A 224189-nucleotide genomic window follows, 5' to 3' on the forward strand; every position below is an offset into this window, starting at 1 on the left:
CTCCCGCTGATTTTCCGGCCGGAAAGCACAGCTCCGATGAGGGAGAGGGGAACTGCCGCTCGGAACCTTCTGAAGGTCACGAGGAATGAAGCGGTGAGGCCGGGGCAGTCGGTGGTCAGGAGGTTAAAAAATGATTCCTATTCTTCTCGTTCTTGTGCTCGCAGTGATCCTTTTCGGTGCGGGGTTCGCAGTCCAGGCCCTGTGGTGGATCGCCGCCATTGTGCTGGTCGTGTGGCTGCTGGGGTTCGTCATCCGCCCTGCGGCGAGCGGTGGAAAGCGCAGTCGCTGGTACCGGTGGTAGACGGCGCCCGCCGAGCAGAAAGGTGCATCGGTTTCCTCGGCAGTCTTTTGGGCCGGGGTGGTCATGCGAATGAGGAAGCCGTTATGCGGGTGACGGTTTCCGGGGCTGTCAAAAGCCGCCACCGTCCCCGGCTCACCGCATCCCTTCATGAAGCGGGGCCGACCAGATTTTCCTGGTCGGCCCCGCTTCGGGCTGTGACCGGCCTAACATCCGGTGTGAGCCGACAAAGGGTGCAAAGCAGGGGGCTACCCCCGGTACGAGTTGCGTTCGGGGGGCGCACGCGTGGTGGGATGAGCCGATGCGACCCCCCACACGCATACCACCGCATCCGCACAATCCCTACGACGAGTTGGCACAACTCCGCGATCCGGAGCCGGGCTTCGAGCCGTACGGCTACGACGAGCGCGACCCCCTCGGGCTCGGGCTGAAGTCCGAGTACGACGAAGCCGACGGTGTCGTCGGCGAGAGCCGTGACGACCCCGATGACGGCTGGTCGCCGCCCAACCACCGTGCCCGGCGCCGGTTCGCCGCCGTGTCCACCGTGGTGAAGGTCGCCGTCGCCGCGCTGGTCTGCACCGGATTCCTTTTCCTCGCCGACCGGTTCGCCGAGCTGTACGCGCAGAACAAGGCCGCCGAGAAGCTCCAGCAGTCGATGCACCTGGTGACCAAGCCGGAGGTCGACATCCACGGCTTCCCGTTCCTCACCCAGGTTCTCGACAAGCACCTGGACCGGGTCGACGTGTCCGTCCCTGACGTCCCGGCCGACCGGGTCTCGCTCGCGGAGGTGCACGCCACCGCCAAGGACATCCGGGTCAACGGAGACCTCCCCAGCTCCATCAAGGGGGCCGTGGTCGGCTCGATGGACGGCGACGTCTTCCTCTCGTTCGAGGACATGAACCGCGAACTCGGCGCCTCCCAGGTCAAGTTCACCGACCAGGGGCACGACTCGATCAACGTCCGGGGCGGCCTGCCCGTGGCGGGCACCGAGGTACGGGTCCAGGCCAAGGCACACGTCCAGCGGGACGGCGGCCGGGCGGTCTCAACGACTGTCGACCACATGCGGATCGAAGTGCCCGGCATCGCGACGTACACGCCCGGCAAGGACCGCGCGCACTCCGGGCTGCGGCTCGCCCCCGAGGCGGCGGCCCGGATCGCCCGCGAGGAGAACCACATCAGGGCGCTGCTCTCCGTGCCGTCCATCGTCCAGCGGATCGGCGTACCGCAGCAGCGCGTACAGCAGGCGCTGCAGAGCGACGACCAGCTGCACAAGCTGACCGGAACACCGCGCTTCGCCCACCAGTTGATGCAGGTCAACCTGGTCGACGAGGTCGTCGCCCACCCCTGGCTGCTGCAGAAGGCCGGCATTGACCCCAAGCTGATCGCCGCCGTGATGAGCCTGCGTCCGCCGGAGCTCTCCAGTCAGTTCTCGCTCTCCTTCAAGCTGCCGAAGGCCCCCGGCGACATCAGCCTGCGGCACGTGGTGGTGGAGAAGAACGGGATCAGGGCGGATCTGGCGGGATCCGGCCTCCATCTGGGCAAGTAGTCCTGAGGTCCTGAGGCGCTGACGGCGAGTGGGGGCCGGCGCCGGCAGTGCCAGTGCCAGCGTCAGCGTCAGTGGATTACGTCGAAGACGTTCTTCTGGAGGCCGTTGGAGTAAGCCTCGTACTCGACCAGCTTCAGCTTCTGGGTGTCCTTGTCCGTGGCGCTGAACAGGCGCTTGCCCGCGCCGAGCAGCAGGGGGAAGACAAGCAGGTGGTAGCGGTCGATGAGGCCCGCGTCCGAGAGGCCGTGGTTCAGCCGGGCGCTGCCGTGGACGATGATCGGGCCGCCTTCGGTCTGCTTGAGGGCGGCGACGTCGTCCAGGGACCGCAGGATGGTGGTCTCGCCCCAGTTGGAGACGAGCTTGTCGTCGGTGAGCGTGGTGGAGACGATGTACTTCGGCATCGACTTGTAGTGCGCGAACTCCGCCATGTCCGGCCAGACGGGGCTGAAGGCTTCGTAGCTGGCGCGGCCCAGCAGCATCGCGGTGGACTCCTCCTGTTCCCGCCCCTTGATCTCGAACGCCTCGGGTACGAAGTCGATGTCCTTGAAGGTCCATCCGGAGTTGCGGTAGCCGGGTTCGCCGCCGGGGGCCTCGACTACGCCGTCGAGTGAGATGAAGGCGGTGCTGATCACAGTGCGCATGAGGGTTTCCTGACGTGGTGGCTGTGGTGGCTGTGGTGGCTGTGGTTGATGTGCGTTGCGGGTGTTGTGTGGCGCGGGCGGCTCGGTGTGCTTTCGGGCGTGCCAGGGGTCAGGCGAGGAGGCCGGTGAGCCACTGCTGCCAGGCGGCCTCGGCGCCGCCGGTGTGCGGGCCGAAGAGGTGGTGGAACATCAGCACCACTCCGGGGGAGTGGTGGAAGGTGTAGAGCCCGTCCGCGGCCCGGACCTCGATGTGCTCTTCGTCCGACCAGGTCACTTCGCCGTCCACCGGCGGCAGACCGGCCGGCTGCGCGTGTGCCACGTCACCCGCGACGACCGGGCTCGGCAGCGACAGTCCACGGGCGAGGGCCGCCCGTACCTGCTGCGGGGGCTGCCCGCCCGAGAGCGCCATGGCGAAGACGGGGGCGCCGCGACGTCCCGGGAAGTGGGCCAGGTACTCGCGGAGCGTGTGGAGGTGGAAGGGCCAGCCGCGGCGCAGCGCGTCGTACTCGTCCTGCCAGTCGTCACCGAGCAGTCCGCTGTGGACGACGCGGAGCACGGTACTGCCGACGGCGCGCCCCTCGATCAGGTACTCGAAGGCCATGAAGCGGCCGTCCTCGGCGGTGGCCGTGCGGGTGGCGAAGCGTTTGCCGGGTTCGTATGCGGTGACCGTCGCCTCCTGCCGGTGGCCGCCGGTCTCCATGGCTGCCGCACCGCCCTCGCGGGACTCGACCTCGTTGCGCCCCATGAACCAGGAGTCGATCCCCGGTCCGGTGGCGATCGCCTCCCAGACCTCATCGGGGCTCGCCGGCAGGGTCGTCTCCTGCTCGATCTCAAAGGGATGTGTCATCGCGGGTTCTCCTGTGGTGCCTCGGGACCGGGACCTGGTGTCGCTGTTCCCCCGGTCTTCTGCTGCGGTCCGGCTGGGCTCTGCGGTGCGTCGGCGGGTGCTGCGGGTATCTGGTGCAGGCCGACGATCACCCGGTGGCTGCGGCCCTGGGGGGCGGACTCGTCGTGGTAGCGGCTGACGAGAGCCGTCATGGCCCCGGTCAGCTCGTCGGCGAAGGCTCTCCGGTCGGCAGCTGAGGCGAACCGCACCTCCGCGTCGATGGCGAAGGTGGCGACCCGTCGCCGTACCCGGGAGGCGCCGGTCACCAGGGCGCCGACCTCCTGTACCAGCCGGGACCCCAGCGCCAGCAGCCAGCGGGCGGAGAGCTGGTCCGGGGACCGGGAGGGGTCCGGGCTGACGGCGGCCAGGGCGCTGGGGGAGATGACGTACGAGGCGGCGGTGGCGCCGTAGATCCGCTCGGTGACGTTGCCCTTGCGCCGCTCCTCGGCGAGCTCGACCAGCCCGTGACGCTCCAGCTCCTTCAGGTGGTAGTTGACCTTCTGCCGGGGCAGCCCCAGGCGGACGGCCAGCATGGTGGCCGAGCCGGGCTCGGCCAGGGCGGCGAGGATCCGGGACCGTATCGGGTCCAGGGACGCCTCGGCCGCGGCGGGTTCTTCGATCACAGCGACGTCAAGCACCACTCCAGAGTCCGGCCGACAAAATATTTTGTCAAGGCGGGGAAAGTTGTCGGAGGAGGGGCTGGTGGGCCGTTCCGTCAGGATCCCGGCATCCGGGAGGACGCCGACCGGGCCCCGGCCGACGACCTCCGCACAGGGATCGCGGTGTGGCGCGGGTCACGGGAACCCCTCGGCCCGGCCGGAGAGATAGGTGGTGTGAGATGTGATGAACAGGGAGATCGGGAGCGCATGCGCGCACGGATCAGGGCGGGCGACCACGAGGCGTTCGCCGCGCTCTACGACGAGCACGCGCGGGAGGTCTACAACCACGCCTACCGGCTGTCGGGTGACTGGTCGACGGCCGAGGAGGTGTTGTCCGAGACCTTCCTGGCGGCCTGGCGTACCCGTCAGGCCGTCGAGCCGGAGGGTGACTCGCTGCGGCCGTGGCTGCTCGGGATCGCCACCAACAAGGCACGCAACGCCAAGCGCGGTATCGGGCGGCGCCTGGCCTTCCTGGCCCGCCGCCCCGCCCCGGAACCGGTGCCGGACATCGCGGATGCCACGGCCGGACGCGTCGACGACGCACGGCGGCTCGCCGCGGTCCGGCAGGCGCTGGGCGGACTCCGCCGCCAGGAGCGCGAGGTGCTGACCCTCTGCGTCTGGTCCGGGCTGGACTACGCCGAGGCCGCCGAGGCCCTGGGCATCCCGGTGGGCACCGTGCGCTCGCGGCTGTCCCGTGCCCGTGACCGGCTGCGCCGGCTCACCGACGAGGAACTCGGCCGGACGCCGGACAGGCCCGCGCGGGAAGCGCACCCCGGAAAGGTGGTCCGGTCCGGGAGGGAACCCCGGCCCGGCCGCGGAGAGGTAGAGAGCAGGGCCGCGTTCGTGGCCCTGCCCATCCAGGAGGAAGCCCGATGAACGACCGTACCTCCGGCCCCGACCGGGCCGAACGCGAGGAACTGGCCCGGCTGCTGCCGGCCCCGGCCGAACGGGATCTGCCCCCTGGCCGTCATCTCCACCACAAGGACACCCTGATGCGTCTGATCGACCAGGACGGCGACCGCGCCACCGCACGCCCCCGCCCCCGCCCCCGTCTCCTGCGCCCCGCCGTTCTGCTGCCCGCCGCCGGACTTGCTCTGGGCGGGGTGCTGCTGACCACGCTCGCCGCCACCGGCCAGGACAGCGCTCCGGCACCGTCCGCCGTGGGCCAGGGCTCCCAGGCCACGGCCACGCGTGGCGCGGCCGTGCTGCTCGACCGGATCGCCTCGGTCGCCGCGAGGACGGACGAACAGAAGGTCACCGACGACCAGTTCGTGTACGTCAAGACACTGCAGACCGAGGGCGAGGGCAAATTCGGCGGCCCGGTGAAGCTGACCAAGCCCCGCGAGCGTGAGGTCTGGATGTCGCAGAAGGCAGGGCCGGTGACCGATGTCGGCCTGATCCACCAGGACGGCTCGTACTTCCCGATCGAGGTCGGCGTCCCGGACGGTGAGCGCGCCGTGGGCTACCCGGCCGGCCTCAACCGCCCGACGTACAAGTGGCTGGCCTCGCTGCCCACCGACCCCGACGCCCTGCTCCGGCGGCTCAGCACCGAGGTCACCCGGGACCAGGACCGGCGCGACACCCCTGCCAAGGACCGGGACCAGGCCCAGGACACCTTCGACGCCATCGGCGAGCTGCTGCAGGAGACGGTGATGCCGCCGAGGACGGCAGCCGCCCTCTACAAGGCCGCGGCGAGGATCCCCGGCGTGAGTGTGGACTCCGACGCGGTGGACGCGGCCGGCCGGCACGGGATCGGCGTGGCCCGCGACAACACCCGCGCCGGTGACCGCACCACCTGGATCTTCGACTCGACCACCCTGCAGTACCTGGGCGACAGGACCTACCTCATCAGGGACACCCCCATGGGTAAGAAGGGGACCCTGACCAACAAGTCGGCGGTCCTGAAGCGCGCGGTCGTCGACGCACTCCGCGAGAAGCCGTCGGCCGGGAAGTCGTCGGCCGGGAAGTCGTCAGCCGGGAAGTCGTCGACGACGGCCTGATTCCCGGACAGGGTGCCCGGGCGCCGGGGTGCCTCACGCCTCCTGCGAGGGCGGCGCGTCCGCCGAGGGCGGCGCGTCCGGCGGTGGGGTCGCGGCGCCCGGGATCCGGATGACCGCCTCCGTGCCGCCGCCCGGCGCCGGGTTGAGCGCGATGTCGCCGCCGGACTGCTGGACCGTACGGGCCACGATGGAGAGGCCGAGGCCCGAGCCGGGCAGGGAACGGGCCGACGGGGACCGCCAGAACCGCTCGAAGACGTACGGGAGGTCGTCGGCCGGGATGCCGGGGCCGTGGTCCCGTACCGTCAGCCGGCCATCGCCCAGGGCGACTTCGATGGTCCCGCCGGGCGGGCTGAACTTCACCGCGTTGTCCAGGACGTTGATCACGGCCCGCTCCAGTGCGGCCGGTTCGGCCTGTACGTACCAGGGCCTGAGGTCGACGGTGAAGGTCAGCTCCGGGCCGCGCAGCCGCGCCCGGTCCAGGGCCGACTGCGCGATGTCGTGCAGCGCCACGACGTTCAGGGTCTCCGGCGCATGGGTGGCATCCGAGCGGGACAGCTCCTGCAAGTCCCCGATGAGCGCGGCCAGTTCGGTCATCTGCGCCTTGACCGAGGCCATCAGGGCCTTGCGGTCGTCGGGCGGGATGGGCCGGCCGGTCTCCTCGCTGCGGGCGAGCAGCTCGATGTTGGTACGGAGCGAGGTGAGCGGGGTGCGCAGCTCGTGCCCGGCGTCCGCGATGAGCTGCGCCTGACGGTCGCGGGAATCGCCGAGCGCGGCGGTCATCGAGTTGAAGGACCGGGAGAGCCGGGCGATCTCGTCCTCGCCCTCGACCGGGATGCGTACCGTGAGGTCCTCCGTACGGGCCACGTGCTCGACGGCCTCGGTCAGTTCGTCGACCGGCTTGAGCCCGGCCCGGGCGATCCACAGGCCCGCCGCGCCCGCCCCGATGACACCGACCCCGGAGACCCCGAGGAGCAGCAGGGCCAGTTCGCTGAGGGTGCTGCGGGTGTCCGCCAGCGGGTAGGCGACCATCTGCACGATGTCCGGGTAGGCGACGTCCGGCTGGATGAACACGTGCGCCGTGAGGATTCGGATGGCGTGCCCGTCGGAGTCGGTGCCGTTGCGGTACCTGGCCAGCTCGGCGTTGCCGGCTTTCGCCAGGGAACGGTCGCTGCGGGTGACCTTGATGGTGCCCGCGCCGCCGCGTACACAGGTGGTGCCGTCCGACTGGACGAGCTGCGCGTAGTACGGGGATGTCTGCTGGCCGAAGTTGCCGGGCGGCGCCGGCGCGCGGCAGTCGCTCAGGTTGTTGCGCAGCGTGGTGGGGGAGACGGGCTGGCTGTAGATCTGCCCGGCGAGCTTCGAGTCGATCTCGTCGTACAGCTTCCCCTGCACCAGGAACCAGCAGATCACCGAGACCACGGCCACGGCGAACGCCACCGCGGCCGCCGTCAGCATCGCGAGCCGGGAGCGCAGCGGAAGCCGCTGGAACCAGCGCAGGGGCCGGCGGAGATTCACTCGGCGCTCCCGGTCCGCAGCGCGTATCCCACGCCCCGCACCGTGTGCACCAGCCGCGGTTCGCCGCCCGCCTCCGTCTTGCGGCGGAGGTACATCACGTACACGTCCAGCGAGTTGGACGACGGCTCGAAGTCGAAGCCCCACACCGCCTTGAGGATCTGCTCGCGGGTGAGCACCTGGCGCGGGTGGGCCAGGAACATCTCGAGGAGCGTGAACTCGGTACGGGTCAGCTCCACCCGCCGCTCCCCGCGCACCACGTCGCGCGTCGACAGGTCCATCCGCAGGTCGGCGAAGGACAGCACGTTGTCGTCGGGGACCTCGCCCGCGGCCGCCGCGTACGAACTGCGGCGCAGCAGTGCGCGGATGCGGGCGAACAGCTCGTCCAGTTCGAACGGCTTCACCAGGTAGTCGTCGGCGCCCGCGTCGAGTCCGGTCACCCGGTCGCCGACGGTGTCACGGGCGGTGAGCATCAGGATCGGGGTGGTCGACCCCGACGCCCGCAGCCGGCGGGCCGCGGTCAGGCCGTCCATGCGGGGCATCTGGATGTCGAGGACGATGAGATCCGGCGCGTACGGGGCCGCCTTCGTCAGCGCGTCCAGACCGTCGACGGCGACCTCCGTCCCGTACCCCTCGAAGGCGAGACTGCGGCGCAGCGCCTCGCGTACGGCGGGCTCGTCGTCGACGATCAGGATGCGCTGCTGGTCGTGGCCGTCGTCGGCGGGGCTCATCGGCTCTCTGTCCTCGTTCGCTGGGGGTCGCTGGGGGCGCGGGCTGGCGCCCCTCAGCCTCGCACGGCCGACCGTCGGCGGCGCGCGGCACGCCCCTTGGAGCGGGCGGGGGAGGTGGTGGAGGTGCTGGTGGATGCGCTGGTGGAGGTGCGCAGCTCGGGGGCCCGTGCCGCTGTCTGATCGGTCTTCCCGGTCTTCCCGGCCCGCCCGGACCGGTCGGCCTGGGACTGGGCCAGCGCGAGAGGGAGCCCCAGACCGGCGGGGTCCGCCCAGGAGACCGCGGTGAGCAGCGCGTGCCTGGCTCGGTTGATGGTGACGGTGATGGTGGCGGTGCCGTGCGGAGTTTCGGTCACGGGGTCCTCCTGGGTGTCGTCGGCACGGGTGCGGCGCCGACCGGTGGTGCGGGGTGGTGCTGATTCGGTACGGGGTGGTGCGGGTTCACACGGGTCGCGCTAGTTGCTGTTGCTGCCGCCCGCGCGCAGGTGGGCGAGGTCGGCCTTGACCGTGTTGATCGGGATGGCGAAGCCGAGGCCCACGCTCCCGGCGTCGCTCGAACTGTCGCTGCTCTGCGAACTGGCCGAGTACATCGCGGAGTTGATGCCGATGATCTCGCCGTTCATGTTGATCAGCGCACCGCCGGAGTTGCCGGGGTTGAGTGAGGCGTCGGTCTGGAGTGCCTTGTACGTGGTGGTGGAGTTGCCGGTGTCGCCGTTGAACTGCCGGCCGCCGAACTGGAACGGCCAGTTCCCGTCGCCGCCGCCCTGACCCTGGCCGTACTGCCCCCGACCCTGCCCCTGGTCCTGGCTCTGTCCCTGGCCGTTCTCCTTGGCGACGGTGACATCGCGGTTCAGCGCCGAGATGATGCCGCTGGTGACGGTGCCGGTCAGGCCCTCCGGGGAGCCGATCGCCACGACCTGGTCGCCGACGGCGACGTTGGACGAGTCGCCGAGCGAGGCGGGCTTGAGGCCGGACGCGCCCTGCACCTTGATCAGCGCCAGGTCCTTGGCGGGGTCGGTGCCGACCACCTTCGCCGTGTACGTCTTGCCGTCGCTCAGGGAGACCTTGACCGAGTCGGCACCGGAGATGACGTGGTTGTTGGTGACGATCTCACCGGCGGCGGTGACGATCACGCCTGCCCCGGTGGACTGACCCGCCGTGGAGGTCGCCTTGACCTCGACGATGCTCGGCGAGACGGCCTGGGCGACACCGGAGACCGTGCCCTTGCTCGACTGCGAGACGGTGGTGCCGCTGACGGTGCCCGCGGGGTTGCCGCCGTTGGCGCTGTTGTTCATCAGGGACTCGGCGAGCGCCGCCGAACCGCCGCCCACGACCGCGGCGATGATGGCGACGGCGGCGAGGAGTGCGACCGGCCGCTTGGCGCGCCGGGACGGGACATGGTCCGCCGGGGCGGCCGGAGCCGGCGGCGGCCAGGCCGCTGACGGCTGGTGTGCGGGCGGCGGCGGGTAGGACCGGGCCGTGTACGCATCGTCCTGCTGCGGATTGGGGTACTGCTCCGGGTTCTCGGTCATGTCTCATAGCTTTGCCACCGACCATGAGAGTTTCCTGAGTGCCCGCTGAGAAGCCCGACAGAACCCCGTATGCCCGATATAAAGGCCCGACTGGCCCGTGCGAGGGCGGGGTTGGGCGTCAGGGTCGTGAGTCGTGATCGGTCCCGGAAGGCGTCAGGACCGAGTGGCCAGGACCGGGCGTCAGCCGCAGCCGCAGGAACGCCGTACGACGAGCGCCGAGGGGAACTGCTTCAGCCGCTCCCGCCGCGACCCCGCGACCCGCAGCGCGTCGTCCAGTACGAGATCGACCGCGGAGCGTGCCATCGCCGGGCGGTCCGAGTACACCGTCGTGAGCGGCGGGTCCGTGAGCGCCGCCTCCTTGACGTCGTCGAAACCGGCCACAGCCAGCTCGGTGGGCACGTCGATCCGCAGTTCACGGGCGGCCCGCAGGACACCGATCGCCTGGTCGTCGGTGGAGCAGAAGATCGCCGGGGGCCGGTCGGGGCCCGCCAGCAGCTTCAGCGCCACCTGGTACGCGTCGTAGCGGTTGTACGGGGCCTGGAAGAGCCGGCCATCGGTGGAGCGGCCCGACTCCTGCATGGCGCGCCGCCAGCCCTCGACGTGGTCGGCCACCGGGTCGCCGACAGCGGGCGTCGACTCGACGCCGCCGAGGCAGGCCACGTACGCGTAGCCGTGCTCCAGGAGGTGGCGGGTGGCGAGCTGGGCGCCGCCGATGTCGTCCGTCACGACGGCGACGTCGTCGATGGCCTCGGGCCGCTCGTGCAGCAGCACCACGCGGGCGTCCCACGCCTCTATCTCGGCGGCGGCGAGCTCGCTCATGCCCTGGCTGACCAGGATCAGACCGGAGACCCGCATCCCGAGGAAGGCCCGCAGATAGTGGACCTCGCGCTCGTCGATGTAGTCGGAGTTGCCGACGAGCACCATTTTTCCGCGCTCGGCCGCGGCCTGCTCGACCGCGTGCGCCATCTCCGCGAAGAAGGGCTGCCGGGCGTCCGGCACGATCATCCCTATGAGATCGGTGCGCCGTGAGGCCATGGCCTGCGCCACCCGGTCCGGCCGGTACCCCAGCTCTTTGATCGCGTTGACTACCCGCTCGCGCGTGGCCGGGGCGACCGGCCTCGGTCCGTTGTTGATGACATAGCTGACGACCGCGGTCGAAGTCCCCGCCAGTCGCGCCACATCGTCCCGCGTCACCTTGGCCACGCGCGGCAGTCTACGCGGATGGACCTCTGGTTGGACCTACCGTTTTACGGGCCGGACGGCAGGCTCCCGGGAGCCCGCCTTGTCCCCCGTCCGGGTCAGTGCCCCGGTGGCCCGTTCAGCGGCCTTGGCCTGGGCTTCTTCGGCCGCGCGCTCCACCTTCTCGGGGGTGACGAAGCGGTAGCCGACGTTACGGACGGTGCCGATCAGCGACTCGTGCTCGGGGCCGAGCTTGGCGCGCAGCCGCCGTACGTGGACGTCGACCGTGCGCGTACCGCCGAAGTAGTCGTACCCCCACACCTCCTGGAGCAGCTGGGCACGGGTGAAGACCCGGCCCGGGTGCTGGGCGAGGTACTTGATCAGCTCGAACTCCTTGAAGGTCAGGTCCAGGACCCGGCCCTTGAGCTTCGCGCTGTACGTCGTCTCGTCGACCGAGAGGTCGCCGATCCGGATCTCGGTGGGGGAGTCGTCCGATGTGATCTGCTGGCGGCCGGTCGCGAGCCGCAGCCGCGCCTCGACCTCGGCCGGGCCCGCGGTGTCGAGCAGCACGTCGTCCACGCCCCAGTCGGCCGTGACGGCCGCGAGGCCGCCCTCGGTGACGACGAGGATCAGCGGAGAGCCGGGTCCCGTGGAGCGGAGAAGCTGACAGAGACTGCGGACCTGGGGAAGGTCGCGGCGCCCGTCCACGAGGATCACGTCGGCACCCGGGGTGTCGATAAGAGCCGGGCCCTCGGCGGGAGCGACCCGCACACTGTGCAGCAGAAGTCCGAGGGCGGGTAGCACCTCCGTCGACGGCTGGAGGGCGTTGGTCAGGAGCAGCAGAGAACTCATCGCGCTCCACCTGCCTTGGTCGTCACACGGTTGTGCATATATCGCTCGCCCATTACGTCGGTTCCTCCTCGGTCCCTGCCCTGGGGGCCCCTCCCACGCCATCCAGGCTGTGGGGGCGTATGTGGCACTGCTTCTTTTTTTCTCGCCTACCCCGCGCCCGGGGTTTGCTTTGCTGTGCGGTCCGGCGGGTTCGTATACAGAGCGGGTTCGTATACAACGCACCGAAAGCACAAAAGGACCTGGGGGCAACTCTGCCCAGGTCCTGATCACCCCAGAATAGCTCACATGACTTCTGCGTCAGAAGAGCGTTTCCGGAAGGCCTCTGTTCCCTTGGTCACTCCGGGCGACCTCAGGGTGATCCTTCGTACCCGGGACGGGGTGCCGATCGAGGCGCTGTACGAGCCGTGCGTGGAGGGTTCCGGCGATACGGCGATCGTGGTCGCGCACGGGTTCACGGGGTCGGTCGACCGGCCCGCGGTGCGGCGCGCCGCGGGGGTGTTCGCGCAGCGTGCGGCCGTGGTGACGTTCTCGTTCCGGGGGCACGGGCGGTCGGGCGGGCGCTCGACGGTGGGCGACAAGGAGGTGCTCGACCTGGAGGTGGCGGTCGAGTGGGCCCGCAGCCTCGGGCACAGCCGGGTGGTGACGGTCGGCTTCTCGATGGGCGGCTCGGTGGTGCTGAGACATGCGGCGCTGTACGGGGTGGGGGATGGGGGTGCTGGGGCTGACGGGGGTGCTGGCGCTGGTGCCGACGGTGGTGCTGGTGGTGACGGTGGTGCCGGGTCCCGGTCTGCCGGGTCCGTGCAGGCGGTGGCTGCGGTGAGTGCTCCCGCGCGGTGGTACTACCGGGGGACGGCGCCGATGCGGCGGGTGCACTGGGTGGTCACCCGACCGCTGGGCCGGCTGGTGGGGCGGTTCGGGCTGCGGACCCGGATCCATACGGAGGACTGGGATCCGGTCCCGCTGTCACCGGTGGAGGCGGTGCCGATGATCGCGCCTGCGCCGCTGCTGATCGTGCACGGGGACCGGGATCCCTACTTTCCGCTGGACCATCCCCGGATGCTGGCCGCGGCGGCGGGAGCGGGGGCCGTGGAGCTCTGGGTGGAGGCGGGGATGGGCCATGCGGAGAATGCGGCCGGGGACGAGTTGCTGGGGCGGGTGGGGGAGTGGCTGACGCGGTAGGGGGTGCGGTTCGCGTGCGGCGGGCTTCCGGGGCGCTGCCCCTGAGTCGGGGGCGCTGTCCCCGGACCCCTGCTCCTCGATCCCCTGCTCCTCAGTCGCCTGCTCCTCAATCGCCGGAGGGGCTTGGATTTGTCCGGCCTCAGGCGTTCAGGCGGGGTGCTGCGGGGTGCGGTGACGGGCGGGGGCGCGGTCGTCTCTCCGCACCCGGCATCATGGACCCGCGCGACGTAAACCAATGAGGAGTACCCATGCCCGCGGGAACCATCCGCTACTGGGCCGCCGCCAAGGCCGCCGCCGGCACAGCCGAGGAGCCGTACAGCGGCGCCACCCTGGCCGAAGCACTCGACGCGGCGCGCGAGCGGCACCCCGGTGAGCTGGTGCAGGTGCTGCGGCGATGCTCGTTCCTCGTCGACGGCGATCCCGTGGGGACCCGTGACCATGAGACGGTACGGCTTGCCGAGGGCGGCACGGTCGAGGTGCTCCCGCCGTTCGCAGGAGGGTGACCCCCCACAATGAGTGATCAGCAATATCCGTACGGGCAGCAGCAGCCGCCGCAGCAGCCCGATCCGCGGCTCCACCAGGATCCGAACGGGTACCAGGACCCGAACGGGTACCAGGACCCGCGCCCGGATGATCCGTTCAACCAGACCTGGAACGGACAGACCTGGGACTCCTACATCCAGCCGCCGCCGGCCCCGTACCAGCAGGATGCCGCGCAGAACCCGTACGCCCAGCAGCAGGCTCCGTATCAGCAGGACTCGTACGCCCAGCAGCAGGCGCCGTACCAGCAGGCGCCGAGCCAGCAAGGCCAGCAGGACTCGTACGCCCAGCAGGCCCCGTACCAGCAGAGCCAGCCGTACCAGCAGAGCCAGGCACCTCAGCAGCCCCACGGCTCCCAGCAGCCCTACGGCTCCCAGCAGAACGGGTCCCCGCAGCAGCCGCAGCACGACGCGCAGCAGCCGCAACAGTCGTACACCGGCCCCACCGGCCCCACCGGCCCCACCGGCCCCACCGGCCCCAGTTCCACCTACCTTCCGCCGCAGTCGCTGCCGCTTCCGCCGGAGACGCCCGCCCCCGCGCCGTACGCCGCGCCGCCCGCGCCCGCCGCAGCGGAGGCACCCGCCGGCGGCCCCGCGTACAGCGCCCCCAACACCGTCGGGCAGGCGCGGATCACCGACGCGCAGCGGGCCCGCGCCGAGGGGCGGTCGCCGGTCATCGCTCCGGGGATGCAGCCCGCCGCGCTCACGGCCGGGCTCGGGATCGTGCTCGCCGCCGCCGCGTTCGGCGGGCGGTACGCCGTGGTCGTGCCGCTGCTGTTGCTCCAGGCCGTCACCGCGGCCGGCTGGTTCCGGCTGAACGGGATGTGGCCCGCCCGGCAGGGCATCGCGCTCGCCTTCCTCGGCGGTGTCGTCGCGGACATCGCGCTGCTCGTCGCGGGCGCGGACCACGGGCCCGCCGCGATCATCGGCACGCTCGGCGTCTGGGTGCTGCTCACGCTCGTGCTCCAGCTGCGCAGCCACGCACCGGCCGACGAGCGGATGGCCGGACTGATGGCCACCATCGCCTCCTCCGCGCTCACCATCGTCGCGACGGGCATCCTCGCGGCGTCGACGGACGCGGTGACGGTCGGCTGTACGGCCGTGGCGGTCGCCGCCGTCGTCCGCGCGCTCCCGCTGCCGGGGCCCGCCGGAATCCTCGCCGCCCTGGTCGCGGCTGCTGCTGCCGGAGCCCTGGCGGGCGGTGTCACCGGGCTCGGACTCCAGGGCGCGCTGCTCGGGGCCGCGGCCGGCGGCTGCGCGCTGATCGGGCTGCGCGTCGCGAGCTACGACTACCCCTCCCGGTTCGTGCACATGACGGCCGGAGTGGCCCTGCCGCTCACCGCCGCCGCACCCGCGATCTATCTGATCGGCCGGCTGGTCGGTTGATCGCCCCGTTAGGCTCGGGTCCGTGCCACCGGCACGGATCAGGACTCGGATACGAGCAGGGGGACGACCGGCCATGCGAGCACTGCGGACACTGCTCATCGTCGTCGTGGTGCTGGGCGGGCTCTTCGTCCTCGCCGACCGGATCGCGGTGCATTTCGCGGAGAACAAGGCGGCGGACCGAATACGCAGCAGCGAGGGCCTCTCGGCCTCCCCCGATGTCGACATCAAGGGCTTCCCGTTCCTGACCCAGGTCCTCGACAAGAAGCTCGGCCGGGTCGACATCACGCTCAAGGGCGTCGAGGCGAACGCGTCGGGCCGCCACCTGCGGATCACCGAAGTGCGGGCCGAACTGCACGACGTCACGGTCTCCAGCGACTTCAGCAGCGCGGTGGCCGCGCGCGCCGGCGGCAGCGCGCATGTCTCGTACGCGGACCTCACCAAGGCGTCCGACTCCGGCGCCAAGGTCGCGTACGCGGGGAACGGCAAGGTCAAGGTCACCGGCTCGGTCGCCATCCTGGGGCGCACGGTCAGCCGCAGCGTGACGTCGTCGGTGACCATGGTGGGGACGAACCGGATCAAGGTGCACGCGGACACCGTGCCCGGCGAGGGCATTCCCGGCCTGGAGGGCCTGGTCCGGCAGCAGACCGACTTCGAGAGCGCGGTCGGCGGGCTGCCCGCCGGGCTGAAGCTGAGCGAGCTGCGGGCCACGCCGGACGGCGTCGACATCGGCGTCACGGGTACGAACGTCGCGCTGGCCGGGCAGTAGGACACGGAGCCGGGCAGCAGGACACGGAGCCGGGCAGTAGGAGGGGCGGCCGGCAGGAGAGCCCCGGAAGTCCCGGACCGACCGGATGGTGAGACGGGGGAGTCCGGTCCGTAGATGGTGGGCAGGTACGGAACCGTGGGGATCCCGGGCCGTACACGCGTCACCGACACTTTGTCCCGCATCGTGGACGATCGCGTCTCAGCGTGCGATACGGCGGTGACATCTCCGCCCGTACTTCCCTACGATCGTCCCCATGAAGCAGCAGGCGGATCTCACGAAGCGGCGGGCAGTCGACCTGTGCCGTGTCGCCGCCATGCTCTGTCGCGCCTTCTGAGCGGGAGCTCCGACTCCCGTATCCCCCGGGTCCCCCGACCGTCTGTCGGGGCCACCCCCGCGGTGCCGGATGTGCTCTGTCTCCCGGCCTCCGTGGATCCGTACGCCCGACACCATCGCACCATCCCGCCGCACGTCCCCGGGCTCCGCAGGAGCAGGGGATTCCCCATCCCCGGAGGAGATTCCGCATGAGCCGCAGCGACGTTCTGGTAGACGCAGACTGGGTCGAGGCCCACATCGACGACCCACAGGTCGCCATCGTCGAGGTGGACGAGGACACCTCTGCGTACGAGAAGAACCACATCAGGAACGCGATCCGGATCGACTGGACCAAGGACCTGCAGGACCCGGTCCGCCGTGACTTCATCGACCAGGCCGGCTTCGAGAAGCTCCTGTCGGAGAAGGGCATCGGCAACGACACGACCGTCGTGCTCTACGGCGGCAACAACAACTGGTTCGCCTCGTACGCCTTCTGGTACTTCAAGCTCTACGGCCACAGCGACGTCCGGCTGCTCGACGGCGGTCGCAAGAAGTGGGAGCTGGACTCCCGCGACCTGGTCGGCGCCGTGCCGTCCCGCCCGGCCACCACGTACAAGGCCAAGCCGCAGGACGAGTCGATCCGCGCCTACCGCGACGACGTGGTGGCCGCGATCAACAGCAAGAACCTGGTCGACGTCCGGTCGCCCGACGAGTTCAGCGGCAAGCTGCTCGCCCCGGCGCACCTCCCGCAGGAGCAGTCGCAGCGCCCCGGCCACGTGCCGAGCGCCCGCAACATCCCGTGGTCGAAGAACGCCAACGACGACGGCACCTTCAAGTCGGACGACGAGCTCAAGGCCCTCTACGAGGACGAGCAGGTCGACCTGGCCAAGGACACCATCGCGTACTGCCGCATCGGCGAGCGCTCCGCGCTGACCTGGTTCGTGCTGCACGAGCTGCTCGGCCAGGAGAACGTCAAGAACTACGACGGCTCGTGGACCGAGTACGGCTCGCTGGTCGGCGTGCCGATCGAGCTCGGCGCCAACAAGTAGTACCGACCTTCATCAACCTCTCAGTCCCCCAGGAGACCAGCATGTGCGGAGCGAAGGCCGGCGGCCCGGACGCCTCGACGATCAAGCCCGGTGAGACCACGATCCAGGGCAGCGTGACCCGTGACGGCGAGCCCGTCACCGGTTATGTGCGCCTGCTCGACTCGACCGGCGAGTTCACCGCCGAGGTCCCGACCTCGGCCACCGGACAGTTCCGCTTCTACGCGGCCGAGGGCACGTGGACGCTGCGCGCCCTCGTCCCGGGCGGCACGGCGGACCGTACGGTCGTCGCGCAGACCGGCGGCCTCGCGGAGATCGCGATCGCTGTCTGACCGGGCAGGACGTGATATCGAGCAGGACATGATCCGGCCGGAGGGCCGCACCCCAGGGGGTTGGACGCCACTTGGACCGGGTGCGGCCCTCCGCGCCGTCCGGGGCCGGGAAGTCGCCTAGGGTCTTTCGTTTGGATCAGGCCGGATCAGGGTGCGTGCCAGACCCCGCGAGCCCGGCATGATCCAAACGGAAGACCCTAGCGCCGCCAGGGGGCGGGGAGTTGCCCATCGGTCTTACGCTGGATGCATGTACTCGCGACGTCGGCGCGGCTATTTCCTGTTGATGGGCGGCTGTCTGCTGCTCTTCGTATCGGCCTGGGCCTTCGTACGTCTCTGGTCGGTGCCTGCCGCCATCGCCATGTGTTTCGTCGCGATGGTCATCCCGCCGGTCGCGGCGATCGTCGGCAACCGGCGCGGTCCCGATGACCGCTGGTGGGACGAGCCGCCGCCCGGCAACGGGTCCGCCGACAACCAAACGGGCAAGCGAACGGGCAAGCGCACGGCGAAGCTCGCGGACAAGCACACGGACCTGCCACCTTCGGGGGACCGTACGTCCGACGAGTGGTGGGACGAGCTGGACGGGAAGAAGCGGCGCCGTTAGAGCCCGGTCAGTGCCGGCCGGCGCCGGTCGGTATCAGTGTCAGTAGACGAGCGCCTGGACGCCGTCAGCCATCGCTTCCTGTACGAAGAGCTGGGCGCCCGCGATCCGTACGCCCTCCAGCACGTCCTGCTCCGTGATATCGCGGCGTGCCGCGCACTGCGTGCAGACGGTGATCCGGCCGCCCGACCGGATCGAGTCGATCAGATCCGGCAGCGGCGCCGCGTGCGGCAGCTCGAACTCGGCGGCCCGGCCCGGCAGCGCGAACCACGACGACTCACCGGTGAGCCAGAGCGAGACCTCCACCCCGCTGGCCACGGCGACCGCCGCCACGGTGAAGGCCTGGGAGCACCGTTCGGGGGCGTCGGATCCCGCGGTCACCTTGATCACTAGCTTCTTCTGCGCCATGGCCGAACTGTAATGGCCGGACTGTGATCGCCGGCCGCCGCCGCACCTCGCGGAGCCACCGCCGCACCTCGCAGAGAGGGCCGGGCCCCCACCCATTAGGCTGGTACCCGGCCCTTCCTGCTTTTCACGATCACGTGGCCGCCGTCGTCCGTGCGGTCGCGCATACCGTGCACTCGCTCATACAAGGAGCACCTCGTGCTTGACGCCATTTTCATCGCTCTGCTGATCCTGGTCTGCGTCGGCGTCATCGCCTTCGCCGGTCTTTCGGTGAAGAAGCTCTACCAGGGCCAGCGCTGACCGCTCGGCAGCTGGCAGCCGGTAGCCCGAACCCCTCTCACAGATCGTCTGAGCCCTCATGATCGAGATTCCGTCGGACCTCCATCCGAGCCTCGTCCCGCTGGTCTTCCTCCTCGGCAACTGGACGGGAGCCGGTGTCGCGGACTTCCCCGGTGAGGAGAAGTGCAACTTCGGCCAGGAAGTCGCCTTCACCCACGACGGCCGCGACTTCCTGGAGTACACCTCGCACACCTGGGTGCTGGACTCCGAGGGCGCGAAGGTCAGGCCGCTGGAGTCCGAGTCCGGGTACTGGCGCGTCGACGAGCACCGCAAGGTCGAGGTCGTGATGGTCCGCGACCAGGGCGTCGTCGAGATCTGGTACGGCGAGCTGGCCGACCAGAAGCCGCAGATCGACCTGGTGACGGACGCGGTCGCGCGGACCGCTGCGTCCGGCCCGTACAGCGGCGGGAAGCGGCTCTACGGCTATGTGAACAGCGATCTGATGTGGGTGGGCGAGAAGGCCACCCCCGAGGTCGAGCTGCGGCCCTACATGTCCGCGCATCTGAAGAAGTCCGTCGACCCCAGCGAGTGGGCGAAGGACCTGAAGGACCTTCCTGACGACGGAATCGCCTTCTTCAAGTAGGCCGCTCCTACCGGCGGGCCGCTCCTACACTGGAGGCGTGGTGACCACTGACTGGCAGAGCGACCTCCGCAGCCGCGGGTACCGGCTGACCCCGCAGCGACAGCTCGTGCTGGAGGCCGTGGACACGCTGGAGCACGCGACGCCCGACGACATCCTCACCGAGGTGCGGAAGACGGCGGGCGGCGTGAACATCTCCACGGTCTACCGCACCCTGGAGCTGCTCGAGGAGCTGGGCCTGGTGAGCCACGCCCATCTCGGGCACGGCGCTCCCACGTACCACCTCGCCGACCGGCACCACCACATCCATCTGGTCTGCCGGGACTGCGCAGACGTCATCGAGGCCGACATCAGTGTGGCCGCCGGCTTCACCGGGCAGCTCCGCGAGTCGTTCGGGTTCGAGACGGACATGAAGCACTTCGCCATCTTCGGGCAGTGCCGGAAGTGCGCGGCCAAGGCCGGCCGGTCCGCGGCTCCGGGCGGCGGTTCGTAGGCTCGCGGCGGCCGGTCGTACGCTTGCGGGCATGAAGAGCCCGCTGTTGTCACTGCCCGGTGCCGTCCCCGCCGAAGGCCGGGACGAAGGTGTCGCCGCCCACTACGGGGACCTGTTCCGAGAACAGCGCGCGCTGTCGGACGGTACCGGTCTCGTGGACCTCTCCCACCGCGGCGTCGTCACGGTCACCGGACCCGACCGGCTGACCTGGCTGCATCTGCTGCTCACCCAGCACGTCAGTGAGCTGCCGCGGGGTGTGGCCACCGAGGCGCTGATCCTCTCGGCCAACGGCCACATCGAGCACGCCCTCTACCTCGTGGACGACGGCGAGACGGTGTGGGCGCATGTCGAGCCGGGCACGCAGCAGGAGCTGATCGCGTACCTGGAGAGCATGAAGTTCTACTACCGGGCCGAGGTCGCGGACCGCACCGAGGACATCGCGGTCGTGCATCTGCCGGCCGGTTCGATCGCCGGGGTGCCGGACGGCGTTGTCGTACGGGAGACGGCGCACGGCCGTGACCTCTTCCTCCCCCGGGAGCAGCTGGAGGCGTACGCGGCCGAGCACGGTCCGGTCGCCGGGCTCCTCGCGTACGAGGCGCTGCGCATCGAGGCGCACCGGCCGCGCGTCGGTCTGGAGACCGACCACCGCACCATCCCGCACGAGCTGGGGTGGATCGGCACCGCGGTCCATCTGGAGAAGGGCTGCTACCGGGGCCAGGAGACGGTCGCCCGTGTCCACAACCTGGGGAAGCCGCCGCGGCGGCTGGTCTTCCTGCATCTGGACGGCAGCGAGGTGCTGCTGCCGGGGCACGGTACGCCGGTCCGGCTCGCGTCGGACGGCGCCGAGGGCCGCCAGCTGGGCTTCGTCACCTCGTCGGCCCGCCACCACGAACTGGGGCCGATCGCGCTGGCACTGGTCAAGCGCAATGTGCCGGTGGACGCGGAGCTGCTGGCGGGGGACACCGCGGCTGCCCAGGAAGTGGTCGTGGAGCCGTAGGGCCCCGTCCGGAAGCGATCGTGGAGCCGTAGGGCCCCCGTCCGCAGGGGGTCTCGCCCGCCCCGGGAGTGCTCCTGTCCGGCTCAGATTTCCAGCCGTCTCAGATCTCCAGCAGGACCGTGAACGGGCCGTCGTTCGTCAGCGAGACACGCATACTCGCGCCGAACCGGCCCGTTCCGACTGTCGCGCCCAGGGCGCGCAGCTGAGCCACCACCTCGTCCACGAGCGGCTCGGCCAGCTCGCCGGGGGCGGCCCCGTTCCAGGTGGGGCGGCGGCCCTTCCGGGCGTCTCCGTACAGGGTGAACTGCGAAATCACCAGCAAAGGTGCATTTACGTCGGAGCACGACTTTTCGCCTGACAGGATTCGCAGCGACCAGACCTTTCGGGCTAGCTGTGCCGCTTTTTCCGTTGTGTCCTCATGAGTGACCCCGACAAGGACGCACAGCCCCTCGCCGGTGATCTCACCCACGGTCTCACCAGCCACGACGACGCTCGCGCCGTCCACCCTCTGTACCACTGCACGCATACGGTCCAACCTATCCGGGGCCGAACGGGCGCGGAGAGTCAGCACCGGCGCCATCCGGAGTGGCACCATGCACGAGAGGCGGTCACCGCACCGGTCGAGGGGACGGAACACGCATATGAGTACAACTGGCGCCGGGCAGTCGCCCGGTCCCGTATCCATGACCCGGATCAGCTCCGTGCCACGAGCACCCGCGCAGCGCGCGAGCGCCGCGCTCCCGGCGGCCACCGAGCACGACATCGGCGGGCTGCGCCTGCCCGAACTGCGCACGCTGCGCAGGGACGCCCAGCGGGACGAGGCCGACCTCAGTTACGTACGCCGGATGCTGCACGGGCGGATCGACATCCTCCGCGCCGAGCTGTCCCGGCGTACGGGCCCGGAGTCCCCGGTCGTCGAGCGGCTCTCCGAGATCCTGGCCGACGTGCCGTCCTCGCATCGCTCGTCCGCCCGCCATGTGACGCTCTCGACGCCGCGCAGCGCGGAGAACAGCAAGCTGGCCGCCGACATGCTCGCCGAGGTGGAACTCTCCGACCTCGGCGCCCGTACGGACGAAGAGCTGCACACCGGAATGGGGCGCCTCGTCCGCTACGAACAGCAGGTATCCAGCCGCCGGCAGCACCTCCAGCGGACCGCCGACGATTGCAGCGCGGAGATCGCCCGCAGGTACCGTGAGGGCGAAGCGCAAGTAGACGACCTGCTCACCTGAGGCGATCCTTCCGGTAAGTGGGCCCCGTTCCCGGAAGGCCGACGAATGACCGCCAGCACCCCCGCCCCTGTATCCCCGGTCCTTGCCGAGGTCGTACGTTCCGGCTTCGTGGAAGGCCGGCACCGGGGCTCGCTGGTGGTGCTCGCGGCCGACGGGAGCGTCGATTTCGCGCTCGGCGACCCGTCGCTGCCCGTCTTCCCCCGCTCCAGCAACAAGCCGATGCAGGCGGCCGCCGTGCTGCGGGCCGGGCTCGACCTCTCGGGCGAGCGGCTGGCGCTGGCCTCGGCGAGCCACTCGGGCGAGGAGTTCCAGCGGGCGCTCGTGCAGAAGATGCTCGGTGAGTTCGGGCTGCACGAGAGCGATCTCCAGTGCCCGGCCGATCTGCCGCTGGACCCGGTCGAGGCCGAGGGATACCTCGCCGCGGGCCACGAGCGCGAGCGGGTCACCATGAACTGCTCGGGCAAGCACACCGCGATGCTGGCCGTCTGCGCGCTGAACGGCTGGCCCACCGACTCCTACCTCGACCCCTCCCACCCGCTCCAGCGGCTGGTGCTGACGGTGATCGAGGAGGCGGCGGGCGAGCGGGTGGCCTCGGTCGGTACGGACGGGTGCGGGGCGCCGCTGATGGCGATCAGCCTGGTGGGCCTGGCCCGTGCGTTCCGTACGTTCGTGCTGGCCCCCGAGGGGTCGCCGGAGCGCCGGGTCGCGGACGCGATGCGCGCCCACCCCGAGTACGTCGCGGGGACCCGCAGGCCCGACACCTGGGTGATGCGGGCGCTGCCGGGTGCGCTCTCCAAGATGGGCGCGGAGGCGGTCCAGGCGCTGGCGCTCCCCGACGGCCGGGCGCTCGCCTTCAAGGTCGACGACGGCGGGACGCGGGTGCTCGGTCCGGTGCTGGCGCGGACCCTGGAGCGGATGGGCGTGGAGAGCCCGGTGCTGGCCAGGCTGGCGGACGCGCCGCTGCTCGGCGGCACCGCGAAGGTCGGCGAAATCCGCGCGGTGGTCTGAAGACGGCGGTCCGGCGGCGGTCCGAGAGCGGCGAGCAGCGGGCGCCGGTCCTGAAATTCGCGCGACAGTCCGAAGGGCGGGTACTTACCGTGGCCACCATGGCAGTTGACATCCACACGGTCTCCGAGTCCGAGTACCCCGACTGGCTCCGCGCCTGTCACACCGGCTTCCTCCAGCCGCCGGCGGTCTCCGACGAGGAGGTGCGCAGCCGCCGCCCGCACACCGATCTGGCGCGCACCCAGGGGGCGTTCGACGGCGGGCGCTGTGTGGCGACCTTCCGGACCTTCGCGCAGGAGATCAGCGTCGTCGGCGGGGCCTCGCTCCCGTCCGACGCGGTCAGCAACGTCACGGTCACCCCGACGCACCGCAGGCGCGGCCTGCTCAGCCGGATGATGGCGGTGGACCTGGCGGCGGCGAAGGAGCGCGGGGAGGCGCTGGCCACGCTGATCGCCGCCGAGTACCCGATCTACGGCCGGTTCGGCTTCGGCCCGGCCGCCTGCGCCACCGACTGGACGGTCGACGTGCCGCGCGCCGGACTCGATCCGCGCTGGGCCCGCCCGGAGTGCGGCGGCCGGATCGATCTGGTCGACGGTGCGGACGTACGGAAGCTCGGCCCCGAACTGCACGCCCGCTTCCGGCAGTCGCACCCCGGCGCGATCAACAGGAACGAGCGCTGGTGGGCGGTCCGTACGGGTCTGGACCAGGTGCCGGGCCAGCCGTGGACCGAACCCTTCTACGCGGTCTACCGCTCGCCCCGGGGCGAGATCGACGGCCTGCTCGTGTACACCGCCGACGACCACTGGGGCGCGGCCAAGCAGCCGCTCAACACCGCGAACGTGCAGGACCTGATCGCCGTGTCCCCGGCCGCCGAGCGCGCCCTGTGGCACTTCCTCTGCTCGGTCGACTGGGTCACCACGGTGAAGGCCGAGCACCGGGGCCCGGACGATCTGCTGCCGTCGCTGCTGCCCGACCCGCGCGCGGCCCGGATCACCCAGCAGGCGGACTATCTCTGGATCCGGCTGCTCGATGTCGTACGGGCACTGGAGGCCCGTACGTACGAGGCGTCCGGCACCCTGGTCCTGGAGGTCCGGGACCACGACGGGCTCTCGGCAGGCCGCTACCGGCTGGACGCATCGCCCGACGGCGCGGTGTGTGCGCCGACCTCCCAGGTGGCCGATGTCACGCTGGACGCGGGCGAGTTGGGGGCGTTGTATCTGGGCGACGCCTCGGCGGTCCGGCTCGCCGCGCTGGGCCGGATCTCGGAGGAGACGGCTGGTGCGGTCGCCGTCACCGAGGCGCTGTTCCGTACGGCGGTCCGGCCGTGGTGCCCGGACGGCTTCTAGGGTCTACCGGCTTCTTGGAGTTTCCCGGCTTCTGGGGTCTACCGGCTTCTGGAGTCTCCCGGCTTCTGGGGGCCTTGTTCCCCCTCAGCCGATCAGCGCTTTCACCTGGATGAAGAGCATGAAGGCGCCCAGACAACTGCACGGGACGCTGCCTGCCTTCACGCCGACGGTGAGCATGCCGAAGCCGACGAGACCTGCGATTCCGAACGCGGACTGAACGGTCTGCTCGATGATGAATCCGAGTCCTGCGACCAGGAGAGCTGCGGTAGGCATGGGGTTCCCTCCTTCGGGATGGTGGGGAGCACCAGTTGCCTGCACACCGTTGTACGGCTCGTATGCCCCGTGGAGAGGTTCTTGCAGTCAAGTACCAGACAAGTTGGCCTGGTTGGCCTGACGCTGGTATGCCCGCTGGTTACATATCCGTAAACTTGTCTGGTGACTGGCCTGGTTGGTTGGCCGGAAAAGTGACCCTGACTGTTTGGTCCCGTCAATTACGCTGAGGTGCCCGGCAGTTGTACGGTGGGGTGGTGGCCACACGTGACGCAGGCAGCACAGACGGCAGGAAGTTCCAGGTCATCGCGGACGACCTGCGGACCGAGATCGCCGACGGAGTCCACCGGGCGGGCCGACAGCTGCCTTCGCAGCGTGAACTCCAGGCCGCCTACGGGGTTTCGCGCGAGACCGTCGGCCGGGCACTCGACGTACTCAGGGCCGAGGGGCTGATCTCGTCCAGCCGGGGCCGCCCCGCGACCGTGACCGGTGGTTCCGCTTCGGCCTCCGCCGCGCACTCCGTACCGTCCGCGCAGCCCGCGCAGGTCACCCTCCAGCCCCGGCTGCGGGCCGCCTTCGAGGCCGAGCAGATCACGATGGACGTGCTCTCGCTGACCTCCGAGACGATGGCCCAGCACCTCGGCGCACAGGTCGCCCGGATCAGCGACGGCGAGATCCGCCCGCAGAGCATCGCGCTGCGGCTGATGCTCCCCGACATCACCGGGATACGGCTCGCCTTCCCGCGGGGGGTCGAGGACCCCGACGACGACCGGCCGCGCAAGCGCCACCGCGACATGGTGATCAACCACGCCAGGTCGCTGCGCCACTCGCTGCTGCGGCTGCGCCACCAGGGACTGGTCCCCGAGGTCTCCGTACAGATCCGGACCGTGCCCTTCACCCCGCCGCTGAAGTTGTACCTGCTGAACAAGGACCAGCTGCTGGAGGGCTACTACACCCTGGAGCAGTGGACACCTGAGCCCATCGACGGCGTGGAGGTCACCATCCTCGACTCGCTCGGTGTGGGCGCGACGCTCTTCCCGTACACCAAGCCCGGACAGGCACTGAAGGTGGAAGCGGCGCAGAAATTCTTCGACTCCTACTGGGACCAGCTGGCCCAAGATGCGGATTTCGGCGACTGACGTGCTGCCTTCCTCCACTTCCACTTCCACTTCCACTTCCACTTCCACTTCCACTTCCACTTCCAGTTCCATCTCCACCCGTATTCCCGCACCCACCCCCGTCCCCGGGCTGCGGGCGCTGGTCTCCCGCGCCTCGCTGGTCCTCTGGGACTTCGACGGGCCGGTCTGCGGGCTCTTCGCCGGGCTGCGTGCCCCCGCCATCGCCGCCGAACTGCGAGCCTTGGCGGCCTTGAAGCTGCCGCACTGGTCGGAACCTGACGAGCCGCACGATCCCCTCGCGGTGCTCCGGCGTGCGCACGACGCCTTCCCCGGCGACCCGGACGGGCTGGTCTCCGTCCTGCGCAAGCGGCTGGAGGAGCTGGAGACGGAGGCGGCGGCCACCGCGGAGCCCACGCCCGGCGCGTTCGACCTGATGGAAAGGCTGCTGGCGGTCGGCAAGCAGCTGGTCATCGCGACCAACAACAGCGAGGCCGCCGCCCGCGCCTATCTGGAACTGCACGGAATCGAGCAGTACTTCGGCGCGGTCGTGGGGCGGCACGACGACCCGCGGCTGATGAAACCGCATCCGTACTGCCTGGAACGGCTGCTGGCGGAGACCGGTACGGCCGCCGCCGACGGGCTGATGATCGGGGACTCGCCCGCCGACGCTCTTGCCGCCGCCTCGACCGGTGTCCCGTTCGTGGGGTACGGCCCCGGGTCCGCGAAGCTGCTGCGGCTCGGCGACGCGGGCGCGGAGTACTTCGTGGCCGATCTGGCCGCCATGACGGAGGCGGTCGGGGAGTAGCCGGGGAGTAGCCGGGCGGTGGCGCCCGGTGAAGGTGCGGCCGGGAAGCCGCTGTTGGCACAACTCCCTTTCATGGTCGGGGGTTTGAGGTCATCGGTAGCCTTGGGTATGAAGGTGGGCAGCGGCCAGGGACGGCCCGCCGGCGAGCTTCCGGTCACGAGAGCGCAGGAGCCGCATGCCTGATGTAGCCCGCGGCGCCTCCGGCCGCACGGCCGACAGCTGGGACCTGCTGTACCGAGCCGCCGCCGAGGGGGAGCCCCTCAGCGGCTACTACCACCGGAACTACCGGGTGGGGCTGCCGCCCGACCTCGCCGACGCGGTGGCGCTCCCCGCCGGTACGCCGGTGAAGGTGCGCGCGCCCATCCCCGAAGCGGTCCAGTTCAATCTGCGGATCTGGCCGGAGGGCGAACTGCTCCGCGCCATCGCGGGACGGGTGGACGGCAGCCCGCGGGTACTCGCCGACCGGCCGGGCTTCACCGTGCACTCCTTCGCGCAGGGCGTGCCGCTGTCCGGCCGGGACGGGGCCGGGCGGCGCCCCGGGCGCGGTTACGCGGCGCAACTGGAGGCGCTCTTCCGGCAGACGGCCGCCGTCCCGTTCCACGCGCTGCCGCCGCTGCCCGGCGGCTGGCCGGGGGACGGGGACTGCGGCGGGTTTCTGCGTACGCTCGTCGACTTCACCGAGTCCGAGGTCAAGGGCCGCAGCAGCCGGGCCCATCAGGAGCTGTTCGCCGCGCTCGGGGTGGCGGACGGTGCGCTCGGGAGGCTGCGGGAGCGGGCGGCGGGGCTGGGCGAGCGGCCGTTCACGCTGCTGCACACGGACGCCCACGCCGGGAACCTGATCGTCGGGCCGGGTGGGGAACTCTCGCTGATCGACTGGGAGTTGGCGCTGTACGGCGACCCGGTCTACGAGATCGCCGCCCATCTCGGACGGATGCGGTACGCCACCGGCGGCCGGCGGAGGGCCGCGCTCCGGGCGTGGCGGTCCGCGGTCGCGGTGAGCTGCCCCGGCGCGCTGAGCGGCCATCGGGGCGCACTGCGGGTCTATCTGGACTTCGAGCGGCTGCTCTCCGTATACATCGATGTGATCCGGCTGACGCTGGCCCTGCCGCACCGGGCGGGCCCGGCGGAGCTCACGGCGACCGCGGAGCGGATCCTCGTACTGCTCGCCGCCGCGCGGGGGCCGCTCGGGTCGCGCAGGGTGCCGGATGTGGAACGGATCGCTGCGGCGTGTGCGGTGTGGCAGCGGAACGAGAGGGATGTCCCCCGGATGTGGAACGGCCAGGCGGAGACTGGCGTCTTGACCTACGGACAGCAGCGTTCGCAGAAGAATCCCCAGAGGAGTCCCCAGGGAAATCCACCGGGGAATCCACCGGGAATTCCGCAGAGAAAGCGGAACGTGGTGGAAGAGCCGCAGAAGTGGTTCGATGCAGTCAGGACTGCGAAGGGTCCGGACCTGGGGAGCCTGTCCGAGTGACTTCAGACGCGACTGACACGGCCAACACGACTGACACGGCCGACATGACCGGCACGGCCAGCACGACTGGCACAGCTATTCCGGCTGACACAGCTGATCCGGTGGGCACAGCCAACCCGGCTGACCTGGCCGGCACGACGAGAAGCGAGCAGGCGGTATCCGTGATCCGTGAGAACCTCCGAGACCGGATCACCACGACGCGCTTTGTGCTGTTCGGTTTCGACGGCCCGCTCTGCCGGCTGTTCGGCCCGAGCGCCGAGCGGGCCGCTTCCGACGGGATGCGGACCTTCCTGGAGGAGCGCGGGATCACCGCGCTCGCCCCGGACGCGGACCTCGGCGGGCTCGCCGCTCCGCTCGACATCCTGCGTACGGTCGGGGAGCTGCACCCGGACAGTGATCTCGTGGCCGACCTGGAGGAGTGGCTGACGCGCCACGAGCAGCGCGCCGTCGCCGGGGCGTGGCCCACGATGTACGCGGACGGCGTCGTCCGCACCTGGTCGGCGACCGGCGGCCGGCTGGCGGTCACCACGAACCACTCGTCCCGGGCGGTACGCGAGTACGTGACGGGCCGGGGCCTCGCCGAGTGCTTCGGGCAGCACATCCACGGCCGGGCGGCGGCGGACACCCAACTGCTCAAGCCGCACCCCCACACCCTGGAGCAGGCGCTGACGGGGCTGGGCGCGGACCGGGCGACGACACTGGTGGTCGGCGACTCGGTGCCGGACCTGCGGGCGGCCCAGGAGGTCGGCCTGCCGTTCCTCGGCTACGCCACGAACGACGCGGCCGTCGACGAACTCGCCTCGGCGGGCGCCGACCTGGTGCTCAACACCTGGGAGCCGGTCCTGGACATCCTGTGGGGCCGGTAGGGCCTTCCGTTTGGATCATGCCCGGTGGGCGGCCCCGTTCGTTGCGTACGCTCATCCGTCATGAGCGGCGAGATGGGCTTGCGCGAGCACAACCGGCAGCGGAGGTACTGGGCGATCTCCAACGCCGCGATCCGGCTCTTCCTGGAGAAGGGGTACGACGCGGTGCCGGTGGCGGAGGTGGCGGCAGCGGCCGGGATCTCCAAGCCGACGCTCTTCCGGTACTTCCCGGCCAAGGAGGACCTGGTCCTGCACCGGTTCGCCGACCACGAGCGGGAGGCGGCCGATGTGGTGGCGGGGCGGCCCGCGGGGCGGCCACCGCTCGACGCGCTGCGGCAGCACTTCATCGACGGGCTCGACCGGCGCGACCCGGTGACCGGGCTCAACGACGCGGACGAGGTGCTGGCCTTCCACCGGCTGCTGTACGGGACACCCGCCCTGGTCGCCCGGATCTACGCGTACACCAGCCGCACGGAGGACGCGCTGACGGAGGCCCTCGCGGCGGCGGACGAGGCGGCGGGGGACGAGGCGGCGGAGGGGGCTTCCCGGGACGAGACGGCGGAGGGGGCTTCCCGGGGGGAGGCGCCGGAGGAGCGGCGCGGCGGGCCGGGTGGCCTGCTCGGGGCGCGGCTGGCGGCCGGGCAGATCGTCGCCGTGCAGCGCATTCTGGCCATGGAGAACTGGCGGCGGATCGCGGCCGGCGAGAGTGCCGACCAGGTCTACGCCGACGCGGTGGCCGAGGCGGAGCGGGGATTCGCGCAGCTGCGGGAGGGCATCGGCTGTGTGTGGTGCTGACCCGGGCGGTCTCCCGGCTGGGCCCGGTGCACTGCCGGGTGAGCTGCCCGCCGGACTCACGGCTCCTTCCCAGGGGCCGGGTGCACCCCCGGGAGCAGCTATGGCGCATATTGAGGACCATGGTTGAGCAGGCAGCGGCAGCGGCCGGTTGCGGGTGCCGGGGACGGCCACCTGTTGGCTGTGCGAGTCGAGTCCGGCCGTGTGAGGTGTGAGGCGGGCTGCCTGAGTTCGGCTGCGTGAGTTCTGGATGCGTGAGATTTGGCTGCGTGAGTGGGGACGACATTGGACATCGTGGTGGAGTTCGACCGGGCGCCCCGGGCGGAGCACCTGTTGTGGCAGGAGCTGTGCGCCGGGCTGCCCGCCGGTACCCCGGCGCCCGGTGGGAGCCGCCCGCACCCCGGGACACTGGGCGTCGCGACCGCCCGCTCGGGCGATGGCGCACTGCTCGGGTGGGCCCCCGTGTTCACCGGCCGGGATCCGGACGCGGCGACCGTCGAGTGGCTGCTGGTCACCCGGGAGCGCGAGCGCATCGTGCAGGGCAGTGTCGCCGAGCCGGACGGTACCGGTGACGAGGAAGCCGTCCTGGTCGCCCTCTTCCGTGCGGCGGCCCACGCGGCCCGCACGGCGGGATTCCGCGCGCTGGACTGGCTGGACCGGGGCGACACCGGTGCGGAACTGGATGCCCGCGCGGCGGCCGAGCTGGAGGCCTCCATCCACCGGGAGTTGGGCCGGAAGTGGGGCGTCTCGGCGCTGGCCCGCTGGCAGCGCCCCGACGGCCTGCCCGTCGTACGGACCCGCCGGGCGCCCAGGGGCACGGGGTGGCAGGGCCTGGAACTGCTGACGGCCGACGGACGCACGGCGGCCCGGATCGCGACTGTGGTCGCGGGCCCCGAGGTGTACGTCGAGAGGGTCGCCCACCATGGCGTCGACGCACCCGAACTGGGCTCCCTGGTGGCGGACTTCGTCGAGCAGATCCGCGAGGACCACCCCTCGGTGGAGTCCTTCCGGGTCCGCGAACTGGATGATGAGGTGCTGGGCGCGGCGCTCAAGTCGGCCAAGCTGCGGATCAACGAACGCTGGTGGCAGTACCGGCTGCCGCTCTCCTAGGGCTCATCCGGGCGGTCTTCAGGGCTCAGGGCCTTATATGGGCTCAGGGCTCAGGGCTCACGTCTCTGGGCTCTGCGCTCTCGAGCGCTTCCAGGGGCGTTGCGGTGCCGGTGCGTGCCGTGCCAGTGCGTGCAGGGGGCGTGTGTCAGACCGCCTCGGCTTCGATGATGGAGGTCAGCGCCGGGGTCCGCACGGTGCGGTTGATGCGGAAGCCCGCGCCGCTGAGAAGGCGCTCGAACTCGGCGTGGGTGCGTTCGCGCCCCCGGAGGGTCATCAGCATGACGATGTCCAGGGCGATGGCGGGGTGCGGGGTTCCGTCGTCGGGCAGGACCGCGTCGATCACCAGCAGTTTCGTGCCCGTGGCCGCGGCACGGCGGATGCTGGTGAGGATGCGCAGGCAGTCCTCGTCCGGCCAGTCGTGAAGGATGTTCTTGAGCAGGTAGAGGTCGCCGCTCGCGGGAACAGCGGTGAAGATGTCCCCGCCCTCCGTCTGCCAGCGGTCCGCCAACTCGGCAGTGCCCAGAAGGTGGTCGGTGACCGTTTCGGGCCGGTCGAAGAGGAGACCGGTCAGGCCGGGGTGCCGTGTGAGCACGGCCCGCAGCAGACCGCCTCGGCCGCCGGCGACGTCCACGATCCGGCCGGTGCCGGGGAAGGGGTAGCTGTCGGCGATCTGCTCGTTCACGCCGGAGGTGAGCGAGGACATGGCGGTGTCGAAGAGCCGGCTGTCGTCCGGGTGGCTGCTGAGGTGGTCGAACAGCGGCAGCCCGTAGGCGCTGTCGAAGCCGGGGGCGCCGGTGCGCAGGGTGTCTTCCAGGCTCTCGGCGGAGCGGCGGAACATCGGGTCGGTGAACAGCAGCACCGCGTCCCTCTGGGAACCGGGCATATCCGTACGCAGGGAGTGCCCGGCGGATGTGAGGGCGAAGGCACCGCCGGCGTCCTGCTGGAAGATCCCGCGCACGGCGAGCAGCCGCAGCACGCGGTGCAGCGGCCCGGCCTGAATGCCTGCGTCCGCAGCCAGTTGCTCCGCGGTGAGCGGAGCATCGGCCAGACGGTCGGGGATGCGGTGGACGACGACGGCACGCAGCGCGGAGGCGTGGATGTGGCCGTACACCAGGTCATGCAGCGGCGACGCGGACCGGTGGCTGTTGACGGCGGCCGGCTGCGGCACGGGGGTCGCGGACAAGGACATACTCCTGTCGGGGAGCGAGGCGGGAAGCGAGGGGGAAGTGAGAGGCGAACTCCTCCATTGTCCGACATAAGTGCAGCTCAGGCCATGTTTCGGTACCCGTCGAAAGCGGCTCACAGGCCACTGGGACGTCGACTGAGGACACGGACGCCCGTACCCCCGTTGCGCGGCCCGAGATGCCGCCAGGCCGTCCCCGGCCTCAGCAAGGGCCTCTCGGGGGGCGGTCCGGCGGTCCTTTCTCCGCCGGCTGGAGGAGGCTGCTTCCCCGGTAGTAGCTACAGCCGATTCCCGGACGCGACGACGACCCCGTAGAGATCGGAGATCGTCGCGAGCGCGCTGTGGTGGATCTGGTCGGCGCTCAGCTCGATGCCCGCTTCAGGGGCCACTTCCGTGCCTGCTCCGGTGCCTGCTCCGGTGCCTGCCGAGCGCAGGGGGCGGGTCGCGCAGGCGTCGGCGACGACGGTGGGCCTGTTCCCGCGCAGGAAGGCTCCCTCCGCTGTGAATGTCACGCACATGTGGGTCATGAACCCGGCGATGATGACGTCCTTGTGGCCTGCGGCGTCGACGTGCTCGCCCAGGTCGGTACCGACGAAGGCGTTCGGGGCCGTCTTGACGACGACGGGCTCGCCCTCGACCGGTGCCACGGAGGGGTGGATCCGCCCGGTCTCCGTCCGGATGTCGTACGGGGTGCCCGCACCGCCGTCGTGGATGACGTGGATGACCTTCGCACCGGCCTCCCGGGCCCGCCCCAGCAGCGCGGCGGCGGAGTCGAGCGCGGCCCGCCAGCCCGTCAGCTCCATGACGCCACCGACGTAGGTGTTCTGGTAGTCGACGAGGATCAGGGTCGCTGCGGCGAGTGACGCGGGCGTCTCGTCGAAACCGTTCAACTCGCGCAGGGTCGTCGTAGCCATGGAAGTACCACCTCGGGTGTCACGTGCCGGATGTCGCGCGCTCGGTCAACCGCGCCCAGCTCGGTGAGCCGGTGTCCAGAACGCTACGGCCGCCGGAGAGTGTCGGCAATGTCGCCTAACATGCAGATCCAGACATCACTGACCCGGACATCGCTGACCCAGACATCACTGATCCAGGCGTCGCTGTCGCCACCGTGCGGAGACCCTCATGAGTGCCCTCGAACGACTCGTCGTCATCGTCCTCTTCGAGGGCGTCGACCTGCTCGACATCACCGGACCGCCGGAGGTGTTCTCCCTCGTGCGACGGGAGACGGACAACGCGACGGGTTACGAGGTCGTCCTCGCGGCCGAGACCATGGACCCCGTCACCACATCGGCGGGTGTGCGCGTACTCCCCGACATCACCTTCCATGCGGTGTCCACGCGGAGCATCGACACCCTTCTGGTCCCAGGGGCGGTCGAATTCGACAGCGACCGCCGTGTCCACGCCCTCACCGACCCCGCCGTGGTCGGCTGGGTACGGACGCTCGCCGCCAGGGCACGGCGGGTCACGTCCGTCTGTGTCGGGGCTCATCTCCTCGCCGCCGCCGGTCTGCTCGACGGCAAGCGCGCCACCACTCACTGGTCGACCGCGCAGCAACTGGCCGACGATCACCCGGGAGTCGAGGTCGACGCCGACCCGATCTTCATCCGCGAGGGCGACGTATGGACCGGCGCGGGAATCAGCGCCTGTCTCGACCTGGCACTCGCCCTGGTCGCCGACGATTTCGGCGAGGCCCTGGCGCTGCGCGTCGCCCGGCAGCTCGTGATGTATCTGAAGCGGCCGAGTGGGCAGAGCCAGTTCAGCGTGCCCCTCGAACCGGTCTCCACGACACGGCGGGTGGAAGACCTCCGCCACCACATCATGCGCAACATCGGCGAACAGCTCACCGTCGCGGACCTCGCCGCGTACGCCCATGTCGGCGAGCGGCAGCTCACCCGGATCTTCAAGGCCGAACTTGGCATGACCCCGAGCGCCTACGTCGAGTCGGCCCGCGTCGAGGTGGCGCGCAACCAGCTCGAATCCACCGATGCGACCCTGGAACGCATCGTGTCCACGTGCGGGTTCGGCACGACGGACACCCTGGTACGGGCGTTCCGCCGGCGGCTCGACACGACACCGACGGAGTACCGGCGCCGGTTCCGCGCCACCACGGGCTGACCGGTGCCACTGTCGGGCTGACCCGTGCCACCGGGGGCTGACTCCGGCAGCCGAGGCCGCGGGTCACATCGCGTTCTCGCAGGTCAGGGGTGTCTTCAGTGGTTCAGCCGCCGGTTCATCCACCTGGGTCTGTCGGTGCCGGGCGGTAGTCTGGGACCCATGAAACCGCGTGATCTTGAGAACCTCGTGCAGCTGCGCCGGGCCCGGGATCTGATCGACCGGGAGTACGCGCGTCCGCTCGACGTGCCGACGATGGCCCGGCACGCGCTCATGTCGCCGGGGCACTTCTCGCGGCAGTTCCGGGCGGCCTACGGCGAGACGCCGTACAGCTACCTCATGACCCGCCGCATCGAGCGGGCGATGGCGTTGCTGCGCGGCGGTATGGGTGTGACCGACACGTGCATGGAGGTCGGCTGTACGTCGCTCGGTTCGTTCAGCTCGCGGTTCAGCGAACTCGTGGGGGAGTCACCGACCGCGTACCGCGCCCGCGAGCACGGTGCCGTCACGGCGATGCCCCCGTGCGTCGCGAAGGTACGCACCCGGCCGGTCAGGGGCACACCGCCCGGAACCACACCGCTCAGAACCACACCGCTCAGAACCACGCAGCCCGGCGACGCACAGCCGGGCACCGAGCAGCCCGGCACCGCACAGCCCGGCGCCGCATCGGTCAGGATTCGAGAAGCGGGCCGAGCGGCCGCCGCCTAGCGTTGGCCCCATGACCATTGCACTCCAGTACTGCCACATCACCGTCAACGACCCGGACGAGGCCCTCACCTTCTACCGTGACGCGCTCGGCCTTGAGGTGCGCAACGACGTCGCGTCGGGCGGCTTCCGCTGGGTCACTCTCGGCAGCCCGTCCCAGCCCGGCCTTGAGATCGTGATCTCGGAACCGCACGCCGGCCGGTCCCAGGCCGACGGCGACGCCCTGCAGGAACTGCTCACCAAGGGCGTCCTGCCGAACATCGTCTTCTCCTCCGACGATGTCGACGCGACCTTCGAGAAGATGCTGGCGTCCGGCGCCGAGGTGCTCCAGGAGCCCATCGACCAGCCCTGGGGCCCGCGCGACTGCGCGTTCCGTGACCCCTCCGGCAACATGGTGCGGATCTCCCAGGCGCCGAAGGCGTAACGGGCCTCCAACCCGTGGTATCCCGCTGCGCGACAGCAACTGGGCGCCCGGTAAAGGCCCATGGCAGACTCAGCGGGTGCAGATCGGGATGCTGGGTCCTTTCGAGGTTCGCACGGACGACGGCGCCTTGGTCGACGTGCCGGGTGCGCGGCTGCGCGGGGTGCTGACCGCCCTCGCGCTCAAACCGGCGCAGGCGGTGCCGAAGGCGTCGCTCGTCGACTGGATCTGGGGGGAGCACCCGCCCGCCGACGCGGCGAACGCCCTGCACCGCTTGGTGTCCCGGCTGCGGAAGGCCCTGCCGTACGGGGTGATCGAGGGGCATCGGGACGGCTACCGGCTGACGGTGGAGCCCGATGCGGTCGACGCCGTACGGTTCGAACGCCTCGTCGGCGCGGCCCGTGTCCGTATCGAGGACGGTTCCCGGCGGGTGCGGCTGCTGCGTGAGGCCCTTGAGCTGTGGCGCGGTGAGGCCATGCAGGACATCGGGCTGCGGGACAGCGAGGCGTTCGACGCCGCCGTCGTCCGGCTCGACGGGTTGCGCCTGACCGCCACGGAGGAGCGGTTCGAGGCGGAGGTCGCCGTCGGGCGCGGTGCGGAGGTGGTCACGGAGCTGACCGACCTGGTGGCCGCGCACCCCCTGCGGGAGCGGTTCGTCGCCGCTCTGATGCGTGCCCTCGTCGCGGCCGGCCGCGACAGCGAAGCGCTGCTGGTGTACCAGCGCGCGAGGGAGGCCCTGGACGACGCGCTGGGCGTCGGCCCCTCGCCGGACCTGGCCGGGCTGCACGTCGCGCTGCTGCGGGGCGAGTTGAGGCGCGACGAGTTGACGCGCGACGCGGCGGGACGCGACGAGGTGGGGCGCAACGAGTCGGGGCGCGGCGTTTCGGGGCGCGACGCGGCGGGGCGAGGGGAGCCGGGGCGCGGTGCGCCTGGGCCGGGGGAGGACGCGAGCCGTAAGACCAACCTGCGCGCCGAGTTGACCACCTTCGTCGGCAGGGGCGCCGATGTCACCGCGGTCCGTGAGCTCGTCGCCGAGCACCGGCTCACCACCGTGATCGGGCCGGGCGGCTCGGGCAAGACGAGGCTGGCCACCGAGTCCGCGCGCACGCTGCTGAGCGAAATGCCGGACGGGGTCTGGCTGGTGGAGCTCGCCGCCATCGGCGCGGACGGTGACGTGGCACAGCCGACGCTCACCGGGCTGGGCCTGCGGGACGCCCTGCTCGGCGGGGCCCCGAACGCCGAGCTGACGGACCGGCTCATCGCCGCGATCCGCGAGCGCGAGACCCTGCTGATCCTGGACAACTGCGAGCATGTGATCGAGTCCGCCGCGGTGTTCGCCCACCGGGTGCTCGGGGAGTGCCGGCGGCTGCGGATCCTGGCGACGAGCCGGGAACCGCTCGGCATCACCGGGGAGGCACTGTGGCAGATCGAGCCGCTGGCCCTGCCGGGGAGGGACGCGGGTCCGCGGGAGATCGAGTCCTCGCCAGCCGTCCAGCTGCTGCGGAACCGGGCCGGGGCGGTGCGACGGGACCTGGTGGCCGATGCCCGCACGCTGGCGACGATGGTACGTATCTGCCGGGCGCTGGACGGGATGCCGCTGGCGATCGAACTGGCCGCTGCCGGTCTGCGCACCATGTCCGTCGATCAGCTCGCCAACCGGCTCGACGACCGGTTCCGCCTGCTGACCAGCGGCAGCCGGACCGCGCTGCCCAGGCACCGGACGCTGCGCGCGGCGGTCGACTGGAGCTGGGAACTGCTCACCGGCGCCGAGCGGACGGTCCTGCGCAGACTCTCGGTGTTCGCCGGCGGCGCGAGCCTGGAAGCGGCCGAACGGGTCTGCGCGGGGGACGCCGTCGAGCAGGAGCAGGTGCTCGAACTGCTCACCGCGCTGACCGAGAAGTCACTGCTGCTCGCCGACGGCGACAGCGCCCCGCGCTACCGGATGAGCGGCACGATCAAGGAGTACGCCGGGCACCGGCTCGCGGAGGCGGGGGAGTCGGACCTGGCGCGCCACGCGCACTTGGCCTGCTTCACCGAGCTCACCGAGACCGCGGAGCCGCACCTGCGCCGCGCCGAGCAACTGGACTGGCTGGCCACGCTCGAAGCCGAGCACGACAACATCGGTGCGGCGATGCGCGGCGCGCTCGCGGCGGGCGAGGCGCAGGGGGCGATGCGGCTCGCGGCGGGTGCGGGCTGGTACTGGTGGCTCGGCGGGCGCAGAACCGAGGGCATCGAGCTGATCACGGCGGCCACCAGGACGCCCGGCGAGGTGACCGACGAGGTCCGGGCCATGGTGTACGCGCTGGTCGTGCTGTTCGTGAGCTCCGGGCGTGGCGACGAACACCAGGCCGCGGAGTGGATCCACCAGGCGTACCGGTTCAGCCGGAGTGGCACCGGCAGCCGGCGCTATCCGCTGCTGGGGCTCGTCGACGCGCTGGAACGGATGCTGCAGGCACCCGACGCGTTCCTGACGGCGTTCGAGCCGCTGCTCGACGACGAGGACCCCTGGGTGCGCGCGCTGGCCCGGCTGCACCTGGGCAAGATGCGGATCATGGCCGGTCTGGCCGGGGAGGGCGGCCAGGACCGCCGGGACGGGCAGGACGCCGACAGGCATCTGGAGATGGCGCTCGCCGAATTCCGCGCGCTCGGCGAGCGGTTCGGGATCTCGTTCGCCCAGACCGAGCTGGCGGACCGGATCGCCGTACGCGGCCGGTTCGCCGACGCGTGCGAGTACTACGAGCAGGCGATAGCCGTCGTCACCGAGGTCGGCGCCACCGAGGACGTCATCCGGATGCGTTCGCGGCAGGCGCAGTTGTACTGGCTGCTCGGTGACGAGGCCGCCTGCGCGGCCGCCATCGCCGAGGCGGAGCGGTGTGCGGAGCGGGTCACCTGGCCGGACGCGCTGGCCGAGCTGGCCCTCGCGAGGGCGGAACTCGCCAGGTGGGGAGGTAACGCCGAGGAGGCGCGCCATCAACTCGGCATCGCGACAGCGAAGTTGGGCGAGGAAGCGCAGCGAGCGCACAACCGCGCGGTGGCGCACGACCTGCTCGGCTACCTCACCGACGACCTCGGCGAGGCCCGGGCGCACCGGGCTGCGGCCTGCGAGGCGGCGGCCGAGGCGGGACATGTGCCGCTGATCGCGCTGGTGCTCGTCGGGGTCGCGGACCTGGCGCTGCGCCGCGACGAGCCCGAGCAGGCCGCGCGGCTGCTTGCGGCGAGCACGGGCGTACGCGGGCTGCGGGACCGCTCTCATCCGGACGTGGCCCGGATCGAGCAGGCCGCGCGGAGCCGCCTCGGCGACACGCTGTTCGCCGAGGCGGCTCTGGAGGGGACGCGGACCAGCTGGTCCCAGCTGGTCGAGGTCACGCTCGCTTCTTGAACGTGGAGACCGCCCACACGTATCCGAGTACGAGGAACCCGACGCACCAGGCGAGGGCCGCGATGGCGTCGCCGCCGGACGGGTGGCCGGCGATGAGACCGCGCAGCGTCTCGATGACGGGCGTGAAGGGCTGGTACTCCGCGAACTGCCGGACGCCCGCCCCCATGGTGTCGGCGGGCACGAACGCGCTGCTCAGGAACGGCAGCATGATCAGCGGTACGGCGGCCAGGCCGGCCGACTCGGCGGTCTTCGCGGCCAGGCCCAGGGCGACGGTGAGCCAGCCGGCCGCGAAGCTGAGCAGCACGATCAGACCGATCACGCCGAGCCAGTCGAGCGCGCTCGCCTCCGGGTTGAACCCCATCGCGAAGGCCACCCCGATGATGGCCGCGCAGGCCACCAGGCAGCGCACCGCGGTGACGACGACGTGCCCGGTCAGCACGGCACCGCGGGAGACGTCCATGACCTTGAACCGGTTGATGACGCCTGTCGTCATGTCGGAGTTCACGGCTGTCGCGGTGGCCCCGAGCCCGTAGCTGATGGCCATCACGAGCAGCCCGGGCGTCGCGTAGTCGATGTAGTCGACGCCGACGTCGAACGCGCCGCCGAACACCTTGACGAACATGAGCATCATCACGATCGGGAACAGGACCGCGTTGAACACCGTGGTGGGGTTCCGCAGGGTGTGCTTCAGGTTGCGGCGCAACATGATCGCCGAATCGGCCAACGGCATCGAGACAGTGCTCACTGGGCCATCTCCTCAGTAGTGGTGCTGGTGTTGGTGTCCGCGTTCGTGCCGGTGCCGGTGCCGGTGTCCGTGTCCGTGCCGGTGTGCTCGGTCAGGGCGAGGAAGACGTCGTCGAGGTCCGGTGTGTGTACGGAGAACTCCGCGGCGTTGAGCGCGTGCTCGTCGAGCCGGTCGAGGAGCACCCGCAGTGACCTCGACTCGCCGTCGCTGGGCACCCGCAGGGTCAGTTCCTCGTCGTCCCGCGTGGACCCGGCCAGGACCCGCGCCGCCGTGTCGAGTTCGTCGCGGCCGGCGAACCGGAGCCGGACGTGGGTGCCGGGGATCTGGCGCTTGAGCTCCTCGGGGGTGCCCTGGGCGACCAGGTGGCCCTGGTTGAGCACCGCGATCCGGTCGGCGAGCTGGTCGGCTTCCTCCAGGTACTGGGTGGTGAGGAAGATGGTGGTGCCGTCGGCCACCAGCTCGCGGACGATCCCCCACATCGTGCGCCTGCTGCGCGGGTCGAGACCCGTCGTCGGCTCGTCCAGGAAGATGATCTGCGGGTTGCCGACCAGCGTCATCGCCAGGTCCAGCTTCCGGCGCATACCGCCGGAGTAAGTCGCCACCATCTTCTGCGCCGACTCCACCAGGTCGAACCGCTCAAGGAGCCGCGTGACCACCTGGTCGCCGGAGCGCACGCGCTTCAGGTCCGCCATCAGCTGGAGGTTCTCCCGGCCCGTCAGCAGCTCGTCCACCGCTGCGAACTGGCCGGTGACGCCGATGAGCTTGCGCACGTCCTTGGTCGCGGACACCACGTCGTGCCCGGCGACGTGCACGGTTCCGGCGTCGGCTTTCATCAACGTCGTCAGGACGTTCACCGTTGTCGTCTTGCCCGCCCCGTTCGGGCCGAGCATGGAGAAGACCGATCCGGCGGCGACATCGAAGTCGATGCCGTCGAGGACGACTTTGTCGCCGTATGCCTTCCGCAGGCCTGAAACCGCAATCGCTGAAGTTTTCATGCCTCTACGGTCGCGACCTGGGCTGTCACCGCCCTGTCACGCGCCTGACACGACGGCTGACACGGCCAACGGCGCGGCCAACGGCCCGGCCTCAATCGCGGCCGGGGTGGTCTAGCCGGGCTGCCGGCCGGCCTTGCGCACGTGTGACGTCGTTGCCGTGACAGGCCGGCCGCTCCGGTCCAGAACGTGGAAGCGGGGCACTTCCCGCCCGTCGCGGTCGGTCAGGACGGAGTGGTCCTCGCCGCGAGCGAAGGCGTGGTGTTCCCCCCACTGCCTGAGCGCGACGATGACCGTGAACAACTCACGCCCGGCGTCGGTGAGTTGGTATGTGTGCCGCTTGGCTCCGGGGGGTGTGCTCGTGGCGAGGATGCCGTGCGCGGTGAGCTTCCGCAGCCGGTCGCTGAGGATGTTGCGGGCGACGCCGAGGCGGCTCAGGAAGTCGGTGAACGACGCGGCGCCGTCCATGGCGTCACGGACGATGAGCAGGCTCCACCGGTCGCCCACGAGATCAACCGTGCGCGCGACCGGGCACATCGGATCGGTCCACTTCTGGTCGGTCGGCACCGCGTCCGTCATCGGACTCCTCCCGAATGAGTTGCAGATCAAAACCATTATGCCCTACGCTCGAATCGGTTTCACATCGCAACCAATCGAATCAACGGGGGTGGGCGGGGATGTCGTCGACGACGACGATCACAAGCGGTCAGCGTTTCGTCCTGGCGTCGGTGTGCGCGGTGGCGGTGTCCGCGATCTACGCGATCCAGCCGGTGCTGGAGGCTGCGGGCAACGACCTCGGGATGGCCGAGTCAACGCTGGGTTGGCTGGTCGCGGCCGGCCAACTCGGTTATTTCGCCGGGCTCGTGCTGCTGGTGCCGCTCGGGGATGTCCTCAACCGGCGCACGCTGATCGTCGGGCACCTGATTCTCACCGGCGCAGGTGCGACGATCACATGTCTCGCGCCCAGCGGAGTGATCGCCGGGGCCGGTCTGGCGGTTGCGGGCCTGTTCGCGGTGGTGGTGCAGATCACGGTCGCCTACGTCGCGGCCACCTCGCCGGAAGGCGAGCGCGGCCGCAACATCGGCACCGTCACCTCGGGGGTAGTGCTCGGGATCCTCGGCGTCCGCGTGCTCGCGGGCGTGCTGGGAGACAGCATCGGCTGGCGGGCCGTCTACGCCGTACTCGCCGTCCTCTGCGTCGCTCTCGCCCTGGTCGCGCACGTAACCCTCGACCCCGACGTCCGACCGGCGGGTGCCCGCTACCGGGACGCCCTCGCCGCCGCGGGACGTCTCGTCGTCACCGACCGGCTCTTTCTCAGCCGCGGGCTGATCGCGTTCTTCCTGTTCGCGTCCTTCGGCACCCTGTGGAGCGGGCTGGCCCTGCCGTTGGGGGCCGCGCCCTGGCATTTCGGTACGACGGCCATCGGACTGTTCGGCCTGGCCGGCCTCGTCGGCGCCGTGGCCGCCTCTCGCGCGGGAGTCTGGGCCGACGCGGGGCGCGCCCGGACCGTCACCGGCTGGTCGCTGGCGCTGCTGGCCGCGTCCTGGACGCTCACCGCACAGACGACACCGACGCTGTGGCTGCTCATCGCGGGCGTCGTACTGCTCGACTTCGCGGTCCAGGCCGTGCACGTGAGCAATCAGCACCTGCTCACCGCCGCGCACCCCGAACGCTCCAGCAGCGTCATCGGCGCCTACATGGCCTTCTACTCACTCGGCTCCGCCCTCGGCGCCACCACCACGACATGGGCGTACACCTCCGCAGGGTGGTGGGCGTCCTGCCTGCTCGGCGCTGCGTACGCCGTCGCTGCGCTGGCCGTGTGGGCACTCGCACGGCACGCTACGGCTTCCCCTCGCGCGTCCATGGCCCCGGCCCCGGCCCCGGCCCCGGACCCGGCCCCGGACCCGGCTTCGGCTTCGGCTTCGGAGGAACTCGCGTGAAGCCGTAGCCCCGTCCGTAACCTCATCCCGTCCGTAACCTCACCCCGTCCGTAACCTCACCGCGTCCGTAACCTCACCGCGCCCGCGCGCCTGGCCCTTCCGCTCCGCAGCAGTCGAACCTCCGCGTGTGCTCAATCGGCGTGAAGGACCCGAAAACGCCCGGGTTCCGCCGGATCCCGATCAACGACCTGGACCGGCGCCCAAGCCCACTGCCACACGCTGATGCCTGGCGTACGGGAGAACTGGATCTGCCCGCGGGTCCCTTCGACCGCAACGTGCGACCAGGCTTCGGCAGTACGCGCCCGGTCCACGCCGTGCGAACGCAGCACATCGGCGAGGACGGTGACCGTGTCGTAGCCCTCGAAGGCGACGAAGGAGGGCGCTTCGCCCAGCTGTTCGCGGAGGACCGTATCGACTCGTGCACCGAGTGGGCCGAGACGCTCGGGCAGGTAACGCAAGAACGGGATCGCGGCCCCGTCGTCGCCCAGCGACGTCGCCCATTCCGCGAACTCCGGTTGCCCGGCCGGAGCGCCGATCATGATCCCGGAGAGGCGCTGGTCGCGGCGGACGGACCGGACGATCGACACGGCGGGTTCCGGGTGGCCGACCAGCAGAAGGAGGGCTGTCGCTCGCTGGTCGACGAGTGCGTCGCACACGGCCGCGGGGGTGAGCGCGCCCATGTCGAGTTCGGTGACGGTGCCGCCGCGTGGAGCGAGGCAGTCCCGCAGAATGCGGGCCCCGGACGCCCAGTAGACACTCGGCTGGGCTGCTACGGCGATGCGGCTGTGGCCGGCGCCGAGGAGGAAGTCCGCGTAGATCTGCCAGCCGTGGGACTGCGCCGGGGCGATGCGAGCGACCCATTCCGTCGGCTGTTCGGTGAGCGCGTCGAGAACCGCTGACGAGCAGAGGAACGGCAGCCCGAGGGCATCGGCCCTGGCGGCAGCGGCGCGAGCGACGACGCTGTGATACTCCCCAGCCACGGCAGCCACACCCAGACGGGCCAATTCATCCACGGCCGCCGCGGCCTTCTGCGGATCGGCAGCGGTGTCCCGGACCACCAGTTCCAGTGGCCTTCCGCCGATCCCGCCGGCGTCATTGACTTCGCGAACGCCCAGCTGGAGCCCGGCGAGCAAGTGCCGGCCTGCCTCGCCCCACCCGGGCCGAGTCAACGGAACGAGAGCGCCGATCCGGACGGACGACCCGTCAGTTCGGCCCGTACCAGGGGTAGATGATGACGTATTCATGCGCTGGCGTCTCCTGTGTGACGATGCGGCGGCAGCCTGCCCGGACCACAGAGGGCCAAGGCCGCCCGGTGGTACGCGTTCATCCCATCCCATCCCATCGCATCTCGACGCGGCGGCCGCACCTGGGTGACCATGCCGGACACCAGATCACCTGCGGCAGGGACCAGCTCCGGTGCGACCCGAAGTGCGTGTCACTCGCTGCTACTGCTGGAGCTCCATGACGTCGGCGACCACGCAGCTGACGTTGTCGGGGCCGCCGGAGCCGTTGGCGCGGGCGATGAGTTCGTGGACTGCCTGCTCGGGCTCCCTGGTCTCGGAGATCACCCGGTGGATCTCTTCGGTCGGCACGACGGTCGACAGGCCGTCGGAGCAGAGCAGGTACCGGTCTCCCCGCTCGACGTCGTGCAGGCGCATGTCGGGGGTGCCATCGGCTCCTTGGCCCAGAGCACGTATCAGCAGCGACCGCTGCGGGTGGGAGGCGGCTTCTTCCGGGCTGAGGCGTCCTTCGTCGACCATCGACTGGACCATGGTGTGGTCGTGGGTGATCTGGAACAGCTCTCCGTCGCGCAGGAGGTAGACGCGGGAGTCGCCGATGTGGACGAGGGCGAGTTGTGATCCCGTCCAGAGCATCGCGGTGAGCGTGGTCCCGGCCTCTTCGGAGGAGGAGCCGGTCCCGCCGACGCCGTGCACGGCCTGTTCGGCCTGTTCGATCGCGTCTTCCAGGACGTTGAGGAGATTGCCTGCCGGGACGCTGTCGGTTTCGAGGTGCTTGAGCGCGTCGACGGCGGCTGCGCTGGCGTGAGCTCCTTGGCTGCCGCAGCCGTCGGCGACGGCGAGCAGGCGGGGTCCGGCGTAGGCGGTGTCCTGGTTGCTCGTGCGGACGAGGCCGGTGTCGGACCGAGCGGCGTAACGGATTTCCAGGGGCTTCGTAGTCGGGGACATGACGGGGTCCTTCCAGGACAGGTGGTCGATGAGGAAGGCGGCCAGGTCCCGCCGTGCGGCGGTGCCGGCTTCGACCTGAGCCCAGAACGCGCGGATCTCCTGGGCCGCCGGGCCTGCCTCCAGCGTGCAGATGCGCTGGATGCGGGCCAGCGGCATTCCCAGGCGCCGGAGCCAGGCGACCAGCCGGGCCTGATCCACTTGTTCCGGTGCGTAGAGGCGGTAGCCGGTCACCGGGTCGACGCGAGCGGGGGTCAGCAGGCCGAGCTCGTCGTAGAGACGCAGTGCCTTCGGCGACAGGCGGGACGCCTTCGCGAACGTCCCGATGGTCAGAAACCCCATGCCCGCTCCTCCTCGTGCCGAGCACATCGCCCGGCCCCACCGATGCTGCGGCCTCCCCCAAGGTGAAGGTCAACCGGCGCGCATGCCGCCGTGCCGGAGGGCGGGCGTACCGAGCCCCTCAGCTCTTGACGGACTCCGCGATCTGCCGGGCGGCCTGGGCGGGCGTGAGGTGCGTGGTGTCGACGACCTCGGCCTCGCCGTGCAGCCATGTGCGGGCCGCCTCGGCGTAGGGCTCAAGGTACTGGAGACGGAACGTGGAGTTGGGGCCGACCACAGTGTCGCCCGCGATGCGCCCACGCAGGGTGTCCTGGTCGGCGTGGAGGACGAAGTGCCGTACTGGGATGGCATGTTGGGCGAGGCCCGTGCTGATCTCGCGCCAGTACTGCTCGACCAGGACAGTCATGGGCATCACCAGGATGCCGCCGGTGTAGTCGAGTACGCGGCGGGCGGTCTCGACGACCAGCTGCCGCCACGGCGGCCAGTGCTGGAAGTTGTCCGCCCACGGCAGTCCGGGCGTGATGTCCATGAGCGTCTCGCCGACCTTCTCGGCGTCGAACACCCGTGAATCCGGGAGGAGCGGCTGTACGAGTGCGCTGGTCGTCGTCTTGCCTGCGCCGTGAGTGCCGTTGAGCCATACGATCATGGGACCGACGCTAGCGGTGTGCGGGCCGCACGTCGGTACCCATCACGTCACAGAACGGGTGCGGCATCCGAGCGGCGATCTCGTCGGCGTCCGTAGATGAACAGGGCGGTGAACAGGGCGTCGACCGGACGGTCGCTGCCGCCCTGCTGGTACGTGAACCCGGAACCGCTTTGCCGAACCGGCAACAAGACTCGTACCGTCCGCGCCGTCACGCGCATGATGGGGTACCGATCTTGGCGTACGGCAGGTCGAGAACCCTGGAGGATTCATGTCGCAGGCCATGGAAGTCACGCACCGGCTGGTGTCCTCACCCGCGGGCCGGATCCACTTGGCGGAGCAGGGCACCGGGCCGCTGGTGCTGCTCGTTCACGGTTTCCCGGAGTCCTGGTACTCCTGGCGCCACCAGCTGCCGGCCCTGGCCGCGGCCGGGTACCGCGCGGTCGCGATCGATGTCCGCGGGTACGGCCGTTCCTCCAGGCCCGGCGACCCCGAGGCGTACCGGATGCTGGAGCTGGTGGAGGACAACGCCGCCGTGGTGCACGCCCTGGGCGAAGAATCCGCGGTGATCGTCGGCCATGACTGGGGGTCGCCCATCGCTGCCAACTCCGCCCTGGTCAGGCCGGACGTCTTCCGCGCGGTGGGGATGCTCAGTGTTCCGTACGCCCCGCGCGGCGGGCCGCGGCCCAGTGAGGTCTTCACGCGGTTGGGCGGGGACGACGAGTTCTACGTCTCCTACTTCCAGGAGCCCGGCCGGGCCGAGGCCGAGATCGAGCCCGACGTGCGCGGCTGGCTCGCAGGCATCTACGCCGCCCTGTCCCCCGACACCATGCCCGCGTCCGACGCGCCCGACCCGCACTTCGTCGGCCGGGGCGGAAGGATGCGCGACCGTTTCCCCGCCGGCCGGCTGCCCGGCTGGCTCAGCGAGGACGAACTGGACGTCTATGCCGGGGAGTTCGAGCGGACCGGCATGAGCGGGGCGCTCAACCGCTACCGGAACATGGACCGGGACTGGGAGGATCTCGCCGACTTCGACGGCGCGCCCCTCACTCAGCCGTCCCTGTTCATCGGTGGCGGCCTGGACGCCTCCACGATGTGGATGGCCGATGCGATCAAGGCGTACCCCACCACCCTGCCCGGCCTGGTCTCCTCCCGGATCCTCGACGGCTGCGGCCACTGGATCCAGCAGGAGAACCCCGCCGAGATCAACCGGCTCCTGACCGACTGGCTCGCCTCCCTGCCCGCCTGAAGCCTCTCCCGAATCCCGAATCCCGAATCCCGGACCCGTGTACGGGGCGGCCGGGGGAGTCCGCTGATCTGGCCTTCGCGGTGGGCTGGTCATGCATCCTCAACCGGGCGGGGCGGCGAGCCGGCCAGCGGTGAGGAGTCTTCGTACCGGACCTCGTAGACGCGCTCGGCGAACTTCCAGTCGGCGCCGGTGCGCTGGTAACGGTCGTGGTAAATGGCGTAGTTGAACCCTCCGCGGCCGTCGCGGCCACGCCCGATCTCTGACATATACGCGCGGCCGGAAGCGGTGTCGCCGTCAAGCCGGATCACGCCCGGGTGCGTGTTCTGTACGAGGAAATCCACAAAATCCGGCACCCGCCTGCCCCAGGCACGGATCGCCTCCCGGCCTTCGAGTTCAACGGGAATGTTGGGCATGCGCAGCGCGCCGTCCGGTGTGAACAGCAGAGCGATACGGTCGTAGTCGCGCATCATCACCGCGTCGGTGAACTCTCCGCGCAGCGCCTCGATCTCGACGCGATCCGCGATGGACTGAAAGTCACTCATCGGTTCCTCCGTAAGTTGTTGGGCGGCCCGAGAGGGCTGAGCGTGGCCCGGATGCAGGCAAGGCGCGATCGCCCGGTGGCCGCGGGGTTCCTGCTCGCCGGCCGGCGTGTTCGTCTCGGCAAGTACGACGACACGGCCCTCTGGAATGTGACACGGCCCGGCTGTCCTGTCGCGCTGCGCCTGGCCTGCGGTGGGATGCTGACCTGCGCGGTTGCCCTGTTCGCTCCTTCGGCTCGGCTCGGCTCGGCTCGCTCCTTAGGGCCGGAAGTCGCACCGAGGCGGTGTGACTCGCAGCGATAGCTGTCACCGAGCGAGAGATCTGACCTTGCCTTCTCGGTCACGTTCGCAGCGATGGTTGTCACCAAATGTTCGGGCTACTTGTCACAAGGTTCGTGTTCGCAGTCGGGTTGTCACCAATTTCGAAGCGCGCTGGTGTGGGCGCCGTGGGCGTGCGTTTGCTTGAAGGCATGGCCGATGAGTACGGACTGCTGCCTGCGGCAGCCCCTGAGGCGGGGGCGGTGTGGTCGCACCGCTGCCGCTGGGACGACTTGCTGCTACGGGCGTCGGCTGTCTCTGGACGTCAGGATCTGGATCTCGCGGATGGCTGGACTCGTCGCTGGGCGGTCACCTTGAACCTCGGAGGCGGCGAACTGATCGTGCCGGTCCGGGACCTTGCCCAGGATCAGCTTCCTGGGGTCGGGCCGGTTCGCTGGTTCTCGTGGCATCGGCGGCAGCGTCATCGGCCTGGGCTTCAGTACATGGTCAGCACAGGACGGCATCACGGCTTCGAGAGTCTGGAGGAAGCGAAGGTACTGCTCGCGCTGGACTTCGCCGGCCAGGTGCGGGAGGTGGTCCCGCAGCCCTTGAAGCTGCAGTTCCGGACCGGCGGCGGGCCGCGTGTCCATGTTCCGGACTTCTTGGTGCTGTCCCGGGCCGGGGTGTGCCTGATCGATGTCCGACCGCTCGACCGGGTGCGCGCGAAGGACGTCGAGTCGTTCGCCGCCGCCTTTGAGATGGCACTGGCCTGCGGCTGGGAATACGTAGTGGCCGCAGGCTGGAGGCGACACGTCTTCACCGGGCTGGACGCTTTGTCCTGCCAGCGCCGCCCGCTGCCCGATCCACTCGGGCTGCGGGCGGATCTCCTGGAACGGGCTCGGTCCCGGGTGACGTTCGGGGAACTCGTGGCTACCTCCACGGTTCCGGCGCTGGCTCGGGCAGAGCTGCTGCACCAGCTCTGGCACCGTTCGCTCGGTATCGATCTTTCTGTCCCGCTGAGTGACCGCTCGTTGGTCGAGCCCGCAGGCGAGACCCTGTGAATCCTCCGCTGGCGCTTGATCTCGCTCCGGGGGCCGGGCTTGTCCTGGACGGGGTGGAGTGGACTGTCGAACGGCATGAGCCCCATCTGGGACGGGTCGTGGTACGCGATCCGGCGGGAGCCCGCCAGCACTTGACCTTCCGGTTCCTCGTCAACCATCCGACTTGTCGGCCGTCCTCACGCACAGCGGCCGACGGCCCGGACCGCGGGCGGCAGCCCGCGTCCGTGGCCGATCTTCCGCCGGGGAAGCTGGAGTTGGTCCGGCTGCGAATGGCCCATCTGCTGGAGGTGGGCACCGGGTTCCGTAGCGGAAATCCGGAGGATCCCAGGCCGGGAGAACCGAGGCCGTGTTACGACCCGGCCACCACCACGCTGACCGAGCGACGGTGGGCCAAGGTCGCCGAGCTGGCAGCGATGGACCGGCAGGAGGCCCAGCTGCTGGGACTGGACCGGGTCGGTTACCGCACGCTGATCCGCTGGGAGCGTGGCCGTGAGCGGTCCGGGCTGATCGGATGCGCCGATGACCGGTGGCTGCGGCCAGGCGGGCGCCGCCCGAGTATCGGCCCGGAGATCCGGGAGGCGATCTTCGCGGTCCACGCCGAACTCCAGGGCCGGTCCCGGGTCGGGATGGCCACCCGCACCCGCCTGATCCATCAATACGTACGCGAGACCTACGGGCCCGACCTTCACGTCCCGTCATACAACACGCTGCGGCAGGTCTGGCACGAGTGGTTTGGCCCCAGCGGGTCACGGCCGCGCAACCTGGGGGCGGCTGATCTGCCGGTACGGTCCGGGCATGTGCTGGTCGACCGTCCCGGGCAGGTGGTCGCGCTGGACACCACGGTGCTGCCGGCGATGGTCCGCGAAGGTGTCTTCGGCGAGCCGGTCAGGGCCCACCTGACCCTCGCGCTGGATGTGTTCACCCATTCGCTCTGTGCTTTCCGGCTCACGCTGGTGTCGGACACCGCGGTGGACGCGGCGATGATGCTGCGTGACGTCATGCTGCCACTGCCGATGCGGCCGGAGTGGGGACCGGAGATGGAGTGGCCGTATCCGGGGCTGCCGTCCGCGCTGGTGGCCGAGTTCGCTGGCCATCCGGTGGCCGGGCTGCCGTTCTTCAGCCCGGAGACAGTCACCACCGACCACGGGTCTGTCTACCGCAACCACCACCTGGTGGAGGTCGAGCGGAAGCTGGGCTGCAACATCCTTCCGGCCCGGGCCCTGCGGCCTCCGGACAAGCACGCCGTCGAGCGGGCCTTCGGTGCGATCAGGACGATGCTGTTCGAGCACCTGCCCGGCTACACCGGCGTTGACGCCGCCGACCGCGGGGCCGCCCCCGAGGACGAGGAGGTGCTGACGCTGGAAGAAATGGAACACCTTGTCGCCACCTGGATCGTGGGGATCTGGCAGCGGAGGCACCTGGGCGAGTACGCCCCGGCCTGGGACGTCGGCGGTAGCCACAGCCCCAACACCCTGTTCGCGGGAGCAGACCGGTCTGGGGCTGCGGCTGCCGCAGCCGGACCTCTACTACGAGCTGCTGCCGTCCCATCCCATCTCCGTGCTGCGGGAGCGCGGAGTGAAGATCAGGGGCCTTTGGTATTACGGCGACGCGCTTGAGCCCTACCTGAACGAGCGCTCGGCCCGGGGCGGGAAGTTCAAGGGCCGCTGGTGCGTCCACCGCGAACCGCGCGACCGCCGCACCGTGTTCTTCCAGGACCCCCTCACCCACAACTGGCACGAACTGCGCTGGACCGGATTGCCCCCGGTCGGTACGGTCCCCGCGTTCGGCGACCGACGGGTCTCCGAGCTACTGGCAGCCGCACGCGAGGCAGACATGCGGCCCCGCACGGATGCCGAACTGCTGCCCCTGCTGCTGGAGATCCTCGCCGCCCGGGTCCCGGTCAGCAGCTGGAAGACGGCCACCACCCGCTCGGAACGCATCAACCACGCCCGGGACGAGACCCAGGCCCGGGCCGCCGCCGAGGACCGGGCAGCTGCCCCGGCCCCAGTCCCACCGGTCACCCCCATACCGCAGCGCGTCGAGCAAGCCGTCTCCGGCCTGGACACCGAGCGCCGGCACCGCCGCGAGGAGGCGGTGACAAGACGTCCCACCAAACCCGCGCGGCTGGGAGCGAGTTACCGCACCGGCAACCTGTTCCTGCTGCCCGAAGACGACACCGACCACACCCAATCCGACCCGCCGGATGAGGGAGCGTGAGCCATGGACGACCGCGCCACGAGCGGTGACGGCGAGGCGGGCATCGTCTCGTTCCTGCGGGCCGGACCACCACCGGACCGGCTCAGCTTCGAGGGATGGCAGCGCTGGCGCACGACCCGCAACGCCTTCATCCCGGCTCCCCGGCTGAGCCCGGACCAATACCAGGCCCTGCCCACTCGCCGCCGGGCCCTGCACGATCTGCACCGCACCGCCTCGCACGTCAACCTCGGGCTGCAGGAGACCCCGATGAGCCGCCGGGTCACCACGCTGATGAGATCCCGCATCCAGAACAACGCACTGAACTTCACCCCCGGCACCCGCGACGGCCTGATGATCAGCGGGGGCGGCTACCAGGGCAAGACCGAGACAGCATGCGAGGCCGCAGCGGCCTTCGAAGACTTCTGGCGCGACCTCCACCAGCAGCTCAACCCCAACGCGATCGAGGGGACCCGGGACCTGTTCGTCCCCGTCGCCTACTGCCAGACCCCGGTCAAGGCCACCCCGAAAGGGCTCTGCGAGGCGATCCTCGACTTCTACGGCGCCCCCTACGCCAAGACTCTCCGCGGCCTGATCCGCGGCGTCCGAGCCTCCCTGCACGACCACAACACCACCGTACTGATCCTGGACGACATCACCCGGTTGAAGATGCACCGTGAGGACGACCAGGACACCCTCGACCTCATCCGCGACCTGATGTCGTTCAACGCCACCGTCATCCTCATCGGCGTCGACATCCCCGGCCCGACCCCCGCACGGGCCAGTGGAATCTGCCCGGCGCCCGGCGTGGCCGCAGCGACCAGGCCGCCACCCAGACCGAACGCCGCTTCGACCTGGTCGACCTCGACCCGTTCACCTACGACACCCCCACAGAGATCAACGCCTGGATCGAGCACCTGGCCGGCACCGAGGAACAACTCCGCCTCCTCGGGGCCCGGGACGGCATGCTCACCGACGGCGACATGCCCGAATACCTCTTCCGCCGCACCGGAGGCATCGTCGGTCTGCTGCGGCGACTCGTCCAGGACGGCTGCACCCGCGCCATGGAGACCGGCCAAGAGGAGCTGACCGTCCCTCTCCTCGACGAGATCACCATCAACCTCGGCAACCTTCTCGACCGCGACCCGCAGGCCGGCGAGGTCCCCCTCGTCCCTGCGAAGCCCGCTCCGAAGCGCCGCCAGAAACCCCGCAACACCGTCTTCGACAACAAGGCCGCGGGAAAGTGACGGCTGTCCCATGTCTCCGCTCCGGCCTCTGCCCCGCAGCCTCGCCCCGCTACCGGATGAAAGCCTCGTCGGCTTTCTTCTCCGCCTGGCCCACCACAACAACGTCAGCCCCGGCACGATCGTCCGTCACACCGGGCTGAGCAGCCACCGGACCGGGCTGACCGAACATCTCTCCATCAGTCAGCAGTATCTTCAAACGCCTGAGCAGTCGGCTGAGTTCGTACGCACCACTCGACTCGGTGAGGACGAGGTCGCCAACCTCTTTCTCGCCCCGTTCGGCGCCCGCTACGGACCGCTCGATGCAACGCTGATACGCCGGCCCCGGGGACGGATCCTCCACGGCAACCATGACGTGTTCCGGCGCTGGTCACGGTTCTGCCCCCACTGTCTGACCGGCGACTCCGACATCGAACGCGCACACGGAGGCAGCTGGAAACGCCTCTGGCGGCTCCCGCCGGTCTTCGCCTGCCCCCTCCACCGCTGCCTTCTGCGCCACAACTGCGCCAAGTGCGGTCACCTCGGCATGGAGGTCCAGGGCTTCTCACTCATCCCCAGGATCAAGAACGAGGATCTTCATCCCAACCAATGCCGTGTCGTCACCGAAGGGCGACCGGAGCGCCTCAACGCCCCCATCTGCGGCGCTCGCCACGATCAAGCCCCGGCGCCTGACTGCAGCAAGGACTTCCTGGAGACAGCACTCGCACTGCAGCAGGATCTGATCGGATTTCTTTGCCCCGACGGCCCCCGAGAAGTGGGCAGCGTCGGGTGGATGGTCGACACCAATCAGTACTTCATCGACCTGCACACCGTCGCAGGCCTGATCACCCTGACCTGGCCGGCAGCCCGGAACCTCGCTCTCAGCGACGAACACGCCGAAATCCTTGAGCAAGATGCCTTGGACAGAGAAGAGCGCAGGAGCCGCCGGAACGGGGGAGCGGGAAAGTTCCACCACTTCCACGCGCTGGCCAGCCCATCTGCCGACGCCAGGGCCTACGTCGCAGCGACCGCCATCGCCCACCGGATCTTGAAGGGGACCGACAGCGGCGCCTTGATCGCGCTCGCCCCGGTCTACGCGCACCTTCAGGAAGTCCAAGGGCTCATGAAGACCGCGGGCGACAGAATGCGCAACTCTCCGAGAAACTCCCCGCCGCTGAGGCTCCTCCTCACCCACAGGACTCCCATCACGATCGAGGGAATCCACCAGTACGCGACAGCACGCGACCGCGAGTGGCGACCTGTGCCGCTTGGCGACTAGTTGTGCTGACCGGACAGGTTGATTGAGTTTGTCGAAGCCGCGGTCGGCTGACGATCGCTTGACCTGTACCAAGGTTCAGGGGCGAGGCTTGAGGCATGAGTGAGGCAGATGAGCTGTTTGGTATCGCGGAGGTCTCGGCGTGGATCGGTCTGGAGCCCGACACGTTGCGGTACTTCGAACGTCAGGGGGTTGTACCGTCTCCACGGCGCGACAGTGCGGGGCGTCGCCAATACACGACGGCCGACGTCGAGCTGATCCGCATGCTGGTTCATCTCCGTGAGACGGGGATGCCACTGGCCGATATCGCGCAGTTCACAGGCGCTGACGACAAGGTGGCTGATCCGGCCAGGCTCCGAGTGGAGTTGCTGACGGCTCATCGCCGTCGCGTCCGCGATAGGCGCGAGGAGCTGGACCGTGCGCTCGACGTGATCACTCGGAAGATCGCGGACTTCAGTGATCGGATCACGAGTTCGGTGGACCTTCTCGACCGACCAGACTGCACGATTGCCTTCGGTGTCCAGGGTGAGGGGCCACTGCTGTTCCTCGTCGGGGCGCCGGCTGGGCGGGCCGGTTTCGCAGCGCTGGCGCATGAGCTTGCAGGCCGGTTTACCGTCATCACCCACGATCCGCGTGGTATCGGTGCCAGCCGTGCGGTCCCAGGGATGGCCGCGCCCACGCCCGAGGTCCTTGCCGAGGACCTTGCTGCACTTGTCGACAGGTTCACCGGAGGGCCCGCCCTGTTCGTCGGTACCAGCGGTGGTGCCGTGACGCTGCTGGAGCTGGGCAAGCAGCATCCTGACGTGGTCGGCCGGGCCGTCTTGCATGAGCCGCCCCTTGTGTCCCTCCTGGATGACGCAGACCTGGCTGGCCGAGCCGCAGCAGCGTTCAAAGCTGCAGAGGCTGATCCTCAGCGGGCAGTGCAAGAGTTCTTTGACCTCAGCGGCGCTGCCCACCACACAGGACCAGATCAGACGCCTCCCGCCCATATGGCGCTACCCGAGCTACCGGTCGAGGAACTCGACAAGAACCGCTACTTCCTGGGGCGGATGGCCGGCCCCACGGTCTTCTACGTCCCCGACGTCGAGGCCATCCGTCGCGTTTCGGTGACGCTGTGCGCTGGCTCGCTGAGCCATCACCAGATGGCGCGCCGGGCGACCCAAGCACTCGCTGAACTTCTGGAGCTACCTCTGATCGACATGCCCGGCAACCACCTCGGCGCAAGCGCCGAGCCGGCAGAGTTCGCTCACGTCCTCGGGCTCCTGCTCGAACCCTGAACACATCCCAGTGCCCTCCTGGGCCGAACGGCCCAGGAGGGCACTGCCATGTCGCACCGCAACGCCGCACTGACTCCGCGCCACCGCCTGAAGGTCGCACGACTCGTCGTCGAGGATGGGCGGCCTATCAGCGAGGTTGTCGCTCGGCTCCAGGTTTCCTGGCCTACCGGTCCCTTCACGCGATTGATCAACGTCCCCCGGTCAGTACAACTAGTGACAGATATCGCTGCGAAGTGACAGCTATCGCTGCGAGTCATGTCCTGTCTCGCTGGAGACGAGGCAGTGTGAGTGCCTGACCTGGGATGCCTCAGTTTGAGCGAGACGGGGGCGGGTCGGCTGTCTCGCTCAATCCGAGGCGTCGCGCTGAGTGCCCGAAGTCATCTGCATAGGGGCAGCGGCGATCAGCAGTGCGGCGAACACGATGGGGGCGGCTGTCTGATACCCCATCCAGACTTCACCCCCGGCGCTGCTGCCCTGCCGCGCCATCAGGAGGCCGGTCAGGGCCGCCAGCACCCAGCCACTGTCGTAGGCAATCATGAGCCGCGTGTAGGTGCGCATCGACCGGCTGCGCGTGTATCGGATCTCGATGCCGCCGCCGATCAGCAGAGCCACGCCTGAGACGACCATCAGCCAGGCAGGCGTGCCGAGTAACCGGCCGAGCGGGGCAGCGCAGGCGATGTAGACAGCGGCGAGCAACACCTTGAAGGCGCCATCGGCGATGGCCCCCACCGTCTGGCGGGTCACCCTCGATGCCACGACCTGGGCCATGAGCGTCCTCCTTGAAGCTCGTTCCGGCTGGTTTCATAACGAGATTACGGCAATAATCAAATTATGAGAATGACGAGAGCGGAGGCCAAGGAACGCAACCGCCGCGCCTTGCTGGACGCTGCGTTTCAGATCGTCTCCCGGGACGGATACCGGGCCAAGCTTGACGAGATCGCCGAACGCGCCGACCTGACCACCGGTGCCATCTACTCGCTGTTCGGGAGCAAGAACGGCCTGGTGGTCGCTCTGGTCGCCGACTACCTGCGGCCGTACTACGAGGAGATCGAGCAGGCGGTTCCCGCTGGACTTGATCTGCTGGAAGCGGTCGACGCCTTTGCCCGGTACTACCGGCGCAGTTGTGACGCGCCGGACGCGCTGTCTCGCCTGTCACTCCAGATCACCTTGCTGGACATGGCCCTGCATGACCCAGAGCTGGGGTCCCAGCTCGCCACGTCCATCCGGTCGCAGGAGAACCATCTGATTGCGCTGTTCACCGGAAGGTCGCACAACGGAAGCGTCGTGACGTCGCAACAGGCGCAACGCCTGACCACCGCGCTCAGGGCAGTGTTCGTCGGCCTCAGTCAGGGCGTCCCCCTCGGTCTCGCCCCTGGTGCCGACGAGCAGTACTTCGCCGACGTTGCCCGCGCTCTGGCGTCGGGCATGTCCCTCATCGATCACGATAGGGATGCTTCGTGATGATCAGTCAGGATGAGGTGTCTTCGGGTCCACGGTCGTGAGTCAGGTCTGCGACGGCTTCCACCAAGCCGAAAAGACCGTTGCGGAGCCACGGGAGTGTGATGCCTCGGGGGCGGTGGTCCAGGTGGAAGGCTTGCTCAAACTCGACCTGGGTGGTGCCGGTGAGGTGCGCGACTCTGCGTTCGGTCTCCGGCCGCTGTGCCAGGGAAATGATCAGCTTCGTGAACCTGGCGACCTGGGGATAGTTGGCGGCTCGTTTGAGCCGTGGCGTTCGATGGACGGCGAAGCGGTCCGGGAGAGCCCCGGTGCTGGGTCGGTAGATGCGCTGGAGCACGGCTTCTCTGTCTCGGTGCACCAGTGCCCGATTGTCTACTTCCGTCCAGAACCTTTCGCACCGGTGGTAACACTCAAAAAGAATGGAGGCGCCATGTCGGCGTTCGAGCCGGTCCAGAAGAATCTGGGCCTGCACGATTTCCGGAGCCTGTGACAGGTCGATCTGCTTGGAGTCGTTCGGGTGTCCGTAGCTCAGCCAGCGCTGATGGCGGATGCAGACATTGTCATGGAACCCTCGGATGTAGACGTGGATGGGTTGGCCGTTGCTGCCGGAGCGCCAGGCGCAGAGATCGCAGGCGGGCCGGTGGTTGACGATGAAGGTCTCGGGTGGCGGGACGATGTCGGGAGCGTGGTGCCGCAGTTCTGGCAGTGCCCAGAGCAGGGTGGTGCGGGGCTGGCCGCTGATGAGTTCCAGCCGTTCCAGTTCGTTGAGCGGGCACTGGAGCCAGCGTGACGGGTTGCGCATGGTGCGGAACTCGGTCTGGTTCGCGGCGGCGAGGCGCCGGCGGTAGGAGTTGAGCGTCTCGTTCGCGAACGGGGTGACCGTATGTGGCAGCGGACGGAGCAGGATTGGAGTGAACGGCAGTGAGGTGACGGGAGCAGGACCTCTCTGGCGGCCGGTCATCAGGCTGTCCTGCCGCGTCGGGCTTCGCCCCGGAAGGCCCTTTCACTGGCGTGGTCGACGTGGATGGTGTCGAGCCGGCGGCGGGTGATGCGTTCGCTGCCGTCGAGGATTGCGGAGATCGCGGCGGCGCGGATCAGGTGGGAGAGACTTCCGATCATGCCGCCGGTGCGCTGGTGGAGGTAGGGGTGCAGGCCGGCGAGGGTGTCGGCTGTGTGGTGGTGGAGCCGGAGCGTGGCCTCCATCGTTGCCACCAGCGCCTCCCACTCGGAGTTGAGCGGGAAGGGTCCGGTGTGCAGGAGTGTGCAGCGGCCGGCGATCTGGTCGCCGCGGATACCGGTGAACAGTCCGGAGTGCTCGACGTCGATGCCCGCATAGACGAAGGTCGCTGGCAGGTGCTCCGTGAAGTACTTGAGGTGGTCGGACAGTTCTTCACCGGCAGTAGTCGCCAGGTTCATCAGGTGGATCTCGTCGACCAGGACCAGGTCGGTGCGGGCCTCGATGAGGACCTGGCAGACGGCGCTGGTGATGTCGACGGTGTTGTGTCGGGGAGAGATCGCAGGCAGCCCGAGGAACCGGGCGAACTCGATGGCGAGTTTGCGGGGTGACCCCTTGGGCGGGGCGGTGACGTAGACGACCGGGACCCGCCTGCTGTCGGGGTAGCGCTGCCGTGTCCGCAACTCGTGCAGTCTGCCGAGCTGCCGCAGGGCGGTGGTCTTCCCGGTGGTGCGTTCGCCTGAGATGATCAGACCCCGCCGGGCGCCGTGCTCCCGGCGGTTGAGCAAAGTCAGAAGTCTGCCCTGGTGAGCGACTTCGTCGACCGTGGACGTGCGCACGACTTGCAGTTCGGAGTGGTAGTCGATGCGCCGCTCGTTGTAGGAGTTGCGGACTCGGTCGCCCATCACCTCCCAGTTTCGGGCGGAGGCGAGTTGGAAGGTGGCCGCGTCCCTGTCGACGAAGTGCCGCCACCCGGCCAGTGTGGTCGGTGGCTCGATGCGCTCCTCGTCGGTGGGTGTCATGCCGTCGGCGGAAGGGTTCACCACCATCGCTTCGCCTCCTCGCGGGCGTCGAAGATGCCCAGCGGCACCACCTTGGCCAACTCCTCAGTCTCCTCGGCTTCGTCGGAGTCGTGAGCCGTTTCGTCCGGCGGCTGTTGCTCGCGTCTGGGCGGTTCGGGCCGGGGCCAGGCAGCGGTGCTGGTTGCCCGGGTGCGGGCTGCCGCTTTGCGGTCGCGCCGCTCGTCCGCTCGGGTCTTTCCCTTCTGCCGCCGGACGGGATGGTCGTTGGGGCCGTCGGTCGCCCGGTCCAGCAGTTCGACCGCGGCGCGGGCGACGGCTTCCTCGTCCGGCCTGCGCTGTTCACGTTCGGCCAGTACCTGGTGGGCCCGGTCGAAGATCAGCTCACCCATGGGGACGGGGGAGGTGCGCAGGTGGCGCCAGGTCGCGGTGATCCAGCCGTCTTCGCGGTGGTTGCGTACCCAGACACGGGAGATGTCGTAGGGGTCGTAGTGGACCTCCCAGAGCCTGCCGTCCGGACCGGCTCCCGAGGACTGGCGCCGGTAGGGTCCGAGTGCGCGGGCGTCGTAGGTGCGGTTGTTGATCCGTACCCCGCCAGGTCCGATGACCCGTCGCTCGCGGGGCATGAGCTGGATGTATTCCTCCTGAGCCAGGGCGACCGGCACGTATCCGGCCGCCGAGACCAGCGCGGCGTACTTCTCGTTCGGGCTCAGCGGACGGTCCGGCATCAGCGGTTCCCGTAGACCGTCGTGCGGTCTCGTCTGCCAGACAGCGACGGCCCACTCCTGCAAGAGTTCCTGGAGTTCGTGGATGGACCAGGCCGCTTGCGCGGCAGGGTCCTTGCCCCGCATCTCGGCGCTGCGGCCGGTGTAACCGGCAACGTACTGGGCGAACATCGTCGAGACCGAGCCCAGCGTCCGCTCGATGTGCGGCTTGTCGGTCGGGGTGTCGGGGTGTGCGGGCTGGAACGAGATCCCCAAGTGACGGCAGGCGTTGCGGAAGTTGTCCGAGATGTATGCCTTCCCCCGGTCGCTGACTACCGTCTCCGGGACGATCACCGGCTTCGCGGCGGCCTTGGCCAGCCGCTCGTCCAGCGGCAGTAGCGAGGCGTAGGGCAACACCGACCGAGACATGCGCAGTGCGTCCGACCAGCCGGGCCGCACCGGTTCCGGTGTCATCGCCCGTGCCAGCAGAAGCGCGGCGTCGACCGCTTTCGTCGACGGCCGCAGCACCACTGCCGCCAGGGTTCTCGTCGCCAGGTCCACCAGCCCGGTCAGTTCGCAGCGGTCCACCGTCCCGTCGTCGTGGACGACCAGCACGTCCAGCGGTGTGGAGTCGATCTCCATCACCTCGCCCGGCCGCGCTGCCGCCAGCCGCCCGAACATCCGCTTCGGCTGCTTGCCGAGTGAACGGCGTGTGCGGGCCGAGCCCAGCAGATGCCGTCCCGTCGAGACCGCCTGAAGCAGCCGGTAGAACGCGGCCCGCGACGGCATCGTCACCGTCCCGGCACCGTGCTCGTCCGCCAGCAGCCGTTCGACCTGGCGCCGCAGCACCTGCGCGGACACCGTCGCCTCATCGGTCCGGCTGCCGACGACCTTCTCGATTGCCGCCACGACTCGCGGATCGGCCCGGCCCGTCCCCGTGGCGGGCTTGACCAGCCGCCGGTCCACCAGCCCCGCCACCCCCTCGCGCTCAAAACGGGCGCGCAGCCGCTGGAGCGTGCTCAAGGCCACCTCCTCGCCGGCCCCACGGAGTTCGGTGAGTTTGGCCAACTCCCGCTGGCGCACCGAGCGCACGTCCGGGTCGTACTCGGCCCTCACCGGCGTGCCGGGATCAGCATCCGGGCGGCCGGTCATCAGCTCGGTCAGATGCCGCTGCCACCACCTGACCCGTTCCGCTTCCTCCTCGGGCAGTCCTTCCAGCACCCCTTCTTCCGGCAGCGGCGGGCGGGACGGACCCGTGCCGAGCACGGCGAACCCCTCGGAGGCCAGCAGATGGCCCAGCAGCACGACGCTCGCGGCCTGGGCATCGTCGACCAGCCGCACCGCCGTCCCGTGCAGAGCGACGACGCTGTGCTCACGCCCCTCGTAGCGGACCCGGTCACCCAGAGACAGAAGCCGCGGACGTGCCGACATCGCTCCCCACCTCCCCCGTCGCCACGGGCCCAAGCCTTACCACCGTCGCCGCCGACAACCGCTCGCCGACCAGATCCACAGCCAGCTCCCGGCGCCAGAGCAGATGGAAGAGCACCGGCAGCACGGCGATCGGATCTCCGACCGCCCGGGCCCCGGCAAGCAAGCCCTGCGGCTGGGTGAACGCCTCCTGCAGAGACACCACCACCGGCTCACGCCGCACTCTCGGATGCCGGTAGCCCGAAAGCCAGCGCAGATTCGCCGCCAGTACCGGATCGATCACCCCGACCCGCTCGTAGCCCCAGCCGACCCGGGCGCAGGCCATCGTCGTAGCCGCGAACTTCGCCGCGTCCTCCGGCTTGACCAACTCGTCCGGACGCACGTCCAGCACCACCGCCCTGCCGTCCCGACGACGTACGAAATAGTCCGGCGTGTGCCTGACCCGCTGGCGCCCGCCGCCGTACCGCCACGACAGCCGAAACGGCTGGGAAGCCACCCCGACCACCTCCGGGTCGGCATCCAGCAGCAACAGGTTGCCGAGCTCCACCCACGACTCGTAACCCACCAATTCGGCGCTGGTCGCAGCCCAGTACCAGCCGGAAAAATTGCGCTGCCCCCGGTACGACGGGAACCCTCGAACCTGCCGGACCGCCTCGAAGGGCACAGGCCACACCACCTCAAGCGGCCCGCCATGCGACTCGCCCCGCCTGTCGACGTACTCCAGCCAGAAATCCCCTGCCTCCACCAGCCACCCCCACTCGGTGCTGACCAGCCGTAACGACCGTAGAAGACAGAGCGAACCGATGCCTCGGGTTGATCAAGACACCGCACCGAATGCCCGAGATTGAGCGAGACGTGTGACCAGATGCCTCACAAAGACCGGGACTGCCTCAACTGCACGGAGACGGGACAGTGAAGTCACAGAGGCGGGCAGGAGTGGCATGACACACTTTTGCAAGCGCCTGCTTGCAAAAGTTAGCGACATGAGTGCAGCATGTCCGTATGGCATCACTCAACGTCGGCAATCTCGGTGAGTACCTGCGCGAGCAGCGGCGCACCGCGCAGCTCTCCCTGCGCCAGCTTGCTGACGCGGCCGGGGTGTCGAATCCGTATCTGAGTCAGATCGAGCGCGGCCTGCGCAAGCCCAGCGCGGACATTCTCCAGCAGCTGGCGAAGGCGCTGCGGATCTCCGCGGAGACCCTGTACGTCCAGGCCGGGATCCTTGATGAGCGGGAGCGGGACGAGCTGGAGACGCGCGCCGTCATTCTGGCCGACCCCTCCATATCCGAGCGCCAGAAGCAGGTGCTGCTCCAGATCTACGAGTCCTTCCGCAAGGAGAACGGGCTCGATCCGGATGCGCCCCGCACGGCGGACACCGGCCTGGCGGACGGCAGTGATGCCGCGCAGCCGCCACAGCGCGCAGCGCACGAAGAGCACGAAGAACATCCAGAGCACGAAGTGCAAAAAGAAGTAAGCGAAGAAGTACGCGAAGTACGCGACGACCACGAACAGAACTGATCCGGGAGGACCACAGTCATGGCCATCACCGATGACCTGCGTAAGACCCTCACCGACCCGACCCCCCTCTACTTCGCGGCCGGCACGGCTGACATCGCCGTGCAGCAGGCCAAGAAGGTGCCCGCGCTGCTGGAGAAGTTCCAGGCCGAGGCGCCCGCGCGTATCGACGCGGTGCGCAACACCGACCCCAAGGACGTCCAGGACCGCGTGACCACGCAGGCCAAGGAAGCCCAGGCCTCCGTGACCGCGAAGGTCAACGAGGTGATCGGGGCGTTCGACACCGACCTGAAGAAGCTGGGCGAGACCGCGCAGGACCTGGCGCTGCGCAGTGTGGGCGTGGCCGCGGAGTACGCGGTCCGGGCCCGTGAGACGTACGAGAAGGTCGCCGAGCGCGGCGAGCAGTCCGTACGGCAGTGGCGGGGCGAGGCCGCCGACGACATCGTCGTGTTCGGCACCGTCGTCGAGCCGGACGCCCCGTCCAGGTCGAAGTCGGGGACCAAGACGGCCGGCAAGGCCACGCCCAGGACCGCGCCCAAGTCCAGGACCGAGACCAAGACCGCGCCGAAGCCGGGAGCCAGGACCGAGTCGGCCAGGGCCGAGTCGCGGATCGCTCAGCCGCGGACCGCGGCCAAGCCCGCGTCCGCCTCTTCCTCCGCGCCTGCGGCTGCCCCGAAGTCCGAGGTGAAGGCCGAGGCCAAGCCCGCCGCGGCCAGGAAGAGCGCCACCCCCCGCAGCACGACGGCGAAGAAGAACACGCCGCCGGCCGGGAAGTAGGACCCCAGGGGGACCTCGGGGGCCTCGGGAAGGCCTCGGGGAGACCCTCGGAGACCCTCGGAGGCCCCGGGGAGCAGGGCGACGTCCGTTCGCTTCGGGTGGATTCGGGCGGATTCAGATGGATCGGGCCGGGTCGGGCACTTCCTGGGTGCCCGGCTCGTTCTCCCGGTAGCTTGGCCGTGTTGATGGCCGGTCGAACAGGCGGTGTTGCACAGTGTTGATGCAGGGTTTCGCAGGGTTGATGTCGCTGTTGAGTCTGGCGCTGATCCTCTTCAGTGGCTTCGCGCTGGTGGACGCGGCGATCCGCCGGGAGGACGCGTACCGCGCTGCGAGCAAGCAGACCAAGCCGTTCTGGCTGATCATCCTGGCCATCGCGTTCGTGGTGAACTGGCTGTTCTCGATCTTGTCGTTCCTGCCCGTCATCGGGCTGATCGCGACGATCGTCTACATGGTGGACGTGCGTCCCGCGGTCCGGCAGGTCTCGGGCGGTGGCCGCGGCCACGGCCGCAGAGGCGGCGGCTCCAGCAGCGACGGACCGTACGGCCCGTACAACGGCGGGCGCTAACCGGCCCCGCTGCCCCTCCCGACCACCACCGGCACGATGCACGACGCGCCCCGGACGCCACTGGCATCCGGGGCGCGTCCGTGCGTACGCCTGCTGATCCGGGCGCGTGCCGTCCGGTCGCCTGCTGATCCGTGCCCGTGTCGGCCGGTCGTCTGCTGATCCGGGCGCCTGCTGGCCTGGGCGCCTGCCGGCCCGTCCTACCGGCTCGTACCCTGTCGGCGCTCCAGCAGCAGCACCGCCACGTCGTCGGTCAGCTCGCCGCCGTTCAGGTCGCGGACCTCTGCCACCGCCGCCTCCAGCAGACTCTCGCCGCACAGGCCCGCCGTCAGCTGCCGGTCGATCATCTCGACCATGCCCTCCTGGCCCAGCCGCTGCGTCCCCTGGCCGATCCGGCCCTCGATCAGGCCGTCCGTGTACATCAACAGCTTCCAGGCGCCGCCGAGTTCGACCTGGCGCCGGGGCCAGCAGGCCTGCGGGAGCAGGCCGAGCGCCGGGCCGCCGTCCTCGTGCGGGAGAAGCTCCGCGGTCCCGCCGTCGCGGGAGACCAGCGGGGCGGGATGGCCCGCAAGGCAGAGCCCGGCGGTGCGGCCGTCCGGGGCGATGTCGACCGTGCAGAGCGTGGCGAACAGCTCCTCGCTCTCCCGCTCGTGCTCCAGCACCTGCTGGAGCGTGGAGAGCAGCTGGTCCCCGCACAGTCCGGCGAACGTCAACGCCCGCCAGGCGATGCGTAGTTCCACCCCCAGCGCGGCCTCATCGGGGCCGTGCCCGCAGACATCGCCGATCATCGCGTGCACGGTCCCGTCGGGCGTACGCACCACGTCGTAGAAGTCGCCCCCGAGCAGCGCGCGCGAGCGGCCCGGCCGGTACCGCGCAGCGAAGCGCAGGTCCGAGCCCTCCAGGAGCGGCGTCGGGAGCAGGCCGCGCTCCAGGCGGGCATTCTCCTGGGCGCGCAGCCGGGACTCGGCCAGCTTGTAGTGCGCGGTGTCGGCGCGCTTGCGCTCCACCGCGTACCGGACGGCACGGTTCAGCAGCCGGCCGTCCAGCTCCTCGCGGAGCAGGTAGTCCTGCGCCCCGACCCGGACCGCGTCCGCCGCGCTCTCCACACGGCCGGACGTGGCCAGCGCCAGCACGGCGTGGCCGGGCGCCAGCTTCAGGACATGGCGGAGTACGGACAGCTCGTCGTCCGCGTCCGCTCCAGGCAGTGCCAGGTCGAGCAGGATGCAGTGCACGTCGTCCGTGAGCAGCCGCCCGGCCTCGGTGAGGTTCCGTGCGGTGCGTACGCGTACCCGCGTTCCGGAGGCGTCGAGCAGCTCCGGGACCGTGAAAGTGCCCGCTGGATCGTTCTCGATCACCAGCAGCGTCAGGTCGGTGCTGCCGGTGGAGTCCGGTCCCCTGGTCTGGTGGGGCAGAACGGTCTGACCGTTCTCCATCGCTTCGGTTTCCTTCCCTCCCCCCGAGGGCGCGGTGGAACGCCAGTCGACGCACCACCAGACGGGGACCTTAGCGGTTGGCGGGGCCACAGCGGAATGGCGCCGGAGAAACCTCCAGGGTCATATGCCCTCTCCCGGCCCGCATCCGGCGGTTTGACGGTGTGCTGACCCATGACGAACGTCACTCGCCTGCCAGGCCGGCCAGGGTGACGCACGCCACGGACAGCGGGCAGGGGAGGACGGGGCAGAGCAGGGTGGGGGAGTGGTGTGGAGGAGGGGCGGGACCCGGAGCAGTACGCAGCGGGCGGGACCGGGCAGGACCGCGCGGTGTGTGCCAGGACCGCGTGTTGTGTGCGGCTACTTGTCCGGCTACTTGTCCGGCCGGACCACGCCGAGGATCGGCATCGAGCCCGCACCGCCGATCGTGACGTTCCTGCCGGGCCGCGGCGCGTTCACCATCGCCCCGTCCCCGATGTACATCCCGACATGGGTCGCGTCCGAGAAGTAGATGATCAGGTCCCCGGGGCGCATGTCCTTCACCTGGACGTGCGGCAGCTGCTTCCACTGCTCCTGCGAGGTGCGCGGGATGGGGTTCCCGGCCGCCGCCCACGCCTGGGAGGTCAGCCCGGAGCAGTCGAACGATTTCGGCCCCGTCGCGCCCCACACGTACGGCTTGCCGATCTGGTCCGTGGCGAACTTGACGGCCTTCTTGCCCTCGGCGCTCGCCTTGTTGTTGATCTCCTTGAGGATTCCCGAGCTGAGCCAGGCCGTCTGCGCCTTGAACTCCTGATCTTCCTCAAGCTTCTTGAGCCGTGCGCGTTCCTTCTTGGCCAGGCCCGATTCGAGCTTCTTGGCCGCTTCGATCTTCTGCTGGATGTCCTTCTTCTTCTTGGCCTGCTTCCTGCGGTTGGCATCCAGCTTCTGCCACTGGTCGCTGGCGTCCTGGGTGTACGCCGTCAAGTCCTTCTGGGTCTGGTCCATTTCGGCCAGCAGGTTCTTCTGCGCCTGCTGCCCCGAGCGCAGCCGGTCGGCGCCGTCGAGGAAGCTGTCCGGGTCGCCGCTGAGCATCAGCTGCGCCGCGGGCGGCAGACCGCTGTCCCGGTACTGGGCACGGGCCTCGGCGCCCGCCTGCTTCTTCAGCGCGGTGATCTTCGACTGGCCCTGCACGATGCGCTGGGCGAGCTTCACGATCTCGGACGACTGCTTCTCGGACTGCTCCTTGGCCAGGTTGTACGCGTCCGTGGCGGCCCCGGCCTGGTGGTAGAGGTCGTCGATCTTCTGACGGACGGCTTCGAGGCGCGCGGTACCGGAGTCCGAAGAGCCAGAGCCAGACGCATCAGAGCCCGAAGATCCGGAGCCCGCGGAATCCGAGCCCGCAGAGTCCGAGCCCGGAGAGTCCGAGCCCGGAGACCCGGAGTGCGATGGCCTGGGATCGGCGTACGCGGCGGTCGGCGCGTACAGTACGGTCAGTGCGCAGACCAGCGTGATCGCGGCGGCGGCACTGCGGCGTCGGTTCACGGGCTCCCCCTCCGGAGCTGATTTACCGTCAGTAACTTAGGTGGCTGGCGCGATAGTGCCACGCCCTGCGCGAATGCGACAGAGGCGTACAACAACTCCCCGGCCCCACCCCTGCCCCCGCGTCACTCCCTGCCCGGTCCGACGAGCGAACCCGGGTTCAAGTTCCCGACAGGGGCGCCAGCGCCGCCCAGTTCACGGTGATTTCACCCTGCCGCCACCTGCGGACGTCGTCGGCCAGCGGCCAGTCGGCCGCGAGGGAGCGCACAGCCGTGATCCACCGCTGCCGGGCGCCGAGCGAGGCGTACGGGGCCGCCGCGGCCCAGGCGCGGTCGAAGTCGCGCAGGAAGGCGTGTACTGGTTCGCCGGGTACGTTCCGGTGGATCAGCGCCTTCGGAAGCCGCTCCGCCAGGTCGGACGGCTGGTGCAGCGAGCCGAGCCGGGTCGCGAACGTCACCGTGCGCGGCCCGCCGGGCCCGAGCGCGACCCACACATGCCGCCGTCCGATCTCGTCGCAGGTGCCCTCGACCAGCAGCCCGTCCGGTGCGAGCCGCGCGCACAGCCGCTGCCATACGGCGGCGACCTGCTCCTCGTCGTACTGCCGCAGCACATTGGCCGCCCGGATCAGTGAAGGGCTGCGGCCGTCCACCGGCACCTCGAAGCCGCCGTGCCGGAAGGTCAGCCCCGGCCGTTCGTACGGCTTCGCCGCCGTGACCCGGGACGGCTCGATCTCGATACCGACGACCTCGGCGGCGGGCGCGGCCGTACGCAGCCGCTGGAGCAGTTCCACGGCGGTCCAGGGGGCCGCCCCGTACCCGAGGTCCACCGCGAGAGGGTCGGCGGAGCGCCGCAGGGCGGGCCCGTGCACGGCGGCGATCCAGCGGTCCATGCGGCGCAGCCGGTTGGGGTTGGTGGTCCCACGCGTCACGGCCCCGACCGGACGGGCGCCCGCCGTGCGGACACCCACCGGACGGCCACCTGTCGTACGGACACTTGCCGGACGGGCGCCCGTCGTACGCACTCCGGACCGGCTGCCGGCTGAGCGGTCACCAGGGGAGCGGTCGCCAGGGGAGCGTTCACCCGCGGCACGGCCCCCGGCAGGGCTGTCACCAGCAGGGCGGTCACTGGCAGGACGGCCGCCGTCGGGGCGGTGCGGGGAGGGCTGGGCCATGTGCCGAGGGTATGTGAGCGGCGTCAAGGTAATTATTCGGCAAAGCGGAAATGCGACAGCGCATCCCGCTGTTCCAGACCTCAGACGGGGTGCGCCTGCCCTGGAGTCGAGCGTGCCCGCGCGAGGAGAGGACCGTCCACGTGAGCCAGTACGTGTCCCGGCTCGGGGGCCGGATCACGGGACCCGCGCGGCCCCCCAGGCTGATGTTCGCAGGGCACCGCAAGCCGCGCAGGGTCGCCATGCTCAGCGTGCACACCTCCCCCCTGCACCAGCCGGGCACCGGCGACGCGGGCGGCATGAACGTCTACATCGTGGAGCTGGCGAAGCGGCTGGCCGCGATCAACATCGAGGTGGAGATCTTCACCCGCGCCACCACGGGCGGCCTCCCGCCGCTCGTCGATCTCGCGCCCGGCGTGCTCGTACGCCATGTGGACGCCGGCCCCTACGAGGGCCTGGCCAAGGAGGAGCTGCCCGCCCAGCTCTGCGCCTTCACCCACGGTGTGATGCAGGCCTGGGCCGGACACCGGCCCGGCTACTACGACCTGGTGCACTCCCACTACTGGCTCTCCGGCCACGTCGGCTGGCTCGCCGCCGAGCGCTGGGGCGCGCCGCTCGTCCATGCCATGCACACCATGGCGAAGGTCAAGAACGCCGCGCTGGCCGACGGCGACACGCCCGAACCCGCCGCACGGGTCATCGGCGAGACGCAGATCGTGCGGGCATCCGACCGGCTCATCGCCAACACCGATGAGGAGGCCGACGAGCTGGTACGCCACTACGAGGCCGACGCCGGCAAGGTCGCCGTCGTCCACCCCGGCGTGAACCTCGACCGTTTCCGCCCCGCGGACGGGCGGGCCGCCGCCCGGGCCCGCCTCGGGCTGCCGCAGGACGCCTTCGTACCGCTCTTCGCCGGCCGCATACAGCCGCTCAAGGCGCCCGACGTCCTGCTGCGCGCGGTGGCGGTCCTGCTCGACGAGGACCCCTCGCTGCGCAAGCGCATGGTGGTGCCGGTGGTCGGCGGTCCCAGCGGCAGCGGCCTCGCCAAGCCGGAGGGCCTGCAGAAGCTGGCCGCCCGTCTCGGTATCGCGGACATCGTCCGGTTCAACCCGCCGGTCGGCCAGGACCAGCTCGCCGACTGGTTCCGGGCCGCGTCCGTGCTGGTCATGCCGTCGTACAACGAATCCTTCGGTCTTGTCGCCATCGAGGCCCAGGCGGCCGGCACGCCGGTGGTGGCCGCCGCGGTCGGCGGGCTGCCCGTCGCCGTACGCGAAGGGTCGACCGGGTTCCTGATCCCCGGCCACGACCCGGCGCGGTACGCGGTGGCGCTGCGCCGCTTCATCGAGAACCCGCGACTGGTGGACGAGATGGGCGGGGCTGCCGCGCGCCACGCCGGACGGTTCGGCTGGGACACGGCCGCGTCGGCGACCGCGGACGTCTACACGGCCGCGATGCACGAACACCGCCGTCGCGTACGCTCGCACCATGGCTGATCAGGCTGGCGAGGCTGACGTACGAGAGGTCCTGGAGCAGGCGTTCAAGGACGCCGGGCTGGAGTGGGAGAGCCCGGAGCCCGGCTCCTACGTGGTGAAGCTCCCCGGCACCCGGAAGCTCTCCACCACCTGCTCGCTGATCATCGGGAAGCATTCGCTGTCGGTCAACGCGTTCGTGATCCGGCATCCCGACGAGAACGACGCCGGGGTGCACCGGTGGCTTCTGGAGCGCAACCTCCGGCTGTACGGGGTGAGTTACGCGATCGACTCGCTCGGCGACATCTACCTCGCCGGGAAGCTGCCGCTGTCCGTGGTCACACCGGATGAGATCGACCGGCTGCTGGGGTCGGTCCTGGAGGCGGCCGACGGGCCCTTCAACACGCTGCTCGAGCTGGGTTTCGCCAGTGCGATCAAGCGGGAGTACGCATGGCGGGTGTCGCGGGGCGAGCCGACCCGGAACCTGGACGCGTTCACGCATCTGACCCGCGAGGCCGGGAGCGAGCCCGGGAGCGAGCCCGAGGGCTGACGACCGGCTCCCGTGCCGACTGCTTCACCCGCTTCGGCGGCCGCAGCGCACTGCTGCGCACCGCGACTCCCTGCACGCCTACTCCGTGCACGGAACACGCCTACTCCGTGCACCGAACTCCGTCTACACGCCTACTCCGTGCACGGATACTCCCTCTGCACGGCTACTCCGTGCACGCCTCTTCCCCACCCCTCGACCCCCGTGGCATGCTCACGGCTGACGTACTCATGAACTCTGTTCATATACGTGAAATTCCATCTGGGAAATTCCATACGTGGAAATCCATACGGGAAGATCCATGGAAGAGGCGGGCATCATGGGGACCATCAGCAGACGCGCACTGCTCGGCAGCGCCACGGCCGTCGCGGCCGTCATCGCGACGGGAGGGACATCCGCAGCCGCATCGCGCGGTCGGTCCCCGTCCACCACCCCGCTCTGGCGGGAGTTCTCCCGTACCCCGTACACCCACCCGCAGATCCCGTACATCGGCGGTGCCGGCCGCCGTACGGGCGAGCGCCGCTTCCCCCGGCTCCCCGTCGTCGCCGACGTCCGCGAGTACGGGGCGGTCCCCGGCGGCTCCACCGACTCGGCGCCCGCGATCAACCGTGCCATCGCCGCTGCCGGCCGACGCGGCGGCGGCACGGTCCTCATCCCGCCGGGCACCTTCCGTATCGACGACCTCATCCGCATCGGGCACAGCAACGTCGTGCTGCGCGGCGCGGGCAGCGGCCGCACCACGCTCTACGCCACGAAGAACCTCACCGAGCTGATCGGCCCGTACGGCTCCCGATACGGCGGCAACAAGTCCTCGTGGTCCTGGGCGGGCGGGCTCATCTGGCTCTGCCCCGAGGCGCGGTTCGCGAGCCTGACGGCCGCCATCACCGCCGCGGCCTGGCCCTTCGAGGGCTGGACGGGCAACAAGCGCGACGAGTGGAGCACGCTCACCACCGTCGCCCCGGCCCGGCAGGGCGACCGTACGGTCACCGTCGCGGACACCTCGAAGCTCGCCCGCGGCGACCTCGTGCTGCTCCGGCTCGCGGACGACGCGGGGCACACGCTCCTGGAGCACATGGCGGGCGGCGGGCCGGGCCCCGAGGCGTACGAGTGGGACGACAAGACCAAGCTGACCTCGTACGTCCCGTACGAGTGGCCCGTACGCATCACAGCGGTGCACGGCCGCAGGCTCACCCTGGAACGCCCCCTTCCGCTCGACATCCGCCCCGAGTGGGACCCCCGGCTCACCACCCATGTCGCGCCGCTGACCGGGTCGGCCGTCGAGGGGCTCACGCTCGAAGCGGTCCTCACCCCGCAGTCGCAGCATCTGCTCGACAAGGGGTACAACGGCGTCGCGTTCCAGTGCACTTACGACTGCTGGGCCGACGACGTCGTCGTACGCGACGTCGACAACGGCTTCGGTCTGGTCGCCGCGTCCGCCACCACCCTGCGCCGCACGCGCGTCGAGGGCCGGGGCTCGCACCACCCGTACTTCTGCCGGGAGGGCTCGCACGACAACCTCGTCGAGGAGTTCACGATCGCCGAGCGCACCGTGCCCGCCCCGGCCGGCACCCAACTGCACGGCATCAACGTCGAGGGGCTCTCCAGCTACAACGTCTGGTCGCGCGGGGTGATGGAGATGGGCACTTTCGACTCGCACCGGGGCCTGCCGTTCGCCAATGTGCGGACCGACATCACCGTCAACAACAACGGTCGGCACGGCGGGGACGCCTCGGCCGGTCCGCTCTTCGGCGCCCGGTTCACCCACTGGAACATCCGGGTCACCAACGGCCGCGAGGGCCTGATGAGGATCGACGGCCTCGCCCCGTACAGCGCGAGCGTCGGGATCAGCACGGTCCGTCCGTTCGACCAGATCGACGTGCCGGACTTCACCGGCGATCTGCACACGCGGCTGGAGGCGTACGGGACGCCGGAATCCGTACACCCCGCCAATCTGCACGACGCCCAGCGGGCGCTGAACCCGTAGTCGTCGGCGGTGGCCGGTGGCGGTTTTCTGCGGGACGGCCGTCCTACGGGGTGGCCGTCCTGCGGGACGGCTGTTCCGACGGCTGTTCCGACGACCGTTCCGACGGCTGTTCCGACGACCGTTCCACGGAGTGGCCGGCGCGCACGGGTACGGGTCCGCCCTGCGGTGGCAGTCCCCGCATCAGCACCCCGTACCCGAGGGCCGCCACCGTGCCCAGCACCGCGCACGTCCCCCACAGCCACTCCGCCCCGAACCGGTCGATGATCACCCCGGACATCAGCGGGGCGACCAGCGCCGCCACCGCCCAGGACATCGTGTACATCCCCTGGTAGCGGCCCCGGCCGTGGACGGGGGAGAGGCGGACCACCAGCCCGGTCTGGGTGGGGGCGTTGACGATCTCCGCGAGGGTCCAGACGCAGACCGTCAGCGCGTACAGCCCGATCGAACCGGCGAACGCGGTGAGCCCGAATCCGTACCCGGCCACCACCGACGAGATGATCAGCAGGCGGCGCGGGTCGCGGTGCTCGATGAAGCGGGTCACCGGGATCTGGAGGACCACGATCAGTACGCCGTTGACCGCGACGGCCATGCCGTAGTCGGCGCTGCTGAAACCGTCCTTGCCCATCGCCACCGGCAGACCGACCGACGCCTGCTGGAAGAGGAGCGCGACCACGAAGGAGAGCCCGACGACGCTCATGAACCGGCCGTCGCGCAGGACGGTCCCCAGCCGGACCGCCGACTCGGTCGCCTGCTCCACGGCCGTACGTACCGGGCGGGACTCGGGCAGCTTGAGGAAGACCAGCACCGCGCAGACCAGGGTCAGGGCCGCCTCGCCGAGGAAGCCCGCGAGATAGCTGTACTGCGCGACGAAGCCCGCGCCCGCCGAGGAGACCGCGAACCCCAGGTTGATCGCCCAGTAGTTGAGGGAGAAGGCACGTACCCGGTCCTCGGGTTTCACGATGTCGGCCATCATCGCCTGCACGGCCGGGCGCGAGGCGTTGGACGCCATGCCGACCAGGAAGGCGACGGCGGCGATGGCCACCGGGTCCCGCATGAAGCCGAGCAGTGCCACCGAGAACGCCGTCGAGACCTGCGCGACGAGCAGCGTGGGCCGCCGGCCGAGCCGGTCGGTCATGACACCGGAGCCGAGCGAGGACACGACACCGCCGAGGCCGTGGAGGGAGGCGACGAGCCCCGCGTACGAGGCCGAGTACCCGCGGTCCAGCGTCAGATAGAGCGCCATGAAGGTGGCGACGAACGCACCGAGCCGGTTGATCAGGGTGCTGGTCCACAGCCACCAGAACGCCCGGGGCAGACCCGAGACACTCTCCCGTGCGGCGCGTCCGAGACTGGCGACGGACATCGTGCATTCCCCCATGGCTGAACTGGACCGGTGTGACTGAGCTGGACGGGTATGTCTGACCTGGTCCGGCGCGGGCGCGCACGCGAGCGGGTGCGTGTGCGGGTGAGCGGGTGAGCGCTGCGCGCGGGCCGGATGTAAGCGGTGCTTCGTACCCATGGACATTACGTTCGGCCCGTTCCGGGCCGCCACTCAATTGACGGAGGGCGTCAATCAGCGGCCGTCCTGCCGTCGATTAGGCTCGGGGTCATGGCCGACGCACCGTACAAGCTGATCCTCCTCCGCCACGGCGAGAGCGAATGGAACGCTACGAATCAGTTCACCGGTTGGGTGGACGTCAACCTGACGCAGAAGGGCGAGAAGGAGGCGGTCCGCGGCGGTGAGCTGCTCACGGACGCCGGCCTGCTCCCCGATGTCGTGCACACCTCGCTCCAGAAGCGCGCGATCCGTACCGCCCAGCTCTCGCTGGAGGCGGCGGACCGCCACTGGATCCCCGTGCACCGTTCCTGGCGGCTGAACGAGCGGCACTACGGCGCGCTCCAGGGCAAGGACAAGGCGCAGACACTCGCCGAGTTCGGCGAGGAGCAGTTCATGCTGTGGCGCCGTTCGTACGACACCCCGCCGCCGGTCCTGGAGGACGGCTCGCCGTACTCGCAGAGCGGCGACGCGCGCTACGCGACGATCCCGCCGGAGCTGCGCCCGCGCACCGAGTGCCTCAAGGACGTCGTCGTCCGCATGCTGCCGTACTGGTACGACGGCATCGTCCCGGACCTGCTCGCAGGCCGCACGGTCCTGGTCGCCGCGCACGGCAACTCGCTGCGCGCGCTGGTCAAGCACCTCGACGGCATCTCGGACGCCGACATCGCGGGCCTCAACATCCCGACGGGCATCCCGCTGGCGTACGAACTGGACGCGGACTTCAAGCCGGTCAACCCGGGCGGCACGTACCTCGACCCGGATGCGGCGGCCGCAGCGATCGAGGCCGTCAAGAACCAGGGCAAGAAGAAGTAACAACCGTACTGAAGAAGCCCCCTGCCCTGCGGGTTCTCCGCGAGGCAGGGGGCTTTTTGCTGCGATGGGGCGGGCGGGTGTGCGTCAGGCGGGGCCCGGGCTGCCCGGGGCACCCGGAGCGCCCCGGCCACCAAGCCAGGTCACGGTCACGTCCGGCACCGCCGGGGAAGCGTCACCTTTCCAGGCTTGTGCTCGAACGTCTTCATCACCAGCCACTCGTCCAACTCGGGATCGAAGAGATTCTGGATTCCGAATTGCAGTACTTGCCAGAACGTCCCGCGATTACGTTGATCGACGTAGATGTCGCCGAGCGCGAGCGGGAATCTGAGGAATTTCCCCGGAGGACGTTGCGGCTGGACGACGCCGACCCTCCAGTGATTCACGTATCGCCTCGGGGTCTGTTGCAGAATCTCCCGCCCGACGAATCGCGCGGTGCTCAACACCTGGTTCAACTGGTCCCGATTGACACCTGGAATCCGAGAGCATGAGTGGTCGTTCAGGCCAGGCCACTTGTAGGTCAGCGTGTAGAGCGTGTTGTGGTAGATCAGGTTGGTGAACCAGATGGGATAGTGCGGGCCACCCGCGACCATCTGGCTGTCGCCGTCCTTGCCCTGCCAGGTGAACGGCACGGTGATGCCCAGATCCCGGACGACCCACTTGCCCTTTCCACGGAAATCCCGGGGTAGCTGAGGTGGCCGGGGAGCGGTCCCGGATGACGGTGCGGCTTCAGTCTTCGACGATGCGGCCTCGGTCTTCGACGGTGCGGCCCCGGTCCTTGTTCCGGCGGCGGCCGGTGACGGAGCCGCCGCGACGATGGCAATCACCCCGGCGGCGGCGACCGAGACTGCCGCCCGGCGTGTGCGTGTCCAACCCATGGTCTCCCTCAGCTGTCGTGTAGCGCGCCGTCCTGGCACAGGGATCGAGCGCAGGACGCACCGGATTCCGTGTGGCGCCGCGCAGGGGTGCGGGAACACGCCGTCCCCATGACGGCCACGGGGCCGCACCGCGATCAGTCCCCCCGGTGTCACGTGTCACTCCGGGTGGCCGCGCGCGTCACTTGTTCCGCCTACACCGGTCCACCCGCTTGACGCAGCCAGCGAGGCCGTACAGCCCGGAAACCACGACTGCGAGGGCCCCGTCCGCATCACCGCAATCAATCAGCAGTGGCGCGGAACGGGGCCCTCGCAGTCGTACGGAGCGGCTCGCGTCAGCCCTGGCAGCCGCCGCACTGGCACGGACCGCCGGACTGGCAGCCGCAGCTGCAGCCCGGACCGCAGCCACAGGCGCCGAGAACGCTCAGATGGTGCACTTCGACGGGGGCTTGCTGCTCGGGGGCGGTGACGGGGGAATCGGCCATGATTTCCTCCTGCTCGGCATGCGAGGACGTACTGCCTCCGCCATCTCATACCCACCCCGGTGGGGCGCATCAACGGCGCATGCGCGCAAGTGCGCCGTTCACGCCCCCTCGACCTGCGCCGGAGCGGACTGGAGCTCGTCGGCGTGCTCGCCCGTCACCAGATAGACCACGCGCTTGGCCACCGACACCGCGTGGTCCGCGAACCGCTCGTAGTAGCGGCCGAGGAGCGTCACGTCGACCGCCGTCTCGATGCCGTGCTTCCACCGGTCGTCCATCAGGTGCTGGAACAGCGTCCGGTGCAGCAGGTCCATCTCGTCGTCGTCCGTCTCCAGCTGGAGCGCCAGGTCGACGTCCATCGTGATGATGACCTCGGCCGCCTTCGCCATCAGCCGCTGCGCGAGCTGTCCCATCTCCAGGATCGTGGCGTGCAGATCGTGCGGAACGGCCCGGTCCGGGTAGCGGAGCCGGGTGAGTTTCGCGACGTGCTGGGCCAGGTCGCCCGAGCGCTCCAGGTCCGCGCTCATCCGCAGCGAGGTGACCACGATGCGCAGATCGGTGGCGACGGGCTGCTGCCTGGCCAGCAGGGCGATGGCCCGTGCTTCGAGGTCGTGCTGGAGGTCGTCGACCTTCTGGTCGGCGGCGATCACGCTCTCGGCGAGCTTCAGATCGGCGTCCAGCATGGCGGTCGTGGCCCGGCCGATCGCCGAACCGACGAGCCGGGCCATCTCGACCAGGCCCTCGCCGATCGAGTCCAGTTCCTCGTGGTACGCGTCCCGCATGGGAGTCCCTCTCTTGTACGGCTGATCTTGTGCGGCTGGTCTTTGCTGCCGGCTGGTGTTGCTGCCGGCAGGTCTTGTACGGCTGGTGTTGTGCGGCAGATCTTGTACGGCCGGCTTTGTACGGCAGGTCTTGTGCAACCGAACGGCCGCACATTCCGGAGGTGCCCGGCAGATGTCCACCTCCACGTTTCCACCGTCGGTGCGCCACGCGTCCGTTTCCGTCATCCCAAGTGAACCGGCCCTATCCCCTCAGTGAACTCTGGGCGACGAACGTTCGAGCAGGCACCCGGATGGCTGGGGATATGTCGGCGGTGCCGCATAACCTGGACACATGGACGTGAACGCGGCGGTCGCCGCAGCAAGCGCGATCGCCGGGCTGTGCACCGGTGTCATCGGCGTGCTGGCGTTCCGCTGGAGCGAGCGCGAACTGGCACGCCCCACCCGGACCTCCCTGCACACCGACGACGTGCTGCCGCCCGGCGTGGACACCGTTCTCTCCGTGCTCAGCTCCTCCGCCGTGGTGCTCGACGAGAGCGATTCGGTGGTCAAAGCCAGCTCGGCCGCGTACGCCCTGGGCCTGGTCAGGGGCGGGAAACTGGCCGTGGAGCCCATGCTGCACATGGCCCGGGACACCCGGCGCGACGGGGAGATACGACAGGTCGAGCTCGACCTTCCCCGCCGGGGTACCGGCCGCGGCGAGGCGCTCGCGGTCTCCGCCCGGGTGGCACCGCTCGGCTCCCGGCTGGTGCTGCTGCTGGTCGAGGACCTCACCGAGGCCCGGCGCATCGAAGCCGTACGGCGTGACTTCGTCGCCAACGTCAGCCATGAGCTGAAGACCCCGGTCGGAGCACTCTCGCTGCTCTCCGAGGCGGTCATGGGAGCGTCGGACGACCCGGAGGCGGTCACCCGTTTCGCGGGCCGGATGCAGATAGAGGCGACCCGGCTCACCAATCTGGTCCAGGAGCTCATCGATCTCTCCCGGGTCCAGAACGACGACCCGCTCGAAGACGCCGAGCCGGTCCGGGTCGATGTCCTGGTCGCCGAGGCCATCGACCGCTGCCGCCACCAGGCGGGCACCAAGCAGATCACCATGGCGGCGGGCGGTACGGCCGACCTCCACGTCTGGGGCAACCGCTCCCAGCTCGCCGCCGCGCTGGGAAACCTCGTGGAGAACGCGGTGAACTACTCCCCGGCCCGCACCCGGGTCGGTATCGCCGCCCGCCGCACCTCCGCCCCCGGCGGAGGGGGCACCTCCCAGGCTTTCGGCTCTGGGGGACTCATCGAGATCGCCGTCACCGACCAGGGGCTCGGTATCACCGAGAAGGACCGCGAGCGGATCTTCGAGCGCTTCTACCGCGTCGACCCGGCCCGCTCGCGCGCCACCGGCGGCACGGGCCTGGGCCTCGCCATCGTCAAACACGTGGCCGCCTCGCACGGCGGGGAGGTCACGGTGTGGAGCTCGGAGGGCCAGGGCTCCACCTTCACCCTGCGGCTGCCGGAATCCGGTTCCGTACGCAGTCGCCGCGGCCGTACGGATCCGACGGCCGCCCCCGCACAGCACCACACCGGCTACGCCGAGTCCGCCGATCCCACTGACGCTGTCGGCGATGACGACGACCAGCCCTTCGCGACCTTCCTGTCCTCTGAACCCATTCCTGCCCCGGAGGTCCTTCCGTGACCCGAGTGCTTGTCGTCGAGGATGAGGAATCCTTCAGCGACGCCCTGTCCTACATGCTCCGCAAGGAAGGGTTCGAGGTCGCCATCGCGGCCACGGGCCCCGACGGACTCGACGAATTCGAGCGCAACGGCGCCGATCTCGTACTGCTCGACCTGATGCTGCCGGGACTGCCCGGCACCGAGGTGTGCCGCCAGCTGCGCGGCCGCTCCAACGTCCCGGTGATCATGGTGACCGCCAAGGACAGCGAGATCGACAAGGTGGTCGGCCTGGAAATAGGAGCCGATGACTACGTCACCAAGCCCTTCTCGTCGCGGGAGCTGGTCGCCCGGATCCGTGCGGTGCTGCGCCGCCGCGGCGAGCCCGAGGAGGTCTCCCCTGCGGCACTGGAGGCCGGTCCGGTCCGGATGGACGTGGACCGCCATGTCGTGACGGTCTCCGGCGCCAAGGTCGACCTGCCGCTCAAGGAGTTCGACCTGCTGGAGATGCTGCTCAGGAACGCGGGCCGGGTGCTGACCCGGATGCAGCTGATCGACCGGGTCTGGGGCGCGGACTACGTCGGGGACACCAAGACCCTCGACGTCCACGTGAAGCGGCTGCGCGCCAAGATCGAGCCGGACCCGGGCGCGCCCCGGTATCTGGTGACGGTCCGGGGCCTGGGCTACAAGTTCGAGCCGTAAGCCGTTACGTCGTTAAGCCGCGAGCCGCGCTGCGATGTGCGAGCCGCGTACGGAAGGAGGCGCCCCCGACGGAATCGGACTTCCGTCGGGGGCGCCTCCTTATGCACTGTGCTCCGTATGCACTCTGCTGCGCTCTACAAGCGATGTGCGCTCTGCACGCTCGGTGCGCTCATGCGGTTCAGCTGCTCGGCGTGCCCGTGACGGAGCCGGCCGGCGTCTTGTTGGCGCCCGGGCTGGTCTTGCCGCCCGGAGTCGCCTTGCCGCCCGCGCCCGGGGTGGCCTTGCCCGACGCACCCGGGGAGGCCGTGCCCGACGGTGTCGTCGAACCCGAGGGCGTCGCCGAGGTGGAGGGCGCCACGGGCAGGCTGCTCGGGCCGAAGCCCTGGAAGTAGCTGGTGGCCGGGACGACGAGCGCGGCCAGTGTCACCCGACCGGTCTCGCTGAACTGGAAGACCAGGTTCTGCGTGGAGCCGTCGGCGGCTGCGGAGCGGCCGTCGGCGAGCACGGCGGCGGCGTTGTTCTTGCCGCCGATGGCGATCGAACCGTGCGCGGGCACCGAGATCGGGCCCTTGCCCGTGGCCGGGGTGAGCTTCACGACGGAGCTGGAGCCCGCGAGCTTGATGTCCTGGAGCGTCTGGTTCGTGTCACCGTTGTTGAAGAGGGTCGCCGAGATGACGGCGGGGCCCTTTGCCGTGGCCTTCGGCTGGGTGATCACCGTCGCGTTCTGGACCTTGATGACACCGGCCGACGTAGCGGCGTTGTCCGGCTTGACCTCGATCGTCGCCGCGTTGTTGCCCGCGCCACAGGCGGACAGGGCGGCGATCGAGACCACGATGGCAGAAGCGGCGAGGACGCCGCGTCGAAGGCTGCTGCTCACGGCGGCGGCTTCTCCTAGGACGTACGGACAGGACGGACAGGGGGCGGGAGGGGGTAAAGCCTCCCTAAGGGTGTGTCAGCGGCCTCAGGTTACCGAGCCGTGGTCACGGCCCCGCACCCGACCCGCCCCGCCGCCGGTACCGGTGCCCGACGGGCACCCGCGGACCGTCCGATCTCACGGCTTCGTACTCACTGCTTCGTACGCCGTTCACATATCGCGAGTGATCAATTCTCTCTGCCGCTCTTCATCGCCACGCATTCCTTACGGAAAACGCTCTTCCGGCGCACAGTGATCAATTCCTGATTGCGTCCGTATGGGTGATCGACATCCGAACTGGGGTCGCGAAGTTCACCGTTTCGAATGCGGCAAATCGGGACGTTAGCCACCTGTGGGAAGCCTTCGGATCCGTGTGGCGCCTGCGTTTCTCTCCGTGCGCAGAGCTGCTCCGACCTGCGAATACCGCCCCCGGGGAGCCGTCCGCAGCACGTTCGTGTTGCTGTTGTCAAGCCCCGAGATATGCCCTGACCTGCGAAAACGTCATTCAGAAGAAGCCGTTCTCGTGTTAGACTGGATAGCCACGGAAGGGGTACCTGTCACATGACGTTCAAGGTTGGCGACACCGTGGTCTATCCCCATCACGGGGCCGCGCTGATCGAGGCTATCGAAACTCGCCAGATCAAAGGCGTGGACAAGACCTACTTGGTGCTCAAGGTCGCCCAGGGCGACTTGACTGTTCGTGTGCCGGCGGACAATGCGGAGTTCGTAGGCGTACGTGACGTGGTTGGTCAGGAAGGGCTGGACCGGGTCTTCGAGGTGCTTCGTGCACCGTATGCCGAAGAGCCCACGAACTGGTCCCGTCGCTACAAGGCGAATCTTGAGAAACTCGCCTCCGGCGACGTCATCAAGGTGGCCGAAGTGGTCCGTGACCTGTGGCGTCGTGAGCGTGAGCGCGGACTTTCCGCTGGTGAGAAGCGCATGCTCGCCAAGGCCCGCCAGATCCTGGTGAGTGAGCTCGCTCTCGCGGAGAACACCAACGAAGACAAGGCCGAGGCTCTGCTCGACGAGGTCCTCGCGTCCTGAATCGCTTGACCCGTTTTACCTGCTCGACGCTTTGAATGCCGTGGTGCCCGTTGACCACATGGACTGCCCATACACCTGGGCCGGTCTCATGTGTCGTCGGGCGCTACGGCATGTTGTTTTCCCGCGCGGCTCTGCTGTCGCGGTTGTCGCGGATCCTCCGCGTTTTTCCGCCACGGTCGGGCGGGGCCTCGGGCCGGGCCACGGTCTCATGGCCCCGCGGCTTCGGTCGAGGCTGGTCTGCTTCTGCTGTGTGCCTGTTTTCATGGAGCGGTGCTGCGTGAGCGGTACCTTGACCGGTACTGGTGTGCCGGGCCCGGGATGCCGACTCGACCAGTCGTCACGGAAGGGGCCGGTCAGGGCGTCGCGCCCGGCACTCCCCCAACCTGCGGCCGGGGGCACCCCCAGGCCATACCCACGTCGGCTGAGGACACAAACCCTGAACGCGCAACCGATGTCAGACGAGCCCGGGACCCCCTCCCGTACCGGCTCCACCGCAGAATTCCCTGCCGCCGCTCCGGCCGGATCCAGCCACACCACCGCCGCGGTGATTCCCGCCGCCGGGCGTGGTGTCCGCCTCGGCCCCGGAGCACCCAAGGCGCTCCGTACCCTCAACGGGACCCCCATGCTGGTCCACGCCGTACGGGCGATGGCCGGATCGCGTGCCGTCTCGCTCGTGGTTGTCGTGGCCCCGCCGGACGGTGCCGCCGAGGTCGAGGCGCTGCTGGCCGAGCACTCCTGTCCCCCGGGCACCGAGGTCCTGGTCGTACCCGGCGGTGACACCCGCCAGGAGTCCGTCCGGCTCGGGATCGGCGTACTCCCCGAGAGCGTCACCGAGGTGCTGGTGCACGACGCGGCCCGCCCGCTCGTGCCCGTCGACACCGTGGACGCGGTGATCGAAGCGGTACGGAACGGCGCCCCCGCGGTCGTCCCCGCCCTGCCGCTCGCCGACACCGTCAAACAGGTCGAGCCGCAGACCGGCGGCGGGCCCGAGCCGGTCGTCGCCACTCCGGAGCGGGCTCTGCTGCGCGCCGTGCAGACCCCGCAGGGCTTCGACCGGGCGCTCCTCGCCCGTGCGCACGCCACGGTCACCCACGACGTCACCGACGACGCGAGCATGATCGAGCAGCTCGGGGTGCCGGTCGTGGTGGTGCCAGGACATGAAGAGGCGTTCAAGGTGACCAGGCCGCTGGACCTGGTCCTGGCCGAGGCGGTTCTCGCCCGCAGGAGGATCAACGATGGCTTCTGAGCACGAGCAGTCCGGGCACGAGCAGTCCGGGCATGAGGAGTCAGGGCGTGAGGAGTCCGGACGTGCACAGCCTGTGGATGAGCAGCCCGTGCGGCCGTCCGTGCCGGTGGTGATGCCGCAGGTCGGTATCGGGACCGACATCCACGCCTTCGAGGAGGGCCGCGAACTCTGGTGCGCCGGGCTCCGCTGGGAGGGCGAGGGACCCGGTCTCGCCGGGCACTCCGACGCGGACGTCGTCGCCCACGCCGCCTGCAACGCGCTCTTCTCCGCCGCCGGGATCGGCGACCTCGGCGCCCACTTCGGCACCGGCCGCCCCGAGTGGTCCGGGGCCTCCGGGCTCACCCTGCTCACCGAGGCAGCCAGGATCGTCCGCGCCGAGGGGTTCGCCATCGGCAACGTGGCCGTCCAGGTGGTCGGCAGCCGGCCGAAGATCGGCAAGCGCAGGGACGAGGCGCAAAAGGTCCTCTCGGGCGCTGTCGGCGCGCCCGTCTCGGTCTCCGCGGCCACCAGCGACGGGCTCGGCTTCACCGGCCGGGGCGAAGGGCTGGCGGCCATCGCGACGGCCCTGGTGGTCCGTACGTGACGGTCCTGGTGGTCCGTACCTGACGGTCCTGGTGGTCCGCACATAACGTCCGACCCGGGCCTGCCGTACATAACGACCGACCCGGGCCGTCCGTACATAACGACCGGCCCCGGCTCTGGATCCGTGCGGCCAGGGCCCCCGTATCCGCGCGGCGCGTACCCGTATCCGCGCGGCGCGGTTCGGAAGCCGGGACAGGGCCGCGCTGTTTGGGGTAGGGATGTGGGCGCACCCTCTTCCACTTCCACAACCTCTTCCGTACGCCCTGTTCCGCAACCCGGAGGCCAAGCCCGTGTCTGCCGTACTCAGCGACAAGCTCAAGGAACTCCTCGACAGCCCCGTCTTCGTCAACATCGCCACCATCCAGCCCGACGGCAGCCCCCAGGTGAGCCCGGTCTGGGTGAAGCGGGACGGTGACGATGTCCTGATCTCGACCACGACCGACCGCCGCAAGGAGAAGAATCTCCGCCGCGACCCCCGGGTCACGGTGCTGGTGCAGCCCGCCGACGCCCCCTACTCGTACGCCGAGATCCGGGGCACCGCGACGCTCACCACCGAGGGCGGCCAGGAGCTGATCGACGACCTGGCGCTGAAGTACCAGGGCAAGCGGTACGCCGAGTTCAACCCGGACTCCGCCAACGACGCCCCCCGGGTCGTCGTCAGGATCACCCCGCGCAAGGTCGTCGGCAGCATCTGACGGCCGGATCCCCGGAAAAGGGGGCCGGGCCCGGGAAAGCGGGGCCGGATCCCGGGGGAATGCCCGCCCGGGCTCCCGTTCGGCGGCTGTTCACCCGCTGCCGGACGGGAGCTCCGAGGCACTGTTGCGTCACACTTCTCTGCCCCGTTGCCCAAAGGGTCGCGGGGCACTGGTATGGGCCCACTACCCTGGTGCAGTGACTATTCGTCTGTACGACACCAGCGCCCGGCAGATCCGCGACTTCGTCCCGCTCACCGCGGGCTGTGTCTCGATCTACCTCTGCGGCGCCACGGTGCAGGCGGCCCCGCACATCGGGCACATCAGGTCCGGGCTGAATTTCGACATCATGCGCCGCTGGTTCGCGTACCGCGGCTACGAGGTCACGTTCATCCGGAACGTCACGGACATCGACGACAAGATCATCAAGAAGGCGGCGGAGCAGAACCGTCCCTGGTGGTCGATCGGCTACGAGAACGAGCGCGCGTTCAACACCGGATACGACGTGCTCGGCTGCCTGCCGGTCACCTACGAGCCGCGTGCCACCGGTCACATGACCGAGATGATCGAGATGATGCGCGTCCTCATCGAGCGCGGCCACGCCTACGAGGCCGACGGCAACGTCTACTTCGACGTGCGCTCGTACGACGGCTATCTCCAGCTCTCCAACCAGGACCTGGACGGGCTGCGCCAGCCCGCCGAGGACGGCGTGACCGGCAAGCGCGACCCGCGTGACTTCGCCATGTGGAAGGCCGTCAAGCCCGGCGAGCCCTCCTGGGAGACCCCGTGGGGTCCCGGCAGGCCCGGCTGGCACCTGGAGTGCTCCGCGATGGCGCACAAGTACCTGGGCCGCGCCTTCGACATCCACGGCGGCGGGATCGACCTGATCTTCCCGCACCACGAGAACGAGATCGCGCAGTCCAAGGCGTACGGCGACGACTTCGCGGCGTACTGGCTGCACAACGCCTGGGTCACCATGAGCGGCGAGAAGATGTCCAAGTCGCTGGGCAACTCCGTACTGGTCAGCGAGATGGTCAAGCAGTGGCGTCCCATCGTCCTGCGCTACTACCTGGGAACCCCGCACTACCGGTCGATGATCGAGTACAGCGAGGAGGCCCTGCGGGAGGCCGAGTCGGCCTTCGCCCGTATCGAGGGCTTCATCCAGCGGGTCATCGAGAAGGCCGGCGGCCCCGTCGCCCCGGCAGCCGAGGTGCCGCTCGCCTTCGCCGAGGCGATGGACGACGACATGGGTGTGCCGCAGGCGCTCGCGATCGTGCACACCACGGTCCGCCAGGGCAATTCCGCACTGGCCGCCGACGACAAGGAAGCCGCCGTCGCCAGACTGGCCGAGGTACGGGCGATGCTCGGCGTCCTCGGTCTCGACCCGCTCGACGAGCAGTGGGCGGGCGAGGGGGACCGCGGCGAGGACCTGCACGGGGCGGTGGACACGCTCGTCCGGCTCGTACTCGAACAGCGGGAGGCCGCCAGGTCCCGCAAGGACTGGGCCACCGCGGACTCGATCCGCGACCAGCTCCAGCAGTCCGGCCTGGTCATCGAGGACGGGCAGAACGGTCCCCGCTGGACTCTCGGCCCGCGGTGATGCCCGCCGTGATGTCCGCGGTGAGCGCCGCGCCGCCGATCGCGGCACACTTTCCTATACGTAGTACGTACTGAGCAGCAGAGAAACAGGTAGGTCATGGCCGGGAACAGCCAGCGCAGGAACCGCCGCACGTCCAACAAGAAGGGCGCGCAGGTCGGCAGCGGGGGCCAGCGACGCCGCGGCCTGGAGGGGAAGGGTCCGACGCCGCCCGCGTCCGAACGCAAGGGGCACAAGAAGAACCGCATCGCCGGCGCCCAGGCGCGGCAGGCCGCCGCCCGCCGTCCGGCGCCGCGCCGTGGCGGGGTCAAGGGCACGTCCGAGTTGGTCGTCGGCCGCAACCCGGTCTTCGAGGCGCTGCGCGACGGCGTCCCGGCGGTGACGCTGTACGTCCAGCAGTACATCGACAACGACGAGCGGGTGCGCGAGGCGCTCCAGCTCGCCGGGCAGCGCGGCAACATCAACCTGATGGAGGCTCCGCGCCCGGAGCTGGACCGGATGACGAACGGCCTGAACCACCAGGGCCTCGTCCTCCAGGTCCCGCCGTACGAGTACGCGCACCCCGAGGACCTCACCTCCGCCGCGTACGACGCCAACGAGGACCCGCTGATCGTCGCCCTCGACGGGGTGACCGACCCGCGGAACCTGGGTGCGATCGTCCGCTCCGTCTCCGCGTTCGGCGGCCACGGCGTGGTCGTCCCGGAGCGCCGGGCGGCCGGGATGACGGCGGGCGCCTGGAAGTCGTCCGCGGGTACGGCCGCGCGTACGCCGGTCTCCCGGGTCACCAACCTGACCCGGGCGCTGGAGGGCTACCAGAAGGCCGGCATCACGGTCGTCGGCCTGGCGGCGGACGGCGAGCACGAGGTGCAGGACCTGGAGGCGCTGGGCGGCCCGGTCGTCATCGTCATCGGCAGCGAGGGCAAGGGCCTCGGCCGGCTCGTCGGCGAGACCTGCGACTACCGGGTGCGGATCCCGATGCCGGGCGGCGCGGAGTCGCTGAACGCGGGTGTGGCAGCGGGCATCGTCCTGTACGAGGCGGCGCGCCGCCGGGCCTGACCCGGAAGCGGACCCGGACCCCGGACCCCGGACCCCGAAGCGGGCAGCGGGGAGCCGGGAGCGGGGGCCTGGAAGCGGGGAGTCGGAGCGCGGCCCGGTGCGCATCGTTCGTCACTACGGACGGTGCGCACCGGGCTGTTGTGGCTCTGTCGCTGCTGTTGCTGTCGCTGTTGTTGCGGGTGGCCGCTGCTGTGGCCGCTGTTGTGGCTGGTGTTGTGGCTGGTGGGGGCGGCGTGCCTGAAGCCGGGGCGGTCCGCCGGGTGCTTCGCGGGGAGACGCTTCGCCTTACGGGCAGCGTCTGTTGACGGGTCGCGGACAGATCCGGGGTGTCAAGGCAGTGTCCTAAACCTGTGTCACTCGGTTAGATGAGCGTGGACACCAGAACACCCGGGTTCGACGACCTGCCCGCGCTGAGCATGGTCAAGGTGCCGTGCGATCCCGCACAGGTCGTCGTCAACCACGCCAGCTTCCGGGTGCAGCTCGCACCGAACTCGATTCTGCGGCCCGCCGGTTCGGGCCTGAAGAACACGGCAAGAATCCCCGCGGCCTCCGGCGCGGGCGGGCGGCGCCGGGCCCCTGTCGTGTGGAGTGGGAAGTCCGCCCCCGACGACACCGGGGCCATCAGACTTCTCCAGGCCGTGCGGAACTCCGGCGTCCAGGAGGTCGGTTACGCGTCCGGCCACGACGCGGGAGCCACCCAGGTCATCCCCCGTGTCGACGTCGGCGGAGCGGACGGCCCGCCGCTCGGCGGCCCCGGGGGAGAGGGCCCCGGCACGCATTTGCTGCCCAGGATGCGCGAGGCGGTCGGCGCGTACGACGAGCAGGAGCGCTACTCCGGCGGTCCGTACGCGGATGCCGCCGACAACGCCGACGACGCGTTCGACGACGGCCTCGGCTATGGCCCCGACGGCAACGGAAGAGGTACGGAGACCGGGCGGTCCGGCTCGGACGGCATCCGCCACGCCTACTACCCCGACCGCCGGATGAACCTCGGCGTGGTGCTGCTCCCGCTCCGTGTGTTCCTCGGGTTCATCTCGATGTACGCCGGCATGGGCAAGCTCTGCGACCCCGTCTACTTCGACGGCGGCGAACGCGGCTCCATGGTCAAGTGGCTGCACTCGCTGCACCCTTGGGCCCTGGCGAGCCCGCTCCGCGACTTCGCACTGTCGCATCCGGTGGGCGCCGGACTGACCATCGCGTTCCTGCAGGTCGTCGTCGGGGTGCTGACCGTACTCGGACTCTGGCAGCGGGTCGCGGGGATCGTCGGCGCGCTGCTCTCCGCGGCGCTCGTCGTCACGGTCAGCTGGCGGACCGTCCCGGTGTACGACGCGCCGGACATCATCTACCTCGCCGCCTGGTCGCCGCTGGTCATCGCGGGTGCGCCGGTCTACTCGATCGACAGCCGGCTCGCGGGCGAGGCCTGGCGGACACTCGGTCCGCGCTCCGAACTCGCCGAGCTGCGGCGGCGGGTGCTGCGGCGCGGCGCCGTCGTCGCCTCGGTGGTCGTGGGGCTGACGCTGATCATCGGCGCGGTGCTGGGCGGCGCCGTGCGCTCCGCCGAGGTCGTGACCGTACCGGGTCCGAACACCGATCCCACCAACCGGCTGCCGGGACAGCCGCTGCCGCAGGAGCCCGGCGCATCGGGCAGCCCGTCGCAGCAGCGCACGTCGAAGAGCCCCGCACCGTCCGCGAGCGGCGCCGCACGTCCCTCGGCGAAGTCGTCGACGCCCGGTACGGTCCGGGAGAGCGCGACGGTCGGCTCCACGGGCCGGCAGCAGCCCAGCGAGACCCAGGGCACCGGTCAGCAGCCGTCGCAGCAACAGCGACAGCAGCAGGCTCCGCCGCCCCCGGCGACGACCAGCGCCGGCCCCTCGGCATCGGGCGGGACGAACACCGGCGGGGGCGCCGGCAGCGGCTCGGGCACGTCGGGCGGTGGCGCGGGCGGCAGTTCGTCCGGCGGGGGAAGCAACAAGAACCCGATCGGCGGCCTGCTCGGCTGACGGAGGCGCAGGGGCGCCGGAGGCGCCGCCGAGGCGCCTAGGTAAGGGGCGATCGCCAAGGCGGTCGCCCCTTACCTGTGTCTGTTTCCGTGCCCGTGTGGGGTGTTGAGGTGGTCCGGGGCGGTGGGGGCGGTGAGGAGCGCCGCAAGGGCAGCGTGGTGGGGCGCGGAGGCTCAGGCGGGGCTGCCGAGTTCTTTCGCCGCCTCGGTGAGGTCCTTGGCGGTGTCGATGGCCCGCCAGTACGCGCCGTGCGGCAGCGGGTAGCCGGCCAGCCTGCGCTCGCGGGCAAGCCGGGGGAACGTGGACCGCTCGTGGTCGCCGCGGTCCGGGAGCAGGGGCGTGAAGCCCGCGGAGAAGACGTAGATGCCCGCGTTGATGAGGTACGGCGAAGGGGGCGACTCGATGAAGTCCAGCACATGCCCGAACCGGTCCGTCTCGACCGCACCCCAGGGGATCCGGGGCCGGGCGAGGGCGAGCGTGGCGACGGCATCGCGCTCGGCGTGGAAGGCGGCCATCTCGCGCAGCGAGAAGCGCGTCCAGATGTCACCGTTGGTCGCGTACCAGGGCTGGTCGGGGTGGGGCAGATGTGCGGCGGCGTATTTGAGACCGCCGCCGCGGCCGAGGGGTTCGGACTCTACGACGGTCGTGACCCGCAGGGGCAACTCGGCGGAGTCCAGCCACTCCTGGAGCACTTCGGCGAGATGGCCGCAGGAGATGACGGCGTCGGTGACACCTTCGGATGCCAGCCAGGCCAGCTGATGGCCGATGATCGGCGTGCCGGTGCCCGGGATCTCGACCATCGGCTTGGGCCGGTCGTCGGTGTACGGGCGCAGCCGGGAGCCCTGGCCGCCCGCCAGAACCACGGCCTGCGTGGGCAGCGCGTGTGCGTGAGGATCAGCGGTCGTCATCATGAGGCGCACCCTACGACCTGGTGCGCCTCATGGCGGCGTTGCTCAGCCGACGTCGGCCGAGTACGTCAGTCGAGTACGTCGGTCAAAGTGCGGGCGTCAGCCCGGTGGAGCGCCGGCACGGCGTCGGTCCCGGCGCGGCGTCAGTGCTGGTGCGCGACTCCGTACGCGAAGGAGGTGTCGCAGACCGGGCGGGAGAACGACTGGGCGCGCGTCGGCCCGTACCGCTCGACGGCGGCACGGCCCAGCGAGCGGGCGATCGACATGCAGTGGCTCGCCAGGGATGGCCGGCCCTCGACCTCGCGCTGGAGGTGCGTGAGCGCCGTACCCGGATCCTTCTCCTGGAGCTCGGTGAGGAGCTTGTCGCGCAGAATGTCCTGCGGGGTACGGGTCTTGGCGCGCACCGACACCTCCTTGGTGGAGGCGGTCAGCATCTGCGTGCCGTTGGAGGTGCCTGCCCACGGGACGCGGGTGACCGCGAGCGTCCCGGAGAGAACCAGGACGACGGGCAGGACGAGTGCGAGAGTTCGGCCGATTCGGCGGGCTGTGTGGGTCACGCTGTGGAGCGTAGCGGGCGGTGATGATTTGGCGACATTTAGTCACTCGTGCGGGGGATGGTTCGAGTTTGCTTTTCGAATCAGGTGTTGACGGCCCGCTGCGAAATGCCCGCTCTGCCGGGGTGTTTACCCGGAACGCGCTGCGGCCCCGCACCTCCGGGTGAGGGGAGGGCGGGGCCGCGGCACGTCGTTGATCCGTCAGTCGCTGAGGAGAACCTCAAGAAACCTCGATCGAGAGGAGAACCTCAACAGAAGGACCTCGGAGGAGAGTCTCAGTCGCTGAGGCGCTCGCCCGTCGAGGTCGAGAAGACGTGGATCTCGCCGGTGCGCGGGACGACGTGGAGCTTGGTGCCCTTGTCCGGGACCTTGCGGCCGTTGACACGTACCACGAGCTCCTTGTCCACGCCGTTGACCTCGGCGGAGCCGTAGACGTAACCGTCGGCGCCGAGCTCCTCGACCACGTTGACCGCGACGGCCAGACCGGCGGGGGCGTCGGCGCTGTCCTTGGCGAGCGACTTCGGGACCTCGTCGTGCTCGACGACCTCGAAGTGCTCGGGACGGACGCCGACCGTGACGGTGGTGTCGCCCTTGTCGGCCGCGGCGGCGAGCGCCTCACGGGAGACCGGGACGACGCTGTTGCCGAACTTCACACCGCCGTCGGTGATCGGGACCTCGACCAGGTTCATGGCAGGGGAGCCGATGAAGCCGGCGACGAAGAGGTTGCTGGGGCGGTCGTACATGTTGCGCGGGGAGTCGATCTGCTGGAGCAGACCGTCCTTGAGCACCACGACGCGGTCGCCCATGGTCATGGCCTCGACCTGATCGTGGGTGACGTAGACGGTGGTGATGCCGAGGCGGCGCTGGAGCGACGCGATCTGCGTACGGGTCGAGACACGGAGCTTGGCGTCGAGGTTCGACAGCGGCTCGTCCATGAGGAAGACCTGCGGCTCACGGACGATGGCGCGGCCCATCGCGACACGCTGGCGCTGACCACCGGAGAGCGCCTTCGGCTTGCGGTCCAGGTAGTCCGTGAGGTCGAGGATCTTCGCGGCCTCTTCGACCTTGGCGCGGATCTCGGTCTTGTTGATACCGGCGATCTTGAGCGCGAAGCCCATGTTGTCCGCGACGGTCATGTGCGGGTACAGCGCGTAGTTCTGGAACACCATCGCGATGTCGCGGTCCTTCGGAGGAAGGTGCGTGACGTCACGCTCACCGATGCGGATCGCGCCGCCGTTGACGTCCTCAAGACCCGCGAGCATGCGCAGGGAGGTCGACTTGCCGCAGCCGGAAGGACCGACGAGGACGAGGAACTCGCCGTCCTCGACATCGATCTCCAGCGCGTCCACGGCGGGCTTGGTGGATCCGGGGTATATCCGGGTGGCCTTGTCGAACGTGACTGTTGCCATGGGTGTGCGCTCCTTCACCGGCAGGAACGTGCCGGACGATCCGAGTAAAGGTGAGTGGTGTAGTCCACACGGGTGAACTGCAACGAGACGCTACCTGGCGCTTTGCGGTCTGTCAGTAGTTCGGGGCCGGGCAAATTTCCGGCAGAGTCATGCCCGCGCTGCGGTTAGAATGCTCCGACACGCCTCCTTAGCTCAGCTGGCCAGAGCAACGCACTTGTAATGCGTAGGTCATCGGTTCGAATCCGATAGGGGGCTCTGAGGAACCCCAGGTCGGATGGCATCTGACCTGGGGTTTTGTCGTCAGAGGATGCGGCGCCGACGTCGGGCGCCGGCCGCCTTGCGGTCGGCGGTCTCACTTCTGGTCTCAGACGCCGCTTGAGGCTGGGGTGCGAAGGCGTTTCCCATGCAGAGCATGGCGTCCTTCGAGAGGGTGGATCGGCCCTTCACGTACCGCCGTGTCTGGCTGATCTGGGTGTGCCGGAGGATCTCCATGATGGTCGGCATGTCCACGCCCAGCTCGTTCAGGATGGTCCCCGCCGTATGACGGCTGCCGTCGTACAGGCGCCGGTCGCTGATCCCGGCCTCTTCGAGCAGTTCCTTGAACTCCCCCCAGTCGTCTCGGGGGTCGATCGGCCGGCCGTCCGAGCGTGTGAATACCGCGTCGAAGTCCTGCCACTGTTCACCGGCCGCGGCTCGCGCGGCGTCCTGCTGGTCCTTGTGGTCATGCAGATACGGGATGAACGGCGTCGGGATCGGGACGGCATTCCGGCTCTTCTTCGTCTTGGGCCGGGTGAAGACGAGCCCACCGCCCTTGCGCTGCGGGCAGATGCTCGCGTGACGCGTGCAGTCATCTGCGCAAGGCTTGGGGCAGCCGCGCTTGTAGCCCTTGTGCACGGTGCAGTCCTTGGGGCACTTCTCGAAGCGGTGCAGGCGCTCGCCGCAGAGGTGCGGGTCCGGGCAGCCATGGCGCCAGGTGAGGCGCTGAAGCTGCCAGTGCGGGTTGAACATCTCCGCTTCGAGGTCGACGTACTTCCACCGCAGGCCCAGGGCTTCACCTTGCCGGAATCCCATGCCGACGTTGACCAGCCAGCGCATGAACGTGGGGCGTTTGGCGGCGGCCAGCAGAAACGCTTTGGCCTCCTCCATGGTGCACCTTCAGCACATGCGAGGGGGCGTGCCCCTCTCGGAGCATGTCGGCGTAGTGCCTCTCCAAGTGCTCCGGTGCGAGCTTGTCGAGCCGGTGCTGACCGAGGCCGGGCACGATGTCGTTGCGGGTCTTGGACCAGTAGTCGTCCAGGGAACGGGGCTTGAGCTTGAGGCTCGCGATCGTGGTGAGGTAGATGGTCATCCACTGCTCCACGGTCGGCTTCCGTCCGGCGACCGGGGCTCGCCCTTCGTCTCGCGGTTTCTCCAGCGCCCGTACCTTGCGTTCCACTTCGGCCTTGGTCTTGGCCCGTCGGTGGCGGCGGTCGGGGCTTCCGTCGTTTTTGACGCTCATGGTGACGCGTCCGTGCCACCATCCGTCACTGCCTTCGTAGACGGACGACTCCATGGTTCGGCTTGCGGGGGCCCATTGCGTTTCCTCCAACGCGAAGGGCGGGCCGAAGGTGATCCGGCCCGCCCTTGCCTGCTCTGCTGTCAGTGAGTGGTTGTCCCCGAAGGGATGCCGCCGACGTACGCCTTCAGGGTCGCCACCTTGATGCGGCGGCAGCGGCCCTGTTTCACGTAGGCCAGAACGCGACGCCCTGCCGGCCGCTGGCCCCGCCGAGGAGATTGCCCCCTCACACTCATCGCTAGCTCGGCATTCCTCGCGATCCTCGCTGGTTACGCAGCGTTGTGCGGGAGGCATGCCACTTCGCCGGCCAGGCCCTCGACCAACTCGCCGCCACCTGGTACGCCACCGGCATGGACCGCGTACGCGAAGTGCGGCGCACGCTCGCTCCATGGCAGAACGAGCAGTGCGTCCGGTGTGTGGTTGCGTCCGGCCTGACGTGTACGCGGCGTTCTATAGTCGCCCGGGTCGACCGTTTTCATGGGGGGATCCGGAACACATGCAGACCAGGAGATCACTGGCCGCCGTCCTGCTGAGCGCCGTCGCCGTGCTGCTGCCGCTCGGAGCCTGCGGGACCCAGCGGGTCGGGGCGGGAGCGCCGACGACGACGGAAGCGCCGCACTGGCAGACGTTCGCGCCGTTCCGCGTGACCGCCGCACGGCTCTCCGACAGTGGGCGCGCGCTCAGCGTCGACGCAGAGGTGCCCGGCAAGGGGAAGACCTGCGCGCGCGAACTGAAGGCGGTCGTGACCTCCACCTCGGAGCGCACCGTGTGGGTGCAGGTCACCTTCTCCGCCCTGACCGGTGACCCGCACGCCGACTGTTCGAAGACCGCGACCGGCACGGCGAAGGTGCGGCTGCCATCCGCGCTCGGCCACCGCGAACTGTCCGTGGACAACGACACGACATTCACCGCGGACGACGCCGACCTGCCCGACCTGCGCCTGTGCGGCGACCGCGGCTGCCACCCGGCACCCACCGGCTGCACTCCCGCCTCCTACGACCAGGCGGTGGCGGCGCTCGACGTACCGAACCACACGTCCCGCGGCGAGGAGCACTGCGACGGGAAGTGGCTGGTGTTCGACGTGTCCTCGCGCATGGGCCCGGCCTGCGCCGAGGGCGAGGCGCCGGGCTGCGGGGCGAGCCTCGGCGACCGGTGGTTCTTCCGGGCCGAGAAGTCGGGCTGGGTGCCCCTCGCACGCGGCACGAAGGCGGGCTGCACCGACGTGCACCGCATCGAGCCCGCCTTCCCGGCCGCCCTGTGCGCCGGCCTGCCCGCCCTGCGGAGCTCGAACTGAGCACCACGCCGGGCCTGTTGCGCTGCCCGGCCCGCAGCCCGGGGGCACCCGCGGTGCCTCATTCCCGACACCGGCCTCCAACGATCACCGCCCACACGTCGTCCGCCGCGAGGATCTCGCCCACCTCCCATTGGCTCGACAGCGCCGCCAGCACCCGCTCCGCGCCATCGGTAAACCGTCCCCGGTCGCTCGGTGAGGCGGGTGCCGACGCGTGGGATGCGGCGCCGGCGCCCGCTCCCGGTGACCGTGCCATAACGTGCCAGTAGCTGCCGGTAAAGAGCGGTGAGCGCAGATGTCGATACGACACTCCGGTCCGAGAAATACCAGCCTGTTCCCGCAGTTCAGGTGGCAGGTCAGTGTCTGAGGACCGGTTGGGAGCACGAGTTTGATTCCCGTCACTCGCTCCGCAACTGCCAGTCCTGTGCGCGGATACCGGTTCACGGGGGCGGTTACTCAGGTCTGGCGATGTCGAAGGCATCGACAGATACGGGCCGTCCCGCACCACAGCCGCACGCAAACTTGCTGTGCCCAGAGCTGTGCCCAGCCGTTCGGCGGTCTCCCGGTAGGTGCAGCCGTCGTAGTAGGCGAGGAGCACGGATTCGCGCTGGAGCGGAGACAGCGCCTGCAGGCAGCGGCGGACTTGTTCGTATTCCAAGCGGTTCTCGACTTTTTCGCTGACCTCGTCGAATGCACGCTGCTGCTGGCGTAGCGCACTCTGGCGGTCGCGGTCGACTGATGCCTGTACTGAACGGACTCGGTCGATGGCGCGGCGGTGGGTGATCGTCACGGCCCAGAAGGCAGCGTTGCTGCGTGACGTGTCGAACAGGGGGGGGGCTTTGCACCAGACCTCGGTCAGTGCTTCCTGTGCCTCTCCAGAGACCTGTCGAGATCGCTCCGTGCTCTCCGTCACCGCCCGCAACAGGGGTGGCCTTCAAGCTCGCTCAGGTCACGCCTCTGACTTCGATAACAAACGGCCGGCGGACCGAGCGACTGCGCTCGCCCCTGGCCGTGATCGGTGTCACCCTCGCGGGCCCGGCTGGCAGTCCTGGCATCGGCGGTGCGTCGCTCAGCCGCCGCGCGGTGTTGCGGCTGATTTCCGACAGGGGAACGCGTGACGCATTATTTCTATATTCAATTTCCGTTATTGGGGCACTCACTTTCGAAGAAACAATTCTGCATTAAGAAGGGACGATTCTGCATCGTCTAGGGGTTCCCTGAAGATCTGAACCTTGGTGTCATCTGATTCTTATAGCTACTCGCGAAATACCTGAAGAGGCATCGACTCGCTCCAGTCTTTGGAATTCTGCGACCTCTTCAATGTGTAATATGCGGGCGACATAAGACGGCTTCCGGGGAGCCCGGAAAGGCTCGGAAGTCGCCGCCTCTCAAACAGAAATCGGTTTCTGATGAAGCTCAGATCTACTGAGGCTGCACGACGGCGCACTGTTTCGGCCTGGCTCACGGGAACATTCACGGCGGTTGTTGCCGCCGGGATGGTGGCGGTGGCGCCGGCCCAGGCGTTCGCCACCGCCACTCCTGTGCCGCTGGGTACGGCGGACAGCTTCGCCGTGCTGGCAGGTCAATCGATCACCAACACCGGCCCTTCCGTGATCACTGGGGATATCGGGGTCAGCCCTGGAACGGCCATCAGCGGATTCCCGCCGGGAATCGTGAACGGGGCCCAGCACTCGGCGGACGCCGTCGCGCTCCAGGCCAAGTCCGACCTGGTCGCGGCGTTCAACAACGCAGCGGGCCAGGCAACGGACGCCGCTCTTCCGCCGGACGCCGGAGGGCTGACGCTGGTACCAGGCGTGTACACGGCCTCCTCGACCCTGGGCCTCACCGGGACGCTTACCCTCGACGCTAAGGGCGACCCCAACGCGGTCTGGGTCTTCCAGGTCGGTTCCGGACTGACGACGGCGTCCGCCAGCCGCGTCGCACTCATCAACGGCGCGTCACCGTGCAACGTGTTCTGGGAGATCGGCAGTTCGGCCACGCTCGGCACCAACTCGACCTTCGTGGGCAACATCCTGGCCCTGACCTCGATCGGCGTCACCACCGGCGCCAGCATCGACGGCCGGGCGCTGGCACGTAACGGCTCGGTCACCCTGGACACCAACCGCATCACTCGGCCCGCCTGCTCCACGGGAACCACGGGCGGGACGACGACCGGGACGACGGCCGGGACGACGGCCGGGACGACGGCCGGGACGACCGCCGGTACCACGACGGGCGGCACTACCACTGGCACCACGGCCGGAGTGCTGGGCGGAGTGCTGGGCGGAGTGCTGACCGGCGGCACGACGGGCGGCACTTCCACGGGTGGAGTGCTGGGCGGCGTACTGGGCGGAGCCCTGACCGGCGGAACCTCGGGGGGCGGGGGCACCACCGGGAGCACCACCGGGAACATCGCAGGCAACACCTCAGGGAACGTCGCCGGTAACACCACGGGTGGCGGAAACGCCGGTAACACCACGGGTGGCGGAAACGGCGGCAACACCACGGGTGGCGGAAACGGCGGCAAGCCTGGCCACGACCATGGCGGCAAGCCCGGCCATGACCATGGCGGCAAGCCCGGCCATGACCATGGCGGCAAGCCTGGCCATGACCACGGCGGCTACGGCGACGACAACAGCGGCTACGGCGACAAGCCCGAGCAGCACGGCGGCTACGGCGACAAGCCCGAGCAGCACGGCGGCTACGGCGACAAGCCCAAGCAGCACGGCGCCTACGAAGGCTAGTTGGCAGCGCGGCTCGCGCGCTGCCAAGTGAACGGTGCGTGGCGGGGCATCTCCTCCTGGCCCCGCCACGCGCTTCCACGAGACGCACGACAAGAAGAACAGGGCGAGCAGTGCTGGGCGGAATCGAATCAGAGCAAGGGCAAATGCGAGGGCAGACCACCGGCCCGGGGCTGGTCATAGACCCCACGCACGGAGAAGAGGGAGAGCAAGGCGAAATCCACAGGCCGCGCAGAGCCCAACGGGTGGTGCGGGGAACGTTGAACACCGCTGTGGTCCTCTGTCTCGTCACGGCCCTGATGCATGTCGTCATGGTGTTTCTGCACGTGGCGCCCTCGAACGTCGTCTCACAGCGCTACAGCCGACAGGTGAACGCCTGGATCTATCCCCTCTTCGAACAGAACTGGCGGCTCTTCGCCCCGGACCCGGACTCCGTCAACCGGACGATCTCCGCGCGGACCGCACACACGGCCCGGGACGGGTCGGTCCAGGTCAGTCCCTGGGTCGATCTGACCGCCATGGACGAGTCTGCCGTCAAGCACAACGTCATTCCTAGCCACACCTCGCAGAACCTGCTGCGCCGTTCCTGGACGTCCTACGTCGAACTGCACGGAGGAGACGACCGCTCGCACTCGCCTCGGGCCGAGATGATGCGGCAGTACCTGCGCAACATCGCCGCCGACCGGATGGCCGAACGGGACGGAAGGGCCTTCGAGTTCATCCAGCTCCGGGTGGTTACCCGGCCCATTACCGCTTCAGGCGCCGCGCACAGTGACCGCGGTGCCACGTCCGCGAACGCCGAAACACGGCGTCTGCCCTGGTGGAAGGTGGCCTCCGGTGTCTCCGACGGGAAATGACATGATCCGGCCCTCGGCAGCCCAGGACGGGGCGACCGGCCGGCGGCTGCTCGGACGGCTGACCGATCCCGCACACGGTGCGTGGGCGCTCCTGACCGGACGCCCTCTCTCGCTCTACGCGGTGTCGGTGCTTCGAGTCGGATACGGCCTGCTCTACCTCGTCTTCCTGCTGCGCGAGTTCCCGCACCGCGACGAGATCTGGGGCCCCGATTCACCGTGGACGCCCACGCTCGCGCGGCAGCTCTTCGCCCAGACCGGCTGGGCCAGTGTGCTCACCCTGTCGGACAGTCGCGCCTACTTCGAAATCTGTTACGCGGCGGCACTCGTTATCAGCGCCCTGTTCATGCTGGGCTGGCGGACCCGTGCCGTGTCCGTGCTCTTCGCTGTCGTCGTCACATCGTTCCACGCGAGGGCGATCTTCATGACGGACGGAGGCGACAACCTCGTCCTCCTGATGGCGCTCTACCTCGTCTTCACCGCATGCGGACGCCGCTGGTCCCTGGATGCCAGACGGGCCCGGCGTAGGGCCGCCAGGAGGGAGCCCGGCCGATGGCGGTCCGACGTCGCACTACAACTACTCCAGGCACGACATACCTTGGTCACGGCCGTGCACAACTGTGGGCTCCTCGTGATCGCGGTTCAGGTCTGCTTCCTCTACGGCGCGGCTGGTCTTTACAAGGCGCAGGGCGGCACCTGGGGTGCCGGAACCGCGCTGCACTACGTGCTGAACCTCGGACTCTTCCAGCCCTGGCCCGCGCTCTCCCACTGGGTAGACGGTCAGCAGGCCACCATCGCGGTGGCCGGTTATCTGACCGTGCTTCTCCAAGTCGCCTTCCCCTTCGTCCTCTTCGGTAAGCTGAAGTACCCGGTTCTGGCCATGCTGCTTTGCATGCACATCGGTATTGCAGTACTCATGGGGCTGCCGCTGTTTTCCGGCGCGATGATCATCGCAGACGCTGTATTCCTGCCGGATCGCTTCTACGTCGCGGTGCCAATCCTGTGCCGACGGGTCTCGCGGCGGCAGAGTGCGCCGCGCACTGCGCCAGGCGCGGAGGCAGGGGAAGGCGTGGTGCCCAAGCAGGCCGGCCCTGGATCCCTCGTACGCGGCCGCCCCTGAAGGCCTTGCCGTAAGTGATATCCCGGCCGGGCCAGACATCCCGCTGTTCTTGGGCGGTCTGTCTGTCCGGCAACGGCGAGGCTGTGCAGGCGGGCAATTCCGACCACGGCGTAGTGGATGCCAGCAGCAGGTCGGTGTGGTCAAGGATGCGTCTCGGCGCAGGCTCCGGTGGTGACGACGGCGTGCGTGGAATCACGCGACGCCGGGTTCGAATTGATTACTTGCGTGGCCGCAGCCATCGGCTAATCCGCGGCGAGGAGAAAATGCAGATGCAAGCTGTACTTGTCTATGACGGGGACTGCGGTTTCTGTGCCAACTCGGTGAAGTTCGCCGAGCGGCGTCTCCGCCCCCGTTGTGCGACCACACCGTGGCAGTTCGCAGATCTGGGGGCGCTTGGTATCACGCAGCAGCGTGCAGAATACGAAGTCTTGTGGGTGACACCGGCAGGGGCGGTGCACGGCGGATGCCAGGCAGTTGCCAAGCTGCTTCTGAATGCACACAGTGGATGGCCGTTGTTGGGAGCGTTGCTGACCCTGCCCCCTGTGCGATGGGCGGCCTGGGGTGTGTACCGGCTCGTGGCGAATAATCGTCAGCGGATGCCAGGCGGAACGTCGGCGTGTGCGCTGCCGACCCGGAATAGGACGTATACGTAGTCGGATTCGCTTTGCCCAACTACCAGTTAGCGATGGCGAGACTCGCTTGCGGACAGGGAGACCGGAGCGGCCGAACACTTGGCGCTTGGTGTGTCCGGAACGTGGAGGGAGGCTCCACGCGGCGGGCGCCGCCCACTCCCGCACGGTGCTGTTCTGGCCAACAGCTCTCTCAGCGCAGGGACCGCAGCGTTCGTCTCCGACCCCTTCGAAGCCTTGATGGCGGTTAGTCGGCCGAAGCTACGGAGTGACGGCAGGCCGTCAATGATGACTGGGATGGCGGGGCGTCCGATGTGGATCAGCTTGCGCGGGCATCCACGGACTTGTCGGCATCGCCGTCCGTCCGCTGGACAAGGGCTTGCGGGATGTCACGCGGGATTCCTCTCGGGCGGGAGTTGGCTCAGTCTGCGTCAGGCGCAGTGCCTCTGTGCCAGAAGGTCGGCAGTCCCCAGTACTGCAGTGAGCGGTCTTCGGGCCGTTGGGCCCGCTCCGGCGCGTCCCAGTCCTCGAAGGAGTCGCGGGACTGACCGACGATGACCGACGGGTCGCACGCCCCTCGCGCGGCCAGTCAGCCGCCGACGGCGGTACGTGCTGTCGGCCGTGGTGGCCGTAGGCGCCGAATTCCCGGTAGTTCTGCTGGGCTTCGATGAGGGTGTGCAAGCTCACCCGGTCAACGCAGTGCGTGAGCGGACGGGGAAACACACGTTGGATCGAGCGTCACGGGCGGAAGTAGCACCATGCCCCTGACCAGGAAGAACAGGACCCACCGTGCAACCACGGCACCACCCGTCATGATCTTGCCAGCCCTTGTAATGCGTAGGTCATCGGTTCGAATCCGATAGGGGGCTCTGTGGGACCCCAGGTCAGATGGCATCTGACCTGGGGTTTCTTCGTTTCGTTGACCTTGGGGCCCTGGCTGGTCGGACACCGGGCCTGCGGTCGGCCGGCCGTGGGCCGAGGGGACGAGGCGATGGGGTCTGCTGCGGTGGCCGGCCGGCCCGCCATCACCGGTCAGTGGCCTGTGAGGGTGTCCTGTTGGTCCACGACCTGCGCCAGCAATCTGTAGTACTGACCGGTGCTGCTCTCGAAGTCCGCTCGTGCGGACACGCCGGAGTGCGGGTCGTCCGGTACGCGCAGCAGGTCGACGGAGGTCTGGGCGAACTGGGCTGGGAGTCTGTCCCGTTCGGCGCCGGCCATCAGGGACTGCAGTGTGGAGACGGCGGAGCGAGCAATCTCGCGCTGTTCCCGGCTGACGCCCAGCATGCTCCGGTATCCGGATGCGGGCTCGGCGTCGGTGAGGGCCCGTTCGAGCTCGGTGGCGAGTGCCGCACCGGCGCCTGCGGTCCGGTGGGCCCCGGCCCCGGCCTCAAGCAGGACGTGCAGCGCGACGAGTAGGGCGACGGTGCACGGTCCGGAGTGGACGGGATCGACGCGCACGGTCAGGGTGGCCTCGATGTTGTCGGCGCGGCGGCGGGCGGCGGCATGGATGCGTTCGGCCGAGCGGCGGTCCGCGCCCATGTGTGCCAGACCCAGCACTCCGGCTTCGAGTACATCGCGCGCGGTACGGACGCCGGCCGCCTCCACATTCTGTACCGCCCGGCTGACCGCCGCTCGCTTGATCAGCCGCGCGACGGGAACAGCGCGCAGCCTCGCCTCGATCTGCTCGCGCCGCAGTGCTTCCCACGCCACGCGTACGGCGTCGCATGCCTGGGCGTGATCCCGCACCACCTGGTCGGCCGCCTCGTGCAACTTCCGTGCCCGTGCCACGGTCTTGGGGCGCGCGCCGGCCAGGCGTACGGAGCCGCGGATGTTTCCCCCTACGAGGCCGACGGCGATCAAGGCCAGCCCGATCAGCACGAGCGCATCGGACAGGGCGTAGGGATCCGTCCTGTCGAGCTGCGACGGCTCCAGGTCGCCCTTGTGCGGGCCTTCGGTGAATATGAACCCGGTGTCCCAGCCGTATCCCGTGTCCGGGTCGTAGCCCGGTGCCTTGAGGATCGCATCGCGGTCCGGATCGCAGTGGTATGCGCTCTCACGCAGGCGGCCGCCGCCGTGGTATGGGTCCTTCCAGCGAACCGTGCACTGGCCGTCGTGCTTCTCGCTGATCACGGTGAGGTCGACCTGCTGGATCGCGGAAGATGCCGTGGAGTAGAGGTAAGCCGACCAACCGAACACCAGGACGCCGAGCGTCAGCACCCAGCGGAAGAACGGCCTGTGCCGCATCGGCTCCCCCTAGCCCCCGGCCAATGACCTGGCCGGCCCCAATGCCATGATCCGCCTGCATGGCGCATCTGCTCAAGCCCTCAACGCCCTGAGGATGAGCCGATGCGACTCTCGCCCCGGGGCTCGCAGAGCGGCGTCACCTCACGCTGCCTGCGCTGACGGCGGCGCGTGGAATCCAACGAGCCCGCCCGCCGGATTCGTCGTCCGCCGGTGGAGAGTGCCTTGATTGGGGCCCCAGGCCACGTAGCCCGTGACCTGGGGTTTTTGCTTTTTGTGGCCTTTTCTGATTGATCCCCCCCATGAATCAACGGGGGACGGCACTAGGCAGCCTTCGGCAGGGCCGGTGAGTCCAGGTCGGCGAAGCCCAGGAAGGTCAGCAGGCTCCGGGCCTCCACGTTGAGGTGGTTGCCGTAGCGCACGAACTCCGTGAGCTGGCGCAGCGTCATCCACATGTAGTTGTCCGGGACCTCGACCGGGAAGTCGTCGTCCGCCTCGACCAGGAGGTAGCGGTTCTGCGCGTGGTAGAAACGGCCGCCCTCCTCGGAGTGGATCGCCTCGAAGCGGATGTTCTCGGGCGGTGCGGTGAGGACTGTGTCCAGGAACCGGGGCCGCTCGCCGCCGGGGGCGGATCCGTAGTTGCCCGGCTGGCAGTGCACGGTCGGCGCCATTTCGATCATGTCGCCGGCCCCTGTCTCGATCCGGGCCTGGACCAGCAGATGCATCACACCCGCCACCCGCTTGGCCAGGAAGGCGATCACGCCCTCGCTGGACGGCTTGAGCATCACCTGGGACCAGCTGGACACCTCACGGTTGCTGGCGTCGACATCGACGCCGACGACGCTGAAGTGCTTGTTCTCGTCGTGGGTGATGGTGCCGTCGGACAGGGACCAGCTCTGCACCTTGGACAACGGGATGCGTTCCCGGGTCAGGGTGGCCCGGCACTTGGCCTCGGTGAACCAGCTCAGCAGTTCCGCTGTGTCGCGGTGGCTCCCCGAGTCCGGCTGCCACGATCGGGCCAGCGCGTTGCGGAACGTGTCGCCATGGCGCTTGGAGCCGGTCAGCCGGAACAGGGCCGCGCCCGAGAGGACGGTCCGGGTGTCCATGTTCACGAGGTTGTCGACTGCCAGCAGTTCACTGAGCTGGTCGACGCTGAGCCAGCAGAAGTCGTCGAGCAGTTCGATGTCCTCCTCCACCTCGACGATCATGTTGCGGTTGCGCTTGCCCAGGAACCAGGACGCCTGCTCGGACTGGAGCGCGTCGTGCAGGACCCGGCCCCTGCGCGGGGAGACGAACCACTCCAGGTACGGGACCGCCTTGCCTCCGTGCACCTGTGTGTAGTTGCTCTTCGTCGCCTGCACCGTGGGAGAGAGCTGAACGAGGTTGATATTGCCCGGCTCCATCTTGGCCTGGAGCAGGAAGTGCGGGACGCCGTCGAACTGCTTGACGAGGCACCCGAGAATCCCGTATTCGGGCTGCACGATGATCGGTTGCTGCCAGGCGTCGACCTCGCGGCCCGAGTTCCTGATGTCCAGGCCCTCGACCGAGAAGAAGCGCCCGCTGCGGTGCACCAGGTTCCCGGTCCCCGGCTCGATGTGCCAGCCGTCGAGCCGGTCGAGCGGGACCTGGGCCACGCGGTACTCGTTCGCCTCGCACCGGTCGGTGAACCAGCTGGTGAAGTCGGCTATTCCAGAGAACAATTGGAGCTCCCAAGTACAGTTCGAAGGCCGGTCCGCAGCCCGCTACCGGGACTGCAGCTCCCGCATGAGTCGGTCGATCACGGCTGCGGGGCTGGGCTGGAGCGCCATCTCCGCGCTGACCGCCGCCGCCGCTTCGGCGTAGGCCGGATCGGTGAGCAGACGGTCGGCCAGCTCCCGTACGGTGGCCGGGTCCGCCTCGTCGAGCGGCAGTGACAGGCCGGCCTTGCAGTCGACGACCCGCTGCGCCACCAGGGGCTGGTCGGCGCCGTCGGGCAGTACCAGCTGCGGTATTCCGCTGTGCAGCGCGGCGGCGGTGGTGCCCGAGCCGCCGTGGTGCACGATCAGCGAGCAGGTGTCGAGGAAGGCCGACAGCGGCAGGTAGCCGGCCAGGCGTACGTTGTCGGGCAGTTCGCCGAGCGCCTCGAAGTCCGTCGAGTGGTCGGCGAGGATGATCTCGGCGTCCAGTTCGCTCAGCGCCCGTATCAGCAGCAGAAGGCCGCTGCCGTCGGACAGCAGCGGGATGACGGTGCCCAGGGTCAGGCAGATCCGCGGCCGCTCACTCCGGTTCAGCACCCACTCGGGCACGATGGAGCCGCCGTTGTAGGGGACGTAGCGCATCGGCCACCAGGGGGCTCCGCCTTCGGCGTCGGCCTGGTCCTGGGCCAGGCCGCCGAGGCTCGGGGGGCGCGGGTCGATACGGGCGACCAGCCGGGGCCGGCGGTCGCCGATGCCCAGCCGTTCCCGCAGCCCGGTGATGACCGGCGAGTCCTCGTCGATGACACCGGTGCGGTGGTTCTGCGCGCCGCTCTCCTTGATGCCCTCGTCGCGCATCGACCACGACACGCGGTTGCCGACCTCCAGCGACGGAACTCCCAGTGCGGCGGCTGCCAGCAGGCCGGCCGCATGGTCGGAGGGATACACCACCAGGTCCGCCCCGAAGCTGCGGCCCGCCTCGATGGTGCCCTCGGTCATGGCGAGCGTGAAGAGGTCGAAGGGCTTCATCTGACGGGCCGATTCCCAGTAGCCCGGGGGCAGTTCGCCGCCCGGTTCGCCGCCGTCCGGCGCGGGGGCCTCGCTCTTCTGCGCGAGCAGCAGGTCCGCGCCGACGTCGCGGTGCGGAAAGACGTCGACGGTCGGGAGTCCGGACTCCGCCGCGGCGCCTTTCACATAGGCGGTGGTGGCGAGCAGGACCTCGTGCCCGGCGGCCCGAGCGGCCCACACCAGTGGCACGACCGGCAGCAGCAGCCCATAGCCGGGTGCGGCAGGAAAGAGGATTTTCATGAAGTGGATGCTGCCACAGGGAAACCGCGAATTGGGAAGTCCGGTCCGGCCGAATTCGGTCTTCAATGCGAGTTACAGGAGTACACCATCATCATTCGAGTGCGGCCCTAGCGGGACTCCGTTACCAGGTGGAATTGCGGAGTCGGAAACTCCGCAAGCCCGGTACTCCTGTGTCCCAGTACCCCTGTGTCCGGGGGCCGTTGTGCGTCCTGTCCCCATTTTGGGCGGCGTCCCGTATCGCCCCAGCGTCGCATTGCCGGAATTTGAGTGAGGCACGAGTGGCGAAAGTATCGTCGTGGGTGAGCCGGCACGAATATGGAGGTTGGGTACTGTGAGTGGTATTCCGCGGGGCGGGTCGGTGGAGGACGCCTTCGCCGAGGTGGCGAAGGCGTTCGAGGCGAATTTCGCGTCGGGTGCGGAGGTGGGGGCCGGTGTGTGCGTCTACCACCGCGGCCGGCCGGTGGTGAACCTCTGGGGCGGCACCGGTGGCAAGAACGACGACGACGCGTGGCGGCCCGAGACGCTCGGGTTGCTCGCTTCGCCCACCAAGGCGCTGGTCGCGGTCTCGGCGCTGCTGCTGGTGGAGCGGGGGCTCCTGGAGCTGGACACGCCGATCGCCGCGTACTGGCCCGAGTTCGCCGCGGGCGGCAAGGAGAACATCACCCTGCGGATGGTGCTCAGCCACCGTTCGGGAGTGGTGTGCCTGGACCACGCGCCGATCACGCATGAGGCCATGCGTACCCATACTCCGATCGCCGATGCGCTTGCCGTGGCGCGCCCGGAGTGGGAGCCCGGTACCGCACACGGCTACCACGGCATCACCTTCGGGTATCTGGTGAGCGAACTGGTGCGCCGGCGGACCGGACTGACCGTCGGCCGGTTCTTCGCGCGGGAGATCGCCGGGCCTCTCGGCCTCGACTGCTACATCGGCCTGCCCGACCCGGACGCGGTCCATGTCGCCACCATGTTCCAGTCCAAGGCCGAGGCGCTGTTCGCAGGCGATGACCTCGACCTGGCCTCGTTCATCGACTCCACCTCGCTGACCTACCGCTCGATGATGGGCAGCCTGGCGCTGGAAGGCCGTGCGGTCGCACTGGAGTCGGAGGATCCGTCCTACGGGGGGCAGGCCAGCGCGCCTTCGCTCGCCCGCTTCATGGCCGCGCTGATCGGCGAGGTCGACGGTATCCGGCTCCTCGGCCCCGCCATGCTGGCGGAAATGACCCGGCCTCATTCCGAAGGCCATTGCCTGGTGACGCTGACGCAGTGCAACTGGGGCCTGGGATTCCAGGTGCCCGATCATCCGGTGTTCCCGGCCTCGGCCGGCCTCGACACCGCTTTCGGCCTCAGCGCGGCGACCGGCTCGTACATCTTCGCCGACCCCGAGTACGACCTCGCGTTCGGCTACATGCAGAATGCCGGTTCGCCGGTGATGGGAAGTCTGGACGAGCGTCCCCGACGACTCATCGAGGCCGTCTACCGCAGTGTCGGAAAGTTCGACCGCCGGGAAGACCGGCCGGTCGCATTCAGTGAATAGCCGTCCCTGATCTTCTTCCATCCGCTGCAGATGAAGGGAACAGAGAAGTGTCGTTGGAGATCCGTAAATTAGGTGGCCGTATCGGTGCCGAGGTGATCGGCACGGATCTGGGCAGGGAACTGCCCGATTCTGTCTTCTCGCAGGTCCGGCAGGGACTTCTGGAGCACAAGGTGCTCTTCTTCCGGGATCAGGAGATCACTGACGAGCAGCAGTTGGCCTTCGCCGGCCGTTTCGGCCCGCTGACGCAGAAGCACCCGATGATGCGCACCGCCGAGGGGAACCCCCAGGTGATCCCGGTCGACGGTGAGGAACAGCGGGCGGACCACTGGCACACGGACATCAGCTTCACACCGACTCCGTCCATGGGGACGACGCTGCGCAGCGTCGTCCTGCCGCCCTACGGCGGCGACACCATGGTCGCCAACGGCGAGGCCGCCTACCGGCAACTCCCGCCGGAGCTGCGGGAGATCGCGGACAAGCTCTGGGCCGTCCACACCAACCACGCAGAGCAGCCGAAGCTCCGCACCGCTCGCGGTGAGGCGACACGCAAGGCGTTCCTCGCCAAGCGGTTCGAGACCGCGCACCCCGTGGTGCGGGTGCATCCGGAGTCCGGTGAGCCGTCGCTGTTCCTCGGCGGTTTCGCCCAGCGCCTGGTCGGCCTGACCCTGCGTGAGTCCCGCCCGATCATCGACGTACTCCAGTCCTATGTGCACCGGCCGGAGAACGTGGCGCGGTGGACCTGGCGGCCGGGCGACGTACTGATCTTCGACAACCGCAACACACAGCACTTCGCGGTCAACGACTACGACAGCCACAAGCGGGTGCTGAACCGGGTCTCGATCACCGGTGACGTGCCGGTGGGCCTGAACGGCAAGAGCAGCTACGTGATCGAGGAGGGCCAGTGAGCTCCGGGAGGCGCGATCCGGGAACCTTCGTGGCCCGGCTGCGGAACCGGGAGAGCCTCATCGGCTACTGGATCGCGTGCGACAACCCGGTCGGGACCGAGCGCATCGCAGGCGTCGGCTACGACTACATCGGCGTCGACGGCCAGCACGGTGTCCTCCACCAGCAGGGCTGGCAGTCCGCGATGCTCGCGGTGGACGCCATGGGTTCTTCGGCGGGAATCATCCGTGTCCCGTCGGTCGACCCGATCGCCATCGGGGCGGCCCTGGACTCGGGGGCGCGCGCGGTGATCGTCCCCATGGTCGAGACGGCCGAGGAGGCAGCGGTCGCCGCCCGCGCCTGCCGGCACTGGCCCGTGGGCACCCGCAGCCTGGGCGGCCCGGTGCGCGCGGAGCTCCGGCTCGGCGCCGTTCCCGGAGAGCTGGACGACGCGGTGGCCTGCATCGCGATGATCGAGACCGCCGGCGCGATGGACCATCTGGCGTCGATCTGCGCCACCCCGCACCTGGACGCCGTGTACGTGGGTCCGGCGGATCTGTCCGTCGCGCTCGGGGGCACGTACTTCGGCGACCCGGCGGTGCAGGACCGCCTGGAGGAGGCGCTGAAGGAAATCACCGCAGCCGCGGCCGATGCGGGCATCGCGTGCGGGATCCACTGTCTGGACGGCTCCTCGGCGGCCCGCCGGCTGACCGAGGGGTTCACCTTCGCCACGGTGTCGAGCGACATCACCCATCTGCAAGAGGCGGCTGCCGCGCATCTGGCGGCCGCGCTCGGTACGCGAGCAGCCGCTCACATCACGGAAACGGATCGTAAACCGCGATGACCGGGACTGTTTCACCGCCGGTCCGCTCCCTGGAGGAGCTGGTGGGCCGCACTCCGACGATGGAGGTGCGGCTGCCCGGAGTCCCCGACGGGGTGCGGCTGCTGGCCAAGCTGGAGATGTTCAATCCGCTGTTCAACGTGAAGGACCGGGCGGTCCTCTACATGCTGCGGGAGGCGGAGCGGACCGGGCTGCTGCCTGCCCGGGGCGGCACCGTGATCGAGTGCTCGTCGGGCAGCACCGGCATCTCCCTCGCGGCGATGTGCGCCGTGCGCGGCCACCGCTGCATCATCGTCATGCCGGACAACGCGACCGCGGAACGGCGCCAGATCCTGCGCGAGTTCGGTGCGGAGACCGTGCTGGTGCCGCACGCGGAAGGGCTGCTGCCCGCCTGGAAGTTCGCCGAGGAGATGCAGCGGGAGATCCCCGGTTCCTGGCTGCCCCACCAGGACCGTAATCCGGCCAACGTCCGTGCGCACTACGAGACGACCGGACCGGAGATCTGGGAGGCGTGCGCCGGGCGGGCCGACGTCTTCGTGTGCGGGGTGGGAACCGGCGGAACGCTGACCGGGGTGGCCCGCTACCTCAAGGAGCGCGGGGAGGTGCATGTGGTCGCCGTCGAACCCGAACGTTCGGCGGTCCTGTCCGGCGGGGGAGCGGGTCCGCACGGGATTCCCGGTATCGGGGCGGGCTACGTGTCGGACATCACCGACCTCGGTCTCATCGACGAGGTCATCGCCGTGCCGGACGAGGCGGCGGTGACCACGCGGCGGGAGATCACCCTGGCCACCGGCCTGCTCACCGGTGTTTCCTCCGGCGCTGTGGCGCATGTCTGCCGTGTGTTGAGCCGGCGTGAACGCTGGGCGGGGTCGACGATCGCAACCGTCTTCCCCGATACCGGGGAGCGCTATCTGTCGATGGCTTCGGACTAGGGCTTTTCGTCTGCATCAGGACGGGCTCGCGGGGTCCGTTGCGAGCAGGGGGAGTGGGCGGGGGGAACGGGGGCGTGAGACGTCCCCAACCGGCCCACTGGCAGCGGGAGTCCGCTGAGCCCTTTCCGCCGGGTCGCCGTCCGGCGGGACGCCGGAGTCTGTCGGGCTCCGGCGTCCCGTCACCTACGGCGCCGGCCTCTGTCTCCGCCTCCGCGCCTCTGTCATCCGGATCGACGACCTGATGCGCACAGCTCACTGATCACAACCTGACGGGCCTTAGCCGATCGGGCCGCCGTCCGCACCGCGGTCCTGGGGGAGGAAAAGAAAGATGTGCCGTATCTACGGCTATTTCAATGCCACTGCGTCACCGAGCGAGATGAAGACGGTCAGCGCACTGCAACGGCACGGAGGACCGGACCGCACGGGAATGTCCCGGGCCCCCGGCTGGGGCCTGGGCAGCAACAGACTCGCGGTGATCGACCTCGACGGCGGCATCCAGCCGTACGGGATCGACGGGCGGATCTCGGTCGTGTTCAACGGCGAGATCTACAACCATGACGCTCTGCGGGACCAGTTGAGGCAGCGCGGCCACACCTTCACCGACCGCTGCGACGGCGCGATCATTCCGGCCCTGTACGAGGAGTACGGGGAAAGGTTCACCGACCACCTCGACGGCATGTACGCCATCGCCGTGCTCGACCTGCGCGAGCGGCCGGAACTGCTCCTGGTGACCGACCACATGGGGATGAAGCCGCTCTACTACCGGTGGGACCCGGCCGACAGGTCGCTGCGCTTCTCGTCCGAGATCCCGGCGCTGCTGGCCTTCGAGGGGCTCGGCAGGACGATCTGGGAACCGGGGCTCGACGCGTACCTCGCGAGCAAGACGCCGTTCGGCGAGCGCACCATGTTCGAGGAGATCAGGGTGCTGCCGGCCGCCACCACGCTGCGGTGCAAGCTGGGCGAGGCACCCGAGGTGCTGCGCCGTGCGCCCGCTCCCGCGCCGGTTCCCACCGACGCGGACCAGGCCGCCGAGCTGGTGCGCGAGACTCTGCGCACGGAGGTCGGACGCCTCCTGGTCGCCGATGTCCCGGTCTCCGTGATCACTTCGGGCGGCCTCGACTCCAGCCTGGTGACCGCCCTCGCGGCCGAGCACGGGCCCGTGCACTCGTTCAACATCGCCTACCGGGGCACCTGGCCGTTCGAGGAGCGGCACTTCGCCCGGCAGGCCGCCGAGCACGCGGGCGCCGTCTACCACCAGGTCGAACTGGACCCGGCGACACTGCCCGAACTGATCGAGGATGTGGTCTGGCACCTCGGCCAGCCCAATGCCGACCCGATCACCGTGAGCACCTACGCCCTGTTCGCCGCGGTGCGGGAGGCCGGATTCAAGGTCGCGCTCACCGGGGACGCGGCGGACGAGGTGTTCGGCGGCTATGCGCGGATGCACGCGGCACACGAGGCCGCCCCGGGCGGCCCCGGGTGGTACGCGCGCTATCTCGACGCGCTGGCCGTCCTCCCGGCCGGCCGGCGGCACTCGCTCTACACCGACGACTACCGGCTGCTCGTCGAGGACGTACCGGCGATCCCCGCTGAGGCTCTCGGCCCGCTGCGCAGCGGCGAAGGCACGGTGCTCCAGCGCATCACCGACTTCGAACTCGCCCACCGGCTGCCCGCCTACCACCTGCGCCGGGTCGACCACCTCAGCATGGCGCACTCGGTCGAGTCGCGACTGCCCTTCTGCCAGCCCAGCGTCACCTCGCTGGGCCGGGGGCTGCCCGACCGGCTCAGGATCGGCGGCGGCAAGGTCAAGCGGACGCTCTACGGTGCGGCCGCAGGACTGGTCCCCGACGCGGTGCACGAGCGGGTGAAGCAGCCGTTCACGCTTCCCGTCACGGCCATGATCGCTCCCGGGTCGCCCCTGTGGGACATGGCGCGGGACACCCTCGCGACCAGCCGGCTGCGCTCGGCCGGCCTGCTCGACCCGAACGCCGTGGACGCCCTCTTCGAGACACAGGCGCAGCGGCCCGACGACACCACCGCGCTGACCATCTGGGCGCTGATGACGCACGAGGTGTGGCGGGACCAGTTCCAGGGGACGGCGAGACCGGCCGACATCGGGGCCGCGGCATGATCGCGCATCTCGCGTACGCGACCGGCAGCCCCTGCCCCACGCTCGTTCTCGACGCCGGCACCGTTCCGCAAGCCGAGAGCGCCATGCTGGAGCATCTGGCCGGTGTCCGGCGCCTCCTCGACGCGACCGGCAACGGGCATGTCCTCAAGATCGCGCTGGTGCGCCCTTCCCCGCACCCCATGTACGACCTGGAGTACCGCTTCGTACAGGCGCTGCCGGGGGCGGTGGAGTCGTTCGACCTGCGGGGGTCGTGCGGGCACTCGATCCTGTCCTCGGCCGTGGTCGCCGAGCGGATGGGCATGCTGCCCCGGTTGTCCGTGGGCACCAGGGTGCGGGTGCATGTCCTCAACAACGGCGACAGCGTGGTGTGCGAGGTAGACGCCGTCGACCGCGACACGGCGCGGTTCACCGTGCATTCCGTGCCCACCAGCGTGGTTCCGGTGACGGACCTGCTGATCACCGGCGAGCCGAGGACCGCGGTGTCGGTCGACGGTGAGCTGCATCAGGTGTCGCTGGTGTCGTCCGGCAACGCGTACGCGTTCATCGACGCGCGCACGGTGGGCGTCAAGGATCCCGACGCCCTGTTCGCCGGTGGCGAGGCCCTTTTCGGGACCCTCGCCCGGATCCGCGCCGCGGTGACGGACCAGCTGGGCTGGGCCCCGGGCGGCGCGTTCCCCAAAATCGCCGCCCTGCTGCCGGTGGAGGAGGGCCGGATCGCCGCACGGGCGATCTCGGTGCCCTCGTGGCATCCGACCATCGCACTGACCGGTGCGGTGTGTCTCGGCTCGGCCATCCGGATCCCCGGCACCGTGCCCTGGCGGGTGGCGCAGGAGCTGGGCTGCCCGGACGGCCTGGAGATCATCACGCCCGGCGGCAGCACCGCGGTGGCCACGGCCGTCCAGGACATCGACGGTGTGCCCGCGCTGAGCTGGGTCTCCGTCGAACGTAAACGGGTGACATTCCAGGGGTCGTTCCCGCTGCAGCCGTCGGCACCAACCACGTTGTGAGGAGTTCACCGAAAATGCCTGGCACCGTCCACGACGCCCCAACCGACACCGACACCGACACCAATATCGATATCGACCCCGAACTGGCCGTGAGATTACGGCAGTCGGCCGACCGGACCGCGGTCACCGGGCAACCGGACCACGAGACGCTGGCCGAGCTGCGGGAGTCGGGGCTGCTCGCCACCGCGGTCCCCCGTGAGTACGGCGGGACCGGGGGCGACGCGACCGACGTCAACCGGGTCGTCGAGCGGCTCGCGCGGCTGAACCCGTCCCTGGCCATCATGGCCTTCCAGCACTTCGCGGTGAGCTCCCGGATCACCGAGTGGGGCTCGCCAGGACAGAAGCGGGACCTCCTGCCACGGCTGGCGGACGGCACCTGCCTCGCCGCCTCCGCGTGGAGCGAGCAGGGCGCGGGCGCGGCGAAGCGAGACATCAGCAGCACCGCCCTGCGCCGGCCCGACGGGAGCTGGGTGCTCGACGGGGCGAAGTCCTTCACCACCACCGCGTCGGTCGCCGATGTGTACCTCGTCCTGGTGCGTACCGGTGACCGGCCCGAGGATCCGGGCAGCGGCTACGGCGCGGCCGGACAGACCTTCTTCCTCGTCGAGGCGGGCCACCCGGGGCTGTTCCCCGATCTGAGCCTCGACCTCGTCGGGATGCGGGGGTCGGCGACCGGGTTCGTCTCGATGCGCGAGTGCGTCGTCGCCGACACGGACCGGCTGGGCCCCGAGGGCCGGGCGGCGCAGATCATCGCGGGGGTACGGGAGTCGGGAGCCTCGCTGGGTGCGGTCGCCGTGGGCGCAGCCCAGGCGGCGTTCGAGCTGCTGGTCGAACACCTGCGACAGCGCGGCCAGTTGGCGTCGCCGGTCGTCAGGGACCGGCTCGTGTCCATGGCGACAAGGGTCGAGTCGGCGCGGGCGGTGGTCGAGAGGGCGGGAGCCCGGTCGTCGGCCGACCCCGGAACGACCACGCTGCACAGCAAGTTGCACGCGTCCGCGGTGGCCGAGGAGATCTGCCTGGAGGCGGCCGGAATGCTCGGCTCGGCCGGGTACACGGCCGCCTCCGGCGTCAACCGGCTGCTCTCCGACGTCCGGGCCGTGGCCCTGATGGGGCCGACCAACGCCCTCTGCAGAGAACTGGTGGCTTCGACATGGCCGAACTGATGACCGCCGACCTCGCCGTCACCGCCGGAAGGCTCGTGACTCCCACGGGGGTCCGGGCGGGCACGGTGCTGATCGCGGACGGCCGCGTCCTCGCCGTCCTGGAGCCCGGCGCCGCACCGCCCCCCAGGGTGACCGTGGTCGACGCCGGTGACTGCTACGTGCTGCCCGGCCTGATCGACTCCCATGTGCACTTCCGCACCCCGGGCCTGACGTACAAGGAGGACTGGGAGCACGGGAGCCGGGCGGCCGTGGCGGGCGGTGTCACCACGGTGCTGGACATGCCCAACACCAGCCCGCCGGCGCTGACCGCCGACCAGGTACGCGAGAAGGCGGCGCTGATCGCGGGCCATTCCCTGGTCGACCACCGGTTCCACATCGGAGCCGACCCGGCCCGCCCCGAGGCGCTGGCCGGGCTCGACCCCGCTGTCGCCACCAGCGCGAAGATCTTCATGGCCGGTCACCACACGGCTCCGACCGTGTTCCGCGACCCGGCGCAGCTGGAGAAGGCCTTCATCGCCGCGGCGGAGTCCGGGGTACGACTGGTGCTGCACGCCGAGGACGGCGAACTGTTCTCGCTGCTCGACGAGTGGTGGGGCGCACCGGACAGCTATCTGGACTACGAGGCGCGCCGCCCGCGCAGTGGCGGGATCTCGGCGGTGGCGAAGGTCATCGAACTGGTCAGGCGCCACGGCACCGAGGCGCACGTACTCCACCTCTCCAGCCGGGAGGAGGCGGATCTGGTGTGTGCCGCCCGCGCCGCCGGGCTGCCCGTCACCTTCGAGGTGACGGGGCACCACCTGTCGTTCACCGACACCGACACCCTGCGGCTGGGCGCCCGGACGAGGCTGTCGCCCTCGATCCGGCAGCAGAGCGACCAGGACCGGCTGTGGCAGGCGCTGGCAGCGGGCCAGGCCGACACGATCGGCAGTGACCACGCGCCCCACACGATCGAGGAGAAGACCCGGACGGTCCAGGAGTCGCCGCCCGGCCTGCCCGGCGTACAGGAACTGGCGGTCGCGGTGTGGACGGGTATGCGCAGACGGCTGCCCGACGAACATCCCGACGTCGCCGTCACCCGCCTGGTCCGCCATCTGTCGGAGCGGCCCGCCGAACTCTTCGGTCTGCGGGACAAGGGGCGGATCGCCCCGGGAGCAGACGCCGACCTGGTGTTCTTCGCTCCGGACGACCCCTGGATGCTGTCGGCGCGGAGCGTGCGGTCCAAGTGCGGCTGGTCGGCGTACGAGGGCTGGACGATGGCCGGCCGGGTGATACGGACCATGCGGCGCGGCCAGGTCGTCTGGGATGCCGACAGCGGCACGTTCGGCTCGTACGAGGGACGGTGGATCCAGTGAGCGCCGGCCACCGTGCGGTCGTGGCGGGCGGCGGGATCGGCGGTCTGGCGGCCGCCGCCGCCCTGGCGTCCGCGGGGCTCGCGGTCACCGTGATCGAGCGTGCGGCACGCATCGAGGACGTCGGGTCCGGTCTGCTGCTCTACCAGAACGGCATCGCCGCGGCCGACGCCATCAGCTCCCGGCTGGGCGCGGGGATCCGCGCGGCCGGCCATGTGGTGGGTCCCGACGAGGTGCGGGTGCTGATGGACTCGGCCGGCCGGGTCCTGACCCGGGAGCCGATCGGCGAGATGGGCCGGCGCCTGGGCCTGCCCCAGGTGCCCATCCTGCGGACGGCGCTGCAGAACGTGCTGCTGCGGGAGGCGACAGCGGCGGGGGCGGACATCCGCCTCGGCACCGCTGTGGAGGGGTACGCCCAGGACGGCGGACAGGTGTCCGTGGGCCTGTCGGACGGCACCACCCTGGACAGCGATGTCCTGGTGGCGGCCGACGGCCTCAACTCCGTCGTACGCGCTGCCATGTTGCAGGACGGCCCGCCCCAGTACCTGGGGTACACCTCGGTGCGGGGCCGGGCCGTCGGGTCCGAGCTGTACCCCCAGGCGTTCGTCGTGAACGGAGTGGGCGTACAGATCTTCGTGGCCCCGGCCGACGGGGAGACCCTGTACTGGACGGCGAAGATCACCTCCCCGCCGGGCATCTGGCCCGCCATGGGACAGGAGGGCGCGCTGGCGGCGCTGCTCGACCGCATGGCCGGCTGGCACGAGCCGGTCGTACGGCTGATCCGTGCCGCGGACCCGGCGGACCTGTCGGTGACGGACATCCACGACCGGGACCCGGCGTCGCGCTGGGTGGACGGCCGGGTGGCCCTGCTCGGCGACGCCGCGCACCCGATGGCACCCGCGATGGGCCAGGGCGCGAACACGGCGATCGAGGACGCGTTCGTGCTCGCGGAGTCACTGAGGGCGTGTGCCGATCCGGGCGAGGCCCTCATCCGCTACCAGGAGCAGCGCGTCGGGCGCACGGCCCGGATCGTGCTGCACTCGCGCAGCCAGGGCGCGCTCGACCAGGGCGCGAGCCGGGAGCACGCACGGGTGCGCGACGGCGCCATGCGGGAGCGGGGCCGCAAGGACGCGGCCACGCTCGACGTCGTCAACTGGCGTCCGGGCGCGGTCGTTTCTCTCACAGAAGCGGAAACGGAAGCGGATCAGGGCCGAACGCCGGCCCCGGTCCGCCGGACAGGCGCCGACGCGGCCGGCGCATGACATCGACGGAGGTTGTCACTGCAGTGGACACACCGAACATAGTGCTCGTCAGCGGATCGCTGAGGGCGGACTCGACCTCGGACCGGGTGGCGCGCTGGTGCGCGCGGCAGTGCACGGAACAGGGGTCCACCGCGCGGGTGTTCACAGGGGCCGAGCTGCAGTTTCCCTTCTACCGGCCCGGTCTGTCCGAACAGGACGGCGAGATCGGCGGGTTCGTGCGGGCGCTGAGCCGCGCGGACGGGCTCGTTCTCGTCTCGCCCACCTATCACGGCACGGTCTCCGGGCTGCTGAAGAACGCCCTGGACTACGCCAACGACCTGGTCGCTCCCCGGATGTTCCTGGAGGGGGTACCGGTCGGCTGCGTCGCGGTCGGCGCGGGGCCGCAGGGCATGGCATCCACCCTGACCACCCTGCGCACGATCGGCCACGCCCTGCGCGCCTGGCCGACGCCCCTCGGGGTGACCGCGCGCGACTGGGCCGACGACGAGGCCCTGGTGACGGACGACGTGCCGGCCGAACAGCGGCAGTCCCGGGCCCAGATGGCCGTGATGATCTCCCAGGTGCTCTCGATGGCGTCCCTGAACGCCGCCGCCTCGTCCCGGCAGCGCCTGGCCGCAAGCCGCAGTTGACCCACGCCGCCCATGCACCCCCCACACACCCCCATCACCACACCCACCACCACACCACCCCCGCACCCCCCCACACCCATCACCGCACCTTTCGCCACACCACAGGAGGAGTCTTCCGTGTCAGAACAGCAGCAGAGCGCGCACGTCTTCACGGCCGGGCCGATCTGGCGGGACGCCAACGTCCGCTCCGGCCCCTCACTGGACAGCCCTGTCCTCCAACTGCTCCTCCCCGACGACAAGGTGAGCCACGAGGCCGTCGGATGGACGTACGGCGACGAGGTGGTCGAAGGAACGATCATCAGCGACATCTGGCTGCTGCTGGCGCCGGGCCGCTGGTGCAGCGCGGTCAACTTCGACCAGGACACGATGGCCGGCATCCCCCGGGAAGCCCGACTGGACGTCAAGTGATGGGGCCGGGCGGAGATCTCTTGCGGAGCGAAATGCAGTCAGCTAATCTAAAGATCAGTAGAAGTGCAGAATGGGAGGAGGGTACGTGAACCGACCACGGATGCTGCTGCGTTCGCTGGGCGAGGATCTGCGTACCGTCATCGAGCGGGATCCCTCGGTCCGCACCCATGCGGAAGCCCTTCTGCACCCCGCGCTGCCCGCGGTGTGGACCCACCGCATCGCCCACCGGCTGCACCGGCGCGGACACCGGGTGCCCGCACGGGCGTTGATGGTTCTCGTGCGCGCGGTCACCGGTACGGAGATCCACCCCGGCGCGGAGCTCGGCCGCAGGGTGTTCATCGACCACGGCGCAGCGGTGGTCATCGGTGAGACCGCGCGGGTGGGTGATGACGTGACGATCTACCACCAGGTCACCCTCGGCGCGATCGGCTGGTGGCACGACAACGGGCGGCCCGAGGGAGAGCGGCGCCACCCCGTCGTCGGGGACGGCGTGGTGCTGGGCGCGGGCGCGACGGTTCTGGGCCCGGTGACCGTCGAGGCCGGCGCCGTCATCGGAGCCCGGACGTTCGTCGTCAAGGACGTACCGGCGAAGGCGCGGGTCCTCGCGCGCGCCACCACCCCCGTACCACCCCGGCAGAACCCGCAGGGCGCGATCGAGCTCCTGCGCCACACCGCTTCGGCCGGCTCATGGTGACCCCGGACCGCACTGTCAAGGATGTCGGAGGAAGGCCACCCATGTCCGAATCGCCCTCGCAGGTGCTGGTGCCCGGTGCCCGCCCCCGTATCGCTCGCAGCATCGAGGAGTTGGTGGGAAACACGCCGCTGCTCAGCCTGCCGGTGGCCGGGGCGGCGGAGGGCGCACGGTTGCTGGCCAAGCTGGAGTCGGCCAACCCGCTGGCCAGTGTCAAGGACCGGGCCGCGCTGTGGATGCTCGACGCCGCGGTGAAGAGCGGGCAGTTGCCGCCCGGCGGCACCGTGTTCGAGGCGACGTCGGGCAACACCGGCATCGCACTGGCCGCCCTGTCGGCGGCCCGCGGCTACCGCTGTGTGATCGTGCTCCCGGACAGCGCGACCACCGAACGGATCGGACTGCTGGAGGCGTTCGGCGCCGAGGTGGTGCTGACCCCTCACGAACTCCGCTTCCAGGGTGCCATCGACCGGGCCTGGGAACTGCACCGCGCGACGCCGGGCTCCTGGTACGCCCGGCAGCACGAGAACTTCGACAACGTCCGTGCCCACCGCGAGACCACGGGCCCGGAGATCTGGGCCGACACCGAGGGCCGCGTCGACATCCTGGTGTGCGGCATCGGCACCGGGGGCACGCTGTGCGGCACGGCCGGCTTCCTCAAGGAGCACAATCCGCAGCTCAAGGCCATCGCAGTGGAGCCGGAGAGCTCCCCCGTGCTGACCAAGGGCTACGCCGGTACGCATGCCATCCCCGGGCTGACCGGCGGTTTCGTCGCCGATACCACTGACCTCGATCTCATCGACGAGGTGCTGACCGTCTCCGACGACGAGGCCATGCAGACGGCCCGCTGGCTCGCCCGGAGCCTGGGCGTACTCGCCGGGGTCTCCTCCGGTGCGGCGGTGCACGCGGCCCGGCGCATCGCCCAGCTCCCGGAGAACGCGGGCAGGACCATCGTCACCATCCTGCCCGACACGGGTGAGCGCTATCTCAGTGTCTGGGCCCCCGCCCCACGGGACGGCACGCCCGCGTGACCGAGGGGTTCGGTCACGTCCGCGTGACCGAACCCCCGGCCCTCCCCACCACACCCCACCGCACACCACTTCCACGAAAGGAACGGACCGCTTGAATCCGGAGACCACACTGCTGCTCGTCGGCGCCAACGACGAGACCGTGCAGAAGGCCAAGCAACTCGGCCTGACCGTCTTACTGTTGCAGCACCCGAGCAAGCTCAGTGACGAACAGGAGCGACTCGCGGACCACACGCGGGTCCTCGACTACACCGACTGGGCCGAGGTACGGCCGGTCGCCGAGGAGCTACGGACGTCACCGGGCTTCGGCGCCGCCCTCTCCATCACCGAGGCGGGGCTGGAGAACGCCGGGCGCATCAACGACCTGTTCGGCCTCGGCGGCACCGGGTTCGAGGTGGCGCAGCGCATCCGCGACAAGTGGGCCATGCGTCTGCACCTGGCCGGACTCGACCCGGCGGCGGTGGCCGCGGCCCCGCTGGTCAAGCGCGAGGACCTCGACGTCTTCGCCGGCCGCCACGGATTCCCGTTCATCGTCAAACCGACCGACGGCACCGCCAGCCTGGGCGTCTTCCGGGTGGCGGCACCCGAGGACGCCGACCGTGTCTGGGCCGAGGTGGAACGGCTGCGCGGCACCCGCACGGACCGGATCTCGACTCTGTTCGTCCTTCAGGACTTCCTGATGGAGGAGTACGTCGACGGCCCCGAGTTCAGCGTCGAGTCCTTCAGCTTCGCGGGCCGCCACGTCGTCGTGGCGATCACCGAGAAGTTCGTCGACCCCCGGCACTTCGCCGAGCTCGGACACGCCGTGCCCGCCCGTCTCGATCCGGCCGTGGCCGATCAGGTGGGGGAGCGCGTACGCGGCTTTCTCGACCTGGTCGGCATCAGGGACGGCGTCTGCCACACCGAGGTCCGGATCGGTGCGCGGGGCCCCGCGATCATCGAGAGCCACAACCGCATCGCCGGTGACGCCATCACCGATCTGGTGCAGGGTGCGTACGGCATCGACCTGGTCACCTACGCCCTCGGCTGGCCCTTCGGCCTGGTGCCCGAACTGCCCGGCTCGCCGGAGGCGCACGCCGGTGCGAGCACCCGGTTCCTGGTCGGCGACGCAGGGCGGGTCGATTCGGTCTCCGGCGTCGAGGAGGCCCTGAGCCTGCCCGACGTTCTCGCCGTGCGGCTCAGCGTCGGACCCGGCGACGCCGTACGCGATCTCAAGGACAACTGGGACCGGCTGGGTCTGGTGGCCGTCAAGGGCCCCGACGCGACAGCCGCGATCAGGCGCGGCGCGGAGCTCATCCGCGACACCGTCGAGATCCGGATAGACCGCTCCGACGGCGGCGGCGCCCGTGCCCGCGTCGCCGGCTCCGAGGACCTCACCGAGCTCACCGGAGATGCGGCATGAGCGTACTGATCCTGCATCGCAACCCGTTCGAACCCTTCCCGTACGAGCGCTGGCTCAGTGACTACGCGGGCGACATCGTCGTGCTCGCCGCCCGCGACAAACTGGAGTTGTTCGGCGAGCGGATACCGGCAGGGAACCACGGCTTCACCCATCTTGAGCTGCTCGACGACTTCGAGGACGAGGAACAGGTACGTGGGAGGGCGCTGAAGCTCGCGGTCGAATTCGGCATCCGGCACGTCGTCGCGCACCACGAGGGCGACGTGACCATCGCGGCCTGGCTGCGCGAGGCCCTGCGGCTGGCCGGCGCCTGGGCCGCCGACGTACAGCCCTTCCGGGACAAGGCGCTGATGAAGGAGCGTCTTGAGCAGGCCGGCATCGAGGTCGCCCGCTACACCGTGCCGCAGGACGCCGACGAGGCGCTCGCCTTCGCCGACCGTCACGGGTTCCCCCTGGTCTTCAAGGACCGGGCGGGCTTCAACTCCATCGGCCTGCGTATCCTGCGGGACCGGGACGAACTGCGCGCCCACACCGCTGAGGTGATGGCCGACGCCCCGCGTGACGACCTGCTCCTGGAGTCGTTCGTCCCGGGCCGTATGTGCCATGTCGACGGGCTCGTGATCGACGGAAGGACCGCGCTGGCCTGGCCCTCCCAGTACCAGTACGACCTGGCCTCCTACGGAACGGACCCGGGCGCCCGCATCGATCTGACCCTGGACCCGGACGACCCGCTCACCGAGCGCCTGCTGTCGCTGACCAACCGGGTGCTGGCCGCCCTGCGCGAGCCCGGCGGCAGGCTGCAGGACCACGGTTTCCACGCGGAGATCTTCCACACCCCGGACGACCGCCTCGTGCTGTGCGAGATCGCGTGCAGGCCGGGCGGTGCCAAGGTCCGTGAGGTCTTCCACTCGATGTTCGGCTTCAACCTCGGCGAGTACGCGACCCGGGCCGCCCTCGGGCTGCCGCTGCCCCTGCTGGAGCAGAGCCGCGGGACGAGGCCGCGTCCGCGGTCCATGGCCGGCCAGGTGCTGATGATGAAGCGGCCGGGACATGTCCGCTCCGTACCGGCCGTACCGGATGAGCCCTGGGTGGACCGCTTCTGGCTCTACGGCGGGGTGGGCCAGGTGATCCCGCCCGCCTCGGGCTCGTCGGACTTCCTCACCTGCGCTGTCGCGTCGGCGCCCACCCGTGCGGAGTGCGAACGCAGGCTGCGGGCGCTCGGTGCGCGCTTCGAGGCCCAGACCGAGATCGCGGCGGCACCTTGAGAAGGCTCTCGGTACAGACGCGCTATCTGCTCGGCATGGTGGTCGACGCGACCGGCAGCGGGATGTACCTGCCGCTGTCGCTGCTGTACTTCCACCATGCCACCGGGATGCCGGTCACCCGGGTCGGCGCGATCATGACCACCGCCGCGCTGCTCGGCCTGGTCGGCAACCCCGTCACCGGCGTCCTGATCGACCGGTACGGTGCCCGCGCCGTCGTGGTGGGCGGATACGTGCTGCGCGCGGCGGGCTTCGCGACGTATCCGCTGGTGGACTCGGCCGTACCGATGTTCGCTGTGGTGGCCGTGGTCGCGTGCGGCGACGTGTCGTTCTCGCCGTCGATCCAGTCGTTCATCGCGGAGATCGTGCAGGGCACCGCACGGGACAAACTCCTCGCGGCCCAGCGCAGCCTGCGCAACGCGGGTCTGGGCGCAGGCGGTCTGATCGCGGGCGGTGCGCTCGCCCTGGGCGCCGGCGCCGCCTTCCACGCGATCGTCATCAGCGTGGCCGTCGCGTATCTGGCCGCCGCCGCGCTCATCCGGTCCATCCCGCAGTCGCGGGCGGCGGACGTTCCGGGGCCCGCGCGCGCGAAGCGGGGGTACCGGCTGGTCGCGCGCGACCGCCCGTTCCTCCTGCTCACTCTGCTGAACGTGCCGACCGCCTTCGGCTACATGGTGCTCTCGGTGAGCCTGCCGGTGTACATCACCCAGGAGCTGCACACGTCGGATTCGCTGGTCGGCGTGCTCTACGCCACCAACACCGTCGGCATCGCGCTGCTGCAGATCCCGGTGACCCGGCTGCTCACCCGCTACCGGCGCACCCGCGTCGCCGCGCTCGGCGGGATGGTGTTCTGTGCGGCCTTCCTGTCGTTCGCCGCACTGGGTCTGGTGTCGGCCAGGACTCCGGTGCTGGTCGGAGTGTTCGCTGCCACGCTGCTCTTCACCCTGGGCGAGCTGATGCACGGAGCGACCGCGTCCGCTCTGGTGGCCAGCACGGCCCCCGAAGCCACCCGCGGCCGGCACCTCGCGGTCTACCAGCTCTCCTGGGCGGTCCCGACCGCACTGGCGCCCGCAGTGCTGACCGCGCTGCTCACACTGTCCGCGACCGGCATGTGGCTGCTGCTCGCGGTGGGGGTCGCCGGTTCGGCGCTCACCCTGATCCGCCTTGAGCCGCGGCTTCCCGTACAGGCGGTCCGGCCGGACGCACCACCCCCCGGGCCGGCCGGACCGCAGGAACCGGGTCTCGCGGGACCCCGGTCACAGCAGGCGTAGCAGTCAGCCCTGGAAGCGAGAATGGTCCCATGGGAGATTTCATCGAGGCCGAGGTCTACACACAGCTCGCCCGGATCGGGAAGGCGCTGGCCAGTCCGGTACGGCTGCGCCTGCTCGATCTGCTGGAGAACGGCGAGAGCGATGTGGAGGGGCTCGTCACCGCGTCCGGCATCGGCCTGAAGAACACCTCGGCCCAGCTCCAGCAGCTGCGTGGCGCGAACCTGGTCAGCACCAGACGGCAGGGCAACCGGATCTTCTACCGGCTCGCCGGGCCCGAGGTGTCGCGGCTGCTCGGCTCGCTGGAGTCCTGCGCGGAGTCCAGGCTCGCGGATCTGCGGCTGGCCATCGATGACCTGCTCGGCAACACCGATGAACTCAAACCGGTCACGGCCGACGAACTGCGAGCGCACATCGACGATCCGAAGATCCTGATCGTCGATGTGCGCTCGGCAGCGGACTACGCGAGGGGCCATGTGCCCGGCGCGGTCTCGCTGCCCGCCGAGGAGCTGAGGCAGAAGATCGACAGCATCCCCCGGGGCGTGGAGGTCATCGCCTACTGCCAGGGCCCGTACTGCGTGCTCTCCCCGGATCTGGTCCGTCTGCTGCGCAGCCATGAGATCCCGGCCCGTCCGCTGGAGGGCGGGATCACCCGGTGGCACCGCGAAGGCGGCGCCCTGCAGACCTGGGAAGGGTCCACGGACGCCGCGTCCTGACCTCGGTGCCGCCGGCGATTCGTACCCGCTCGGCGAGCGCGCCGCTTCAGGGTCCTGCGGGAGTGGCGGCGGGGCCGACCCGTTCCAGGACCACCACCGGGATCACCCGGGTGGTCTTGGCCTGGTAGTCGCCGTACCCGGGAGCCACTTCGACGACCTTCTCGAAGAGCCGGTCGCGCACCTCTCCCTGCGGAACGGTCGCGATCGCCTCATAGGTCTCGGTGCCGATCTCGACGGTGACCCTCGGGTTCTTCCGGATGTTGTGCACCCAGGCGGGATGCTTCGGAGCGCCGAACATCGACCCGACGACGACCGTCTTCCCGTCGACCTCGACCTTTCCCAGCGGGTTGGTCCGCAGCTCACCGCTCCTGGCACCGACGGTGGTCAGCAGGAGCAGACGCGCTCCCTCGAACATCCCGCCGACTTTCCCCTCGTTCGCCCGGAACTCCGCGATGACGCCGCGCTGGAACGCCCCGGCGTCGAATTCCTGCCGGGGTGCCTCCTGCCCGGCTTCCTCAGGGGTTCCGGTCTCTTCCTCGCTCATACGACTGTCCCTTCGAGGTACGCGTCTACTTGTGGGCCGGCCGGCCGTCGGTCAGGCCGAGGGCCCGGTCGGTGTAAGCGGTGGCGCAGGGGCCGAACTGGAGCACTACGTGTCCTGCCGCCGAGTTGACGTCCCGCCACATCCGCTGGAGTGGGCTGCCGGCGCTGTGGCCAGCGGTTCCCGAGGCTCTGAACAGCCGGTTCACCGCGCCCACCAGGAGATCTGCCGCAAGGGCGCAGTCCCGCTGGTTGCGGGCCGTCTCCACGGCGGTGATACCCGCCCCGGTGTCGGCGACCCGGGCCACCCGTTCCAGCAGCAGCCGCGCGGCGTCGATCTCGCCGGAGCACCGGGCCAGCACCTCCTCGTAGAACCCGCGGGCGGGGCCGGGCCCGGGTCTGGCGGGCGACCATGCGCGGATCTTCTTCGTGGCGTACGCCGACCAGTGTTCCAGAGCGCCCTCGGCGGCGCCGAGGATCGGCAGACAGAACGAGAGCCCGTTCACCGCCTGCAGCGGAACCGCGTGGCACGGCGGGACGGGCCCGGGCGCGCCCCCTTCGACCAGGTCCTTGACCGGGAAGCTCAGCCTGGCCGGCACGAACACGTCGTCAGCGGCCAGGGTGTTGCTCCCGGTGGCCCGCATCCCGATGTCGGACCAGGTCTTCTCGATGACGTAGGCCTCGCGGGGCAGCGCGAAGAGCCTCGGTTCGTAACCGTCGCCTGTCGATGTCACGCCGCACACGAGCGCCCAGTCGGAGTGGTCGACGACGCTGATGTAGGGCCACTTCCCCGACAGCCGCCATCCGTCGCCCTCCGCGCGCGCCCTTCCGATGGGGGAGACGCCGCCGACGATGAGTGTGTCGGGCCCGTCCTTCCAGACCTCCTTGCGCCCTTCCTCCGGCAGGTAGGCCGCCATCCTGGCCAGGTTCGCGACCAACGAGGCGGACCAGGCCGTCGCCGCGCACCGGGCGCCGATGGCGGCGACCGCTGCGGACAGTTCCGCGAAGGTGCCGGCGCTTCCTCCGTGGTCGGCCGGTACGAAGTGGCGGGCGAATCCCGCCGTGACGATCGCCCGCACGACTTCGGCGCTCAACTGCCGTTCGTCTTCTGCCTGGTCCACCCGGAGGGCGGCAAGGGACGCGACGTCCTGCGCGGCTCGTGCCACCCCTGACGCGGGCGGAGACTGGTCGGTCATCTGCATGGCCTCCTCGGCTCGACTCCGGGCCAGATCCTGGACACCGCCGATCGCGGACAGCTAGAACGCCGCTGGAGCTGTCCGGCTCGACCGCGGCACAGAAGTCCTTCGAGCCGGGCTCTAGGTATCCACCACAGAGTCGGAGGAATGGACGTGGCCCCGCGGTGTGGCCTGCGCCGCCCTTTGTGCGGCCGGTCCCACCGATTCCCTTACCGGAGGAACCAGCGATGACGACCGTCGTGAATGCCACCTTTACCGATACCTACGCCGCGGTGCTGCAGTTCTACGCCAAGCAGGTTCAACTGCTCGATTCCGGGCGGTTCGAGGAGTACGCGGCGACCTTCACCGCGGACGGCGAATTCCAGCACACACCCGGTCTGCCCGCCGCGCGTACGACCGCCGGCATCATCGCCGAACTGAATTCGTTCAACACCCGGTTCGACAACGACCCGGTGCAGCGGCGCCACTGGTTCAACATGATCAATCTGACCGCACGTCAGGACGGCGCCATCGACGCCTCGTTCTACGCCCTGGTCCTGACCACGCGCCCCGGCGTCAAGGAGCCGTTCGTCGGCCCCAGTTGCTTCGTGAACGACGTCCTGGTCTTCGAGGACGGCGAGCTGCGCAACCGTTCCCGCAGGGTCGGCCACGACCAGCTGTTCTGAGTTCCCGGCACCGTCGATCACGCAGGAATGGACATCACATGACCGGTAAGCAGGTCGCCTTGGTGACCGGATCGTCATCGGGCATCGGCGCCGCCATCGCCCGCCGGCTCTCCGCCGAGGGCATGGCGGTGGTCGTCAACGCCGTACGGAGTGTGGGGGCGGGCAAGGAACTCGCCGATTCGCTGCCGGACGCGAGGTTCGTGCAGGCGGACGTCTCCGACGAGGAACAGGCACGCAGCCTGACGGAGGCGGTCATCGCCGAATACGGGCAGCTGGACCTGCTCGTCAACAACGCCGGTGTCACCCACCCCATCCCCCATGCCGACCTGGAGGCGGCGACGGGCGAGGTCTGGCGGGAGATCCTCGGCCTCAACGTCATCGGAACCTGGCAGACGACCGTCGCGGCCATGCCGCACCTGCGCAAGTCCGCCAACGGGCACGTGGTCAACATCTCCTCCGTGGCGGGGACCAGGCCCGCGGGCAGCTCCATCCCGTACGCGGTCAGCAAGGCGGCCATCGACCACATGACCAGGCTGCTCGCGGCGACGGCCGGACCGGCCGTACGGGTCAACGCGGTCGCCCCCGGGCTGATCGACACACCGTGGACGCAGAGTTTCACCGCGATCAGGGAACGGGTCGAGGCAGCCGTACCGCTGCGCCGGGTCGGCACCCCCGAGGACGTCGCCGAGCTGGTCGTCGGCCTGCACCGCGCGCGGTACTCCACGGGCCAGGTGGTGCTGGCCGACGGCGGCGCCCACCTGCTGATCTGAACAGGACCGGCAACCTCGACGCTCCTGGGGGGCACAGTTATGAAACTCGGCGTGAACCTGACTTACCAGGGTGCCGCGGAACTCGCCGTCAGGGCCGAACAACTCGGCTACGACGTGGCCTTCGCACCCGAGGGATACCGCTCGGACGCACCCAGTGTGCTGGGTCTCGTGGCGGGGCGTACCGAACGCATCGGCCTGGCCTCGGGCGTCATGCAGATACCGGCCCGCACACCGGCGCTGGCCGCGTTGACCGCGGCCACGCTGAACTCGCTGTCGAACGGCAGGTTCCGCCTCGGCCTGGGCGTGTCCAACCCCGAAGTCTCGGACGGCTGGTACGGCGTTCCCTTCGGGCAGCCCTTGCAGCGGACCCGCGAATACGTGGAGATCGTACGGATGGCGCTGTCCGGCGAGCCGGTGCGGTACCAAGGAGAGCACTACCGGTTGCCGTACTCGGGCTCGGGCGGCGCGCCCCTGCACGTGATCACCGAAGGCGCCCACTCTCCCGTCCCGGTCTATCTGGGCGCGGTGGGGCCGAAGAACCTCCGGCTGGCGGGCGAGATCGCCGACGGATGGATCGGGGTGTTCGCCGCGCCGGAGCACGTCGCGGAGTCCGTCGGGCACATCAGGCAGGGCCGCGAGTCGGTCGGCGGGACCATGAGCGGCTTCGAGGCGATACCGGCCCTCGCGACGTCGATCGGCGAGGACACCGACGAGTGCATCGACCTGCTGCGGGACCACTACGCGCACCTCATGGGCATCGGGACGGCCGAACGCAACTTCTACTGCTCGCTGGCGGCGCGGCTCGGCTTCGCGGACGAGGCGGCCGAGGTCAGCGGCTTCGTCCGGGCGGGGGACCGGGCCCGCGCGGCCAAGGCCGTACCCCGGGACTTCATCGACGGGACGTCACTCGCCGGTCCCGTCAGCCGGGTCGCCGGACGCCTGCGGGAGTACGCCGACACGGGTGCGACCACGTTGAGCATCATGATCTCGGCGGTGGCGACGGACCTCGACGGACGGCTCGCGATCCTGGAGCAGGCCATGACCGCCCTCGACCGGTCCGGCGTACGCGGCTGAGGGGTCCTTGCACATGGTTGCGTCGTTTCGCCCTGTCGCGCCCCGCCCCCATCGAATCGTGGAGTGCCCTCGATGTTGCGAATCGGAGTCATCGGCTGTGCCGCGATCGCCCGGCGCCGGATGCTGCCCGCGATGCGGGCCCATCCCGGCATCGAGATCGCGGCCGTCGCGAGCCGGGATGCCGCCAAGGCGGCGGACACCGCTGAGCAGTTCGGCTGCCGCCCGGTCACCGGCTACGAGAAGCTGCTGGCGCTCGACGAAGTGCAGGCCGTGTACGTCCCGTTGCCCGCGGCGCTGCACGAGCAGTGGATCGAGGCGGCTCTCGCCGCCGGCAAGCACGTGCTCGCGGAGAAACCGCTGACCACGGATCCGGTCCGCACGCGCAGGCTGATGGACCTGGCGCGTGCGCGGGGGCTGACGCTGATGGAGAACGTCATGTTCGTCCATCACTCCCGGCACGCGGCGGTGAAGCGGCTGGTGGGCGAGGGCGCGATCGGCGAACTCCGCGCCTTCCAGGCGAGTTTCACCATCCCCGCTCTCCCGGGGGACGACATCAGGTACCGGCCGGAGCTCGGGGGCGGCAGCCTGTACGACGTCGGTGTCTACCCCGTACGGGCAGCGGTGCACTTCCTCGGGGGGGATCTGTCCGTCCGGGGCGCCGTGCTCGAACGTTCCCCCGGCCGGCAGGTCGACACCTCCGGTGCCGTACTGCTCCGCCGCGACGACGGCGTCACCGCACAACTGTCGTTCGGTATGGAGCACGCCTACCGCTCCCGTTACGAACTGACGGGCAGCACGGGCCGGATCACCGTGGACCGTGCCTTCACGCCGCCCGCGGACCACACGCCGGCTGTCGCGGTCGAGACATCCTCGGGGACGCGGACCGTCCAGCTGCCGCCGGACGACCAGGTGGCGAACACCCTTTCCGCTTTCGTCTCGTCGGTACGCACGGGGGCGACGTCGCGCGCCGACTGTCTGGCCCAGGCGGACCTCCTGGCCGCCGTACTCCGCACGGCCTGATCCAAGCGAAAGGGCTCAGGGCCTCTCGTTCGGATCACCCCGGCGGCATACAGAACAAGGGGCTGCCCGGCCCACGGCCGGACAGCCCCTCATCGGGATCTCCATCAGCTTTCCGAGATGTTCTCCTGACGGTGGAACGACGGGAGAACGACGGGAGAACTATGGCTGAAACCGGGTTGCTCGGTCCTCACTGACAGTGCAACAGAGTGTTCAGCCCGTCGTCATATCCACAACAACGTCGAGCACTTCGGCCGGGCCGGGCAGTGCGGCCATCTCGGCGGCGACCGCCTGTGACCGCTCCCGGTACGACGGCGTGGACAGCAGTTCACGGCAGGCTTCCACGACGGCGTTCGGGGGCGCCTCCCCGGGCAGCAGGGTGAGTGCGGTGCCGGAGTCCGCGAGCCGCCGCGAGTGCGGGACCAGTTTGGGCATGTTCGGCAGCACCAGCTGCGGTACGCCGTCGTGCAGCGCGGTGAGCGCGGTCTGGCCGCCGCCCGCGTGTACGAGCACGTCGCAGGTGGGGAGCACGGTGCCCAGGGGCAACCAGCCCGCGCGCACCTGCGGCCGCCCCTCGGTCAGCGCCGCGGCAAGCTCGTCCGGTGCGGCGATGACCAGCTCCACATCGAGGTTGCCGACCTGCGCCACCAGGCCGTCGAGGAAGTCCAGATCCTGCTCACGGCTTGCCCGGCTGCCCGCCGTCACACACACGCGCGGCCTGGTCGGGCGGGTGTACATCCACGGTTCCATCCGCCGCTGCCTGCCGGTGGGTACGAACCGCATCACCTGGCCGGCCGGTGCTTCGGGCGCGAGCAGACTCGGCGGGCAGATGTGCACCCACAGATCCGGCTCGGGCAGCTCGGTGAGGCCGAGCCGGGCCAGCTCCGGCGCGAGTCGCTCAGCGGCTCCGAGGTCCATTTCGCGGGGCTCGCCCATGTCCCATGCGTGCCGTACATAGGGAACGCCCAAGTGCCTGGCCAGGAGTGCCGCGACAAAGGACAGGGTGCCTCCGACGACGACGTCGGGCCTCCACGCCTCGCTCAGCGCCCGCAGGTTCTCCAGGCTGCCGGCCGCCAGCCGGCCGAAGCCGTGACCGCCGAACCGCAGCCGGGCCGCCGTGTCGTCCGGCAGCGTGAGCGGGACCCCGTCGTCGCTGGTGAACATGTACTCGCGCATCGTCCGGCTGGTCAGGGACACCGCCGGCAGCCCCGCCCCGACGACGACCGGCGTCATCTCCTCGGTCGCCGCCACGAAAACGTCATGCCCGGCGTTGCGCGCCGCGGTCGCCAGCGGGGCGAGGGCGAAGACGGTCGCCGGACTCCCAGCCGCGACGAATAGCATTCTCAAGCCGCTTCCCATGACAGCGGAGCTCCTCTCGTCGGCCCTAACCGGGAACGCAGTCTCCGCACCGCCACTTGAGCCCGAGTACATCTCTGATAGAGGATGCGTTTTCATACCGCATACGTCGCCGTTTCGCACGTCGATTCCGTAACACCGGGAATTCCTTTACGGATGCCTCCGCCACCGTGGCCGCGCCCGCCGATGGCGGGGACCGACCCGAGCGTGACTTGAAATCCACCTGCGCTTCCGCAGCGGCAGGCGCCAGACTGGGCAACGATCACGCCACGAGCGAGGACCAGCCAACCACCGGAAGAGGTTGCGATAGGGAAGTTCGACCACGCCTATCGACGCAACCACCTGGCGGTCTCACGGGGCCTGACCCGCTCGATTCCCTCATTCCTTGCCTAAGCAACAGCAAACCGGATGAGGAGTCACCAGTAGCGGCGTCAGTGTGTCCGGCATCCTGTCGCCGCACGTTCCGCCAAGCATCCCGTCACTCAACGGGTGGCGGACTGCGGCCTCATACAGCGCGAGTTTCCATGGCGCTTCTCGATGCTTTCCCGAAGAGATTACAGCGCGACCGAATGGGGAAAGAAAAAGCTCGTCGATATTCCTGAATGTGCAATTCTGGTCAATTCTCAGGGGGATGAAACAATGATCCAGAACAATGCGTCGGAACAGTTGATCGAGGCGCGACACGTACCAGCGGCGGAGATAAGACTCCTCGGGCCGCTGGATGTGAGAATCGGCGGTGTATCGATCGTGCCTTCGGCGGGGAAGCCGAAGCAGCTGCTTGCCCTGCTGGCTCAGCGCTGCGGTCGTGTCGTGCCTGTCTCGACCTTGATGGAGGAGATCTGGGGGGAGACGATTCCCCGCAGCAGCACGACCACCCTCCAGACGTACATCCTTCAGCTGCGCAAGCTAATCACGGAGGCCCTGCCCAGGGATTGCGCGGGAGGGGCCAAGGACATCCTGGTCACCCACTTCAACGGGTACCAGCTGATAATCGATTCCTGCGCATCCGATGTGCGGGAATTCGAGCGGCTCTCAGTGAAGGGTTATCTCGCGCTTGAGTCGGGGGACGCCGACACGGCGTCGAAGTATCTGACTCAGGCACTCGAACAGTGGCGCGGCCCCGCGCTGATGGACGTGCCGGCCGGACGCGTGCTCCACATGGAGTCGATCGGTTTCGAGGAGGGCCGCATGCGGGCGCACGAGCAGCGCATCTCTGCCGACCTGAGTCTCGGCAAGCACTCCATGCTGGTTCCAGAGCTTCGGATGCTGGTCGCCCAGCACCCCATGGATGAGCGATTTTGCGCCATGCTCATGGTCGCGCTCCACCGGTCGGGTGCGCCCTGGCGGGCCCTGCAGGTGTTCCGGGACCTCCGCAAGACCCTGAGCGGCGAACTCGGTGTCGAGCCCTCCCGCCGGCTGCAGGAACTGCACCAGGCCGTGCTGGCGAACACACCGGACCTGTCACTCCAGGAGTTCGGTGTTGCCTGATGAGGCCGGCGCACGCGTGAAGACCAGGACGATCAATACATCGAGGAGCTCTGTTATGTCGTCGTCATCAGCAACGGAACCGAGCGAGCCGGTACTTCAGGAGGTGGCCGACGGCGTCTTCGCCTACGTCCAGGCGCCCGGCGGATGGTGCGTGAACAACGCGGGCGTGCTCGCGTCGGGCAAGGAGGTGGCGCTGGTGGACACCGCGGCCACCCAGGCGCGTGCCGTCCGGCTGCGCGAGCACGTGCTCCGCAACGGCCGCAAGGCACCCTTCGCGATCATCAACACCCACTCGCACGGGGATCACACCTTCGGCAACTTCGTGTTCCCCGAGGCGACGGTCTTCGGGCATGTGCTCGCCCGGGACGAAATGCGCCAGGCCGGCCTGCACCTCACCGAACTGTGGCCGGACGTGGAGTGGGGCTCGATCGAACTCGCGCTGCCCATCGCGACGTACGACGACCGCATGACCCTGCACGTGGGGGACCTGACCGCCGAACTCATCCACACCGGGCCCGCCCATTCGAGCAACGACACCATCGTGTGGGTGCCCGAACAGCGGGTCCTGTTCACCGGCGACATCGTCATGTCCGGCGTGACCCCGTTCTTCCCCATGGGGTCGATCGCCGGTTCACTGCGGGCCATCGAGCAGATGCGCGCACTGGGGGCCGACACCGTGGTGAGCGGTCACGGCCCGGTCGGTGGCCCGGCGATCCTCGACACCGGCGAGGCGTACCTGCGATGGGTACAGGATCTGGCCAGGAGCGGCATGGCGGCCGGCCTCGCGCCCAGCGAGGTGGCGCGCGACGCCGAGAAGGGGGAGTTCTCCGAACTCCTGGAACCGGAACGGCTGGTGGCGAACCTGCACCGCGCCTACGCCGAGGAGTACGACGCCGCGGTCGGCCAGGAGCCGGACGTCACCGCCATGCTCAAGAGGATGGGCGTCATCTTCCAGGAGATGGTCGACTACAACGGAGGCCCGATCTCCTGCCACGCATGACCTCGTCGGGCGTAGCCCGGGCGATGTGACAGAACGGCTGCCGTGCGCGGACCCGCGCACGGCAGCCGTTTCGGCGCGAGGCGCCGGTGTCCGCCGGCCCCCACCTGCTCCCTCGTGGCGGGCCGACGGACTGAGCCGACGCACTGAGCCGACGCACTGAGAAGTCCGGCACGTTCCGCCGGGATCAGGCAGTCACGGAACGGCCCGGCAAGCAGTCCTCGTACCGCGCGAGGGCGCCCTTCTCCAACGCCTCGTCGAGGCTGAGCGCTGCGGCGTCCCGCTCGGACACCAGGAACTCCATGTCCTTGGGCCACGGCAGGCCCAGCTTCGGGTCGAACGCGTCCACCGCCTGCTCCAGGCCCGCCTGGTAGCCCGTGGAGACGAGGTACGAAATCGCCGTGTCGTCCTCCAGCGCCAGGAAGGCATGGCCGACCCCCACGGGAAGGTAGACCGACCGGAACGAGACGGTGTCCAGGTCGACGGTGTCCCAGACACCGAAGGTCGGTGATCCGGCCCGGAGGTCCACGATGACATCGAGAGCGCGGCCGTTGGCGCAGTTGACGTACTTGGCCTGCCCCGGAGGCATCGTGGTGAAGTGGACTCCCCGCAGCACGCCCTTGGCCGACCGGCTGTGGTTGGTCTGAGCGACGTGGAACCCGTGGCCGACCGCCTCGACGAAGGCCGGTTCCTCCAGGGGCGATACGAAGACCCCACGCCGGTCGGGGTGAGGCTGTGGGGTGAATTCGAAGCTGCCTGGAACGGCGAGCTCGCGCACCTGCATGACACTTCCATTCGCTCGTGGGTCAGGGTCCGCCCGATGTTGCCAGACCGATTGCCGCTGGTGCAGGCGTAGTTGGGCGGCTCCGCCGGGGCGCAGGCGTTACTCGAGCGGGGCCCCAAGCCAGGATCGAGGGAGCGCCTCCAGTGTGGTAGGAACCCGCCCCGACCCGGATTTTGGGAGAGCCTCGATGCGTGTCCTGTTCAGTGTGTTTCCGGCGACGGCACATGTGCACCCGATCGTTCCGCTGGCCTGGGCGTTGCAGAACGCCGGGCACGAGGTGCGCGTCGCGATCCATCCGGACGCGACGGACCTGGTGACCGAGGCCGGTCTCGCCGCGGTTCCCGCCGGTGGCCGCCTTGAGAACGTCATGGAGTGGAACGACAACTTCGAGAAACTCGAGAGCCTCACCGACTTCATGTCTCTCGACGCCGAGCACGACGACACCTGGGCCGAGCAGTGGCGTGGCTCCACCGGCATGCTCTCGCTGTTCACGCCGATGCTGGACGACCTGGTGGACTTCTGTGAGCGGTGGCGTCCCGACCTGGTGCTGTGGGACCCGTTCTGTGTGGCGGCCGGGGTCGCCGCCAAGGTGACCGGCGCCAGGCACGCCCGCTTCCTGTGGGGTCAGGACAACATCGGCTGGCTCCGCGCGAAGTCGCGTGCTGCTCTGGCCGAGCGGGGCGCCGGAGCCGATGAGGACCCGGTGACGGCCCTGATGAGTCCGATGCTGGAGGCGCACGGCCTCGACTTCACGGAGGACCTTCTGCTCGGTGAGTGGTCGATCGACCCGATGCCGGCCGCGTTGCGGCTGCCGCTGGACGTGTCGTACGAGTCGATCCGGCGGGTCCCCTACAACGGGAACCTCGCTCCGCAGCCCTGGATGCACGACCGGCCCGAGCGCCCCAGGGTGCTGCTGACGCTCGGGGTCGGCGGGCGCGGCAGGCAGCTGTTCCGCGAGGCCGGCGTGACGTTCGCCGAGGTCGTGGCCGCCTTGTCGGAGCTGGACATCGAGCTGATCGCCACGCTGCACGCCAAGCATCTGGACACGGTCCGCGAGGTGCCGGACAACGTCCGTCTGGTCGAGTACGTGCCGTTGAACTACGTACTGCCCACCTGTACGGCACTGATCCACCACGGTGGTGGCGGAACGTTCGCGGCGGCCGTGGCGCACCGGGTTCCGCAGCTGATCTCGCCCATGCCGATGTGGGGCGAGGCGATCACCGCGCGGTACATGGCCGATCGCGGTGCGGGGCTGCTGCTCGACCCGGAGGAACTCACGGCCCGGACACTGCAGCAGCACCTGACCCGGGTCCTCACGGAGCCGTCGTTCACCGAGGGCGCCGACCTGCTGCACCAGGAGATGCTGGCGGCGCCGAGCCCGCACGACATGGTCCGGCGCCTTGAGTCACTCGTCCAGCCCCAGCGGGTTCAGCGCCGGGCCGTCACGTTGTAGAGCTCCAGCTCAGGCCACATGAACGGGGCGCGGGCACCGGAGACGGTCAGCCCGTGCCCCCGTAGAGTCCGCTCCACTTCCTCGCGGACCCCTGCGAGGGCGCTGACCTCGATGACCACGGCGCCGGTCCTGGCCCAGTCGGCCGCGTCGACGCCGTCGAGCAGATCCAGCTCCGCGCCCTCGACATCGATCTTCAGCAGGTCGATCGAGGTGACCTCGGGATGCCGGGTGGCCAGCACGTCCGAGAGCCGGTCGACCGGGACGGAGATCCCGGTCGGCTCCAGGGCGGCCGCGGCCCGCTCCTCGCCCATGTGCCTGGCCATGAGTGTCTTCTGAAGGGCGAGCCCTTCCGGATAGCGGGTGGAGTTGCCGGGCAGCCGCGGGAAGTACGTGAAGTCCGCCCCGGCCGCGGGCTCCGAGCCCAGGCAGACCGGGTGGACCGTGACATCGTCGATGCCGTGCAGACAGAGGTTCTTCTCAAGGATGCGGATGTTCTCCGGCACGGGCTCAAAAGCGATGACCCGGGCCGCGGGGTACTTGCGCTTGATGTACAGGGTGAACAGACCGATGTTGGCCCCGGCGTCGACGACCACGGGAGCGTCGGGCAGTCCGTCCAGAGCGTAGGTGTCGTCCTGGAAGATCTCGCGGTGGATGAACCGCGCCTCCGCCTCACTGCTCGTGTAGCAGTGGAAGCCGTCCTCCAGCTCGATCAGCTGTATGCCGTCCTCGGGCATGGAATTTCCTCCTGTCCTCTGGGGCTTGGCCGTCGGGGCGTGCCGGAGGGCGGTCCCTCCGGCACGCCCCGGCGGATCGCGCGTTACACCGGGAGCGGGATGGACACCGCGTTGTACTTCGTCGTCGGTGTCGGGGGGAGCGGGAAGCGGGAGTTCGTCAGGTAGAGCCGGTCGCGGTACACGGCGGCCGCACAGGGCGTGTCGAACGCCGGGTCGGTGAGCTTGAGGACCGGACGGCCGCTGTCCCCGGCGCTGTTGAGACGGATGGCCGTCAGTTCGGTCTGCTGCGGCGCGTACAGGACGCGGTCGTGCACCGTGATCCCGTTCGCGGTCTGCAGCTTCAGGTCGCCCAGCGGCACCCGGCGAGCGGATCCGGTGGTCTTGTCGACCCGGAACAGGGAGCCCCCGTCCGCGGACTGGTTGATCACCATCAGGGCCCTGCCGTCCGGTGTCGGTGCGACGCCGGCCGAGGTGATGATGTCCTGCGCCCCCTGCACCCACTCCCCGGACAGTTCCAGGGTCACCACGCCGTCCTCATCGGGCAGCGAACCGTCCGGTCCGAACGGGAGCCCGAAGAGGAGCCCGTTGCAGGCGTCGGTGAACCACGCACCGTCCGGCGTGACGGTCACATGGTTGACGCAGGAGTGCGGGAGACCCACCTGGTACGTCTTGAGCACGGCACCGCTGCCCGCGTCGATGACGGTGATGGTCCGGCCCCAGCCGCCCGCGACGAACAGCCGCCCGTGGTCGTCCACTTGGACCCCGATGGCCATGTACCCCTGGCCGAGCCCCGGATAGATGACCTCGCCCTGTCCGGATACGAGGCTGGCACGGTAGACGGCGCCGCCGAGCAGGGACCCGAAGTAGGCGAAGGGCTGCTTGCCGATGGTGATGTCCGCCGGATGGAAGCCGTCCGGCAGGTTGATGGTGGTGGGCCAGGCGTCCTTGGCCCGGCGGTCCGCCGCCCGGGCCGTACCCTGCCCTGCGCCCAGCACCGCCGCACCGCCCAGCGCCGCGCCTAGGCCGAGGAACCCGCGGCGTGTCGTCGTCATTCCCTGCATGTTTCCCTCCTGGGTGTCGGCGTGCACTGTGGCAGAACCGACCTGAAATCCACTTGAGCCGCAGGGAGTCGCGGCATTTCAGCGGTACTCGAGCAGCCGTGTAGGCCGGTCCCAGATCCTGCCTCCCATGGACAAGACCGCGTTCGTCTTTCCCGGCCAGGGCGCCCAGCGCGTAGGCATGGGCCTTGACCTGCTGAAACGCTGGCCGAAGCTGGCCGACACCCACTACCGGCCCGCCGATGAGCTGTTGGGGTTCGGACTGTCGCAGCTGTGCTGGACAGGACCGGCCGAGGCTCTGCGGCATATGACGGTCACTCAGCCCGCGATGGTACTGACCAGTCTGGCGGCGCTGAGTGTGCTGGACGAGCGCGGTGTCGTACCGGACTTCGTGTCCGGACACAGCCTGGGCGAGTTCACGGCGATGGTGTGCGCCGGGGTTCTGCGGCGGGCGGACGCGCTGCGACTGGTGAGCCTGCGCGGGAAGTTGATGGCGTCCGTCACCGAGAAGGTGCCCGGCAAGATGGCCGCCGTGGTCGGCCTGGATCTGGCGGCCGTGGAGACGCTGTGCGCCAAGGCCGCCGCGGAGTCCGGCCAGGTCGTGGAGGTCGCCAACCACAACGACTTCACCCAGGTGGTGATCTCAGGGCAGACGGCCGCAGTCGACATCCTCCTCGGCCTGGTGGAAGCGGCCGGCGCGAACCGGGTCGTGGTGCTGGAGATCGGCGGCGCGGCTCACTGCACGCTGCTCGGCAGCGTCGAGGACGAGTTCGCCGCCGCGCTCGCGGAGGTCGAGTTCAGGGATCCGGTGATCCCGGTGATCTCCAGCGTCACGGCCGGGCCGGTGGCCGACGGGGACGAGGCCCGGGCCTGTCTGCTCAGACAGCTCACCGGCCGGGTCAACTGGACCGAAACCGTGGGGTACTTGACGGAGGCGGGGGTACGGCAGTTCGTCGAGGTCGGTCCCGGCAAGGCGCTCGGCGGGCTCTGCCGCCGGATCAGCCCCGGTGTGGAGACCTACCGTACGGGCGATGCCGCTCAGCTCGATCTGGCCGTCGAGGCGTTCCACCGGAGCCGCGGCACCGTCTGAGCCGGTGCGCCGGGACGGGTCCCGGTGGCCCCCCGGCCACCGCGCCCCGCCCCCCCCACACGCACACAGGCAGAGGCAGGCAGCAGCGAAGTAACCACGCTGCTGCCTGCCTTGGTTGCGGACGTCGCCGCGGGCCGGGGGGCGGGACCGCCCCCCGGCTCCGGGGAAGGGTCAGTAGTTGCCGAGCCCGCCACAGACGTTGAGGGCCTGCGCCGTCACACTGGCGGCACCGGGGCCGGCCAGGTACTCGACCATCGCCGCGACCTCCTCGGGCACCACGTAGCGGCCGATCGGCACCCGGGCGCTCACACGCTCGTGCACCTCGTCCACCGGAACACCCCAGATACCGGAGTAGTGCTCCCGCACCCGTTCGGCCATCGGGGTCTCCACGAAGCCCGGGCACACCGCGTTCACGGTGACACCGGTCTTGGCGAGTTCGAGGCCGAGCGACTTGGTGAACCCGACGACACCGTGCTTGGACGCCGAGTAGGGCGCACCGTGCAGCACTCCCTGCTTTCCGCCGGTGGAGGCGATGTTGATGATCCGGCCGTGGCCCTTCTCCAGCATCCCCGCGTGATTGAGGACTTCCTTGGTCATCAGGAAGACGCTGTTGAGATTGGTGTTGATCACGTCGAACCACTCGTCGTCCGGGAAGTCCTTGGTGGTCCCGCCGCCGGAGCGGCCGGCGTTGTTCACCAGGATGTCGACGGGGCCGAAGCGCTCGACGGCGGACCTCACGTACGAGCGGATCTCCTCGGGCGAGGTCACGTCGCAGACCTGCCCGTCGACGTCCAGGCCCTCGTCCTGGAGCGACTTGACGGTGGCTGCCAGCACGTCCGCCTTCCGGGCGCAGATGTACACGCGCCCGCCGTTCCGGGCCAGGCGTCGGGTGATCTCCAGGCCGATTCCGCTGGTGGCGCCGGTGACGAGAGCCACCTGGTTGTTCCCCGGCATGATTCCTCCATAGGGGTCGGGTCGAATTTGGTCTTGTGGAACGGGCGGCCCCGGGTCGTACGGGTCCCGGAGCCGCCCTGAGCCGCGCGGCCTCCGTCAGCGGATTCCTTCGACGCTGCGGTAGACGGCCTCGACCAGGCCGCGGGCCCGGTCGTCCAGCTTGCCCAGCCCGGGCGAGCCCGCGTTCTGCACGTACGCGAAGGAGAGTCCGTCCGCCGGGTCGGCGAAGGTGAAGGTGCCGTTCGCACCATCGAAGCCGAAGGCCGTGCCGAGGCCGGCCGAGACCGGGAACACCGGGCTGTCACCGCGCATGAATCCCAGGCTCCAGGCCGTCGTCATCATCGTGATGCGGCACGGGCCGCTCGCGTGCACCCGGCTCAGCTCCGCGGTGAGGGCCGGGCCGAGCAGCCGGAAACCATCGGCCTCTCCGATGAGCGAGGCCATCAGCCGGGCCAGCGACCGCGCGCTGCTGAGGCCGCCGTAGGACGGGTCCTCCACCGTCAGATCCACGAACCCCGGATCCAGCGACATACTGCTGATCGTCGCGCGGTGGGTGACCGATTCCGGCTTGCCGAGTTCGACCAGCATGGGGACCGCGTCGCCGGGGTCGCCGCCCGACATCACGTCCTCGGCCTTGGACTGGAACATGGTGGCGACATGGACCGCGTCCGGGTCGGGCAGGCCGATGTAGCAGTCGAGGCCGAGCGGCCCGGCGATCTCCCGCGCGAAGAACCGGCCGACGGTCAGTCCGGTCCGCCGGCGCACCAGTTCGCTCACCAGGTACCCGAAGGTGATGGCGTGGTAGCCGTGTGCCGTGCCGGGCTCCCACTCCGGGCGCGCCGCGGCAAGCGCATCGGCGATCGGGGTGTGGGTGCGCATGGTCTCTTTGGTGATCGGGGCGTGGTCCAGGCACACCACTCCCGAAGTGTGGCTGAGCACCATCCGCAGGGTGATGTTCTCCTTGCCGCCCGCGGCGAACTCGGGCCAGTACGCGGCGATCGGGGTGTCCAGTTCCAGGAGCCCCCGCTCCACCAGCAGCAGCGCCGACACCGTGACCAGCGCCTTGGTGGGCGATGCGAGCATGCTGACCGTGCCGGGCTGCCACGGGTCGTCGTCGTTCTTGCTCGCGGTGCCGCCCCAGAGGTTCACCACCGGCCGGCCGCGGTGGTAGACGCACACACCGGCGCCCACCTCCGCACCCGACGCGAAGTTCGCCTCGAACGCCTTCGCTACCTCGGCGAAGGCATCCTCCACCGACCCGCCCAGCGGAATACCACTCACCGCGCCCGCCCTGCTCATCGTGTGAAGGCCCGGGCGTGGGCCAGCGTGCTGCGGCTGTTTCTGCCGAGCGCTGCCCGGATGTACTCCTTGGCATCAGCGAGCGTGGCCGTCTTGCCGACAACCGCGGGGACGGCGGCCGGGTCGATGGCGACCGTGTGTTCAGCGGTGACGACCACGCCGTCCGGGGTGTCGGTGAACTCCCACCGCCCGCTGTGGCCGAGCAGCAGCTCCGGCGGGACCAGCTGCTTGTAGACGATCCGCCGGCCCGGCACACACACCCGGATCGACCGGGTGGTGTGCGCGGAGCCGTCCTGGGTGACGGTGTCCATCTCCATGTACTGGATGTCCGGCACGTCCTCCGTGAGGTCCACCCGGCCCACATGGGGCAGCCGCTGCGACCACAGGTCCGACCGGTACACGAAGTCGTAGACATCGGCGGCCGAACCGTCCGAGGTCACGGTGTCGCTGAAGGAGAAGACCACATCCTCGACGGGGTGGCCGAGTTCGGCCACCCGGGCGAGGGCGGCCAGCTCCACCGGACTGTTGCGGTCCAGCGCGGCATTGATCCAGTCCACCGTTGCGGGGTCGTCGCCCACGGCCGTGAAGTCGTGCAGCAGCACGATCTCGGTACCGCCTCCGGGCAACGGCTTGAATATCCACTCTCCGCCCATGCTCGCGATGGGCGCGGCGCTCTTCTCCTGGTCGAAACGGATGCGCAGCCGGTCCGGGTCCAGTTCCCGCCGGGACACCCAGGTCTTCACCTCGCCGCCCACCTCGGCCCAGAGCTGGAACCGCTCGGACCGCTCATCGCGCTCGAAGTGGTGTGCGTACACGGTCGGCGCGAAGATGGCGGGCCAGCGGCTGACGTCGGCGGCCAGCTCGTACAGCACTCCTGCGGGCGCCGAGGAGGTCAGTGTGTGTTCGGTGTGCCTCCGCATCGCTCAGCCGGCCGTGCGGACGAGACCGTTGACCAGGTCGAGCAGGGCCCGTGGAGTCTCCAGGTCGAAGAGCTCGTCGTCCGGGATCACGATCCCGAACTCCCGGCTGATCACGGAGGCGGTCTCCATCATGGCCAGCGAGTCGTAGCCCAGGTTGTCGAAGGACTTGTCGAGGATGTCCCCGTCCAGGCTCCCGCCCTCCGTGGCCCCGGCGCACGAGGCCAGGATGCGGCGGAGATCGTCAACGGTGATGTCGTTGCTCATGGGTGCTTCCTTAGAGGTAGGGGGTCTCAGCCGTTGAAGGCACGTACGACGATCGCCGCGTTGAAGCCCCACTTGCCGCGGGCCAGAACGAGGGCGTTCGACACGGTCCGGTAGCGCGGTTCGCCGCGCACCAGGTCGATCAGGTGGTCGGCGGGAACCTCGCGGACGCCTGCCGTCGCGGGGATCACGCCGTCCCGGACGGACAGCAGCGCCGCGGCCACGTCCAGCGGGCCGCCACCCGAGTAGAGCCGGCCGGTCAGCGTCTTGGGTGCGGTCACGGGCACACCGGACGGGCCGAAGACCGCGGCGATCGCCTCGGCCTCCTGCCGGTCGAGTTCGGGTACGCCGGCCGCGTCGGCGAAGACCACGTCGACATCGCCGGGAGCGAGTCCCGCGTCGGCCAGGGCCAGTTCGGCTGCCCGGCGCAGCCCCGGCGGGCGCGGGGACCCGGGCGCCGGATCGAAGGTGGTCGCGTACCCGGCGATCTCTCCGTAGATCCGGCCGACTCCGCGCCGACGGGCCGCGTCGATGTCCTCGACGACGAGGAACGCGCCGCCTTCGCCCGGTACGTATCCACTCGCGTCCACGTCGAACGGCCGGTAGCCGACGGGGCTCACCCGGCCGCCGGACAGCTGGGACGCCCAGCCCCACGGGTCGAGAGCCGAGTCCACACCTCCGGTGACGACCAGGCCGGTGCCCTCCCGCACAGTGCGCCGGGCGTGCCCGATCGCGTCCAGACCGCCCGCCTGCTCGGCCACCAGGGCCTTGCTGGGCCCGCGCATCCCGTGCCGGATGGAGATCTGCCCGGTGTTGACTGCGTAGAACCAGGCGAACGACTCGTAGACGCTCACATGCTGCCCGCCCTTGGACCACAGCTTGCTGAGCTCTCGGTGGGTGAACTCGAAGCCGCCGAAGGCGTTGGCCGTCACCACGCCCATGTCGTAGTCGACCAGCGTGGACGGGTCCACGGCGGCGTCGCACAGCGCCCACTCGGCGGCCGCGAGTGCGAAACGGGTGGATATGTCGGTCTGCGGCAGCAGCCTGGCAGGGGTCTTCCAGGCGTCGTCGAAGTCCGTGATCTGCCCGGCCAGTCCGGCACCGTAACCGGATGTGTCGAAGCGGGTGATCTGCGAGATCCCGCTGCGGCCGTCCAGTGTGGACTTCCAGAATTCCTCGATGCCCAGCCCATTGGGTGCCACCAGGCCGAGGCCGGTCACTACGGCCGTGGTCATTCCGCTCCTCCCGGCTGCTTCAGCACGATCGCGCTCTGGAATCCGCCGAACCCGCTGCCCACGCTCAGTACGGTGTCCACCCGCTGCTCGCGGGCGGTCACCGGCACATAGTCGAGGTCGCACTCCGGGTCGGCCCGGTGCAGGTTCGCGGTGGGGGGCACGGCGTTGTTCTCCATCGCGAGCAGGCTCGCCGCGATCTCGATGGAGCCGATCGCGCCCAGCGAGTGTCCGACCATCGACTTGATCGAACTGACCGGTGTCCTGTACGCGTGCTCGCCGAGACTGCGCTTCAGCGCGGCGGTCTCGTGCCAGTCGTTCTGCTTGGTGCCCGAACCGTGGGCGTTGATGTAGTCGAGACCGTCGGGGTTCGTCCTCGCCTGGTTCAGCGCGGCACCGATGGCCTCGGACATCTCGCGGCCGTCCTTCTTCAGACCGGTCATGTGGTACGCGTTGCTCCGCGTCGCATAGCCGCCGACCTCGGCGTAGATGTGCGCTCCGCGGGCGGTGGCCCGCTCGTAGCTCTCCAGTACGAACATGGCGCAGCCCTCGGCCAGTACAAAGCCGTTGCGGGTCGCGTCGAAGGGCCGGGAGGCGTGCTCGGGGTCGTCGTTGTACGTGGTCGTGGCCTTGATCGCGTCGAAGCAGGCAACGACGATCGGGGTCACCGGGGTGTCCGAGGCTCCGGCGATCATGACGTCCGCCGCGCCCTCGCGAATCGTCTGGACCGCGTTGCCGACCGCGTCGAGCCCGGACGTGCAGCCGTTGGAGACCATCAGCACCGGCCCCTCGGCGCCGACCCGCCACGCCACCTCGGCCGGCACCACACCGGGGGTGAGGTAGTCGAACATGTGCGGCGACAGATACCCGGAGTCGACGTTCCACTGCTTGCCCGCGTCGGACAGGATCTGGTACTCGCGGTCCAGGCTGGTGGACGCCGCGACCGCACTGCCGAGGCTCACTCCGACCCGGTGCGGGTCGAGTGCGCTCAGCGTGAGGCCGCTGTCCGCGACGGCGTCGTCGGTGCATACCGCGGCGAACTGCGCGACCCTGTCCATGCGCCGGATCTCCCGCGCGGTCAGGCCTTCGAGTTCGGCATCGAAGTCACATTCGCCGGCCACTTGGGAACGATAAGGCGAGGGATCGAAAAAGCTGATCCGACGAGTCGCGGTGCGGCCAGAGCTCAACAGGTCCCAGAACTCTTTTGTTCCGGATGCCCCTGGCGCTCGCACCCCGATTCCCGTAATCACGACGCGACAGGACATATATTGATTCCTTCCTTGATTCTGGGAAGAACTCAAGCTGCGAGCCTTTGTGCGGCCCCTGAGGAGGATGCCGAGCGTCTTCCTTTGCTCATATTGGCGACCCTCGCTCGAGGACAACTCAACGCCTGCTATCGAGGTGCTGAAAGCGGGATTTCCGGGTTGCGGCAGGCCGCCGGCCGCCCCCCCCGCACACAGCAGCACCCCCGGGCCGAGGAGCGAGTCGGCCCGGGGGTGCTGGTGGGGGAGGGTCAGCCGAAGTCCGGAGCAGGAGCTGTCGCGTTGAGAGCTGTCACGATCGTCTCCTCCTCGTACGTGAAGTGGGTTTCGAGCCGGCTCGCCAGCAGCTCCAGGTCGGCACGGAGCCGCACCGGGTCGGTCTCACCGGGTACGAAGCTGTCGACGAGCTGCTGGATGTCGTCCTGCAGCCGCGCCACCACCGCGTGCTCCTCGCCGAGCTGCGCCAGCGCCGGAGCGAGCGCCGGGAACTGCTGGGCCAGCATCGGGAACATGGCCGCGTCCTCGCCGCCGTGGTGCCTCTTCAGGGCCCCGCAGAAGCTCAGGCAGTGGGTGCGCATCTGCTGGGCGAGGTCCGGCGGAGTCCGCTCGATCGAGTCCGCGCTGCCCTCGATCAACTGGTCGGCCTGTGCGCGGAGCGTCTTCAGCTCTCCCCGCAGCCAGTCGTGCACCTCGACGATCCAGTCGCCCATGCCCTTGACCCGTTCCTCGCCGGGCTTGGGGCCGATCCGGTTCAGTACGACGACCGGGATCTCGCGGGTGGTCTTGGCCTGGTGGTCGGCGTACCCCGGCGCCTCGGCGATCACACGGTCGAAGAGCTTGTCCCGCTCAGCGCCCGGCGGAATGGCGGCGATCGCCTGGTAGGTGTCGGTACCCGTCTCCACCGTCACGATCGGGTTCTTGCGGATGTTGTGGTACCACGCGGGGTGCTTGTCGGCGCCGTTCGACGAGGCGACGACGATCCCTTTTCCATCGAATTCGAGATACCCCAGGATGCTCTCCCGGCGCAGGCCGCTCTTGGCTCCGACGGTCGTCAGCACGGTCAATGTCCAGCCCTCGAACATGCCGCTCATCCTGCCGTTGTTCGCCCGAAACTCGGCGATGACCTGACGCTGGAAGTCATTCACGTCGAAGCCCGCCCAGGTCTCGGCCTGCGCTTCCCAGGTCTCGGCCTGATCCTTGCTCATGCACTGCCTTTCCGAGTCGATTGACCGCAGAAGGAGGGCCACGCCACCGGAAATCGACACAGAAATACCCCGCACGCCTACGCAGTGAAGAAGGGCGCAGCAATCCCAGGAAAGGGATTGACGAGCTGCGAGAGACGGACTGTGCCGATCTCTGTAATGGCTGAGTAGCCGCTACCTCCATGCGTAGGCCCATACGGGGCTCGGAGAAACCGTAACACCACCCCGCGGAGCGGGCAACGTGTCCGCGCCGGGGGCGTCCGGCCCGCCGGTGGACCGGAGTTGAGCCAGATTTCGAGTCAGCCCCTAGCGGCCGCCCATAGCTTTCGGGCCGATCCGGCGTCGGGTACCGACTCCCTCAACCCATTCCAGGAGCTGGAACATGACCAGTGCGTCTCCACCGATCCGCCAGCTGCCCTCTCTGACCGGCTACCGCGCGATCCTGTTCATCGCCGTGTTCATCACCCATGCTCTCGGCGCCGGCTACTTCTTCACCAACCAGTCGATCAACAAGGCAGGCACCCAGCTTCCCTACGGCACGGGCGCCCTGGCGACCTTCTTCGTGCTCAGCGGATTCGTGCTGACCTGGGGTGAGCCCTGGCGCAGTACGGTGGGCCGGTTCTGGCGGCGGCGCGTGGTGAAGATCTACCCCGGGCATATGATCGTCTGGGCCGCCACCCTGCTGCTGCTGTTCGCCGTGGGCCCGATATCGATGATCGGCTCCTGGCAGCAGACCCAGGCCGGCCCGGCGGCGGCCAACCTGTTCCTGCTGCAGGACTGGGTTCCCCGGATGCCGTACGTCTTCAGCGTCTACGGCGTGAACTGGTCGGTCTCCGTCGAGATCCTGTTCTACCTGGCGCTGCCGCTGTTGATCCGCCCGATCCTGCGCATCGCCGACAGACGGCTGTGGCACTGGTTCGCCGTGTGCGCGGTGGTGATCGTCGCGATCCCCACCCTCACCCACTTCTTCCTCGGCGGGCCGCACGCGCCCGGCCAGAACATGTCCTGGAACCAGGTGTACTACACCGACTTCTTCCCGCTCTCCCGGATGCCCGAGTTCCTGCTCGGGGTCTTCCTCGCGCGCATCGTGCAGACCGGCAAGTGGCCGCGGATGAGCATCTGGTGGCCCGTCGTCATCACGGCCGGCCTGTGCTGGCTGGTGTTCCAGCTGCCCGAGACGTTCCGCGTCAGCGGCCTGCTCACCATCGGTCTGTGCCTGTTCGTCCCCGCCATCGCCGTGCGCGATCTGGAGGGCCGGCCGAGCTGGCTGGACAACAAGTTCATGGTGCTGCTCGGAAACTCCTCGTACGCCGCCTATCTGGTGCACTTCCCGCTGCTCGCACTGACCCGGCACATGGTCGGCGAAGGGAAGCAGTTCAAGCAGTTCGACACGGGGACCGGGCTCCTCATCGTGGTGGTGCTCTTCGTGGTCGTCCAGCTCATCGGCGTCGGGATGTTCCTCGCGGTGGAACGACCGCTCATGCGCCGGTTCGGCTCGCCACGCCGGAAGCCGGCCTCCGACCCCGTACCGGCCTGACCGTCCCCCAGAGACCGAGGAGCTCCTGTGACCGATCCGGACCAGGTGATGAAGTTCCCTTTCCCCGACAGCCACCGGCTGGACGTCCCGACGGAGTTCGCCGATCTGCGGGCGAAGTGCCCGGTGCAGCGGGTGGAACTGCCGTACGGCGGTGAAGGCTGGCTGGTGACCCGGCAGGCCGACGTCAAGACGGTGCTCGGCGACTCCCGGTTCTCCCGGGCCGCGACCGTGAACGCGGACGTTCCCCGGACGAAGGACTGGCTGAATCCGGGCGGTGACATCCTGTCGTTGGACCCGCCGGAGCACGCCCGGATACGCAAGCTGGTCTCGGGAGCGTTCTCGCGCCGGAACGTCGAGCTGTGGAGGCCCCGCATCGAGGGGCTCGTCGGCGAACTCGTCGCGGGTATGCGGGCGGCCGGTTCCCCGGTGGATCTGGTCGAGTCGTTCACGATGCCGCTCCCGATCACCGTGATCTGCGAGATGCTGGGCGTGCCGGCCGAGGACCGCCACTACTTCCAGCGGTTCTCCGAGCTGATGTTCAGCGGCACCGGCGTCGCGGCCGAGGACGTCCAGGACGCCGCCACCGGACTGATGTCCTACCTCGCCGAACATGTGGCCCGCCATCGCGCCGAGCCGCAGGACGACCTGCTGTCCGAGCTCATCGCGGCGCGTGACGAGGACGAGGGACGGCTGACCGAGGAGGAGCTGGTCACCCTCGGTATGACCATCCTGGCCGCGGGGCACGAGACCACGGCCAACGCGATCGCCAACTTCGTCCACACCCTGCTCGTCGGGGGGCTGTGGGCGGAACTGGCGGCGCGGCCCGACCGGTTCGACGCCGCGGTCGAGGAGCTGCTGCGGTTCGTTCCGCTGGGTGGCAGCGAGTCCCTGCCGCGGATCGCCACTGAGGACGTGGTGTTGGGGGACGTGACCGTATGCAAGGGGGAAGCGGTCTTTCCCGCGATGGTCTCGGCCAACTTCGACGGTGAGGTGTTCACCGATCCGGACGTCCTCGACCTCGACCGGACCCACAATCCGCACCTGGCCTTCGGCTTCGGACCGCACTTCTGCCTCGGAGCCCAACTCGCCCGGACCGAGGTCCGGGTCGCACTCGCGACGCTGCTGCGCGAGTTCCCTGAACTGCACCTGGCTGTACCTGAAGCCGAGGTGCCGTGGCGCGAGGACACCGCGTTGATCCGCGGCCCGCGCCGCCTCCCGGTCGCCTGGCATCCTCAGGCCGACTGACGGAGGACTCCCGAACGACGCGTTGAGGACGCACAACGTCCTCGGCGCGTCGTTCGGCGTTGTACCCCCGGGCGGGATGGTTCAAGGCCCTGGGCCCCGGGATGGTTCAGGGCCCCGGGCCGCCGGGCAGTTCAGGGCCCCGGGCCGCCGGGCCGTACACCGTCCCGGACCCCCGGGCCGTGAACCGCCCCCGTCCCGGACCACACAAAGCGGCCCGGCCAGTTGGCCGGACCGCTGTCCTTGCGGGGTCCCGGCAGGGCCGGGGGCCCCGCCGAGGTGATCAGCCCTGCGCTGTCACGAACTCCTTCACCGAGGCGATGACGTAGTCGAGCATCTCGTCGGTGAGGGCGGGATAGACGCCGATCCAGAAGGTCTGCTCGGTGATGATGTCGCTGTTGGTGAGGTCCCCGACGACCCGGAACGGCTTGTTGATGTAGGCCGGGTGGCGGGTGAGGTTGCCGGCGAACAGCCGCCGGGTGCCGATCTTGCGGCTCTCCAGGAAGTCGACCAGCGCCGCCCGGGTGAAGGGGGCGTCGGGGGCGACGGTCAGTACGAAGCCGAACCAGCTCGGGTCGCTGCGGGGCGTCGCCTCGGGCAGCAGCAGGTGCGGTACGTCCTGCAGTCCGTCGCGCAGCCGCTTCCAGTTGTGCTTGCGGGCGGCGATGAAACCGTCCAGTTTGGCGAGCTGGGTCAGGCCCAGGGCGGCCTGGAGATCCGTGGCCTTCAGGTTGTATCCGACGTGCGAGAAGATGTACTTGTGGTCGTAGCCCATCGGCAGCGTTCCCATCTGGTACTGGAAGCGCTTGAGGCACTTGTCGTTCTCGCCAGGCTCGCACCAGCAGTCCCGGCCCCAGTCGCGCAGCGACTCCACGATCCGGGCCAGCGCCAGGTTCGAGGTGAGGACGCAGCCGCCTTCGCCCATCGTCAGATGGTGGGCCGGGTAGAAGCTGACCGTCGAGAAGTCGCCGAAGGTCCCGGTGAGCTTTCCGTCGTAGAGGGAGCCGACCGCGTCGCAGTTGTCCTCGATGAGGAACAGTTCGTGCTGGGCGGCGAGTTCGGCGATCTCGGCCACCTCGAAGGGGTTGCCGAGTGCGTGGGCGACGATGATCGCCCGGGTCTTGGGGCCGATCGCCAGCGCCACCCGCTCGGCGGTGGTGTTGTACGTGCCGAGCTCTACGTCGACGAAGACCGGGACCAGCCCGTTCTGCAGGATCGGGTTCACCGTGGTCGGGAAACCCGCGGCCACGGTGATGACCTCGTCGCCCGGCCGGAGCCGCCGGTCCTCCAGGAGATGGGAGGTCAGCGCGGAGACCGCGAGCAGGTTGGCCGACGACCCCGAGTTGGTCAGATGGGCCTTGCGACGCTTGAGCCTGCGCGCGAAGGCCGACTCGAACTTGCGTGAGCTGCGGCCGGCTGCGATCCGCATGTCCAGAGCGGCCTCGACGAGCGCCGCCCGGTCCTCCTCGTCCAGCACCGCACCGGACGGCCAGATCTCGGTGACGCCGGGCACGAAGCCCCCGCCGCCTTCCTGCTGTTCCTGGTGGTACTTGCGGACCTCGTCCAGCACCAGCGCCCTGTGGTCGCTCATCCCCGGTTCCTTCCTGCAGTACTGATGGGTGGTCATGCGGCCGCGAGCAGATCCCGCAGCGATTGTTCGAGTGAGTGGCGCGGCTCCCAGCCGAGCACCTCGGCGGCGCGCGAGATGTCCAGTTGCTGCCATTCCGTGTCGACGCGGGACGGCCCGCCGGCCGGGCTCTCCTCGACGACCCGGACGGTCGGTCCGCCGACCGCGATCAGCCGGTTGACCAGGTCACGGGTGTGGACGGCCGTACCGCTGCCGATGTTGATCACCTGGCCCAGCACATCGGTGTCGTCCGCCCGGACGGTGCGCAGGACGGCGTCGGCGACATCGCGTACGTCCACGAAGTCGCGCCAGGCGCGCAGCGGCGGCAGCCGCAGCTCGGCGGGGACACCGGTACGGCCCCGGTCGGCGGCGAGCCGCACCAGCCGGTCCGCCACCGAGCCCAGCAGGCTGCCGGGGTGTGTGCCGGGACCGCAGACGTTCGCGATCCGCAGCACCACCCCGGGCTGCCCGCCTGTGAGAGCCGCGTCGAGCACGGCCCGCGCGCCGAGGAGTTTCGTACGGCCGTACGGGGTGACCGGCGCGGGTTCGGTGTTCTCGTGGGTGCCCGCGCCGCTGGTCCCGGGGCCGTACTCATGGCTGCTGCCCAGCTGGACGAGGCGAGGGCGCCGTTCCAGCAGGGCCAGTGCGCGTATCACGCGGACGGGGAGTTCGACGTTGCCGGTGTGCATCTGACGCTCGTCGGCCTTCCAGGCCCGGCCTGCGGCATTGACGACCGCGTCGGCCCCGGCGTCGGCGACGAGCGCCGCTGTCCGTTCCGGTTCGGCTGTCACCAGGTCGAATCCGGCGGGGACGGGGACGACCCGCTCGCCCGCGTCCGTCAGGGCCCGGCAGATGTGCTTGCCCAGGAAGCCGCGGGCGCCCAGCACGACGATGTTCACCCGGCGCCGCCGGACAGTACGAGAGCCTCCATCGGAGGTCCTTTCTCATGGGTGTGACGTCCTCTCCGGCCGGCTCGGCGGGCGAGCCCGGACGGTGGAGGCGGAGGAGGTCAGAGCGCCGCCCGCTCCTTGAGGGGCTCCCACCAGGCGCGGTTGTCGCGGTACCACTGGACCGTTCTCAGCAGGCCCTGGTGGAAGTCCACGCGCGGTGCGTAGCCCAACTCCTCGCTGATCTTGGCGCAGTTGACCGAGTAGCGGCGGTCATGCCCCTTGCGGTCCTCGACATGGACGACGCTGGAGTCCCAGTCGGCACCGCACGCGTCGAGGAGCATCCCCACGAGCTCCTTGTTGGACAGCTCGGTGCCGCCGCCGATGTTGTAGATCTCGCCGGCGCGTCCCCGGGTCCGTACGAGTTCGATGCCCTGGACGTGGTCGTCGACGTGCAGCCAGTCCCGGACGTTGCTGCCGTCGCCGTACAGCGGGACCGTCCTGCCGTCCAGCAGCTGTGTGACGAAGAGCGGGATGGCCTTCTCGGGGAAGTGGTGGGGGCCGTAGTTGTTGGAGCAGCGGGTCACCCGCACGTCCAGGCCGTGCGTCCGGTGGTAGGACAGCGCGATGAGGTCGCTGGACGCCTTCGCCGACGCGTAGGGGGAGTTGGGCCGCAGCGGGTCCGTCTCCGGCCAGGAGCCCTCGTCGATCGACCCGTACACCTCGTCCGTGGAGATGTGCACGAACGTCCCGATGCCGGCCCGGTGGGCGGCGTTCACCAGGGTGTGGGTGCCCAGGACATTGGTCCGTACGAACTCGGCGCCCCCGTCGATCGACCGGTCCACGTGCGACTCCGCCGCGAAGTGCACCACCTGGTCGTGCTCGGCCATCAGCGGCGTGACGACGCCGTCGTCGCAGATGTCGCCCTGTACGAACGTGAAGCCGGGATGCGAGCGCACCACATCGAGATTGGCCGGATTGCCCGCGTAGGTGAGCTTGTCGAGTACCGTCACGGAGACATCGCCGGGCCCCTGGGGGCCCAGCAGTGTCCGGACGTAGTGGGAACCGATGAAGCCGGCACCGCCGGTGACCAGTACACGCTTCGTCATGACGAGATCTGCACCTTGCTGTGATCACCGAGCACGAACCGGTGGGCGGACGGGTTGCGGGGGGCCGGGGTCACCTGCACATCGCGGCCGATGAGCGAGGCCTCGACGCGGCGCACACCGGTCAGCGCGGAGTTCTGCAGGATGATCGTGTACTCGATCTCGCTGTCCGCGATGTGGCAGCCCTCGGATATGGACGTGAAGGGCCCGACGTACGAGTCGGTGATCACGGCGTCGGATCCGATGATCGCGGGCCCGACGATACGGCTGCTGGTGATCCGGGCGCCCTTCTCGATCCGGACCCGGCCGATGATCTCGCTGGTGGCGTCGACCGTGCCCAGCACGTCGGGGACGATGGTCTCCAGCACCGAGCGGTTGACCTCCAGCATGTCCGTGACGTTGCCGGTGTCCTTCCAGTAGCCCGAGATCGTGGTCGACCGCACGTCCCGGCCCTCGTCGATCAGCCACTGGATCGCGTGGGTGATCTCCAGTTCGCCGCGCCATGACGGCTTGATGGCCCGTACGGCCTCGTGGATGGCCGGTGTGAACAGGTAGACGCCCACCAGGGCGAGATCGCTCTTGGGGTGCTCGGGCTTCTCCACCAGCGCGGACACCCGTCCCTCGGCGTCCAGTTCGGCCACTCCGAAGGCCGACGGGTCGAGCACGGGGGTCAGCAGGATGTGCGCGTGGGGCCGTTCGGCGCGGAAGGTGTCCACCAGCTCCGTGACGCCGCCGACGATGAAGTTGTCGCCGAGGTACAGCACGAAGTCGTCGTCGCCCAGGAAGTCGCGGGCGATGCGCACCGCGTGCGCCAGCCCCAGCGGCGCGTCCTGGCGGATGTAGGTGACCTTCAGGCCGAAGGCGGAACCGTCCCCGACGGCCTCGCGGATCTCGTCGGCGGTGTCCCCGACGACGACGCCGACCTCGGTGATGCCGGCATCGGCGATCGCTTCGAGACCGTAGAAGAGAACGGGCTTGTTGGCCACCGGCACCAACTGTTTCGCCGAAGTGTGGGTGATCGGTCGAAGACGGGTCCCAGCCCCGCCCGACAGCACGAGTGCCTTCACGTAGCCAACCTCCACAGCAGATGTCGCCAGTCTTTCGCCGTTCGTAGCGTGGAGGCCGTAGCTGCAGGGAAGGTCGAGCCGCGGTGGAGGGGCGCCGTACCGACCTGCCCGGCCGTACCGACAGCCACGCCGGCCGCTTCGCGATCGGCGTCGGCGCGGCGGTGCACTGCGGGACCGGCTGTCAGGTGCCGGCCCCGCAGTGGTTCGGTGCGGCTGGTGTCAGCCGGTGATCTCGACCGTGGTGGCCGGGCCGCGGGACGCGGTCGCGTTGCGCGCGGCGTGGAGGTGGTAGCGGCCGGGGACGGTGGTCCACCGGGAGGCCGCCGTGTCCCAGATCTGGAAGGCGCGGCGGGCGAGGGTGATCTCCGCCCGTACGGTCTCGCCGGGGGCGGCGGTGACCGGGGTGAAACCGACGAGCCAGCGGGCCGGACGGCGCGGGTCGGGCTCGGCGGGTGACGCGTAGAGCTGGACGGTCTCGCGGCCCTGCCGGTCGCCGGTGTTGGTGAGCTGGACGTGGACCGTTCCGCCGTCGGTCCCGATGCTGTCGTAGGTCCACTCGGTGTAGCCGAGGCCGTGGCCGAACGGGTACGCGGGCAGGGCGCGTTGGCGCTGCCAGGCGCGGTAGCCGATGAACACGTCCTCGTCGTAGGGCAGCACGCCGTCCTCGGGGGTGACCCGGGTGACGGGGGCGTCCTGGAGGCGGGCCGGCCAGGTGGTGGGCAGGCGTCCGCCGGGTTCGGTGCGGCCGAGCAGGACGTCGGCGAGCGCGGCGCCGCCCTCCTGGCCGGGGAACCAGGTGAGCAGCACGGCGGCGACGTCCTCGCGCCACGGCATCTCCACCGGGGAACCGGCGTTGACGACCACGACGGTACGGGGGTTGGCGGCGGCGACGCGGGCGACGAGCTCGTCCTGGCGGCCGGGCAGGCGCAGGCTGGTGCGGTCGAAGCCCTCGCTCTCGACGGCCTCGGTGGTGGCGACGACGACGATCGCGGTGTCCGCCGCGGACGCGGTGAGGACGGCCTCCTCGATGAGCCGGTCGTCCTCGTGGCCCGCCGCGTTGTGGGCCAGGGAGAAGACGACACCGCGCAGGTCTCCGTACTGCATCTTCGGGTCCCCGGCCACCAGGCTGACCCGGACCGGCTCCCCCGCGCTCAGTTCGACGGCTCCGCGCGGCACCGGTCGGCCGGTGAGTGCTTCCATGGGGTCGCGGCTGTCCGGTTCGTGGACGCCGTCGAAGAGGACGGTGCCGCCGACGGTCAGGCGGAAGGCGCCCAGGCCGGAGGTGCCGAAGCGGTGTGTTCCGCCGCTGGGGGGCGTGAAGGTGCCGGTGAGCTCCACCGAGTCGACGGCGTCGAAGTCGGCGCCGCCGGGCAGGGAGCCGGCCTGCCACCGGGCGCGGCCGAGGACCACCGGCTCCTCGCCCAGCACGGTTCCGGCGGAGTCCCGCAGCACGGCCCGGAGCTCGAAGCCCTCGTCCGGCCGGCCCAGTCCGTCGCGGATGTCGGCACCGGCGGCGTAGGTGAGGGTGGTGCCGTCGGGGAGGGCGTCGCGCAGCCCGTCGAGCGGGGAGACGACGTGGGCGGGGAAGACGGTGGCGGAGCCGCCGCCCAGGGCGCGGGCCTCACGCGCGGGGTGGCCGATCAGTGCGAGGGTGCCGCCGGGGCGAGGGGCGAGCGGCAGCAGGTTCTGCTCGTTGCGGAGCAGGACGAAGGAGCGGGCGGCGATCTCCCTGGCCACGGCCCGGCCGTCGAGCGGCTCCGGCCGCAGCTGCGCGGGCACGGCGGGCGCGGCGCCTTCGAGCAGCCCGGCCCGGGCGGCGAGCCGCAGGACGTGGCGGACGGCGGTGTCGACGGTCTCCTCCGCGACGCGGCCCTCGCGTACCGCCTTCGCCAGCGCGGCCCCGAAGACCGTCTGCGGTCCCGGCATCGCGATGTCGAGGCCGCCCTCGATGGCGCGCTCGGTGTGGCGTGCGGCCAGCCAGTCCGAGACGACGGCCCCGTCGAACCCCCACTCCTCGCGCAGCACACCGACTTGCAGCCGGCGGTGCTCGGTCATGGAGCTGCCGTTGACCGAGTTGTACGCGGACATCAGGGCCCAGGGGCGGGCGGCGGCGACGATCTCCTCGAAGGGCGCCAAGTACAGCTCACGCAGGGCGCGTTCACAGATCAGGTTGTCGACGGTGAACCGCTCGGTCTCGGCGTCGTTGGCGACGAAGTGCTTGGGGGTGGCGCCGATGCCGCTCTCCTGGAGGCCGGTGACATAGCCGGCTCCGATCCGGGCGGTGAGCAGCGGGTCCTCGGAGTACGTCTCGAAGTGCCGTCCGCCGAGCGGGGACCGGTGCAGGTTGATCGTGGGGCCCAGGAGCAGGTGGACCCCCTTGCGGTGGGCCTCCTGGGCGAGGACCCGCCCGGTGCGGTGTGCGAGATCCGGGTCCCAGGTGGCGGCCAGCGCGGTGGGGCTGGGCAGGGTCAGCGAGGCGTCGCCCGGGGCCCACGCGGTGCCGCGGACGCCGACGGGCCCGTCCGACATGACCAGGGAGCCGAGGCCGATCTCCGGCAGTGCCGGGAGGGTCCACAGGTCCTGGCCCGCCAGCAGCCGGGTCTTGGCGTCCAGGCCGAGCCGGGTCAGTGCCTCGTCGATCACCCGGTCGTGGTCGTGGTCATGGCCGGTATCGCTGCCGTGGTCCGTGCCGGGCCGTTCGGCGGAGGATGTCATGGTGATGCGCTTCCTGTGGGCGGGTCGGGGCGGTGTGCGGGAAGACGGGGAGGGCGGCCGGTTCAGGCGGTACGGGCCGGGGTCGGTGCCGGGAGGTCCACCTGGGGCAGCCGCGGATCGGTCTTGAAGGGGATGACGTCGCTGGTGGTGGCGAGCCAGCGCAGCAGGGCGTCCTGCATCCGCTGCTGTACGGGGGCGTGTTCGGGCGTTCCGGCGAGGTTGGTCCGCTCGTGCGGGTCCTCGCCGCGTGCGTACAGTTCGGGCTGCTCGTACAGGCGCCACACATAGGTCCAGTCGCGGTCGCGGACGGCGAACGCCTTGCCGACGAGGTCGGGGGCGTCGTGCTGGAGCCCGCTCTTGCGGTCGTAGGGGAAGGCGGCGCGCTCCATCTGCCCCTCCTCCTCGACCGTGAACCCGCCTTCGGTGAAGGCGAATGCGCGGTGCGGCGTGGCCGGGTCCGTCAGCTGCGGGACCAGGCTGCGGCCGAAGTGGCGGTGCGGTGCCTCGACGCCGGCCAGTTCCAGGACGGTCGGCAGCACGTCGATCATCTCGACCATCTCCTCGCAGTGCCCGCCCTGTCCGATGCCGGGGCCCGCGATGACCAGGGGGTCGCGGGTGACGCAGTCGTGCATGGCCGACGGCCACTTCTCGATCAGCCCGAAGTCGCCGAGGTACTCGCCGTGGTCGGCGAAGAACAGCGTCACCGTGTTGTCGGCCGCCCCGGTGCGCTCCACGGCGGACATCACACGGCCGAGCTGGTCGTCGAGCCGGGAGACCATGCCGTAGTAGGTGGCGGCGACCTCCCGCCACTGCTCCTCGGTGACCTCGCCGAGTTCGTACCGCTCGCGGATCGCCGCCATGAAGCCGGGCTCGCCCCCGGGGGCGCCCGGCGCCACGGGTGCGGGGACGGCGTCGCGGTCGTGGAGGGAGTACCAGGGTTCCTCGGCCTGGAAGGGGCAGTGCGGGGCGACCATCGGCAGGAAGAGCACCCAGGGCTCGGCCGGAGGGTTCGCCAGCCAGTCCTCGGCGGTGCGGACGGCGGCCTCGTCGGGGTCGGTCCGCCCGTCGTCGGGGACGGGTCCGCGGTAGAAGAGCCGGGACCACACGCCGTCCGGGTAGTCCCCTCCGTAGGCCACGGTCGGCAGGGTGGAGAAGCCGTACGCGTCGACGCTCTGCTCGGTGGCGCCCGGGGCGAAGGTGTCGCCGCGCATCCCGGCCCAGACGACCTGGTAGCCCGCCTCCTTGAGGATCCGCAGCAGGTTGGGCTCGTCCGGCTTGAGCAGGTGGGTGAGGGTGCGGTGCCCGGCGGTGTGCGGGTACCAGCCGGTGAGGATCGAGGCCCTGCTCGGGGAGCAGACCGGGTGCTGGACATACGCCTGGCTGAAGCGGGTTCCCCGGGCGGCGAGGGCGTCGAGGTGGGGGGTGCTCGCCTGGGGGTTGCCGAAGGCGCCGAGTGCGTCGGCGCGCAGCTGGTCGGGCATGAAGACGACGAAGTTGGGGCGGGTCATGTGGGCCTCCGGGGGCGCGGGTTGGGTACGGCCGGTCAGGAGTCGAGGGTCCGGGCGTGGTCCGCCCGGCGGTCCAGTTCCTGCTGGACGGTGGCGGCGTCGCGGGTGGACGGCCGGTAGAGGAGTCCGATCAGGGCACCGTTGGCCAGCGTCAGCAGGACCGCGAGCCACAGGAACGCGGCCTGCAGGCCGAAGGCGTCGCCGATGTATCCGGCGAGCAGGGTGGTCAGGGCCCAGCCCGCGGCCTCGGCCGAGAGCATGATCGAGAGAGCGGCGCTGCGCAGTTCGGGCACGACCGCCGAGATGAGGCAGGGCCGGTTGAGGCCGGGCATGAACCCCTGGACGCAGGAGAGGGCGCCGAACAGGACGAAGTACACCGTCAGGGACTTCCATGGGATCTGGGTGGCGACCGCGGCGATCAGGGCGTACGCGAGGACGTCGGCCTGCATCGTCGCGATCCGTCCGGCGCGGGGGAAGCGCCGGTGCACCCGGTCCGCGGTGAGGCCGCCGAGGACGGTACCGAGGCAGAAGCAGACGGCGACCGGCAGCGTCGTCAGCGAGGCCTGGGCGTTGCTGAAGCCGCGCACGTCCACGAGGAAGGTCACCCCGAATCCCAGGAGCACGAACTGACCAGTGGTCAGTCGCTGAAGGCAGAGCAGGACCAGGGTGCGATTGCGCGCGAGCTCGCGCAGCCTCCGCCGGTCGAGTGCCCCCGCGGAGCGGGACCTGGCCTTCAGCGCGGCGAGCTGGGGTTCGGACGCGCCCACGCCCGGGTCACGCAGGAAGGCCAGGGCCAGCAGGCCGAACGCGATCTGGACGCCGCCCATGGCGAAGAAGCCGTAGCGCCAGCCGTCCTTCACATCAGCGAGGCCGCCGAGGAGTGGCCCGGCCAGACCGGTGCCGAGGATGGCGAGACCGTAGAGGTAGCCGGCTGCCCTGCCGCGCGTCCTGTCGTCGAACAGGTCGGCGAGCAGAGCGTTTGTCAGCGGGCCGCCACCGGCGATGCCGGCGGCGGCGACGGTGATGAGTATCAGCAACTGCCAGTAGTTCTGGGCGAATCCGGCGGCGACGGTCCAGACGCCCCACAGGCCGCAGCACACGGCGAGGACGTTCTTGCGCGGGTAGCGCTGGGCGACCACGACCCACAGGGGGCCGCAGAGCACGGTGGCCATCTTGGCGACCGAGAGCAGGGCGCCGAGTGCGGACAGGGGGAGTCCGAGGGCGGTGCGCAGTGCGGGGAAGAGGACGGGGATGACGCTGCTCTCCCCGTTGTCCACGCTCAGCAGGCCGCCGAGCAGACTGATCTGGCGCCACCGGCCGGGCTGGGCTGGTGCTGTCCTCGTTGCGGTGTGCGGGGAGGACGGGGCAGGGGGTACGGCTTCGATCGGCATCGTGCGACTCCTCTGTCGTGCCGGTGCCGGCGCTGTCAGCCGTTCCGGGTCGGGTGCGCGGGCCCGGCGTGGGCGGCCTGCTCGGGCTGTGCGGACCGGGTGGCTCGCTCGGGCCCGGCCGCAGGCTGTGTGGCTCGCGCGGGCTGGGCTACGGGGCTCTGGTCGCGGGTCTGCAGCAGCCGGGTCCAGCGCTGGAGCAGCTCGGCGGTGCGGGGCCGGTCGGGGGCATGCCAGGAGACCGGCACGTTCAGGGCGGCGAGCCGGGTTTCGAGGTCGTCGGCCAGGTGGCCCCGGCCGGTGTCGCGCAGGTGCCGGGCGTAGTCGACGGGATCGTTGTAGTACGTCGGTCCGGTCTGCAGGGTGGTCTGCATCGGGTCGGGCAGGCAGCCGGGGCGGCCCGCGTACTCGTTCCACCACTCCGCGAGGTGCGCCCGCATCCGTGCCGCGAGCTCCGGCTCGGCGTCGAGCAGGTCCCGGGTGAGGTACGGGTCCTCCGTGACGTGGAAGAGCTGCTCCCATTCGGCCCGGAAGCAGCCGGGGTGGTAAGTGCGTACGTAGAGGTGGTCACGGGTGCGCACAGCCCGCTGGTAGGTGTGCGCGCCGTGTCCGAGTACCAGGTACTCGCGCGATTCGATCTGCTCGCCGCGTACCGCCGCCGCGAAGGAACGGCCCTGCCAGCCTGCCGGGATGTCCATGCCGAGCAGGTCGCACAGGGTCGGCGCGAGGTCGATGTTGTAGAGGAGGGCGTCGTTGCGGCGGGCCTCGGCGGAAAGGGTGTCGGTGACGCCGGGCCAGTGGAAGACCAGGGGCAGCCGGTGGGTGGGCTCGTTGGCCAGGCCGTGCTCGGCGTAGGAGCCCTGCTCGCCGAAGGACTCCCCGTGGTCGGCGCTGACGATCACCGCGGTGTCCTGGGCGATCCCCAACTCCTCCAGTGTGGCCATGAGCTGGCCCAGGTAGTGGTCCCAGTAGGCGACCGCTCCGTCGTAGCCGTTGATCAGGTGCTCGAAGTCGGCGCGGCCGCGTATCGCGTCGGGCATGTTGTGGGGGACCGGGGAGGTACCCGGACCTGTCAGCGAGTAGTGCAGGTCGAGGGCGCTGCGCGGGCCGTAGATCTCGGCGTGCGCGGCGATCGTCTCCTCGTCCGGCCACGCCTGCACGGGGCCCGAGGCCGCCATCCGCTCGGTCCACTCGGCCGGCTGCGTGTAGTTGGTGTGCGGGTCCCAGTAGGTGAGGTGGAGGTACCAGTTCTCCTCGTCGGCGTGGCGGCGCAGCCAGTCGGTCGCCGCCCGGTTGACGTCGGGGGCCTCCTCGTCGCCGAAGCGGGCGGTGGCCCGGATCGACTCACGGAAGTTGCCGTGGAAGAAGTAGGCCCGGTGCCGCTCGGCGAAGACCGACACGGCGGCCGTGTAGTGGCCGCCCCAGCCCAGCCACTGACCGAGCAGCGGCCGGTCGGGCTCGGGCGCGTGCCCGGCGTCGAGCCGGAACTGCGCGGCCGGGCCGAAGTGCCCCACGACGCCGTTGGTGATGCCGAACTGACCACTCGTCAGGGCGGTGCGCGAGGGCATGCACGGTGAGTCGGAGCAGTAGTAGCGGTCGAAGACGACCGACTTGTCGGCCAGCTTCTGCAAGTTCGGAGTGGTCGGGCGGTGGTACCCGTACGGGGTCGTGTGGTCGGCGCGCAGGGTATCGACGTCCACGTAGATGATGCGCACGCAGGACTCCAGTCGTAGAGGGCGGGAGAGGGCCGGGTAGAGGACCGGGCACACGGAAAGAGGCATGGCGGTGCCGTGGCGGGGGTCCGGAGGCGGGCCGAGGGGCCCGACTCCCGTCCGGTGCGGGGTGGTTCAGCGCGCCCCGGGGGGCCGGGGCGCCGGCTCAGCGGCCGAGGCGCGCTTCCAGGCGCTCCTTGGTCAGCTGGAGCCAGGCGATGTAGGACGCGGTGGACGCGTAGCCGTGCTCGTGGGCCAGGATGTGGGTCTCACGGGCCCAGTCGGCGTCCAGCCCCGGGATCTGCGGTTCATAGGGCTCCGGGAACTGCAATGCGGCTGTGCCGCGGTGCTTGAGCCGGTACTCCAGCTCGGTGCAGACCACGTCGAGCGCGATGGCGGGGTCGAGCTGTCCGGCGAAGATGAAGCGCAGCTTGAAGTCGGGGTCCATCGGGCGCGGTGACGGTTCGAAGGGCGAGTGGGCCCACTCCAGCAGCGCCGCGCGGCCCGCGTCGGTCAGCCGGTACACCTTGGCGTCGGGCCTCCCTTCGCGCGGGTCGACGTCGAAGCCGACCCACTCGCGCTCCACCAGGGTGCCGAGCCGCCGGTAGATCTGGGGCAGTTGCACGCCGTAGCCGATGTAGCGGCCCGGACCGTCCATCCACCGGCGCAGGTCATAGCCGGACAGTCGGCGCAGCGCCAGCGCGCCCAGGATCACGAAGTCGAGCTGCATCTCGGGTCACCTATGTTCTTAGGAACTTATAGCCAGATTCACCCGGTGCCCGGGCCGTGTCAAGGGTGCTCACGCGTCCCGCGCGCAGCGGAACCCGGTGTGGCCACTGGTGCTGTCCGGGGTGTTGGCGGTCCGGGCAGCCACGCGGTACCGGTTGCAGTAGGAGCGGTGGCACATGTGCGAGCCGCCGCGGATCACCTTCGCGCTCCCGGCGGCGGGGCCGCGCGGGTCGTGCGAGACGTGCGGGCCGTACGGGTCGCGCGAGGGGTGCGGGTCGTGCGGCAGACGTTCGGGACGGTCCGTGGCCCACCAGTCGGCGCACCACTCCCACGCGTTGCCGGAAGTGTTGTACAGGCCGTACCCGTTCGGCTCGAAGGCGTCGACCGGCGCCGTTCCCCGGAACCCGTCGGCGGCGGTGTTCTTCGCCGGGAAGGTCCCCCGCCAGATGTTGCAGCGGTACGCGCCGTCCGGGTCCAGTTCGTCACCCCAGGGGTAGCGCTTCTGGTCGAGGCCGCCACGGGCCGCGTACTCCCACTCGGCCTCGGTCGGGAGGCGCTTCCCGCTCCAGGCGGCGTAGGCGGCGGCGTCGTTCCAGGAGACGTGCACCACCGGGTGGTCCGCGCGGTCCTCCAGCGTGCTGCCCGGGCCTTCGGGGCGGTTCCAGACCGCGCCCTGGACGCCGCACCACCAGGGTGTGCGCTCCGGGCGTGGTGCACCCCGGCGGAGCGCGGCGGGGAGGAACCCGGCGAACACGTACGACCAGCCGAACCGTTCGGCCTCGGTCACGTGCCCCGTCGCGGCCACGAAGCGTCCGAAGTCGTCGTTGGTCACCGCGTACGCATCGATCAGGAACGGCTTCAGCCGCACCGGCCGCACCGGCCCCTCGCCGTCCCCGGGAAACCCCTCGGCGTCCTCCGTGCCCATCAGGAACTCACCGCCCGGCAGCCCCACCATGCCGTCCGTGCCGGCTTCGCGGAGTGGCGGGCCGCCCGGTGGCGACGGGCGCGCCGGCTCCGGTACGGGCACAGGTGCGGACGCCCGTACCGCCGAAGGCATGCAGCAGGGAGCGGGGGACGACGGGGACTCGTGCATGATGCTCTGCTCCTTCCGTACGACCGAGGGCGGCACCTCGGTGTACCTAGGTTCCAGCGTACATAGGTGGCGTGCCGCGCCCCCTGAAGGCGGCAACCGCAGCGTGCGGCGCCGGCCCGTCGGAGAACGGCGACTGCCGTCATACGCCGGTCCGCGGCGCGGCGGCAGTGCTGGGGTAATGAAGAGAAGGGTGGACACGTGTCCACTCTCGGGCCCGGGGGTCAGACTGCCACGGGCGGAGCGGCCGGAACAAGAGCAATGAGGGGGTTCTCTTTTCCCGGCCGTTGGGCTGCGGTACGCCAGGTGGACACGTGTCCAGTCGTGTACCCGTCACGTGTACGCTCGGCCTTGCCTCTCCGCCCCGATCGAACTGGAGCCACTGGGACGTGAGCCCCGCCCAGCGCCGTCCGACGAGCGCCGATGTCGCCCGGCTCGCCGGGGTCTCGCGCACCACCGTCTCGTCGGTCATCAACGACGACCGGGAGCGGCCCATCAGCGAGGAGACCCGCCGCCGGGTGCTCGCCGCCGTCCACGAGCTCGGCTACACCCCGCACGCCTCGGCGCGGATGCTCAGGGCCGGCCGGAGCACCATCGTGCTGTTCCCCATGCCGCGCCTCCCGCTGGGCTCCGCGCGCGCCACCTACCTGGAGATCCTCGACCGGGAGCTGGCCGCCCGCGGGCTCACCCTGCTCATCCACGGCGATCGCGAAGCGGGCGGGTTGTCCGGAGCGCGCCTGTGGGCCGAACACCGTCCCGCGGCCGTGCTCGTCGAGGCCGACCGATGTCCGGAGGAGGCGGTGGGGCTGCTGAGGCGAGCAGGTGTCGACCAGGTTCTCCTCGAAGCCCGCCGCCCTCTCCCGTACGCGCCGACGATCGTGATCGACGGCGTCTCGGTGGCCGAACTCGCAGCGCAGTACCTGGTGGACCGGGGCCACCGCCGGTTCGCGTGCCTCGTCCCCGGCGGCGTCATCGCGGGCCTCGCCCGCGACCGTTTCGAGGCCGTGACGACCGTCGCGGGACGAGCGGGCATTCCGGTCCAGCGAGTCGACTGCGCGCTGACGACCGACAGCCTCGCGGCGACGGCCGGCCTCTGGCGCGACCCGGCACGGCGGCCCGACGCCGTCTACGCCTACAACGACGAGTACGCGCTCGTCCTCATCCAGGCGCTGACCGACGCCGGGCTCCGGGTACCGGAGGACATCGCCGTCATCGGCACCGACAACCACCCCCTCGGAGCCGCCCTCCGCCCCGCCCTCACCACGACCTATCTGGACCCGGTCGAAGGCGCGGCGGCCGTCGCCTCCGCCATCGAGCGGCTCCTCGACGGCGGCGAACTCGCCCCGGGCCTCGCGGAGATCGCCCGGCCGAGGATCATCACCCGGCACTCCGCCTGACCGCCTGCTCAGCCTTGCCCGTCCCCCTGCTTCGGCGGCACGTTACTTCGGCGGCACGTTCAGGTGGAGCGAAGCCGACGCGAGGCGCGGGGTGGCGCGGGCCTGGAGGATTCTGATCCGGACGCGGTCCGTGCTCACCGGCTCGGGCAGCGTCAGGATGCGCGCGTAGCCGATGGTGGTACCGGTCGCGGTCTGCTGCCAGGCGGTGCCGGTCCAGATGTCGACCGCGAACCCCTCCACCTGCTGGCCCCTGGTGATGTCCTCGCCGAGCCGGATGCGGTCGAAGGCGCGGGCCCCGGACAGCCGCACGGTGACATCGCCCGTGGTGGCCCCCTGCGACGGTGACCAGGCGGTGGTGAGACGGCCGTCGGTCAGGGTGCGCAGGACGGGGTCGCGGCGGCCGAGCCCCGCCGTGAGCAGGTTGCGGCCGTACGTCGCGGTCACCGAGTCCCCGAACGCGGTGAGGGAACCGACGTCCGGTGCCGCGATGCGGCCGTCCCGGCCGGGCGGGACGTTCAGCAGGAGTACGGCGTTGCGGCCCACCGACTCCTCGTAGATCGTGACCAGTTGCTGGGGTGTCTTGGGCTTCTGCTCGGGGTGGAAGAACCAGCCGGGGCGCAGTGAGACGTCCGCCTCGGCGGGGAACCACTGGAGGTACTCGATCCCGGGTGCGGTGATCTTGGCGCGCGAGCCGATGTCGGCGGCGCTCGGGCCGTCCGGGAGCAGCCCTTCGCCGTGTGCGGTGGCGGGGTCGGCGGTCGCGGGGGTGACGCTCCACTCCGTGGTGCGGCCCACCCCGTTCTCGTTGCCGATCCAGCGGGTGCCCTGCGGGCCCGCGAAGGTCACGGTGTCGGGGGAGAGGGCGTGGATCAGCCGGAACCAGGCGGTGAAGTCGTACTTCTCGGTGATCCCGGCGTCGGTCCAGGGGTTGGCGCCGTCGAGCCACAGCTCGTCGATGGGGCCGTACTGCGTGAACAGTTCGTAGAGCTGGTTCAGGTAGTACGCGTTGTAGTCGTCGGCCTGCACGGTGAAGGACGGGATCCGGCGCGAGGCGAGCGCGTCGGCCCGGTCGTCGTCGGGAACCAGGGTCGGGATCGTGCGCCGTACGACCGGACTTCCGCTGCCGTAGCGGCCCTGGCCGCCGGGGGCGCGGTCGCCGTCGTCGACCGTGGCCTGCTCCTCGATGCTGAGCGACTGCCCCGACGCCTGTTTCGCGCGGATCTCCTCGACGTACTGGGCGTGCCAGGCGTGCGGCTGCTCGGAGCCGTCGGCGGGGGAGAGGTAGACGCCCACCTTGAGGCCGGCCCGGCGGGCGGCCTTGAGGTAGGTGCCGAGGACGTCGCCCTGGGGGTTGCGGCAGCCGGCGTTACGGGCCCGCCAGTAGGCGGCCGGGTCGTCGGAGCGGTGGGCCTCGGCCTGTGCGCGGGCCTTGGCGGTGGCGGTCCGCTCGGCGTCGGAGCAGCCGTCGGTGCGGATCCACCAGGGGCTCGCGATCACCGAGTGGTTGGAGTAGCGGGTCGGGAAGAGGACGAAGCCGTCGTGGTGCTTGGCGGTGAACATCACCTGGCGGGCGCCGGCCGCCTTGTACGCGCGCATCCACTGGTCGGCGTCCATCCCGGACGGGTCGAACGTCGCCTCGTCCTCGGCGCCCGAGCCCCATTCACGGTTGGTGAAGGTGTTCATGCCGAAGTGGGTGAAGGCGGTCACCTCCCGCTGCTGCCAGGCGACTTGGGAGGGCCGGGGGACGACCTGGGACGCCTTGCGCACGATGGTGTCCGGGGTGTCGGACGCGTCGATCGCGATCTGCGAGGCGGAAGCCGGTGGGGCAGGCCGTGGGGCGGACCGTGGGGAAGTAACCCGATCTTTTCCGAAGGGGGCGCCGCTGGGGCCGGCCTTTCCGGGGGAGGCGACCGCTGGTGCGGCGGACAGGAGTGGCAAGGAGGCGACGCCTACTCCCAGGGCCAGTACGGATCGTCGCCCGACAGGCGTTCCCATGAGTGCTCCTTCGGTCCATGGACGCAGAGTGGAACGTATGGTCTAGACATCCAATGTCTGTCGGGCAGCAGTCTGCTGCGCCTCCGGGGCCGTTGACAAGGGGCTGTACGCGAACAGCCGCCGGCCCAGCGGTGAGGGGCGGCCGATGCGCATCGGCCGCCCCTCGCCGCTGGTTCGCGGTCTCCGGGCTATCCGCCCTGCTGGAGTTCCGGCTGCGGCTCCCGTTCCACAGCCTGCTGGAAGCGGCGTGGCACCAGGCTGAGGAAGCGCTCGGTGTGGTGCTCCTCGTGCTGGTCTATCCGGCGGGCTTCGAGCAACTGGCGCAGGCTCAGCAGCCCTTCGAGCCGGTCCGGGTCGGCCCGGTCGACGATCACGACCCGGGTCACGTGGTGCGAAGCCATGCGGTTGGCGATGGTCCGCAGGGTCTCGTCGGGGTACGCGGTCACGGCGGGCCGGGCGAGTTCGCCGAGCGGGGTCCCGTCGTCGTGGGAGCTGAACAGGAAGTCGGAGCGGGTGACGACGCCGGCCAGGTGCCCCGCCGGGTCCATCACGGGGTAGAGCCGCTGGGCGAGGAACCCGTCGACGTCATGGCTGCCGTGCGGAGCGGCCAGCTCCCGCTTGATGTCGGCCACGGTCTCGTCGGTGCGGAACGTGGCGGTGATGGGGGATTCGAGCTGCCGTACGAGATGGACCTCCAGCGGGTCCACCGAGTACTCCCGGGTGAGGTGCAGCCCCCGGCGGGCGAGCTTCTCGGTGAGGACGGACCGCTTGAGGACGATCACCGAGAGCAGATAGGCGGAGGACGCGGTGATCACCATGGGGAGCATCGCGTTCATCTCATGGGTCAGTTCGAGGCAGAAGACGATGCCGGTCAGCGGGGAGCGCATGACCCCGCCGAGGACTCCGGCCAGCGAGACCAGGGCCCAGAAGCCGGGGCTCACGGCCGGGAAGACCAGCCCCTCGGCCGCGCCCAGCGCACCGCCGATCATGAACATCGGGGCGAGGACGCCGCCCGAGGTGCCCGAGCCGAGCGACAGCCCCCAGATCAGGGTCTTGACCACCAGGATGCCGATGATCAGGCCCACGGTGGCCCGGCCGGTGAGGAGCTGGTCGATGACGTCGTATCCGACGCCCAGCGCGCGGGGCTCGATCAGCCCGCCGGCGCCGATGATCAGGCCGCCGATGGCGGGCCACCACATCCAGTGCAGCGGCAGCTTGGCGAACATGTCCTCGGAGAAGTACACGAGGGCGGTCGCGCCGAGTGCGAGCAGCCCGGCGCCGAGCCCGGCGACCAGGCACAGGCCGTACGCGGAGAGGGGCAGCGTGGCCGGAACATGGGAACCGCCGAAGAGCGGGGCGCTGCCCAGGATCGGTTCGCGGACCAGGGTCGCGGTGACCGCGGCGACCGCGACGGGGATGTAGGAGCGCGGGCGCCACTCGAAGAGCAGCAGCTCGACGGCGAGCAGGATCGCGGCCAGTGGCGAGTTGAAGGTGGCCGCCATGCCGGCGGCGGAACCGGCGACCAGCAGCGTCTTGCGCTCGTCGGTGGTGACATGCAGGAACTGGGCGAGGATCGAACCGACCGCGCCACCGGTCATGATGATCGGCCCCTCGGCGCCGAACGGCCCGCCGGTGCCGATGCCGATGGCCGACGAGACGGGCTTGAGCACGGCCAGCCGGGGCTGCACCTTGCTGCCGCCGACCAGGATCGACTCGATGGCCTCCGGCATCCCGTGGCCGCGGATCTTCTCCGAGCCGTACCGGGCCATCACGCCGATGACCAGCCCGCCCACGATGGGCATGAAGAGGATCAGCCACCAGTGCGAGGTGGAGCCCGGTGTGGTGGCGCCGAAGGCGAACCGCCCGTGGAAGCAGAGGTTGGTGAACAGGTTGATCAGCTTGAGCAGACCCACCGCGACCAGGGCGGCGACCACACCGACCGGTACGGCGAGTACGGCGATCAGCGCGACCCGGGGCGGGACGTGGAAGTCCCCCAGGCTCTTGACCTTCTGCGGGGATATGAGCCGGCCGGGGGTGCGGGCCGGTTCCGGCTTCGCGGCGGGGGCGGGCGGGGGCATGGATTTCCTCCGTTGGTGGTGCAGGCAGGGGCAGTGCCGTCACGGGCGCACGGAAGAAGGGCCGTCGGCGTACCGCGGGTGAAGCGGTGCCGGCGCCCCTGCGTATGAGTGGCTTACGCGATGGCGGTGTAGGGCGTCATTGCCCTGGGAGCTGCCGATGCCCTGTGCGGAGGGCGGCAGTGCGGGAGGGGCGGTCCGTGGCGCGGGAGGCGCCAGTTGCGGATGCCCGGATACTGGTGGGAACGGATGAGCGGTAGCCAGACTACCATTGCAGACTGCAATGATTACTGCGGCTCCGTGAACAAACTGTTGAACGAGCTGTTGAACGAGCTGGTGGACGAGCTGGTGGACGGCTTGACGCGCAGCCTGATGAACGGCCTGACGAGCAGCCGGGTGGCCCCGGCGGACAGGACCGCCCGGGTGGGAAGCCCGGCGGTCGGAAACGGTGGACGGACCGCATGACGGGCGAGCAGACGGCTGCGGGCAGCCCAGCCGGGGACGTGGCCGGTCCCCCTGACGACACCGGCACGGCCGGCCCCCCTGACGAGACCGATGAGGTCACCGCCGCGGTGATGGCCGCCGCACGGCTGCTGGTCGGACTCTCGGCACGCGCGCTCGCCGAGGTCGGCAGCGCGCTGACTCTTCCGCAGCTGCGGACGCTGGTGGTGCTGGACTCCAGCGGGCCCGTGAAGCTGGCGGCGCTGGCGGCCACGCTGGATGTCAACGCGTCGACGGCGATGCGGATGGTGGACCGGCTGGAGGCGGGCGGTCTGGTCGACCGCAAGGTCAATCCGGAGAACCGGCGGGAGGTCGTCCTGCGCACCACCGGCGAGGGCACGGCGCTGGTCGGGACGGTCCTTGAGCACCGGCACCGGGAAGTCGCCGCGCTGGTGGGCCGGCTGCCGGTGGACGTACGGGCCGGGCTTGTCGTGGGGCTCAGGGCGCTGACTGTCGCCGCCGAGAGCCCGGAGCCCGACCGGCCACCAGGGGCACCGGACGCCCGGGACGTGCTCACGGGCGGCACCGGCTTCTGAACCGGTGCCACCCGTGATGGCGAGTGCGGGTGTGGGTGTGGGCGCGGGTCAGGACGTGTAGCCCGAACCGATTCCCTGCACCACGTACGCGCACTCCGTGTACGTGTAACCCGGCCGGATCTTGGCCGTGTTGCTGCCCGAGGTCGTGTTCGAGCTGTTCAGCGACTTGTGCAGGAAGTACGTCGTGCCGGGCGGCAGTGAGATCGTCCGCTTCGGGTAGCTCTTGCCGCCCTTGCAGGCGCCGAGCTGCGCCGCCACGTCGCTGGAGTACGTCGAACAGCCCTTGCACGGCGCGAGCTTGAAGCTTCCGGTGACCGGGCCGGTGTAGAGGATCTCGACCTCGTCCGGGCTGTCGTTGCTGACCGTGACCGGGATGCTGCCACCGGACGACATCGACGGCAGGTGCTTGCCCGCCGCCGCCGTGCTCTGCGCGATCTCCGCGGCGATGGCGATCTTCTGGGCGCGGGCGTGGTTCTTGTCGCTCCGGTAGGCGCTCGCGAAGTCGGACAGCGTCTTCTGCGCCCCGGTGAAGTCACCTTTCTCGTACTGGTCGACACCGCAGGCGTACGTACCAGACTGGACCTTCTTCCCGGCGGTCGCCGCGTCCTTGCGCAGCGCGTCGGTCAGGGCGCTGTCGACGCCCGCCTCCTTGCCCGGCAGGCCGACGGCCTGGCCCTGGAGGATCTTCAGGCGCTCGTTGGCCTCGCACGGCCGGGAGCCCTTGAGATCGCCCGCGGCCCGGTCGATCTCGGAGCTGACGGCCGGTTCCACCTTCGCGGCCTGCTTCGACGAGGGGAACGTCGTGAGCAGCTCACCCAGGTTCCCGCTCGGTGACACGACGTCCTTCCCGGTGCCGAGGCCGGTCACCCCGCACTCGTACAGCGAGGTCGCGAGCTTGTCGTCGGGCCACCCGGCCAGTGCGCCCAGCTGCTTCCTGCCGTAGGTCCCGGGCACCGTCCGGAGATACGTGAGCGGTTCGACGGCCTCGCAGTACTTCTTCTCGCCGAACGGTGTGGCGACCGTCTCGTAGTACGTGTGGAGGGAGGCCGGGACGCGGTGGGCGGCCCGGGAGTCCGCGTGGTGGGCGTCGAGGTCGTGGTACGTGGTCAGGGCCTTGTTGTAGTACGCCCGCGCGAGGGTGAACTGCTGGCCCTTCGCCTGCGTGACCAGCCGGTCCGCTTCGGCGAGCCGGTCGAGGAGCATCTGCTGGGTGGCCTCGTCGCGAGCCCCGTCGTAGAGCACGACGCCGCCGACGGGTGCGGCCAGCAGCACCAGGCCGAGCGCGATCGCGACCGTCGGGTGCGGTGGCCAGACGATGCTGTGCCGAAGCCCCCGGTACGCGCCGTGGGCCGCGGCCAGCACCAGGAAGGCGAGATACGCGACGACCACGCCGACGGGCACGCCGTCCGGGTCCGCGGGCAGGGCGATCGCCAGCAGCACGCCGGTCGCCACCCAGCACACCGCCAGGGCGAGCCGGCGCCTGAGCAGCAGATAGCCGAGGCCCAGGCCGCTGAGGTTGAGCAGCGCCACGGCCGCCGCCCGCAGCGGATCCGCCGGTGCGGGCGGGGTGGGAGGCACGGGCGGGACGGTGGGCATCGGGGGAGGGGAGGACGGGGGCGGCGGGCCGAATCCACCGGTACCGAATGCACCGGACCCGCCGTGCTCGCCCTGTCCGCCGCCCCTGTCGTCCCTGTCGTCCCTGTCGTCCCCTCCCCGGCCGCCGTACCCGCCGGACGTCCCCAGAACCTCCGGCGGCCCGAACCCGCCCGAAGGCTCCGGCCCGCCGTTTCTCTCCGCCCCGTCCTGCTCATTCCCGGACATGCCGTATACCCCCCGGTCGCCGGCCACCCGGCGCCGAGGCGCCCGGAGACCGTCACTGTCGAAACGCAGACCCACTGATCCAGACCCACTGAAAACGCTGTCCGGATCACCGGAACGGTGCGCGTCTTCTGTGTTTGCTGTGTGTCTACGTATCTACCACGGACATGCCCGCTGTGAACTCCCGATTACCGCCCGTGCGGAGGGACTTGGGGCGGCGCTCGCCGGACCCCGCAAGCCCTCCGCGCGAACCCGCGGAACTCAGCGCCCCGCGATCCGGTCCGCGATCGTCGCGATCCGGTCGGTGGCCGTGCTGCGGCCGGTGAGTTCGCGGGCGTCCGCCGCCCGGTACGCCCGGTACATCCCGTGCACGCCCAGCCAACGCAGCGGCTCGGGCTCCCAGTTGCGCACCTTGTGGTTCACCCAGGGGAGCGTGGTGAGGTCGGTCGGGCCCGACTGTCCGGAGTCCTGCTGGATCAGGTCACGCAGCGTACGGGCGGCCAGGTTGGCGGTGGCCACGCCCGAGCCGACGTAACCGCCCGCCCAGCCGAGCCCTGTCGACCGGTCCAGGGTGACGGTGGCGCACCAGTCGCGCGGGACGCCGAGCACCCCGGACCAGGCGTGGTCGATCCGTACGCCTGCCGTGGCCGGGAAGAAGCGCACCAGGATCTCGCGCAGCGCGTCGATGGTGGCGGGCTCGGTGCGCCCGGCGCGGTCGGCGCGGGCGGCGCGCGAGCCGTAGCGGTACGGGACGCCGCGTCCGCCGAGCGCGATGCGGCCGTCGGCGGTGCGCTGCGCGTACATGTACGCGTGCGCCATGTCGCCGAGCGTCTCGCCGCCCTGCCAGCCGATGGTGTCCCAGACGGCCTGCGGCAGCGGTTCGGTGGCGATCATCGAGGAGTTCATCGGGAGCCAGCTGCGCCGGGCGCCCTTGAGGCCGGCCGTGTATCCCTCGGTGCAGCGCAGGACGTAGGGCGCGCGGACCGTTCCGTACGGGGTGACCGCGTGCTTGGGCCTGATCTCGGTGACCGGTGTCGACTCGTGGATGGTGACGCCGAGCGCCTCCACCGTCTCGGCCAGGCCCTGGACCAGTTTCGCCGGGTGCAGCCGCGCGCCGTGCGGGGTCCAGGTCGAGCCGACGGCCCCGGTGACCCGGATCCGCTCGGCGGTCTCGCGGGCGCCGTGCAGGGTGCGGTCCGTCTCGCCGAAGGCGATCTCCACCGCGTGGAAGTCCTTGAGCCGCTGCAACTGGGCCGGTGTGTGGGCGACTTCGAGGACACCGCCCTGCTGGATGTCGGCGTCGATCGACTCGTCGGCCGCCGTCTTGACGACTTCCGCGACGGTGTCGTTCATGGCCTGCTGGAGGCGGACGGCCGCATCGTGCCCGTGCAGCTTCGCGTACCGGTCGCGGCCCGCGATGCCGTTGTAGAGCCAGCCGCCGTTGCGGCCGGACGCGCCGTAGCCGCAGAACCTGGCCTCCAGCACGGTGATGTTGAGGAACGGGACGGCCTTCTTGAGGTAGTACGCCGTCCACAGCCCGGTGTACCCGCCGCCCACGATCACCACATCGGTGCTCGCGTCGCCCGGCAGGGGCTCGCGGGCGAGGGGGGTGCCCCGGTCCGCGTACCAGAACGATATGCCGCCGTTGACGGTGCCGTTGACTGTGCCACTGACGGTGGAGCTCATGAGGACCTCTGCCTTCTGGACCGGTCCGCCGGATCGGACCGCTTGATCAGGGCCGTTCGGTGTTCCTCCGGCGGTTGCCGGGAGCGTAGCGCCGCAGGGGGGCCAGCAGGCTCAGCGGGTTCCACGGCGGTCCGCCGAGGCCCCGGGTCAGCGGATAGCAGGCGAGGCCGATGAGGACCGAGGCGAAGTGGCCCAGGTCGGTGAAGGTGCGGTCGGTGAACAGCGGCAGGCCGAACACCGCGAGGACACCGGCCAGATACACGTAACGCCAGGGCCGGGCGATCCGGTAGGTCAGTACGGCGATGACCCCGGCCAGCGCGTAACTCACGCCCACATCAAGCGTGTTGACGGCCGATCCGGGGGCGCGGTCGTGGTGGATCGCCCAGAGCAGGGCGCCCTCGCTGATGAAGGAGGCGAGGACGTGCGCGAGTACGGCGACGGACAGCCAGCGGAGCGTGCCGAGCCAGCGCTCGGCCTGCGCGTGGAAGACGGTGTAGAGCACGGCGTACGAGATCCAGCCGCCGCCGTCGATGTACATCGCGCTCTGGAACAGCACCTGGACGGGGTGCGTGGACAGTTCATGGATATTGGTGGAGCGCCTGCCGAGGTAGTGCCGCTCGAAACTCGGCGACATCTGGTGCAGCGCGATGGTGGTGACGAAGAGGATGGCCAGCCAGACGTAGGTGCCCGGAGCGCTGCGGATGTAGGAGGCGACGGCGTGGCGGACGCGGTTCATGCGCCCGATTCTGCTGGTTGGCTCCCGGGGGAGCGGGGGTCACCGCGCCGTGACGGGGCGGGCGGAGTACGGAAGGGAAGGGACGCGGCATGGGTGAGCGGGCGGACGGGAGCGAGCAGGTGGAGGACCGGGTGGCGGCGGACCGTGCCGGGGAGTTCCTGGACCGGTGGGGGCTGCGCCAGGAGGGGCCGCCGATGCGCGGCCGGGTCGCGGTCGTCCTGCCCGTGGTGCGTACGGCCGACGGGGCGCGGGCCGCGCTGAAGCTCCAGGAGGTGGACGCGGAGACCGCGGGGGAGCCGGTCGCGCTGCGGGTCTGGGACGGCCGGGGCGCCGTCCGGCTGCTCGACCACGACCGGGCGACCGGGACCATGCTCATGGAGCGGCTGGACGAGGCCAGGCCGCTGGCCTCGGTACCGGACGTGCTGGCGGCGACCGAGGTCGTCGCGGGGCTGCTGGCCCGGCTGACGTCCGTGCCCGCGCCGGACGGGATGCGGCGGCTCGGGGACATCACGGCCCGGATGCTCGACCGCGTACCGGCTGCGGTCGGGTCGCTGGCGGACGAGGCGGACCGGCGGCTGCTGAAGAGCTGCGCGGCGGCCGTACGGGAGGTGGCGGGCGAGCCGGGGGACCGGCTGCTCCACTGGGACCTGCACTTCGACAACGTCCTGGCGGCCGGCCGTGAGCCCTGGCTCGCCATCGACCCGAAGCCGCTCGCGGGCGATCCGGGGTTCGAGCTGCTGCCCGCGCTGTGGAACCGCTTCGGGGAGGGCGGGCTGCTGCACCGGTTCGACCTGATGACCGATGTGCTGGGGATGGCGGGGGACCGGGAGCGGGCACGGGCCTGGACGCTGGGGCGCGTCCTGCAGAACAGCCTCTGGACCGTGGAGGAGGGCGAGGGGCGGCTGACCCCCGGGATGACGGAGATCGCCCGGACGCTGCTGGCACCAGGGGCGGTCGGCAGGGGTCTGCGGGAAGGGGCCTGACTGCCACGGAAGTCGCGCCGACTCCGGGCAGTCGCGCCGTGGCTGTCAGCTGTCCCACGGTTTTGGGCAGCGGCCTCCTGAGTCCGGGCAGCGGGCCTGTGTCTCCCGGCGGCAGCCCCATGACTCGGGGCAGCCGTCCAGCGACTCCCGGCAGCGGCCCCATGACTCCGGGCAGCCGTCCAGCGACGAAGCGTACGGTGCGCCGCCCGGCTTTGTCCGCGGTGTCGAAGGCCCTGCCACACCGCCGCTCATAGCCTCAGGTCCTTCCGAAGGGTCCTTCCGACCAGAGGTGACAACGATGAACTGGCTCATCCACGACTACCGCGAGGACGACCTCGCACCCGTCGTCCATCTGATCGACAGCACCGCCGAGCTCGGCCAGGAGTCGGTGTTCTCCCTGGCCGAGTGCATAGGGGCGCTCACCTCCCGGCAGCCGGCCGTGGTCGCCATCAGCGGCGGCGTGCCGATCGGGGCCGCGCTGGCGACGGTGTCCGGGACCAGGGCCTGGGTGATGCGGATCGCCATCGTCCCCGGGCTGCGCGGCCAGGGCCTTGCCAGCGCGCTGCTGAAGGAGCTGGAACGGCGGCTGGTCGGGGCCGGGGTGCGGACCATCGCCTATGTGCTGCCGGAGGAGGAGCTTCTCGGTGAGGGCCTGCACAACGCCGGCTACGACCGCCGTCCCGCCGTGGCCTACTTCGAGAAGTCCCCGGCGCGCGGAACCGTCCGGGGCCGTCTGGAGGAACTCGGCGGCCGGCTGCTGGACAACGACCTGTGGGCCGCGGTGGCCGGGATGGAGCAGGAGAAGCACCTGATCGAGGCCCGGGTGGTCCGTCCGCTGGCGGAGCCCGAGCGGGCGGCCAGGCACGGGGTACTGCCGCCCAGGGCGATCACCCTGTTCGGCCCGCCGGGGACCGGCAAGACCACGTTCGCCCGTGCGATCGCCTCCCGGCTGGGCTGGCCGTTCGTCGAGCTGCTGCCCTCGCGTCTTGCCGACGAGGGCAACCTCGCCGCCGCGCTGCGGGCGGCGTTCGCGGGTATCTCCGAGCTGGAACGGGTCCTGGTCTTCATCGACGAGGTCGAGGAGATCGCGGCCGAGCGCGGCAGCGCGGAGCGGCCGGGGATGCACGGGGTGACCAATGAGCTGCTGAAGCTGATACCCGGTTTCCGGGAGGGGGAGGAGCGGCTGCTGGTCTGCGCGACCAACTCGATCCGCTCGCTGGACCCGGCGTTCCTGCGCCCCGGACGCTTCGACTACCTGCTGCCGATCGGGACGCCCGACGCGGTGGCGCGCGAGGCCATCTGGTCCAGGTTCACCGTGACCAGGACCGATGTGGATGTGCGGCGGCTGGTCGAGGCCAGCGAGCTGTTCACCCCGGCCGATATGGAGCATGCCGCGCGGAAGGCGGCCCAGGCGGCCTTCGAGCGGGACCGTTCCGGCGGGGAGGCCGGATCGGTGGGCGCCACCACCGAGGACTATCTCGCCGCCCTGGCCCTGGCAAAGCCGACGGTGACACCGGGGATGCTGGAGGACTTCAGGGCCGACATCACCAGGCATGCCAGGACCTGACAGCGCCGGCCCGGCCCCGGGGGCGGCGGTTAGGGCCTTTCGTTTGGACCATGCCGGGCTCGCGGGGTCTGGCACGCGCAGCTGCAAGGCGTTGTCGTCAATCGCAGGTGGTCGCCTTGGTGGATTCCTGCTGGTATGAGGGCGGATGAACTCGTAGCGTGCCGGGGCCGGTTGGAGGAGTTCGCTGGGGAGGTGTTCGCGCCTTTGGTGCGTGCTGATCAGGGGGTGAGGGTGGGCTGTATCTGCGGGGCCTGCTGTTGGACGGGCGTCGGAAGTCGATGCAGCCGATGGCCGGGCGGCTGGGTGTGGATCATCGGCAGTTGCAGCAGTTCATGACGTCGTCGACCTGGCCGGTGAACACGGTTCGTGCCGGAGTGGCCCGCCGGGCGGTGGCGGTGGTGCGGCCGCAGGTGTGGGTGGTGGACGACACCGGGTTCCCGAAGGACGGAACGTCCTCGCCCGGGGTGGCCAACGCGAGCACATCGAATGCACGACCCGGATGCTGCGCACCAAGCTCCGGCGTCGGGGAGCCCCTGGACGGAGAACTCGCCCCGCAGGGCGGATGAGTCAGGCGGTCAGGCCGAGTCGCCTGCCCCGCCGCCTCTGAGCTTCGCCGGCGAGGATCCACACCCTGGACGGAAGGCCGTACACCACCGCGAAGCCCTGCTCCGTGCCTGCTCCGACACCGGTTCACACGTCGGCTGCCGCAGCCGGCGCGTCACTCGCCCCGAGAGCCGCCCGGATGAAGGCGGCCACGAGGGGCCGCCGGTCGGTCTGCGACCAGGCGACGACGAGCTGGCTGCTCGGCGCGTCGACCACCGGGATGTACACCAGGGCCGGGTGCGCGGGCTGGGCGAGCGAGCACGGAAGTACAGCGATGGTGCGCCCCAGCTGGATCAGCTGGACCATCTGCGTGACATCGGTGATCTCCGGCCCGTCGGCTCCCTCAGGGGCACCCGTCCAGTCGACCCCCTTCCAGCGTGGCAGTGTCTCGTGCTCCAGGTCCGCCATGGTCAGCTCCGGGCGCGACGCGAGGCGGTGGTCCCGCGGGAGGATCGCCACGCGTCCCTCCACGGAGAGCGTCTCGTGATCCAGCCCGGACAGATCGTCGAACGGCGCGTACAGCAGCGCCATGTCGGCACGCCCGTCGCGTACGTAGTCAGCGCGATCGGTGGCGCCACCGAAGATGATGTCCACCTGGCGCGCTTCAGGCCAGCGGGAGTAGGCGGCCAGAATGCTCGACAGAAGACCGGCTTCCCAGCCGGGCTTGATCACCAGACGGAGATGGGCGTGCCGATCGCCGGCCCGGCGCGTTTTCTCTGCCGCGGCGCTGACCGCGTTCAGGGCGTGCCGACCGTGATGCAGCAGTGCCTTGCCGGCCGGTGTCAGCGTGACGTGACGACTGGAACGCTCCAACAACTGGACCCCCAGCCCTGACTCGAGCCGCCGGATCGCCTTCGACAGCGTCGGCTGGGCGATCGCCAGGCGCGACGCTGCCCGGCCGAAGTGCAGTTCCTCGGCCACAGTCACGAAGTACTCCAACTCCCGCGTTTCCAGATCAGCCACGTCCGCAGGCTATCACTTTATCCATTCCTTTCAGCTATGGAACGAGAGCCGGGATGCCTTGGACGCGACAGAGAAAGGCCTGTTCAATGGAGCAATGATTCAGCACACGATGATCGTTTCGTTCGACAATTCGATTCCTGAAAGCGATCTGGACGCCTACCTCAAGGACGTCGAGAACCTCATGCTGGGGTCGGGCCACGTCCAGGCGTTCTCGGCCGGGCGCCACATCCGCGTCCCCGGCGACGACCACGCCCCGGTGTTCATCTCCACCGCCGTCGTGCAGCTCGGCCTCGCCGACATCGACGCCCTCAACGCGACCTTCGCCATGCCCGAGGCTGTCGGGCTCATCCGCCGCTGGCAGGCCCGCTACCCGTACAAGGCCGTATGGGTCAACCACGAGCCGCTGGCATGAGCAGCTTCACGGGCAAAGCCGGCCTGGTCACCGGCGCAGGCAGCGGGATCGGGCGCGCCGGCGCGCTCGAGTTCGCCCGGCGCGGGGCCGCCGTCGGCGTCCTCGACCTCGACGCGCGCAGCGCCGAGGAAACCGCGACACTGATCGCCAAGGAGGGCGGCACCGCCGAGCCGATCGGCCTCGACATCAGTGACGAGCGGTCCGTGCAGCGGGCAGTCGCACACCTCGAGGAGATGTTCGGCGGGCTCGACTTCGCGTTCAACAACGCCGGTATCCCTTCCACGAGCCGGGAACTCACCGAGATACCGGCCGAGGACTGGGACCATGTCCTGCGGGTCAACCTGACCGGCACGTTCCTGTGCATGAAGTACGAGCTGCCCGCGCTCCAGCGGCGCGGCGGCGGCGCGATCGTCAACACCGCCTCCAACGGCGGCCTGTACGCGATTGCGCACGCTCCGGCCTACGTCGCGAGCAAGCACGGCGTCGTCGGTCTGTCCAAGGCCGCCGCCATCGACTACGCGCCGGACGGTATCCGCGTCAACGCCCTGTGCCCGGGGCTGACCCGGACCGCCACGTTCGACGCCGTCGCCGATATGGCAGGCCCCGGCATGGCGGCCCAGCAGGAGGCCGCCACGCCGCTGGGGCGGCTGGCCGCCCCGGAGGAAGCGGCGGCCGCAGCCGTGTGGCTGTGTTCCCCCGAGGCGTCCTACGTCACCGGCATCGCCCTGTCGGTCGACGGCGGCCGACGCGCCTGACAACTGCCGTCAGGGGAGGGTTTGGCAACCGCCAGCTGCCCAAACCCTCCCCTGCTCCCTGCTCCCTGCTTCCTGCCCCCGACTGCCGGCGAACCAGCATCGCTTGAGGAGCCACGCATGGCCACCGAAAACCGCGTCATCGCTGTCGAAGAACACTTCGTCACGGACGCATACGTGCAGACAGCCCACGGCCTCGACCACTTTCCCGGTGACCGGACCGAGGTGCAGCTGACCCGCGCGGTCGAACGCAACGAACCGACCCGTTCCCAGCTCCTCGACCTCGACGCACGCCTGGCCGGCATGGATGCGGCCGGGCAGGACATGGCGGTCCTGAGCCTGAATCCGCCCGGCGTCCAGCCCTATGAGCCGGCCGACGCGGTCGGCCTCGCCCGCCAGTTCAACGACTCCCTGGCCGAGATCGTGCGCCGGCACCCCACTCGGTTCGCCGGCCTCGGCACCGTCCCCCCGCAGGCCCCTGAACAGGCCGCCGAGGAGACCGAGCGGATCATGGGGCCGCTCGGCCTCAACGGCATCATGATCAACTCACACACCGAGGGGCGATACCTCGACGACGACCGGTTCGCTCCGCTACTGGCGGCCGCAGAAGCGCACCGGGCCCCCATCTACCTCCACCCGCGCGTGCCCAGCATGCTGAACCAGTACTCCGAGTACGGCCTCTCCGGCGCCATCTGGGGTTACGCCGCCGAAGCCGGGCTGCACGCAATGCGCCTCATCCTCAGCGGCACGCTGGACCGCTACCCCCACCTGACCTTCGTTCTGGGCCACCTCGGCGAAGGCATCCCGTACTACCTCACGCGCATCGACAACCGGCACGCGTACGCCTCGAAGATCGCAGGCGCCGCCACTGCGATGCGCACGCTGGAGCACACTCCCAGCGAGTACTTCCAGCGCAACTTCGTCATCACCACCAGCGGTGTCGACGACCCCAACGCCCTGGAATTCGCTCTGGGCGCCGTGGGCGAGGACAACGTCATGTTCGCCGTCGACAGCCCCTACGAGGACACCGCGGCTGCCGTCGAGTTCCTCAAGACGGCACCCGTCACCGACACCCAGCGCGCCAACATCAGCCACCGCACCGCCGAACGCGTCTTCGGACTGCGCTGAACCGGGAGGCACCGACATCGCGACCTTCCCTGCGCCTCGCACCACCGTCTCGCCGCCCTCCTCCGCCTCGCATCTGCACGCACCACACCCCGCTCGGGCCGGGGCAGGTTCCGGTCCAGGTGGCTGACAGGTGTTGGAGGAGAGCCAGGGCCTGGGAGAGGGTCAGGCCCTGGCAGGGGCTTTTGGGCAGGTCCGCTGTTCGGTCAGGAAGAGGTGGGCGGCGGTGACGAGGGTGACGTGGCGGTGCCAGCCGGTGAACGAACGGCCCTCGAAATGGTCGAGTCCGAGCGTCGTTTTCAGCTCGCGGTAGTCGTGCTCGATGCGCCACCGTAGTTTCGCGAGGCGGACCAGGTCCCGGGGCGGGATGTCGGCCTGCAGGTTGGAAATCCAGTACTTGACCGGTTCGTTCTCCCCTTCGGGCCACTGAGCGATCAACCACCGAATTGCGATGACACCGTCCGGGGCGGGTTTCGGGCGGCGGCCGGCGAGGCGGACACGCAGGAAACACGAAGCGGGCGGACATGGCGGCCTTCGAGCCCTTGCGCCAGGTGACCGTGACTGCTCGTGCACGTCCGGCGGCCAGGACGTGTTCGCGCAGGCCGATGGGCCGGGTCCGGTAGCGGGGCAGCGGACGCGGCCCGAGCCCGCCGTAAGGCGGCTGGTGCGGCACAGCCGCCTCGGCATGAGCGGTCATCAGCGGGCACGACGCGGTGTCGGACGCGGCATGGACACGCACCCCGATCTGGCAGTTCCCGACCTTGCCCAGTGTGCCGGAGTACTGTCTGGCCACCCCGGGCGAGGACGTTCCGTCCTTCGGGAACCCGGTGTCGTCCACCACCCACACATGCGACCGCACCACCGCCACCGCCCGGCGGGCCACTCCGGCACGAAGCGTGTTCACCGGCCAGGTCGACGACGTCATGAACTGCTGCAACTGCCGATGATCCACACCCAGCCGCCCGGCCATCGGCTGCATCGACTTCCGACGCCCGTCCAACAGCAGGCCCCGCAGATACAGCCCACCCTTCACCCGCTGATCAGCACGCACCAAAGGCGCGAACACCTCCCCAGCGAACTCCTCCAACCGGCCCCTGCACGCTACGAGTTCATCCGCCCTCATACCAGCAGGAATCCACCAAGGCGACCACCTGCCTAGAGACGTAACAAAGCCCTACTAGGCTGCGCGGATGATTCGCAACGCCACAGCTGCCGACGTTCCCGTCATCCACGAGATGATCCGTGAGCTCGCGGAGTACGAGAAGGCCCTGCACGAAGCCCGCGCCACCGAGGCGCAGTTGCACGAGGCGCTGTTCGGCGAGCGCCCGGCGGCGTTCGCGTTCATCGCGGAGACACCGCAGGGGGAGACCGCCGGGTTCGCCCTGTGGTTCCTCAACTTCTCCACATGGCGCGGGGTTCACGGGATCTACCTGGAGGACCTCTACGTACGCCCGGAACTGCGCGGCGGCGGGTACGGCAAGGCCCTGCTGACCGAACTGGCGCGGACCTGCGTGGAGCGCGGGTACGAACGCCTGGAGTGGTCGGTGCTGAACTGGAACGAGCCGTCGATCAAGTTCTACGAGTCCCTGGGCGCCCGGCCCCAGGACGAGTGGACGGTCTACCGGCTGACGGATGACGCGCTGGCCGGGCTGGGCAGGCGGGGCACGGCCCAGCTGTCTTGACCCGTGGCCGCGGGGTGCCGCGCGGAAACCGGAGCGCCGGACGCCGGCGAAGCGCCGAGCGGCCCCGCGGCGGCCGACAACCTTCGACCGCGTGGGATCAACTTTCCCCCGAGGAAACCTCGGTCATGTGCCAGTCGATCACACGGACCGCAGCGTTCTCAAAAGGCCAAGTGGCCTAGCTACAAGCCTCTGACATGGGAAGACGCTTTCTCCCCGTGAAGCGGCACTTGGCGGCCGGGACGGTCTTGGCGGGAGATGTACGGACAGCCGCACTGGTTGCCGGGTCACGGGCTGGACGTCGACCGCGGACTCACCGTACTCCGTCAGCCCGAAGTCCCCCCTGCGCCCTTGCCTGCGCCCTCCGCCGCAGCCTCGCGTCGGCTCGGTGAGGGCGCGGTCACCATGAGGTACGCGACCAGCGAACCCACCACCATGAAGCCGGCCGCCCATCCCGTCGCGATGTTGAAGCCGTGCACCACCGCGGTCTTCGAGAGCTGCGCCTGCTGGGACTTGCTGATGCCGGGTCGCATATGGCCGGCGAGGTAGCTCGCGGTGGTGGTCGTCGCGATGGTGTTGAGCAGGGACGTACCGATCGATCCGCCCACCTGCTGGGCCGTGTTGACGGTTGCCGACGTGACGCCCGAGTCCTGTGGGGCCACACCCGATGTCGCCGTCGCCATCACCGGCATGAAGACCAGGCCTATGCCGAGACCGAGCAGCAGGGTGCCCGGCAGGATGTGCTCGGCGTAGTTGGAGTGCGGCCCGATGTAGGTCAGGGCGAAGAGGCCGCCCGCGCCGATCAGCATCCCGGGCGATATCAGCAGGCGCGGCGGTATGTAGTGGAGCAGCCGGGCCGAGATCTGTGTCGAGGCCAAGATGAGCATCGCGGACATCGGGAGGTAGGCGACGCCTGCTCGCAGGGGGCTGTAGCCGAGGACGTTCTGCAGGTAGTACGTCAGGAACAGGAAGAGGCCGAACATGGCCAGCGTCGCCGTCCCCATGGCGATGATCGAGCCGGCGCGGCTGCGTTCCCTGATGATGTGCAGCGGCAGCATGGGATGGGGCGCGCGCCCCTGCCACCAGGCGAAGACGGTGAGCAGTACGACGCCGGCGATGAGCAGGCTGATGACAAGGGCCGAGGACCAGCCCTTCGTCTGGGCCTCGCTCACGGCGTAGACGATCGCCACGAGGCCCCCGCAGCCGAGGATCGCGCCGGGGATGTCGAGGTGGCTCTCCTTCTGCCCCTGGCGGTCGCTGAGCAGGGTGAGGGCGCCGAAGACGGTGATGGCCGCGATGGGTACGTTGACATACAGGCACCAGCGCCAGTCGAGGAACTCGGTGAGGATGCCGCCGAGGAGCAGCCCGATGGCCGCGCCCGCGCCCGCGATGGCGCCGTAGATGCCGAACGCCTTGGCGCGCTCCCTGCCCAGCGAGAAGGTCGTGGTGAGCAGGGAGAGCGCCGACGGCGCGAGAAGGGCGGCGAACGCGCCCTGGAGCGCGCGGGCGGCGAAAAGCATGGAGCCGTTCACCGCCCCGCCGCCGAGTGCGGAGGCTACGGCGAAGCCGATGAGGCCGATGATGAACGTCCGTTTACGACCGACGAGGTCGGCGACGCGGCCACCGAGCAGCAGCAGCCCGCCGAACGCCAGCGTGTACGCCGTGATGACCCACTGGCGGTTGGCGTTGGTGAGGTGCAGGTCGTGCTGGGCGGACGGCAGGGCGATGTTCACGATGGTGGCATCGAGCACCACCATCAGCTGCGCCAGCGCGATGACGGCCAGCCCCCACCAGCGATGGGGGTCGGGCTGGTCGGGACTGGTGGGCTCCGGGGTGGATATCGCCGGGTCGCTCATTTGTCCAGAGGATCACAGAATAGTGGTGTTCGCCCTTTAGTGGGGGTTGTTTGTGTTTGGTACCAATTGCGGCCAGACAGGGTCGGGCGCGGTCAGGTGGGGCCAGGTGGGGGGCGTAATCCGGCCGTTCTGCCCGCGGCCTTTCCCCCCTCACGGGATCAGCACCACCTTCCCCGTCGTGCCGCGCGTCTCCAGTGCGCGGTGGGCCGCTGCCGCCTCGCTCAGCGGGAAGCGCTGGACGGCGGGGCGCAGCCGTCCGGCGGCGGCCTCGGCCAGGGAGAGGGTCTCCAGGGTCCGGATGTCGCCGCCCGCCCTCTCGGTCATCACCGGGCCCAGGACGCCCTGGGACGTGATCCCGCGTGCCGCCAGCTCCTCGTCGGTGAAGGTGAGGGGTTCACCGTCGTGCGGCCCCTTCCCCGACCAGCCGAAGACCAGGTGCCTGCCGTCCCTGGCGAGCAGGTCCACGGCGGCGCGGCCGGTGGCGCCGCCCACCGAGTCGAAGACGACGGTCGCGCCCCGGTCGCCGAGGTGGGCGCGGACCTCGTCGGCCCAGCCGGGCCGGGTGTAGTCGACGGCCAGGTCGGCGCCGTTCTGCCGGACCAGGGCGACCTTGGCGGGGCCGCCCGCCAGGCCGACGACGGTGGCGCCGAGGTTCTTCGCGTACTGCACCAGAAGTGTTCCGATGCCGCCCGCCGCGGCCGGGACGATCGCGACGCTGTCGGCGCCCAGGTCAGCGAACTGGAGGATGCCCAGTGTGGTGCGCCCGGTGCCGATCATGGCGACGGCCTCGGCCTCGTCCAGGTTCTCCGGGATCTCGTGCAGCCTGGCCGCGTCCGTCACGGCGAGGGCGGCGTATCCGCCCGGGTTCATGCCGAGGTGCGCGACGACGCGCCGGCCCAGCCACTGCGCCCCGGTCCCCGCGCCGAGCCGGTCCACCGTGCCGGCGACCTCGCGGCCCGGGACGGTCGGCAGCTCGGCGGAGGCCGGATACGGGCCCGGCAGCCCCTGTCGCAGCGCGGTGTCCAGGAGGTGGACACCGGACGCCGCGACGGCGATACGGACCTGGCCGGGGCCCGGTTCCGGGTCGGCGACGGTGTCGTACGTGAGGTTCTCGGCGGGCCCGTACTCGTACAGTCGAATGGCTCTCATGGGGCTACGGTGCAACCCCAAGTCCGCTTGAGGTCAAGGCCAGGGTGGCCGCCTCCATCGCGCTGTTGAAGGAGACCTCCGCGAGCATTCCCGGCGCGGCGGTCTGGTCGCCCGCCAGGAACACGCCGTCGCCGCGCCGGATGGCGGGCCGGTCGCGCCAGGTCGTGCCGGGCGGGTCGACCGCGCCCGTGCGCCCCGCGGCGACGGACGAGCTGCGCCAGGTGAGACGCTCGCGCCAGCCGGGGAAGCCCAGGTCGAGCAGGCGCTCGGCGTGGGCGACCCCGTCCGTCTTCGACTCGTCCGGCGCGATGGGCAGTTGCCCCTGGATCAGTTGCTCGCCCGCCGGGGCCAGGGTGGGGTCCTGGGCGCTGAAGCGTTCGATCCAGCCGGGGGCGTCGAGGTCGGAGATCACCCAGGCGTCGCCGCGCCGGGTCCTGAGTGCGATGTCGATCAGCGTCGTACGGCCGCTGGGCCAGCGCAGACTGGAATCGCCGAGCAGGTGCCGGGCCGCGTCCAGGGAGGTCGCGACGATCACCGGCCCCTCCGCCGCGGGGAGTTCGGTGACGCGGGCGTCGGTCTCGATCCGTACGCCCAGGTCCCGGGCGCGGGTGGCCATCCGGTCGATGAGGGCGCCCCAGCCGCCCCGTACGAAGTGCGCCTCGGGCGGCAGCGAGGTGGCGCGGCGCAGCCGGGCGTGGACGAACGCCGCGGAGAGCGAGCCCGGGTCGTGGTGGTAGAGGGTGACCCCTGTGTAGTTGGCGGCTGCGCGGGCGCCCGCCGCACCGACCTGGGAGGTGGCCCAGGAGAGGAAGTCCTGCTCGACGGGGACCTGTCCGGCCGGCCGCCGCGCCAGCCTGAACAGCGCGAGCGGCGGTGTCCTGCGCAGCGTCCCGCCCTGGTGGAGCCGCAGCCGGGTGGCCTCCAGGCCCGGTACGCCCACGACCGGGCCGAGCAGGCCCTGCTGCTTGAGCCAGGCCCAGAGCGGACCGCCGCTGTAGAGGGCGTGCGGTCCGTCGTTGACGCGGTACGGGCCTTCGGCTGTGCGGGAGCGGCCGCCCAGCGTCCGGTGCGCCTCGCGCAGGGTGACCCGGGCGCCCGAATCGGCGGCGGTGATGGCGGCGGTGAGCCCGGCGAAGCCTCCGCCGACAACGGTGATGCGGCGCATGATCCGTCCCCTCTTTCTGTGGTGTCCTGCTGTCCTGTCCTGTGTCCGAACCGGAGGGCGACCGCTCATTTTCGGACGCTCTCTGTCATCAGGACGGATGGAGCAGGCGCAGATGTGACATCGGGGAAGGTTCGATGTCAGTGGTGTGGGTCACCATGAAGACATGGCAGCACGGAACGGCACGAAGAGAACCCCCCAGGTACGGCGGCCGGAAGTGCGGCTTCCGCCACTCAGCCCCTACGCCGGGCGGGGCCTTGAGCCCGATGGGGACTATGACGGACTGGAGTTCACCGGCGAGGACTTCACAGGACAGTCGGGCCGCGGGGCCCGCTTCATGGACTGCTCGCTGCGCGAGTGTGTGCTGGAGACGACGGAGCTGGTGCGGGCGCGTTTCATCGACTCCGTACTGACCGGGGCGAGAGGCGTGGGTACGAACCTCGCGGAGGCGTCCCTGCGCGATGTCGAGGTGGTGGACGCACGGCTCGGCGGCGTCCAGATGTACGGAGCCGTGCTGGAGAGGGTGGTGGTGCGCGGCGGGAAGATCGACTATCTGAACCTGCGGGAGGCGCGGCTCAAGGACGTCCTCTTCGAGAACTGCGTCCTGACGGAACCGGACTTCGGCTCTGCACGGCTGGAGCGGGTGGAGTTCACCGGGTGCACGCTGCGCGGGGCGGACTTCAGCGGTGCGCGGATGAAGGACGTCGATCTGCGGACGGTGGCCGAACTGCATATCGCCCGCGGGGTGGAGCGGCTGGCCGGGGCGGTCATCAGCCCGGCTCAACTGCTGTCGCTCGCACCGGCGTTCGCCGCGCAGATCGGGGTACGGGTGGAGACGCCCGGCGAGTAGCGCGGAGGGGCCGGTTCCGGGGCCCCGCCGCGCCCTTCGCGCCCCATCCCGCGCTTTTTGTCCTCCGCTTCGGCCTCTGCTTCGGCCTTCGGCTTCCTCCGCCGGTGCTTTCCGGCTACACCCGGGGGAAGCGCCCCTGCAGGTCCCAGATCACCGGATTGTCCGCAAGGCCCTCATGCATGTCCCCCAGATCCGCGATCAGGTCATGCAGGAAGTCCCGCGCCTCGCGCCGCAGCACCGTGTGCCCGAACGTCAGCGGATCCTCCTCCACCGGCATCCAGTCGGCGGCGACATCGACCCAGCCGAACCGCCGCTCGAAGAGCATCCGGTCCGTCGACTCGGTGAAGTCCAGCTCAGCGTGTTGCGGCCGCGAGGCGCGGTTGCCGCGTGGATCCCGGTCGAGCTGCTCGACGATGTCGCAGAGCGCCCACGCGAAGTCGAGCACCGGAACCCATCCCCAGGCTGTGGATACCTCGCGGTCCGCCTTGGTGTCGGCGAGGTAGACGTCACCGCAGAAGAGGTCGTGCCGCAGCGAGCGGACGTCCGCGCGGCGGTAGTCGGTCTGCGGGGGATCCGGGAAGCGGCGGGAGAGGGAGTAGCCGATGTCGAGCACGGGTCGATGGTGTCACGGACGGCGGTGTCACCGGCCCCGCGAGGACCCCCGCGAGGACCCCCGCGAGGACCGCCGCGAGGACCGCCGCCCCCGCGACGCGTGGAAACGGTCCGGGGCGCCCGGTGGGCCGTCTCCACGGCCCGCTCATAGGATCGGGGCGTGGACCAGCGCCGACGCCGTACAGCCGTACCCACAGCGGTGGGGGCCGCTCTGCTGCTCCTTGCCGGGTGCGGCGGGGTGCAGGGGCAGCCGGGCGGCGACCGGCTGCACCATCCCGACCCGTACTTTCCCCGGCTCGGCAACGGCGGCTACGACGTCAGCCACTACGGCCTGACCCTCGCGTACGACCCGGACTCCGGACGGCTCACGGGCACCGCCGACATCACCGCCCGCGCCACCAAGGACCTGTCCGCGTTCAACCTGGACTTCACGGGGATGACCGTGCAGGGCGCGACCGTCGACGGCCGATACGCCCCCGCCAACCGCGCGGGCGCCGAACTGACCATCCGCCCGCACCACGACCTCGCGCGGGGCGCCACCTTCCGTACCGTCGTCCGTTACGCGGGTACGCCGAAGACGATCACCGACCCGGACGCGTCCGAGGAGGGCTGGCTGCCGGACGACTTGGGCGGCGCGCTCGCCCTCGGGGAGCCGACCGGCTCGATGGCGTGGTTCCCCGGGAACAACCACCCGTCCGACAAGGCGGCGTACGACATCGCGGTGACCGTTCCGGCCGGGCTCCAGGCCGTCTCCAACGGCCGGCTGACCTCGCAGCGGACCAGCGGGGGCCGCACCACCTTCCACTGGCACACCGGCAAGCCGATGGCGAGCTATCTCGCGATGCTGGCGATCGGCCGGTACCGGACCCACTCCTTCACGGCGCCGTCCGGGCTGCCGGTCTTCACGGCGGTCGCCACGTCGGAGGTGAAGAGCAGCGCTTCCGTGGTGGCCAGGATCCCCGAGATCATCGCCTGGGAGAGCAAGCAGTTCGGCCCGTACCCCTTCGACTCGGCGGGCGTGGTCATCGCCCCCGTCGGGGCCGCGGGCTACTCGCTGGAGACGCAGACCAGGCCGGTGCTCCCCGGCGACCAGGCGAGCCTGTCGACGGTGGTCCACGAGCTGTCGCACCAGTGGTTCGGCGACTCGGTGACCCCTGCGTCCTGGCGCGACATGTGGCTGAACGAGGGGTTCGCGACGTACGCGACCTGGCTGTGGGAAGCGGACCACGGCGGCGAGAGCATCCAGGACCACTTCAACGACGCGTACGACTCCGAGGGCAACTGGGAGTTCCCCCCGGCCGACCCGCCGGGACCGAAGCAGATCTCGGCCTCGCCGGTGTACGGGCGCGGGGCCATGGTGCTCCAGATGATCCGCAGGACGGTCGGCGACGACGCGTTCTTCGCCCTGGTACGGGGCTGGGTGAGGGACCACCAGTACTCCAACGCCACCACGGCGGACTTCACGCGGTACGCGGAGAAGAAGACCGGCAAGAACCTGAGCACGGTCTGGAAGGACTGGCTCTACGGCAAGACGGACGGCAAGGGGAAGCCGGCGAACCCGTACAAGTCGTAGAGGGCGGCGGGCCGGTGTGCGGGCCGCCCCGACTGGCATGGCGATGGACATGGCGGCGGGCATGGCGCGGGCCACCCCGATGCACCGGGGTGGCCCGCCACCGCTCCGTTCCGTGGGCCGTTCGCGGCCCCGGGCGTCAGACCGTGACGCCGAAGTCCTGGGCGATGCCGACCAGGCCCGACGCGTACCCCTGGCCGACCGCGCGGAACTTCCACTCGGCGCCGTTGCGGTACAGCTCGCCGAAGACCATCGCGGTCTCGGTGGCGGCGTCCTCGCTCAGGTCGTAGCGGGCGATCTCGGCCTCGCCGGCCTGGTTGATGATGCGGATGAAGGCGTTCCGCACCTGGCCGAAGTTCTGCGAGCGGTTCTCCGCGTCGTAGATCGAGACCGGGAAGACGATCTTCTCGATGTCGGCGGGCAGACCGGCCAGGTTGACCTTGATCTGCTCGTCGTCGCCCTCGCCCTGGCCCGTGACGTTGTCACCGGTGTGCACGATGGTCTGGTCCGGCGTCGCCTTGTTGTTGAAGAAGACGAAGTGCCCGTCGGAGTAGACCTTGCCCTCGGTGTTCACCGCGATGGCCGAGGCGTCGAGGTCGAAGTCGGTGCCGGTGGTCGTACGGACGTCCCAGCCGAGGCCCACCGTGACGGCGGTCAGGCCCGGGGCCTCCTTGGTGAGGGAGACGTTGCCGCCCTTGGACAGGCTTACAGCCATGGGGATGTCCCTTTCCGTTCTGTACGCGGGCTTCGTGTGGTCACGACGCTACCGTTACCCGCCATAACGTCCGCAGGGGACCGAGAGGTTCCAACTCTCTTTGCCCTCTTTACTTTCTTTACCCGGGGCGCGGTCACCTGCGGCGGACCCGCCGCGAAAAACGGGTGACGCACCGGTCGGGACCAGCGACCATGGACACATGTCCGGTCCCTACGTCGTCCGTGGTGCGGTCTCCCTGCCGGAGGCCGAACTCATGTGGCGCTTCTCGCGCTCGTCAGGACCCGGTGGCCAGCACGTCAACACCAGTGACACGCAGGTGGAGCTCCGCTTCGACCTCGCGAACACGGAGGCGCTGCCACCGGTCTGGAAGGAGCGCGCCCTGGAGCGGCTCGCCGCACGGCTGGTCGGCGGGGTGGTCACCGTACGGGCGTCGGAGCACCGGTCGCAGTGGCGCAACCGGGAGATGGCGGCGGTGCGTCTCGCGTCGCTGCTCGCGGAGGCCACGGCCCCGCCGCCGAAGCCCCGGCGGGCCACGAAGATTCCCCGCGGGATCAACGAGCGGCGACTGCGGAACAAGAAGCAGCGCAGCGACACCAAGCGGGGCCGCACCGGACGCGGCTGGGACTGACCCGCGGCACCCGCCATCGGCCGGGCCTCAGTCCAGTTGCCGGTACCGCCCCCGGAAGTACGCCAGCGGGCTGCCCTCCGTGTTCGGCAGATCCGCCGTCAGTACGCGGCCGATCACCAGGGTGTGGTCCCCCGCCTCCACCCGCTGCTCCGTCACGCACTCCAGCGTCGCCAGCGCGCCCCCGACCAGCGGGGCCCCCGACGCCTCGCCGCGTGTGAACGGGACGTCGGCGAACAGCAGGTCGTCGCTGATGCGGCCCTTCATCGCGAACCGGCCCGCGATCTGCCGCTGACTCTCCGCCAGGAGCGAGGCGGCCCAGTACGGCTGCTCCGCCAGCAGGTCGTCCATCCGGGAGCCGTTCCGTACGCTCACCATCGCCAGCGGCGGATCCAGCGACACCGACATGAACGCGGTCGCCGTCATCCCGGCATCGGCGCCCCGCGGGCCACCGTCCGCGTCATGGGCCGTCACCAGCACCACGCCTGCGGTCAGCCGGGACATTGCGGCGCGGAAGTCGTCGTTGCTCACCCCCTCAGGATGGGGGATGGGCTCGGGGCGCGGGGTGGGGATCGTCTGGAACACATCAAGAACGCTAGCTCCGCCCCCGGGTGCGCCACATCGGGCCACAGGACCAGACAAGGTCCTAGGACCCGGCCCGCGAACGGCACGACTGACCCGTTACTTCTCATTCAACCCTTCGCACACTGTTGTGACTTGAGTCACGACAGGCATAAATTGTTGACCCTGCGTACCTGACGGGCAGCTCGCTGTGATTCAGTGGCGGAGACACTGCACCAAGAGCGCCGATATAAGAACCCTGGAGTTGCTGCCGAGGTCTCGGGGAGAGCGAACGATGGAGAGCGAGTCGGAGCCCTACGTCCGTCTTGCGACCCTGCGGCAGTTGCACCAGGCGGTGGCCAATCTCAATCAGGCCCGCAGTCTGGCGGACACCCTGCAGACCGTGGCGGACGGCATCGTCGCCGGTCTCGGCTATGAACTGGCCTGCGTCAACCTGGTACGCCCGGACGGCGACCTCATGGTCGCGGCCCTCGCGGGGGACGACTCCGCCGCCGCCCTGATGACCGGCCGGGTCGGCTCCCGTACGTCCTGGGAGCGCAGGCTCTCGATGGGCGTGGGCTGGGGCGACCTCAGGTTCATCCCGTACACCGAGGGCTGGGTCCTCGACGACGACGACGTGCCGCAGGTGCACAACGAGGGCCCCGAACCGCGCTTCGAGGACGAGTGGCACCCCTCCGACCGGCTCTTCGCGCCGATGTACGCGACCGACGCGTCCGGCGGCGAGCTGATCGGCGTCATATCCGTCGACCGCCCGCGCAACGGCAGGCACCCCGGGGCCTGGGGCCAGGAAGCGCTCCAGATGTACGCGTTCCAGGCCGCCATCGCGATCAGCAACGCCCGGCTGCGCGCCAACATGCAGCGCGCCCTGGTCCGGCTGGAGCGCGAGCAGCAGGCCCTGCGCGCCAGCGAGGAGTCCTTCCGGCAGGCCTTCGAGTACGCGCCGAGCGGGATGGCCATCGCCGAGATGGGCGGCGACCAGCACGGCCGGCTGCTCCGTACCAACGACGCGCTCTGCCGGCTGCTCGGGCGCCCCGCGTCCGCGATGCGGCGCTACTCCTTCGCCGACCTGGTCCACCCCGAGGACGTCGGCACCTTGCTCAGGACCTCCGCCGAGGGCGGCCGCGCCGAGCTGCGGCTGCGGCGCCGCGACACCTCGTACGTCTGGGTCTCGCTCCGTAACTCCGTCGTGGCCGACACCACCGACGGCCCGCGTTTCCTGCTCACCCACGTCGAGGATGTCGAGGAGCGCAAGCGCCATGAGATCGCGCTGGCGCACCGTGCGTCCCACGACTCGCTGACCGGGCTGCCCAACAGCGCGGAGCTGCGCGCCCGCCTCAGCTCCCGGCTCTGCGACTGGCCCGACGCGGTGGGCGAGACGGCCATCGAGGCGCTCGACGCGGCGTACGAGCAGGGCCCGGCGGGGACGGGCCGGCACTACGGGGCCAACCCGCTCGCCTTCGGGGGCGGGCCCGGCGGCGGCCTCTACGAGCACGTCCACACGGCCGCCCCGTCGGGCGAGGCGGGCGACGGGACCGGGCAGGGGGCGGAGGCCGACGACGGTACGAAGGGGCTCGCGGTGCTCTTCTGCGACCTCGACGGCTTCAAGTCGATCAACGACCGCTTCGGCCACCACACGGGGGACGCGGTCCTCATCGAGGTGGCACGCAGGCTCACGTCGGGCGTGCGCGACGGTGACACGGTCGCCCGGCTCGGCGGCGACGAGTTCGTCGTCCTGGCGGACGGCCTCGGCTCGGCGGACGCCGCCGACCTGGCCGTACGGCTGCGCAACGCGATCATTCCGCCCATCCGGGTGGACGGCAGGGCGGTCCGCGTCGGGGCCAGTTTCGGGATCGGCTGGGCAAGCTGCGGCATGACCGTCGAAGAGGTGCTGCGCTCGGCCGATCAGCGGATGTACGTGGAGAAACGCTCCAGGTCGAAGCTGCACAGGCGGGCGGGATAGGCGGTACCGCCAGGGCTCCCGCGGGGGGCCGGTGGTATGCGTACTGGCCGGAATGTTCATCCGTACGGGGTAGGCTCGCCCGGGTCAGCGATGTGTGAGGAGTGCAAGGGATGACGGCCGGCAATAACGGCACGAGCACGCCCGAGGACGACGATCCGTTCGGCTATCTGTATGAGGACGGCCGGGCAGCAGGAGCCGTTCCCCCGCCCGGTGGCGGCGGATACGGCTACCCGGGTCCGACATCCGGCGGGCAGCCCGGGGTGCCCCGGACGTCGTACAACCATGTGCGGACGGTCGGCGAGCGCCAGTACGGGCAGCAGGCACCGCAGGCACCTCAGCAGCAGTACGGGCAGCCGCCCCAGCAGTACGGCCAGCAGCAGGCGTACGGCCAGCCGACCGCGCAGTACGCGGCGCCGGAGACGTACCCCGGCGGCCCTCCCGTCCAGCAGCCCCCGCGCCAGCCGGGCAACGGCGGCCCGAACCACAAGGGCCTGCTGATCGGCGCGGTCGCGGTGGTCGCGGTCGTCGTCATCGGCATCGGTGTGGCGCTGGCGACCAGCGGCGGCGACTCGAAGAACAAGAACGCGGCTTCGGACAACGCGGGCGGCGGCCAGACCGCGTCCGAGACGGTCAAGCCCAGCCAGCCCCCGGCATCGAAGCCCCCGAAGGCCGACCTCCCGAAGCAGGACGCGGCGACGCTCCAGCTCGGCGGAGCGGCGACGACGGCCACGGACGTGCCGGGCGCCAAGGGCTCGGGCGGTTCGTACGTCGTGCTCAACCAGCCCGGCGACTCGGCGACCTGGACGGTCGACGCGCCCTCCGCGGGCACGTTCAAGCTGTCCATCAACTACGGCGTGCCGGGCAAGGACGCCAAGACCTCGCTCACGGTGAACGACGCCCCGAAGCCCGCGTCGATCAGCATGAAGAACTACGCCGGAGCCGCGGACGGTGACGCCTCGAAGGGGTGGACCAACACCTGGAACCTGGTGAACCTCAAGAAGGGCTCCAACACGATCAAGATCTCCTGCGAGAACGGTGATCAGTGTGGGGTCAATCTGGACCAGGTCGCCCTGATGCACCCTGGCGACAAGTCCTCCTGAGGACTCCCCGCCAGGAGCGGACCTGCATCACCCCCGGCCGCTAGGCCGAAGGCGTGTGCTCATTGACGAGGACCTGCGGAAGCAGGTCCTCGTACGCTTCCCGGTCGAACTCGCCCGCCGCGGGCGCCAGCACCGTGGCCGCCGAGAGGGCGACCGCCCTGGCCAGCCGTTCCGGCCACGGGAGCTCTTCCACCAGGCCCGAGAGCAGTCCGGCCACCGCCGAGTCGCCCGCGCCCGTCGGGTTGCCCTGGAAGCGGGCCGGTGGCAGGGCCTGCCAGGTGCCCTCCGGGGATGCCGCCAGCATTCCTTCCGCGCCCAGTGACGCGACCACTGTGTGCGCGCCCCGGCGGCGGGCGTCACGGGTCGCGCGCAGCGGCTCGCGGGAGCCGGTCAGCTGGGCCAGTTCGTCGGCGTTCGGCTTGACCAGGTCGGGGCGGGCGGCGATGCCCCGGCGCAGCGGTTCGCCGCTGGTGTCCAGGAGGACCGGGACGCCCGCGCCGCGGGCCTGCTTCACCAGCTGGGCGTACGCGCCGACCGGGACGCCCGGCGGCAGGCTGCCGCAGAGGGCCACCGCTTCGGCGTCCGCCAGCAGCTTTCCGTACGCGGTGAGGAAGGCGTCCCACTCGTGGGCGGAGACGGTCGGGCCCGGCTCGTTCAGCTGGGTGGTGTCGCCCGACGCGGCGTCGACCACGGCGATGGTGCGCCGGGTGGTCCCGGCGACCGGGACGAGCGCGTCGGTGGGCGGCAGCCCGGCGAGCAGTTCGCGGAGCACTTCGCCGGTCGTCCCGCCGGCGAAGCCGGTGACGACGGTCTCATGGCCGAGTGCCGCGAGCACCCGGGCCACGTTCAGGCCCTTGCCGCCCGCGCGCTCGGTGACCGATTCGACTCGGTGACTGGCGTGCGGTATCAGCTCGGGGACGTGGTAGGTGATGTCCAGGGCGGTGTTCAGGGTGACGGTCAGCAGCACTTGATTGATCATGCCAAACAGAGAGCGGCACGCCCAGCCCTGATTCCGGTCGGATCAGAGGGACCGGGCCTGCCGCTCTCCGGATTCCGTCAGCGCCGGCCGTTCCCGTCCGGCTTCGGCTCGATCACCCAGGCGCCCTTGCGCATCACACCGGCCGGCTCGAAGTCCGCGTCCAGGACGACCAGGTCCGCGTCCTTGCCGGGCTCCAGCGAGCCGATCCGGTCGTACAGGCCGAGCAGCCGCGCCGGGTTGGCCGAGATGGACCGTACGACGTCGTCCACCGGCAGCTTGTCGACGGTCACCGCGCGCCGGAAGGCCGTGTCCAGGGTGAGGGTGGATCCTGCGATCGAGCCGCCTTCGGCCAGCCGGGCGACGCCCTCCTTGACCTCGACCTCCAGCGGGCCGAGCAGATAGACGCCGTCGCCGAAACCGGCCGCGTCCATCGCGTCGGTGATGAGGGCGACGCGCGCGGAGCCCGCCGAGCGGTAGGCCAGCTCCAGCGCGGCCGGGTGCAGATGCGTGCCGTCGTTGATCAGCTCGACGGTGACCCGCTCGTCCTCCAGAAGGGCGGCGATGGGGCCGGGGTCGCGGTGGCCGAACGGCGGCATCGCGTTGAAGAGGTGGGTGGCGACGCTCGCGCCCGCCTCGATGGCCTCGACGGTCTGCTCGTACGTGGCGTCGGTGTGGCCGACGGCCGCGATGACGCCGTTCTCGGCGAGGAGGCGTACGGAGTCGATGCCGCCCTTCATCTCGGTGGCCAGGGTGAACATCTTCGCCGTGCCGCGCGCCGCGTCCATCAGCTTGCGGACGTCGGACGGGTCGGGGTCGCGCAGCAGCGACTCGCTGTGCGCGCCCTTGCGGCACGGGGAGATGAAGGGGCCCTCGAAGTGGATGCCGGCGAGGTCGCCCTGCTCGACCAGTTCGGACAGGACAGCGGCCCGCGCGGCGAGGAAGTCCATCTCGCCGGTGACGGTCGACGCGACCATCGTCGTCGTGCCGTGCCGCCGGTGGGTGCCGATGCCCTTGAGTACCTCCTCGGGGGTGCCGGAGGTGAAGGACGCCCCGCCGCCGCCGTGCACATGCATGTCGACGAACCCGGGGACCACCCAGTGCCCCGTGAGGTCGAGGACCGTCGCGCCCTCGGGAGCGCTCCCGGCGATGCGCGAGCCCTCCACGATGACCCGGCCGCCCTCGACGGTCCCGGTGGGCAGCACCACGTGGGCTCCGGCGAGGACTGTGCTTGCTTCGCTTCCGGCCATCAGGCGGATACCTCCGTGGAGAGTAGATCCCAGGCGAGCAGCCCTGCGCCCAGGCATCCAGCGGTGTCCCCGAGGGCCGCCGGGACGATGTGGGGCAGCTTCTGGAACGTCACGCGTTCCGCCACCGCTGCCTTCAGTGGTACGAACAAGGTTTCCCCGGCCTCGGCGAGCCCGCCACCGATGATCAGCGTGCGCGGGTCGAGCAGGGTGAGCGCGGTGACCAGGCCGTCGGCGAGCGCGTCCACCGCGGTCTGCCAGACGGCGACGGCCCTCGGGTCGCCGGACTCGACGGCCTTGGCGCAGTCGGCCGCGTCGGCTTCCGGGTCGCCGGACGCCTCGGCCCAGGCCAGCGAAACGGCGGAGGCGGATGCGTACCGCTCCAGGCAGCCGCGCTGTCCGCAGCCGCAGTCGACGCCGCCGGGCCGTACGACGATGTGGCCGATCTCCCCGGCGTAGCCGTGGGCGCCCGCCTCTATGGACCCCTCGATGCCGATGGCGCCCGCGATACCGGTGCCGAGCGGCATGAAGAGGAAGCGGTCGGCGCCCTTGCCGGCCCCGATCCGGCCCTCGGCGAGCCCGCCCGTGCGGACGTCGTGGCCGAGTGCCACCGGGACGCCGTGCAGCCGGGCGCTGAGCAGCTTCCGCATCGGGACGTCACGCCAGCCGAGGTTGGAGGCGTAGACGGCGATGCCGTTCTCGGCGTCGACGATGCCGGGGACGGCCACACCGGCCGCCGACGCGGTCCGGCCGAAGTGCTCCTCGCCGTACGCGCGCAGCTCGGCGGCGAAGTCGACGATCGACGCGACGACGGCCTCGGGGCCGCGCTCCCGGCCGGTGGCCCTGCGCGCCTCGTGGAGCAGGGTGCCGTCCGCTCCGACCAGGGCGGCTTTCATGCCGGTGCCGCCCACGTCGAGGGCGATGACGTGGTTTTCGGCCGGGAGACCGGGGGTGGTTCCCCGGGAGAATGCAGTCACCCGGACAGTGTGGCTCGGATAACCGAAAAAGGTCTAGTCCACTCTGTTGGATTGTTGCGCATCCATACAAAGTCCGGGCAAAGATCCGGGCAAGAATCGGCGCCAACGCGGCCCTGTGACGCCTGATGCCCCTGTGACCCGTGTTGCCGAAGCGAGACCGCATTGCTGTGGACCCGCAGATGGCCGTCATGGAAAATCGCAGCCACGTGCGACGGTACGGCACGGGGGACCGGCTGGAACATAGTGCAACAAGAGGGTGGGAAAAGGCTGTGCAGCAGCGCTTCTTGGGGCTTACTGCGGGGATTGCCGCGCTCGGTATGACGGCGGTGCTCTCCGGTTGCGGATCGGGCAGCGGATCGGGTGACGTCACCCTGAAGGTCGTCGCCGCCAACTACGACCCGAACGACGGCCCCAGCAACCAGCAGTACTGGGACAAGCTCGCCGCCGCTTTCGAGGCGAAGAACCCGCACATCAAGGTCGATGTCTCCGTCTACTCCTGGAAGGTCATCGACGCGAAGGTCGCCGAGATGGTCAAGTCGGGCCACGCCCCCGACATCGCCCAGCTGGACTCGTACGCCGACTACGCGCACCAGGGCAAGCTGTACAGCGCGGACGACCTGCTCTCCATCGAGGTCCAGGCCAACTTCCTCAGCTCGCTCTCGGACGCGGGCGAGCAGGACCGGGTGCAGTACGGGATGCCGTTCGTCGCCTCGACCCGGCTGCTCTTCTACAACGAGAAGATGTTCTCGGAGGCCGGCCTCAAGGCGCCGAAGACCTGGGCCGAGCTCAAGTCCGACGCGGAGGTGCTCAAGGCGCGGGGCGTGAAGTACCCGTACGCCCTTCCGCTGGGCACCGAGGAGGCCCAGGTCGAGGCGGTGCAGTGGCTGCTGAGCGGCGACGGCGGCCTCACCGACGGCGTCGGTACGTACACGATCGACTCGACCCAGAACGTCAAGACCTTCGACTGGCTGAAGAACGACCTGGTCGGCGCCAAGCTGACCGGACCCGTCGCGCCTGCCAGGTTCGACCGCAGGCAGGCGTACGCGGCCTTCACCCAGGGCCAGGTCGGCATGCTCAACGGCCATCCGCAGCTGGTGCAGCAGGCGGTCAAGAAGGGCATCAAGGTCGGCATGGTCCCGATGCCGGGCATCAGCGGTCCGACCAAGGCGGACATGGGCGTGGCCGACTGGATCATGGGCTTCAAGCAGAACGGCCACCGCGCCCAGATCGGGGCGTTCCTGGACGACGTCTTCAGCGACAAGAACGTCCTGGACCTCACCCGCCAGTACAACCTGCTGCCCACCACCACATCGGCGTCCGGCACGCTCGCCGACGACCCGCGCCACAGGTCCCTCAAGACCTTCCTGAACGAGCTGCCCAACTCGCAGCTGGCGCCGGTCGGCAAGACGTCCTGGGCGGAGGTGAGCGACGCCATGAAGAAGGAGATAGGCAAGGCCGTGGCACCGGGCGGCAACCCGGCGAGCGTTCTCAACCAGATACAGAGCGAGGCGGCAGCGGCTCAGAACGCGGAGTAGTGCGGAGTAGTGCGGAGTAGTGCGGAGTAGCGGGGTGGGGGAGCAGCCGGTACCGGAGTGGCCCGTCCGGCGGGCTCCCCAGTACGTTGCTCATATGACTGGCGACGACGCGCACGGCCCCGCGCTCCCCGAGCGCGACCGCGCCGTACTCGCGCTGGAGGCCCGCTCCTGGCCGGGCACCGGCGCCAAGGAGCGGGCCATCAGGGAACAGCTCGGCATCTCGCCGGTCCGCTACTACCAGCTCCTCAACGCCCTGCTGGACGACCGGGCCGCGCTGGAGCACGACCCGGTGACGGTCAACCGCCTGCGCCGGGTCCGGGCGGCCCGCCGCGAACGCCGCTGACCGGCTGGATCCGAAGGGCCCTGCCCTGGGCCGGCAACCCCGCTAGGGTCGCCTCATGGGCAGCTCACCGAACACCCTGCCGACCCCCGCCACCGCCGCCGGCCGTGACGGCCTCGCCGCCTTGCTGGCCGGGCCCCGGAAAGCCGTCGTGGCCCTCGACTTCGACGGCACGCTCGCCGACATCGTCCCCGACCCGGAACAGGCCCGCGCCCACCCGGACGCCGTCCCCGCACTGGTCGCGCTCGCACCGGAGGTCGCATCCGTCGCGGTCGTCACCGGGCGCCCGGCCGAGGTGGCCGTGCGGTACGGAGGGTTCGCGGGCGTCCCCGGTCTGGAGCACCTGGTCGTGCTCGGCCACTACGGCGCAGAGCGCTGGGACGCCGCCACCGGTACGGTCGACGCCCCCGCCCCGCACCCCGGCGTCGCGGCCGTCCGCGCCGAACTCCCCGGACTGCTGGATGCGGAAGGCGCCGGGCGCGGCACCTGGATCGAGGAGAAGGGCGGCCGGGCCGTGGCGGTCCACACTCGCCGCGCCGCCGACCCCGAAGCCGCCTTCGAGGCCCTGCGCGCACCGCTGGCCGGGCTCGCCGCGCGGCACGGCCTGATCGTGGAGCCCGGCCGGATGGTTCTCGAACTGCGCCCGCCGGGCGTCGACAAGGGGGTGGCGCTGACCTCGTACGTACGCGAGACGGGCGCCAGGGCCGTCCTCTACGCCGGGGACGACCTCGGGGACCTGCCCGCCTACGACGCCGTCGACGCGCTCCGCACACAGGGCGTGTTCGGCCTGCTGGTGTGCAGCGGGGGTGACGAGGTGCCCGAACTGGCCGCGCGGGCCGACCTGGTGGTGCCGGGACCGGGCGCGGTGGCCGGCCTGCTCGCGGCCCTGGCCCACGCCATCACGGGGTAAGCCCGCGCCATCACCGGTCAGGCCCACGCCATCACGGGGTGGGCCCGCCGTCACGCCGTAACCGCGCGAACCCCCGTCACCCCGTGGCGGCGGCCGGGTCCAGGGCGTTCAGCTGGTCCAGGAACCACCGCTGCGGCGGCAGCGCGGTCGCCGCGGCGGCCAACCGCTCGCTGCGCTCGGCCCGTTCGCCGTCCGGCAGCGTGAGTGCCTCGTGCAGCGCGGCGGCGGTGGCGCTCACGTCGTACGGGTTCACGGTGATCGCGTCGCGCCCCAGCTCCTCGTACGCCCCGGCTTCCCGCGAGAGCACCAGCGCGCACCCGTGGTCGGTCACCACCGGGACCTCCTTGGCGACCAGGTTCATGCCGTCGCGGATCGGGTTGACCAGGGCGACGTCCGCGAGCCGGTAGGCGCCGAGCGAGCGGGCGAAGTCGTCCTTGAGGTAGAGCGCGACCGGGGTCCAGTCCGCCGTGGCGTAACGGGAGTTGATCTCGTCGGCGACGCGCTCCACCTCGGCCATGTAGTCGCGGTAGACCGCGAGGTCCTGCCGTGAGGGGTACGCGAACGCCATGTGCACCACCCGGCCGCGCCACTCGGGGCGGGTGTCGAGGAGCTCCCGGTAGGCGAGCAGCCCGCGCACGATGTTCTTGGACAGTTCGGTCCTGTCCACCCGGACGATCGTCTTCCGGCGGCCGTCCGGCCCCTCGCCCGTACCGCCGCCGATCCGCTCGCGCAGCGCGGCCATCCGCTCGTCCACATCGGGCTCGTGGGACCGCTTCCGCAGGAAGTCCGCGTCGGCGCCGAGGCCGTGCACCGCGATCGTCGTGCCTCCGGTGGACGCGGTGTCTCCGGTGCCGCCGAGGACCGCGGTGCAGCAGGCGGTGAAGGCGTCGGCCCAGCGCTGCGTCAGGAATCCGGCCCGGTCGGCGCCCAGGATGCCGCGCAGCAGCTCGGCGCCGATGTCGTCGGGCAGCAGCCGGAAGTACTCGGGGGGCGCCCACGGGGTGTGCGAGAAGTGCGCGATACGCAGGTCGGGGCGGAGTTCGCGCAGTATCCCCGGCACCAGACACAGGTGGTAGTCCTGCACCAGCACGGCGGCGCCTTCGGCGGCCTCGGCGGCCAGCGCGTCGGCGAAGGCCCGGTTGTACGTACGGAACGCGTCCCACCGGCGCCGGAACTCCGCGTCGAAGACCGGCTCCAGCGGGGTCTGGTAGAGCATGTGGTGGACGAACCACAGCACGGAGTTCGCGATGCCGTTGTACGCGTCGGCGTGCACCTCGGGGTCGATGTCGAGCATCCGCACCCCGTCCTCGGCGACCCCGCGCCGCACGGCGGCCCGGTCGCCGTCGCCGAGGGCGGCGCAGACCCAGAGTGATTCGGCGTTCCCCTCGATGGCGGAGAGCCCCGAGACGAGACCGCCGCCGCCCCGCTTGGACGTGAGTTCACCGTCGTCGCGGAGGGTGTACGAGACGGGACCACGGTTGGAGGCGACGAGGACGCGGGCGGCGTGCGGAGAGGCCATGACGCGAACCTAGCCCGTGCGGCAAACGCTCAAACGCGTACGGGCGGGAGGGGGCGCCCGCTGTCCGCCGTCAGTGCGCCGCGGGGGCCGTGTCCGCTGCCGGGGCGAGGTCGTCGTCGGGGACGGAGATCACCCAGTGGGTGGCCTGCCGGGGCCGGAGGTAGAGCGCCCAGTACAGCGCGGCGGCGGCAACGATGACACCGGTGATGACCAGGCTCTTGACGCTCTGCTGGTACAGCACCCAGGCCAGCACGACGACCAGCAGGGCGGGGATCGCCGGCCACAGCGGCATCCGCCAGGCCAGCCGGTGCTTGTGCTCACCGCGGCGCGACACCAGGGCGCCCAGCGCGACGAAGACGTACATCGCGGCCACCGCGACACCGGTGACATCGCTCAGCGTGTCCAGATTGACGAAGCACAGCACCGCTCCGGGGACGCCGACGGCCAGCGTCGCCGCCCAGGGGGAGCCGTAGCGCTTGCCGATGTGGGAGAGGACGCGGTTGGCGGCGGTCGGCCAGGCCGCGTCGCGCGCCGATGAGTAGACGACGCGGGAGTTCTGGATCACCATCACGATCGCCGCGTTGATGATCGCCAGCGCGATGCAGAGGCTGACGAAGGTGCCGACGCCGGAGTTGCTCCAGGACTGCACCATGCCGGCGACGTTGCCCGCGGCGAGGGTCTTGAGGTCCGGGGCGCCGAGCGTGATCGCGACGACCGGGATCAGGACGACGGCCGCGCCGATCCCGAGCGTCCACAGCACGGTGCGGGAGACGTTGCGGCGCGGGTTGTCCATCTCCTCGGCCAGGTACACGGCGGTCGAGAAGCCCTGGAGGATGAAGAGCGCGGTGGCGAGACCGGTCACGATCAGACCGGCGGTGACGGCCGAACTCTGGCCGCGCCCCGCGTCCATCACCGGGTGGATGAGGACCGAAGCGGAGCGGCTGGTGTGGGTGAAGCCGAGGAAGGCGACGACCGCGCAGGCCACGACTTCCAGGACCAGGAAGATGCCGGTGATCCAGGCGTTGGCGCGCAGGTCGAGCAGGCCCATCGCGGTGGCGAGGAGCATCACACCGGCCGCGGTGTACTGCGGGTTCAGATGCACGATCGGCGCCAGATAGTCGGCGGTGCCCAGCGCGATGATGGGCGGCACGATCATGACGACGATCAGCGAGAGGACGAAAACCAGCCAGCCGGCGAGGCGGCCCATGAGGGTGCCGACCATGGCGTACTCGCCACCGGAGCTCGGTATGAGCGTGCCCAGCTCCGAGTAGGTGAACGCGACACCGATGCAGAGCAGGCCCGCGATGGCGATGGTGAGGGCCGTTCCGGTGCCCAGGGTGGCGAACGAGTCCGGCACGATCACGAAGAGCGACGATGCCGGGGTCAGACAGGAGAGGGTGAGCAGCGTCCCTCCCACCACACCGATGGACCGGGTGAGCTTGGGAGATCCCCCTGCCGTCGCGGCACGGGTGTCGGCCTCCGGCTTCCCGGGGGTCTCGGCAACGGTCGTGTCGGGCGTAGAGGTCATCCGTTGTCCCATCGGTGCTGGCGTCATGAGGCTGGCGGCATGAGGGGCAGGCACCTTCGGGAATTCGCTGGGGATTCGCTGAAGAGAGCCGCACATGCGGGGCGGACCGCGACGACGTCCACGCCGCTCCGGTGTCCGAATACAACTCGCGACGACGATTCCCGTCAAGGGTTCGCTAAAGCGTCACCGCAACGAAATCCGTTGTTTGTTTACGGTGTTGCGGTGCTCATTCCCGCTGAGAGTGCGGTGGCTACACGGATATCGCGGCCTGGCGAGGGCTGCGGATTCTCGTGTCGACTATGGCTAAAACCTTTCCATGGACAGCCGACAGCCGACAGCCGACAGCCGACAGCCGACAGCCGTCGGACACGGCCCGCCGCCCGTCAGGCCGCCCGGCGGGCCGTGTACTCCCCGACGCTCCGCATCGGCGGCCGCTCCTCGGTGTCCACCGCGTACGTCCGCGGTACGAAGCCCGACCCCTCCGCGCCCCGCTCGAACTGCGTCAGCGCCGGCCGCACCAGCTGCCCCCGCGACAGCCGCAGCTGCGCCGTGCGGTAGATCGCCGCCGCCATCCGGCCCAGCGCGAGCCCGTCCTGGTGACGGTGTTTGCGCGAGCCCACGTCGACCTGCGCCAGCGCGTCGAGCCCCACCGTGTGGAGTGCGTCGACCAGCAGGCCCAGCTCCACCCCGTAACCGACCGGGAAGGGCAGCTGTTCGAGCAGCGAGCGCCGTGCCGCGTACTCGCCGCCCAGCGGCTGGACGAAACCGGCCAGCTGCGGCCAGTGCAGGTTCAGCAGTGGCCGCGCCACCAGCTCGGTCACCCGCCCGCCCTGACCGGCGGTCTCGCCGAGCGGCCGGTCGTACATGGCCTTCACGAACTGCACATCGGGCTCGGTCAGCAGCGGCCCGACGATCCCCGAGACGAAGTCCGCCGAGAACTCGCGCAGGTCGGCATCCACGAAGCAGACGATGTCGCCGCCGGTCACCAGGAGCGAACGCCACAGCACCTCGCCCTTGCCGGGCACGGCCGGAATCCGCGGCAGGATCTCGTCCCGGTGCACCACGCGAGCCCCGGCGGCGGCGGCGACAGCGGCCGTACGGTCGGTGGAGCCGGAGTCGATGACCACCAGCTCGTCCACGAGCGGTGCCGGCAGGCCGTCCATCAGCTCCCGCCTGATGGTCGCGACGATCGCCCCGACCGTCGCCTCCTCGTTGAGCGCGGGCAGGACGACACTCACCCGCGTGCCGCGTTTGGCCGCGATCAGCCGGTCCAGCGGACGGTCGGCCGCCGACCAGGAACGCCTGGCCAGCCAGCGGTCCACCTCTTCCAGCACGGCGCGTCTCCTTGACTGTGAGCCATCTCGCGGATCGGACGACTATCTCAACTGTCACTGCCTTCGGTTACAGTCTTGAACAACGCAAATGGCCACGGGATGCCGGGGTCAGCAGTGCGGACAAACACGCCGGGCCTCAAGGCTCGCGTCATAAGCGCTCATCCAGAGGGACTGAGGGAACGGCCCGTAGAAGTCCCGGCAACCCTCCTGCCGACCGCGAGGTCATGGTGGGGAAGGTGCCAATTCCGTCTTGCGGCGAAGTACGTCGCGAGGAAGATGAGGAGAGGACCTCGCCACCATGGCTGTGCAGACCGTCACCAGCACCAACGACTCCACCGGGCCTGTCGATCTCGGCCCCGCCGCCGCCCTCTCGTGCCGCGAGTGCGGAGAGCGTTTCCCGCTCGGCCCCCTCTTCGCCTGCGCGTCCTGTTTCGGGCCGCTCGAAGTGGCGTACGACCTGCCGAGCGGCTCCCCCGACGAGCTGAAGAAGCGCATCGAGGCCGGCCCGGACAACATCTGGCGCTACGCCCCGCTGCTGCCCGTCCCCGCCGGTGTGGCCGACCAGCCCAATATGAACCCGGGCTTCACCAAGCTGGTCAAGGCCGACAACCTCGCCCGCGAGCTGGGTGTCACCGGCGCTCTGCACATCAAGGACGACTCCGGCAACCCGACGCACTCCTTCAAGGACCGTGTCGTCGCGATCGCCGTCGAGGCCGCCCGCGCCTTCGGCTTCACCACGCTCTCCTGCTCATCGACGGGCAACCTGGCCGGTGCCGTCGGCGCCGCCGCCGCCCGCGCCGGCTTCCGCTCCTGCGTGTTCATCCCGCACGACCTGGAGCAGGGCAAGGTCGTGATGGCCGCGGTCTACGGCGGCGAACTGGTCGGCATCGAGGGCAACTACGACGACGTCAACCGCTTCTGCTCCGAGCTCATCGGCGACCCGATCGGTGAGGGCTGGGGCTTCGTCAACGTCAACCTCCGCCCGTACTACGGCGAGGGCTCCAAGACCCTGGCGTACGAGATCTGCGAGCAGCTCGGCTGGCAGCTGCCCGACCAGATCGTCATCCCGATCGCGTCGGGCTCCCAGCTCACGAAGATCGACAAGGGTCTCCAGGAGCTGATCAAGCTCGGTCTGGTCGAGGACAAGCCGTACAAGATCTTCGGCGCGCAGGCCGAGGGCTGCTCGCCGGTCTCCACCGCGTTCAAGGCCGGCCACGACGTCGTACGGCCGCAGAAGCCGGACACGATCGCCAAGTCGCTCGCCATCGGCAACCCGGCGGACGGCCCGTACGTCCTGGACATCGCCCGCCGCACCGGCGGCGCCGTCGAGGACGTCAACGACGCGCAGATCGTCGACGCGATCAAGCTGCTGGCCCGTACCGAGGGCATCTTCGCGGAGACCGCGGGCGGCGTGACCGTCGGCGTGACGAAGAAGCTCATCGAGGCCGGTCTGCTCGACCCGTCCCTCACCACCGTCGTACTGAACACGGGTGACGGCCTCAAGACCCTGGACGCGGTCGCCCCGACGTCCGGCCCGACCGCGACGATCCGTCCGACCCTGGACGCGTTCCGCGAGGCCGGCCTGGCCACGGGCGCCTGACCCGGGCTCCTGTCCCGCCCCGTCCGTACTCGCCCGCTCCGTCCGACTCGTCCCGCCCCGGACTCCTGGAAGGCAATCCGCATGAGCGTCAAGGTCCGCATCCCCACCATCCTCCGCACCTACACGGGCGGCCAGGCCGAGGTCGCAGCCGACGGCGGCACCCTCTCCGAGGTCATCGCCGACCTGGAGAAGAACCACACCGGCATCGCGGCCCGCGTCCTGGACGACCAGGGCAAGCTGCGCCGCTTCGTGAACGTCTACGTGAACGACGACGACGTGCGCTTCGAGCAGGGCCTGGAGACGGCGACGCCGGACGGCGCGGGCATTTCCATCATCCCGGCCGTCGCCGGCGGCTGAGCAAGCCCCTGCGGCGCCGCGGCGCTGCTGCGGCGCGCCCCGGGCGGGCCCGTCGCCCTGCTGTCCGCCCTGCCGTCTGCTGAACCTGTTGCCCTCTCCGCGTACGAAGCGGAGGGGGCAATTCAGCATGATTGAACACGGTAGAGTTGGGGCAGCCCCCTTGATCCTTCTTGATCGCCCGTGCCAGGAGCAGCTGAGCACGCGTCAATGTGTGGGCAATGCGTTCGATCTCTTTGCGTCGTAAGTGCCCTTTGCCCGGCCCGACTTGCCCGGGGATCCCCGGAAATCCGCCCAATGGGGCGTTCAGCCGCGCTCAGAATTCTCGTCCGATTGACCTGTTGCAGAGGGCAGTTGGGCAGATACATTCAGCCGCGGTCGACGCGTTCCGGCGCAAGGTCTGACCCGGATCCCGCGAAGTGCGGGCTCTGTGCAAGGGCCAGTAATAGGGGAGTTAGGCATGGCTCAGGGCACCGTCAAGTGGTTCAACGCGGAGAAGGGGTACGGCTTCATCGCGGTCGACGGTGGTGCGGATGTTTTCGTCCACTACAGCGCGATTCAGATGGACGGCTACCGCACCCTTGAAGAAGGTCAGCGAGTCGAGTTCGAGATCTCGCAGGGCCAGAAGGGTCCGCAGGCGGACATGGTCAAGCTCGCCGTCTGATCTCGGCGCGATCGGCCACCGACCCACTCACGCCGAGAGGCCCGCACCCCACACCGGGGCGCGGGCCTCTCGTGCGTCCGGGGGCCTCCGAGACCGCCCGCGCGTGGGGCTGGTATCCACCGAAGGCGCTTGCGCCCTCTCGTCGCCCGACCACCACCCCTCAACGACCCCGCTTCGCGGGGGCACCTTGCACTCACAGGGGCCGAGTGCTAATCATTGGCGTTAGCACTCTCCCAGTGAGAGTGACAGAAGGACCGGGTTGGTGAGGCCCGCGGGCCGGGTGGGGCAAGGAACCACCGGGCAAGCAGGCCGTCCGTCGCGGGCACCGCCAGGTCTGACGCTTTCCACCCCCTGTCCGGGAGGACCACTTCACATGGCCAAGATCATCGCGTTCGACGAGGAGGCACGGCGCGGTCTCGAGCGCGGGATGAACCAGCTCGCCGACGCCGTCAAGGTCACCCTCGGCCCCAAGGGCCGCAACGTCGTCCTTGAGAAGAAGTGGGGCGCCCCCACGATCACCAACGATGGTGTTTCCATCGCCAAGGAGATCGAGCTCGAGGACCCGTACGAGAAGATCGGCGCCGAGCTGGTCAAGGAGGTCGCCAAGAAGACGGACGACGTCGCCGGTGACGGTACGACCACCGCGACCGTCCTGGCGCAGGCGCTGGTTCGTGAGGGCCTCCGCAACGTCGCCGCCGGTGCCAACCCGATGGCCCTGAAGCGTGGCATCGAGAAGGCCGTCGAGGCCGTCTCCGCCGCTCTGCTGGAGCAGGCCAAGGACGTGGAGACGAAGGAGCAGATCGCTTCGACCGCCTCCATCTCCGCCGCCGACACCCAGATCGGCGAGCTCATCGCCGAGGCGATGGACAAGGTCGGCAAGGAAGGCGTCATCACCGTCGAGGAGTCGCAGACCTTCGGTCTTGAGCTTGAGCTCACCGAGGGCATGCGCTTCGACAAGGGCTACATCTCGGCGTACTTCGCCACCGACATGGAGCGTATGGAGGCGTCGCTCGACGACCCGTACATCCTGATCGTCAACTCCAAGATCGGCAACGTGAAGGACCTCCTTCCGCTGCTCGAGAAGGTCATGCAGTCCGGCAAGGCGCTGCTGATCATCGCGGAGGACGTCGAGGGCGAGGCGCTGTCGACCCTGGTCGTCAACAAGATCCGCGGCACCTTCAAGTCCGTCGCCGTCAAGGCTCCGGGCTTCGGCGACCGCCGCAAGGCCATGCTCGGCGACATCGCCATCCTCACCGGTGGCACGGTCATCTCCGAGGAGGTCGGCCTCAAGCTGGAGAGCGCCGGTCTCGACCTGCTCGGCCGCGCCCGCAAGGTCGTCATCACCAAGGACGAGACCACGATCGTCGACGGTGCCGGTGACAGCGACCAGGTCCAGGGTCGCGTCAACCAGATCCGCGCCGAGATCGAGAACTCCGACTCGGACTACGACCGCGAGAAGCTCCAGGAGCGCCTCGCGAAGCTGGCCGGCGGCGTGGCCGTCATCAAGGCCGGTGCCGCGACCGAGGTCGAGCTCAAGGAGCGCAAGCACCGCATCGAGGACGCCGTTCGCAACGCGAAGGCGGCCGTCGAGGAGGGCATCGTCGCCGGTGGTGGCGTGGCCCTGCTCCAGGCTTCCGCGGTGTTCGAGAAGCTTGAGCTCGAAGGCGACGAGTCGACCGGCGCCAACGCCGTGAAGCTCGCCCTTGAGGCCCCGCTGAAGCAGATCGCCGTCAACGGTGGTCTCGAAGGCGGAGTCGTCGTCGAGAAGGTCCGCAACCTGACGGTCGGCCACGGCCTGAACGCTGCGACCGGCGAGTACGTCGACATGATCGCCGAGGGCATCATCGACCCGGCGAAGGTCACGCGCTCCGCGCTGCAGAACGCCGCGTCGATCGCCGCGCTGTTCCTCACCACCGAGGCCGTCATCGCCGACAAGCCGGAGAAGGCCGCCCCCGGCGGCGCCCCGGGCGGCATGCCCGGCGGTGACATGGACTTCTGATCCTCTTCGTTCTTTTCGAGGATCGGCTGCTCCAGCAGTAGCACGCGAGCTGTACGGCAAGCAGTACGGCAAGCAGCAGTACGGACCGAGGGCGGTACCCCTTCTCGGAGGGGTACCGCCCTCGGGCGTTTGCGGGTGCTTCAGCGGGCGTAGTCCTTGAGTTTCCCGGTCTCCAGAGTGATCGAGACGGGCGCGGGAAGCGTGACTGTGGTGCCGTAGGCGTGGGATGTGCGGGTCAGGTACTCGCCCCGCTCCGGCTCGCTGTAGACGACGAGTTTCTCCGCGTCACGGTCGACGAGCAGATAGACCGGGATGCCTGAGGCCGCGTAGCCGTCGCGCTTCTCCACGCGGTCGCGGAGGTCGGTGTCGGTGTCGTAGGAGGTGACTTCCACGGCCATGAGCGTGCCATCGGTGTGCGCCCACTCGCCGCTCTGGCCCACGTAGTGGTCGAGCGGGGCCAGGGCGCCGTCCGCGCGGGCGCGGCCCCTGCGATAGCCCTCCACCTTGAGGCCCTGCTCCGGATACAGGGCCAGCTCAGGGCGCTGTTGCATGCACTGCCTCAGCAGCCACATGACAATGGCGCCATGCAGTTGGTCCGGCACGGGCTTGACCTCAAGCTTTCCGTTGATGAATTCCAGTGCCACCGTCTCGGGCGCGTGGCGCGCGAGTTCCTCGAAGTCCTCGACGGACATCTGGGGGTGGTCCTGGGCGTGGTCAGCGGTGCTGGGGGTCATGGCGTCGCCTCCTCCTCTTCATCGTGCCCTGTTCCGCGGCCGAGTGAGCTGAACGGTCATGCGCGGGCCCTTTCGGGTTGTCGAGTGGCTGCCGCCGCGCGGGCCTGTGCCGCGCGGGTGTGGACCTGGGCCGGGGTGAGCGGGGCGGGGCGGCGTACGGGTCTGCCCCGGCACTCCGCGCACTCGCCGCCGGGCAGGGCTTCCGGGCGCCCCGGGGCGCCGCACTTGCCGCACTCCAGGATCCGCAGAGCCGGGCGCGGGACGCGTGGTGCGGGAAGTGGCGCGCGCTCGGGCGGGAGCTTGTCGGTGAGCCGCCTGCGGACGAGTGACGACGCGCGGTGTACGGGGGTGGGCAGCCCGGCGGTCAGGGCGTGCAGCATCTCCGGTTCGGTTGCGCCACGGTCGAACCACACGGCGGCAAGGGGCTCCAGCGCGGCACAGTCCGCCGCCGACAGGCTCAGCGAGGGCGCGGTACGGCCGAGGGCGGCCAGCAGGACGAACGCCCGTGAGCGGGTGGGCCGTTGGGGCGGAGGTGAGTCATCCGGTACGCCTCCGGTGGTGAACGCGGCCCACCAGGCGTCGTCGCGGGCGGTACGGGAGAACCACGTACGCGTCACCCAGCGGGCGCTGTCCGACCCGATCAGGTGCTCGCTGCCCCGGCGCAGATGCCCGGCGCGCTGAAGGGCGTTGAGGGCGGTGCGCAGGGCGCACTGTCCGTACGGAAGGACCTTGGCCAGCGTCTTCACCGAGATGTCGGCGCCGTCCGGCAGCCGGTCGATGTACGCGGCGATGGCCGCTTCGCGGGGCGCCAGTAGCGCGAAATCAGCCGCTGTGTGCGGGCGTTGACCGGGCGCGGAGCGCTTTCCGTAGCCCGGATTGGCCATCGGGTGAGGGGCCCCGTGCGGCGGGTGCAGGGCAGGATTAAGGTGGCTGTCAGCCATGGATCGAACTCCTGAGTTCTTCGATCTAGCTGGTCAGGCCCCGGAGCCGGTGTTGGCGCACCGACCGGGGCCGTTCACGTTCTGTGAGCACGCTAGAGCCTCGCCACCGTCCGTCGCAAGTCGGTCACGAAAAGTCAACGGGCCGCGCGGGGAGGGGGGTTGGGTGGGATATCAGGCCCTCCACCCGATCACTGTTAAGAGCGCTCGGAGCGCGGGGCTTGAGCCCCGGGGCGACTGAATGGCGGGGGGCCGCGTGCGAGAACCCCACAGGCCCCACCGGTCACCTGCGCAAGATCTCCACACGCGCGCGTGGGCAGATCGGCGGTCCCTCTCATCACATAAGTAGGTTCGGTATAACCGAGGTTTCACTACGTACCGGCGTAGCTACGCCGGCAGAAGGGACGCTCATGGGTTCGCACGCCCGCCCCAACCGGATACACCGCACCGGAGTCCGGATCGCGATGGTCGCTTTGGTCGGAGCCGCGCTGCCGCTCGCCGCCGGCGGTCTCGCCGAGGCGGCCACCCCCGGTGCCACGCACTCCGCCGACGACAGTGGCGTGCAGGGCAGTGAGGTCACCACTCCGGTCGGCCAGAACCAGCACGCGCAGGGCGCCAAGACTCAGGCCGGTCCGCAGATCACCGCTGATCACGCCTTCTTGCTGGATGCCCGTGATGGCAGCCAGGAGCGGGAGATGTGGGCGGGGTCGAAGGCTGACGAGAGTGTGCCGATGGCCAGCACCACCAAGATCATGACGTCGCTGGTGATCCTCCGGCATCCGGAGTGGCTGGACCGGCAGATCCAGGTGAAGCAGGAGTACCGGGACTACGTCCAGAAGGTCGGCGGCAGCACCGCCGATCTCCAGACCGGCGACACGCTGACCGTCCGTCAGCTGATGCATGCCATGCTGATCCCGTCCGGTGACGATGCCGCGATGGCCCTGGCGGACAACCTCGGCACGGGGGCCACCCAGGACGCACGGATCGCCGACTTCGTGAACCAGATGAACGCCATGGCCCAGGAGATGGGTCTGAAGGGCACGCACTTCGACACCTTCGACGGCGTCTCGAACGGCAACAACCACAGCACCGCCCGCGACCTGGCGAAGCTGGGTCAGCGTGCCATGCTGCAGCCGGTGTTCGCCGACATCGTGAAGGACAAGCAGTTCAAGACGGAGGCCCCGGCGGCCAACGGCCACACCCGGTACTACACCTGGAACACCACCAATGAGCTGCTGGGCAGCTACGACGGTGCCCTGGGTGTCAAGACCGGCAGTGGTCCGGAGGACGGCTACTGCTTCGTCTTCGCGGCCAAGCGGGACAACCGCACGCTGGTCGGCGCGATTCTCAAGGACGACACCGACAAGGCCCGGTTCGACGACGCCACCAAGATGCTCGACTGGGGCTTCGCCCACTGAGCCCGCTGAGCCACTGAACCCACCGAACGTGCACCGCGCGTGAACATGATCCGCGTGGGGCGCTGGAAGGCCCCTGCTCAGTCCCCACCCCCCACGGCGGACGGGCGGGGGCCTTCGTCTGCGTCCCGGACACGCCGTACGCGCCCCTCGCAAGGTCTTCACCAGGGGCCGTCAGACGAAGAAGGCGTTCATCCCGGGCACGTCGGAGAGATAGGTCTCGATACTCGCGATCTTTCCGTCACGGAGCCGGCAGACCGTGGCCAGGTATTCGTCCAGCACGGCGTCCTCCCGGCGCGCGGTGTTGTGCAGGGAGAGCGCCATGTTCTCCCTGCTGACCAGGAGGTGCAGCAACTCGAAGTTCAGGCCGTACGCGGCGATCCGCTGAGCGCGCTCCACCACGGCGTCGCCGCCGTCGGCGGTGCCGGAGATCGTGTTGTCGCCGGGCAGGGTCCAGGTGGCGTCGTCGTGCAGAAGGGCCCGGATGCCGTTCCAGTCGCCCGAGGTGAGGGCCTGGTGGAAGGCGCGCCCGAGGGCGAGGGCGGATTCGTCGGCGGACATAGTGATCCCTTCGGAAGACACTAAAGCGGTGATCTCCGCTTTAGCGCGACTCTAGGCACCCCGACCACTAAGGCGCAAATCTTTGCTTTAGAGTGACCTGGTGAACGCTAACGCACCGACGAGGCGGCCCGGAGGCCGCAGTAGCCGCGTCCGTACCGCCGTGCACAGCGCCGCGGTCGCGCTGGTGGGTGAGCGCGGCGTCGACCAGGTGACTCTCCCCGCGGTGGCCCAGCGTGCGGGGGTCAACCCCAGCACCCTCTACCGGCGCTGGGGCACGCTCGCGGCGCTCCTGGCCGACGTCGCCGAGCACCACGGTGAGACCGGCGCACCCCCGCTCGTCGGTGATCTGCGCACCGACCTGGGGAACCAGGCAGTCTGGACACTGACGGAGCTCTCCCGGCCCGGTGGTATCGCGTTCTTCCGCGCCGAGGTCGCGCCCGACGTCGACGAGCGGCACGACGGACTGCGCGAGTGCCTGCGCAGGGTCGCCGAGCGCTTCCGCCCCGTCCTCGACACGGCACGGGAGCGCGGCGACGCGCCCCCGCCCCTGGAGCAAGTTCTGGACCGGATCGTCGCGCCGCTCTACTTCCGGGTGGTCTTCTCGATCCCCGGTACGGACGAGGCATACGTCCGCGATCTTGTCGCGGGGCTCATCGGGGAGCACTAGATTGAGTTTTGGCCACCGATCGGCTCCTCGCTCCAGCGGAACATGCCCGAAGGCTGCGCATGACTCGGGTCCCTGAGGAGGAGGTGATGAAACCCCTGCCGGGCAGTCATATGGATTCCTGCTGTGTCAGAACCATTTGTCACCCACCCAGTCCGAGTGGACCCGGCGGCGGACGCTGCGGAGTGAGGTGGGTAAGTCGCTCCGAGGTCGAAACTCAAGCTCAAGGTTGTCCCGTAACTGGTGTGGTCCTTGGCGCCTGCTCGGCGCTCAAGGGGTGGGTGGCGAGCGCGGTGACATCGATGTCCACATAGGGGCGGATCGGGAGGCTGTTGAGGGCCTCCACCAGGGTGTCCGCGTCGGGGGCCGACCACAGGCCGATGTTGGCGCGCTTGCCGGGCAGGGTCCACAGCCGGCGCAGTACGCCGTCGGCCATCAGTTCGCGGCCCCGGTCGCGCTCGCGCTCGACCAGGTCGTTGTGGTCGTCCGCGGGGAGTTCGTAGACGCGGGTGGCGTCAATGCGCACCAGGAAGTCCATGGCGGTCTCCGATCGACATTGGTTGATGTTCGTCGAACATCGACTATAGGGACCGGGGCGTTCTAGACTCAAGACCATGCCCCGTCAGCTGCACCATCCCGATCCGCAGGACGTCACGCTCGCCCAGGCGCTGTCGGCGCTGGGGGACCCGGTGCGGTTGCGGATCCTCGCGGTGCTGGCCGACCGGGGTGAGCATCCGCGGGAGGACTTCGACGGTCTGGGCGTCGGCTCCTCGACCGTGAGCCATCACATGCGGACCTTGCGCGAGGCCGGGCTGACCCGGCACCGGCTGGAGGGCACCCGTTGCTTCGTCTCGCTGCGGCGGGACGCGCTGCGGGCGTGCCCGGAGGTGCTCGACGGTGTGCTGCGGGCGGCGGCGGAGGCCCGGTAGCGGCACTGCCTGGCCGACTCGGGTTGCTGACACAGATGCAGCACACCAAGGCGGCAGAGGGGCCGTACGCGACCGTTTGATGACGCCGGCAGTGTCGGGGCAGCTGGATCAGAGGGCTCCGGGGCACCCCGCCGAACAGGCACCGGCAGGGTGTACGAGCAACCGTGGAGCACAGCCGGGTTTGTCTGGAGGGCACCACCAACCTGCCCTCGCAGCAACCCCGGAACCCCTTCCCAGACGCCCGGAACGGAGGAGGATGGCCTCAACACCGTCCCTGTGGAAGGAATTACCGTGCACCGCCGTGACGCACACCCCTCGTACGCCACTGACCACGCCCGTGACCGCCCGTCGGCCGTCCGCCCGTCGGCCAGAACCGGCGGGCCCGCGGCCCCCCTGCTGAATCTGCAGCGCACAGCGGGGAACGCGGCTGTGGCTCGCGCGGTGACCGCTGCCAGGACGGGCGGGCAGCGGCCCACGGAGGCCGCGCCGCCGGTGCAGAGGGCGGAGATGCGGAACACACCCAAGGGTGAGTCGACCGGCTTCGGCGGCTCGCTCGACGAGGACGACGTCCGGCTGCTCACCGAGGCAGCCCACGAGGTCCAGAAGATCATGGAGGAGGCGCGGGCCAAGGACCCGGAGAAGGAGCTACTGCTCTTCATCGGTGTCGGAACGGGCAACCCGGCGGCCGCCTGGGGCAACCCCACTCATGGCGGCGTCGGCGGAATCACCAACGAGAACCAGCATTCCCCCGGCTTCCTCTCGGCGGCCGGAGAAGCGGGCTACACGGTGATCTCGGTCAACTTCAACGTCGGCTCGGGCAAGGAACTCTCCCAGTCCGGTGGTTCCGGCCCCGTGGTGAAGCTGACGGTGCCCGCCCGGTTCCCGCTCGACGCGGACGGCCAGGAGAAGGCGAAGGGCGCCATGGCGGGCCTCCACGCGGCGGCTGGTCAGGCCAACCGTTTCGCCATCATGAACGCCGTCACGCAGGCCGACTACCAGCCCCTGCTCGACCTGGCGGCCGCCAAGTCGAAGGGCCAGTCCGCCTACCTCAAGTCGTACATGCAGACCGGCGAGACCAGCGCCTTCTCCCCGATGAGCAAGAAGAAGGGGCAGCACATCGAAGGCAGCAAGTTCGCCTCCATGAGCGACGTCTTCCTCGCGGACTCGGAGGGGTAACCCCTCGTTCGGGCGCGCTACGAGCCGACGTCGCGGCCCGGCAACCGGCCGTACCACTCGGCCGTACCACTCGGACCTGCCGACCTCATAGGACGGCTGGTCGGCCAGTGTCCCGTCCGGGGTGATTGGCCTAGGGTGATGCTCTGCCCACGATGTGTTACGGAGGGGGACGATCATGGATCCGGAGATCGCTGCGTTAGCAGGCACCGCGGGAACAACACTGGTCACCCTGCTGACCACCGATACCTGGCCCAGCATCAGGGACGGCCTCGTATCGCTGTGGCAGCGTGCCCGTCCCGACAGAGCGCCGCACATCGCCGATGAACTCAACGTGACACGGGCTGAGTTGCTCAGCGCTCAGGCTGTGGGCGACCGGGAGGTCGAAGCTGAAGTCAGGGCGGAGTGGCAGGGGCGCATCCGGCGCCTGGTCGCCGCCCATCCAGAGCTCGTCGAAGAGCTGAGGGCGCTGGTTGCCGAGCTGGCCCCGGATGATGCTGTGGCGCCCGCCGTTACTCAACACGCCACCGCCTCTGGTCGAGCCCGCGTGTACCAGGCGGGCCGCGATATGCGGATCGACGGGACGGAGGGCGGCGCCGCATGAGCGAGGACCCTTCGCCGCGTGCCGCAGCCTACGGGCAGGGGCGGATCTTCCAGTCCGAGCGGGATATCCAGATCACCGAAACCCATCACCATGGCGCACCGGACCCGGCAGCCTCACCCACCGGCCCCGCCTCGGTGCGGGTGGCGCTGACGGCGCCGCTGCGTGCGGCGTTGCGCGACAGGGAAGAGCTGCGCGGGGAACTCCTGGCCGGACTCGACGCCGGTGGCGGGGTGCATGTGTTGCACGGGTTCGGGGGCTGCGGGAAGACCGCGGTGGCACGGTGGCTGTTCGACCAGTCGGCCCCGTCCCGGGTCGCGTTGTGGGTGGATGCTTCGACCGAGTTGCAGCTTCGCGCCGGCATGCTGGCTGTGGCGGCGGACAGGGGAGCGTCCCCGGAGGAAGTGCGGGCCGCCCAGGAGGGCCGCCGGGCCGCGGCCGATCTGGTGTGGCAGCGGCTCGATGCGTCCCCGGAGCCGTGGCTGCTGGTGCTGGACAACGCGGATGACCCGCAGCCTCTGCGGGACGGATGGCTGCGCAGCTCTCCGCGGGGGACGGTATTGGTGACGTCCCGCCAGTCCGCCGATCCCGCCTGGACCGGTGCGGGGGCACGGATACACCGGGTCGACGTCCTGCCGGCTGTGGAGGGTGCGCAGCTACTGCATGATCTGGCACCCGGGGACCACCAGCCCGAAGCGACGATGCGGTTGGCTGCGCGGCTGGGGTTTCACCCGCTGGCGCTCACCCTGGCCGGCGGTTTCCTCTCCCAACAGCTGCTCGAAAGCTGGACAGTCGAGGAATACCTGGAACGACTGGGCGAGGATCCCGCGACCCTGCTGGACCGGGGCGCGAGCCTGGAGAGCGGGGCTCGCGAGCGGCTCAGCCGCACCTGGCAGCTCTCCCTGGACGCCCTGGAACATCGCGGCCTGCCCGAAGCAACAGCCGTATTACGCCTGTTGGCGTGCTGGGGACATGCTCCAGTACCTGTGTCGCTGCTCGCTCCGTCGGCGATGCAAGCGGTGGGCGTACCTGGGCTTGCCGCTGAACGCATCGAAGCAGGGCTGCATGGCCTGTTGTCGGCGTCGCTGGTAGACCTCTTCGAGGTACCGGGCGGTGCAGGTGGGCGACGAGTACGGTGCGTCACCGCGCATGGACTCTTGCTGGAGACAATTGCGGCGGGCGTTCCCGAAGCGCAGCGAGCGGAGCTGTACGGAGCGGCTGCCGCGTTGGTGAACCGGGCCGTACTCGGCGGAGACGCGAATACGGTGCGTCTGGTGGAACCGCACTTGTTGGCGCTCCTGGAGAACAGCGCCACCGCCGACCATGTGCTGGACGCGGCACGCCGGGTGCGAGACATTTACGATGCGGCGGGGCAATGGGCGGACTCTCTTCCTTTCGCCTCGGAATTGGTCAAGGCCGTTTCGAGGGAGGGGGCAGTCGGGGGCGCCGTGGCCATCGCTGACGGAATTGCGCTGGGGAAGACCATTCACATGAGTGGGGACTTCGCTGGAGGGGAGACCGTTCTCAAGAAGGCGCTGGACGCTGCGATGGCGTGGTCGGAGGAAGCGCCGCTTCTTCAAGCCGATGCTTGCGTTCAATTGTCGTTGTGTTACGGAAAAGGCCAGCGGAACGCGGAAGCCATTCGACTTCTCCAAAGGGCTGGCGAGATCAGGCACCGGGTCCTGGGGCCGACGCACGCTGAGACGGCGGAGGCGTTGTTTCTGCAGGTAGACAACCAGTTCCTGATGGGAAACTACGGGGTGTCACTCCGCCTCGCTCAACGGTTGGCGGAACTGCTGCCGAGCCTTCACGGTGAGCGCAGTGACGAGATCGCTGTGCGTGCCCTCTTGGTCATCGCGTCGGCAATGTGGCATGCCCAGGTAGCTCGGACTCCGGGAAGCGTGTGGCGGGCAAGCATTACGGCCCCAGCGGTGGGTGCAGTTGCGGATGTCGAAGCCCAGGGACTCGGGTGGGGCCTGGTGCGGGAGCGAGCACAAGAAGGTCTTGACGCTCACATTGCCCACTTCGGACCCGACCACCCTCAGACAGCTGCAGCTCGGCGCACTCTTGCACTCGCTGCGTGGGAACACGGTGATCAGGAGGCAGCGATCGCCGAACTCAGGAGAGCGGTCGCCATTCGTACCGCGCACCTGGGAGCAGAACACCCGTGGACCATTGCAGCGATTGGGTTCTTGGCCCACTGTCTGGCACTACGAGGCAATGTCGAGGAGGCATCCATCCTGGCTGACAGAGCCTATGCCGACGCGGTCCGCATTCTCGGCCCCCATCACGTCATCAGCGTGCAGTGTGCCGCTGCCCAAAAGGCGGCCTCATCATGAACAGTCGGCTGGGTCAGAGGCCGAATGCGGCGGGGTCCGAGGCGAGGGACAGGAAGTACTCGCGCGGGCTCTCCACGAGCTTGCGTGCCGTGAGGTCCATCAGCCCCGCCACGGCCGTCACTTCCGCCGCCACGGTTCCGTCCGCCTTGCGGATGACCTGCTCGATCCGGAACGTCTTCCGCTCGCCGAACACGAAGGCGCAGGTGACCTCCACGTCGTCGCCGGCGCGGAGTTCACGCCGGTAGCGGATGGTCGTCTCCAGTGTTACGGGCCCGACGCCCTTGTCGAGCAGGTCGCTCTGCTGGATGCCGCCGTGCCGCAGCAGCGACCACCGGGCGTGCTCCGCGTACTGGAGGTAGACGCTCTGGTTGAGGTGACCCTGCGAGTCGGTCTCGTACCCGCGCACGCCGATGCCCACCGAGAACGGTTCTGCGGCCATGTGGTGTCTCCTTCGGGGAGTGGTGGACTCAGGCGTGCTTGAGGTCAGCTACGAACTGGATCCAGGCGGGCGCCCGGAACACGAGCGCCGGGCCGCCGGGGTTCTTGGAGTCCCGGACGGGGACGATGCCGGGGAAGGCGTCGGCTACTTCGAGGCAGTCGCCGCCGTCGCCGCCGCTGTAGCTGGACTTCTGCCAGGTGGCCCCGGACAGGTCATACCTAGAGGTGTGCTTCATGCTCGTAATCCTCCGCCACTGATTCGATCAGGGCCAGGGATTCTTGTGGTGACAGTGCACTGGCCCCGATCAGATCGTAAGTCAGTTCGTGTCGGGCGACCGTGGCTGGATCGTCCACCAGTTGTCCGCTTCCAGGGCCTTGCAGATAGGCCAGTGTCGGCGCCTGTTCGAAGCTCATCAACTTAAGTGAGCCGTTCAGCCCGGCATGTCCACCAGCCGAGAACGGCAGTACCTGCACGATGACCCGGTGTTTCCGTACCAGCGCTGCCACATGCCGCAGCGTCTTGGCCGCCACCGCAGCGCCGCCCACCTTCCGTCGCAGCACCGCTTCGTCAAGTACGACCCACAACAGTGGCGTTGTTGGGTCGGTCAGCAGGTGCGCCCGTTCCAGTCGTGCCGCGACCAGGGCATCGACCACGTCCTCCGTGGCTGTCGGCTGGTACGCCCAGAACACCGCCCGCGCGTACCCCTCCGTCTGCAACAGCCCCGGAATCAGCTGCGGCGCGTACTCCTTGATCGTCGTCGCGTCCGCTTCCGCCTCGGCCGCCGCAGCGAAGTGGTCCGGGTACTTGGACTTGGCCGCAGCCGCGCAGTTCCGCTCGAAGAAACCCCCCGTACCCAGGATCTCGTCGATCTGCCGGGCGTACTCCAGGTGCATCCGGCGGGTGCCCGCCTCCAGCTGGCCGATGAACGAGCCGCTGACGAAGAGTGGCTGGGCCAGTTCCTCCTGGCTGAGGCCCGCTCTCTCGCGGGCGTAGCGGAGTTCGGCGCCGAGGAGGGCGCGTGGGGAGGAGGACGGGTCGAGGTTCTTGGGTCCTGGCATGGGCAACTCCCGGTTCCACGGGTCGGCTTGTTGGGCCCTGGGTACTGTTCAGGCTAGTCCGGACCGGACACGCTGAGTGAGGAAATCAGAACACTCAGTGTGAGAGGCAGTGGTCATGACGCTGACGCAACAAGAACGGATCAGGGCGGCCGAGCAGGCCGTGGAGGACCTGCGGGCGGGGTTCAAGGAGGTCGGGGTCAGCCTGCCGTCGCTGCGGGTGGATCCGGTGTCGTGTGCGAACGCCGAGCCGTTGCCGCTGGTGGAGTTGGGGCGTTGCAACCTGGACACGGCGCTGCGGCTGGCCGCCGTACTCCAGCAGGCGCGGTCATGAGCGGGGCGGTCGAGTACGTCATCGACTCCCGTAGCGGGCGGGTCGGGCAGGTCATGGCGCGGGAGGGCGGCAACGTACAACTGCGCCCGCCCGGCGGCGGACGCGAGTGGGACTGTCCGCCGGACGCGGTGGACCCGGCGCTCCCGGGGGAGGTGCTGCGGGCCCGGGTTGCGGAGATGAACCGGGCGGGGCGGTTGCCGTGATACGGGGGAGCCCCGCAGTAGCGCCGGCGGCTGCTGCGGGGCTCGACTGCCCGGCGCCGAGGCTCCGTCAGGGAATGCTGCGGGAAATGGCCGAGTTGCCTATGGGGGGCGTTGCGGTACGCGGGGATGCTGGGATCGGCCGTTCGAGTGAGGGTAGTGTGTTCATAGGTTGAAGATCCCCCTATGCCCCGTGGTGGCGACCGCGAGTGCAGGTCGTCCGTCCGAGCTCCCGCACGTGACCTCTGAAAGTGGCGCCGATGAATGTGTCGACCGGCGGCGGACAGCTGCGAGGCAGAGCCACCGTAGCAGCCCTCGTCTGCGCGATCGCCCTGATACCCGGGCCGAGTTACGCGGCTCCGAACGACCCCGGGCCGGGGAACGACTCGTCGATCGAGCGGATCCGTACCGAACTGGACGGCCTCTACCGCCAGGCCGAGGTGGCCACCGAGGCGTACGACGCCGCCAACGAGAAGGCGACAAAGCAGACGAAGCGGCTGGCGTCGCTGCAAACGGAACTCGCCCGCGCCGAGGGCCGGGTGAACGACCTGAACGACCTCGTGGGTGCGGCGGCCAGGACGCAGTACCGCGGGGGCTTCCTCGCCTCCACGGGCATCCAGTTGCTGCTCGGTGACCATGCCGACCAGGCGCTGAACGAGGCATCCCAGACCCGCCAGGCCATGCAGGGCATCGCCAACGCCACCGCCACCCAGAAGACCGCCCGCACGGAGCTCGACGGGCGGACCGACGCGGCCGCGAAGGAGTTGCGCGAGCTGAAGCGCACCCGCGCGGACAAGGCCGGGGCGAAGAAGAAGATCGAGCAGAAGATCGCCGAGGCCGAGCGGATCGAATCGGGTCTCGAGGAGAAGGACACCCGCAAGCTGGCCCAGTTGGAGAAGCAGCACGAGGACGAGTCCAAGTCCAAGTGGACGGGCAGCGGGGGTTCTTCGGGCCGAGGCGGCAGCAGGACGAAGGTGAGCGGCGCGGCCGGGAAGGCCGTCGGCTTCGCCATGGCCCAGATCGGCAAGCCGTATATCTGGGGCGCCGTCGGCCCCTCGTCGTACGACTGCTCGGGGCTCACCTCCGCTGCGTGGGCGGCTGCCGGGCACCCCATCCCCCGTACCTCGCAGGCGCAGTGGCAGGGACTGACCCGGGTCAGCCTGGCATCCGCGCGGCCCGGAGACCTGATCATCTACTACAACGCCACGCACGTGGGCATGTACATCGGCGGCGGACAGGTCGTCCACGCGCCACGGCCCGGACGCACGATCACGACCGCGCCGGCCGCCTCCATGCCCATCCTCGGCGTCGTCCGACCCGGAGTCTGAGCAGATGTCCCAGTCACTGACACCCCGTGATGAGGGGAACCTGCCCGCGCTCAGCGCACAGCCGCTGATCCGTCTCGACGCGTACGTGGCCGAGGACGGGTCGACGGTGGTCAACGGGCATCTGCTGGAGATGGGCGGTATGCGGCCGCCCAACGAGGCGATCCTCGACGCCATCACCATGTTCGCCCGCACCCTGGGGGCCCCGGTGGCGGCGACCGTCATCGACCGCAGCGTGCAGCAGGTGGCGCGGCTTCGGGTGTACCCCGACGGCTCCAGCCGGACCATCGCCGAGAAGGAGGACCTGCCGCCCGGACCCGAGCGGACCGCCGCGGAGGAGGCGGCGTTTCCGCCGCTTGCCCGTGTCGAGCGGATCATCCAGCACGCGCGGCGCGAGGAGTTGCACGCCGGGTTCGTCCTCGCCAGCGCACTGCGGGAGCATCTGACGCTGCGCAGGGGCGCGGAGGACGAACTGTCCATGGAGGCAAGGGCGATCGAGGCGTACCTCGCCTATCTGCGCGGCGACTACACGACCTCCACCGTCCTCGCGCTGACCGTGGCGCGCATCCGCTGCCGCACCGACCTGAAGCGGGCCGCGCCCGAGGTGGCCCGTGCCACCGCGGCCTGGCAGCGGATGTCGGGCGAGGGGCAGGTGGGGACCCGGGGGCAGGAGCTGCTGCACATGTGGGAGCGGTTGGCCCAGGAGGGCCTGTTGCAGGAAGCGTCCCACCACACCATGGCCCAGGCCGTCCGGAGCCGGCTCGAACGGGGCAGCCAGTACGTGACGGGGCCGGCCACTGGTCCGGCGGCAGCCCTGACCGCGGGTCAGGGACCGGCGCAGGGATCTGCTCAGGGACCGGCTCAGGGGCCGGTCGCCCCCGAGGACAAGCCGCTCGCGCCCACCCGAAGGGGGCTGCGGCGCTTCACCAGGTGGCCGGGCCGGTCAGCCGACTGAGGCGCCGTCCGTCCCCCGTCTCCGCGCCACCCCGGCCCGTCCCGCGCTGTCCCGGCCCGGCCCGGCCCGTTCGGAATCGGATCAGGCCGTGCTCGGTGCGTTCTCGGGTTCAGGAGCGGTCGGGCCGGCGTCCGTCGGTGAGGCGGCCGGGGCCGTCGTCGGACCGCCCGCTGCTTCCGCCGCCTCTACGTTGAACTCCGCCAGCATCGCCCTGCTGAAGCCGAAGAAGTACGTCGCCACGAAGCCCGTGACATAGCCCGCCAGCAGGCCGCCCGCGTAGATCGCGATCGACGTGGTCAGCGTGTGGTCGCCCTTGAGCAGCGGGAACAGCGCCCAGCCCGAGGGGCCGATCGCTGTGGAGCCGACCGTGGTGCCCAGCTGGTTGAAGAGGCCGACGAAGCCGCCGCCGAACGCGCCGCCGATGCATGCCGTGATGAACGGGCGGCCCAGCGGGAGCGAGACACCGTAGATCAGTGGTTCGCCCACGCCCAGGAAGCCCGCCGGGAGCGCCGACTTGATCGTCTTGCGGATCGACGGGTTCTTCGGGAGGCGCAGATAGACCGCGATGGCCGCACCGACCTGGCCCGCGCCCGCCATGGCCAGGATGGGGAGCAGCACGGTGAAGCCCTGCTGCTGGATCAGCGTCGTGTGGATCGGGATCAGCGCCTGGTGCAGCCCCAGCATCACCAGCGGGAGGAACAGTCCGCCGAGGACGAAGCCCGCGCCCGCGCCGCCGTGCGCCAGCAGCCAGGTCGCGAAGGTGCCGATGGCGGTGGACACCTGACCCGCCACGTACATCAGGCCGAAGAGCGTGACCAGGCCCGAGGCCAGCACCGTGATGGTCGGGGTGAGGAGTACGTCCAGGGACTGCGGCATCCAGTGCCTGCACCACTTCTCGACGTACACCGCCAGTACCGCCGCGCCCAGTGCGCCGAGGACACCGCCCTGGCCGGGGGAGAGCTTCTCGCCGAAGGCGGTCACGTTCGTCACGCCCGGGAAGACGATGATCGCCGCGACCGCGCCGCCCAGGATGGGCGTCCCGCCGAATTCCTTCGCCGTGTTGTAGCCGACGAAGACCGCGATGAGCGCCATGAAGCCGGACGCGATGGCGGCGAGCGCCGGGGTGACGCCCGGCAGCCAGCCCGCGTTGACCAGCAGGCCGTTGATGCCGGCGATGATGCCGCAGCCGATGAGGGCGGGGATCAGCGGTACGAAGATGTTCGCGATCTTGCGCAGGAAGAGCTTGAACGGCGTCGCGTTCTTCGCCTTCCGCGCCGCCTTGATGGCCGCGCCCTGGGCGGCCAGCTCCCCGGCGCCGGCGGCCCCGCCGGAGGGGGCGCCCGCCCCGGCCGGTTCCGCTTCGGGCGCCGCCGCCCGGCCCTCCGCCACCAGCGCCTCGAACTCCGGCGTGACGCGGGCGACCGTGCCGGGGCCCAGCACGATCTGGTACGTGTCGTCCTCGACCACACCCATGACGGCGGGCAGCGCCTTCAGGGCCTCCTCCTGCACGAGCGAGCGGTCGGCGAGGCCCAGCCGCAGGCGGGTCATGCAGTGGACGGAGGAGGTGACGTTCCGGGCGCCGCCCACGAGCGGCAGGATCGCGGCGGCGGTGGCGCGGTTCTTGTCCACCGGAGTGGCCGGGGTGCCCGGGGCGCCGGGGGTGTCGGGAGTGTTCGGCGTGCTGGGAGTGTCCATGGTCCGTGGTGCCTCTGGTTCAGGTGGCGCTCCATCGGAGCGGGAGAACCAGAGTCAACGCGTGCGGGCCGTGGACTGGAGAGCGGCGCGCAGATGTCCCCCGGTCGCTTCGAGAAGGTGCGTTGCGGTGGGGGCGTCCACGGTGCCCAGGATGATGAGGATGGCGGTCTTCACCTCGCCCTCGGCCGCGGTCAGCGCCTTCTCGATCTCGGCGTCGTCGGCGCCGGTCGCGAGCGCGACGATACGGCGCGAGCGGGCCCGGAGCTTCTCGTTCGACGCCCGGACGTCGACCATGAGGTTCCCGTACGTCTTGCCGAGCCGGATCATGGTGATCGTCGAGAGCATGTTGAGGACGAGCTTCTGCGCGGTGCCTGCCTTGAGCCGGGTCGAGCCGGTGAGCAGCTCGGGTCCGACGACGACCTCGATGCCGTGCTCGGCGGCATCCCCCAGCGCGCTCTGCGCGTTGCAGGAGATGCCGAGGGTGAGGGCGCCGAGCGCACGGGCGTGCTCGACCGCGCCGATCGCGTACGGGGTGCGGCCCGACGCCGAGACGCCGACCACGGTGTCGTCGGCGGTGAGGTGCAGCGCGTCCAGGTCGGCCGCCGCGAGCTCCTTGGAGTCCTCGGCGCCCTCGACCGCCTTGACCATCGCGGACGGGCCGCCCGCGATCAGGCCCAGCACCTCGGACGGGTCGGTGTTGAAGGTCGGCGGGCACTCGCTGGCATCCAGCACGCCCATCCGGCCGGCGGTCCCGGCGCCCGCGTAGACGAGCCGGCCACCGCGTGCCATCCGCTCGGCGGTGGCGTCGATGGCGGCGGCGATCTGCGGGAGCTGCGCGGCGACGGCGGCCGGAACGGTGGTGTCCTCACCGTTCATCAGCCGGGCGATCTCCTCGGTGGGCAGCTGGTCGATCTCGGCGAGCTCGGGCCGGAACGCCTCGGTGGTGAGGGTGTCCAGCTGGGCGCGCAGCGCTCCGTAGTTGTTGGAGGCGGTGGAGGTCATGGTGTGCGGCTCTTTCCGGTTCAGCGCTTCTGCGGTCGTGCGGTGCGGTGTTGCGGGGTTGCGGTGCTGCGATCGCTCGGTCGGTGGGAGGCGGCTCTGCGGTGGTTCCGAGGGGGTGGTTCCGAAGGGGGTGGCTCCGTGGCGGGAGGAGGGGCTCAGCGGCTGCCGTTGGTGCGCGGGGTGTGGCGGTGGGCCAGTGCCTCGTACGAGGCGGCGAGCGCCGGGGCCGCCCGGTCGTACGTCCGCTGCATGACCCCGATGAACAGGCAGTCCACGACCAGTAGCTGGCTGGTACGGGAGGACATCGCGGCGGGCCGCAGTTCGCTCTCGCGGGCGGTGGACGTGGTGAGTATGTGGTCGGCGTACTGCGAGACGCGGCCGTCCGGGCGGCCGGTGATCGCGATCGTGGTCGCCCCGTGCTCGAAGGCGGTGTGCAGCGGCTCTATGACGTCACCGGTGGCGCCGGAGTGGGTGATCGCGATGGCCACGTCGCCGGAGCGGAGCTGCACGGCGTTGGTGACGGCGAGGTGCGGGTCGCTGTGCGCGTGCGCTATCAGCCCGATGCGCAGCAGCTTCTGCGCGAGGTCCTGGCCGACCAGCGAGGAGGCGCCGACGCCGTAGATGTCGATGCGGCGAGCGGTCGCGAGCGCGGAGACCGCGGCGCCGAGCTGGACGGTGTCCAGGGCGGCCGCGGTGTCGGCGAGGGTCTGCTGCTCGTCGTAGGCGAGCTTGGCGACGACGTCCGCGATCGGGTCGTCGACGGCGATGTCCGCGGTGACGGCGGGGGCCCGGCCGGACTGCTGCTGGGCGGCGAGCCCGGCGAGGGCGAGGCGGAGATCCCGGTAACCGGGGTAGCCGAGTATGCGGGCCGTACGGACCACGGTGGCCTCGCTGGTGCCGGTGAGTTCGGCGAGACCGGTGACCGTGAGGGCCGCGCAGCCTGCCGGATCGCCCGCGACGGCCTCGGCGACCAGCTGCATGGAGCGGGTCATGGAGGGGGCCAGGGTGCGGACCTTGGCGGCCAGGGCGGCGGGGGCGGGAGGGGCGGAAGCGCCAGTGAAAATTTCCTTCACGTTGTTGGTCACATGTGAAAGATATTTTCGCACCCAGGGGGCGTCAAGCCCCTGCGCCCGCCCCCTCCGTCCGCCGGCTCCTCGCCCGGCCGGTTCTCTCCCCGACCGGGGACAATGGAGTCATGGATCCCGTCACTCCCCTGGAACAGTCCCTGCACGAAGCGCGGGCTCTGGTGCTCGCCGATCTCGCGTCCCGCGATGTGGCCGAGGCCGATGTGGTCTCGCTGGTGGAGGACGCGGTGACGCATCGCCGCTGGTGGGTGGAGCAGTGGCCGCAGGGCGCCGAGTTCGTCGCCGGTCTGGTGGCCCAGGACGTCCAGGACGCGCTCCTCGAACGGTACGGCCGCTGGCCGCTCTGCCCCGTCTGCCAGGACCCGCACGCACTGGAGGTCGAGCCCGAACTGGGCCCCGACCCGCACTGGGTCTGCGCCAAGGAGGCCGTGATCGTGGCCCCGGTGGGCGCGCTCTCGTGACGCTGTACATCGACCCGCCGACCTGGCCGGGCCACGGCAGGATGTGGTCGCACCTGGTCAGCGACGTCTCGTACGAGGAACTGCACACGTTCGCCGCTGCGCTGGGCTGCCCGGCCCGTGCCTTCGAACGGGACCACTACGACCTGCCGTCGCACCGGTACGCGGACGCGGTGGCGGCGGGAGCGGTCGAGATCGGCTCGAAGGAGCTGGTACGCAGACTCACAGCGGCCGGGCTGCGCCGCCCGAAGGGGCGGTCGGCGTAGGCGGGTCTGTCAGACCGGGAAGGCGCCGGTGTCCAGGATGCCGCCGAAGGGGTCCGGCAGCTTCATCTGCTCGCCGAACGGGATGCGCTCGCTGTGCTTGTACGCGCCGTTCAGGGGCGCGCTGAAGAGAGTGGTCGTGGGGCCGTGTTCGTCGAACCGGTCGATCAGGAGATACGCGGGCACGGGTGCGTGCGCATAGGCCCAGAGCTTCTTGGTCCGGTCGTCC

Annotated in this window: 214 protein-coding genes, 1 tRNA gene, 4 pseudogenes and 1 riboswitch (1 of these 220 only partly in view); of the genes and pseudogenes, 124 read left to right on the plus strand and 95 right to left on the minus strand. The window is 70.0% G+C overall.

All coding sequences use genetic code 11. The annotated features are described in order from the left end of the window. The first annotated feature begins 130 nt into the window (after window positions 1–130). Window positions 131–301, plus strand: a complete 171-nt coding sequence (locus OG210_RS15805; RefSeq protein WP_328328505.1) for a hydrophobic protein — start codon at window positions 131–133, stop codon at window positions 299–301. Between the two features lie 298 nt (window positions 302–599). Further along, the gene (locus OG210_RS15810; protein WP_328328503.1) at window positions 600–1844 is read left to right on the plus strand and encodes a DUF2993 domain-containing protein; all 1245 of its coding nucleotides are present in this window, start codon (window positions 600–602) and stop codon (window positions 1842–1844) included. A 68-nt stretch (window positions 1845–1912) separates the two neighbouring features. Here the strand turns inward: OG210_RS15810 and OG210_RS15815 are convergent, their stop codons facing one another. The 3 genes from OG210_RS15815 to OG210_RS15825 all read right to left on the minus strand — a co-directional run bounded on the left by OG210_RS15815 (window position 1913) and on the right by OG210_RS15825 (window position 4009). Then, window positions 1913–2485, minus strand: a complete 573-nt coding sequence (locus tag OG210_RS15815) for a dihydrofolate reductase family protein (RefSeq protein ID WP_371537136.1) — start codon at window positions 2483–2485, stop codon at window positions 1913–1915. Between the two features lie 109 nt (window positions 2486–2594). Continuing rightward, the gene (locus OG210_RS15820; RefSeq protein ID WP_371537139.1) at window positions 2595–3332 is read right to left on the minus strand and encodes an SRPBCC domain-containing protein; all 738 of its coding nucleotides are present in this window, start codon (window positions 3330–3332) and stop codon (window positions 2595–2597) included. Next, window positions 3329–4009, minus strand: coding sequence for a helix-turn-helix domain-containing protein (locus OG210_RS15825; protein ID WP_328328497.1), 681 nt, complete (start codon window positions 4007–4009; stop codon window positions 3329–3331). The genes OG210_RS15820 and OG210_RS15825 overlap by 4 nt, the downstream gene beginning before the upstream one ends. Before the next feature lie 228 nt (window positions 4010–4237). On the opposite strand from OG210_RS15825, the gene OG210_RS15830 reads away from it, so the two are divergent. Next, on the plus strand, window positions 4238–4906 hold the full coding sequence (locus OG210_RS15830) for an RNA polymerase sigma factor (RefSeq protein ID WP_371537142.1): 669 nt from the start codon (window positions 4238–4240) through the stop codon (window positions 4904–4906). Further along, entirely contained in the window at window positions 4903–6030 is a 1128-nt protein-coding gene (locus tag OG210_RS15835; RefSeq protein WP_371537145.1) for a CU044_5270 family protein, read from the plus strand. The genes OG210_RS15830 and OG210_RS15835 overlap by 4 nt, the downstream gene beginning before the upstream one ends. Before the next feature lie 33 nt (window positions 6031–6063). Here the strand turns inward: OG210_RS15835 and OG210_RS15840 are convergent, their stop codons facing one another. The 6 genes from OG210_RS15840 to OG210_RS15865 all read right to left on the minus strand — a co-directional run bounded on the left by OG210_RS15840 (window position 6064) and on the right by OG210_RS15865 (window position 11833). Beyond that, complete coding sequence (locus OG210_RS15840) at window positions 6064–7485, minus strand: HAMP domain-containing sensor histidine kinase (RefSeq protein ID WP_328335500.1); 1422 nt, start codon at window positions 7483–7485, stop codon at window positions 6064–6066. A 56-nt stretch (window positions 7486–7541) separates the two neighbouring features. Then, complete coding sequence (locus OG210_RS15845) at window positions 7542–8273, minus strand: response regulator transcription factor (protein WP_328328491.1); 732 nt, start codon at window positions 8271–8273, stop codon at window positions 7542–7544. Window positions 8274–8326: 53 nt separating this feature from the next. Continuing rightward, window positions 8327–8626 (minus strand): hypothetical protein, encoded by a 300-nt coding sequence (locus tag OG210_RS15850; RefSeq protein ID WP_328328489.1) that lies wholly within the window; start codon window positions 8624–8626, stop codon window positions 8327–8329. A gap of 99 nt (window positions 8627–8725) precedes the next feature. Further along, a complete protein-coding gene (locus OG210_RS15855) occupies window positions 8726–9802 on the minus strand; it encodes a trypsin-like peptidase domain-containing protein (RefSeq protein WP_328328487.1) in 1077 nt (358 codons plus the stop codon). A gap of 180 nt (window positions 9803–9982) precedes the next feature. Further along, window positions 9983–11005 carry a LacI family DNA-binding transcriptional regulator gene (locus tag OG210_RS15860; protein ID WP_328328485.1) on the minus strand — a complete coding sequence of 341 codons (1023 nt, stop codon included), beginning with the start codon at window positions 11003–11005 and terminating at the stop codon, window positions 9983–9985. 36 nt (window positions 11006–11041) lie between these two features. Continuing rightward, window positions 11042–11833, minus strand: a complete 792-nt coding sequence (locus tag OG210_RS15865; RefSeq protein WP_328328483.1) for a response regulator transcription factor — start codon at window positions 11831–11833, stop codon at window positions 11042–11044. 285 nt (window positions 11834–12118) lie between these two features. On the opposite strand from OG210_RS15865, the gene OG210_RS15870 reads away from it, so the two are divergent. The 8 genes from OG210_RS15870 to OG210_RS15905 all read left to right on the plus strand — a co-directional run bounded on the left by OG210_RS15870 (window position 12119) and on the right by OG210_RS15905 (window position 17994). Further along, a complete protein-coding gene (locus OG210_RS15870; RefSeq protein ID WP_371537151.1) occupies window positions 12119–13012 on the plus strand; it encodes an alpha/beta hydrolase in 894 nt (297 codons plus the stop codon). Window positions 13013–13260: 248 nt separating this feature from the next. After that, complete coding sequence (locus OG210_RS15875; RefSeq protein ID WP_328328479.1) at window positions 13261–13515, plus strand: MoaD/ThiS family protein; 255 nt, start codon at window positions 13261–13263, stop codon at window positions 13513–13515. 9 nt (window positions 13516–13524) lie between these two features. Next, window positions 13525–14937, plus strand: coding sequence for a hypothetical protein (locus OG210_RS15880; RefSeq protein WP_371537155.1), 1413 nt, complete (start codon window positions 13525–13527; stop codon window positions 14935–14937). A gap of 73 nt (window positions 14938–15010) precedes the next feature. Then, window positions 15011–15703 carry a DUF2993 domain-containing protein gene (locus OG210_RS15885; RefSeq protein ID WP_371537157.1) on the plus strand — a complete coding sequence of 231 codons (693 nt, stop codon included), beginning with the start codon at window positions 15011–15013 and terminating at the stop codon, window positions 15701–15703. Window positions 15704–15956: 253 nt separating this feature from the next. Beyond that, window positions 15957–16037, plus strand: coding sequence for an Ms5788A family Cys-rich leader peptide (locus tag OG210_RS15890; protein ID WP_356828304.1), 81 nt, complete (start codon window positions 15957–15959; stop codon window positions 16035–16037). Between the two features lie 187 nt (window positions 16038–16224). Further along, a complete protein-coding gene (locus OG210_RS15895; protein WP_328328473.1) occupies window positions 16225–17064 on the plus strand; it encodes a sulfurtransferase in 840 nt (279 codons plus the stop codon). A 41-nt stretch (window positions 17065–17105) separates the two neighbouring features. After that, window positions 17106–17393, plus strand: coding sequence for a DUF1416 domain-containing protein (locus OG210_RS15900; protein WP_164259678.1), 288 nt, complete (start codon window positions 17106–17108; stop codon window positions 17391–17393). Window positions 17394–17640: 247 nt separating this feature from the next. After that, the gene (locus tag OG210_RS15905; protein ID WP_328328471.1) at window positions 17641–17994 is read left to right on the plus strand and encodes a DUF3099 domain-containing protein; all 354 of its coding nucleotides are present in this window, start codon (window positions 17641–17643) and stop codon (window positions 17992–17994) included. Window positions 17995–18033: 39 nt separating this feature from the next. Here the strand turns inward: OG210_RS15905 and OG210_RS15910 are convergent, their stop codons facing one another. Continuing rightward, complete coding sequence (locus OG210_RS15910; protein WP_328328469.1) at window positions 18034–18399, minus strand: DsrE family protein; 366 nt, start codon at window positions 18397–18399, stop codon at window positions 18034–18036. Window positions 18400–18754: 355 nt separating this feature from the next. Here OG210_RS15910 and OG210_RS15915 point away from each other — a divergent pair, with 355 nt between their 5' ends. From OG210_RS15915 to OG210_RS15925, 3 genes are read left to right on the plus strand one after another with little or no spacing between them, the layout of a single operon-like run. Next, entirely contained in the window at window positions 18755–19318 is a 564-nt protein-coding gene (locus OG210_RS15915) for an FABP family protein (RefSeq protein ID WP_328328467.1), read from the plus strand. 37 nt (window positions 19319–19355) lie between these two features. Then, the gene (locus OG210_RS15920; RefSeq protein ID WP_328328465.1) at window positions 19356–19808 is read left to right on the plus strand and encodes a transcriptional repressor; all 453 of its coding nucleotides are present in this window, start codon (window positions 19356–19358) and stop codon (window positions 19806–19808) included. 31 nt (window positions 19809–19839) lie between these two features. After that, entirely contained in the window at window positions 19840–20805 is a 966-nt protein-coding gene (locus OG210_RS15925; protein WP_328328463.1) for a glycine cleavage T C-terminal barrel domain-containing protein, read from the plus strand. Between the two features lie 100 nt (window positions 20806–20905). On the opposite strand, the gene dtd is transcribed toward OG210_RS15925, so the two are convergent. Then, a complete protein-coding gene (gene dtd, locus OG210_RS15930; RefSeq protein ID WP_327296698.1) occupies window positions 20906–21331 on the minus strand; it encodes a D-aminoacyl-tRNA deacylase in 426 nt (141 codons plus the stop codon). Between the two features lie 115 nt (window positions 21332–21446). On the opposite strand from dtd, the gene OG210_RS15935 reads away from it, so the two are divergent. The 3 genes from OG210_RS15935 to OG210_RS15945 all read left to right on the plus strand — a co-directional run bounded on the left by OG210_RS15935 (window position 21447) and on the right by OG210_RS15945 (window position 24385). Further along, the gene (locus OG210_RS15935) at window positions 21447–22034 is read left to right on the plus strand and encodes an ABC transporter substrate-binding protein (protein ID WP_328328461.1); all 588 of its coding nucleotides are present in this window, start codon (window positions 21447–21449) and stop codon (window positions 22032–22034) included. A 45-nt stretch (window positions 22035–22079) separates the two neighbouring features. Continuing rightward, window positions 22080–23042: an asparaginase gene (locus tag OG210_RS15940; RefSeq protein WP_328328459.1), complete on the plus strand. Its 963-nt coding sequence runs from the start codon at window positions 22080–22082 to the stop codon at window positions 23040–23042. Window positions 23043–23140: 98 nt separating this feature from the next. Beyond that, a complete protein-coding gene (locus OG210_RS15945; RefSeq protein WP_328328457.1) occupies window positions 23141–24385 on the plus strand; it encodes a GNAT family N-acetyltransferase in 1245 nt (414 codons plus the stop codon). A gap of 84 nt (window positions 24386–24469) precedes the next feature. Here OG210_RS15945 and OG210_RS15950 read toward each other — a convergent pair whose 3' ends face one another. Continuing rightward, entirely contained in the window at window positions 24470–24658 is a 189-nt protein-coding gene (locus OG210_RS15950; RefSeq protein WP_328328455.1) for a hypothetical protein, read from the minus strand. Between the two features lie 254 nt (window positions 24659–24912). Between OG210_RS15950 and OG210_RS15955 the strand changes: the two genes are divergently transcribed. From OG210_RS15955 to OG210_RS15980, 6 genes are all read left to right on the plus strand, one after another. Further along, the gene (locus OG210_RS15955; RefSeq protein WP_328328454.1) at window positions 24913–25794 is read left to right on the plus strand and encodes a winged helix-turn-helix domain-containing protein; all 882 of its coding nucleotides are present in this window, start codon (window positions 24913–24915) and stop codon (window positions 25792–25794) included. A gap of 1 nt (window position 25795) precedes the next feature. Then, window positions 25796–26578, plus strand: a complete 783-nt coding sequence (locus tag OG210_RS15960; RefSeq protein WP_371537169.1) for an HAD family hydrolase — start codon at window positions 25796–25798, stop codon at window positions 26576–26578. 175 nt (window positions 26579–26753) lie between these two features. Then, window positions 26754–28052: an aminoglycoside phosphotransferase family protein gene (locus tag OG210_RS15965; RefSeq protein WP_328328450.1), complete on the plus strand. Its 1299-nt coding sequence runs from the start codon at window positions 26754–26756 to the stop codon at window positions 28050–28052. 161 nt (window positions 28053–28213) lie between these two features. Continuing rightward, entirely contained in the window at window positions 28214–28918 is a 705-nt protein-coding gene (locus OG210_RS15970; protein WP_328328448.1) for an HAD hydrolase-like protein, read from the plus strand. A gap of 60 nt (window positions 28919–28978) precedes the next feature. Further along, a complete protein-coding gene (locus tag OG210_RS15975; RefSeq protein WP_371537173.1) occupies window positions 28979–29710 on the plus strand; it encodes a TetR/AcrR family transcriptional regulator in 732 nt (243 codons plus the stop codon). Between the two features lie 270 nt (window positions 29711–29980). Further along, complete coding sequence (locus OG210_RS15980) at window positions 29981–30817, plus strand: hypothetical protein (protein ID WP_328328444.1); 837 nt, start codon at window positions 29981–29983, stop codon at window positions 30815–30817. A 145-nt stretch (window positions 30818–30962) separates the two neighbouring features. On the opposite strand, the gene OG210_RS15985 is transcribed toward OG210_RS15980, so the two are convergent. After that, complete coding sequence (locus OG210_RS15985) at window positions 30963–32000, minus strand: methyltransferase (protein WP_371537177.1); 1038 nt, start codon at window positions 31998–32000, stop codon at window positions 30963–30965. A 278-nt stretch (window positions 32001–32278) separates the two neighbouring features. Continuing rightward, entirely contained in the window at window positions 32279–32914 is a 636-nt protein-coding gene (locus OG210_RS15990; protein WP_328328440.1) for a cysteine hydrolase family protein, read from the minus strand. A 208-nt stretch (window positions 32915–33122) separates the two neighbouring features. Here OG210_RS15990 and OG210_RS15995 point away from each other — a divergent pair, with 208 nt between their 5' ends. From OG210_RS15995 to OG210_RS16010, 4 genes are all read left to right on the plus strand, one after another. Continuing rightward, window positions 33123–34115: a DJ-1/PfpI family protein gene (locus OG210_RS15995; protein ID WP_328328438.1), complete on the plus strand. Its 993-nt coding sequence runs from the start codon at window positions 33123–33125 to the stop codon at window positions 34113–34115. A 159-nt stretch (window positions 34116–34274) separates the two neighbouring features. Then, entirely contained in the window at window positions 34275–34820 is a 546-nt protein-coding gene (locus OG210_RS16000; protein ID WP_371537181.1) for a helix-turn-helix transcriptional regulator, read from the plus strand. A 10-nt stretch (window positions 34821–34830) separates the two neighbouring features. Next, the gene (locus OG210_RS16005) at window positions 34831–35241 is read left to right on the plus strand and encodes a VOC family protein (protein ID WP_328328434.1); all 411 of its coding nucleotides are present in this window, start codon (window positions 34831–34833) and stop codon (window positions 35239–35241) included. A 76-nt stretch (window positions 35242–35317) separates the two neighbouring features. Then, window positions 35318–38617: a BTAD domain-containing putative transcriptional regulator gene (locus OG210_RS16010; protein ID WP_371537185.1), complete on the plus strand. Its 3300-nt coding sequence runs from the start codon at window positions 35318–35320 to the stop codon at window positions 38615–38617. Here OG210_RS16010 and OG210_RS16015 read toward each other — a convergent pair. The 3 genes from OG210_RS16015 to OG210_RS16025 all read right to left on the minus strand — a co-directional run bounded on the left by OG210_RS16015 (window position 38601) and on the right by OG210_RS16025 (window position 40933). Further along, complete coding sequence (locus OG210_RS16015) at window positions 38601–39362, minus strand: ABC transporter permease (RefSeq protein ID WP_328328429.1); 762 nt, start codon at window positions 39360–39362, stop codon at window positions 38601–38603. The two genes, OG210_RS16010 and OG210_RS16015, sit on opposite strands and share 17 nt — an antisense overlap. After that, entirely contained in the window at window positions 39359–40357 is a 999-nt protein-coding gene (locus OG210_RS16020) for an ATP-binding cassette domain-containing protein (RefSeq protein ID WP_371537190.1), read from the minus strand. The genes OG210_RS16015 and OG210_RS16020 overlap by 4 nt, the downstream gene beginning before the upstream one ends. Before the next feature lie 111 nt (window positions 40358–40468). Further along, complete coding sequence (locus tag OG210_RS16025; RefSeq protein ID WP_328328426.1) at window positions 40469–40933, minus strand: helix-turn-helix domain-containing protein; 465 nt, start codon at window positions 40931–40933, stop codon at window positions 40469–40471. 98 nt (window positions 40934–41031) lie between these two features. Here OG210_RS16025 and OG210_RS16030 point away from each other — a divergent pair, with 98 nt between their 5' ends. Beyond that, window positions 41032–42294 carry an MFS transporter gene (locus OG210_RS16030; RefSeq protein WP_371537193.1) on the plus strand — a complete coding sequence of 421 codons (1263 nt, stop codon included), beginning with the start codon at window positions 41032–41034 and terminating at the stop codon, window positions 42292–42294. Between the two features lie 131 nt (window positions 42295–42425). Here the strand turns inward: OG210_RS16030 and OG210_RS16035 are convergent, their stop codons facing one another. The 3 genes from OG210_RS16035 to OG210_RS16045 form a co-directional block, all read right to left on the minus strand. Further along, complete coding sequence (locus tag OG210_RS16035) at window positions 42426–43538, minus strand: ABC transporter substrate-binding protein (RefSeq protein WP_328328424.1); 1113 nt, start codon at window positions 43536–43538, stop codon at window positions 42426–42428. Window positions 43539–43739: 201 nt separating this feature from the next. Beyond that, window positions 43740–44819 (minus strand): MerR family transcriptional regulator, encoded by a 1080-nt coding sequence (locus tag OG210_RS16040; RefSeq protein WP_371537197.1) that lies wholly within the window; start codon window positions 44817–44819, stop codon window positions 43740–43742. 118 nt (window positions 44820–44937) lie between these two features. Beyond that, window positions 44938–45462 carry an ATP-binding protein gene (locus OG210_RS16045; protein ID WP_328328420.1) on the minus strand — a complete coding sequence of 175 codons (525 nt, stop codon included), beginning with the start codon at window positions 45460–45462 and terminating at the stop codon, window positions 44938–44940. A 268-nt stretch (window positions 45463–45730) separates the two neighbouring features. On the opposite strand from OG210_RS16045, the gene OG210_RS16050 reads away from it, so the two are divergent. After that, window positions 45731–46708, plus strand: coding sequence for an alpha/beta hydrolase (locus tag OG210_RS16050; protein ID WP_328328418.1), 978 nt, complete (start codon window positions 45731–45733; stop codon window positions 46706–46708). A gap of 89 nt (window positions 46709–46797) precedes the next feature. Here OG210_RS16050 and OG210_RS16055 read toward each other — a convergent pair whose 3' ends face one another. Next, a complete protein-coding gene (locus OG210_RS16055) occupies window positions 46798–47250 on the minus strand; it encodes a nuclear transport factor 2 family protein (protein ID WP_328328416.1) in 453 nt (150 codons plus the stop codon). A 467-nt stretch (window positions 47251–47717) separates the two neighbouring features. On the opposite strand from OG210_RS16055, the gene OG210_RS16060 reads away from it, so the two are divergent. From OG210_RS16060 to OG210_RS16095, 8 genes and pseudogenes are all read left to right on the plus strand, one after another. Then, window positions 47718–48566: a TnsA-like heteromeric transposase endonuclease subunit gene (locus OG210_RS16060; protein WP_371537201.1), complete on the plus strand. Its 849-nt coding sequence runs from the start codon at window positions 47718–47720 to the stop codon at window positions 48564–48566. Window positions 48567–48790: 224 nt separating this feature from the next. Next, a complete protein-coding gene (locus OG210_RS16065) occupies window positions 48791–50182 on the plus strand; it encodes a hypothetical protein (protein ID WP_371537204.1) in 1392 nt (463 codons plus the stop codon). Continuing rightward, window positions 50142–50783, plus strand: coding sequence for a hypothetical protein (locus tag OG210_RS16070; protein ID WP_371537208.1), 642 nt, complete (start codon window positions 50142–50144; stop codon window positions 50781–50783). The genes OG210_RS16065 and OG210_RS16070 overlap by 41 nt, the downstream gene beginning before the upstream one ends. A 3-nt stretch (window positions 50784–50786) precedes the next feature. Next, window positions 50787–51848, plus strand: a complete 1062-nt coding sequence (locus OG210_RS16075; protein WP_371537211.1) for an AAA family ATPase — start codon at window positions 50787–50789, stop codon at window positions 51846–51848. Beyond that, entirely contained in the window at window positions 51824–52006 is a 183-nt protein-coding gene (locus OG210_RS16080; protein WP_371537215.1) for a hypothetical protein, read from the plus strand. Before OG210_RS16075 ends, OG210_RS16080 begins: the two co-directional genes overlap by 25 nt. Before the next feature lie 10 nt (window positions 52007–52016). Next, entirely contained in the window at window positions 52017–53261 is a 1245-nt protein-coding gene (locus tag OG210_RS16085) for a TniQ family protein (protein ID WP_371537217.1), read from the plus strand. A 95-nt stretch (window positions 53262–53356) separates the two neighbouring features. After that, the gene (locus OG210_RS16090) at window positions 53357–54535 is read left to right on the plus strand and encodes an alpha/beta fold hydrolase (protein ID WP_371537220.1); all 1179 of its coding nucleotides are present in this window, start codon (window positions 53357–53359) and stop codon (window positions 54533–54535) included. A 48-nt stretch (window positions 54536–54583) separates the two neighbouring features. Continuing rightward, a pseudogene (locus OG210_RS16095) lies at window positions 54584–54703 on the plus strand (IS481 family transposase); the annotation flags it as partial. A 177-nt stretch (window positions 54704–54880) separates the two neighbouring features. Here the strand turns inward: OG210_RS16095 and OG210_RS16100 are convergent. Further along, window positions 54881–55303, minus strand: a complete 423-nt coding sequence (locus tag OG210_RS16100; protein ID WP_371537223.1) for a hypothetical protein — start codon at window positions 55301–55303, stop codon at window positions 54881–54883. 69 nt (window positions 55304–55372) lie between these two features. Here OG210_RS16100 and OG210_RS16105 point away from each other — a divergent pair, with 69 nt between their 5' ends. Then, window positions 55373–55996, plus strand: a complete 624-nt coding sequence (locus OG210_RS16105) for a TetR/AcrR family transcriptional regulator (protein WP_371537227.1) — start codon at window positions 55373–55375, stop codon at window positions 55994–55996. 7 nt (window positions 55997–56003) lie between these two features. On the opposite strand, the gene OG210_RS16110 is transcribed toward OG210_RS16105, so the two are convergent. From OG210_RS16110 to OG210_RS16125, 4 genes are read right to left on the minus strand one after another with little or no spacing between them, the layout of a single operon-like run. Further along, window positions 56004–56954, minus strand: coding sequence for a hypothetical protein (locus OG210_RS16110; RefSeq protein WP_371537230.1), 951 nt, complete (start codon window positions 56952–56954; stop codon window positions 56004–56006). After that, window positions 56954–57997 (minus strand): TniB family NTP-binding protein, encoded by a 1044-nt coding sequence (locus OG210_RS16115; protein WP_371537233.1) that lies wholly within the window; start codon window positions 57995–57997, stop codon window positions 56954–56956. The genes OG210_RS16110 and OG210_RS16115 overlap by 1 nt, the downstream gene beginning before the upstream one ends. After that, entirely contained in the window at window positions 57988–60102 is a 2115-nt protein-coding gene (locus OG210_RS16120; protein WP_371537236.1) for a Mu transposase C-terminal domain-containing protein, read from the minus strand. The genes OG210_RS16115 and OG210_RS16120 overlap by 10 nt, the downstream gene beginning before the upstream one ends. Further along, window positions 60068–60844, minus strand: a complete 777-nt coding sequence (locus OG210_RS16125) for a TnsA-like heteromeric transposase endonuclease subunit (protein WP_371537240.1) — start codon at window positions 60842–60844, stop codon at window positions 60068–60070. Before OG210_RS16125 ends, OG210_RS16120 begins: the two co-directional genes overlap by 35 nt. Window positions 60845–61101: 257 nt before the next feature. On the opposite strand from OG210_RS16125, the gene OG210_RS16130 reads away from it, so the two are divergent. The 3 genes from OG210_RS16130 (at window position 61102) to OG210_RS16140 (ending at window position 62956) form a co-directional block, all read left to right on the plus strand. Continuing rightward, the gene (locus OG210_RS16130; RefSeq protein WP_328328414.1) at window positions 61102–61617 is read left to right on the plus strand and encodes a helix-turn-helix transcriptional regulator; all 516 of its coding nucleotides are present in this window, start codon (window positions 61102–61104) and stop codon (window positions 61615–61617) included. An 18-nt stretch (window positions 61618–61635) separates the two neighbouring features. After that, on the plus strand, window positions 61636–62391 hold the full coding sequence (locus OG210_RS16135; protein WP_328328412.1) for a hypothetical protein: 756 nt from the start codon (window positions 61636–61638) through the stop codon (window positions 62389–62391). Between the two features lie 214 nt (window positions 62392–62605). Continuing rightward, on the plus strand, window positions 62606–62956 hold the full coding sequence (locus tag OG210_RS16140; RefSeq protein WP_328328410.1) for a DUF2516 family protein: 351 nt from the start codon (window positions 62606–62608) through the stop codon (window positions 62954–62956). A gap of 197 nt (window positions 62957–63153) precedes the next feature. Here OG210_RS16140 and OG210_RS16145 read toward each other — a convergent pair whose 3' ends face one another. The 3 genes from OG210_RS16145 to OG210_RS16155 all read right to left on the minus strand — a co-directional run bounded on the left by OG210_RS16145 (window position 63154) and on the right by OG210_RS16155 (window position 66790). Beyond that, window positions 63154–64386 carry a fused response regulator/phosphatase gene (locus OG210_RS16145; protein ID WP_328328408.1) on the minus strand — a complete coding sequence of 411 codons (1233 nt, stop codon included), beginning with the start codon at window positions 64384–64386 and terminating at the stop codon, window positions 63154–63156. Between the two features lie 369 nt (window positions 64387–64755). Next, complete coding sequence (locus tag OG210_RS16150) at window positions 64756–65904, minus strand: NlpC/P60 family protein (RefSeq protein ID WP_328328406.1); 1149 nt, start codon at window positions 65902–65904, stop codon at window positions 64756–64758. Window positions 65905–66061: 157 nt separating this feature from the next. After that, entirely contained in the window at window positions 66062–66790 is a 729-nt protein-coding gene (locus OG210_RS16155) for a class I SAM-dependent methyltransferase (protein ID WP_328335497.1), read from the minus strand. 422 nt (window positions 66791–67212) lie between these two features. Between OG210_RS16155 and mshA the strand changes: the two genes are divergently transcribed. The 3 genes from mshA (at window position 67213) to OG210_RS16170 (ending at window position 71069) form a co-directional block, all read left to right on the plus strand. Next, entirely contained in the window at window positions 67213–68562 is a 1350-nt protein-coding gene (gene mshA / locus OG210_RS16160) for a D-inositol-3-phosphate glycosyltransferase (RefSeq protein ID WP_328328404.1), read from the plus strand. Beyond that, a complete protein-coding gene (locus OG210_RS16165) occupies window positions 68555–69088 on the plus strand; it encodes a YbjN domain-containing protein (RefSeq protein ID WP_328328402.1) in 534 nt (177 codons plus the stop codon). The genes mshA and OG210_RS16165 overlap by 8 nt, the downstream gene beginning before the upstream one ends. Window positions 69089–69386: 298 nt before the next feature. Then, complete coding sequence (locus OG210_RS16170) at window positions 69387–71069, plus strand: glycosyl hydrolase family 28-related protein (protein WP_371537245.1); 1683 nt, start codon at window positions 69387–69389, stop codon at window positions 71067–71069. A gap of 43 nt (window positions 71070–71112) precedes the next feature. On the opposite strand, the gene OG210_RS16175 is transcribed toward OG210_RS16170, so the two are convergent. Continuing rightward, entirely contained in the window at window positions 71113–72432 is a 1320-nt protein-coding gene (locus OG210_RS16175) for an MDR family MFS transporter (protein ID WP_371537247.1), read from the minus strand. A gap of 246 nt (window positions 72433–72678) precedes the next feature. Between OG210_RS16175 and OG210_RS16180 the strand changes: the two genes are divergently transcribed. Further along, a complete protein-coding gene (locus tag OG210_RS16180; protein WP_328328398.1) occupies window positions 72679–73440 on the plus strand; it encodes a phosphoglyceromutase in 762 nt (253 codons plus the stop codon). 146 nt (window positions 73441–73586) lie between these two features. Here the strand turns inward: OG210_RS16180 and OG210_RS16185 are convergent, their stop codons facing one another. The 3 genes from OG210_RS16185 to phoU all read right to left on the minus strand — a co-directional run bounded on the left by OG210_RS16185 (window position 73587) and on the right by phoU (window position 75576). Then, window positions 73587–74315 (minus strand): hypothetical protein, encoded by a 729-nt coding sequence (locus tag OG210_RS16185; RefSeq protein ID WP_328328396.1) that lies wholly within the window; start codon window positions 74313–74315, stop codon window positions 73587–73589. 332 nt (window positions 74316–74647) lie between these two features. Then, window positions 74648–74797, minus strand: a complete 150-nt coding sequence (locus OG210_RS16190; protein WP_371537252.1) for a hypothetical protein — start codon at window positions 74795–74797, stop codon at window positions 74648–74650. 98 nt (window positions 74798–74895) lie between these two features. Then, window positions 74896–75576 carry a phosphate signaling complex protein PhoU gene (phoU, locus tag OG210_RS16195; RefSeq protein WP_327296732.1) on the minus strand — a complete coding sequence of 227 codons (681 nt, stop codon included), beginning with the start codon at window positions 75574–75576 and terminating at the stop codon, window positions 74896–74898. 331 nt (window positions 75577–75907) lie between these two features. On the opposite strand from phoU, the gene OG210_RS16200 reads away from it, so the two are divergent. Then, a complete protein-coding gene (locus OG210_RS16200) occupies window positions 75908–77254 on the plus strand; it encodes an ATP-binding protein (RefSeq protein WP_328328392.1) in 1347 nt (448 codons plus the stop codon). Continuing rightward, the gene (locus OG210_RS16205; RefSeq protein WP_102918029.1) at window positions 77251–77931 is read left to right on the plus strand and encodes a response regulator transcription factor; all 681 of its coding nucleotides are present in this window, start codon (window positions 77251–77253) and stop codon (window positions 77929–77931) included. The genes OG210_RS16200 and OG210_RS16205 overlap by 4 nt, the downstream gene beginning before the upstream one ends. 178 nt (window positions 77932–78109) lie before the next feature. On the opposite strand, the gene OG210_RS16210 is transcribed toward OG210_RS16205, so the two are convergent. Then, the gene (locus tag OG210_RS16210; protein WP_328328390.1) at window positions 78110–78808 is read right to left on the minus strand and encodes a DUF461 domain-containing protein; all 699 of its coding nucleotides are present in this window, start codon (window positions 78806–78808) and stop codon (window positions 78110–78112) included. A gap of 597 nt (window positions 78809–79405) precedes the next feature. Between OG210_RS16210 and OG210_RS16215 the strand changes: the two genes are divergently transcribed. The 7 genes from OG210_RS16215 to OG210_RS16245 all read left to right on the plus strand — a co-directional run bounded on the left by OG210_RS16215 (window position 79406) and on the right by OG210_RS16245 (window position 87061). Continuing rightward, window positions 79406–79888, plus strand: a complete 483-nt coding sequence (locus OG210_RS16215) for a CarD family transcriptional regulator (RefSeq protein WP_006380568.1) — start codon at window positions 79406–79408, stop codon at window positions 79886–79888. A gap of 451 nt (window positions 79889–80339) precedes the next feature. Next, on the plus strand, window positions 80340–81134 hold the full coding sequence (gene ispD, locus OG210_RS16220) for a 2-C-methyl-D-erythritol 4-phosphate cytidylyltransferase (RefSeq protein ID WP_328328388.1): 795 nt from the start codon (window positions 80340–80342) through the stop codon (window positions 81132–81134). Window positions 81135–81246: 112 nt separating this feature from the next. After that, the gene (gene ispF / locus OG210_RS16225) at window positions 81247–81717 is read left to right on the plus strand and encodes a 2-C-methyl-D-erythritol 2,4-cyclodiphosphate synthase (protein ID WP_328335495.1); all 471 of its coding nucleotides are present in this window, start codon (window positions 81247–81249) and stop codon (window positions 81715–81717) included. Between the two features lie 289 nt (window positions 81718–82006). Next, window positions 82007–82411, plus strand: coding sequence for a PPOX class F420-dependent oxidoreductase (locus tag OG210_RS16230; RefSeq protein ID WP_328328386.1), 405 nt, complete (start codon window positions 82007–82009; stop codon window positions 82409–82411). Between the two features lie 196 nt (window positions 82412–82607). Continuing rightward, complete coding sequence (cysS, locus tag OG210_RS16235; protein ID WP_328328384.1) at window positions 82608–84008, plus strand: cysteine--tRNA ligase; 1401 nt, start codon at window positions 82608–82610, stop codon at window positions 84006–84008. A gap of 96 nt (window positions 84009–84104) precedes the next feature. Then, complete coding sequence (rlmB, locus tag OG210_RS16240) at window positions 84105–85061, plus strand: 23S rRNA (guanosine(2251)-2'-O)-methyltransferase RlmB (RefSeq protein ID WP_371537266.1); 957 nt, start codon at window positions 84105–84107, stop codon at window positions 85059–85061. Between the two features lie 365 nt (window positions 85062–85426). Then, complete coding sequence (locus OG210_RS16245; protein ID WP_328328381.1) at window positions 85427–87061, plus strand: DoxX family membrane protein; 1635 nt, start codon at window positions 85427–85429, stop codon at window positions 87059–87061. 173 nt (window positions 87062–87234) lie between these two features. Here the strand turns inward: OG210_RS16245 and OG210_RS16250 are convergent, their stop codons facing one another. The 3 genes from OG210_RS16250 to OG210_RS16260 form a co-directional block, all read right to left on the minus strand. Continuing rightward, the gene (locus OG210_RS16250) at window positions 87235–87972 is read right to left on the minus strand and encodes a nucleotidyltransferase family protein (protein WP_328328380.1); all 738 of its coding nucleotides are present in this window, start codon (window positions 87970–87972) and stop codon (window positions 87235–87237) included. Window positions 87973–88112: 140 nt separating this feature from the next. After that, the gene (locus tag OG210_RS16255; protein WP_328328378.1) at window positions 88113–88526 is read right to left on the minus strand and encodes a hypothetical protein; all 414 of its coding nucleotides are present in this window, start codon (window positions 88524–88526) and stop codon (window positions 88113–88115) included. 272 nt (window positions 88527–88798) lie between these two features. Beyond that, entirely contained in the window at window positions 88799–89932 is a 1134-nt protein-coding gene (locus OG210_RS16260; protein WP_328328376.1) for a sn-glycerol-3-phosphate ABC transporter ATP-binding protein UgpC, read from the minus strand. A gap of 181 nt (window positions 89933–90113) precedes the next feature. On the opposite strand from OG210_RS16260, the gene OG210_RS16265 reads away from it, so the two are divergent. Next, window positions 90114–90187: transfer RNA gene (locus OG210_RS16265), tRNA-Thr, on the plus strand. Window positions 90188–90232: 45 nt separating this feature from the next. Here the strand turns inward: OG210_RS16265 and OG210_RS16270 are convergent. Further along, window positions 90233–91506, minus strand: a pseudogene (locus OG210_RS16270) (tyrosine-type recombinase/integrase). A 268-nt stretch (window positions 91507–91774) separates the two neighbouring features. Between OG210_RS16270 and OG210_RS16275 the strand changes: the two are divergent. Continuing rightward, window positions 91775–91900 (plus strand): annotated as a pseudogene (locus tag OG210_RS16275) (transcriptional regulator); the annotation flags it as partial. Between the two features lie 83 nt (window positions 91901–91983). Continuing rightward, the gene (locus tag OG210_RS16280) at window positions 91984–92781 is read left to right on the plus strand and encodes a hypothetical protein (RefSeq protein ID WP_371537270.1); all 798 of its coding nucleotides are present in this window, start codon (window positions 91984–91986) and stop codon (window positions 92779–92781) included. Window positions 92782–92839: 58 nt separating this feature from the next. Here the strand turns inward: OG210_RS16280 and OG210_RS16285 are convergent, their stop codons facing one another. Beyond that, window positions 92840–93691, minus strand: coding sequence for a sigma-70 family RNA polymerase sigma factor (locus tag OG210_RS16285; RefSeq protein ID WP_371537274.1), 852 nt, complete (start codon window positions 93689–93691; stop codon window positions 92840–92842). Between the two features lie 496 nt (window positions 93692–94187). Here OG210_RS16285 and OG210_RS16290 point away from each other — a divergent pair, with 496 nt between their 5' ends. From OG210_RS16290 to OG210_RS16305, 4 genes are all read left to right on the plus strand, one after another. Continuing rightward, window positions 94188–95522, plus strand: coding sequence for an ice-binding family protein (locus OG210_RS16290; RefSeq protein WP_371537277.1), 1335 nt, complete (start codon window positions 94188–94190; stop codon window positions 95520–95522). Between the two features lie 257 nt (window positions 95523–95779). Beyond that, window positions 95780–96376, plus strand: coding sequence for a DUF5819 family protein (locus tag OG210_RS16295; RefSeq protein ID WP_371537280.1), 597 nt, complete (start codon window positions 95780–95782; stop codon window positions 96374–96376). Window position 96377: 1 nt separating this feature from the next. Continuing rightward, window positions 96378–97493: an HTTM domain-containing protein gene (locus OG210_RS16300; RefSeq protein ID WP_328328367.1), complete on the plus strand. Its 1116-nt coding sequence runs from the start codon at window positions 96378–96380 to the stop codon at window positions 97491–97493. A 263-nt stretch (window positions 97494–97756) separates the two neighbouring features. Further along, the gene (locus OG210_RS16305; protein ID WP_328335493.1) at window positions 97757–98146 is read left to right on the plus strand and encodes a DUF393 domain-containing protein; all 390 of its coding nucleotides are present in this window, start codon (window positions 97757–97759) and stop codon (window positions 98144–98146) included. Between the two features lie 1008 nt (window positions 98147–99154). Here OG210_RS16305 and OG210_RS16310 read toward each other — a convergent pair. The 3 genes from OG210_RS16310 to OG210_RS16320 form a co-directional block, all read right to left on the minus strand. Further along, a complete protein-coding gene (locus tag OG210_RS16310) occupies window positions 99155–100366 on the minus strand; it encodes a hypothetical protein (RefSeq protein WP_371537282.1) in 1212 nt (403 codons plus the stop codon). A gap of 320 nt (window positions 100367–100686) precedes the next feature. Then, the gene (locus tag OG210_RS16315; RefSeq protein ID WP_371537284.1) at window positions 100687–102063 is read right to left on the minus strand and encodes an NDP-hexose 2,3-dehydratase family protein; all 1377 of its coding nucleotides are present in this window, start codon (window positions 102061–102063) and stop codon (window positions 100687–100689) included. Between the two features lie 42 nt (window positions 102064–102105). Beyond that, entirely contained in the window at window positions 102106–103344 is a 1239-nt protein-coding gene (locus OG210_RS16320; RefSeq protein WP_328328361.1) for a nucleotide disphospho-sugar-binding domain-containing protein, read from the minus strand. Window positions 103345–103675: 331 nt separating this feature from the next. On the opposite strand from OG210_RS16320, the gene OG210_RS16325 reads away from it, so the two are divergent. The 17 genes from OG210_RS16325 to OG210_RS16405 all read left to right on the plus strand — a co-directional run bounded on the left by OG210_RS16325 (window position 103676) and on the right by OG210_RS16405 (window position 121843). Further along, window positions 103676–104878 carry a serine hydrolase domain-containing protein gene (locus tag OG210_RS16325; RefSeq protein ID WP_328328359.1) on the plus strand — a complete coding sequence of 401 codons (1203 nt, stop codon included), beginning with the start codon at window positions 103676–103678 and terminating at the stop codon, window positions 104876–104878. A 47-nt stretch (window positions 104879–104925) separates the two neighbouring features. After that, window positions 104926–105783 carry a TauD/TfdA family dioxygenase gene (locus OG210_RS16330; protein WP_328328357.1) on the plus strand — a complete coding sequence of 286 codons (858 nt, stop codon included), beginning with the start codon at window positions 104926–104928 and terminating at the stop codon, window positions 105781–105783. Further along, window positions 105780–106604 (plus strand): aldolase/citrate lyase family protein, encoded by an 825-nt coding sequence (locus OG210_RS16335; RefSeq protein ID WP_328328355.1) that lies wholly within the window; start codon window positions 105780–105782, stop codon window positions 106602–106604. The genes OG210_RS16330 and OG210_RS16335 overlap by 4 nt, the downstream gene beginning before the upstream one ends. Further along, window positions 106601–107533: a cysteine synthase family protein gene (locus OG210_RS16340; protein ID WP_328328353.1), complete on the plus strand. Its 933-nt coding sequence runs from the start codon at window positions 106601–106603 to the stop codon at window positions 107531–107533. Before OG210_RS16335 ends, OG210_RS16340 begins: the two co-directional genes overlap by 4 nt. Window positions 107534–107861: 328 nt before the next feature. Further along, window positions 107862–109664 (plus strand): asparagine synthase (glutamine-hydrolyzing), encoded by a 1803-nt coding sequence (gene asnB / locus OG210_RS16345; RefSeq protein WP_328328351.1) that lies wholly within the window; start codon window positions 107862–107864, stop codon window positions 109662–109664. Beyond that, window positions 109661–110671, plus strand: coding sequence for a PrpF domain-containing protein (locus OG210_RS16350; RefSeq protein WP_328328349.1), 1011 nt, complete (start codon window positions 109661–109663; stop codon window positions 110669–110671). Before asnB ends, OG210_RS16350 begins: the two co-directional genes overlap by 4 nt. Before the next feature lie 14 nt (window positions 110672–110685). Continuing rightward, window positions 110686–111834: an acyl-CoA dehydrogenase family protein gene (locus OG210_RS16355; RefSeq protein WP_328328347.1), complete on the plus strand. Its 1149-nt coding sequence runs from the start codon at window positions 110686–110688 to the stop codon at window positions 111832–111834. After that, window positions 111822–113186, plus strand: a complete 1365-nt coding sequence (locus OG210_RS16360; RefSeq protein ID WP_328328345.1) for a dihydroorotase family protein — start codon at window positions 111822–111824, stop codon at window positions 113184–113186. Before OG210_RS16355 ends, OG210_RS16360 begins: the two co-directional genes overlap by 13 nt. After that, the gene (locus OG210_RS16365) at window positions 113183–114445 is read left to right on the plus strand and encodes an FAD-dependent monooxygenase (protein WP_328328343.1); all 1263 of its coding nucleotides are present in this window, start codon (window positions 113183–113185) and stop codon (window positions 114443–114445) included. Before OG210_RS16360 ends, OG210_RS16365 begins: the two co-directional genes overlap by 4 nt. A 23-nt stretch (window positions 114446–114468) precedes the next feature. Continuing rightward, window positions 114469–115074, plus strand: a complete 606-nt coding sequence (locus tag OG210_RS16370; RefSeq protein WP_328328341.1) for an NAD(P)H-dependent oxidoreductase — start codon at window positions 114469–114471, stop codon at window positions 115072–115074. Between the two features lie 117 nt (window positions 115075–115191). Next, window positions 115192–115482, plus strand: coding sequence for a hypothetical protein (locus OG210_RS16375; protein ID WP_328328339.1), 291 nt, complete (start codon window positions 115192–115194; stop codon window positions 115480–115482). Between the two features lie 100 nt (window positions 115483–115582). Further along, entirely contained in the window at window positions 115583–116176 is a 594-nt protein-coding gene (gene epsC, locus OG210_RS16380; RefSeq protein ID WP_328335492.1) for a serine O-acetyltransferase EpsC, read from the plus strand. Window positions 116177–116217: 41 nt separating this feature from the next. Further along, the gene (locus OG210_RS16385) at window positions 116218–117201 is read left to right on the plus strand and encodes a cysteine synthase family protein (protein ID WP_328328337.1); all 984 of its coding nucleotides are present in this window, start codon (window positions 116218–116220) and stop codon (window positions 117199–117201) included. A gap of 91 nt (window positions 117202–117292) precedes the next feature. After that, window positions 117293–118600: an ATP-grasp domain-containing protein gene (locus OG210_RS16390; RefSeq protein ID WP_328328335.1), complete on the plus strand. Its 1308-nt coding sequence runs from the start codon at window positions 117293–117295 to the stop codon at window positions 118598–118600. Then, window positions 118597–119862, plus strand: coding sequence for a hypothetical protein (locus OG210_RS16395; RefSeq protein WP_328328333.1), 1266 nt, complete (start codon window positions 118597–118599; stop codon window positions 119860–119862). Before OG210_RS16390 ends, OG210_RS16395 begins: the two co-directional genes overlap by 4 nt. After that, window positions 119859–121130 carry an MFS transporter gene (locus OG210_RS16400; protein ID WP_328328331.1) on the plus strand — a complete coding sequence of 424 codons (1272 nt, stop codon included), beginning with the start codon at window positions 119859–119861 and terminating at the stop codon, window positions 121128–121130. Before OG210_RS16395 ends, OG210_RS16400 begins: the two co-directional genes overlap by 4 nt. Before the next feature lie 29 nt (window positions 121131–121159). Next, window positions 121160–121843, plus strand: coding sequence for a metalloregulator ArsR/SmtB family transcription factor (locus tag OG210_RS16405; protein WP_328328329.1), 684 nt, complete (start codon window positions 121160–121162; stop codon window positions 121841–121843). 46 nt (window positions 121844–121889) lie between these two features. On the opposite strand, the gene OG210_RS16410 is transcribed toward OG210_RS16405, so the two are convergent. After that, window positions 121890–122387: a nitroreductase family deazaflavin-dependent oxidoreductase gene (locus tag OG210_RS16410; protein WP_328328327.1), complete on the minus strand. Its 498-nt coding sequence runs from the start codon at window positions 122385–122387 to the stop codon at window positions 121890–121892. Window positions 122388–122412: 25 nt separating this feature from the next. After that, window positions 122413–123579, minus strand: a complete 1167-nt coding sequence (locus tag OG210_RS16415) for an acyl-CoA dehydrogenase family protein (RefSeq protein ID WP_328328325.1) — start codon at window positions 123577–123579, stop codon at window positions 122413–122415. A 227-nt stretch (window positions 123580–123806) separates the two neighbouring features. Between OG210_RS16415 and OG210_RS16420 the strand changes: the two genes are divergently transcribed. From OG210_RS16420 to OG210_RS16435, 4 genes are all read left to right on the plus strand, one after another. Continuing rightward, window positions 123807–124244 (plus strand): nuclear transport factor 2 family protein, encoded by a 438-nt coding sequence (locus tag OG210_RS16420; protein ID WP_328328323.1) that lies wholly within the window; start codon window positions 123807–123809, stop codon window positions 124242–124244. Window positions 124245–124282: 38 nt separating this feature from the next. Then, complete coding sequence (locus OG210_RS16425; RefSeq protein ID WP_328328321.1) at window positions 124283–125014, plus strand: SDR family oxidoreductase; 732 nt, start codon at window positions 124283–124285, stop codon at window positions 125012–125014. Window positions 125015–125065: 51 nt separating this feature from the next. Beyond that, window positions 125066–126088 carry an LLM class flavin-dependent oxidoreductase gene (locus OG210_RS16430; protein WP_328328319.1) on the plus strand — a complete coding sequence of 341 codons (1023 nt, stop codon included), beginning with the start codon at window positions 125066–125068 and terminating at the stop codon, window positions 126086–126088. Between the two features lie 72 nt (window positions 126089–126160). Next, window positions 126161–127108: a Gfo/Idh/MocA family oxidoreductase gene (locus OG210_RS16435; protein ID WP_328328317.1), complete on the plus strand. Its 948-nt coding sequence runs from the start codon at window positions 126161–126163 to the stop codon at window positions 127106–127108. A gap of 210 nt (window positions 127109–127318) precedes the next feature. Here OG210_RS16435 and OG210_RS16440 read toward each other — a convergent pair whose 3' ends face one another. After that, a complete protein-coding gene (locus OG210_RS16440; RefSeq protein ID WP_328328315.1) occupies window positions 127319–128446 on the minus strand; it encodes a glycosyltransferase in 1128 nt (375 codons plus the stop codon). 552 nt (window positions 128447–128998) lie between these two features. On the opposite strand from OG210_RS16440, the gene OG210_RS16445 reads away from it, so the two are divergent. Both OG210_RS16445 and OG210_RS16450 read left to right on the plus strand, forming a co-directional pair. Further along, window positions 128999–129949: an AfsR/SARP family transcriptional regulator gene (locus OG210_RS16445; RefSeq protein WP_328328313.1), complete on the plus strand. Its 951-nt coding sequence runs from the start codon at window positions 128999–129001 to the stop codon at window positions 129947–129949. A 55-nt stretch (window positions 129950–130004) separates the two neighbouring features. After that, window positions 130005–130949 carry an MBL fold metallo-hydrolase gene (locus OG210_RS16450; protein ID WP_371537296.1) on the plus strand — a complete coding sequence of 315 codons (945 nt, stop codon included), beginning with the start codon at window positions 130005–130007 and terminating at the stop codon, window positions 130947–130949. 184 nt (window positions 130950–131133) lie between these two features. Here OG210_RS16450 and OG210_RS16455 read toward each other — a convergent pair whose 3' ends face one another. Further along, complete coding sequence (locus OG210_RS16455; RefSeq protein WP_328328309.1) at window positions 131134–131730, minus strand: dTDP-4-dehydrorhamnose 3,5-epimerase family protein; 597 nt, start codon at window positions 131728–131730, stop codon at window positions 131134–131136. A gap of 187 nt (window positions 131731–131917) precedes the next feature. Here OG210_RS16455 and OG210_RS16460 point away from each other — a divergent pair, with 187 nt between their 5' ends. Continuing rightward, window positions 131918–133183, plus strand: a complete 1266-nt coding sequence (locus OG210_RS16460; protein ID WP_328328307.1) for a nucleotide disphospho-sugar-binding domain-containing protein — start codon at window positions 131918–131920, stop codon at window positions 133181–133183. On the opposite strand, the gene OG210_RS16465 is transcribed toward OG210_RS16460, so the two are convergent. Beyond that, window positions 133159–133917 (minus strand): FkbM family methyltransferase, encoded by a 759-nt coding sequence (locus OG210_RS16465; RefSeq protein ID WP_328328305.1) that lies wholly within the window; start codon window positions 133915–133917, stop codon window positions 133159–133161. The genes OG210_RS16460 and OG210_RS16465 overlap by 25 nt on opposite strands. Window positions 133918–134000: 83 nt before the next feature. Further along, the gene (locus tag OG210_RS16470; protein ID WP_328328303.1) at window positions 134001–134969 is read right to left on the minus strand and encodes a superoxide dismutase; all 969 of its coding nucleotides are present in this window, start codon (window positions 134967–134969) and stop codon (window positions 134001–134003) included. A 136-nt stretch (window positions 134970–135105) separates the two neighbouring features. On the opposite strand from OG210_RS16470, the gene fabD reads away from it, so the two are divergent. Continuing rightward, window positions 135106–136065 (plus strand): ACP S-malonyltransferase, encoded by a 960-nt coding sequence (fabD, locus tag OG210_RS16475; RefSeq protein ID WP_328328302.1) that lies wholly within the window; start codon window positions 135106–135108, stop codon window positions 136063–136065. Between the two features lie 171 nt (window positions 136066–136236). Here fabD and OG210_RS16480 read toward each other — a convergent pair whose 3' ends face one another. The 7 genes from OG210_RS16480 to OG210_RS16510 all read right to left on the minus strand — a co-directional run bounded on the left by OG210_RS16480 (window position 136237) and on the right by OG210_RS16510 (window position 143198). Next, a complete protein-coding gene (locus OG210_RS16480; RefSeq protein ID WP_328335491.1) occupies window positions 136237–137022 on the minus strand; it encodes a 3-oxoacyl-ACP reductase in 786 nt (261 codons plus the stop codon). 93 nt (window positions 137023–137115) lie between these two features. Continuing rightward, window positions 137116–138300, minus strand: a complete 1185-nt coding sequence (locus OG210_RS16485) for a serine hydrolase domain-containing protein (RefSeq protein WP_328328299.1) — start codon at window positions 138298–138300, stop codon at window positions 137116–137118. Between the two features lie 14 nt (window positions 138301–138314). Continuing rightward, window positions 138315–139238: an aromatase/cyclase gene (locus tag OG210_RS16490; protein ID WP_328328297.1), complete on the minus strand. Its 924-nt coding sequence runs from the start codon at window positions 139236–139238 to the stop codon at window positions 138315–138317. A 3-nt stretch (window positions 139239–139241) separates the two neighbouring features. After that, on the minus strand, window positions 139242–139502 hold the full coding sequence (locus tag OG210_RS16495; protein WP_328328295.1) for an acyl carrier protein: 261 nt from the start codon (window positions 139500–139502) through the stop codon (window positions 139242–139244). 26 nt (window positions 139503–139528) lie between these two features. Continuing rightward, window positions 139529–140734, minus strand: coding sequence for a ketosynthase chain-length factor (locus OG210_RS16500; protein WP_328328293.1), 1206 nt, complete (start codon window positions 140732–140734; stop codon window positions 139529–139531). Next, window positions 140731–141996 carry a beta-ketoacyl-[acyl-carrier-protein] synthase family protein gene (locus tag OG210_RS16505; protein WP_328328291.1) on the minus strand — a complete coding sequence of 422 codons (1266 nt, stop codon included), beginning with the start codon at window positions 141994–141996 and terminating at the stop codon, window positions 140731–140733. Before OG210_RS16505 ends, OG210_RS16500 begins: the two co-directional genes overlap by 4 nt. A 248-nt stretch (window positions 141997–142244) precedes the next feature. After that, entirely contained in the window at window positions 142245–143198 is a 954-nt protein-coding gene (locus OG210_RS16510; protein ID WP_328328289.1) for a nitroreductase/quinone reductase family protein, read from the minus strand. A gap of 379 nt (window positions 143199–143577) precedes the next feature. On the opposite strand from OG210_RS16510, the gene OG210_RS16515 reads away from it, so the two are divergent. Continuing rightward, window positions 143578–144732, plus strand: a complete 1155-nt coding sequence (locus OG210_RS16515; protein WP_328328287.1) for an acyltransferase — start codon at window positions 143578–143580, stop codon at window positions 144730–144732. Between the two features lie 27 nt (window positions 144733–144759). Beyond that, on the plus strand, window positions 144760–145977 hold the full coding sequence (locus OG210_RS16520; protein WP_371537304.1) for a cytochrome P450: 1218 nt from the start codon (window positions 144760–144762) through the stop codon (window positions 145975–145977). Between the two features lie 280 nt (window positions 145978–146257). Here the strand turns inward: OG210_RS16520 and rfbH are convergent, their stop codons facing one another. From rfbH to OG210_RS16540, 4 genes are all read right to left on the minus strand, one after another. Further along, a complete protein-coding gene (gene rfbH / locus OG210_RS16525) occupies window positions 146258–147565 on the minus strand; it encodes a lipopolysaccharide biosynthesis protein RfbH (RefSeq protein ID WP_328328283.1) in 1308 nt (435 codons plus the stop codon). Window positions 147566–147597: 32 nt separating this feature from the next. Next, window positions 147598–148500, minus strand: coding sequence for an NAD(P)-dependent oxidoreductase (locus OG210_RS16530; RefSeq protein WP_328328281.1), 903 nt, complete (start codon window positions 148498–148500; stop codon window positions 147598–147600). Between the two features lie 110 nt (window positions 148501–148610). Further along, window positions 148611–149597, minus strand: coding sequence for a dTDP-glucose 4,6-dehydratase (gene rfbB / locus OG210_RS16535; RefSeq protein ID WP_371537308.1), 987 nt, complete (start codon window positions 149595–149597; stop codon window positions 148611–148613). Beyond that, window positions 149594–150661: a glucose-1-phosphate thymidylyltransferase gene (locus tag OG210_RS16540; RefSeq protein WP_328328277.1), complete on the minus strand. Its 1068-nt coding sequence runs from the start codon at window positions 150659–150661 to the stop codon at window positions 149594–149596. The genes rfbB and OG210_RS16540 overlap by 4 nt, the downstream gene beginning before the upstream one ends. 83 nt (window positions 150662–150744) lie before the next feature. Here OG210_RS16540 and OG210_RS16545 point away from each other — a divergent pair, with 83 nt between their 5' ends. Further along, window positions 150745–150891, plus strand: a complete 147-nt coding sequence (locus OG210_RS16545; RefSeq protein WP_328328275.1) for a hypothetical protein — start codon at window positions 150745–150747, stop codon at window positions 150889–150891. Here the strand turns inward: OG210_RS16545 and OG210_RS16550 are convergent. From OG210_RS16550 to OG210_RS16575, 6 genes are all read right to left on the minus strand, one after another. Next, window positions 150881–153376 (minus strand): glycoside hydrolase family 3 C-terminal domain-containing protein, encoded by a 2496-nt coding sequence (locus OG210_RS16550; protein ID WP_371537311.1) that lies wholly within the window; start codon window positions 153374–153376, stop codon window positions 150881–150883. The genes OG210_RS16545 and OG210_RS16550 overlap by 11 nt on opposite strands. 62 nt (window positions 153377–153438) lie before the next feature. After that, window positions 153439–154884, minus strand: a complete 1446-nt coding sequence (locus OG210_RS16555; RefSeq protein WP_371537314.1) for a sulfatase-like hydrolase/transferase — start codon at window positions 154882–154884, stop codon at window positions 153439–153441. A 35-nt stretch (window positions 154885–154919) separates the two neighbouring features. Beyond that, window positions 154920–156275, minus strand: a complete 1356-nt coding sequence (locus tag OG210_RS16560; protein ID WP_371537317.1) for an MFS transporter — start codon at window positions 156273–156275, stop codon at window positions 154920–154922. 35 nt (window positions 156276–156310) lie between these two features. Then, window positions 156311–157987, minus strand: coding sequence for a sulfatase (locus OG210_RS16565; protein WP_371537320.1), 1677 nt, complete (start codon window positions 157985–157987; stop codon window positions 156311–156313). A 163-nt stretch (window positions 157988–158150) separates the two neighbouring features. Continuing rightward, the gene (locus OG210_RS16570) at window positions 158151–158714 is read right to left on the minus strand and encodes a PadR family transcriptional regulator (RefSeq protein ID WP_328328265.1); all 564 of its coding nucleotides are present in this window, start codon (window positions 158712–158714) and stop codon (window positions 158151–158153) included. Between the two features lie 69 nt (window positions 158715–158783). Then, window positions 158784–159806 carry a formylglycine-generating enzyme family protein gene (locus OG210_RS16575; protein ID WP_371537324.1) on the minus strand — a complete coding sequence of 341 codons (1023 nt, stop codon included), beginning with the start codon at window positions 159804–159806 and terminating at the stop codon, window positions 158784–158786. Window positions 159807–160192: 386 nt separating this feature from the next. Between OG210_RS16575 and OG210_RS16580 the strand changes: the two genes are divergently transcribed. After that, window positions 160193–161200, plus strand: coding sequence for a LacI family DNA-binding transcriptional regulator (locus OG210_RS16580; RefSeq protein WP_328328263.1), 1008 nt, complete (start codon window positions 160193–160195; stop codon window positions 161198–161200). Between the two features lie 42 nt (window positions 161201–161242). Here the strand turns inward: OG210_RS16580 and OG210_RS16585 are convergent, their stop codons facing one another. Both OG210_RS16585 and OG210_RS16590 read right to left on the minus strand, forming a co-directional pair. After that, on the minus strand, window positions 161243–163195 hold the full coding sequence (locus tag OG210_RS16585) for an alpha-L-fucosidase (protein WP_371537328.1): 1953 nt from the start codon (window positions 163193–163195) through the stop codon (window positions 161243–161245). 188 nt (window positions 163196–163383) lie between these two features. Then, window positions 163384–165273 carry a chloride channel protein gene (locus OG210_RS16590; RefSeq protein WP_328328259.1) on the minus strand — a complete coding sequence of 630 codons (1890 nt, stop codon included), beginning with the start codon at window positions 165271–165273 and terminating at the stop codon, window positions 163384–163386. A 297-nt stretch (window positions 165274–165570) separates the two neighbouring features. Here OG210_RS16590 and OG210_RS16595 point away from each other — a divergent pair, with 297 nt between their 5' ends. Then, window positions 165571–165735 (plus strand): hypothetical protein, encoded by a 165-nt coding sequence (locus OG210_RS16595; RefSeq protein WP_371537331.1) that lies wholly within the window; start codon window positions 165571–165573, stop codon window positions 165733–165735. After that, window positions 165732–166307: a MarR family winged helix-turn-helix transcriptional regulator gene (locus OG210_RS16600; protein ID WP_371537334.1), complete on the plus strand. Its 576-nt coding sequence runs from the start codon at window positions 165732–165734 to the stop codon at window positions 166305–166307. The genes OG210_RS16595 and OG210_RS16600 overlap by 4 nt, the downstream gene beginning before the upstream one ends. Before the next feature lie 48 nt (window positions 166308–166355). Here OG210_RS16600 and OG210_RS16605 read toward each other — a convergent pair whose 3' ends face one another. The 3 genes from OG210_RS16605 to OG210_RS16615 form a co-directional block, all read right to left on the minus strand. After that, window positions 166356–167885 carry a hypothetical protein gene (locus OG210_RS16605; RefSeq protein WP_371537337.1) on the minus strand — a complete coding sequence of 510 codons (1530 nt, stop codon included), beginning with the start codon at window positions 167883–167885 and terminating at the stop codon, window positions 166356–166358. Between the two features lie 501 nt (window positions 167886–168386). Next, window positions 168387–169811, minus strand: coding sequence for an FAD-dependent oxidoreductase (locus OG210_RS16610; protein WP_328328253.1), 1425 nt, complete (start codon window positions 169809–169811; stop codon window positions 168387–168389). Window positions 169812–169857: 46 nt separating this feature from the next. Next, on the minus strand, window positions 169858–170547 hold the full coding sequence (locus OG210_RS16615; protein WP_371537340.1) for a rhomboid-like protein: 690 nt from the start codon (window positions 170545–170547) through the stop codon (window positions 169858–169860). Between the two features lie 89 nt (window positions 170548–170636). On the opposite strand from OG210_RS16615, the gene OG210_RS16620 reads away from it, so the two are divergent. The 3 genes from OG210_RS16620 to OG210_RS16630 all read left to right on the plus strand — a co-directional run bounded on the left by OG210_RS16620 (window position 170637) and on the right by OG210_RS16630 (window position 173663). Further along, window positions 170637–171530 carry an aminoglycoside phosphotransferase family protein gene (locus tag OG210_RS16620; RefSeq protein WP_328328249.1) on the plus strand — a complete coding sequence of 298 codons (894 nt, stop codon included), beginning with the start codon at window positions 170637–170639 and terminating at the stop codon, window positions 171528–171530. A gap of 298 nt (window positions 171531–171828) precedes the next feature. Further along, entirely contained in the window at window positions 171829–173097 is a 1269-nt protein-coding gene (locus OG210_RS16625; protein ID WP_328328247.1) for a bifunctional GNAT family N-acetyltransferase/ATP-binding protein, read from the plus strand. 287 nt (window positions 173098–173384) lie between these two features. Next, complete coding sequence (locus tag OG210_RS16630; protein WP_371540325.1) at window positions 173385–173663, plus strand: transposase; 279 nt, start codon at window positions 173385–173387, stop codon at window positions 173661–173663. Window positions 173664–173787: 124 nt separating this feature from the next. Here OG210_RS16630 and OG210_RS16635 read toward each other — a convergent pair whose 3' ends face one another. Continuing rightward, window positions 173788–174663, minus strand: coding sequence for a LysR family transcriptional regulator (locus tag OG210_RS16635; protein WP_328328243.1), 876 nt, complete (start codon window positions 174661–174663; stop codon window positions 173788–173790). A gap of 94 nt (window positions 174664–174757) precedes the next feature. On the opposite strand from OG210_RS16635, the gene OG210_RS16640 reads away from it, so the two are divergent. From OG210_RS16640 to OG210_RS16650, 3 genes are all read left to right on the plus strand, one after another. After that, on the plus strand, window positions 174758–175075 hold the full coding sequence (locus OG210_RS16640; protein ID WP_328328241.1) for a hypothetical protein: 318 nt from the start codon (window positions 174758–174760) through the stop codon (window positions 175073–175075). Next, window positions 175072–175830 (plus strand): SDR family NAD(P)-dependent oxidoreductase, encoded by a 759-nt coding sequence (locus OG210_RS16645; RefSeq protein ID WP_371537345.1) that lies wholly within the window; start codon window positions 175072–175074, stop codon window positions 175828–175830. The genes OG210_RS16640 and OG210_RS16645 overlap by 4 nt, the downstream gene beginning before the upstream one ends. A gap of 117 nt (window positions 175831–175947) precedes the next feature. Next, window positions 175948–176955 carry an amidohydrolase family protein gene (locus OG210_RS16650; protein ID WP_371537348.1) on the plus strand — a complete coding sequence of 336 codons (1008 nt, stop codon included), beginning with the start codon at window positions 175948–175950 and terminating at the stop codon, window positions 176953–176955. Between the two features lie 162 nt (window positions 176956–177117). Here OG210_RS16650 and OG210_RS16655 read toward each other — a convergent pair. Next, window positions 177118–178075 (minus strand): annotated as a pseudogene (locus OG210_RS16655) (IS701 family transposase). 67 nt (window positions 178076–178142) lie between these two features. On the opposite strand from OG210_RS16655, the gene OG210_RS16660 reads away from it, so the two are divergent. Beyond that, on the plus strand, window positions 178143–178634 hold the full coding sequence (locus OG210_RS16660; protein ID WP_328328235.1) for a GNAT family N-acetyltransferase: 492 nt from the start codon (window positions 178143–178145) through the stop codon (window positions 178632–178634). 323 nt (window positions 178635–178957) lie between these two features. On the opposite strand, the gene OG210_RS16665 is transcribed toward OG210_RS16660, so the two are convergent. The 3 genes from OG210_RS16665 to OG210_RS16675 all read right to left on the minus strand — a co-directional run bounded on the left by OG210_RS16665 (window position 178958) and on the right by OG210_RS16675 (window position 182801). Continuing rightward, window positions 178958–180487, minus strand: a complete 1530-nt coding sequence (locus OG210_RS16665) for an MFS transporter (RefSeq protein WP_328328233.1) — start codon at window positions 180485–180487, stop codon at window positions 178958–178960. Between the two features lie 150 nt (window positions 180488–180637). Beyond that, window positions 180638–181636 carry a zinc-binding dehydrogenase gene (locus OG210_RS16670; RefSeq protein ID WP_328328231.1) on the minus strand — a complete coding sequence of 333 codons (999 nt, stop codon included), beginning with the start codon at window positions 181634–181636 and terminating at the stop codon, window positions 180638–180640. Between the two features lie 4 nt (window positions 181637–181640). Continuing rightward, window positions 181641–182801, minus strand: coding sequence for an NAD(P)-binding protein (locus OG210_RS16675; RefSeq protein WP_328328229.1), 1161 nt, complete (start codon window positions 182799–182801; stop codon window positions 181641–181643). Between the two features lie 163 nt (window positions 182802–182964). Here OG210_RS16675 and OG210_RS16680 point away from each other — a divergent pair, with 163 nt between their 5' ends. Continuing rightward, complete coding sequence (locus OG210_RS16680; RefSeq protein WP_328328227.1) at window positions 182965–183648, plus strand: pentapeptide repeat-containing protein; 684 nt, start codon at window positions 182965–182967, stop codon at window positions 183646–183648. A 115-nt stretch (window positions 183649–183763) separates the two neighbouring features. Here OG210_RS16680 and OG210_RS16685 read toward each other — a convergent pair whose 3' ends face one another. After that, window positions 183764–184261: a hypothetical protein gene (locus OG210_RS16685; protein ID WP_327296805.1), complete on the minus strand. Its 498-nt coding sequence runs from the start codon at window positions 184259–184261 to the stop codon at window positions 183764–183766. Window positions 184262–184420: 159 nt separating this feature from the next. On the opposite strand from OG210_RS16685, the gene OG210_RS16690 reads away from it, so the two are divergent. Then, window positions 184421–185833: a M1 family metallopeptidase gene (locus OG210_RS16690; protein WP_328328225.1), complete on the plus strand. Its 1413-nt coding sequence runs from the start codon at window positions 184421–184423 to the stop codon at window positions 185831–185833. A 136-nt stretch (window positions 185834–185969) separates the two neighbouring features. Here OG210_RS16690 and OG210_RS16695 read toward each other — a convergent pair whose 3' ends face one another. Then, the gene (locus OG210_RS16695) at window positions 185970–186545 is read right to left on the minus strand and encodes a TerD family protein (protein ID WP_266855589.1); all 576 of its coding nucleotides are present in this window, start codon (window positions 186543–186545) and stop codon (window positions 185970–185972) included. Between the two features lie 199 nt (window positions 186546–186744). On the opposite strand from OG210_RS16695, the gene arfB reads away from it, so the two are divergent. Then, window positions 186745–187173, plus strand: a complete 429-nt coding sequence (arfB, locus tag OG210_RS16700; protein WP_327296807.1) for an alternative ribosome rescue aminoacyl-tRNA hydrolase ArfB — start codon at window positions 186745–186747, stop codon at window positions 187171–187173. Between the two features lie 27 nt (window positions 187174–187200). Here arfB and OG210_RS16705 read toward each other — a convergent pair whose 3' ends face one another. Continuing rightward, entirely contained in the window at window positions 187201–187755 is a 555-nt protein-coding gene (locus OG210_RS16705) for a flavin reductase family protein (protein ID WP_328328222.1), read from the minus strand. Between the two features lie 271 nt (window positions 187756–188026). On the opposite strand from OG210_RS16705, the gene cdgB reads away from it, so the two are divergent. Beyond that, the gene (cdgB, locus tag OG210_RS16710; RefSeq protein ID WP_328328220.1) at window positions 188027–189712 is read left to right on the plus strand and encodes a diguanylate cyclase CdgB; all 1686 of its coding nucleotides are present in this window, start codon (window positions 188027–188029) and stop codon (window positions 189710–189712) included. 110 nt (window positions 189713–189822) lie between these two features. Further along, complete coding sequence (locus OG210_RS16715; protein ID WP_328328218.1) at window positions 189823–190812, plus strand: carbohydrate-binding protein; 990 nt, start codon at window positions 189823–189825, stop codon at window positions 190810–190812. 40 nt (window positions 190813–190852) lie between these two features. Here the strand turns inward: OG210_RS16715 and OG210_RS16720 are convergent, their stop codons facing one another. The 3 genes from OG210_RS16720 to OG210_RS16730 form a co-directional block, all read right to left on the minus strand. Then, window positions 190853–191779 carry a 1-phosphofructokinase family hexose kinase gene (locus tag OG210_RS16720; protein ID WP_371540326.1) on the minus strand — a complete coding sequence of 309 codons (927 nt, stop codon included), beginning with the start codon at window positions 191777–191779 and terminating at the stop codon, window positions 190853–190855. Window positions 191780–191868: 89 nt separating this feature from the next. Beyond that, entirely contained in the window at window positions 191869–193038 is a 1170-nt protein-coding gene (gene nagA / locus OG210_RS16725) for an N-acetylglucosamine-6-phosphate deacetylase (protein ID WP_328328216.1), read from the minus strand. After that, window positions 193038–193931, minus strand: coding sequence for an ROK family protein (locus OG210_RS16730; RefSeq protein ID WP_371540328.1), 894 nt, complete (start codon window positions 193929–193931; stop codon window positions 193038–193040). The genes nagA and OG210_RS16730 overlap by 1 nt, the downstream gene beginning before the upstream one ends. 365 nt (window positions 193932–194296) lie before the next feature. On the opposite strand from OG210_RS16730, the gene OG210_RS16735 reads away from it, so the two are divergent. From OG210_RS16735 to otsB, 3 genes are all read left to right on the plus strand, one after another. Next, window positions 194297–195547 carry an ABC transporter substrate-binding protein gene (locus tag OG210_RS16735; RefSeq protein WP_371537357.1) on the plus strand — a complete coding sequence of 417 codons (1251 nt, stop codon included), beginning with the start codon at window positions 194297–194299 and terminating at the stop codon, window positions 195545–195547. 94 nt (window positions 195548–195641) lie between these two features. Then, on the plus strand, window positions 195642–195890 hold the full coding sequence (locus tag OG210_RS16740) for a DUF3263 domain-containing protein (RefSeq protein ID WP_328328212.1): 249 nt from the start codon (window positions 195642–195644) through the stop codon (window positions 195888–195890). 55 nt (window positions 195891–195945) lie between these two features. After that, on the plus strand, window positions 195946–196797 hold the full coding sequence (otsB, locus tag OG210_RS16745) for a trehalose-phosphatase (RefSeq protein WP_328328210.1): 852 nt from the start codon (window positions 195946–195948) through the stop codon (window positions 196795–196797). A gap of 76 nt (window positions 196798–196873) precedes the next feature. On the opposite strand, the gene OG210_RS16750 is transcribed toward otsB, so the two are convergent. The 3 genes from OG210_RS16750 to OG210_RS16760 all read right to left on the minus strand — a co-directional run bounded on the left by OG210_RS16750 (window position 196874) and on the right by OG210_RS16760 (window position 201178). Further along, on the minus strand, window positions 196874–198316 hold the full coding sequence (locus OG210_RS16750) for a trehalose-6-phosphate synthase (RefSeq protein WP_371537361.1): 1443 nt from the start codon (window positions 198314–198316) through the stop codon (window positions 196874–196876). A 70-nt stretch (window positions 198317–198386) separates the two neighbouring features. Beyond that, window positions 198387–199844: an APC family permease gene (locus OG210_RS16755; RefSeq protein ID WP_371537363.1), complete on the minus strand. Its 1458-nt coding sequence runs from the start codon at window positions 199842–199844 to the stop codon at window positions 198387–198389. A gap of 383 nt (window positions 199845–200227) precedes the next feature. Continuing rightward, the gene (locus OG210_RS16760; protein ID WP_328328204.1) at window positions 200228–201178 is read right to left on the minus strand and encodes a glucosyl-3-phosphoglycerate synthase; all 951 of its coding nucleotides are present in this window, start codon (window positions 201176–201178) and stop codon (window positions 200228–200230) included. Window positions 201179–201333: 155 nt separating this feature from the next. Continuing rightward, a riboswitch (SAM riboswitch) is annotated at window positions 201334–201461 on the plus strand. A gap of 15 nt (window positions 201462–201476) precedes the next feature. Between OG210_RS16760 and thrC the strand changes: the two genes are divergently transcribed. From thrC to groL, 4 genes are all read left to right on the plus strand, one after another. Then, entirely contained in the window at window positions 201477–202778 is a 1302-nt protein-coding gene (thrC, locus tag OG210_RS16765) for a threonine synthase (protein WP_328328202.1), read from the plus strand. 81 nt (window positions 202779–202859) lie between these two features. After that, complete coding sequence (locus tag OG210_RS16770) at window positions 202860–203135, plus strand: MoaD/ThiS family protein (RefSeq protein ID WP_164262622.1); 276 nt, start codon at window positions 202860–202862, stop codon at window positions 203133–203135. A 457-nt stretch (window positions 203136–203592) separates the two neighbouring features. Continuing rightward, window positions 203593–203796, plus strand: a complete 204-nt coding sequence (locus tag OG210_RS16775) for a cold-shock protein (RefSeq protein WP_005315736.1) — start codon at window positions 203593–203595, stop codon at window positions 203794–203796. A gap of 373 nt (window positions 203797–204169) precedes the next feature. After that, complete coding sequence (groL, locus tag OG210_RS16780; protein WP_164262624.1) at window positions 204170–205795, plus strand: chaperonin GroEL; 1626 nt, start codon at window positions 204170–204172, stop codon at window positions 205793–205795. Between the two features lie 140 nt (window positions 205796–205935). Here groL and OG210_RS16785 read toward each other — a convergent pair whose 3' ends face one another. Both OG210_RS16785 and OG210_RS16790 read right to left on the minus strand, forming a co-directional pair. Next, window positions 205936–206529 carry a Uma2 family endonuclease gene (locus tag OG210_RS16785; RefSeq protein ID WP_328328196.1) on the minus strand — a complete coding sequence of 198 codons (594 nt, stop codon included), beginning with the start codon at window positions 206527–206529 and terminating at the stop codon, window positions 205936–205938. Between the two features lie 56 nt (window positions 206530–206585). After that, on the minus strand, window positions 206586–207470 hold the full coding sequence (locus tag OG210_RS16790; RefSeq protein ID WP_371537371.1) for a hypothetical protein: 885 nt from the start codon (window positions 207468–207470) through the stop codon (window positions 206586–206588). Window positions 207471–207877: 407 nt separating this feature from the next. On the opposite strand from OG210_RS16790, the gene OG210_RS16795 reads away from it, so the two are divergent. Continuing rightward, window positions 207878–208885 carry a serine hydrolase gene (locus OG210_RS16795; protein WP_328328192.1) on the plus strand — a complete coding sequence of 336 codons (1008 nt, stop codon included), beginning with the start codon at window positions 207878–207880 and terminating at the stop codon, window positions 208883–208885. Between the two features lie 171 nt (window positions 208886–209056). On the opposite strand, the gene OG210_RS16800 is transcribed toward OG210_RS16795, so the two are convergent. Continuing rightward, a complete protein-coding gene (locus tag OG210_RS16800; protein WP_328328190.1) occupies window positions 209057–209443 on the minus strand; it encodes a nuclear transport factor 2 family protein in 387 nt (128 codons plus the stop codon). A 100-nt stretch (window positions 209444–209543) separates the two neighbouring features. Between OG210_RS16800 and OG210_RS16805 the strand changes: the two genes are divergently transcribed. Continuing rightward, window positions 209544–210110: a TetR/AcrR family transcriptional regulator gene (locus tag OG210_RS16805; RefSeq protein ID WP_371537375.1), complete on the plus strand. Its 567-nt coding sequence runs from the start codon at window positions 209544–209546 to the stop codon at window positions 210108–210110. A gap of 220 nt (window positions 210111–210330) precedes the next feature. Here OG210_RS16805 and OG210_RS16810 read toward each other — a convergent pair whose 3' ends face one another. Next, the gene (locus OG210_RS16810) at window positions 210331–210645 is read right to left on the minus strand and encodes a muconolactone Delta-isomerase family protein (RefSeq protein ID WP_328328186.1); all 315 of its coding nucleotides are present in this window, start codon (window positions 210643–210645) and stop codon (window positions 210331–210333) included. Between the two features lie 76 nt (window positions 210646–210721). Between OG210_RS16810 and OG210_RS16815 the strand changes: the two genes are divergently transcribed. From OG210_RS16815 to OG210_RS16830, 4 genes are all read left to right on the plus strand, one after another. After that, entirely contained in the window at window positions 210722–211036 is a 315-nt protein-coding gene (locus OG210_RS16815) for a metalloregulator ArsR/SmtB family transcription factor (RefSeq protein ID WP_328328184.1), read from the plus strand. A 291-nt stretch (window positions 211037–211327) separates the two neighbouring features. Continuing rightward, the gene (locus OG210_RS16820) at window positions 211328–212212 is read left to right on the plus strand and encodes a hypothetical protein (protein WP_371537378.1); all 885 of its coding nucleotides are present in this window, start codon (window positions 211328–211330) and stop codon (window positions 212210–212212) included. Between the two features lie 175 nt (window positions 212213–212387). Further along, entirely contained in the window at window positions 212388–212813 is a 426-nt protein-coding gene (locus OG210_RS16825; RefSeq protein ID WP_328328180.1) for a hypothetical protein, read from the plus strand. Beyond that, complete coding sequence (locus tag OG210_RS16830; RefSeq protein ID WP_371537381.1) at window positions 212810–215149, plus strand: tetratricopeptide repeat protein; 2340 nt, start codon at window positions 212810–212812, stop codon at window positions 215147–215149. Before OG210_RS16825 ends, OG210_RS16830 begins: the two co-directional genes overlap by 4 nt. 13 nt (window positions 215150–215162) lie before the next feature. Here the strand turns inward: OG210_RS16830 and OG210_RS16835 are convergent, their stop codons facing one another. The 3 genes from OG210_RS16835 to OG210_RS16845 are packed head-to-tail and all read right to left on the minus strand — an operon-like array spanning window position 215163 to window position 216646. Beyond that, window positions 215163–215588, minus strand: a complete 426-nt coding sequence (locus OG210_RS16835; protein WP_371537384.1) for an acyl-CoA thioesterase — start codon at window positions 215586–215588, stop codon at window positions 215163–215165. A 28-nt stretch (window positions 215589–215616) separates the two neighbouring features. After that, window positions 215617–215823, minus strand: coding sequence for a DUF397 domain-containing protein (locus OG210_RS16840; protein WP_371537387.1), 207 nt, complete (start codon window positions 215821–215823; stop codon window positions 215617–215619). Next, window positions 215807–216646, minus strand: coding sequence for a Scr1 family TA system antitoxin-like transcriptional regulator (locus OG210_RS16845; RefSeq protein WP_371537390.1), 840 nt, complete (start codon window positions 216644–216646; stop codon window positions 215807–215809). The genes OG210_RS16840 and OG210_RS16845 overlap by 17 nt, the downstream gene beginning before the upstream one ends. A gap of 115 nt (window positions 216647–216761) precedes the next feature. Between OG210_RS16845 and OG210_RS16850 the strand changes: the two genes are divergently transcribed. The 4 genes from OG210_RS16850 to OG210_RS16865 all read left to right on the plus strand — a co-directional run bounded on the left by OG210_RS16850 (window position 216762) and on the right by OG210_RS16865 (window position 219457). Then, a complete protein-coding gene (locus OG210_RS16850) occupies window positions 216762–216977 on the plus strand; it encodes a hypothetical protein (protein ID WP_328328170.1) in 216 nt (71 codons plus the stop codon). Beyond that, complete coding sequence (locus OG210_RS16855) at window positions 216974–217180, plus strand: hypothetical protein (RefSeq protein ID WP_328328168.1); 207 nt, start codon at window positions 216974–216976, stop codon at window positions 217178–217180. The genes OG210_RS16850 and OG210_RS16855 overlap by 4 nt, the downstream gene beginning before the upstream one ends. Window positions 217181–217437: 257 nt before the next feature. Beyond that, window positions 217438–218505, plus strand: a complete 1068-nt coding sequence (locus OG210_RS16860) for an NlpC/P60 family protein (protein WP_371537395.1) — start codon at window positions 217438–217440, stop codon at window positions 218503–218505. A 4-nt stretch (window positions 218506–218509) separates the two neighbouring features. Then, entirely contained in the window at window positions 218510–219457 is a 948-nt protein-coding gene (locus tag OG210_RS16865) for a hypothetical protein (protein WP_328328163.1), read from the plus strand. 81 nt (window positions 219458–219538) lie between these two features. Here the strand turns inward: OG210_RS16865 and OG210_RS16870 are convergent, their stop codons facing one another. The 3 genes from OG210_RS16870 to OG210_RS16880 all read right to left on the minus strand — a co-directional run bounded on the left by OG210_RS16870 (window position 219539) and on the right by OG210_RS16880 (window position 223239). Then, complete coding sequence (locus tag OG210_RS16870) at window positions 219539–221152, minus strand: PTS transporter subunit EIIC (RefSeq protein WP_328328160.1); 1614 nt, start codon at window positions 221150–221152, stop codon at window positions 219539–219541. Between the two features lie 54 nt (window positions 221153–221206). Further along, the gene (gene murQ, locus OG210_RS16875) at window positions 221207–222154 is read right to left on the minus strand and encodes an N-acetylmuramic acid 6-phosphate etherase (RefSeq protein WP_371537398.1); all 948 of its coding nucleotides are present in this window, start codon (window positions 222152–222154) and stop codon (window positions 221207–221209) included. 155 nt (window positions 222155–222309) lie between these two features. After that, window positions 222310–223239 (minus strand): MurR/RpiR family transcriptional regulator, encoded by a 930-nt coding sequence (locus OG210_RS16880; protein WP_328328156.1) that lies wholly within the window; start codon window positions 223237–223239, stop codon window positions 222310–222312. Window positions 223240–223349: 110 nt separating this feature from the next. On the opposite strand from OG210_RS16880, the gene OG210_RS16885 reads away from it, so the two are divergent. Both OG210_RS16885 and OG210_RS16890 read left to right on the plus strand, forming a co-directional pair. Next, a complete protein-coding gene (locus tag OG210_RS16885) occupies window positions 223350–223700 on the plus strand; it encodes a hypothetical protein (protein ID WP_164262680.1) in 351 nt (116 codons plus the stop codon). Then, window positions 223697–223963: a DUF4031 domain-containing protein gene (locus OG210_RS16890; protein WP_371537402.1), complete on the plus strand. Its 267-nt coding sequence runs from the start codon at window positions 223697–223699 to the stop codon at window positions 223961–223963. The genes OG210_RS16885 and OG210_RS16890 overlap by 4 nt, the downstream gene beginning before the upstream one ends. A gap of 9 nt (window positions 223964–223972) precedes the next feature. Here OG210_RS16890 and OG210_RS16895 read toward each other — a convergent pair whose 3' ends face one another. Beyond that, window positions 223973–224189 carry the 3' portion of a Uma2 family endonuclease gene (locus OG210_RS16895; RefSeq protein ID WP_328328152.1) on the minus strand. 386 nt of this gene lie beyond the right edge of the window, so only the last 217 of its 603 coding nucleotides appear in the window; its start codon lies beyond the right edge, outside the window; its stop codon occupies window positions 223973–223975.

Origin of the sequence: Streptomyces sp. NBC_00466 (genome assembly GCF_041433995.1) — a bacterium.
Taxonomy (GTDB): Bacteria; Actinomycetota; Actinomycetes; order Streptomycetales; family Streptomycetaceae; genus Streptomyces.

What these genes read in the sequence shown, in the direction of transcription:
- OG210_RS15805 (WP_328328505.1), top strand. Translation starts at nt 131, where the DNA reads ATGATTCCTATTCTTCTCGTTCTTGTGCTCGCAGTGATCCTTTTCGGT.
- OG210_RS15810 (WP_328328503.1), top strand. Translation starts at nt 600, where the DNA reads ATGCGACCCCCCACACGCATACCACCGCATCCGCACAATCCCTACGAC.
- OG210_RS15815 (WP_371537136.1), bottom strand. Translation starts at nt 2,485, where the DNA reads ATGCGCACTGTGATCAGCACCGCCTTCATCTCACTCGACGGCGTAGTC.
- OG210_RS15820 (WP_371537139.1), bottom strand. Translation starts at nt 3,332, where the DNA reads ATGACACATCCCTTTGAGATCGAGCAGGAGACGACCCTGCCGGCGAGC.
- OG210_RS15830 (WP_371537142.1), top strand. Translation starts at nt 4,238, where the DNA reads ATGCGCGCACGGATCAGGGCGGGCGACCACGAGGCGTTCGCCGCGCTC.
- OG210_RS15835 (WP_371537145.1), top strand. Translation starts at nt 4,903, where the DNA reads ATGAACGACCGTACCTCCGGCCCCGACCGGGCCGAACGCGAGGAACTG.
- OG210_RS15840 (WP_328335500.1), bottom strand. Translation starts at nt 7,485, where the DNA reads ATGCTGACGGCGGCCGCGGTGGCGTTCGCCGTGGCCGTGGTCTCGGTG.
- OG210_RS15845 (WP_328328491.1), bottom strand. Translation starts at nt 8,273, where the DNA reads ATGAGCCCCGCCGACGACGGCCACGACCAGCAGCGCATCCTGATCGTC.
- OG210_RS15855 (WP_328328487.1), bottom strand. Translation starts at nt 9,802, where the DNA reads ATGACCGAGAACCCGGAGCAGTACCCCAATCCGCAGCAGGACGATGCG.
- OG210_RS15865 (WP_328328483.1), bottom strand. Translation starts at nt 11,833, where the DNA reads ATGAGTTCTCTGCTGCTCCTGACCAACGCCCTCCAGCCGTCGACGGAG.
- OG210_RS15870 (WP_371537151.1), top strand. Translation starts at nt 12,119, where the DNA reads ATGACTTCTGCGTCAGAAGAGCGTTTCCGGAAGGCCTCTGTTCCCTTG.
- OG210_RS15875 (WP_328328479.1), top strand. Translation starts at nt 13,261, where the DNA reads ATGCCCGCGGGAACCATCCGCTACTGGGCCGCCGCCAAGGCCGCCGCC.
- OG210_RS15880 (WP_371537155.1), top strand. Translation starts at nt 13,525, where the DNA reads ATGAGTGATCAGCAATATCCGTACGGGCAGCAGCAGCCGCCGCAGCAG.
- OG210_RS15885 (WP_371537157.1), top strand. Translation starts at nt 15,011, where the DNA reads ATGCGAGCACTGCGGACACTGCTCATCGTCGTCGTGGTGCTGGGCGGG.
- OG210_RS15890 (WP_356828304.1), top strand. Translation starts at nt 15,957, where the DNA reads ATGAAGCAGCAGGCGGATCTCACGAAGCGGCGGGCAGTCGACCTGTGC.
- OG210_RS15895 (WP_328328473.1), top strand. Translation starts at nt 16,225, where the DNA reads ATGAGCCGCAGCGACGTTCTGGTAGACGCAGACTGGGTCGAGGCCCAC.
- OG210_RS15900 (WP_164259678.1), top strand. Translation starts at nt 17,106, where the DNA reads ATGTGCGGAGCGAAGGCCGGCGGCCCGGACGCCTCGACGATCAAGCCC.
- OG210_RS15905 (WP_328328471.1), top strand. Translation starts at nt 17,641, where the DNA reads ATGTACTCGCGACGTCGGCGCGGCTATTTCCTGTTGATGGGCGGCTGT.
- OG210_RS15910 (WP_328328469.1), bottom strand. Translation starts at nt 18,399, where the DNA reads ATGGCGCAGAAGAAGCTAGTGATCAAGGTGACCGCGGGATCCGACGCC.
- OG210_RS15915 (WP_328328467.1), top strand. Translation starts at nt 18,755, where the DNA reads ATGATCGAGATTCCGTCGGACCTCCATCCGAGCCTCGTCCCGCTGGTC.
- OG210_RS15925 (WP_328328463.1), top strand. Translation starts at nt 19,840, where the DNA reads ATGAAGAGCCCGCTGTTGTCACTGCCCGGTGCCGTCCCCGCCGAAGGC.
- dtd (WP_327296698.1), bottom strand. Translation starts at nt 21,331, where the DNA reads ATGCGTGCAGTGGTACAGAGGGTGGACGGCGCGAGCGTCGTCGTGGCT.
- OG210_RS15935 (WP_328328461.1), top strand. Translation starts at nt 21,447, where the DNA reads ATGAGTACAACTGGCGCCGGGCAGTCGCCCGGTCCCGTATCCATGACC.
- OG210_RS15940 (WP_328328459.1), top strand. Translation starts at nt 22,080, where the DNA reads ATGACCGCCAGCACCCCCGCCCCTGTATCCCCGGTCCTTGCCGAGGTC.
- OG210_RS15945 (WP_328328457.1), top strand. Translation starts at nt 23,141, where the DNA reads ATGGCAGTTGACATCCACACGGTCTCCGAGTCCGAGTACCCCGACTGG.
- OG210_RS15950 (WP_328328455.1), bottom strand. Translation starts at nt 24,658, where the DNA reads ATGCCTACCGCAGCTCTCCTGGTCGCAGGACTCGGATTCATCATCGAG.
- OG210_RS15965 (WP_328328450.1), top strand. Translation starts at nt 26,754, where the DNA reads ATGCCTGATGTAGCCCGCGGCGCCTCCGGCCGCACGGCCGACAGCTGG.
- OG210_RS15975 (WP_371537173.1), top strand. Translation starts at nt 28,979, where the DNA reads ATGAGCGGCGAGATGGGCTTGCGCGAGCACAACCGGCAGCGGAGGTAC.
- OG210_RS15990 (WP_328328440.1), bottom strand. Translation starts at nt 32,914, where the DNA reads ATGGCTACGACGACCCTGCGCGAGTTGAACGGTTTCGACGAGACGCCC.
- OG210_RS15995 (WP_328328438.1), top strand. Translation starts at nt 33,123, where the DNA reads ATGAGTGCCCTCGAACGACTCGTCGTCATCGTCCTCTTCGAGGGCGTC.
- OG210_RS16000 (WP_371537181.1), top strand. Translation starts at nt 34,275, where the DNA reads ATGAAACCGCGTGATCTTGAGAACCTCGTGCAGCTGCGCCGGGCCCGG.
- OG210_RS16005 (WP_328328434.1), top strand. Translation starts at nt 34,831, where the DNA reads ATGACCATTGCACTCCAGTACTGCCACATCACCGTCAACGACCCGGAC.
- OG210_RS16020 (WP_371537190.1), bottom strand. Translation starts at nt 40,357, where the DNA reads ATGAAAACTTCAGCGATTGCGGTTTCAGGCCTGCGGAAGGCATACGGC.
- OG210_RS16025 (WP_328328426.1), bottom strand. Translation starts at nt 40,933, where the DNA reads ATGACGGACGCGGTGCCGACCGACCAGAAGTGGACCGATCCGATGTGC.
- OG210_RS16030 (WP_371537193.1), top strand. Translation starts at nt 41,032, where the DNA reads ATGTCGTCGACGACGACGATCACAAGCGGTCAGCGTTTCGTCCTGGCG.
- OG210_RS16035 (WP_328328424.1), bottom strand. Translation starts at nt 43,538, where the DNA reads ATGAATACGTCATCATCTACCCCTGGTACGGGCCGAACTGACGGGTCG.
- OG210_RS16040 (WP_371537197.1), bottom strand. Translation starts at nt 44,819, where the DNA reads ATGGGGTTTCTGACCATCGGGACGTTCGCGAAGGCGTCCCGCCTGTCG.
- OG210_RS16045 (WP_328328420.1), bottom strand. Translation starts at nt 45,462, where the DNA reads ATGATCGTATGGCTCAACGGCACTCACGGCGCAGGCAAGACGACGACC.
- OG210_RS16050 (WP_328328418.1), top strand. Translation starts at nt 45,731, where the DNA reads ATGTCGCAGGCCATGGAAGTCACGCACCGGCTGGTGTCCTCACCCGCG.
- OG210_RS16055 (WP_328328416.1), bottom strand. Translation starts at nt 47,250, where the DNA reads ATGAGTGACTTTCAGTCCATCGCGGATCGCGTCGAGATCGAGGCGCTG.
- OG210_RS16060 (WP_371537201.1), top strand. Translation starts at nt 47,718, where the DNA reads ATGGCCGATGAGTACGGACTGCTGCCTGCGGCAGCCCCTGAGGCGGGG.
- OG210_RS16075 (WP_371537211.1), top strand. Translation starts at nt 50,787, where the DNA reads ATGGACGACCGCGCCACGAGCGGTGACGGCGAGGCGGGCATCGTCTCG.
- OG210_RS16080 (WP_371537215.1), top strand. Translation starts at nt 51,824, where the DNA reads ATGGAGACCGGCCAAGAGGAGCTGACCGTCCCTCTCCTCGACGAGATC.
- OG210_RS16085 (WP_371537217.1), top strand. Translation starts at nt 52,017, where the DNA reads ATGTCTCCGCTCCGGCCTCTGCCCCGCAGCCTCGCCCCGCTACCGGAT.
- OG210_RS16090 (WP_371537220.1), top strand. Translation starts at nt 53,357, where the DNA reads ATGAGTGAGGCAGATGAGCTGTTTGGTATCGCGGAGGTCTCGGCGTGG.
- OG210_RS16100 (WP_371537223.1), bottom strand. Translation starts at nt 55,303, where the DNA reads ATGGCCCAGGTCGTGGCATCGAGGGTGACCCGCCAGACGGTGGGGGCC.
- OG210_RS16105 (WP_371537227.1), top strand. Translation starts at nt 55,373, where the DNA reads ATGACGAGAGCGGAGGCCAAGGAACGCAACCGCCGCGCCTTGCTGGAC.
- OG210_RS16110 (WP_371537230.1), bottom strand. Translation starts at nt 56,954, where the DNA reads ATGACCGGCCGCCAGAGAGGTCCTGCTCCCGTCACCTCACTGCCGTTC.
- OG210_RS16115 (WP_371537233.1), bottom strand. Translation starts at nt 57,997, where the DNA reads ATGGTGGTGAACCCTTCCGCCGACGGCATGACACCCACCGACGAGGAG.
- OG210_RS16120 (WP_371537236.1), bottom strand. Translation starts at nt 60,102, where the DNA reads ATGTCGGCACGTCCGCGGCTTCTGTCTCTGGGTGACCGGGTCCGCTAC.
- OG210_RS16130 (WP_328328414.1), top strand. Translation starts at nt 61,102, where the DNA reads ATGGCATCACTCAACGTCGGCAATCTCGGTGAGTACCTGCGCGAGCAG.
- OG210_RS16135 (WP_328328412.1), top strand. Translation starts at nt 61,636, where the DNA reads ATGGCCATCACCGATGACCTGCGTAAGACCCTCACCGACCCGACCCCC.
- OG210_RS16145 (WP_328328408.1), bottom strand. Translation starts at nt 64,386, where the DNA reads ATGGAGAACGGTCAGACCGTTCTGCCCCACCAGACCAGGGGACCGGAC.
- OG210_RS16155 (WP_328335497.1), bottom strand. Translation starts at nt 66,790, where the DNA reads ATGGACCGCTGGATCGCCGCCGTGCACGGGCCCGCCCTGCGGCGCTCC.
- OG210_RS16165 (WP_328328402.1), top strand. Translation starts at nt 68,555, where the DNA reads ATGGCTGATCAGGCTGGCGAGGCTGACGTACGAGAGGTCCTGGAGCAG.
- OG210_RS16170 (WP_371537245.1), top strand. Translation starts at nt 69,387, where the DNA reads ATGGAAGAGGCGGGCATCATGGGGACCATCAGCAGACGCGCACTGCTC.
- OG210_RS16175 (WP_371537247.1), bottom strand. Translation starts at nt 72,432, where the DNA reads ATGTCCGTCGCCAGTCTCGGACGCGCCGCACGGGAGAGTGTCTCGGGT.
- OG210_RS16180 (WP_328328398.1), top strand. Translation starts at nt 72,679, where the DNA reads ATGGCCGACGCACCGTACAAGCTGATCCTCCTCCGCCACGGCGAGAGC.
- OG210_RS16185 (WP_328328396.1), bottom strand. Translation starts at nt 74,315, where the DNA reads ATGGGTTGGACACGCACACGCCGGGCGGCAGTCTCGGTCGCCGCCGCC.
- OG210_RS16190 (WP_371537252.1), bottom strand. Translation starts at nt 74,797, where the DNA reads ATGGCCGATTCCCCCGTCACCGCCCCCGAGCAGCAAGCCCCCGTCGAA.
- phoU (WP_327296732.1), bottom strand. Translation starts at nt 75,576, where the DNA reads ATGCGGGACGCGTACCACGAGGAACTGGACTCGATCGGCGAGGGCCTG.
- OG210_RS16200 (WP_328328392.1), top strand. Translation starts at nt 75,908, where the DNA reads ATGGACGTGAACGCGGCGGTCGCCGCAGCAAGCGCGATCGCCGGGCTG.
- OG210_RS16215 (WP_006380568.1), top strand. Translation starts at nt 79,406, where the DNA reads ATGACGTTCAAGGTTGGCGACACCGTGGTCTATCCCCATCACGGGGCC.
- ispD (WP_328328388.1), top strand. Translation starts at nt 80,340, where the DNA reads ATGTCAGACGAGCCCGGGACCCCCTCCCGTACCGGCTCCACCGCAGAA.
- ispF (WP_328335495.1), top strand. Translation starts at nt 81,247, where the DNA reads ATGCCGCAGGTCGGTATCGGGACCGACATCCACGCCTTCGAGGAGGGC.
- rlmB (WP_371537266.1), top strand. Translation starts at nt 84,105, where the DNA reads ATGGCCGGGAACAGCCAGCGCAGGAACCGCCGCACGTCCAACAAGAAG.
- OG210_RS16245 (WP_328328381.1), top strand. Translation starts at nt 85,427, where the DNA reads ATGAGCGTGGACACCAGAACACCCGGGTTCGACGACCTGCCCGCGCTG.
- OG210_RS16250 (WP_328328380.1), bottom strand. Translation starts at nt 87,972, where the DNA reads ATGATGACGACCGCTGATCCTCACGCACACGCGCTGCCCACGCAGGCC.
- OG210_RS16260 (WP_328328376.1), bottom strand. Translation starts at nt 89,932, where the DNA reads ATGGCAACAGTCACGTTCGACAAGGCCACCCGGATATACCCCGGATCC.
- OG210_RS16280 (WP_371537270.1), top strand. Translation starts at nt 91,984, where the DNA reads ATGCAGACCAGGAGATCACTGGCCGCCGTCCTGCTGAGCGCCGTCGCC.
- OG210_RS16290 (WP_371537277.1), top strand. Translation starts at nt 94,188, where the DNA reads ATGAAGCTCAGATCTACTGAGGCTGCACGACGGCGCACTGTTTCGGCC.
- OG210_RS16300 (WP_328328367.1), top strand. Translation starts at nt 96,378, where the DNA reads ATGATCCGGCCCTCGGCAGCCCAGGACGGGGCGACCGGCCGGCGGCTG.
- OG210_RS16305 (WP_328335493.1), top strand. Translation starts at nt 97,757, where the DNA reads ATGCAGATGCAAGCTGTACTTGTCTATGACGGGGACTGCGGTTTCTGT.
- OG210_RS16310 (WP_371537282.1), bottom strand. Translation starts at nt 100,366, where the DNA reads ATGCGGCACAGGCCGTTCTTCCGCTGGGTGCTGACGCTCGGCGTCCTG.
- OG210_RS16320 (WP_328328361.1), bottom strand. Translation starts at nt 103,344, where the DNA reads ATGAAAATCCTCTTTCCTGCCGCACCCGGCTATGGGCTGCTGCTGCCG.
- OG210_RS16340 (WP_328328353.1), top strand. Translation starts at nt 106,601, where the DNA reads ATGACCGGGACTGTTTCACCGCCGGTCCGCTCCCTGGAGGAGCTGGTG.
- asnB (WP_328328351.1), top strand. Translation starts at nt 107,862, where the DNA reads ATGTGCCGTATCTACGGCTATTTCAATGCCACTGCGTCACCGAGCGAG.
- OG210_RS16350 (WP_328328349.1), top strand. Translation starts at nt 109,661, where the DNA reads ATGATCGCGCATCTCGCGTACGCGACCGGCAGCCCCTGCCCCACGCTC.
- OG210_RS16355 (WP_328328347.1), top strand. Translation starts at nt 110,686, where the DNA reads ATGCCTGGCACCGTCCACGACGCCCCAACCGACACCGACACCGACACC.
- OG210_RS16360 (WP_328328345.1), top strand. Translation starts at nt 111,822, where the DNA reads ATGGCCGAACTGATGACCGCCGACCTCGCCGTCACCGCCGGAAGGCTC.
- epsC (WP_328335492.1), top strand. Translation starts at nt 115,583, where the DNA reads ATGCTGCTGCGTTCGCTGGGCGAGGATCTGCGTACCGTCATCGAGCGG.
- OG210_RS16385 (WP_328328337.1), top strand. Translation starts at nt 116,218, where the DNA reads ATGTCCGAATCGCCCTCGCAGGTGCTGGTGCCCGGTGCCCGCCCCCGT.
- OG210_RS16395 (WP_328328333.1), top strand. Translation starts at nt 118,597, where the DNA reads ATGAGCGTACTGATCCTGCATCGCAACCCGTTCGAACCCTTCCCGTAC.
- OG210_RS16405 (WP_328328329.1), top strand. Translation starts at nt 121,160, where the DNA reads ATGGGAGATTTCATCGAGGCCGAGGTCTACACACAGCTCGCCCGGATC.
- OG210_RS16410 (WP_328328327.1), bottom strand. Translation starts at nt 122,387, where the DNA reads ATGAGCGAGGAAGAGACCGGAACCCCTGAGGAAGCCGGGCAGGAGGCA.
- OG210_RS16415 (WP_328328325.1), bottom strand. Translation starts at nt 123,579, where the DNA reads ATGACCGACCAGTCTCCGCCCGCGTCAGGGGTGGCACGAGCCGCGCAG.
- OG210_RS16420 (WP_328328323.1), top strand. Translation starts at nt 123,807, where the DNA reads ATGACGACCGTCGTGAATGCCACCTTTACCGATACCTACGCCGCGGTG.
- OG210_RS16425 (WP_328328321.1), top strand. Translation starts at nt 124,283, where the DNA reads ATGACCGGTAAGCAGGTCGCCTTGGTGACCGGATCGTCATCGGGCATC.
- OG210_RS16435 (WP_328328317.1), top strand. Translation starts at nt 126,161, where the DNA reads ATGTTGCGAATCGGAGTCATCGGCTGTGCCGCGATCGCCCGGCGCCGG.
- OG210_RS16440 (WP_328328315.1), bottom strand. Translation starts at nt 128,446, where the DNA reads ATGCTATTCGTCGCGGCTGGGAGTCCGGCGACCGTCTTCGCCCTCGCC.
- OG210_RS16445 (WP_328328313.1), top strand. Translation starts at nt 128,999, where the DNA reads ATGCTTTCCCGAAGAGATTACAGCGCGACCGAATGGGGAAAGAAAAAG.
- OG210_RS16450 (WP_371537296.1), top strand. Translation starts at nt 130,005, where the DNA reads ATGTCGTCGTCATCAGCAACGGAACCGAGCGAGCCGGTACTTCAGGAG.
- OG210_RS16455 (WP_328328309.1), bottom strand. Translation starts at nt 131,730, where the DNA reads ATGCAGGTGCGCGAGCTCGCCGTTCCAGGCAGCTTCGAATTCACCCCA.
- OG210_RS16460 (WP_328328307.1), top strand. Translation starts at nt 131,918, where the DNA reads ATGCGTGTCCTGTTCAGTGTGTTTCCGGCGACGGCACATGTGCACCCG.
- OG210_RS16465 (WP_328328305.1), bottom strand. Translation starts at nt 133,917, where the DNA reads ATGCCCGAGGACGGCATACAGCTGATCGAGCTGGAGGACGGCTTCCAC.
- OG210_RS16470 (WP_328328303.1), bottom strand. Translation starts at nt 134,969, where the DNA reads ATGACGACGACACGCCGCGGGTTCCTCGGCCTAGGCGCGGCGCTGGGC.
- fabD (WP_328328302.1), top strand. Translation starts at nt 135,106, where the DNA reads ATGGACAAGACCGCGTTCGTCTTTCCCGGCCAGGGCGCCCAGCGCGTA.
- OG210_RS16490 (WP_328328297.1), bottom strand. Translation starts at nt 139,238, where the DNA reads ATGCGGAGGCACACCGAACACACACTGACCTCCTCGGCGCCCGCAGGA.
- OG210_RS16495 (WP_328328295.1), bottom strand. Translation starts at nt 139,502, where the DNA reads ATGAGCAACGACATCACCGTTGACGATCTCCGCCGCATCCTGGCCTCG.
- OG210_RS16500 (WP_328328293.1), bottom strand. Translation starts at nt 140,734, where the DNA reads ATGACCACGGCCGTAGTGACCGGCCTCGGCCTGGTGGCACCCAATGGG.
- OG210_RS16505 (WP_328328291.1), bottom strand. Translation starts at nt 141,996, where the DNA reads ATGTCCTGTCGCGTCGTGATTACGGGAATCGGGGTGCGAGCGCCAGGG.
- OG210_RS16510 (WP_328328289.1), bottom strand. Translation starts at nt 143,198, where the DNA reads ATGAGCAAGGATCAGGCCGAGACCTGGGAAGCGCAGGCCGAGACCTGG.
- OG210_RS16515 (WP_328328287.1), top strand. Translation starts at nt 143,578, where the DNA reads ATGACCAGTGCGTCTCCACCGATCCGCCAGCTGCCCTCTCTGACCGGC.
- rfbH (WP_328328283.1), bottom strand. Translation starts at nt 147,565, where the DNA reads ATGAGCGACCACAGGGCGCTGGTGCTGGACGAGGTCCGCAAGTACCAC.
- rfbB (WP_371537308.1), bottom strand. Translation starts at nt 149,597, where the DNA reads ATGACGAAGCGTGTACTGGTCACCGGCGGTGCCGGCTTCATCGGTTCC.
- OG210_RS16550 (WP_371537311.1), bottom strand. Translation starts at nt 153,376, where the DNA reads ATGACATCCTCCGCCGAACGGCCCGGCACGGACCACGGCAGCGATACC.
- OG210_RS16555 (WP_371537314.1), bottom strand. Translation starts at nt 154,884, where the DNA reads ATGACCCGCCCCAACTTCGTCGTCTTCATGCCCGACCAGCTGCGCGCC.
- OG210_RS16560 (WP_371537317.1), bottom strand. Translation starts at nt 156,275, where the DNA reads ATGCCGATCGAAGCCGTACCCCCTGCCCCGTCCTCCCCGCACACCGCA.
- OG210_RS16570 (WP_328328265.1), bottom strand. Translation starts at nt 158,714, where the DNA reads ATGCAGCTCGACTTCGTGATCCTGGGCGCGCTGGCGCTGCGCCGACTG.
- OG210_RS16575 (WP_371537324.1), bottom strand. Translation starts at nt 159,806, where the DNA reads ATGCACGAGTCCCCGTCGTCCCCCGCTCCCTGCTGCATGCCTTCGGCG.
- OG210_RS16585 (WP_371537328.1), bottom strand. Translation starts at nt 163,195, where the DNA reads ATGGGAACGCCTGTCGGGCGACGATCCGTACTGGCCCTGGGAGTAGGC.
- OG210_RS16590 (WP_328328259.1), bottom strand. Translation starts at nt 165,273, where the DNA reads ATGCCCCCGCCCGCCCCCGCCGCGAAGCCGGAACCGGCCCGCACCCCC.
- OG210_RS16600 (WP_371537334.1), top strand. Translation starts at nt 165,732, where the DNA reads ATGACGGGCGAGCAGACGGCTGCGGGCAGCCCAGCCGGGGACGTGGCC.
- OG210_RS16610 (WP_328328253.1), bottom strand. Translation starts at nt 169,811, where the DNA reads ATGAGCTCCACCGTCAGTGGCACAGTCAACGGCACCGTCAACGGCGGC.
- OG210_RS16615 (WP_371537340.1), bottom strand. Translation starts at nt 170,547, where the DNA reads ATGAACCGCGTCCGCCACGCCGTCGCCTCCTACATCCGCAGCGCTCCG.
- OG210_RS16620 (WP_328328249.1), top strand. Translation starts at nt 170,637, where the DNA reads ATGGGTGAGCGGGCGGACGGGAGCGAGCAGGTGGAGGACCGGGTGGCG.
- OG210_RS16625 (WP_328328247.1), top strand. Translation starts at nt 171,829, where the DNA reads ATGAACTGGCTCATCCACGACTACCGCGAGGACGACCTCGCACCCGTC.
- OG210_RS16630 (WP_371540325.1), top strand. Translation starts at nt 173,385, where the DNA reads ATGGCCGGGCGGCTGGGTGTGGATCATCGGCAGTTGCAGCAGTTCATG.
- OG210_RS16640 (WP_328328241.1), top strand. Translation starts at nt 174,758, where the DNA reads ATGATTCAGCACACGATGATCGTTTCGTTCGACAATTCGATTCCTGAA.
- OG210_RS16645 (WP_371537345.1), top strand. Translation starts at nt 175,072, where the DNA reads ATGAGCAGCTTCACGGGCAAAGCCGGCCTGGTCACCGGCGCAGGCAGC.
- OG210_RS16650 (WP_371537348.1), top strand. Translation starts at nt 175,948, where the DNA reads ATGGCCACCGAAAACCGCGTCATCGCTGTCGAAGAACACTTCGTCACG.
- OG210_RS16660 (WP_328328235.1), top strand. Translation starts at nt 178,143, where the DNA reads ATGATTCGCAACGCCACAGCTGCCGACGTTCCCGTCATCCACGAGATG.
- OG210_RS16665 (WP_328328233.1), bottom strand. Translation starts at nt 180,487, where the DNA reads ATGAGCGACCCGGCGATATCCACCCCGGAGCCCACCAGTCCCGACCAG.
- OG210_RS16670 (WP_328328231.1), bottom strand. Translation starts at nt 181,636, where the DNA reads ATGAGAGCCATTCGACTGTACGAGTACGGGCCCGCCGAGAACCTCACG.
- OG210_RS16675 (WP_328328229.1), bottom strand. Translation starts at nt 182,801, where the DNA reads ATGCGCCGCATCACCGTTGTCGGCGGAGGCTTCGCCGGGCTCACCGCC.
- OG210_RS16680 (WP_328328227.1), top strand. Translation starts at nt 182,965, where the DNA reads ATGGCAGCACGGAACGGCACGAAGAGAACCCCCCAGGTACGGCGGCCG.
- OG210_RS16695 (WP_266855589.1), bottom strand. Translation starts at nt 186,545, where the DNA reads ATGGCTGTAAGCCTGTCCAAGGGCGGCAACGTCTCCCTCACCAAGGAG.
- arfB (WP_327296807.1), top strand. Translation starts at nt 186,745, where the DNA reads ATGTCCGGTCCCTACGTCGTCCGTGGTGCGGTCTCCCTGCCGGAGGCC.
- cdgB (WP_328328220.1), top strand. Translation starts at nt 188,027, where the DNA reads ATGGAGAGCGAGTCGGAGCCCTACGTCCGTCTTGCGACCCTGCGGCAG.
- OG210_RS16715 (WP_328328218.1), top strand. Translation starts at nt 189,823, where the DNA reads ATGACGGCCGGCAATAACGGCACGAGCACGCCCGAGGACGACGATCCG.
- nagA (WP_328328216.1), bottom strand. Translation starts at nt 193,038, where the DNA reads ATGGCCGGAAGCGAAGCAAGCACAGTCCTCGCCGGAGCCCACGTGGTG.
- OG210_RS16730 (WP_371540328.1), bottom strand. Translation starts at nt 193,931, where the DNA reads ATGAAAGCCGCCCTGGTCGGAGCGGACGGCACCCTGCTCCACGAGGCG.
- OG210_RS16740 (WP_328328212.1), top strand. Translation starts at nt 195,642, where the DNA reads ATGACTGGCGACGACGCGCACGGCCCCGCGCTCCCCGAGCGCGACCGC.
- otsB (WP_328328210.1), top strand. Translation starts at nt 195,946, where the DNA reads ATGGGCAGCTCACCGAACACCCTGCCGACCCCCGCCACCGCCGCCGGC.
- OG210_RS16750 (WP_371537361.1), bottom strand. Translation starts at nt 198,316, where the DNA reads ATGGCCTCTCCGCACGCCGCCCGCGTCCTCGTCGCCTCCAACCGTGGT.
- OG210_RS16755 (WP_371537363.1), bottom strand. Translation starts at nt 199,844, where the DNA reads ATGACCTCTACGCCCGACACGACCGTTGCCGAGACCCCCGGGAAGCCG.
- thrC (WP_328328202.1), top strand. Translation starts at nt 201,477, where the DNA reads ATGGCTGTGCAGACCGTCACCAGCACCAACGACTCCACCGGGCCTGTC.
- OG210_RS16770 (WP_164262622.1), top strand. Translation starts at nt 202,860, where the DNA reads ATGAGCGTCAAGGTCCGCATCCCCACCATCCTCCGCACCTACACGGGC.
- OG210_RS16775 (WP_005315736.1), top strand. Translation starts at nt 203,593, where the DNA reads ATGGCTCAGGGCACCGTCAAGTGGTTCAACGCGGAGAAGGGGTACGGC.
- groL (WP_164262624.1), top strand. Translation starts at nt 204,170, where the DNA reads ATGGCCAAGATCATCGCGTTCGACGAGGAGGCACGGCGCGGTCTCGAG.
- OG210_RS16785 (WP_328328196.1), bottom strand. Translation starts at nt 206,529, where the DNA reads ATGACCCCCAGCACCGCTGACCACGCCCAGGACCACCCCCAGATGTCC.
- OG210_RS16790 (WP_371537371.1), bottom strand. Translation starts at nt 207,470, where the DNA reads ATGGCTGACAGCCACCTTAATCCTGCCCTGCACCCGCCGCACGGGGCC.
- OG210_RS16795 (WP_328328192.1), top strand. Translation starts at nt 207,878, where the DNA reads ATGGGTTCGCACGCCCGCCCCAACCGGATACACCGCACCGGAGTCCGG.
- OG210_RS16800 (WP_328328190.1), bottom strand. Translation starts at nt 209,443, where the DNA reads ATGTCCGCCGACGAATCCGCCCTCGCCCTCGGGCGCGCCTTCCACCAG.
- OG210_RS16810 (WP_328328186.1), bottom strand. Translation starts at nt 210,645, where the DNA reads ATGGACTTCCTGGTGCGCATTGACGCCACCCGCGTCTACGAACTCCCC.
- OG210_RS16815 (WP_328328184.1), top strand. Translation starts at nt 210,722, where the DNA reads ATGCCCCGTCAGCTGCACCATCCCGATCCGCAGGACGTCACGCTCGCC.
- OG210_RS16825 (WP_328328180.1), top strand. Translation starts at nt 212,388, where the DNA reads ATGGATCCGGAGATCGCTGCGTTAGCAGGCACCGCGGGAACAACACTG.
- OG210_RS16830 (WP_371537381.1), top strand. Translation starts at nt 212,810, where the DNA reads ATGAGCGAGGACCCTTCGCCGCGTGCCGCAGCCTACGGGCAGGGGCGG.
- OG210_RS16835 (WP_371537384.1), bottom strand. Translation starts at nt 215,588, where the DNA reads ATGGCCGCAGAACCGTTCTCGGTGGGCATCGGCGTGCGCGGGTACGAG.
- OG210_RS16840 (WP_371537387.1), bottom strand. Translation starts at nt 215,823, where the DNA reads ATGAAGCACACCTCTAGGTATGACCTGTCCGGGGCCACCTGGCAGAAG.
- OG210_RS16845 (WP_371537390.1), bottom strand. Translation starts at nt 216,646, where the DNA reads ATGCCAGGACCCAAGAACCTCGACCCGTCCTCCTCCCCACGCGCCCTC.
- OG210_RS16850 (WP_328328170.1), top strand. Translation starts at nt 216,762, where the DNA reads ATGACGCTGACGCAACAAGAACGGATCAGGGCGGCCGAGCAGGCCGTG.
- OG210_RS16855 (WP_328328168.1), top strand. Translation starts at nt 216,974, where the DNA reads ATGAGCGGGGCGGTCGAGTACGTCATCGACTCCCGTAGCGGGCGGGTC.
- OG210_RS16860 (WP_371537395.1), top strand. Translation starts at nt 217,438, where the DNA reads ATGAATGTGTCGACCGGCGGCGGACAGCTGCGAGGCAGAGCCACCGTA.
- OG210_RS16865 (WP_328328163.1), top strand. Translation starts at nt 218,510, where the DNA reads ATGTCCCAGTCACTGACACCCCGTGATGAGGGGAACCTGCCCGCGCTC.
- OG210_RS16870 (WP_328328160.1), bottom strand. Translation starts at nt 221,152, where the DNA reads ATGGACACTCCCAGCACGCCGAACACTCCCGACACCCCCGGCGCCCCG.
- murQ (WP_371537398.1), bottom strand. Translation starts at nt 222,154, where the DNA reads ATGACCTCCACCGCCTCCAACAACTACGGAGCGCTGCGCGCCCAGCTG.
- OG210_RS16885 (WP_164262680.1), top strand. Translation starts at nt 223,350, where the DNA reads ATGGATCCCGTCACTCCCCTGGAACAGTCCCTGCACGAAGCGCGGGCT.